General features: G+C 60.8%; 190 protein-coding genes, 2 tRNA genes, 4 pseudogenes and 1 riboswitch (1 of these 197 cut by a window edge). Of the genes and pseudogenes, 111 read left to right on the forward strand and 85 right to left on the reverse strand.

Annotation, left to right across the window (positions count from 1 at the left end; translation table 11 throughout):
* Positions 1-303: 303 nt before the first annotated feature.
* The 11 genes and pseudogenes from KGB20_RS29320 to ubiE all read right to left on the reverse strand — a co-directional run bounded on the left by KGB20_RS29320 (position 304) and on the right by ubiE (position 8,492).
* Positions 304-1,176 carry a methyl-accepting chemotaxis protein gene (locus tag KGB20_RS29320; RefSeq protein ID WP_371918066.1) on the reverse strand — a complete coding sequence of 291 codons (873 nt, stop codon included), beginning with the start codon at positions 1,174-1,176 and terminating at the stop codon, positions 304-306.
* A pseudogene (locus KGB20_RS29325) lies at positions 1,159-2,220 on the reverse strand (methyl-accepting chemotaxis protein); the annotation flags it as partial. The gene KGB20_RS29320 and the pseudogene KGB20_RS29325, both read right to left, overlap by 18 nt.
* 222 nt (positions 2,221-2,442) lie before the next feature.
* Positions 2,443-3,150 (reverse strand): 16S rRNA (uracil(1498)-N(3))-methyltransferase, encoded by a 708-nt coding sequence (locus KGB20_RS17195; protein ID WP_102672209.1) that lies wholly within the window; start codon positions 3,148-3,150, stop codon positions 2,443-2,445.
* A complete protein-coding gene (tatC, locus tag KGB20_RS17200) occupies positions 3,147-3,941 on the reverse strand; it encodes a twin-arginine translocase subunit TatC (RefSeq protein WP_057712372.1) in 795 nt (264 codons plus the stop codon). The genes KGB20_RS17195 and tatC overlap by 4 nt, the downstream gene beginning before the upstream one ends.
* On the reverse strand, positions 3,938-4,381 hold the full coding sequence (gene tatB, locus KGB20_RS17205; RefSeq protein ID WP_150811974.1) for a Sec-independent protein translocase protein TatB: 444 nt from the start codon (positions 4,379-4,381) through the stop codon (positions 3,938-3,940). The genes tatC and tatB overlap by 4 nt, the downstream gene beginning before the upstream one ends.
* 10 nt (positions 4,382-4,391) lie before the next feature.
* A complete protein-coding gene (locus KGB20_RS17210) occupies positions 4,392-4,664 on the reverse strand; it encodes a twin-arginine translocase TatA/TatE family subunit (RefSeq protein WP_057712370.1) in 273 nt (90 codons plus the stop codon).
* A 25-nt stretch (positions 4,665-4,689) separates the two neighbouring features.
* Positions 4,690-5,022 (reverse strand): phosphoribosyl-ATP diphosphatase, encoded by a 333-nt coding sequence (locus KGB20_RS17215; RefSeq protein WP_007975564.1) that lies wholly within the window; start codon positions 5,020-5,022, stop codon positions 4,690-4,692.
* Positions 5,015-5,416 carry a phosphoribosyl-AMP cyclohydrolase gene (hisI, locus tag KGB20_RS17220; RefSeq protein WP_007989281.1) on the reverse strand — a complete coding sequence of 134 codons (402 nt, stop codon included), beginning with the start codon at positions 5,414-5,416 and terminating at the stop codon, positions 5,015-5,017. The genes KGB20_RS17215 and hisI overlap by 8 nt, the downstream gene beginning before the upstream one ends.
* Positions 5,417-5,497: 81 nt before the next feature.
* Positions 5,498-7,102 (reverse strand): ubiquinone biosynthesis regulatory protein kinase UbiB, encoded by a 1,605-nt coding sequence (gene ubiB, locus KGB20_RS17225; RefSeq protein ID WP_154910313.1) that lies wholly within the window; start codon positions 7,100-7,102, stop codon positions 5,498-5,500.
* Positions 7,099-7,722, reverse strand: coding sequence for an SCP2 domain-containing protein (locus KGB20_RS17230; RefSeq protein ID WP_057712368.1), 624 nt, complete (start codon positions 7,720-7,722; stop codon positions 7,099-7,101). Before KGB20_RS17230 ends, ubiB begins: the two co-directional genes overlap by 4 nt.
* The gene (gene ubiE, locus KGB20_RS17235) at positions 7,722-8,492 is read right to left on the reverse strand and encodes a bifunctional demethylmenaquinone methyltransferase/2-methoxy-6-polyprenyl-1,4-benzoquinol methylase UbiE (RefSeq protein WP_007975568.1); all 771 of its coding nucleotides are present in this window, start codon (positions 8,490-8,492) and stop codon (positions 7,722-7,724) included. Before ubiE ends, KGB20_RS17230 begins: the two co-directional genes overlap by 1 nt.
* 155 nt (positions 8,493-8,647) lie before the next feature.
* Between ubiE and KGB20_RS17240 the strand changes: the two genes are divergently transcribed.
* The 3 genes from KGB20_RS17240 to KGB20_RS17250 all read left to right on the forward strand — a co-directional run bounded on the left by KGB20_RS17240 (position 8,648) and on the right by KGB20_RS17250 (position 10,436).
* Entirely contained in the window at positions 8,648-8,923 is a 276-nt protein-coding gene (locus KGB20_RS17240; protein ID WP_150811973.1) for a polyhydroxyalkanoic acid system family protein, read from the forward strand.
* Positions 8,924-9,166: 243 nt separating this feature from the next.
* Positions 9,167-9,589 carry a phasin family protein gene (locus KGB20_RS17245; RefSeq protein ID WP_057712367.1) on the forward strand — a complete coding sequence of 141 codons (423 nt, stop codon included), beginning with the start codon at positions 9,167-9,169 and terminating at the stop codon, positions 9,587-9,589.
* A gap of 10 nt (positions 9,590-9,599) precedes the next feature.
* Positions 9,600-10,436 (forward strand): phasin family protein, encoded by an 837-nt coding sequence (locus KGB20_RS17250; RefSeq protein WP_154861190.1) that lies wholly within the window; start codon positions 9,600-9,602, stop codon positions 10,434-10,436.
* 192 nt (positions 10,437-10,628) lie between these two features.
* On the opposite strand, the gene KGB20_RS17255 is transcribed toward KGB20_RS17250, so the two are convergent.
* The 10 genes from KGB20_RS17255 to KGB20_RS17300 form a co-directional block, all read right to left on the reverse strand.
* Complete coding sequence (locus KGB20_RS17255) at positions 10,629-11,249, reverse strand: TetR/AcrR family transcriptional regulator (RefSeq protein ID WP_057712365.1); 621 nt, start codon at positions 11,247-11,249, stop codon at positions 10,629-10,631.
* 59 nt (positions 11,250-11,308) lie between these two features.
* Positions 11,309-12,991: a class II poly(R)-hydroxyalkanoic acid synthase gene (gene phaC / locus KGB20_RS17260; protein ID WP_154910315.1), complete on the reverse strand. Its 1,683-nt coding sequence runs from the start codon at positions 12,989-12,991 to the stop codon at positions 11,309-11,311.
* Between the two features lie 115 nt (positions 12,992-13,106).
* On the reverse strand, positions 13,107-13,961 hold the full coding sequence (gene phaZ / locus KGB20_RS17265) for a poly(3-hydroxyalkanoate) depolymerase (RefSeq protein ID WP_057712363.1): 855 nt from the start codon (positions 13,959-13,961) through the stop codon (positions 13,107-13,109).
* A 156-nt stretch (positions 13,962-14,117) separates the two neighbouring features.
* Positions 14,118-15,797 carry a class II poly(R)-hydroxyalkanoic acid synthase gene (gene phaC, locus KGB20_RS17270; RefSeq protein WP_150811970.1) on the reverse strand — a complete coding sequence of 560 codons (1,680 nt, stop codon included), beginning with the start codon at positions 15,795-15,797 and terminating at the stop codon, positions 14,118-14,120.
* Positions 15,798-16,056: 259 nt separating this feature from the next.
* Positions 16,057-16,428 carry a gamma-butyrobetaine hydroxylase-like domain-containing protein gene (locus tag KGB20_RS17275; RefSeq protein ID WP_057712361.1) on the reverse strand — a complete coding sequence of 124 codons (372 nt, stop codon included), beginning with the start codon at positions 16,426-16,428 and terminating at the stop codon, positions 16,057-16,059.
* A 213-nt stretch (positions 16,429-16,641) separates the two neighbouring features.
* Positions 16,642-17,979 carry an HslU--HslV peptidase ATPase subunit gene (gene hslU, locus KGB20_RS17280; protein WP_150811968.1) on the reverse strand — a complete coding sequence of 446 codons (1,338 nt, stop codon included), beginning with the start codon at positions 17,977-17,979 and terminating at the stop codon, positions 16,642-16,644.
* 54 nt (positions 17,980-18,033) lie between these two features.
* Positions 18,034-18,564, reverse strand: coding sequence for an ATP-dependent protease subunit HslV (hslV, locus tag KGB20_RS17285; protein WP_007975582.1), 531 nt, complete (start codon positions 18,562-18,564; stop codon positions 18,034-18,036).
* A 233-nt stretch (positions 18,565-18,797) separates the two neighbouring features.
* Positions 18,798-19,511 carry an SPOR domain-containing protein gene (locus KGB20_RS17290; protein ID WP_057712359.1) on the reverse strand — a complete coding sequence of 238 codons (714 nt, stop codon included), beginning with the start codon at positions 19,509-19,511 and terminating at the stop codon, positions 18,798-18,800.
* A 1-nt stretch (position 19,512) separates the two neighbouring features.
* Positions 19,513-21,249: an arginine--tRNA ligase gene (gene argS / locus KGB20_RS17295; protein ID WP_102672218.1), complete on the reverse strand. Its 1,737-nt coding sequence runs from the start codon at positions 21,247-21,249 to the stop codon at positions 19,513-19,515.
* Between the two features lie 251 nt (positions 21,250-21,500).
* Positions 21,501-23,720 carry a primosomal protein N' gene (locus KGB20_RS17300; protein ID WP_090452665.1) on the reverse strand — a complete coding sequence of 740 codons (2,220 nt, stop codon included), beginning with the start codon at positions 23,718-23,720 and terminating at the stop codon, positions 21,501-21,503.
* A 294-nt stretch (positions 23,721-24,014) separates the two neighbouring features.
* Here KGB20_RS17300 and rpmE point away from each other — a divergent pair, with 294 nt between their 5' ends.
* The 3 genes from rpmE to KGB20_RS17315 all read left to right on the forward strand — a co-directional run bounded on the left by rpmE (position 24,015) and on the right by KGB20_RS17315 (position 26,509).
* Positions 24,015-24,233 carry a 50S ribosomal protein L31 gene (rpmE, locus tag KGB20_RS17305; RefSeq protein ID WP_008047849.1) on the forward strand — a complete coding sequence of 73 codons (219 nt, stop codon included), beginning with the start codon at positions 24,015-24,017 and terminating at the stop codon, positions 24,231-24,233.
* A 35-nt stretch (positions 24,234-24,268) separates the two neighbouring features.
* Positions 24,269-25,057 (forward strand): thermonuclease family protein, encoded by a 789-nt coding sequence (locus tag KGB20_RS17310; protein WP_154861186.1) that lies wholly within the window; start codon positions 24,269-24,271, stop codon positions 25,055-25,057.
* Positions 25,058-25,240: 183 nt separating this feature from the next.
* Positions 25,241-26,509 (forward strand): malic enzyme-like NAD(P)-binding protein, encoded by a 1,269-nt coding sequence (locus KGB20_RS17315; protein ID WP_008047852.1) that lies wholly within the window; start codon positions 25,241-25,243, stop codon positions 26,507-26,509.
* A gap of 265 nt (positions 26,510-26,774) precedes the next feature.
* On the opposite strand, the gene KGB20_RS17320 is transcribed toward KGB20_RS17315, so the two are convergent.
* On the reverse strand, positions 26,775-29,213 hold the full coding sequence (locus tag KGB20_RS17320; protein WP_411566949.1) for a penicillin-binding protein 1A: 2,439 nt from the start codon (positions 29,211-29,213) through the stop codon (positions 26,775-26,777).
* 217 nt (positions 29,214-29,430) lie between these two features.
* Between KGB20_RS17320 and KGB20_RS17325 the strand changes: the two genes are divergently transcribed.
* The 24 genes and pseudogenes from KGB20_RS17325 to gspM all read left to right on the forward strand — a co-directional run bounded on the left by KGB20_RS17325 (position 29,431) and on the right by gspM (position 57,006).
* Positions 29,431-30,495: a pilus assembly protein PilM gene (locus tag KGB20_RS17325; protein ID WP_057712355.1), complete on the forward strand. Its 1,065-nt coding sequence runs from the start codon at positions 29,431-29,433 to the stop codon at positions 30,493-30,495.
* The gene (locus KGB20_RS17330; RefSeq protein WP_150811963.1) at positions 30,495-31,061 is read left to right on the forward strand and encodes a PilN domain-containing protein; all 567 of its coding nucleotides are present in this window, start codon (positions 30,495-30,497) and stop codon (positions 31,059-31,061) included. The genes KGB20_RS17325 and KGB20_RS17330 overlap by 1 nt, the downstream gene beginning before the upstream one ends.
* A complete protein-coding gene (gene pilO / locus KGB20_RS17335; RefSeq protein ID WP_154910316.1) occupies positions 31,058-31,681 on the forward strand; it encodes a type 4a pilus biogenesis protein PilO in 624 nt (207 codons plus the stop codon). The genes KGB20_RS17330 and pilO overlap by 4 nt, the downstream gene beginning before the upstream one ends.
* Positions 31,678-32,205 carry a pilus assembly protein PilP gene (locus KGB20_RS17340; RefSeq protein ID WP_150811961.1) on the forward strand — a complete coding sequence of 176 codons (528 nt, stop codon included), beginning with the start codon at positions 31,678-31,680 and terminating at the stop codon, positions 32,203-32,205. The genes pilO and KGB20_RS17340 overlap by 4 nt, the downstream gene beginning before the upstream one ends.
* 13 nt (positions 32,206-32,218) lie before the next feature.
* Entirely contained in the window at positions 32,219-34,288 is a 2,070-nt protein-coding gene (gene pilQ / locus KGB20_RS17345) for a type IV pilus secretin PilQ (protein ID WP_154861180.1), read from the forward strand.
* Between the two features lie 4 nt (positions 34,289-34,292).
* On the forward strand, positions 34,293-34,811 hold the full coding sequence (aroK, locus tag KGB20_RS17350) for a shikimate kinase AroK (protein WP_057712350.1): 519 nt from the start codon (positions 34,293-34,295) through the stop codon (positions 34,809-34,811).
* Positions 34,812-34,962: 151 nt separating this feature from the next.
* Entirely contained in the window at positions 34,963-36,063 is a 1,101-nt protein-coding gene (aroB, locus tag KGB20_RS17355) for a 3-dehydroquinate synthase (RefSeq protein ID WP_057712349.1), read from the forward strand.
* Positions 36,064-36,073: 10 nt separating this feature from the next.
* Positions 36,074-37,675, forward strand: coding sequence for an AAA family ATPase (locus KGB20_RS17360; protein WP_090452681.1), 1,602 nt, complete (start codon positions 36,074-36,076; stop codon positions 37,673-37,675).
* Positions 37,676-38,024: 349 nt separating this feature from the next.
* Positions 38,025-42,470 (forward strand): glutamate synthase large subunit, encoded by a 4,446-nt coding sequence (gltB, locus tag KGB20_RS17365; protein ID WP_090452683.1) that lies wholly within the window; start codon positions 38,025-38,027, stop codon positions 42,468-42,470.
* Between the two features lie 32 nt (positions 42,471-42,502).
* The gene (locus tag KGB20_RS17370) at positions 42,503-43,921 is read left to right on the forward strand and encodes an FAD-dependent oxidoreductase (protein WP_007997363.1); all 1,419 of its coding nucleotides are present in this window, start codon (positions 42,503-42,505) and stop codon (positions 43,919-43,921) included.
* Between the two features lie 253 nt (positions 43,922-44,174).
* Entirely contained in the window at positions 44,175-45,242 is a 1,068-nt protein-coding gene (gene hemE, locus KGB20_RS17375; protein ID WP_057712346.1) for a uroporphyrinogen decarboxylase, read from the forward strand.
* A 290-nt stretch (positions 45,243-45,532) separates the two neighbouring features.
* On the forward strand, positions 45,533-46,999 hold the full coding sequence (gbpA, locus tag KGB20_RS17380; protein ID WP_154910318.1) for an N-acetylglucosamine-binding protein GbpA: 1,467 nt from the start codon (positions 45,533-45,535) through the stop codon (positions 46,997-46,999).
* Between the two features lie 77 nt (positions 47,000-47,076).
* Positions 47,077-47,625 carry a cytochrome b gene (locus KGB20_RS17385; protein WP_154910319.1) on the forward strand — a complete coding sequence of 183 codons (549 nt, stop codon included), beginning with the start codon at positions 47,077-47,079 and terminating at the stop codon, positions 47,623-47,625.
* 4 nt (positions 47,626-47,629) lie between these two features.
* Entirely contained in the window at positions 47,630-48,172 is a 543-nt protein-coding gene (locus KGB20_RS17390) for a hypothetical protein (RefSeq protein WP_154910320.1), read from the forward strand.
* A gap of 8 nt (positions 48,173-48,180) precedes the next feature.
* Positions 48,181-50,100, forward strand: coding sequence for a type II secretion system secretin GspD (gene gspD, locus KGB20_RS17395; protein ID WP_154910321.1), 1,920 nt, complete (start codon positions 48,181-48,183; stop codon positions 50,098-50,100).
* Between the two features lie 4 nt (positions 50,101-50,104).
* Positions 50,105-51,577 (forward strand): annotated as a pseudogene (gene gspE, locus KGB20_RS17400) (type II secretion system ATPase GspE).
* A 3-nt stretch (positions 51,578-51,580) separates the two neighbouring features.
* Entirely contained in the window at positions 51,581-52,786 is a 1,206-nt protein-coding gene (gene gspF / locus KGB20_RS17405) for a type II secretion system inner membrane protein GspF (RefSeq protein WP_150811953.1), read from the forward strand.
* 3 nt (positions 52,787-52,789) lie between these two features.
* Positions 52,790-53,245: a type II secretion system major pseudopilin GspG gene (gene gspG / locus KGB20_RS17410; protein WP_057712339.1), complete on the forward strand. Its 456-nt coding sequence runs from the start codon at positions 52,790-52,792 to the stop codon at positions 53,243-53,245.
* A gap of 3 nt (positions 53,246-53,248) precedes the next feature.
* On the forward strand, positions 53,249-53,716 hold the full coding sequence (gene gspH, locus KGB20_RS17415) for a type II secretion system minor pseudopilin GspH (RefSeq protein WP_154910322.1): 468 nt from the start codon (positions 53,249-53,251) through the stop codon (positions 53,714-53,716).
* Complete coding sequence (gene gspI / locus KGB20_RS17420; RefSeq protein ID WP_057712337.1) at positions 53,709-54,092, forward strand: type II secretion system minor pseudopilin GspI; 384 nt, start codon at positions 53,709-53,711, stop codon at positions 54,090-54,092. The genes gspH and gspI overlap by 8 nt, the downstream gene beginning before the upstream one ends.
* Entirely contained in the window at positions 54,085-54,627 is a 543-nt protein-coding gene (locus tag KGB20_RS17425) for a type II secretion system protein GspJ (RefSeq protein WP_154910323.1), read from the forward strand. The genes gspI and KGB20_RS17425 overlap by 8 nt, the downstream gene beginning before the upstream one ends.
* On the forward strand, positions 54,624-55,475 hold the full coding sequence (locus tag KGB20_RS17430) for a type II secretion system protein GspK (protein ID WP_150811949.1): 852 nt from the start codon (positions 54,624-54,626) through the stop codon (positions 55,473-55,475). The genes KGB20_RS17425 and KGB20_RS17430 overlap by 4 nt, the downstream gene beginning before the upstream one ends.
* Positions 55,472-56,578, forward strand: coding sequence for a type II secretion system protein GspL (gene gspL, locus KGB20_RS17435; RefSeq protein ID WP_154910324.1), 1,107 nt, complete (start codon positions 55,472-55,474; stop codon positions 56,576-56,578). Before KGB20_RS17430 ends, gspL begins: the two co-directional genes overlap by 4 nt.
* Positions 56,575-57,006 (forward strand): type II secretion system protein GspM, encoded by a 432-nt coding sequence (gene gspM, locus KGB20_RS17440; RefSeq protein ID WP_154861175.1) that lies wholly within the window; start codon positions 56,575-56,577, stop codon positions 57,004-57,006. The genes gspL and gspM overlap by 4 nt, the downstream gene beginning before the upstream one ends.
* On the opposite strand, the gene KGB20_RS17445 is transcribed toward gspM, so the two are convergent.
* Positions 56,999-58,279 (reverse strand): MFS transporter, encoded by a 1,281-nt coding sequence (locus tag KGB20_RS17445; protein WP_154910325.1) that lies wholly within the window; start codon positions 58,277-58,279, stop codon positions 56,999-57,001. The genes gspM and KGB20_RS17445 overlap by 8 nt on opposite strands.
* Positions 58,280-58,397: 118 nt before the next feature.
* On the opposite strand from KGB20_RS17445, the gene KGB20_RS17450 reads away from it, so the two are divergent.
* On the forward strand, positions 58,398-59,297 hold the full coding sequence (locus KGB20_RS17450) for a LysR family transcriptional regulator (protein ID WP_154910326.1): 900 nt from the start codon (positions 58,398-58,400) through the stop codon (positions 59,295-59,297).
* Between the two features lie 1,188 nt (positions 59,298-60,485).
* Positions 60,486-60,749, forward strand: a complete 264-nt coding sequence (locus tag KGB20_RS17455) for a DUF6124 family protein (RefSeq protein WP_154910327.1) — start codon at positions 60,486-60,488, stop codon at positions 60,747-60,749.
* A 139-nt stretch (positions 60,750-60,888) separates the two neighbouring features.
* On the opposite strand, the gene KGB20_RS17460 is transcribed toward KGB20_RS17455, so the two are convergent.
* From KGB20_RS17460 to KGB20_RS17555, 20 genes are all read right to left on the reverse strand, one after another.
* Positions 60,889-62,115 (reverse strand): beta-ketoacyl-ACP synthase, encoded by a 1,227-nt coding sequence (locus KGB20_RS17460; RefSeq protein ID WP_154910328.1) that lies wholly within the window; start codon positions 62,113-62,115, stop codon positions 60,889-60,891.
* Positions 62,115-62,843, reverse strand: coding sequence for a 3-oxoacyl-ACP reductase FabG (fabG, locus tag KGB20_RS17465; protein WP_102671137.1), 729 nt, complete (start codon positions 62,841-62,843; stop codon positions 62,115-62,117). The genes KGB20_RS17460 and fabG overlap by 1 nt, the downstream gene beginning before the upstream one ends.
* A complete protein-coding gene (locus KGB20_RS17470; RefSeq protein ID WP_057712326.1) occupies positions 62,843-63,301 on the reverse strand; it encodes a hotdog family protein in 459 nt (152 codons plus the stop codon). Before KGB20_RS17470 ends, fabG begins: the two co-directional genes overlap by 1 nt.
* Positions 63,298-64,494 (reverse strand): beta-ketoacyl-[acyl-carrier-protein] synthase family protein, encoded by a 1,197-nt coding sequence (locus KGB20_RS17475; RefSeq protein WP_154910329.1) that lies wholly within the window; start codon positions 64,492-64,494, stop codon positions 63,298-63,300. Before KGB20_RS17475 ends, KGB20_RS17470 begins: the two co-directional genes overlap by 4 nt.
* A complete protein-coding gene (locus KGB20_RS17480) occupies positions 64,491-65,114 on the reverse strand; it encodes a DUF3261 domain-containing protein (RefSeq protein WP_150811941.1) in 624 nt (207 codons plus the stop codon). Before KGB20_RS17480 ends, KGB20_RS17475 begins: the two co-directional genes overlap by 4 nt.
* On the reverse strand, positions 65,114-65,839 hold the full coding sequence (locus KGB20_RS17485; RefSeq protein WP_090452726.1) for a class I SAM-dependent methyltransferase: 726 nt from the start codon (positions 65,837-65,839) through the stop codon (positions 65,114-65,116). The genes KGB20_RS17480 and KGB20_RS17485 overlap by 1 nt, the downstream gene beginning before the upstream one ends.
* Positions 65,836-67,083, reverse strand: coding sequence for an NAD(P)/FAD-dependent oxidoreductase (locus KGB20_RS17490; RefSeq protein WP_154910330.1), 1,248 nt, complete (start codon positions 67,081-67,083; stop codon positions 65,836-65,838). Before KGB20_RS17490 ends, KGB20_RS17485 begins: the two co-directional genes overlap by 4 nt.
* On the reverse strand, positions 67,070-68,230 hold the full coding sequence (locus tag KGB20_RS17495; protein WP_154910331.1) for a sodium:proton antiporter: 1,161 nt from the start codon (positions 68,228-68,230) through the stop codon (positions 67,070-67,072). Before KGB20_RS17495 ends, KGB20_RS17490 begins: the two co-directional genes overlap by 14 nt.
* The gene (locus KGB20_RS17500) at positions 68,227-70,566 is read right to left on the reverse strand and encodes an MMPL family transporter (protein ID WP_154910332.1); all 2,340 of its coding nucleotides are present in this window, start codon (positions 70,564-70,566) and stop codon (positions 68,227-68,229) included. Before KGB20_RS17500 ends, KGB20_RS17495 begins: the two co-directional genes overlap by 4 nt.
* Complete coding sequence (locus tag KGB20_RS17505) at positions 70,550-71,254, reverse strand: outer membrane lipoprotein carrier protein LolA (RefSeq protein WP_154910333.1); 705 nt, start codon at positions 71,252-71,254, stop codon at positions 70,550-70,552. The genes KGB20_RS17500 and KGB20_RS17505 overlap by 17 nt, the downstream gene beginning before the upstream one ends.
* Positions 71,251-71,676, reverse strand: coding sequence for an acyl-CoA thioesterase (locus KGB20_RS17510; protein ID WP_150811935.1), 426 nt, complete (start codon positions 71,674-71,676; stop codon positions 71,251-71,253). The genes KGB20_RS17505 and KGB20_RS17510 overlap by 4 nt, the downstream gene beginning before the upstream one ends.
* Complete coding sequence (gene hutH, locus KGB20_RS17515; protein WP_150811934.1) at positions 71,669-73,213, reverse strand: histidine ammonia-lyase; 1,545 nt, start codon at positions 73,211-73,213, stop codon at positions 71,669-71,671. The genes KGB20_RS17510 and hutH overlap by 8 nt, the downstream gene beginning before the upstream one ends.
* Positions 73,194-74,135: a glycosyl transferase gene (locus KGB20_RS17520; protein ID WP_150811933.1), complete on the reverse strand. Its 942-nt coding sequence runs from the start codon at positions 74,133-74,135 to the stop codon at positions 73,194-73,196. Before KGB20_RS17520 ends, hutH begins: the two co-directional genes overlap by 20 nt.
* Complete coding sequence (locus KGB20_RS17525) at positions 74,132-74,866, reverse strand: glycosyltransferase family 2 protein (RefSeq protein WP_154861162.1); 735 nt, start codon at positions 74,864-74,866, stop codon at positions 74,132-74,134. Before KGB20_RS17525 ends, KGB20_RS17520 begins: the two co-directional genes overlap by 4 nt.
* A 146-nt stretch (positions 74,867-75,012) precedes the next feature.
* Complete coding sequence (locus KGB20_RS17530; RefSeq protein WP_154910334.1) at positions 75,013-76,692, reverse strand: acyl-CoA synthetase family protein; 1,680 nt, start codon at positions 76,690-76,692, stop codon at positions 75,013-75,015.
* A complete protein-coding gene (locus tag KGB20_RS17535) occupies positions 76,689-77,234 on the reverse strand; it encodes a hypothetical protein (RefSeq protein WP_090452738.1) in 546 nt (181 codons plus the stop codon). Before KGB20_RS17535 ends, KGB20_RS17530 begins: the two co-directional genes overlap by 4 nt.
* Positions 77,231-77,485: an acyl carrier protein gene (locus KGB20_RS17540; protein ID WP_007992314.1), complete on the reverse strand. Its 255-nt coding sequence runs from the start codon at positions 77,483-77,485 to the stop codon at positions 77,231-77,233. Before KGB20_RS17540 ends, KGB20_RS17535 begins: the two co-directional genes overlap by 4 nt.
* Positions 77,486-77,494: 9 nt before the next feature.
* Positions 77,495-77,770 carry a phosphopantetheine-binding protein gene (locus KGB20_RS17545; RefSeq protein WP_090452740.1) on the reverse strand — a complete coding sequence of 92 codons (276 nt, stop codon included), beginning with the start codon at positions 77,768-77,770 and terminating at the stop codon, positions 77,495-77,497.
* The gene (locus KGB20_RS17550; RefSeq protein ID WP_154861160.1) at positions 77,748-78,560 is read right to left on the reverse strand and encodes a lysophospholipid acyltransferase family protein; all 813 of its coding nucleotides are present in this window, start codon (positions 78,558-78,560) and stop codon (positions 77,748-77,750) included. The genes KGB20_RS17545 and KGB20_RS17550 overlap by 23 nt, the downstream gene beginning before the upstream one ends.
* The gene (locus KGB20_RS17555) at positions 78,536-79,261 is read right to left on the reverse strand and encodes a beta-ketoacyl synthase chain length factor (RefSeq protein WP_090452742.1); all 726 of its coding nucleotides are present in this window, start codon (positions 79,259-79,261) and stop codon (positions 78,536-78,538) included. The genes KGB20_RS17550 and KGB20_RS17555 overlap by 25 nt, the downstream gene beginning before the upstream one ends.
* A gap of 355 nt (positions 79,262-79,616) precedes the next feature.
* Between KGB20_RS17555 and KGB20_RS17560 the strand changes: the two genes are divergently transcribed.
* Positions 79,617-80,387: a ParA family protein gene (locus KGB20_RS17560; protein ID WP_015093167.1), complete on the forward strand. Its 771-nt coding sequence runs from the start codon at positions 79,617-79,619 to the stop codon at positions 80,385-80,387.
* A gap of 129 nt (positions 80,388-80,516) precedes the next feature.
* Here KGB20_RS17560 and trxC read toward each other — a convergent pair whose 3' ends face one another.
* From trxC to KGB20_RS29335, 6 genes and pseudogenes are all read right to left on the reverse strand, one after another.
* Entirely contained in the window at positions 80,517-80,951 is a 435-nt protein-coding gene (trxC, locus tag KGB20_RS17565) for a thioredoxin TrxC (RefSeq protein ID WP_154910335.1), read from the reverse strand.
* A gap of 73 nt (positions 80,952-81,024) precedes the next feature.
* Entirely contained in the window at positions 81,025-82,488 is a 1,464-nt protein-coding gene (gene selO, locus KGB20_RS17570; RefSeq protein WP_154861158.1) for a protein adenylyltransferase SelO, read from the reverse strand.
* Positions 82,489-82,536: 48 nt separating this feature from the next.
* On the reverse strand, positions 82,537-85,905 hold the full coding sequence (mscK, locus tag KGB20_RS17575; protein WP_154910336.1) for a mechanosensitive channel MscK: 3,369 nt from the start codon (positions 85,903-85,905) through the stop codon (positions 82,537-82,539).
* Positions 85,906-85,939: 34 nt separating this feature from the next.
* Positions 85,940-87,682, reverse strand: coding sequence for a potassium/proton antiporter (locus tag KGB20_RS17580; RefSeq protein ID WP_057712307.1), 1,743 nt, complete (start codon positions 87,680-87,682; stop codon positions 85,940-85,942).
* 282 nt (positions 87,683-87,964) lie between these two features.
* Positions 87,965-88,837, reverse strand: coding sequence for a methyl-accepting chemotaxis protein (locus KGB20_RS29330; RefSeq protein ID WP_371319461.1), 873 nt, complete (start codon positions 88,835-88,837; stop codon positions 87,965-87,967).
* Between the two features lie 30 nt (positions 88,838-88,867).
* Positions 88,868-89,740, reverse strand: a pseudogene (locus KGB20_RS29335) (MCP four helix bundle domain-containing protein); the annotation flags it as partial.
* A 220-nt stretch (positions 89,741-89,960) separates the two neighbouring features.
* On the opposite strand from KGB20_RS29335, the gene KGB20_RS17590 reads away from it, so the two are divergent.
* The 4 genes and pseudogenes from KGB20_RS17590 to KGB20_RS29345 all read left to right on the forward strand — a co-directional run bounded on the left by KGB20_RS17590 (position 89,961) and on the right by KGB20_RS29345 (position 92,528).
* Complete coding sequence (locus tag KGB20_RS17590) at positions 89,961-90,191, forward strand: hypothetical protein (RefSeq protein ID WP_090452750.1); 231 nt, start codon at positions 89,961-89,963, stop codon at positions 90,189-90,191.
* Complete coding sequence (locus KGB20_RS17595) at positions 90,188-90,490, forward strand: cell division protein ZapA (protein ID WP_057712304.1); 303 nt, start codon at positions 90,188-90,190, stop codon at positions 90,488-90,490. The genes KGB20_RS17590 and KGB20_RS17595 overlap by 4 nt, the downstream gene beginning before the upstream one ends.
* A 145-nt stretch (positions 90,491-90,635) precedes the next feature.
* Positions 90,636-91,664: pseudogene (locus tag KGB20_RS29340) on the forward strand (cache domain-containing protein); the annotation flags it as partial.
* Positions 91,665-91,796: 132 nt separating this feature from the next.
* The gene (locus KGB20_RS29345; RefSeq protein WP_371319462.1) at positions 91,797-92,528 is read left to right on the forward strand and encodes a methyl-accepting chemotaxis protein; all 732 of its coding nucleotides are present in this window, start codon (positions 91,797-91,799) and stop codon (positions 92,526-92,528) included.
* Positions 92,529-92,668: 140 nt separating this feature from the next.
* On the opposite strand, the gene KGB20_RS17605 is transcribed toward KGB20_RS29345, so the two are convergent.
* Positions 92,669-94,471: an acyl-CoA dehydrogenase gene (locus KGB20_RS17605; protein ID WP_154910337.1), complete on the reverse strand. Its 1,803-nt coding sequence runs from the start codon at positions 94,469-94,471 to the stop codon at positions 92,669-92,671.
* Between the two features lie 256 nt (positions 94,472-94,727).
* A complete protein-coding gene (gene putA, locus KGB20_RS17610; protein WP_154910338.1) occupies positions 94,728-98,678 on the reverse strand; it encodes a trifunctional transcriptional regulator/proline dehydrogenase/L-glutamate gamma-semialdehyde dehydrogenase in 3,951 nt (1,316 codons plus the stop codon).
* 461 nt (positions 98,679-99,139) lie between these two features.
* On the opposite strand from putA, the gene putP reads away from it, so the two are divergent.
* The 5 genes from putP to KGB20_RS17635 all read left to right on the forward strand — a co-directional run bounded on the left by putP (position 99,140) and on the right by KGB20_RS17635 (position 104,651).
* Positions 99,140-100,624: a sodium/proline symporter PutP gene (gene putP / locus KGB20_RS17615; protein WP_154910339.1), complete on the forward strand. Its 1,485-nt coding sequence runs from the start codon at positions 99,140-99,142 to the stop codon at positions 100,622-100,624.
* Between the two features lie 282 nt (positions 100,625-100,906).
* Positions 100,907-102,322 (forward strand): PAAR domain-containing protein, encoded by a 1,416-nt coding sequence (locus KGB20_RS17620; RefSeq protein ID WP_154910340.1) that lies wholly within the window; start codon positions 100,907-100,909, stop codon positions 102,320-102,322.
* Positions 102,322-102,705, forward strand: a complete 384-nt coding sequence (locus KGB20_RS17625) for a hypothetical protein (RefSeq protein WP_102671111.1) — start codon at positions 102,322-102,324, stop codon at positions 102,703-102,705. The genes KGB20_RS17620 and KGB20_RS17625 overlap by 1 nt, the downstream gene beginning before the upstream one ends.
* Positions 102,706-103,245: 540 nt before the next feature.
* Positions 103,246-103,569 carry a hypothetical protein gene (locus KGB20_RS17630; RefSeq protein WP_154910341.1) on the forward strand — a complete coding sequence of 108 codons (324 nt, stop codon included), beginning with the start codon at positions 103,246-103,248 and terminating at the stop codon, positions 103,567-103,569.
* Between the two features lie 242 nt (positions 103,570-103,811).
* The gene (locus tag KGB20_RS17635; protein WP_057712298.1) at positions 103,812-104,651 is read left to right on the forward strand and encodes a 23S rRNA (adenine(2030)-N(6))-methyltransferase RlmJ; all 840 of its coding nucleotides are present in this window, start codon (positions 103,812-103,814) and stop codon (positions 104,649-104,651) included.
* Positions 104,652-104,761: 110 nt separating this feature from the next.
* On the opposite strand, the gene msrA is transcribed toward KGB20_RS17635, so the two are convergent.
* The 5 genes from msrA to aceE form a co-directional block, all read right to left on the reverse strand.
* The gene (msrA, locus tag KGB20_RS17640) at positions 104,762-105,412 is read right to left on the reverse strand and encodes a peptide-methionine (S)-S-oxide reductase MsrA (RefSeq protein WP_090452759.1); all 651 of its coding nucleotides are present in this window, start codon (positions 105,410-105,412) and stop codon (positions 104,762-104,764) included.
* A gap of 219 nt (positions 105,413-105,631) precedes the next feature.
* Positions 105,632-108,325 (reverse strand): putative bifunctional diguanylate cyclase/phosphodiesterase, encoded by a 2,694-nt coding sequence (locus tag KGB20_RS17645; RefSeq protein ID WP_150811923.1) that lies wholly within the window; start codon positions 108,323-108,325, stop codon positions 105,632-105,634.
* Between the two features lie 234 nt (positions 108,326-108,559).
* The gene (locus KGB20_RS17650) at positions 108,560-109,954 is read right to left on the reverse strand and encodes an alkaline phosphatase D family protein (RefSeq protein WP_154910342.1); all 1,395 of its coding nucleotides are present in this window, start codon (positions 109,952-109,954) and stop codon (positions 108,560-108,562) included.
* A 275-nt stretch (positions 109,955-110,229) separates the two neighbouring features.
* Entirely contained in the window at positions 110,230-112,197 is a 1,968-nt protein-coding gene (gene aceF, locus KGB20_RS17655; protein ID WP_154910343.1) for a dihydrolipoyllysine-residue acetyltransferase, read from the reverse strand.
* An 11-nt stretch (positions 112,198-112,208) separates the two neighbouring features.
* Positions 112,209-114,854, reverse strand: coding sequence for a pyruvate dehydrogenase (acetyl-transferring), homodimeric type (gene aceE / locus KGB20_RS17660; RefSeq protein WP_057712293.1), 2,646 nt, complete (start codon positions 114,852-114,854; stop codon positions 112,209-112,211).
* A 383-nt stretch (positions 114,855-115,237) separates the two neighbouring features.
* On the opposite strand from aceE, the gene glnE reads away from it, so the two are divergent.
* From glnE to KGB20_RS17735, 15 genes are all read left to right on the forward strand, one after another.
* Positions 115,238-118,177 (forward strand): bifunctional [glutamate--ammonia ligase]-adenylyl-L-tyrosine phosphorylase/[glutamate--ammonia-ligase] adenylyltransferase, encoded by a 2,940-nt coding sequence (gene glnE, locus KGB20_RS17665; RefSeq protein ID WP_154910344.1) that lies wholly within the window; start codon positions 115,238-115,240, stop codon positions 118,175-118,177.
* 216 nt (positions 118,178-118,393) lie between these two features.
* The gene (gene waaF / locus KGB20_RS17670) at positions 118,394-119,428 is read left to right on the forward strand and encodes a lipopolysaccharide heptosyltransferase II (protein WP_150811919.1); all 1,035 of its coding nucleotides are present in this window, start codon (positions 118,394-118,396) and stop codon (positions 119,426-119,428) included.
* A 1-nt stretch (position 119,429) separates the two neighbouring features.
* Complete coding sequence (waaC, locus tag KGB20_RS17675; protein WP_057712290.1) at positions 119,430-120,491, forward strand: lipopolysaccharide heptosyltransferase I; 1,062 nt, start codon at positions 119,430-119,432, stop codon at positions 120,489-120,491.
* Positions 120,491-121,612 (forward strand): glycosyltransferase family 4 protein, encoded by a 1,122-nt coding sequence (locus tag KGB20_RS17680; RefSeq protein WP_046039743.1) that lies wholly within the window; start codon positions 120,491-120,493, stop codon positions 121,610-121,612. The genes waaC and KGB20_RS17680 overlap by 1 nt, the downstream gene beginning before the upstream one ends.
* Complete coding sequence (gene rfaP / locus KGB20_RS17685) at positions 121,613-122,419, forward strand: lipopolysaccharide core heptose(I) kinase RfaP (protein ID WP_057712288.1); 807 nt, start codon at positions 121,613-121,615, stop codon at positions 122,417-122,419. It begins immediately after the preceding gene.
* Positions 122,419-123,153 (forward strand): lipopolysaccharide kinase InaA family protein, encoded by a 735-nt coding sequence (locus KGB20_RS17690; protein ID WP_154861146.1) that lies wholly within the window; start codon positions 122,419-122,421, stop codon positions 123,151-123,153. Before rfaP ends, KGB20_RS17690 begins: the two co-directional genes overlap by 1 nt.
* Positions 123,150-123,902 (forward strand): lipopolysaccharide kinase InaA family protein, encoded by a 753-nt coding sequence (locus KGB20_RS17695; protein WP_057712286.1) that lies wholly within the window; start codon positions 123,150-123,152, stop codon positions 123,900-123,902. Before KGB20_RS17690 ends, KGB20_RS17695 begins: the two co-directional genes overlap by 4 nt.
* On the forward strand, positions 123,902-125,353 hold the full coding sequence (locus KGB20_RS17700; RefSeq protein ID WP_223532828.1) for a lipopolysaccharide kinase InaA family protein: 1,452 nt from the start codon (positions 123,902-123,904) through the stop codon (positions 125,351-125,353). The genes KGB20_RS17695 and KGB20_RS17700 overlap by 1 nt, the downstream gene beginning before the upstream one ends.
* Before the next feature lie 239 nt (positions 125,354-125,592).
* Positions 125,593-125,928 (forward strand): YceK/YidQ family lipoprotein, encoded by a 336-nt coding sequence (locus KGB20_RS17705; RefSeq protein WP_154861144.1) that lies wholly within the window; start codon positions 125,593-125,595, stop codon positions 125,926-125,928.
* 166 nt (positions 125,929-126,094) lie between these two features.
* A complete protein-coding gene (locus KGB20_RS17710; RefSeq protein ID WP_150811915.1) occupies positions 126,095-127,852 on the forward strand; it encodes a carbamoyltransferase in 1,758 nt (585 codons plus the stop codon).
* On the forward strand, positions 127,836-128,966 hold the full coding sequence (locus tag KGB20_RS17715) for a glycosyltransferase (RefSeq protein ID WP_057712282.1): 1,131 nt from the start codon (positions 127,836-127,838) through the stop codon (positions 128,964-128,966). The genes KGB20_RS17710 and KGB20_RS17715 overlap by 17 nt, the downstream gene beginning before the upstream one ends.
* Positions 128,966-129,862, forward strand: a complete 897-nt coding sequence (locus KGB20_RS17720) for an antimicrobial resistance protein Mig-14 (RefSeq protein WP_154910345.1) — start codon at positions 128,966-128,968, stop codon at positions 129,860-129,862. Before KGB20_RS17715 ends, KGB20_RS17720 begins: the two co-directional genes overlap by 1 nt.
* 8 nt (positions 129,863-129,870) lie before the next feature.
* The gene (locus KGB20_RS17725) at positions 129,871-131,313 is read left to right on the forward strand and encodes a PIG-L deacetylase family protein (RefSeq protein ID WP_154910346.1); all 1,443 of its coding nucleotides are present in this window, start codon (positions 129,871-129,873) and stop codon (positions 131,311-131,313) included.
* Entirely contained in the window at positions 131,310-132,464 is a 1,155-nt protein-coding gene (locus KGB20_RS17730; RefSeq protein WP_057712280.1) for a glycosyltransferase family 4 protein, read from the forward strand. The genes KGB20_RS17725 and KGB20_RS17730 overlap by 4 nt, the downstream gene beginning before the upstream one ends.
* The gene (locus KGB20_RS17735; RefSeq protein ID WP_102669306.1) at positions 132,461-133,345 is read left to right on the forward strand and encodes a glycosyltransferase; all 885 of its coding nucleotides are present in this window, start codon (positions 132,461-132,463) and stop codon (positions 133,343-133,345) included. Before KGB20_RS17730 ends, KGB20_RS17735 begins: the two co-directional genes overlap by 4 nt.
* Before the next feature lie 66 nt (positions 133,346-133,411).
* Here KGB20_RS17735 and KGB20_RS17740 read toward each other — a convergent pair whose 3' ends face one another.
* Positions 133,412-134,635 carry an acyltransferase family protein gene (locus tag KGB20_RS17740; RefSeq protein ID WP_150811911.1) on the reverse strand — a complete coding sequence of 408 codons (1,224 nt, stop codon included), beginning with the start codon at positions 134,633-134,635 and terminating at the stop codon, positions 133,412-133,414.
* Positions 134,635-136,497: an O-antigen ligase family protein gene (locus tag KGB20_RS17745; RefSeq protein WP_154910347.1), complete on the reverse strand. Its 1,863-nt coding sequence runs from the start codon at positions 136,495-136,497 to the stop codon at positions 134,635-134,637. Before KGB20_RS17745 ends, KGB20_RS17740 begins: the two co-directional genes overlap by 1 nt.
* Before the next feature lie 154 nt (positions 136,498-136,651).
* On the opposite strand from KGB20_RS17745, the gene msbA reads away from it, so the two are divergent.
* Both msbA and hldE read left to right on the forward strand, forming a co-directional pair.
* Positions 136,652-138,454: a lipid A export permease/ATP-binding protein MsbA gene (gene msbA / locus KGB20_RS17750; RefSeq protein WP_057712276.1), complete on the forward strand. Its 1,803-nt coding sequence runs from the start codon at positions 136,652-136,654 to the stop codon at positions 138,452-138,454.
* Between the two features lie 210 nt (positions 138,455-138,664).
* Positions 138,665-140,089, forward strand: a complete 1,425-nt coding sequence (gene hldE / locus KGB20_RS17755) for a bifunctional D-glycero-beta-D-manno-heptose-7-phosphate kinase/D-glycero-beta-D-manno-heptose 1-phosphate adenylyltransferase HldE (RefSeq protein ID WP_090452776.1) — start codon at positions 138,665-138,667, stop codon at positions 140,087-140,089.
* Positions 140,090-140,270: 181 nt separating this feature from the next.
* Here the strand turns inward: hldE and KGB20_RS17760 are convergent, their stop codons facing one another.
* The 4 genes from KGB20_RS17760 to KGB20_RS17775 all read right to left on the reverse strand — a co-directional run bounded on the left by KGB20_RS17760 (position 140,271) and on the right by KGB20_RS17775 (position 143,836).
* A complete protein-coding gene (locus KGB20_RS17760; RefSeq protein ID WP_057712274.1) occupies positions 140,271-141,236 on the reverse strand; it encodes a hypothetical protein in 966 nt (321 codons plus the stop codon).
* A gap of 32 nt (positions 141,237-141,268) precedes the next feature.
* Positions 141,269-142,081, reverse strand: coding sequence for an aldo/keto reductase (locus KGB20_RS17765; protein WP_057712273.1), 813 nt, complete (start codon positions 142,079-142,081; stop codon positions 141,269-141,271).
* Positions 142,078-143,253 (reverse strand): NAD(P)/FAD-dependent oxidoreductase, encoded by a 1,176-nt coding sequence (locus tag KGB20_RS17770; protein ID WP_154910348.1) that lies wholly within the window; start codon positions 143,251-143,253, stop codon positions 142,078-142,080. Before KGB20_RS17770 ends, KGB20_RS17765 begins: the two co-directional genes overlap by 4 nt.
* 250 nt (positions 143,254-143,503) lie before the next feature.
* Positions 143,504-143,836, reverse strand: a complete 333-nt coding sequence (locus tag KGB20_RS17775) for a DMT family transporter (protein WP_150811907.1) — start codon at positions 143,834-143,836, stop codon at positions 143,504-143,506.
* A 103-nt stretch (positions 143,837-143,939) separates the two neighbouring features.
* Between KGB20_RS17775 and KGB20_RS17780 the strand changes: the two genes are divergently transcribed.
* The gene (locus tag KGB20_RS17780; protein ID WP_173677909.1) at positions 143,940-144,842 is read left to right on the forward strand and encodes a LysR family transcriptional regulator; all 903 of its coding nucleotides are present in this window, start codon (positions 143,940-143,942) and stop codon (positions 144,840-144,842) included.
* An 11-nt stretch (positions 144,843-144,853) separates the two neighbouring features.
* Positions 144,854-146,131 carry a lipid IV(A) 3-deoxy-D-manno-octulosonic acid transferase gene (gene waaA, locus KGB20_RS17785; protein ID WP_154910349.1) on the forward strand — a complete coding sequence of 426 codons (1,278 nt, stop codon included), beginning with the start codon at positions 144,854-144,856 and terminating at the stop codon, positions 146,129-146,131.
* A gap of 118 nt (positions 146,132-146,249) precedes the next feature.
* On the opposite strand, the gene KGB20_RS17790 is transcribed toward waaA, so the two are convergent.
* Positions 146,250-147,689 (reverse strand): TolC family outer membrane protein, encoded by a 1,440-nt coding sequence (locus tag KGB20_RS17790; protein ID WP_154861138.1) that lies wholly within the window; start codon positions 147,687-147,689, stop codon positions 146,250-146,252.
* Positions 147,690-147,894: 205 nt separating this feature from the next.
* A riboswitch (TPP riboswitch) is annotated at positions 147,895-148,000 on the forward strand.
* A 165-nt stretch (positions 148,001-148,165) separates the two neighbouring features.
* Between KGB20_RS17790 and thiC the strand changes: the two genes are divergently transcribed.
* Together thiC and cytX are read left to right on the forward strand one after the other, a co-directional pair.
* Complete coding sequence (gene thiC / locus KGB20_RS17795) at positions 148,166-150,055, forward strand: phosphomethylpyrimidine synthase ThiC (RefSeq protein WP_008063536.1); 1,890 nt, start codon at positions 148,166-148,168, stop codon at positions 150,053-150,055.
* Between the two features lie 167 nt (positions 150,056-150,222).
* Positions 150,223-151,515, forward strand: coding sequence for a putative hydroxymethylpyrimidine transporter CytX (cytX, locus tag KGB20_RS17800; RefSeq protein ID WP_154861136.1), 1,293 nt, complete (start codon positions 150,223-150,225; stop codon positions 151,513-151,515).
* Here the strand turns inward: cytX and KGB20_RS17805 are convergent.
* Positions 151,484-152,230, reverse strand: coding sequence for an RsiV family protein (locus KGB20_RS17805; RefSeq protein WP_154861135.1), 747 nt, complete (start codon positions 152,228-152,230; stop codon positions 151,484-151,486). The two genes, cytX and KGB20_RS17805, sit on opposite strands and share 32 nt — an antisense overlap.
* A gap of 224 nt (positions 152,231-152,454) precedes the next feature.
* On the opposite strand from KGB20_RS17805, the gene KGB20_RS17810 reads away from it, so the two are divergent.
* The 9 genes from KGB20_RS17810 (at position 152,455) to KGB20_RS17850 (ending at position 161,887) form a co-directional block, all read left to right on the forward strand.
* Positions 152,455-153,072: an NUDIX domain-containing protein gene (locus tag KGB20_RS17810; RefSeq protein ID WP_150811903.1), complete on the forward strand. Its 618-nt coding sequence runs from the start codon at positions 152,455-152,457 to the stop codon at positions 153,070-153,072.
* Positions 153,063-153,515, forward strand: coding sequence for a DUF1249 domain-containing protein (locus tag KGB20_RS17815; protein WP_007977461.1), 453 nt, complete (start codon positions 153,063-153,065; stop codon positions 153,513-153,515). The genes KGB20_RS17810 and KGB20_RS17815 overlap by 10 nt, the downstream gene beginning before the upstream one ends.
* 112 nt (positions 153,516-153,627) lie before the next feature.
* A complete protein-coding gene (gene cpdA / locus KGB20_RS17820) occupies positions 153,628-154,443 on the forward strand; it encodes a 3',5'-cyclic-AMP phosphodiesterase (protein ID WP_057712263.1) in 816 nt (271 codons plus the stop codon).
* A 206-nt stretch (positions 154,444-154,649) separates the two neighbouring features.
* Positions 154,650-155,258, forward strand: a complete 609-nt coding sequence (locus KGB20_RS17825) for a YqiA/YcfP family alpha/beta fold hydrolase (RefSeq protein ID WP_154910350.1) — start codon at positions 154,650-154,652, stop codon at positions 155,256-155,258.
* A 50-nt stretch (positions 155,259-155,308) separates the two neighbouring features.
* Positions 155,309-157,213, forward strand: coding sequence for a DNA topoisomerase IV subunit B (gene parE / locus KGB20_RS17830; protein ID WP_090452794.1), 1,905 nt, complete (start codon positions 155,309-155,311; stop codon positions 157,211-157,213).
* On the forward strand, positions 157,213-158,202 hold the full coding sequence (locus KGB20_RS17835) for an esterase-like activity of phytase family protein (protein WP_154910351.1): 990 nt from the start codon (positions 157,213-157,215) through the stop codon (positions 158,200-158,202). Before parE ends, KGB20_RS17835 begins: the two co-directional genes overlap by 1 nt.
* Positions 158,199-158,723: a TIGR02281 family clan AA aspartic protease gene (locus KGB20_RS17840; RefSeq protein WP_057712259.1), complete on the forward strand. Its 525-nt coding sequence runs from the start codon at positions 158,199-158,201 to the stop codon at positions 158,721-158,723. The genes KGB20_RS17835 and KGB20_RS17840 overlap by 4 nt, the downstream gene beginning before the upstream one ends.
* Before the next feature lie 7 nt (positions 158,724-158,730).
* Positions 158,731-160,998 carry a DNA topoisomerase IV subunit A gene (parC, locus tag KGB20_RS17845; protein WP_057396215.1) on the forward strand — a complete coding sequence of 756 codons (2,268 nt, stop codon included), beginning with the start codon at positions 158,731-158,733 and terminating at the stop codon, positions 160,996-160,998.
* Positions 160,999-161,173: 175 nt separating this feature from the next.
* Positions 161,174-161,887: a membrane integrity-associated transporter subunit PqiC gene (locus KGB20_RS17850; RefSeq protein WP_057712257.1), complete on the forward strand. Its 714-nt coding sequence runs from the start codon at positions 161,174-161,176 to the stop codon at positions 161,885-161,887.
* A gap of 252 nt (positions 161,888-162,139) precedes the next feature.
* Here the strand turns inward: KGB20_RS17850 and KGB20_RS17855 are convergent, their stop codons facing one another.
* The gene (locus KGB20_RS17855; RefSeq protein ID WP_154910352.1) at positions 162,140-163,657 is read right to left on the reverse strand and encodes an AhpA/YtjB family protein; all 1,518 of its coding nucleotides are present in this window, start codon (positions 163,655-163,657) and stop codon (positions 162,140-162,142) included.
* A 135-nt stretch (positions 163,658-163,792) separates the two neighbouring features.
* Between KGB20_RS17855 and serB the strand changes: the two genes are divergently transcribed.
* A complete protein-coding gene (serB, locus tag KGB20_RS17860) occupies positions 163,793-165,007 on the forward strand; it encodes a phosphoserine phosphatase SerB (protein ID WP_057395688.1) in 1,215 nt (404 codons plus the stop codon).
* 121 nt (positions 165,008-165,128) lie between these two features.
* Here the strand turns inward: serB and asd are convergent, their stop codons facing one another.
* Genes asd through KGB20_RS17875 form a run of 3 tightly spaced genes read right to left on the reverse strand, consistent with a single transcriptional unit; the run spans position 165,129 to position 168,403 of the window.
* On the reverse strand, positions 165,129-165,989 hold the full coding sequence (gene asd / locus KGB20_RS17865) for an archaetidylserine decarboxylase (protein ID WP_008048034.1): 861 nt from the start codon (positions 165,987-165,989) through the stop codon (positions 165,129-165,131).
* Between the two features lie 18 nt (positions 165,990-166,007).
* Positions 166,008-166,823 (reverse strand): rhodanese-like domain-containing protein, encoded by an 816-nt coding sequence (locus KGB20_RS17870; RefSeq protein WP_150811899.1) that lies wholly within the window; start codon positions 166,821-166,823, stop codon positions 166,008-166,010.
* A gap of 41 nt (positions 166,824-166,864) precedes the next feature.
* On the reverse strand, positions 166,865-168,403 hold the full coding sequence (locus tag KGB20_RS17875) for an HDOD domain-containing protein (RefSeq protein ID WP_154861131.1): 1,539 nt from the start codon (positions 168,401-168,403) through the stop codon (positions 166,865-166,867).
* Between the two features lie 167 nt (positions 168,404-168,570).
* On the opposite strand from KGB20_RS17875, the gene motA reads away from it, so the two are divergent.
* Together motA and motB are read left to right on the forward strand one after the other, a co-directional pair.
* Positions 168,571-169,422, forward strand: a complete 852-nt coding sequence (motA, locus tag KGB20_RS17880; RefSeq protein WP_008048039.1) for a flagellar motor stator protein MotA — start codon at positions 168,571-168,573, stop codon at positions 169,420-169,422.
* 3 nt (positions 169,423-169,425) lie between these two features.
* The gene (gene motB / locus KGB20_RS17885) at positions 169,426-170,466 is read left to right on the forward strand and encodes a flagellar motor protein MotB (RefSeq protein WP_154861130.1); all 1,041 of its coding nucleotides are present in this window, start codon (positions 169,426-169,428) and stop codon (positions 170,464-170,466) included.
* Positions 170,467-170,575: 109 nt separating this feature from the next.
* Here motB and KGB20_RS17890 read toward each other — a convergent pair whose 3' ends face one another.
* From KGB20_RS17890 to rsgA, 5 genes are all read right to left on the reverse strand, one after another.
* Positions 170,576-171,010: a hypothetical protein gene (locus KGB20_RS17890; RefSeq protein ID WP_154861129.1), complete on the reverse strand. Its 435-nt coding sequence runs from the start codon at positions 171,008-171,010 to the stop codon at positions 170,576-170,578.
* A 374-nt stretch (positions 171,011-171,384) separates the two neighbouring features.
* A complete protein-coding gene (locus tag KGB20_RS17895) occupies positions 171,385-171,876 on the reverse strand; it encodes a toll/interleukin-1 receptor domain-containing protein (RefSeq protein ID WP_154910353.1) in 492 nt (163 codons plus the stop codon).
* A complete protein-coding gene (locus KGB20_RS17900; RefSeq protein WP_154910354.1) occupies positions 171,876-172,835 on the reverse strand; it encodes a caspase domain-containing protein in 960 nt (319 codons plus the stop codon). The genes KGB20_RS17895 and KGB20_RS17900 overlap by 1 nt, the downstream gene beginning before the upstream one ends.
* Positions 172,836-172,837: 2 nt before the next feature.
* Positions 172,838-173,245 (reverse strand): TIR domain-containing protein, encoded by a 408-nt coding sequence (locus KGB20_RS17905; protein WP_154910355.1) that lies wholly within the window; start codon positions 173,243-173,245, stop codon positions 172,838-172,840.
* Between the two features lie 199 nt (positions 173,246-173,444).
* The gene (rsgA, locus tag KGB20_RS17910; protein WP_007978809.1) at positions 173,445-174,476 is read right to left on the reverse strand and encodes a small ribosomal subunit biogenesis GTPase RsgA; all 1,032 of its coding nucleotides are present in this window, start codon (positions 174,474-174,476) and stop codon (positions 173,445-173,447) included.
* 107 nt (positions 174,477-174,583) lie between these two features.
* Here rsgA and orn point away from each other — a divergent pair, with 107 nt between their 5' ends.
* Together orn and KGB20_RS17920 are read left to right on the forward strand one after the other, a co-directional pair.
* A complete protein-coding gene (gene orn / locus KGB20_RS17915) occupies positions 174,584-175,126 on the forward strand; it encodes an oligoribonuclease (RefSeq protein ID WP_154910356.1) in 543 nt (180 codons plus the stop codon).
* A 194-nt stretch (positions 175,127-175,320) separates the two neighbouring features.
* Entirely contained in the window at positions 175,321-175,932 is a 612-nt protein-coding gene (locus KGB20_RS17920) for a trimeric intracellular cation channel family protein (protein WP_057712247.1), read from the forward strand.
* Here KGB20_RS17920 and queG read toward each other — a convergent pair.
* Positions 175,914-176,993, reverse strand: coding sequence for a tRNA epoxyqueuosine(34) reductase QueG (gene queG / locus KGB20_RS17925; RefSeq protein ID WP_057712246.1), 1,080 nt, complete (start codon positions 176,991-176,993; stop codon positions 175,914-175,916). The genes KGB20_RS17920 and queG overlap by 19 nt on opposite strands.
* 63 nt (positions 176,994-177,056) lie before the next feature.
* Here queG and KGB20_RS17930 point away from each other — a divergent pair, with 63 nt between their 5' ends.
* From KGB20_RS17930 to KGB20_RS17985, 12 genes are all read left to right on the forward strand, one after another.
* The gene (locus KGB20_RS17930; protein WP_154910357.1) at positions 177,057-178,556 is read left to right on the forward strand and encodes an NAD(P)H-hydrate dehydratase; all 1,500 of its coding nucleotides are present in this window, start codon (positions 177,057-177,059) and stop codon (positions 178,554-178,556) included.
* Positions 178,544-179,014 carry a tRNA (adenosine(37)-N6)-threonylcarbamoyltransferase complex ATPase subunit type 1 TsaE gene (gene tsaE, locus KGB20_RS17935; RefSeq protein ID WP_007973252.1) on the forward strand — a complete coding sequence of 157 codons (471 nt, stop codon included), beginning with the start codon at positions 178,544-178,546 and terminating at the stop codon, positions 179,012-179,014. Before KGB20_RS17930 ends, tsaE begins: the two co-directional genes overlap by 13 nt.
* Entirely contained in the window at positions 179,015-180,445 is a 1,431-nt protein-coding gene (locus tag KGB20_RS17940) for an N-acetylmuramoyl-L-alanine amidase (RefSeq protein WP_150811893.1), read from the forward strand.
* Positions 180,442-182,352 (forward strand): DNA mismatch repair endonuclease MutL, encoded by a 1,911-nt coding sequence (mutL, locus tag KGB20_RS17945; protein WP_150811892.1) that lies wholly within the window; start codon positions 180,442-180,444, stop codon positions 182,350-182,352. The genes KGB20_RS17940 and mutL overlap by 4 nt, the downstream gene beginning before the upstream one ends.
* The gene (miaA, locus tag KGB20_RS17950; protein ID WP_150812098.1) at positions 182,352-183,323 is read left to right on the forward strand and encodes a tRNA (adenosine(37)-N6)-dimethylallyltransferase MiaA; all 972 of its coding nucleotides are present in this window, start codon (positions 182,352-182,354) and stop codon (positions 183,321-183,323) included. The genes mutL and miaA overlap by 1 nt, the downstream gene beginning before the upstream one ends.
* A gap of 93 nt (positions 183,324-183,416) precedes the next feature.
* A complete protein-coding gene (gene hfq / locus KGB20_RS17955) occupies positions 183,417-183,677 on the forward strand; it encodes an RNA chaperone Hfq (protein ID WP_003221112.1) in 261 nt (86 codons plus the stop codon).
* A gap of 12 nt (positions 183,678-183,689) precedes the next feature.
* Positions 183,690-184,991 carry a ribosome rescue GTPase HflX gene (gene hflX / locus KGB20_RS17960; RefSeq protein ID WP_057712241.1) on the forward strand — a complete coding sequence of 434 codons (1,302 nt, stop codon included), beginning with the start codon at positions 183,690-183,692 and terminating at the stop codon, positions 184,989-184,991.
* A 96-nt stretch (positions 184,992-185,087) separates the two neighbouring features.
* The gene (hflK, locus tag KGB20_RS17965) at positions 185,088-186,263 is read left to right on the forward strand and encodes an FtsH protease activity modulator HflK (protein WP_057712240.1); all 1,176 of its coding nucleotides are present in this window, start codon (positions 185,088-185,090) and stop codon (positions 186,261-186,263) included.
* Positions 186,263-187,132 carry a protease modulator HflC gene (hflC, locus tag KGB20_RS17970; protein WP_007973264.1) on the forward strand — a complete coding sequence of 290 codons (870 nt, stop codon included), beginning with the start codon at positions 186,263-186,265 and terminating at the stop codon, positions 187,130-187,132. Before hflK ends, hflC begins: the two co-directional genes overlap by 1 nt.
* A gap of 312 nt (positions 187,133-187,444) precedes the next feature.
* Complete coding sequence (locus KGB20_RS17975) at positions 187,445-188,632, forward strand: ATP phosphoribosyltransferase regulatory subunit (protein WP_007973265.1); 1,188 nt, start codon at positions 187,445-187,447, stop codon at positions 188,630-188,632.
* Positions 188,633-188,686: 54 nt separating this feature from the next.
* Positions 188,687-189,976 (forward strand): adenylosuccinate synthase, encoded by a 1,290-nt coding sequence (locus KGB20_RS17980; protein ID WP_057712238.1) that lies wholly within the window; start codon positions 188,687-188,689, stop codon positions 189,974-189,976.
* Between the two features lie 150 nt (positions 189,977-190,126).
* Positions 190,127-192,061: a methyl-accepting chemotaxis protein gene (locus KGB20_RS17985; protein WP_150811890.1), complete on the forward strand. Its 1,935-nt coding sequence runs from the start codon at positions 190,127-190,129 to the stop codon at positions 192,059-192,061.
* Positions 192,062-192,181: 120 nt separating this feature from the next.
* Here the strand turns inward: KGB20_RS17985 and KGB20_RS17990 are convergent, their stop codons facing one another.
* From KGB20_RS17990 to KGB20_RS18005, 4 genes are all read right to left on the reverse strand, one after another.
* Positions 192,182-193,747, reverse strand: coding sequence for an ABC transporter permease (locus KGB20_RS17990; RefSeq protein ID WP_154910358.1), 1,566 nt, complete (start codon positions 193,745-193,747; stop codon positions 192,182-192,184).
* The gene (locus KGB20_RS17995) at positions 193,747-194,757 is read right to left on the reverse strand and encodes an extracellular solute-binding protein (protein ID WP_154910359.1); all 1,011 of its coding nucleotides are present in this window, start codon (positions 194,755-194,757) and stop codon (positions 193,747-193,749) included. Before KGB20_RS17995 ends, KGB20_RS17990 begins: the two co-directional genes overlap by 1 nt.
* A gap of 272 nt (positions 194,758-195,029) precedes the next feature.
* A tRNA-Leu gene (locus KGB20_RS18000) sits at positions 195,030-195,116 on the reverse strand.
* Between the two features lie 167 nt (positions 195,117-195,283).
* A tRNA-Leu gene (locus KGB20_RS18005) sits at positions 195,284-195,370 on the reverse strand.
* Between the two features lie 225 nt (positions 195,371-195,595).
* On the opposite strand from KGB20_RS18005, the gene rnr reads away from it, so the two are divergent.
* The 11 genes from rnr (at position 195,596) to KGB20_RS18060 (ending at position 212,528) form a co-directional block, all read left to right on the forward strand.
* Positions 195,596-198,223, forward strand: coding sequence for a ribonuclease R (gene rnr, locus KGB20_RS18010; protein WP_056725446.1), 2,628 nt, complete (start codon positions 195,596-195,598; stop codon positions 198,221-198,223).
* Positions 198,220-198,987 (forward strand): 23S rRNA (guanosine(2251)-2'-O)-methyltransferase RlmB, encoded by a 768-nt coding sequence (rlmB, locus tag KGB20_RS18015; protein ID WP_007973273.1) that lies wholly within the window; start codon positions 198,220-198,222, stop codon positions 198,985-198,987. The genes rnr and rlmB overlap by 4 nt, the downstream gene beginning before the upstream one ends.
* Before the next feature lie 318 nt (positions 198,988-199,305).
* Positions 199,306-199,728: a 30S ribosomal protein S6 gene (gene rpsF, locus KGB20_RS18020; RefSeq protein WP_008048087.1), complete on the forward strand. Its 423-nt coding sequence runs from the start codon at positions 199,306-199,308 to the stop codon at positions 199,726-199,728.
* A 28-nt stretch (positions 199,729-199,756) separates the two neighbouring features.
* Positions 199,757-199,987 (forward strand): 30S ribosomal protein S18, encoded by a 231-nt coding sequence (gene rpsR / locus KGB20_RS18025; protein ID WP_002551829.1) that lies wholly within the window; start codon positions 199,757-199,759, stop codon positions 199,985-199,987.
* Positions 199,988-200,023: 36 nt separating this feature from the next.
* Positions 200,024-200,917: a hypothetical protein gene (locus KGB20_RS18030; RefSeq protein WP_056725445.1), complete on the forward strand. Its 894-nt coding sequence runs from the start codon at positions 200,024-200,026 to the stop codon at positions 200,915-200,917.
* 19 nt (positions 200,918-200,936) lie between these two features.
* Positions 200,937-201,383: a 50S ribosomal protein L9 gene (gene rplI, locus KGB20_RS18035; protein ID WP_007973276.1), complete on the forward strand. Its 447-nt coding sequence runs from the start codon at positions 200,937-200,939 to the stop codon at positions 201,381-201,383.
* Positions 201,384-201,506: 123 nt separating this feature from the next.
* Entirely contained in the window at positions 201,507-202,904 is a 1,398-nt protein-coding gene (dnaB, locus tag KGB20_RS18040) for a replicative DNA helicase (protein WP_007915846.1), read from the forward strand.
* Between the two features lie 194 nt (positions 202,905-203,098).
* On the forward strand, positions 203,099-205,402 hold the full coding sequence (locus KGB20_RS18045; protein WP_007994999.1) for a YgiQ family radical SAM protein: 2,304 nt from the start codon (positions 203,099-203,101) through the stop codon (positions 205,400-205,402).
* Between the two features lie 385 nt (positions 205,403-205,787).
* Positions 205,788-209,063: a DUF2126 domain-containing protein gene (locus KGB20_RS18050; RefSeq protein WP_154910361.1), complete on the forward strand. Its 3,276-nt coding sequence runs from the start codon at positions 205,788-205,790 to the stop codon at positions 209,061-209,063.
* Positions 209,064-209,151: 88 nt separating this feature from the next.
* Complete coding sequence (locus KGB20_RS18055; protein ID WP_154861118.1) at positions 209,152-211,638, forward strand: circularly permuted type 2 ATP-grasp protein; 2,487 nt, start codon at positions 209,152-209,154, stop codon at positions 211,636-211,638.
* Complete coding sequence (locus tag KGB20_RS18060) at positions 211,638-212,528, forward strand: transglutaminase N-terminal domain-containing protein (RefSeq protein WP_150813607.1); 891 nt, start codon at positions 211,638-211,640, stop codon at positions 212,526-212,528. The genes KGB20_RS18055 and KGB20_RS18060 overlap by 1 nt, the downstream gene beginning before the upstream one ends.
* A gap of 224 nt (positions 212,529-212,752) precedes the next feature.
* Here the strand turns inward: KGB20_RS18060 and KGB20_RS18065 are convergent, their stop codons facing one another.
* Positions 212,753-212,932 carry a hypothetical protein gene (locus KGB20_RS18065; RefSeq protein ID WP_057712230.1) on the reverse strand — a complete coding sequence of 60 codons (180 nt, stop codon included), beginning with the start codon at positions 212,930-212,932 and terminating at the stop codon, positions 212,753-212,755.
* A 68-nt stretch (positions 212,933-213,000) separates the two neighbouring features.
* Positions 213,001-213,588 (reverse strand): TIGR00730 family Rossman fold protein, encoded by a 588-nt coding sequence (locus KGB20_RS18070; RefSeq protein ID WP_057712229.1) that lies wholly within the window; start codon positions 213,586-213,588, stop codon positions 213,001-213,003.
* Between the two features lie 344 nt (positions 213,589-213,932).
* Here KGB20_RS18070 and azu point away from each other — a divergent pair, with 344 nt between their 5' ends.
* Complete coding sequence (gene azu / locus KGB20_RS18075; RefSeq protein ID WP_057712228.1) at positions 213,933-214,379, forward strand: azurin; 447 nt, start codon at positions 213,933-213,935, stop codon at positions 214,377-214,379.
* 174 nt (positions 214,380-214,553) lie between these two features.
* Here the strand turns inward: azu and nadE are convergent, their stop codons facing one another.
* The 3 genes from nadE to KGB20_RS18090 all read right to left on the reverse strand — a co-directional run bounded on the left by nadE (position 214,554) and on the right by KGB20_RS18090 (position 217,729).
* Positions 214,554-215,381: an ammonia-dependent NAD(+) synthetase gene (nadE, locus tag KGB20_RS18080; protein ID WP_057712227.1), complete on the reverse strand. Its 828-nt coding sequence runs from the start codon at positions 215,379-215,381 to the stop codon at positions 214,554-214,556.
* Between the two features lie 4 nt (positions 215,382-215,385).
* Positions 215,386-216,612 (reverse strand): nicotinate phosphoribosyltransferase, encoded by a 1,227-nt coding sequence (gene pncB / locus KGB20_RS18085; protein WP_090452834.1) that lies wholly within the window; start codon positions 216,610-216,612, stop codon positions 215,386-215,388.
* Between the two features lie 205 nt (positions 216,613-216,817).
* Positions 216,818-217,729 carry a LysR family transcriptional regulator gene (locus tag KGB20_RS18090; protein WP_150813606.1) on the reverse strand — a complete coding sequence of 304 codons (912 nt, stop codon included), beginning with the start codon at positions 217,727-217,729 and terminating at the stop codon, positions 216,818-216,820.
* A 174-nt stretch (positions 217,730-217,903) separates the two neighbouring features.
* On the opposite strand from KGB20_RS18090, the gene KGB20_RS18095 reads away from it, so the two are divergent.
* The 10 genes from KGB20_RS18095 to KGB20_RS18140 all read left to right on the forward strand — a co-directional run bounded on the left by KGB20_RS18095 (position 217,904) and on the right by KGB20_RS18140 (position 229,046).
* On the forward strand, positions 217,904-219,394 hold the full coding sequence (locus tag KGB20_RS18095; protein ID WP_102669255.1) for an aldehyde dehydrogenase family protein: 1,491 nt from the start codon (positions 217,904-217,906) through the stop codon (positions 219,392-219,394).
* 157 nt (positions 219,395-219,551) lie between these two features.
* Positions 219,552-220,835, forward strand: coding sequence for an NAD(P)/FAD-dependent oxidoreductase (locus KGB20_RS18100; RefSeq protein WP_057712223.1), 1,284 nt, complete (start codon positions 219,552-219,554; stop codon positions 220,833-220,835).
* A gap of 362 nt (positions 220,836-221,197) precedes the next feature.
* Positions 221,198-222,331 (forward strand): ABC transporter substrate-binding protein, encoded by a 1,134-nt coding sequence (locus KGB20_RS18105; protein WP_008048115.1) that lies wholly within the window; start codon positions 221,198-221,200, stop codon positions 222,329-222,331.
* 240 nt (positions 222,332-222,571) lie between these two features.
* Positions 222,572-223,486 (forward strand): ABC transporter permease subunit, encoded by a 915-nt coding sequence (locus KGB20_RS18110; protein ID WP_007979705.1) that lies wholly within the window; start codon positions 222,572-222,574, stop codon positions 223,484-223,486.
* Positions 223,487-223,489: 3 nt separating this feature from the next.
* Positions 223,490-224,773, forward strand: a complete 1,284-nt coding sequence (gene livM, locus KGB20_RS18115) for a high-affinity branched-chain amino acid ABC transporter permease LivM (RefSeq protein WP_090452840.1) — start codon at positions 223,490-223,492, stop codon at positions 224,771-224,773.
* Entirely contained in the window at positions 224,770-225,642 is an 873-nt protein-coding gene (locus tag KGB20_RS18120) for an ABC transporter ATP-binding protein (protein ID WP_150813605.1), read from the forward strand. Before livM ends, KGB20_RS18120 begins: the two co-directional genes overlap by 4 nt.
* Positions 225,639-226,355 (forward strand): ABC transporter ATP-binding protein, encoded by a 717-nt coding sequence (locus tag KGB20_RS18125; RefSeq protein WP_057712220.1) that lies wholly within the window; start codon positions 225,639-225,641, stop codon positions 226,353-226,355. The genes KGB20_RS18120 and KGB20_RS18125 overlap by 4 nt, the downstream gene beginning before the upstream one ends.
* 296 nt (positions 226,356-226,651) lie before the next feature.
* Positions 226,652-226,900 carry a hypothetical protein gene (locus tag KGB20_RS18130; RefSeq protein ID WP_150813603.1) on the forward strand — a complete coding sequence of 83 codons (249 nt, stop codon included), beginning with the start codon at positions 226,652-226,654 and terminating at the stop codon, positions 226,898-226,900.
* A 297-nt stretch (positions 226,901-227,197) separates the two neighbouring features.
* Entirely contained in the window at positions 227,198-227,968 is a 771-nt protein-coding gene (locus KGB20_RS18135; RefSeq protein ID WP_150813602.1) for an SDR family oxidoreductase, read from the forward strand.
* A gap of 172 nt (positions 227,969-228,140) precedes the next feature.
* Positions 228,141-229,046 (forward strand): cation diffusion facilitator family transporter, encoded by a 906-nt coding sequence (locus KGB20_RS18140; protein ID WP_154910362.1) that lies wholly within the window; start codon positions 228,141-228,143, stop codon positions 229,044-229,046.
* A 99-nt stretch (positions 229,047-229,145) separates the two neighbouring features.
* Here the strand turns inward: KGB20_RS18140 and KGB20_RS18145 are convergent, their stop codons facing one another.
* Positions 229,146-230,279 carry an AGE family epimerase/isomerase gene (locus KGB20_RS18145; protein WP_223532830.1) on the reverse strand — a complete coding sequence of 378 codons (1,134 nt, stop codon included), beginning with the start codon at positions 230,277-230,279 and terminating at the stop codon, positions 229,146-229,148.
* A 187-nt stretch (positions 230,280-230,466) separates the two neighbouring features.
* Positions 230,467-230,686 carry the final stretch of a HupE/UreJ family protein gene (locus tag KGB20_RS18150; RefSeq protein ID WP_150813599.1) on the reverse strand. It continues 353 nt past the right edge of the window, so only the last 220 of its 573 coding nucleotides appear in the window; the start codon falls outside the window, past its right edge; it ends in the stop codon at positions 230,467-230,469.

Genomic DNA, 230,686 nt, shown 5'->3' on the forward strand with positions numbered 1-230,686 from the left:
GCGGCTACTCATCGAGGGCCGAGCGTTGTTAGCGCAACGCTCACTACGAGCCCGGATACATTAGCGCAAGCCAGCTTTACCGAAAACAGCCCATGGGGTTGCAGGAGATGGGCTGACCATACATTTTTATGGCTTGAAGTTTGTTCTTGAGCTTGCACCCGATTCTGTAACTGCAGCGTCTGGTCGATCGCTTTCACTTTGACGTTCATGCGATTAACGCAACACTGTCGAGCCCCTGTGGGAGCGGGCTTGCCCGCGAAGGCATCACCTCGGTCTTTAGTAGGCCGAGGCATACGGATCACCTCAAACCCTGAACTTGCCCACCAGCATCTGCAAATGCGTCCCCAACCGCGCCAGCTCAACGCTGGACGCCGCGGTCTCTTCACTGGCTGCCGAGGTCTGATCCGACACGTCACGCACATTCAGCACACTGCGGTTGATCTCCTCCGCCACGGCGCTTTGCTGTTCGGCAGCCGCGGCGATCTGCTGGTTCATCGCCTGGATCGCCGACACCGTGCGGGTGATGCTTTCCAGTGAGCCACCGGCGCGGCGGGTCAGTTCGACGCTGCTGTCGGTCAGGGTGCGGCTGTTGTCCATGATGGTCGCCACTTGCTGGGTGCCGTTTTGCAGGCCTACGATCAGTTCCTCGATCTCTTCGGTGGACTTCTGTGTGCGCTGGGCCAGGCTGCGGACTTCGTCGGCGACCACGGCAAAACCGCGCCCGGCCTCACCGGCACGGGCGGCTTCAATCGCGGCGTTGAGAGCCAGCAGGTTGGTTTGCTGGGCCACGGACTTGATCACGTCGAGCACGCTGCCGATCTTGTCGCTTTCGCGCTTGAGTTCGCCCATGGCCTCGGTGGAGTGACCGACTTCCGCGGCCAGGCGTTCGATCTGGGCGATGGCTTCGCCGACGACTTTGTCGCCCTCCCGGGCCTGCTGATCGGCGGCGACGGCGGCTTCGGAGGCTTCTTCGGCGTTGCGCGCAACTTCCTGCACGGTGGCGGCCATTTCGTTCATGGCGGTTGCGACCTGATCGGTTTCGACCTTCTGACTGTTGACCCCGGCGCTGGTCTGCTCGGTGACGGCAGACAGCTCTTCAGCGGCGCTGGCGATCTGCGTGACGCCATCGCTGATGCCGCCGATCAGTTCGCGCAGACCTTGGGTCATGCTTTGCATGGCCCGCTGCAACTGGCCGAGTTCGTCGCGGCGCTGCGATGTCAGGTTGTGCGTCAGGTCGCCACTGGCGACGCGCTGGGCCACGATCAGGGTCTGGTTCAATGGAATGATGATCTGTCGGGTGATCGCCCAGGCGGCCAGCAGGCCGAAGGCGATGGCCAGCACGGTGGCGAGGGTCAGCATGTTCTTGGCATGGGCGGCGTCGGTGTCACGCACGACGGTTTGCGAGACGGTGAGTTTCTGGCTCATGTCCAACAGGATGTCGCCTTGGGTGGACATGCGTGCCAGGGCCTTGGCGCTGGCCACCTGGGAGTCGCGGAACTGGCTGACGGCGGCGCGATAGGCCTTCAGCGAGTCAGTTGCCTGTTGCAGGTTGGCGATGTGTTCTTCGGGCAGTTTGGTCGGCAAACTCTCGAGGTTCTTCAGGGCGTTGTCGATCGCGTCGAGGGCTGGCTGTTCGGCTTCGCTCTTACCGCTGTAGGTGTAGCCGCGAACCTGGAAGCGCGCTTGCTGGATCAGTTTGCTCAGGTCGATCACGCTGTTGAACGCCGCTACGCTGTCACCTTGCAGCATGGATTTTTCCACTTCGGCGACGCGGGCCACGGCATTGTCGGCAGTGGCGCCGAGTTTGCTGCGGGCGTCTTCACGCTGGGCGCCGGCCTGGGTCATGTCGTTGAAGGCGCGGCGGTATTCGGCGACAGCGGCCAGTTGTTGATCGACCATGGCCGTATCGGCCGGTTGCTCGATCAGGCCTCGGGCGGTCTGCAGGCCGCTTTCGAGTTTGCCCAACAGATCGTTGACGGCGCCGGGACCTTGTTCGCCGCGACGCATTTCGTAATCCTGGCGTGCAATGCGCAGGTCCTTGGTCAGGTCGTTGAGGCTGGCGATGAACCCCAGCTTATCGCCGCGGCTGGTCACGCCGCTCAGGCCGCTCCAGCCGGTGAAGGTGATCAGCAGGGTCAGCAGCAGCACCAGACCGAAGCCGATCCCCAGCTTGCGTTTGACGCTGACGTTTCCCAGATTCTCGGCTAGCCATTGGTACATGCTGAAACTCCCCGGACCACAATTTGGTTTTATGGGGGGTGTATCGGCAGGAGGGCTGGATTCTGTAGGTGACTCCCGATGTACGGGCAAGTGATCATCTGTGGCAAATGTTGACCTGTGGGAGCGAGCTTGCTCGCGATGGCGTTGTGTCAGGCAACATGGATGTCGACTGTTAATCCGCTATCGCGAGCAAGCTCGCTCCCACAGGGACAGTGTCTGGATTTAAAAGAGGCGTGCCAGCAGCGCGGTCACGGCGGTTTCGACGCGAAGGATGCGCTCGCCCAGTTGCACCGGTTGCAGACCGGATTTGCCCAGCAGGTCGATCTCGTAGGGAATCCAGCCACCCTCTGGGCCGATGGCCAGGGTCACCGGTTCGCTGAGTGCGCGAGGGCAGGGCGGGTAATTGCCCGGATGCCCCACCAGGCCGAGGGTGCCTTCGGTCATCGCGGGCAGACGGTCTTCGACGAAGGGCTTGAAGCGCTTCTCGATCACGACTTCCGGCAACACGCTGTCCCGCGCCTGTTCCAGGCCGAGGATTAACTGCTCGCGAATCGCCTCTGGCTCCAGGAACGGGGTCTGCCAGAAGCTCTTCTCGACGCGATAGCTGTTGACCAGCACGACCCGTGGCACACCCATGGCCGCCACGGTCTGGAACACCCTGCGCAGCATCTTGGGCCTTGGCAGGGCCAATACCAGGGTCAATGGCAGCTTGGCCGGTGGTGGCTGGTCGAGGGTGACGCGCAATTCCGCTTCGTCGGCGTCCAGGCGCAGTACTTCGGCCGAACCCATCAAGCCGCCGATTCGCCCGACGCGCATGCTGTCACCGACTTCGCAGCGGTGGACTTCCTGCATGTGGGTCAACCGGCGATCACGCAGGATCGCGCGGTCGGCCGCAATGAAATCGGCCTCTTCGAGGAGCAGCAGGTTCACGCTTGGGTCGCTGGCGGCTGGTCGTTGTGATCGTCAGCCGGTTGGTCTTCCGGGTGGTCGCCGCGCTTGCTGATCAGGCTGCCGAACAGGATGCCGATCTCGAACAACAGCCACATCGGAACGGCCAGCAGGGTCTGCGAGAAGATGTCCGGCGGCGTCAGGATCATGCCGACCACGAAGCAGCCGATGATCACGTACGGACGGATTTTCTTCAGGTATTTGACATCGACCACGCCGATCCACACCAGCAGCACCACGGCCACCGGAATCTCGAACGCTACGCCAAAGGCGAAGAACAACGTCATGACGAAATCGAGGTAACTGGTGATGTCGGTCATCATTTCCACGCCGGCCGGGGTGGCGGCAGCGAAGAACTTGAAGATCAGCGGGAACACCAGGAAATAGGCGAAGGCCATGCCGGCGTAGAACAGAAAGATGCTGGAGACCAGCAAGGGCACGGCGATGCGCTTTTCATGCTTGTACAGGCCGGGGGCGATGAAACCCCAGATCTGGTGCAGGATCACCGGAATGGCCAGGAACAGCGAGACCATCATCGTCAGCTTCAGTGGCGTCAGGAACGGCGACGACACGTCAGTGGCAATCATCGTCGCGCCAGCGGGCAGGTATGCGCGCAACGGCGTGGAGACGAAGGTGTAGATCTGCTGGGTGAAGGCGAACAGCCCGGCAAAGATGATGAAGATCGCCGCTACGCAGCGCAGCAGACGGGTACGCAACTCGGTGAGGTGCGAAACCAGCGGCATGTGCTGGTCGTTTTCAGGGAGATCGCTCATGGGGCTCGCGGCGGCAAAGTGGTGTCATTGGGCGCTGGCGTTGTCGGCGCGGCGGCTGGAGCAACGGGTTCAACCGGCATCGCTGCCACAACAGGCGCAGGTTCCGCCGTCGGAGCAGGTGTCGGGTCGACAGCCGCGGCAGGCGCAAGAATCGTCTGCGTACCCACATGTTCCACCGGCGTCGGCTCCTGCTGGGTCGGCGTGAAGATTTTCCGCGCCTCCTGCTCAAGCGACAGGATGTGCTCGTTGTGCAGTTGCCGACGAATCTCGTCGGCACCGATTTCACGTTCAACTTCCTGTTTGATTGCGTTGAAGCTGCGCTTCAGGCGCCCGACCCACAGGCCGGCGGTGCGCGCAGCGCCCGGCAAGCGCTCGGGACCCAGCACCAGCAGGGCGACGAGGCCGACGAGCAGCAGTTCAGAGAAGCTGATACCAAACATTAGTCAGTGCTCACACGTCTTTGCGGATCGGCTCTTCGACTTTCTGTGCCTGCACGTCGATGGTGTGCGGCTGGTTCACGGATGCCTGTGGCTGAACCGGAGGAACCGGTTGGGCCGGGGTCGCGTTCGGGTCGGCCGGTTTTTCATCGTCGTTCATGGCTTTGCGGAAGCCCTTGATCGACTCGCCGACGTCAGTGCCGAGGTTTTTCAGTTTCTTGGTGCCGAACACCAGTACCACGACAACCAGGATGACGACCCAGTGTTTCCAGTCAAAAATGCCCATGCTGCTGCTCCTCTCTAATAGTTATTCAGGCGGACGGGCGCGAGGCTTTCTCGGCGTGTCCGGAGAGACCGAAACGACGGTCCAGTTCATCGAGTACAGCCTGTGGATGCTGCCCCAATTGGGCGAGCATGACCATGCTGTGGAACCACAGGTCGGCGGTTTCGTAGATCACATCGCTGCAGTCGCCGCTGACGGCGGCGTCCTTGGCGGCGATGATGGTTTCGACCGACTCTTCGCCGACTTTTTCCAGAATCTTGTTCAAGCCCTTGTGGTACAGGCTGGCGACATACGAGCTGTCGGCGGCGGCGCCTTTGCGCTCCTCCAGTACCTCGGCGAGGCGGGTGAGAGTGTCACTCATGTTTGTGCCCTGCGGAATAGATGGCGTGCGGATCTTTCAGGACCGGGTCGACGGTTGTCCAGTCGCCGTTCTCATAGACGCGGTAGAAGCAGCTCTGGCGGCCGGTATGACAGGCGATGTCACCGATCTGTTCGACCATCAGGATGATGACGTCGGCGTCGCAGTCCAGGCGCATCTCGTGCAGGGTTTGCACGTGGCCGGACTCTTCGCCCTTGCGCCACAGCTTGCCACGGGAACGTGACCAGTAAATGGCACGGTTCTCGGCAGCGGTCAGTTCCAGTGCTTCGCGGTTCATCCAGGCCATCATCAGGACGCGCCCGGTCTTGTGATCCTGGGCAATGGCCGGCACCAGGCCGTCAGCGTCCCACTTGATCTCGTCCAGCCAGTTTTTCATCTTCGACTCCGACAGCGGGCTCGACACTTCAATAGCCGAGCTCAGGCGTTCAAACAGTGTGCCAGTCGTTCACACAACTGGCTATCGGCGCACGACCAGATACAAACCGACCGCCATCATGATTCCCGCCGGCCAATAGGCCAACTGGTTCAGCGGTCCGCCAGCGGCAAGGACGGCGCCACCGGCCAGATGGGCCGTACCGAGCAGGCGCAGGAACCAGTCGTCACGGCGTCGATGCCACGGTGGCGGCGGGTCGTAGGCGTGGGGTTGGGACATGCGTTCGAGCAGGTCGCGGGCCATGTTGGCCAGGTGCGGGATCTGTTCGAACTGGCTGTGCACGTTGCCGAGCAGGGCTTTGGGGCTGACCCGCTCGCGCATCCAGCGTTCGAGGAATGGCTGAGCGGTGTTCCACAGATCGAGGTCCGGGTACAGCTGACGGCCCAGGCCTTCGATGTTCAACAGGGTTTTTTGCAGCAGGACCAGCTGTGGCTGCACTTCCATGTTGAAGCGGCGCGCAGTCTGGAACAGGCGCATCAGCACCTGACCGAAGGAAATATCTTTTAACGGTTTTTCGAAGATCGGCTCGCACACGGTACGGATCGCCGCTTCGAATTCGTTGAGCTTGGTTTCCGCCGGCACCCAGCCCGAATCGATGTGCAACTGCGCCACGCGACGGTAATCGCGCTTGAAGAAGGCGAACAGGTTGCGCGCCAGGTAATCCTGGTCTTCCGGGGTCAGGCTGCCGACGATGCCGCAGTCGATCGCAATGTACTGCGGGCTCCACGGATTCACGGTGCTGACGAAAATGTTGCCGGGGTGCATGTCGGCGTGGAAGAAACTGTCGCGGAACACCTGGGTGAAGAAAATCTCCACGCCACGCTCGGCGAGCATTTTCATGTCCGTGCGCTGGTCGGCCAGAGTCGCCAGATCGGTAACCTGAATACCGTAGATGCGTTCCATCACCAGCACTTTCGGCCGGCACCAGTCCCAATAGACTTGCGGGACGTACAGCAGCGGCGAGCCGTCGAAGTTGCGCTTCAACTGGCTGGCGTTGGCCGCCTCGCGCAGCAGGTCGAGTTCGTCGTAGATGGTTTTTTCATAATCGCTGACCACGTCCACCGGGTGCAGCAGGCGCGCATCGGCCGAGAGTTTTTCGGCGGCGCGGGCGAGGATGAACAGCCACGCCAGGTCCTGGGCAATCACCGGTTTGAGGCCCGGGCGGATCACCTTGACCACCACTTCTTCACCGGTTTTCAGTTGCGCGGCGTGCACCTGCGCCACCGAGGCCGAGGCCAGCGGTTCGACGTCGAAACGGCTGAAGACTTCGCTGATTTTCTTGCCCAGCTGTTCTTCGATCAGCTTGACCGACACTTGCGAGTCGAATGGCGGTACGCGGTCCTGCAGCTTCATCAGTTCGTCGGCGATGTCCTCGGGCAACAGGTCGCGGCGAGTGGACAGGATCTGCCCGAACTTGATGAAGATCGGCCCCAGGTCCTGCAACGCCAGGCGCAAACGCGCGCCACGGCTCAGGTCCAGGGTCTTGCGCGGAAACCAGCGCCACGGCAAGGCGTAACGCAGCGCCCGTAAGAACCAGGGCAGCGGCAGGGCGAACAGCAGGTCATCGAGGCGGTAGCGGATCACGACGCGCTGGATGCGCAACAGACGGCGGACGGCAAGCAGCTTCATGCGTTATCGCTTGGGTCGAGGGATCGGGAAAGGCGCTCGAAACGCGCCTCGAGACGTTCAAGATCAAGCTTGATCTGGTCCAGTTCACTGAATCGCGCTTCGGCTTCGCGCTGACCGACGAGGGTGCGCGATTCTTCGGCCAGGTATTCGCCCAGGTTCTGGTTGAGGCTGGCGAACCCTTGCTGATACCAGCGGGCGCGGCTGCGCAGGTGACCGCCGACCAGTTGCGTGGCCACAGGTCCCAGCCAGCGCGAGAGTTCGTACTCCCAATCCAGCTCCAGGTCCTGGAGGATCGCCGCCAGTTCCAGCAGCACGCCGCTGTCGCCGTCGAGTTCGACTTCAGGGGCGTGCAGGACCGAGGTCTTGTCCTTGCTCATCGCCAGTTTCAACAGGCTCGAGGCCGGTGCACGCAAGGTGCAGTCGGCGCCGGTTTCCCACTGGGAGGCGAGCATCAGGCCTTCGTCGCTGGGCAGGATGAACAGTTGCAGCACCGGGCTGCGGCAATCGACGGCAATCACTTTGCCGGTCAAATGCGCCAGCCGCGGCAGCGCCGTGCTGTCGAGACGCAGCACCCGGTTCAGGCCGAGTTCAACGCTGGCGAGCAGGCCGGCGAGCAGCATCAGGGCTTGATGCCGCGGTGCAGGGCAACGATGCCTGCGGTCATGTTGTGATAGGTCACGCGGTCGAAACCGGCCTCGACCATCATCGACTTCAGGGTTTCCTGGTTCGGGTGCATGCGGATCGATTCGGCCAGGTAGCGATAGCTTTCCGAGTCGTTGGTGATCAGCTTGCCCATCAGCGGCATGAAGGCGAACGAGTAAGCATCGTAGGCCTTGGACATCAGTGCGTTGGTCGGCTTGGAGAACTCCAGTACCAACAAGCGGCCGCCCGGCTTGAGCACGCGCAGCATCGAGCGCAGGGCATCTTCCTTGTGGGTCACGTTGCGCAGGCCGAAGGCGATGGTCACGCAGTCGAAATGGTTGTCCGGGAACGGCAGTTTTTCCGCGTCGGCCTGGACGAATTCGACGTTGCCGGCCACACCGAGGTCCAGGAGGCGGTCACGACCGACCTTGAGCATGGATTCGTTGATGTCGGCCAACACGACCTGGCCGGTAGGGCCTACCAGGTGCGAGAATTTTCTGGTCAGGTCGCCAGTGCCGCCGGCGATGTCGAGCACGCGGTTACCGGCACGAACGCCCGACAGTTCGATCGCGAAACGCTTCCACAGACGGTGCATGCCGCCCGACAGAAGGTCGTTCATCAGGTCGTACTTGGCGGCTACCGAGTGGAAAACCTCAGCGACTTTTTCCGCTTTCTGGCTTTCCGGAACGTTTTTGAAGCCGAAGTGAGTGGTGGGTTCGGCATCGCTGCCTTTGCGCTGATCAGTCATATCGCTGTCACCAAAAGAGAATGCGCGACATTCTAATCCCCAAGGCATGCTTTGTCTTGGCAAGGCTGAAGGTAAGATGGGCAACCATCGGGACGTTTTGACGCAGCAGAGGTCAAGATGCCTCGGGAAAGCATCCATAAAGCAGGAGTCATTTGATGGCCCGTATTAGTGTTGAACGTGCCCATGGCCTGGGTAAGGAAGCAGCTCGCGAGAAGGCCGACAAGCTGGCGCAGAAACTTTCCGATCAGTATGGCCTGGAGCCGCAGTGGTCCGGCGACACCCTCAACCTCAAGCGCTCGGGTGTGAAGGGTGCGGTGCATGTCAGTGAAGATTCGATCAAGGTCGACGTGGAACTGGGCCTGATGATGTCGGCCATGAGCGGCATGATCAAAGCGGAAATCGAAAAGGCACTCGACAAGGCCCTGGCCTGATTTCCGAATGAAATCACATCTCCTGTGGGAGCGGGCTTGCTCGCGAAAGCGGTATGTCATTGAGCATTTATGTCGACTGACACACTGCCTTCGCGAGCAAGCCCGCTCCCACATTTGTTTTGTGGTGCCTCTGCTGTTTATGTCAGTTGTTAGGGTGCCGTTTCTAATTTTTCTCCCTACTTTGTGCCAGAGCCCGACACTTTCCCGGGCAGTTCCTCAAACCTTCTGCGCGTGAGGTGCACCATGGCCAAAGTTATTTTGAAGAAAAAAATCGACCCGTCGACCGGCACGCTGGGCGACGTCAAATCCTATGCCCGCAAGATCTGGCTGGCAGGCCTGGGTGCCTACGCCAAGGTCGGCCAAGAGGGCAGCGAGTACTTTCAGGAGCTGATCAAGGCTGGTCAGGTTGTTGAAAAGAAAGGCAAAAAGGTAGTCGCTGAGAAGCTTGAAGCGGCCAATGCCGAGATCGATGAAGCCAAGAGTGAAGTCAGCACTTTCAAAGGCAAGGTCGAGGTTCAACTCGACAAGGTCGAGAAGGCGTTCGACACGCGTGTCGCAAGTACCTTGAATCGTATCGGTATTCCGTCTAAACATGACGTTGAGACACTCTCTGCTAAGCTCGATGAGCTGACGGCATTGCTCGAACGTGTCGCGCGTAAATCTTAAGGAGAACGGGATGGCTGTTAAAAAGAAAACCGAAAAAGAAGGCAGCTCGTGGATCGGGAAGGTTGAAGATTACTCCCGAAAAATCTGGCTGGCTGGTTTAGGCGTGTACTCGAAGATCGACACTGACGGCAGCAAACTCTTCGATGCATTGGTTAAGGACGGCGAGAAAGCCGAGAAGCTCACCAAGAGCGCTGTTGGCAAGACTGTCGACGCCGCCAAGGACTCCGCTTCTTCGGCCAAGTCGCGCATCAGCGGCGTGAAAGATCGCGCACTGGGCAAGTGGGATGAGCTGGAAGGTGCTTTCGACAAGCGTCTGAACAGCGCCATTTCGCGTCTGGGCGTACCGAGCCGCAACGAGGTCAAGGCACTGCACAGCAAGGTCGAAACCCTGACCAAGCAAATCGAAAAACTGACCGGTGCCAAGGTTGCGCCTGTTGCGGCGAAAACCGCGGCAGCCAAACCTGCTGCCAAAACCGCAGCCAAGCCACTGGCAAAAGCAGCGGCTAAACCTGCTGCCAAGCCTGCGGCTAAAACTGCAGCCGCCAAACCGGCCGCAGCCAAACCTGCAGCCAAGCCGGTGGCTGCAAAAGCCGCCGCCAAACCAGCGGCTAAACCGGCCGCCAAGCCAGCTGCGAAAACTGCAGCGGCCAAACCCGCTGCGGCGAAAAAACCAGCGGTGAAAAAGCCGGCAGCTCCAAAGGCCGCCGCGCCAAAACCAGCAGTGGCAGCTGCCAAACCGGCAACGCCGGCAGCTCCGGTCAGCGCTTCGAACTCCGCTACCGCACCGACCCCTGCGGTCACCCCGACTGTCGCGCCAGCTCCATCGACGCCAACCAGTCAGTCCTGATTTTCAGGGCTCAAGAAAACGCCCGGCCTGTGAAGGTCGGGCGTTTTTGTTTGTGTGCGAATCTCTGACCGACACAAGCCCAATGTGGGAGCGAGCTTGCTCGCGATGAGGCCATCACATTCAACATTGATGTTGGCTGATTCGCCGCCATCGCGAGCAAGCTCGCTCCCACAGGGTTGGTGGGTGTCAGGGTTATTCGTGGTCTTCCAGGTACTCCATCGCCATCTGTTCGGTCGCAGCCTTCATCGATGGCAGCAGGTGCGGCGCCACCAGCATCATGATCTGGTAAACCACCAATCGCACCTCGCCCTGACGATCAAGAATCCGCTGATAGTCCAGTGAGAAAAGCAACGTCATGGTGATCTGCTCCACCAGTTGCCCCAGTGCCTGGGTATCGCTGACCAGCAGCCCTTGCGCCTTCAATCGTGCCAGCAGCGACGCCAGTGTGCGCTTGAGTGCATTGAGCAGATTGCGAATGCCCTTGGCCAGTTTCGGCAGGCGCCCGGCGAGGTTCGACAGATCCTGGAACAGGAACCGGTAGTGGGACAGGCGTTCGACGATCAGGTGCAGGAACAGCCAGTATTCTTCGGGTGCCAGTTCGGCATCGGCCGGTGGATCGAGCAAGGGAGCCAGTTCGCCCTGGAAACGCTCGAACAGCCCGAGAATCAGAGGCTCCTTGCCGTGGAAGTGGTAGTAGAGGTTGCCCGGGCTGATGCCCATCTCATTGGCAACTTCCATGGTGGAGACATTCGGTTCGCCCTTCTGATTGAACAACTGCAGGGCACATTCGAGGATCCGGTCGCGGGTTTTCATCCAGTCTTCTTAATGATCGGGTCTTGCCACGGCCGACAGTGGCCGTGGCTCGTTGAACGTCAGCGCACGCGCACGTAAGTACCGGGTGCTGCCTCCATCGGTGGATAGTTCTGGTTGCCGAGCGCCATGTGGGTTTCCTTCTGCGCACCGGAGCGTTCCTGAATCCAGCCAAGCCATTGGGTCCACCAACTGCCATCGACACGCTTGGCGTCGTAGTACCAGGCCCGTGGGTCGCTGCTGAATTTGTCGTTCTCGACGTAGTTGGCTTTCGGGTTGCTCGGCGGGTTGAGGATGCTCTGCACATGGCCGCTGTTGGACAGCACGAAGCGCCGCTCGCCACCGAGCAACAGCGTCGAGCGATACACCGCGTCCCACGGCGTGATGTGATCGTTGATGCCGGCGACGCTGAAGCTGTCGACGGTGACCTTCTGCAAGTCGATCGGCGTGCCACACACTTCCAGGCCGCCCGGGTGAGTCAGCGGGTTGTGCTTGAAGAAGTCCAGCAGGTCACCATGCAGGGCGGCCGGCAGGCGCGTGTTGTCGTTGTTCCAGTAGAGAATGTCGAACGCCGGTGGCTCCTTGCCCAACAGGTAGTTGTTGACGAAGTAGCTCCAGATCAAATCGTTGGGGCGCATCCAGGCGAAGACCTTGGCCATGTCGCGGCCGTCCAGTACACCTTTCTGATAGGAGCGGCGTTTGGCGGCTTCCAGAGTCTGTTCGTCGGCGAACAGCGTTGCGGGGCTGTCCATCTGGCTGTCGAGCAGGCTCACCAGGTAAGTTGCGCTGGACACCCTGCGCAGCTGCCGTTTGGCCTGCAGGTGTCCTTGCAGCGCGGCGATGGTCAGACCGCCGGCGCAAGCGCCCATCAGGTTGACCTCCCGTGCGCCGGTGATCGCCCGGCAGACATTCATGGCCTCTTCTACGGCTTCTACGTAGGTCGAGAGCCCCCATTCGCGGTGACGCACATCCGGGTTGCGCCAGCTGATCATGAAGGTTTGAAGGCCGTTTTTCAGCGCGTACTGGACGAAGCTGTTGTGGGGGCTCAGGTCGAAAATGTAGTACTTGTTGATTTGTGGCGGCACCACCAGCAGGGGCTTGGAATACTGCTTTTCGCTCATCGGTTTGTACTGGATCAACTCCAGCAGTTCGTTGCGAAACACCACGGCTCCGATGGAGGTGGCGACCGTCTTGCCAACCTCGAATGCTTGCTTGGTGACTTGCCGGGGCAGGCCGTCGTTGTGCAGCAGATCGTCCACCAAATGGCTGATGCCACGTACCAGGCTGTTACCGCCGGAATTGAAGAGCTCCTTGACCGCCAGTGGATTGAGCAGGGTGTTGGAGGGTGATACGGCGTCGTTGAGCAAGGTGAACGCAAAGTGGGCACGGGCGCGGTCGTCCGGGCTCATGTCGCTCTCGTCGATCCAGCTCTTGACCTGTTTCTGCCAGCTAAGATAAGCCTGCAGGCTGCGCCGATAAAACGGGTTGAGGCTCCATGCCGGATCGGTGAAGCGAGCGTCCTGCGGGTTGGTCGGGTGCAGGGTTTCGCCCAGCAGCACACGACCAAGTTGGCCGCCGAGTTTGAGGGCATGTCGGGCACTGTGCACCGGATTGCGCAAGCCATGGGCGGCCACACTACGCAGGGTCGATAACAGATCCCGACCGCGCAGGCCGGTAATCGCACTCTGTGCATTGATGAACGCGGCGGGAGTCGGTAAGGAATCCCTCGCTGGTTTCTCGCGCATGAGTCAACACTCCTTCGTCTTCAGGCTAAAAACAAACACACCGAACCAGAACACCATAGACGCTGTAACGGGTTGTTGCGCGGCGTGGCGTCCTGCCGGCCGCTGACGCAGCGGTTTAGCTGCCCAATGGCGCCGGACGCGGATGCATCACCGCGCGCTGGCGCTCCTCCTCCAGGAATTTCATGATGATCGGGGCCACCGCTTCGGCCCGGGTAATCAGGAACAAATGCCCGTCATCGATGATGTGCAACTGGGCGTTGGGGATCCGCCAGGCCAGCAAGCGCATGTTGACCAACGGGATCAGCGGGTCATCGTCGCCGGCCAGTACCAGGGTCGGCTGGCGGATCTTGTGCAACCAGTGGATGCTGGTCCAGCCGAGGCCGGCGAACAGCTGCCAGTAGTATCCGAGCTTGCCCGCTGAACGCACCTTGGCCGCATGGCTCGCGGCCAGCGTCGGGTCGCGACGGAAAGCGCCGCCGTAGATCATCGGCGCAATGCGGATCACGTGGGACGGTTGGATGTAGCGTCGCGGGCTGGCCATCATCCACAGCACTTTCGGCTTGCCCGGTACCATCACCGCACCCGCCGCCGTTGCCGCCAGCACGAGTTTCTTGCAGCGCTCCGGATAGTCGTAGGCGAACTGTTGAGCCAGGGCGCCCCCCCAGGACACGCCGATGACGTTGACCTGTCCGTAGTCGAGATAGTCGAGCATCCGCGCTGTGAGCTTCGCAAGGCTCGGAAAACGATACGGCCGGTTTGGTGTCGACGAACCGCCGACGCCGGGTACGTCGAAGGCGATGACTTCCAGGTCCGGGTCCAGTGCCGCGATGAACGGGAACACCAGCTCCAGGTTGGCGCCGATGCCGTTGAAAATCAGCAGGGGCGTCAAGTGAGGCTTGCCGGGGCGTACCGCCGTGCGGAGCGTCTGGCCATCCAGATCGACGGTACGGAAAATGAAGGGTTGCGGCATGCTTCTGGCCCTGTGGGTCGCTTTCTCAAATTCTTCCTCGATCCCCTTGTGGGAGCGGGCTTGCTCGCGAATGCGTCAGGTCAATCGACATCAATGTTGAATGATCTATCGCTTTCGCGAGCAAGCCCGCTCCCACAGTAGGGCGAGGTGTGTCAGTTACCGCTCATGCACGTAAGTGCCCGGTGCGGCTTCCCCTTCCGGGTAGGCCTTGTTGCCCAGTTTTGCCGGTGCTTTTTTCAGGTTGCCCGAACGCTGTGCCTGCCACGCCTGCCAATGCAGCCACCAGGAGTCGGCGTGCTTGGTCGACTCTTCCTGCCAGTCATCGGCATTGACGGGCATTTCAGTGCTGGTCATGTAGCGCGATTTCGGATTGCCCGGCGGGTTCAGAATGCTCTGGATGTGTCCGCTGCTGGACAGCACGAATTCAACGTTGCCCCCGAACAGTTGCGCCGACTTGTAGCAGGAGCGCCACGGGGTAATGTGGTCGCTGGTGCCGGCCAGCGAGAAGATGTCGGCGGTGACCTTCTTCAGATCGATCGGCGTACCGCACACTTCCAGTGCATCGGCACGGGTCAACGGGTTACTTTTGAACATCTCGATCAGGTCGCCATGGAACGCGGCGGGCAACCGGGTGGTGTCGTTGTTCCAGAACAGAATGTCGAATACCGGCGGCTCGTTGCCCAACAGGTAGTTGTTGACCCAGTAGTTCCAGATCAGGTCGTTGGGGCGCATCCAGGCGAAGACTTTCGCCATGTCGCGACCTTCGAGTACACCGGCCTGGTACGACTGGCGCTTGGCGGCTTCCAGGGTTTGCTCGTCGACGAACAGGGCTACGTCGCTGTCCAGGGTGGTGTCGAGCACGCTGACCAGCAGGGTCAGGGCGTTGACCTTGTTCTCGCCGATTGCCGCGTAGTGGCCCAGCAGCGCGGTGCAGGTGATGCCGCCGGAGCAGGCACCGAGCATGTTCACGTCTTTGCTGCCGGTGATGGCGGTGACCACATCAACCGCTTCCTTGAGCGCTTCGATGTAGGTCGACAGGCCCCACTCGCGCTGCTCCTTGGTCGGGTTGCGCCAGCTGACGATGAAGGTCTGCATGTTGTTGCGCAGGCAGAACCGCGCCAGGCTCTTTTCCGGGCTCAGGTCGAAAACGTAGAACTTGTTGATCTGCGGCGGTACCACCAGCAGTGGGCGTTCATGCACCTGCTCGGTGATCGGCTTGTACTGGATCAGCTCCAGCACGTCGTTGCGAAAGACCACCGCGCCCTCGGTCACACCAAGGGTCTTGCCGACCTCGAATGCACCCATGTTGACCTGGCTCGGCATGCCGCCGTTATGCACCAGGTCCTTGGCCAGGTGCGAGAGACCGTCGAGCAGGCTCTTGCCACCGGTTTCGAAGAAGCGCTTGACCGCCGCCGGGTTGGCCGCCGTGTTGGTCGGCGCGAAGGCCTCGGTCATGAGGTTGATCACGAAGTGCCCGCGGCTGACGTCCTTGGCCGGCAGGTTGCTGTCGTCGATCCAGTCGTGGAGTTCCTTGCGCCACGCCAGGTAGGTTTGCAGATAACGTTTGTAGAGCGGGTTCTGGCTCCAGGCCGGATCCGCGAAACGACGGTCATCGCTGGTCGGTAGCAGCTCGGATTTGCCGAGCAGCACGTTCTTGAGTTCCAGTCCGAAATGAGCGACATGCCTGGCGCTGTGAATCGGTTGCTTGATGGCCTGCCTGAGCACCATTCGAGCAGAAGCCAGTAGATCCTTTCCACGCAGTCCAACGACAGGATTCAGCCCCAAGGTGTTTTCCGAGGCTTGACTCTTCAAGTCATCGTTATTCTTGTTACTCATCTACGACGCTCCATTGTCCTGAGACGAGTACCGGGTCCTGCTGTGTAGTCACACAGCCAATGCCAGGTACTACTGCTCGGGGTGACCGTTAATACTGCATCGCTGCTTTTTTAATGCAGAGAGCACTGCAGGGAACTTGCCAGTTCCATTGGTTACCCGAGTTTAATTTTTTTCGCAAGCAGGCCAATCGGCGGCCCTGGAGCGGAGCATTCAAACAGATGAAATTAGAAAATGCCCTCTAAAGAGCAAGAGGCTCGGATTAGAGCATCAGTCTGACGACGGATTCGTTCGGGTCGCGGGTTTTTCCGGCGGCTTTTAGCTCGGCCAGATAATCTTCCCAGAGTGCGTCATAACGTCGCCCCAGCTCGTACAGATATTCCCAGGTGAACAAGCCGCTGTCGTGGCCGTCGTCGAAGGTCAATTTCAGTGCGTACTGACCGGCGGGTTCTACCTTGGTCAGTCCTACGTTGATCTTGCCAAATTGCAGGATGGGTTTGCCGTGGCCCTGGACCTCGGCGGAAGGAGAGTGCACGCGCAAGAACTCGGCGGGCAGGGTGTACTCCTCGCCGGACGCGTATTTGAGCGTCAGGGTTTTCGAGGCTTTGTGCAGCTTGATGTCGGTGGGGATCATGGCCAGATGTCCGTCTTGTGCAGAACCTTGTGGGAGCGAGCCTGTGGCGAGGGGGCTTGCCCCCGTTCGACTGCGAAGCAGTCGTAAAACCGATCACCGCATTCTGATTCAGGATCGCGGTGGCTGGTTTTAGGTGCGCTTCGCGCCCCAACGGGGGCAAGCCCCCTCGCCACAGGCTCGCTCCCACAGGATCTCTATCGCTGTAAGTATGGCTTACAGGATATAACGGGACAGGTCTTCGTTCTGCGCCAATTCGCCCAGGTGGCTGTTGACGTAGTCGGCGTCGATCTGGATCACCTTGTCGTCATGGGCGCTGGCCAGGTCGCCGGCGCTGAACGACACCTCTTCGAGCAGGCGCTCGAGCAGGGTGTGCAGGCGACGGGCACCGATGTTTTCGGTTTTCTCGTTGACCTGCCAGGCGATCTCCGCGATGCGCTTGATGCCGCTCGGCTGGAACTCGATGCCCAGGCCTTCGGTTTTCAGCAGAGCGCAGTATTGCTCGGTGAGCGAGGCGTGAGGCTCGCTGAGGATGCGTTCGAAATCCTCAGGGGTCAGGGCCTTGAGTTCGACACGGATCGGCAGACGGCCTTGCAGCTCGGGCACCAGGTCGCTCGGCTTGCTCAGGTGGAACGCACCCGAAGCAATGAACAGGATGTGGTCGGTCTTGACCATGCCCAGCTTGGTGTTGACGGTGCAGCCTTCGATCAGCGGCAGCAGGTCGCGCTGCACGCCTTCGCGGGACACATCGACGCCACCGGAATTGCCACGCTTGGCGACCTTGTCGATTTCGTCGATGAACACGATGCCGTGCTGCTCGACCGCTTCCAGGGCCTTGGCCTTCAACTCTTCATCGTTGACCAGGCGACCGGCTTCTTCGTCGCGCACCAGCTTGAGCGCTTCCTTGACCTTGAGCTTGCGGGCTTTCTTCTTGCCCTTGCCCATGTTGGCAAACAGGCTTTGCAACTGGTTGGTCATTTCTTCCATGCCCGGTGGCGCGGAGATATCGACGCCGGTCATTTCGGCGACCTCGATTTCGATCTCCTTGTCATCCAGCTGACCTTCGCGCAGGCGCTTGCGGAACAGCTGGCGGGTGTTGGAGTCGGCAGTCGGGGCGTCGTCGCTGCTGAAGCCCATGCGTGCCGGTGGCAGCAGGGCGTCGAGGATGCGCTCTTCGGCGGCGTCTTCGGCGCGGTGGCGAACCTTGACGATTTCCTGCTCGCGCAGCAGCTTGATCGCAGCATCGGCCAGGTCACGAATGATCGATTCGACGTCGCGGCCGACATAGCCGACTTCGGTGAACTTGGTCGCTTCGACCTTGATGAACGGTGCATTGGCCAGTTTGGCCAGGCGACGGGCGATCTCGGTTTTACCGACGCCGGTCGGGCCGATCATCAGGATGTTCTTCGGCGTTACTTCAACGCGCAGCTCTTCAGGCAGCTGCATGCGGCGCCAGCGGTTGCGCAGGGCAATGGCGACGGCGCGCTTGGCATCGTCCTGGCCGATGATGTGGCGGTTGAGTTCGTGGACGATTTCACGGGGAGTCATGGACATAATATTCAGTGGACCTCAAGCAAGAATGAGCCGTGGTGCGATGGCTGCACGGGCTTACTCGGCGCAGTCCTGCTCCTCAATGGTCTGGGTGTGGTTGGTGAATACACAGATGTCGCCGGCGATACCGAGGGCGGTTTCGACGATTTCCCGGGCTGACAGGTCGGTTTTTTTCAGCAGCGCGCTGGCCGCGGCCTGGGCGTAGGCGCCACCGGAACCCATGGCGATCAGGCCGTCTTCGGGCTCAACCACATCGCCGTTGCCGGTGATGATCAGGGAGGCGTCCTTGTTGGCGACCGCGAGCATGGCTTCAAGGCGGCTCAGGGAGCGGTCGGTGCGCCATTCTTTGGCGAGCTCGACGGCGGCGCGCACCAGGTGACCCTGGTGTTTTTCAAGCTGGCCTTCGAAACGTTCGAAGAGGGTAAAGGCGTCGGCGGTGGCACCGGCAAAACCGGCGATGACCTGACCGTGGTACAGGCGGCGAACTTTTTTCGCGTTGCCTTTCATCACGGTATTACCAAGGGAAACCTGGCCGTCGCCGCCCATGACGACTTTGCCGTGGCGGCGAACTGAAACGATGGTGGTCAAGGGAAGAGTCTCCACGCAGCGGGGCGAAAATGCCTTATGCCCATTCATATGGGGGTGCTGGAGTGGATTTCAACTGTAGGACGCGGCGGGGGACGAGCGGTGTGAGTCAGATGGAGTCTGTGGTGTTTACCAGGGCGCCTTCGCGAGCAAGCCCGCTCCCACATTGGAATGCGGTCGAATGTGGGAGCGGGCTTGCTCGCGAAGAACGATGACGCGGTGTCTGGGGCAATCGATCAGCGGCTCTGGCGTTGTTGTAACAACAAATTGCTGAAGCCTGCGCCCGCCAATTGTTTCTGCGCGGTGGTCAGTTGCTCGCGGTTGCTGAACGGACCGACCAGAACCCGATACCAGGTTTCGTCTTTCACCGTGCCGGACTCAACCGCCACGGCCTGGCCCAGCAGGATGATCTGCGCCCGCACCTTGTCCGCATCAGTCTCTTTGCGGAACGAGCCAGCCTGCAGGAAAAACTTCGTCACAGGCGCAGCCTTGACCGGTGGTGCAGGAGGCGGAGTAATCCCGGCCAAGGCAGCCTGGGCCCGTGCGGTGTCGATCTTCGCCGCTTCGGCCGGGGTGACCGGCGTGGTCGGGATGGCAGGCACTTGCGGCGTCGGCAGGGTTTTTTCCGGCACGGCATCCGGCGGCACGATGACTTCCGATTCCGGCAGCAAGGTGTAGAAGTCGTACTTCGGCTTCACCGGTTGCGTCGGGCTCGGCGGGGTCTTGTTGGCCTCGGCGATCTTGCTGGCTTTCTGCTGTTGCTGTTGCTCGACCTTTTCACGCTTGACCGTGTCGCTGCCCTTGCCCGGCTCCAGTTTCATCAAGAACACAAGGAACGCACCGACCGTGAGGCCGATGACCATCCACAACCAACCCGGAATCGGTTGCTTTGCAGGAGCTTGGTAACGGCTGGCGCCACGCTTGGGTGCAGGTTTTTTCTTGGCAGCCAACTTACATACGCTCCAGAGTTTCCAGGCCCAAGAGTTCCAGGCCTTGCTTGAGGGTGCGTCCGGTCAGCGCGGCGAGGCGCAGGCGGCTCTGCATTTGTGCCGGGGTATCGGCGGCGAGGATCGGGCAGTTCTCGTAGAAGCTGGAGAACAGGCCGGCGACGTCGTACAGGTAAGTGCAAAGGATGTGCGGGGTGCCTTTTTCGGACACGTTGTTCAGGATTTCACCGAACTGCGCAAGCTTCGCCGCCAGTTCATGTTCGTGCGCCGCTTCGAGGACGATCTGGCCTTCGACTTCGCTGAAGTCCTTGCCGAGCTTGCGGAACACGCCGGCCACGCGGGTGTAGGCGTACAGCAGGTACGGCGCGGTGTTGCCTTCGAAGTTGAGCATCAGGTCGAAGTTGAAGCTGTAGTCGCTGGTGCGGTGCTTGGACAGGTCGGCGTACTTCACTGCGCCGATGCCCACCACCTTGGCGATGTTGCGCAACTCGGCTTCGGCAAGTTCCGGGTTCTTGTCCTTGACCAGGGTGTAGGCGCGCTCCTGGGCTTCGGTCAGCAGGTCGATCAGCTTCACGGTGCCGCCATCACGGGTTTTGAACGGACGACCGTCCGCGCCGTTCATGGTGCCGAAGCCCATGTGTTCCATTTCCATCGGATGGGTCACGAAACCGGCCTTGCGCGCCACGGCGAACACTTGCTGGAAGTGCAGGGCCTGACGCTGGTCGACGAAGTACAGCGCACGATCGGCCTTGAGCTTGCCGCTGCGGTAGCGCACGGCCGCCAGGTCGGTGGTGGCGTAGAGGTAGCCGCCGTCAGCCTTGACGATGATCACCGGCAGCGGGTCGCCGTCGGCGTTCTTGAACTCGTCGAGGAACACGCACTGGGCGCCGTTGCTCTCGACCAGCATGCCTGCGGCCTTCAAGTCGTTGACCACGTTGATCAGGTCGTCGTTGTAGGCGCTTTCGCCCATCACGTCGGCCATGGTCAGTTTAACGTTGAGCAGTTCGTAGATCTTCTGGCAGTGGGACAGCGAGATGTCCTTGAACTTGGTCCACAGGGCCAGGCAATCGGCGTCGCCGGCCTGCAACTTGACCACCAGGCCACGGGCACGGTCGGCGAACTCTTCGGATTCGTCGAAGCGTTGCTTGGCGGCACGGTAGAAGTTCTCCAGGTCCGACAGCTCGTCGCTGGTGATCGGGTTTTCCTGCAGGTAAGCCATCAGCATGCCGAACTGGGTGCCCCAGTCGCCGACGTGGTTCTGACGGATCACGGTGTCGCCGAGGAACTCCAGCACGCGGGCCACGCCGTCGCCGATGATGGTCGAGCGCAGGTGACCGACGTGCATCTCCTTGGCCAGGTTCGGCGCCGACAGGTCGACCACGGTGCGCTGCACCGGGCCGGCCTTGCGCACGCCGATGTGGGTGTCGGCCAGGGCCGCGTCCAGGCGTGCGGCCAGGGCGTCGGTGTTCTGGAAGAAGTTCAGGAAGCCCGGGCCGGCGATTTCGGTCTTGGCGACATTTTCGTCAGCCGGCAGGGCGGCGATGATTTTTTCCGCCAGGTCGCGGGGCTTCATGCCGGCGGGCTTGGCCAGCATCATGGCGATGTTGCTGGCGAAATCGCCGTTCTTCTTGTCGCGGGAGTTTTCCACCTGGATCGCCGGCGACAGGCCTTCAGGCAACACACCTTCGTTGACGAGTTGGGTGATGGCTTGTTGGATCAGCTGGCGAATGGTGTCTTTCATGGTCTTCTCTTTCGACCGCAGGTGCGGCGGCGCATCATGCGCTGGTGGAAAAACTGGGCATTATCCGTTGCGAAGACGGGCTTGCCAACCTTAGCAGGCAGGATGTGGATGTGTGGTGACAATTAGGGCCTCTTCGCGAGCAAGTCGAATCGTCGCACCGCCGCTCCCACAGGTTTTGAGGTGGATACAAAATTTAGTTCCACCCGAGAACCATTGTGGGAGCGGGCTTGCTCGCGAAAGCGATCTCAAAATCAATATAGATCTACGGGGTCGACATCCAAGGACCAACGCACCGCCCGCCCGCTCGGCATCTGCTCCAGCACCAGCAACCAACTGGCCAGCAATCGATGCAAGGGTGCTCGCGCCGTGGCCTGTACCAACAGCTGTGCACGATAACGCCCGGCCCGGCGCTCCATCGGTGCCGGGACCGGTCCCAATAACTCGATCCCGGTCAGATTCTGCTCGGCCAGCAAACGCTCCGCCTCGCTGCAAGCCTCATCCAGGAAGCCTTCGGCCTGACCCGGTTTATGCGCCTCGGCCCGCAGCAGCGCCAGGTGCGCAAACGGCGGCAGACCGGCCGCGCGGCGTTCGCTCAAGGCCTGTTCGGCAAAGGCGAAATAGCCTTGCTCGGTCAATTGCACCAGCAGTGGATGGTCGGCCAGGTGCGTCTGGATAATCACCTTGCCCGGCTCCTCGGCGCGACCAGCGCGGCCGGCGACCTGCACGATCAATTGAGCCATGCGCTCGCTGGCGCGGAAGTCACCGGAGAACAGGCCGCCGTCGGCGTCGAGGATCGACACCAGCGTCACCCGTGGAAAGTGGTGACCTTTGGCAAGCATCTGCGTGCCGATCAGGATGCACGGCTGGCCTTTTTGAATGGTCGCGAACAACTGGTTCATCGCATCCTTGCGCGATGTGCTGTCGCGGTCGACCCGCAGCACCGGATAGTCCGGGAACAGAATCGCCAGGCGCTCCTCGGCCCGTTCGGTGCCGGCGCCAACGGGGCGCAGATCGACCTTGTTGCACTTCGGGCACTGGCGCGGCACGCGTTCGACGTAGCCGCAATGGTGGCAGCGCAACTCGCCGTAACGCTGGTGCACGGTCATTCGCGCATCACAGCGCTGGCACTCGGACATCCAGCCACAGTCATGGCACAGCAGGGTCGGGGCGAAGCCGCGGCGGTTGAGGAACACCAGGACTTGCTGTCCGGCGGCCAGAGTCTGGCCGATGGCTTGTTGCATCGGCCCGGAAATGCCGCTGTCCAGCGGGCGGCTTTTCACGTCCAGACGCAGAAAGCGCGGCTGTTTGGCGCCGCCGGCTCGCTCGTTCAAGCGCAGCAGCCCGTAGCGGCCGGTGTAGGCGTTGTGCAGGCTTTCCAGCGAAGGGGTGGCGGAGCCGAGGACAATCGGAATGTTTTCCTGTCGCGCCCGCACCAATGCCAGATCGCGGGCGTGGTAGCGCAAACCTTCCTGCTGTTTATAGGAGCCGTCGTGCTCTTCGTCGATGATGATCAGACCGGGGTTCTTCATCGGAGTGAACAGGGCCGAGCGGGTGCCGATAATGATGTCGGCCTCACCGTCCCGCGCGGCCAGCCAGGCCTCGAGGCGTTCGCGGTCATTGACCGCCGAATGGATCAGCGCGATACGGGCATTGAAACGCTGTTCGAAGCGCGCCAGGGTCTGCGGGCCGAGGTTGATTTCCGGGATCAGCACCAGCGCCTGCTTGCCGGCCTCGAGGGTTTCGCGGATCAACTGCAGATAGACTTCGGTCTTGCCGCTGCCGGTGACGCCGGCCAGCAGGAACGCGTGATAACTGTCGAAGCCGGCGCGAATCGCCTCATAGGCGGCGCGTTGCTCCGGGTTTAGGGGGAGTTCCGGTTGCGCCAGCCAGTGTTCGTGGCGTGCGCCAGGGGCGTGCCGGCGGATCTCGACCTGCACCAGGTCCTTGGCCAGCAGCAAATCCAGGCTGTCCTTGCTCAGCATCAGTTTGCTCAGCAATTGATGGGCGACGCCATGGGGATGTTGGGCCAGCGTGGCCAGGGCTTCACGCTGGCGCGGGGCGCGGGCGATGCGCGGATCGTCGAGGCTGGCCCCCGGCGCGGCGGACCAGAAGCGCTCCTGGCGTGCTTCGGCTAATTCACCCTGGCGCAGCAAAACCGGCAGCGCCCAGCTCAAAGTGTCGCCGAGGCTGTGCTGGTAATACTGGGACGTCCACAGGCACAGCTTGAACAGCGCGGGCGGCAGCGGTGGCGTAGCGTCGAGCAGGGCCAGGGCCGGCTTGAGTTTCTCGACCGGCACTTCGCTGGTGTCGGTGACTTCCACCAGAATACCGATCATCTCCCGTCGGCCGAACGGTACCCGCAGGCGCATGCCGGGGTGCAACTGGGCGCGCAGGACGCCGGCCGGAGCGCGGTAGTCGAACAGGCGGCGCAGCGGCGAAGGCAGGGCGAGGCGCAAAATGGCGTCGGGCACGCGGGGGGATCTCGATTAGCAGGCAACAAAAGAAGGAGTGGACGCAGATCAATTGTGGGAGCGGGCTTGCTCGCGAAGAAGGAGTGTCAGTCAACGCATTTATCGCCTGACACACCGCTTTCGCGAGCAAGCCCGCTCCCACATGGGAATGCGCTTGAGGCCGGGAGCCTAGCAGACGGTCGGTCTCAGGGACAGCTTGCGTGATTGGCATTGTCTGGTAGAATCCGCGGCCTAATTACGTGCGGTATTCAACAATAGTGTTGGGTGGCGGCACGCTAGCCTGAGGAAGACACCATGAAAGCTGATATCCATCCAGAATACCCAGCAGTTGCTGTTACCTGCAGCTGCGGCAACAAGTTCGAAACCCGTTCGACCTTCGGCAAAGCCCTGGCGATCGACGTTTGCAACGAATGCCACCCGTTCTACACCGGTAAGCAGAAGACTCTGGACACTGGCGGCCGCGTACAGCGCTTCGCCGACCGTTTCGGTGCTTTCGGCGCGAAAAAGGCCTAAGGCCAATCAACTTGGGAAGCCGTTGCGGTTTTTCCATGCTGATGAAGAAGGCGTCCCTCGCGGGCGCCTTTTTTATGTCCGCGATTTGGCTATCCGGCGCCCAGGCATTTTGCCCGACACCCAGCGGCCTGGCGCCTGTCGCGGTGCAGCGGGTGGTGGACGGCGACACCCTGCGCCTGAGCGATGGCCGCAGTGTGCGCATGATCGGCTTGAATACGCCGGAACTGGGCAAGAATGGCCGTTCCGACGAACCGTTCGCTGTGGTCGCGCGCAAGCGACTCGAAGCCTTGGTAGCGGCTAGCGACGGTCAGGTTGGTTTGCTGCCTGGCAAAGAAGGCAAGGACCATTACGGCCGCACCCTGGCTCATGTCTACGGTGCCGATGGCGCCAACCTCGAAGCGCAAATGCTCGCCGAAGGCCTGGGTTTTCAGGTGGCCGTGGCGCCGAATGTCGATCTGGTCACCTGTCAGCAAGCTGCAGAAACCAGCGCTCGACAGGCCGGGCTCGGTGTATGGCGCCAGTCGCCTGTACTGAAGGCGGAGCAGATCAGCACTTCCGGGTTCGCCGTGCTCAGCGGTCGTGTGAGCAAGGTTCAACGCAATCGCGGCGGGGTTTGGATCGAGTTACAGGATTCGGTTGTATTGCGCGTTGCACCCAATCTGCTGGGGCGGTTTGATGCGGGCTTGCTGGAAAGGCTCGAAGGCAAGCAGATCGAGGCGCGCGGGTGGGTACTGGATCGTTCGCGACGTGGCGGACTGAAAGAAGGTCAGGCGCGCTGGATGTTGCCCTTGACCGACCCGGCGATGTTTCAAGTCGTGCAGTGATAAAAAATTGTAGACATTTTTTGCGCTGATTGTGAACAGTCTAACCCTTGTATGCCGTGGCTCTTGGCCCAAAGTCGTAGGGCCGGGCGCTTGACAGGGGTGACCAGTCAGTCTTGTGGGGACTTTGCGAGGCGCGTATCCTCGCTGACCAGTCTGTCCAACAGTAAAAAGCGGAATGCCAAAATGTCTGATCTGAAAACTGCCGCTCTCGAATATCACGCCAATCCTCGTCCAGGGAAGCTGAGTGTCGAGCTCACCAAGGCCACTGCTACCGCTCGCGACCTGTCGCTGGCCTACAGCCCGGGCGTAGCCGAACCAGTACGCGAGATCGCCCGCGATCCTGAACTGGCCTACAAGTACACCGGCAAAGGCAACCTGGTTGCAGTCATTTCCGATGGCACCGCGATTCTCGGTCTGGGTAACCTCGGCCCATTGGCTTCCAAGCCAGTGATGGAAGGCAAAGGCGTACTGTTCAAGCGCTTCGCCGGCATCGACGTTTTCGACATCGAAGTCGACTCCGAAAGCCCGCAAGCCTTCATCGACACCGTCAAGCGCATCTCCATCACCTTCGGTGGCATCAACCTGGAAGACATCAAGGCACCAGAGTGCTTTGAAATCGAGCGCGCTCTGATCGAGCAGTGCGATATTCCGGTATTCCACGATGACCAGCACGGCACCGCTATCGTGACCGCCGCCGGCATGATCAACGCCCTGGAAATCGCTGGCAAAACCCTGCCGGAAGCCAAGATCGTCTGCCTGGGTGCCGGCGCTGCCGCCATCTCCTGCATGAAGTTGCTGGTGAGCATGGGCGCCAACATCGAAAACATCTACATGGTCGACCGCACCGGCGTGATCCACTCCGGCCGTGACGACCTGAACCAGTACAAGGCTGTGTTCGCTCACGCGACCGACAAGCGCACCCTGGCTGACGCCCTGCAAGGCGCTGACGTGTTCGTAGGCCTGTCCGGCCCGAACCTGCTGAGCGCTGAAGGCCTGCTGTCGATGGCGCCTAACCCGATCGTGTTCGCCTGCTCGAACCCTGATCCGGAAATCTCCCCGGAGCTGGCGCACGCTACCCGTAGCGACGTGATCATGGCCACCGGTCGTTCCGACTACCCGAACCAGGTCAACAACGTACTGGGCTTCCCGTTCATCTTCCGCGGTGCCCTGGACGTTCGCGCCAAGCGCATCAACGAAGAAATGAAAGTGGCTGCGGCCAACGCCCTGCGTGAACTGGCCAAGCTGCCGGTGCCTCAGGAAGTGTGCGACGCCTACGGCGGCATCAAGCTGGAATTCGGTCGTGAGTACATCATTCCGAAGCCAATGGATGCCCGTCTGATCACCCTGATCTCCGATGCTGTGGCCAAAGCTGCCATCGAGACCGGCGTGGCGACCCTGCCGTATCCGAAGAACTACCCGCTCAAAAGCGTGGATGACGTGTTCAACGGCTAAGCCGTTGTAGCGCTTCAACGAAAAGCCCCGGCTTGTGAGAGTCGGGGCTTTTTTGTGCCTGAAGGTTTTGTGGGGTTTTTGATGGCCTCTTCGCGAGCAAGCCCGCTCCCACATTGGACGAGGGTGAGTACAGGTTTGTGTTCGCCTCCAATCCTGTGGGAGCGGGCTTGCTCGCGAAGAGGCCGGGTCGGCCAACATCAAAACCGGCAGGCAATAAAAAGCCCCGCTCTTCTCTCGAAGGCAGGGCGTTTTAATATTGCCGTGATCAGAACAAATCGATCGGCGCCGCTTCATCCGCCGGCAGTGGGCTGCCAGGTGCCAGACCGTTACCCAGCTCGTTCCCGGACGGTGGCGTATCTTCGACCTTGAACAGTTCAAAGTAGGCCCCCGGGGTGCCCGGGCTGGCTGCGCGACCGCTGATCGGATCGACTCGCAGGCTGAGGATGCCTTCGGGCTCCGATTGAGTATGCGGTGGTTTGCCTTTGAGCGCGGCGCCCATGTAGTTCATCCAGATCGGCAGCGCGACGGTGCCGCCGAATTCCTTGCGACCCAGGCTTTCCGGTTGATCGAAGCCGGTCCACACGGTCGTCACGTAATCGGCGTTGTAGCCGGAGAACCAGGCGTCCTTGGATTCGTTGGTCGTACCGGTCTTGCCGGCAATGTCAGGGCGGCCCAGGGCGAGCGCGCGGCGACCGGTGCCGAGCTTGATCACATCCTCAAGCATGCTGTTGAGGATGTACGTGGTGCGCCCATCAACGATGCGTTCGGCCACGGCGGGTGCTTGTGGTGTCGGCGTAGTGCCCGGTGCCTCGCCCGGCGTTGCGTTGACCGTGAAGGCTTGGGCGGTTGGCACGGCAATGCCATCGCTGGCAGCGCCGCCCTGAGGCACGCTCGGCGGGTTGGCGACGAACAGCGTGTCGCCGTTGCGGCTTTCGATCTTGTCGATGATGTACGGGGTGATCTTGTAGCCGCCGTTGGCGAAGGCGCTCCAGCCGGTGGCGATTTCCATGGGCGTCAGGGTCGCGGTGCCCAGCGCCAGGGACAGGTTGGGTGGCAAGTCCTGTTTGTTGAAACCGAAGCGCGTGATGTAGTCGATGGTCTTGCCGACGCCCATCGCTTGCAGCAAGCGGATCGACACCAAGTTGCGCGACTTGTACAGCGCTTCACGCAGGCGAATCGGGCCGAGGAAGGTGTTGGTGTCGTTCTTCGGGCGCCAGACCTTGTCCAGGTACTCGTCGACGAACACGATCGGTGCGTCGTTCACCAGGCTGGAGGCGGTGTAGCCGCTATCCAGTGCGGCGGCGTAGACGAACGGTTTGAAGCTCGAGCCCGGCTGGCGCTTGGCCTGCAATGCGCGGTTGTAGTTGCTCTGTTCGAAGGCGAAGCCGCCCACCAGCGAACGAATGGCGCCGTTCTGTGGGTCCAGGGACACCAGAGCGCCCTGGGCCTGCGGGATCTGGCTGAACTTCAGCGAATTGTCCGGCTGACGCTGCACGCGAATCAGATCGCCGACCTGGGCCACGTCCGAGGGTTGTTTCGGGTTGGCGCCCATGCTGTTGGTGTTCAGGAACGGCCGGGCCCACTTCATGGTGTCCCAGTTCACGTGTTCCTGACCGGTGCGGGTCAGTACCTGCAGGCCGGTCTTGTCGATCTGGGTCACGATGGCCGGTTCCAGGCCGCTGATGATGCGTTGTTTGGTCAGCTCGGTTGCCCAGGCCTCGCGGGTCTTGCCCGGCAGCCGCGACTCTGGCCCGCGATAGCCGTGACGCTGGTCGTAGGTCATCAGGCCTTCGTGGACCGCGGTGTTGGCCAGCTCCTGGAGGTCGCTCGGTACCGTGGTCGTGACGCGGAAGCCTTCGGTATACGCATCGCTACCGTAACGCCCGACCATTTCGGCACGGGCCATTTCGGCGATGTACGGGGCGTTCACTTCCGGGGTCGGCACGTGATAGCTGGCGTTCAGTGGCTCGTTGACTGCAGCGGTGTAGTCGGCCTCGCTGATTTTTCCGAGCTTGTACATGCGCCCCAGGATCCAGTCGCGACGCTCCTTGCTGCGCGCCGGGTTGGCCAGCGGGTTGAAGCGCGACGGCGCCTTGGGCAGGCCAGCGATCATCGCCATCTGCGCCAGGCTGACATCGCGGATCGATTTGCCGTAATAGACCTGCGCCGCCGCCTCGATGCCGTAGGCGCGGTTACCCAGATAGATCTTGTTGACGTACAGCTCGAGGATCTCGTCCTTGGTCAGCTGCTGTTCGATCTGCAGGGCCAGCAGGATCTCGGTGGTCTTGCGTGAAAAGCTGCGTTCGCTGGTCAGGAAGAAGTTCTTCGCCACCTGCATGGTGATCGTGCTGCCGCCGGACTGGATGTGTCCGCTTTTGACCAGTTGGGTCGCGGCACGCATCAGGCTGCTCGGATCGACGCCGTAGTGGTTGGCGAAATTGTCGTCTTCAGCACTTAGTAACGCATTGATGAAATTGGGGGGAATGTCGGCGAAACGGATCGGTGTACGGCGCATTTCGCCAAATTCTGCGATCAACTTGTTATCGCTGCTGTAGACCCGCAAAGGGATCTGCAACTGGATGCTTCTCAGCGCCTCCACGGACGGTAGTCCGGGACTAAGGTAAAGGTACGCCCCGCTCAGACCCAGAAGGAGTCCGCAGAAAACCGCGACGATGGACCAACCGAAAAACTTCAGCAGACGAATCAAGGCTTTTGGATATCCAGGGTAAAAAATGAATTGGGCAACAGGGTTCAGGCTAATCGAGAACGACCCGCGCTTGAGCAAAAGCGGAAAAAAACGCTGGGCATTATAAGCATTTTTCTGATCGGGAGCGTGGCTGGCGCTGCTGTCAAGACGGGTGGATTGAACGCAATGGACATTGCAGAGTCCGTAACTCACGGAAAGTCATAGGGAATTGGTAGTGCCAGGACTCTTCAAGAAAAAATCCAATACGCTGCTGGGAATCGACATCAGTTCCACCTCGGTGAAACTTCTTGAGTTGAGCCGTCAGGGTGAGCGCTACCGGGTCGAGGCCTATGCGGTCGAGCCATTGCCGGTCGGCGCGGTGATCGAAAAGAATATCGCCGAGCTCGAAGGTGTGGGGCTGGCCCTCACTCGCGCGCTGGCCAAGGCCAGAACCGCCCTCAAGAACGTGGCCGTGGCCGTGGCGGGCTCAGCGGTGATCACCAAGACCATCGAGATGGATGCCGGTCTTTGCGAAGACGAAATGGAAAGCCAGCTGAAAATCGAAGCTGACCAGTACATTCCTTATCCCCTGGACGAAGTCGCGATCGACTTTGAAGTCCAGGGCACCTCCGGGCGTAATCCCGAGCGCGTCAACGTGCTGCTCGCCGCTTGTCGCAAGGAAAACGTCGAAGTCCGCGAGGCCGCCCTGGCCCTGGCGGGGCTGACCGCCCGCGTGGTCGATGTCGAGGCCTACGCGCTGGAGCGTTCATTCGAACTTCTGGCCAGTCGACTCGCGGTTTCCGAGAAACCTTTGACGGTCGCAGTGGTGGACATCGGCGCCACCATGACCACCCTGAGCGTGCTGCACAACGGGCGGATTATCTACACCCGCGAACAACTGTTCGGCGGTCGGCAACTGACCGAGGAAATCCAGCGTCGCTACGGCCTGACGCTGGAGCAGGCGGGGCTGGCGCAAAAGAAGGGCGGGTTGCCGGATGACTATGCCGCTGAGGTCTTGCAGCCATTTCGAGAGGCGCTGGTGCAGCAGGTGTCGCGCTCGTTGCACTTCTTCCTTGCTTCCGGCCAGTACAGCGCCGTCGACCATGTCCTGCTGGCCGGCGGTACGGCGTCGATCCCGGGGCTGGACCGTTTGATCGAGCAGCAATTGGGCACGCCGACCCAGGTCGCGAACCCGTTTTGCGAAATGACTCTGGGCAGCAAGGTCAATGGCGCTGCCCTGGCGAGTGATGCCCCGGCGTTGATGATCGCCTGCGGTCTGGCCCTCAGGAGCTTCGACTAATGGCACGGATCAACCTTTTACCCTGGCGCGAGGAGCGACGTGAAGTCCGCCGCAAGCGCTTCCTGCTGGTCCTGGTGGCGGCAATGGTGGGCGCGATGGGGGCGGTGCTGGTTGCGAACCAGGTCATTAGCGGTGCCATCGACCAGCAAGTCGCCCGTAATGATTACATCGGCAAACAAGTCGCCGTGGTCGATGAGCGAATCAGCCAGATCAATGATCTCAAGGCGCGCCGTCAGCAATTGGTCGAGCGCATGGGTGTCATCCAGGGCCTGCAAGGCAATCGCCAAATCAGCGGGCGAATATTTGACCAGTTGGCGCGAGCCCTGCCCGATGGCGTGTATTTCACCGAAGTGAAAATGACCGCAAAGACCTTGTCCATCACCGGTGCCGCACAATCCAACAACCGCGTTTCAGAATTGATGCGCAACCTCGAGGCATCAGACTGGTTCGATGCGCCGAGCCTGACCGAAGTCAAGGCCACGGCTGCCGGCCAGTTGGAACAGGCAAACGTCTTCCAGTTGACCGTCCGCCAGACTCAACCCGCAACACCGGAGGGGGGCAAATGAGTCTGTCCGAATGGTTCGAAGGGCTGCGCAAGATCGACATCAATGATCTGGATACCAGCAACATGGGTTCCTGGCCGCCGGCGATCAAGTGTCTGGTGGCCGCCTTGCTCGTGTTTTTGGTGCTGGCCTTTGGCTATAACTTTTCCACCCGCGACCTTGTGAGCCAGCTCGATCTCAAGCGCGAGGAAGAGTCGACACTCAAGGAGCAGTTCGCCAGCAAGGCCCGCATGGCGGCGAACCTGGATCTCTATACCCGGCAGTTGAAAGAGATGGAGAACACCTTCGTCGTGCTGTTGCGGCAATTGCCCAGCGATACCGAAGTGCCCGGCCTGCTCGAAGACATCACACGTACGGGCCTCGACAGTGGCCTGGAGTTCGAAGAGATCAAGTTGCTGCCGGAGGTGGCCCAGCCGTTCTACATCGAACTGCCGATCCAGATCACGGTCACCGGGGAATACCACGACCTGGCCACCTTCGTCAGTGGTGTGGCCGGGTTGCCACGAATCGTTACCTTGCACGATTTCGATCTGGCTCCTGTCAGCCCTGAGGGTGGTCCGAAACTGCGCTTGACCATCCTCGCCAAGACCTACCGCTACAACGACAAGGGACAGCATCAATGAGCCCGGCACGTAGTTTTTCGGTGGTGGTATTGCTGTCTGCCCTGTCCGGTTGTGGCGGGGGGGATGACTACACCGATCTGGACGCGTACATGAACGAAATGCGCCTGCACGGGCCGGGGAAGATTGAACCAACGCCAGTATTCCAGTCTTACCCTGCATTCACTTACAACGCGGCGAATCTGCGCAGCCCGTTTTCGCCGCAGATCAGCACCGATCTGGCGGCCCGGCGGCGGGGTTCGGGTAACGTCAAGCCCGACCCGGGTCGGGTCAAGCAATACCTCGAAGGCTTCAACATCGAGCAGTTTGAAATGGTCGGCACCCTTTCCAATGCAACGGGCTCCTATGCCCTGCTGCGCGGGGCGGGTGGGGTGCACCGGCTGAAAGTCGGCGATTACCTGGGGCGTAACCACGGACGGATCGTTGCGATCAGTGGCTCTCAAGTCGATATGGTTGAAATTGTCCCCGATGGTCAGGGTGCGTGGCTGGAGCGTCCCCGGACCATCCCTTTGAAAGAGCACTCATAGTGGAACTCCAATAATGAACAGGATTCTTTCCACCGTCGGCCTTTCGCTATGGATAGCGTTGTTGTCGCCGATGGTACAAGCGGCCAATCTCAAGGCGCTGGATGTCGCAGCGCTGCCGGGTGACCGTGTCGAGTTGAAGTTGTCGTTCGATGCGCCGCCCCCGGTGCCCCACGGCTACACGACGGATTCGCCAGCCCGGATTGCCCTGGATTTGCCGGGTGTCGCCAGTCAGCTGGCGAGCAAGACTCACGATCTGGGCAGTGGAAATGCCCGAAGTGCGACGGTGGTGGAAGCCCGGGACCGTACGCGATTGATCATCAACCTGACCCAGCCGGCCCCGTACGACTCGCGAATAGAAGGTAACAATCTGCTGGTTGTTGTCGGGCAGGGAGTCAAACCGTCGATATCCAGGCCGGCGGCGGTAGCAACGCCGGTTCCGGCACGAGCCGTTGCGACGGCGGGCAAGGCCATTCGGGGTGTGGATTTCCAGCGGGGGACCCAGGGCGAAGGCAACGTGGTGATCGACTTGTCGGATCCATCGATTGCGCCCGACATACAAGAGCGCGAAGGCAGGATCATCGTCGGATTTGCCAAGACCTTATTGCCCGAGCGATTGCGCGTGCGCCTGGACGTGAAGGATTTCGCCACGCCCGTGCAGTTCGTCAATGCCAGCGCGAGCGGCGATCGAGCCACCATCAGCATTGAGCCCGGCGGCACGTTCGATTACTCGACCTATCAGACTGACAATAAGCTCACGGTCAGCGTTCGCCCGGCGACGGTCGACGAACTGCAAAAACGCAATGCCGGGCAACAGGCCTACAGTGGCGAGAAGCTATCGCTGAACTTCCAGGACATCGATGTGCGCTCGGTGCTGCAACTGATCGCCGATTTCACCAACCTCAATCTGGTGGCCAGCGACACGGTCCAGGGGGGAATTACCCTGCGCTTGCAGAACGTGCCGTGGGATCAGGCGCTGGATCTGGTGCTGAAAACCAAGGGGCTGGACAAGCGCAAGGTCGGCAATGTCCTGCTGGTTGCGCCGGCCGATGAAATTGCTGCCCGTGAGCGTCAGGAGCTCGAATCGCAGAAGCAGATTGCCGATCTGGCGCCGTTGCGTCGGGAGCTGTTGCAGGTCAATTACGCCAAGGCGGCGGATATCGCCAAGCTCTTCCAGTCGGTGACCAGTGCCGAAGCGAAACCCGACGAACGGGGATCAATCACCGTCGATGAACGCACCAACAACATCATTGCCTACCAGACCCAGGACCGGCTGGATGAGCTGCGCAGGATCGTCACGCAGCTGGATATCCCTGTGCGTCAGGTGATGATCGAGGCGCGCATTGTCGAAGCCAACGTCGACTATGACAAAAGCCTCGGGGTGCGCTGGGGTGGTTCGATACAGAACAAGGGCAACTGGAACACCTCCGGCGTCAGTAATGGACTCAATGGGTCATCGACCATTGGCACGCCCGGCAGTACCAGCACCAACTCACCGTTCGTCGACATGGGCGTAGCCAACAACACCTCGGGAATCGGCATCGCCTTCATCACCGATAACGTCTTGCTGGACCTGGAGCTGACGGCCATGGAGAAAACCGGCAACGGGGAAATCGTCTCGCAGCCCAAGGTGGTCACGTCCGACAAGGAAACCGCCAAAATCCTCAAGGGCACGGAAATTCCCTATCAGGAAGCCAGTTCCAGCGGCGCGACTTCGGTGTCGTTCAAGGAGGCGTCGCTGTCGCTGGAGGTGACGCCGCAGATCACGCCCGACAACCGGATCATCATGGAAGTCAAGGTGACCAAGGACGAACCGGACTACCTGAACAAGGTTCAGGATGTACCCCCCATCAAGAAAAACGAAGTCAACGCCAAGGTCCTGGTCAACGATGGCGAGACCATCGTCATTGGTGGTGTTTTCTCAAATACTCAGAGCAAGGTTGTAGATAAGGTGCCATTTCTTGGCGATGTGCCGTATCTTGGCCGCCTTTTCCGGCGTGATGTGGTTTCGGAGAAAAAATCCGAGCTGTTGGTATTCCTCACTCCGCGTATCATGAATAATCGGGCGATTGCTGTGAGTCATTGATTCTGTGCGAAATTTGATTCTTGTTGGACCGATGGGGGCTGGAAAAAGCACCATCGGCCGGTTGCTGGCCAAAGAGCTGCGCCTGCCATTCAAAGATTCCGATAAGGAAATTGAATTGCGCACGGGCGCCAATATCCCTTGGATCTTCGATAAGGAAGGCGAACCGGGTTTTCGTGATCGCGAGCAGGCAATGATTGCCGAGCTGTGCGATTGCGACGGTGTGGTGCTGGCGACAGGCGGGGGCGCGGTTATGCGCGAAGCCAATCGTCGGGCACTGCATGCCGGTGGGCGGGTGGTTTATCTGCATGCGTCAGTCGAGCAGCAGGTCGGCCGCACGTCCCGCGACCGCAATCGGCCATTGCTGCGCACCGCCGATCCGGCCAAGACCCTGCGGGATCTGCTGGCGATCCGCGATCCGCTTTATCGGGAAATTGCCGACCTGGTGGTCGAAACCGATGAGCGGCCGCCACGAATGGTCGTACTCGACATTCTAGAGCGTCTGCAGCAGTTGCCACCCCGTTAAAGCGCCGCGCGAAATGCGCTATCCTCGGCGTCCCGCCATGACCGTTCGAGGTTGTGGCGGATGGCTACCGAACGGCGTCACACCAGCAGAGGCCGTGGATATTCGTTAACTCAAGGCAGTACGCCTGATTCCATCTTCACTGTGGGGACACATGCAGACACTCAAGGTCGATCTAGGCGAGCGCAGCTACCCGATTCATATTGGCGAAGGTTTGTTGGATCAGCCCGAGCTGCTGGCCCCGCACATTCGCGGACGGCAAGTAGCGATCATCTCCAACGAGACTGTTGCGCCGCTCTATCTCGAGCGTCTGACCCGCAGCCTGGCGCAGTTCTCGGTGATTTCCGTGGTACTGCCCGACGGCGAAGCCTTCAAGACCTGGGAAACCCTGCAACTGATTTTCGACGGTCTGCTGACCGCCCGGCATGACCGCCGCACCACGGTGATCGCCCTTGGCGGCGGTGTGATCGGTGATATGGCCGGCTTTGCCGCCGCCTGCTACCAGCGCGGCGTCGATTTCATCCAGGTTCCGACCACGCTGCTGTCGCAGGTCGACTCCTCGGTGGGCGGCAAGACCGGGATCAACCATCCGCTGGGCAAGAACATGGTCGGCGCCTTCTATCAGCCGAACGTGGTGCTGATCGATACCGCCAGCCTCAATACCCTGCCGGCGCGCGAGCTGTCCGCCGGGCTGGCCGAAGTCATCAAGTACGGGCTGATCTGTGATGAGCCGTTCCTGACCTGGCTCGAAGACAATGTCGATCGCCTGCGCAATCTGGACCAGCAAGCCCTGACCTATGCCATCGAGCGTTCCTGTGCGGCCAAGGCGGCAGTGGTCGGTGCCGATGAGAAAGAGACAGGCGTTCGTGCCACCCTGAACCTAGGCCACACTTTTGGCCACGCCATTGAAACCCACATGGGCTATGGTGTGTGGCTTCATGGTGAGGCAGTGGCTGCTGGCACCGTAATGGCGCTGGAAATGTCCGCGCGCCTCGGCTGGATCAGCGAGCAGGAACGCGATCGCGGCATTCGTCTGTTCCAGCGTGCGGGGCTGCCGGTCGTTCCGCCAGAAGAAATGACAGAAGCCGATTTCCTCGAACATATGTCCATTGACAAAAAAGTGATCGACGGTCGTTTACGCCTGGTGCTGCTGCGCCACATGGGTGAAGCGGTGGTGACCGACGATTATCCGAAAGAGGTTCTACAGGCCACGCTGGGGGCAGACTACCGCGCCCTGGCTCAGCTTAAAGGTTAATAAGAACACAATGACTAGTTTGCATGCCGACGAGGCCTTCCTCGGCCATTACCAGTTGAGTCATGACCCTTTTGCTCCACGGGTGCCTGGCTTCAAATTTTTCCCGGCCCAGCGCAAACCCGTGCTGGGACAACTGCATCACCTGGCCCGTTACAGTCAGTTGCTGCTGGTGGTCACTGGCCCAGAAGGCAGTGGCAAGACCCTGTTGCGTCAGGCTCTGGTCGCCAGCACCAACAAGCAATCGGTACAAAGCGTGGTGGTTTCTGCCCGCGGTGCCGGCGATGCGGCCGGGGTATTGCGTCAGGTGGCCCAGGCGTTGAACGTCGGCCAGGCTGATGCCGACGCTATTCTGGCCCAGGTGGTGCAGCTTGCACTGACCGGGCAGGAAGTCTATCTGCTGGTCGATGACGCCGAACAACTCGACGAGTCCGCCCTTGAGGCTCTGATGGTCCTGGCTGCCGGTGCGCCGGAAGGCCGCCCGCATGTGTTCCTGTTCGGTGAGACCTCGCTGATTGCTCAGCTTGAGGCTTTGCATCTCGAGGAAGAGCGTTTCCACGTCATCGAGTTACAGCCCTACACCGAAGAGGAAACCCGCGAATATCTGGAGCAGCGGCTCGAAGGCGCTGGTCGCGGTATCGAACTTTTCACCGCGGATCAGATCTCTGATATTCACGAAAGCTCCGAAGGTTGGCCTGGCAGCATCAATCAGGTCGCCCGCGATGCAATGATCGAAGCCATGATCGCCAGCCGCTCAGCGGTCAAGCGTCCAAAAATGGGGTTCAATATGCCGAAGAAACACGTGTTGGCGATTTCCGCCGTGGTCGTGGTCGCGGTAGCTGCCGCCTGGTTGATTCCAGGTCGCAACAAGGCACCGACCACCGGTGCGCCGGCCAATGAACAGGCGCAACTGCCGCTTGGCCAGGGTCAGCCAACAGCGAATGGCGGCGCTCCGGCCGTAGAATTCGCTGGCAACACGCAGCCGATGCCATTGCCGTTGGTCGGTAACTCGCAACCGGTGATGCGCGGTCCGCTGGCTGAAGCGGCAGGTGGCATTACCGAAGGTGACGACGGGGTGCCGGTTGAAGGCTCCAGCGCCACTCCGCCGACCGTGACCACCACTGCGCCGCCTGTGGGCGTTCCTGCCGGCCCTGCGCCGACACCAGCGGCCAAGCCGACGCCTGCGCCGACTCAGGTCGCCACCGCCAAGCCAGCGCCTGTACCAGCGCCTGCTCCAGTGGCCAAGCCTGCACCAGCGCCAGCCAAGCCAGCCGTTGCTGCGGCGGCCAAGCCTGCCGAGAAACCGGCTCCGGCGGCCAAGGCCGCTGGCGGCACCTGGTACGCCGGACAGGCACCGGGTAACTATGTAGTGCAAATCCTCGGCACCAGCTCCGAAACCGCCGCACAAAGCTTCGTCAAGGAGCAGGGCGGCGAGTACCGTTATTTCAAGAAAGTCCTCAATGGCAAGCCGCTCTACGTGATCACCTACGGCAACTTCGCCAATCGTGATGCAGCCGTTTCCGCCATCAAGGCCTTGCCAGCGAAGGTTCAGGCTGGTAAACCTTGGCCTCGCACTGTCGCCAGCGTCCAACAGGAACTGGCAACAACTCGCTGAAGATTCGGCGGCCTTACCCAGGCCGCCTCTCCAAGCACCTCAAAATTTCTACAAGTGCGCGCAACCTTCCGGGCTGCGTGCCTTGTGGTGTCTGCGTCACAGTAGTCTTTGAGTCGTTGCGGTCAGAATTAAAAAAAGTTTTGACTAGCACAGCAGATCGCTTTAAACCTTTCACAAATGCGACATAGATTTGCGACATTTCGTCGTCAAATTTGTGAGCCTCTGTGTCGGTGTGTACAATGACCTCCCTTTTGCCCCCGCAAAGCCGGCGTACGTTCGGCGCGGTTGGTAAGTGGTTGAATTGAAAAGAAATTTGCTTCGCGAGAAGCAGCCTGGTGAGAAAGTGTCTATGAAAGCAGGTCTGTACCAACCAGATGAATTCAAGGATAACTGCGGTTTCGGCCTGATTGCCCATATGCAGGGCGAGCCCAGTCATACCCTTTTGCAAACGGCCATCGAGGCCCTGACCTGCATGACCCACCGCGGTGGGATTAATGCCGACGGCAAGACCGGTGACGGTTGCGGTCTGCTGATTCAAAAGCCGGACGTGTTCCTGCGAGCCATCGCCCAGGAAACCTTCGGCGTCGAAATGCCCAAGCAATACGCTGTGGGCATGGTTTTCTTCAACCAGGACCCAGTCAAGGCCGAAGCCGCTCGCGAGAACATGAACCGCGAGATCCTGGCCGCCGGTCTGCAACTGGTCGGCTGGCGCAAAGTGCCGATCGACACCAGCGTCCTCGGTCGCCTCGCCCTTGAGCGCCTGCCGCAGATCGAGCAAGTGTTCATCGGTGGTGAAGGCCTGAGCGATCAGGACATGGCCGTCAAGCTGTTCACCTCCCGTCGTCGCTCGTCCGTGGCCAATGCCGCCGACACCGACCACTACGTCTGCAGCTTTTCCCACAAGACCATCATTTACAAAGGCCTGATGATGCCGGCGGACTTGACCGCCTTCTATCCGGACCTGAGCGATGAGCGCCTGCAAACCTCGATTTGCGTGTTCCACCAGCGCTTCTCCACCAACACCTTGCCGAAATGGCCACTGGCTCAACCGTTCCGCTTCCTGGCGCACAACGGCGAGATCAATACCATCACCGGCAACCGCAACTGGGCCGTGGCTCGTCGCACCAAGTTCACCAACGACTTGATGGACCTGGAAGAACTCGGCCCGCTGGTCAACCGCGTCGGTTCCGACTCCTCGAGCATGGACAACATGCTGGAGCTGATGGTCACCGGTGGCATCGACCTGTTCCGTGGCGTGCGGATGATCATTCCGCCTGCGTGGCAGAACGTCGAGACCATGGACCCGGATCTGCGTGCGTTCTACGAATACAACTCGATGCACATGGAACCGTGGGACGGCCCGGCCGGCGTGGTAATGACCGACGGTCGCTACGCGGTGTGCCTGCTCGACCGTAACGGTCTGCGTCCGGCGCGTTGGGTCACCACCAAGAACGGTTTCATCACCCTGGCTTCGGAAATCGGCGTCTGGAACTACCAGCCTGAAGACGTGATCGCCAAGGGCCGCGTTGGCCCGGGCCAGATCTTTGCCGTGGACACCGAAACCGGTCAGATCCTCGACACCGATGCGATCGACAACCGTCTGAAGTCCCGTCACCCGTACAAGCAATGGCTGCGCAAGAATGCCCTGCGCATCCAGGCGACCATGGAAGACAACGACCACGGTTCGGCGTTCTACGACGTCGATCAGCTCAAGCAATACATGAAGATGTACCAGGTCACGTTCGAAGAGCGCGATCAGGTGCTGCGTCCGCTCGGCGAGCAAGGCTACGAAGCCGTAGGCTCGATGGGCGACGACACGCCGATGGCCGTGCTGTCCCAGCGCGTGCGCACGCCGTACGACTATTTCCGCCAGCAGTTCGCGCAGGTGACCAACCCGCCGATCGACCCGCTGCGTGAAGCCATCGTCATGTCGCTGGAAATCTGCCTCGGTGCCGAGCGCAACATCTTCCAGGAGTCGCCGGAACACGCCTCGCGCGTGATCCTCAGCTCGCCGGTCATTTCTCCGGCCAAGTGGCGCTCGCTGATGAACCTCGATCGCCCAGGCTTCGAGCGCGCGATCATCGACCTCAACTACGACGAAAGCGTCGGCCTCGAAGCGGCAATCCGCAACGTGGCCGATCAGGCTGAAGAAGCCGTGCGCGCCGGTCGCACCCAGGTTGTGCTGAGTGACCGTCACATTGCTCCGGGCAAGCTGCCAATCCACGCTTCCCTGGCTACCGGCGCCGTGCACCATCGCCTGACCGAGAAAGGCCTGCGTTGCGACTCCAACATCCTGGTGGAAACCGCGACCGCTCGCGATCCGCACCACTTCGCCGTGTTGATCGGTTTCGGCGCCTCTGCCGTTTATCCGTTCCTGGCCTACGAAGTGCTGGGCGACCTGATCCGTACCGGTGAAGTGCTGGGCGACCTCTACGAGGTGTTCAAGAACTACCGTAAAGGCATCACCAAGGGCCTGCTCAAGATCCTGTCGAAGATGGGCATCTCGACCATCACCTCCTATCGCGGAGCACAACTGTTCGAAGCGATCGGCCTGTCCGAGGAAGTCTGCAACCTGAGCTTCAAGGGCGTGCCGAGCCGCATCAAGGGTGCGCGTTTCGTCGACATCGAAGCCGAGCAGAAAGCGCTGGCCACCGAAGCCTGGAGCCCGCGCAAGCCGATCCAGCAGGGTGGTTTGCTGAAGTTCGTCCACGGTGGCGAGTACCACGCCTACAACCCGGACGTGGTCAACACCCTGCAAGCCGCTGTGCAGCAGGGCGACTACAGCAAGTTCAAGGAATACACGTCGCTGGTGGACAACCGTCCGGTGTCGATGATCCGCGACCTGCTGAAAGTCAAAACCCTCGACACTCCATTGGATATGAGCGAGATCGAACCGCTGGAATCGGTGCTCAAGCGCTTCGACTCCGCCGGTATCTCCCTGGGCGCCCTGTCGCCGGAAGCTCACGAAGCCCTGGCCGAAGCCATGAACCGCCTCGGTGCGCGTTCCAACTCCGGCGAAGGCGGCGAAGACCCGGCGCGTTACGGCACCATCAAGAGCTCGAAAATCAAGCAGGTGGCGACCGGTCGTTTCGGTGTAACCCCGGAATACCTGGTCAACGCTGAAGTACTGCAGATCAAGGTTGCCCAAGGCGCCAAGCCAGGCGAGGGCGGTCAACTGCCAGGCGGCAAGGTCAACGGCCTGATCGCCAAGCTGCGTTATGCAGTGCCGGGCGTGACCCTGATTTCGCCGCCGCCGCACCACGACATCTACTCGATCGAAGACTTGTCGCAGCTGATTTTCGACCTGAAACAAGTCAACCCGCAGGCGCTGGTCTCGGTGAAGCTGGTAGCGGAAGCGGGCGTCGGCACCATCGCCGCCGGCGTGGCCAAGGCCTACGCGGACTTGATCACCATCTCCGGTTACGATGGCGGTACCGGTGCATCGCCGCTGACCTCGATCAAATACGCGGGCGCTCCGTGGGAACTCGGCCTGGCCGAAACCCACCAGACCCTGCGTGGCAACGACCTGCGCGGCAAAGTCCGGGTACAAACCGACGGCGGCCTGAAAACCGGCCTCGACGTGATCAAGGCGGCAATCCTCGGCGCTGAAAGCTTCGGCTTCGGCACTGCGCCAATGATCGCCCTGGGCTGCAAATACCTGCGCATCTGCCACCTGAACAACTGCGCCACCGGCGTCGCGACCCAGAACGAGAAGCTGCGCAAGGATCACTACATCGGTACCGTCGACATGGTGGTGAATTTCTTCACCTACGTCGCCGAAGAAACCCGTGAGTGGCTGGCCAAGCTGGGCGTGCGTTCCCTCGAAGAACTGATCGGCCGTACCGATCTGCTGGAAGTCCTCGAAGGCCAGACCGCCAAGCAGCATCACCTGGACCTGACTCCATTGCTGGGCAGCGACCACGTGCCGGCGGACAAGCCGCAGTTCTGTGGCGTTGAACGCAACCCGCCGTTCGACAAGGGCCTGCTGGCCGAGAAAATGGTCGACATGGCCACTTCGGCGATCAACGACCTGAGCGGCGCCGAATTCGACCTGGATATCTGCAACTGCGACCGTTCCATCGGCGCGCGGATCTCCGGCGAAATCGCGCGCAAGCACGGTAACCAGGGCATGGCCAACGCGCCGGTCACGTTCCGCTTCAAAGGCACGGCCGGGCAGAGCTTCGGCGTGTGGAACGCCGGCGGCCTGCACATGTACCTCGAAGGCGATGCCAACGACTACGTCGGCAAGGGCATGACCGGCGGCAAGCTGGTGATCGTTCCGCCGAAGGGCAGTGTCTACCGCACTCAGGACAGTGCCATCATTGGCAACACCTGCCTGTACGGCGCCACTGGCGGCAAGCTGTTTGCCGCCGGCACCGCGGGCGAGCGTTTCGCCGTGCGTAACTCCGGTGCCCACACCGTCGTGGAAGGCACTGGCGATCACTGCTGCGAGTACATGACCGGTGGTTTCGTCTGCGTACTGGGCAAGACCGGTTACAACTTCGGCTCTGGCATGACCGGCGGTTTCGCCTACGTGCTCGACCAGGACAACACCTTCGTTGACCGGGTCAACCACGAACTGGTGGAAATCCAGCGGATCAGCGGCGAGGCGATGGAAGCCTACCGTAGCCACCTGCAACGCGTGCTGAACGAGTACGTCGAGGAAACCGACAGCGAGTGGGGTCGTGAACTCGCCGAGAACCTCGATGATTACCTGCGCCGTTTCTGGTTGGTCAAGCCGAAGGCTGCCAGCTTGAAAACGTTGCTTTCCAGCACCCGTGCCAACCCGCAGTGATATGCGCCTGAAGAGTTTGATGAGGTTTTAAAATGGCTGAACGTCTGAATAATGACTTCCAGTTCATCGAGGTCGGGCGCAAGGATCCGAAGAAGAAACTGTTGCGTCAACGCAAGAAAGAGTTCGTGGAAATCTACGAACCCTTCAAACCCCAGCAGTCGGCCGACCAGGCCCACCGCTGCCTGGGTTGCGGTAACCCGTATTGCGAATGGAAGTGCCCGGTGCACAACTTCATTCCCAACTGGCTGAAACTGGTGGCCGAGGGCAACATCCTCCAGGCCGCCGAGCTGTCGCACCAGACCAACACCCTGCCGGAAGTCTGCGGCCGGGTGTGCCCGCAGGACCGTCTGTGCGAGGGTGCCTGCACCCTCAACGACGGCTTCGGCGCGGTGACCATCGGTTCGGTGGAGAAGTACATCACCGACACCGCGTTCGCCATGGGCTGGCGCCCGGACATGTCCAAGGTCAAGCCGACCGGCAAGCGTGTCGCGATCATCGGTGCGGGCCCGGCGGGCCTGGGTTGTGCCGACGTGCTGGTGCGCGGTGGCGTGACCCCGGTGGTGTTCGACAAGAACCCGGAAATCGGCGGTCTGCTGACCTTCGGTATCCCCGAGTTCAAGCTGGAAAAGACCGTGCTGAGCAATCGTCGCGAAGTTTTCAGCGGCATGGGCATCGAGTTCCGCCTCAACACCGAGGTGGGCAAGGACGTGACCATGGAGCAACTGCTCGAAGAATACGATGCCGTATTCATGGGCATGGGCACCTACACCTACATGAAGGGCGGTTTTGCCGGTGAAGACCTGCCGGGCGTGTACGACGCCCTGGACTTCCTGATCGCCAACGTCAACCGCAACCTTGGCTTTGAAAAGTCGCCGGAAGATTTCGTCGACATGAAAGGCAAGAAGGTTGTGGTACTCGGCGGCGGCGACACGGCGATGGACTGCAACCGTACGTCGATCCGCCAGGGCGCCAAGTCGGTGACCTGCGCCTATCGTCGTGACGAAGCGAACATGCCGGGCTCGCGCAAAGAGGTGAAGAACGCCAAGGAAGAAGGCGTGAAGTTCCTCTACAACCGCCAGCCGATCGCCATTGTCGGTGAAGACAAGGTCGAAGGCGTGAAGGTGGTCGAGACCCGTCTCGGCGAGCCGGATGCCCGTGGCCGTCGCAGCCCCGAGCCGATCCCGGGCTCCGAAGAGATCATCCCGGCCGACGCCGTGGTTATCGCCTTCGGTTTCCGTCCGAGCCCGGCACCGTGGTTCGAACAGTTCGAAATCCAGACCGACAGCCAGGGCCGCGTGGTGGCGCCTGAGCAAGGTCAGTACAAGCACCAGACCAGCAATCCGAAGATCTTTGCCGGTGGCGATATGGTTCGCGGTTCTGACCTGGTGGTGACGGCGATCTTCGAAGGCCGCAATGCGGCTGAAGGGATCCTGGATTATCTGGGCGTGTAACCACTTTCCAGAAATGGAATGCAGTCCAAATGTGGGAGCGGGCTTGCTCGCGAAGAGGGAGTGTCAGTCGACAGTTTTGTTGCCTGACACACCGCATTCGCGAGCAAGCCCGCTCCCACAGTTGTTTCGTGGTATTGCGAAAACCGCGTTTACATTGCGACAAATTGACCTGATAGACAAAAGGCTGACCTGCATCCGTGCCTTTTGCGTCGCGCTCTGAGAAAATGCCCTCACTTTTTTTCCGGATGCCGACATGACTGCCCTGAAGAACGACCGTTTCCTGCGCGCCCTGCTCAAGCAACCCGTAGACGTCACCCCCGTGTGGATGATGCGTCAGGCCGGTCGCTACCTGCCTGAATACCGCGCCAGCCGTGCCAAGGCCGGTGATTTCATGAGCCTGTGCATGAACCCGGCGTTCGCTTGCGAAGTCACGATGCAGCCGCTCGACCGCTATCCACAACTGGACGCGGCGATTCTCTTCTCCGACATCCTGACCATCCCCGATGCCATGGGCCAAGGCCTGTACTTCGAAACCGGTGAAGGTCCGCGCTTCAAGAAAGTCGTCAGCACCCTGGCCGACATCGAGGCCCTGCCGATTCCTGATCCGCACAAAGACCTGGGCTATGTGATGGACGCGGTCAGCACCATCCGCCGCGAACTGAACGGCCGTGTGCCGCTGATCGGCTTCTCCGGCAGCCCATGGACACTGGCCACCTACATGGTCGAAGGCGGTTCGTCGAAAGACTACCGCAAGACTAAAACCATGCTCTACGACAATCCGCAAGCCCTGCACCTGCTGCTGGACAAGCTCGCGCAGACGGTCACCAGCTACCTCAACGGCCAGATCATGGCCGGTGCGCAAGCGGTGCAGATCTTCGACAGCTGGGGCGGCGCCCTCTCGGCGGCGGCGTACCAGGAGTTCTCCCTGGCCTACATGAAGAAAATCGTCAGCGGCCTGATCCGCGAGCACGAAGGCCGCAAGGTGCCGGTGATCCTGTTCACCAAGAGCGGCGGTCTGTGGCTGGAAAGCATCGCCGACGCTGGTGCTGATGCACTGGGCCTGGACTGGACCTGCGACATCGGCAGCGCCCGCGCCCGTGTCGGCGACAAGGTCGCACTGCAAGGCAACATGGACCCGACCGTGCTCTACGCCAAGCCGGAAGCCATCCGCGCGGAAGTCGGGCGTATTCTGGCCAGCTACGGCAAGGGCAGCGGCCATGTGTTCAACCTCGGCCATGGCATCACGCCGGAAGTCGATCCGGAACACGCTGGCGCCTTCCTGCGCGCGGTGCATGAGTTGTCGGCGCAGTATCACGAATAGCGATTGCCCGTTTCGACAAAGCCTGTCCCGCCTCGTGCCGGACAGGTTTTTTTGTGCCGTTCAAAAGCTCAATCGATAAAGCATCACTTGTTGTAAGAATGTTTTCTTTCTTTGTCGGATCGAGGAATGGAGAGACTGTTCCTGCCTCGTTCGGCGATTACTCCTACATAGAATTTTCTTCCACCCCCGTAAGGTTCCAGGCCCTTGTCCGGCGTATCGCCGAACAATCACGAAGTGAACAGGGGCGCCCACAAGGCGCCCTGTTTTCGATAAGCAGTCTGGAATACATCATGAAAATCAAGTTTGAAAAGAGAAGTGCATTAACCGCCTGCACTTCATCGATGATCCTGTTATCGGCAATGCTGGCCTCTCAAACCGTTTCCGCCCATGGCTATCTGGAAGTGCCGCCTTCGCGCGCGCTGGCTTGCCAGAAAGGCTTGAACACCAACTGCGGTGGCGCCCAGTACGAGCCGCAGAGTGTTGGTGAAACCTTCAAAGGCTTTCCGGCCGGCGTCGGCGGTGCTCCCTTGCAGGGACCGGTCGATGGCAAGATCGCCAGCGGTGGTCACTCGCTGTTCTCTGCCATGGATGCGCAGTCCGCCACCCGTTGGCACCTGACGGAAATCAAGGACCGCAACATCGATTTCCAATGGCGTTACACCGCGGTTCACCCAGCCACCAAGCACGAGTATTTCATTACCCGCAACGGCTGGAACCCGAATGAGTCGCTCAAGCGCGCCACCTTTGAAAGCACGCCGTTCTGCACCGTCGACGGCGGCAATCAGCGTCCCGAGTCCAGTGACAAGCACAACTGCACCCTACCGGCAGACAAGTCCGGCCATCACGTCGTCCTGGCCATCTGGACTGTCGGTGACACCGATGCAGCGTTTTACAACGCGGCAGACGTGAACATCCTGGCCGAACCGGATCTGCCGGGTGGCTGGTCCTCAGTGGGCAGCATTGCACCATCAGCCGCGTTGCTGGTGGGCGACAAGGTCAAGGCCCGCGCGTTCTCCGCCAATGGCGAGAGCCCGGACTATAGCGTCGAAATCAGCATCGACAACGCTGAAGAAGGGTCGCCGCAAAACTGGTCGTTCAAGCTGGCAGAAAAAATCAACCAGACCCACACCCTCGTTCGCGCCGGTATCCGTGACGAGAGCGGTAATGTCGAGCCGGTCAAAGGCGCCAACAGCCTTTACGCACAAAAAGAAAGCGGGGTAGTCCGCTACGAAGTGCAGCTGGACATGAAGGACGACGCCGCTGCGCGCATGTCGGTGGCCTCGCAGCAAGCCGAATACGTTCTGGATAAAGGCCGGGCCAAGGTCGAGTTCAGCATGACCTCGAACCGTCCGATGAACGTCGAAGCGACCTTGCTCGACCAGAACAACAAGCCGGTAGGCACCACGTCGGCACAAGTGGCCAGCGGCTCCACCTGGCTGTCCATGGATGTACGCAGCAACCCGGGTGCGCACACCCTGACCCTGGTCGGCACCACCCTGGATGGCCGCACCACCCGTCAGGACACCCAGACCACCCAACTGACTGGCGAAGGTGCCGGCGTCGAATACGATTTCGTGTTCCCTGAAGGCCTCGGCGACTACACCGCCGGTACCAAGGTTCTGCAACCGAAGACCAACGAAGTCTTTGAGTGCAAGCCATTCCCCGAGTCGGGTTACTGCAAGCAGTACAGCCCCACAGCCAACGGTTTTGAACCAGGTGTCGGTGCTCACTGGCACATGGCGTGGAACAAGTTGTAAGTCCCCCTTGTAGCACTTCAGGCGATCGGTAGCCGATCGCCTGAAGCTTTATTCTTCTGACGTTGATCGAGTTGAAAATGACTGTTTCGGGTTATTCCAGACAGCGCGTGCTGCTGCATTGGTTGTCTGCCGCGGTGATCCTGTGGACCTTGCTGTCTGGTTTTCTTGTGGCCGGTTTCGAGGTGTCAGCGCACATCAAGGAGTCGGTTGCGTTCTTCAATGTTTCGCTGACGACAGTGTTCATACCGTTTTACCTGTGGCGCCTGTTTCTGTTTTTCACTCATACCCGTTTTTCGGGCATGAAGTCGTTGTCGCTTGTCGAAGTGCTCGCATTGTTTGCCCACGCATTGATTTACCTCTTCGTCGGTGCCGTTCTGGTGACCGGCGTGTTGATGATGGATCGCCCGATCGATGTATTCGGGGTGATCGAGATCGATCAGCCGTTAAGCGATCCACAACTGATCGCTCTGTTCGTCACGGTTCACACGTGGGTATGTGTGGTGCTGTCGCTGCTGCTGGTCGCGCACATCGGCGCCGTCATCGTGCATGAGGCCTGCAACCACCGGGTGCTGCGACGGATGTCTTTGCGCCTGTGTGGCAAGCCTGGGTCCGGGCGACTTGAGTGAGGCCATGGTGATGTTTTCGCGCGAACGCTTGACCGGACTTGCCTTGCTTTTGAGCAAGGCGAGCCTGCTGGTTGTGCCGCTGGCCTATGGGGCGTTCCTGGGCTGGCAGGAGTGGCGCTATCGCGAACAGTTGGTGCTGCCAGCACCGGTCGAAACCTCGCGAACCGCTCCCGTACCCCGTCAAGCGCTCGACGCAACGGCGGTTGCAACGGTGCTCGGTCTGACGACGGGTGCCGAATTGCTGCCGAGCGCGGAACCGCTGACCTTGAAGGCAAGCTTCGTCGTCACTCACGGCTTGTCCCGGGTGTTGCTGGCAGACTCGCAAGGCGCGCGCATCTACCAGGTCGGCGAGCGCTTGCCCGGTGGCAGCATCTTGCGTCGCGTTGAGCCCGATCACGCGGTGTTGTGGAGCAAGGGCCGAGAGGCATTGTTGACGCTCCAGCCTCCCGTCACGGGTTTCCTGCAACGGCTCGCCCCCCACGGCAAGCCGCAAGTGCCGAACGTTTCTCCGCGTTTTTTTAGCCCGCTTGCCGGGCCGACAGAGTGATCAACTTCATGAATAGCTTTCTCGGTGCACAAGCACTGCGACCGGTGCTTTTTTTCGTCGCCATGGCGCTAACGCTTTCCCACGGCACACTTCAGGCCGAGGAAGAAAAATGGCAACTGGCGATGAACAACGCAGAGCTGCGCGACATCGTCGAAGAGATCTCCAACATTCTGGGGACCACCGTGGTACTGGACCCCAAAGTCTCCGGTCGAATCACCGTCATGTCCCGGCAGGCCCTCGATCGTGAAGGGGTGCGCCGGTTGTTCTATTCGGTGCTCGATGCCCATAACTTCACAGTGATCGATGAGGGCGACCGGATTCTCATCACCCCGGTTGCCGAGGCCAGGACACGGGCCGGCCAGGGCACGGTAAAAACCACCACGGCGTCGCAGTTCGTAACCGAAGTCATCGGCTTGAACACCGGTAGCGCCACCGATATTGCCGGGTTGGTGCGGCCATTGGTCTCTGCCAATGGTTATGTTGGCCCCTCGGTGTCGGCCAACGCGTTGGTACTGACCGATACGGCTGCCAATGTTAAGCGCATCGCCCGGGTGATCCGTGAGCTGGATTCCGGTCAGAACAACCTGCATGCGGTGGTTCAGCTCAAGCATGCCCAGGCGGGCGATGTCGCGCCGGTAATCGAGGCCACCATGGGCAAGCGCAATGCCGAGTCAGCCATACAGGTGCTGGCCGACACCAGGACCAATCGCCTGATTTTCATCGGTCCGCCGGTCGTCCGCCAGCGCTTGATCGAGCTGGCCCGAGGTCTCGATACGCCGGCCACCACGACCCTCGACAATGCCCGGGTGATTCGCCTGCGTCACAGCGATGCCAAGCAGTTGGCCGAGATTCTGGAGTCGATGGGGCAGGGCAGAAAGCAGACTTCCGTCGTCGGCAGCGCCAAGGACACGTCTGGCGGTGCAAGCTTCATGATCAAGGCCGACGAAAGCCAGAACGCGCTGGTGCTGATCGCCGAACCCGCGCAGGTGCGGACCATCGAAAACATCGTGCGTCAGCTGGACCAGCCACGGGCCCAGGTGTTGATCCATGCCGCCATCGTCGAAATCTCCGGCGACATCGCCGAGGCCGTCGGCGTGCAGTGGAACCTCAACACGGGTGACGCCAAGGGCTTCATCAACTTTCCCGGCACCGACATTCCGATCATCGGCGGGCTGAAGTTCGACGAGAAAAGATCGGCGCCGGAAGGGGCGATCCTGCAACTGGGCGGCGACCGCTTCGGTGCGCTGGTTTCGGCCCTGGCCAGCAACACCCACAGCAACCTGCTGTCCACGCCAAGCCTGTTGACCCTGGACAATCAGGAAGCCGAAATCATCGTCGGCCAAAACGTGCCGTTCAAGACCGGCTCCTATGCCACCAACAGCAACGGCGCGGAGAATCCGTTCACCACCGTCGAGCGCAAGGACGTCGGCATCAGCCTGAAGATCAAGCCTTACATCAACGAAGGCTCGACGTTACGCCTGGAGGTCGAGCAGGAGGTGTCGGACATCGCGCCTTCGGTGTCGGGCATTGATTCCTCGGACCTGATCACCAACAAGCGAGCGCTCAAGAGCACCATCCTCGCCGACGATGGCGAAATCATCGTGATCGGCGGCCTGATCAGGGACAGCGTGCGTACCCAGAAAAGCGGCGTGCCGCTGTTGCGGGACATTCCCTACCTCGGCGCGATCTTCCGCTGGAGCCGCGACACCCAGACCAAAAGCAACCTGATGGTGTTCTTGCGCCCGACCATCGTGCGCAGCAAGGAAGACCTGTCCCAGGTCAGCCAGCAGCGTTACAACGCGCTGCGTGACTTGAGCAAATCAGGGGCAGGGGAAAACAACTCGTTGTTGCTGCCATCCGAGGCGCGCGGGTTGTTCGAACCGGCCACCGACGCGCCAATATTCGATTTGCGCGGCAAGGCGCAGTGAATCCATGAGCGAACTCTGCGAGCAATTGCCCTTCGGCTTCGCCCGGCGTTTTGGCGTGTTGCTGGAGCATGACGGCGACGCCCTGCGCCTTGCCCTGCGTAGTGATGCGCCGCTCACCGCATTGGCGGAAGCGCGCCGGGTGTGCGGACGGGCGTTGCCATTTCAAATCGTCGGGGCCGATGAGTACGCCTCGCGCCTGGCGGCGGCCTATCGCGAGGGGCGCAGTGCGGTGGAGCAAGTTGCCCAAGGGCTGGACGAAGAACTGGACTTGCTCAGCCTGGTCGATCAGGTTCCGCAAACCGCCGACCTGCTGGAGCAACAGGGCGACGCGCCGATCATTCGCCTGATCAACGCGCTGCTCGGTGAAGCGGTGCGTGAGCATGCCTCGGATGTGCACCTGGAAACCTTCGAACAGTACCTGTCGGTGCGTATGCGGGTGGATGGCCAACTGCGTGAAATGCTCAGGCCCAAGCGCGAACTGGCGACACTGCTGGTGTCGCGGATCAAGGTCATGGCGCGCCTGGACATCGCGGAAAAACGCGTACCCCAGGATGGGCGAATGGCCTTGCGCCTGGCCGGGCATGAAGTCGATGTGCGGGTCTCGACGCTGCCTTCGGCCCACGGCGAACGGGTGGTACTGCGTTTGCTCGACAAGCAGGCCGGGCGCCTGGATCTGCACCGGCTGGGCATGCCGGACGATATCCTCGCGGCCCTGCGCCATCTGTTGGGCAAGCCCCACGGTATTGTGCTGGTGACCGGGCCGACCGGTTCCGGCAAGACCACCAGCCTGTACGCCGCCCTGAGCAGCCTGAACGACCAGACCCGCAACATCCTGACGGTCGAAGACCCGATCGAATACCACCTGCCGGGTGTCGGCCAGATGCCGGTCAATCCGAAGGTCGACATGACCTTCGCCCGGGGCCTGCGGGCGATCTTGCGCCAGGACCCGGACGTGGTGATGGTTGGCGAAATCCGTGACCGCGAAACAGCCGAAATCGCTGTCCAGGCGTCCTTGACCGGGCATCTGGTGCTCTCGACCTTGCACACCAACAGCGCGGCCGGCGCGGTCACGCGGCTGGTAGACATGGGCGTCGATGCCTATCTGCTGGCGTCCTCGCTGGTGGGCGTTCTGGCCCAGCGTCTGTTGCGCACCTTGTGCCCCCATTGCAAGGTTTCGTACCTCGCCGATGCGGCGGCCTGCCAGCGTCTTGGGCTCGACACGAGCACGCCGCACACCCTGTTCAAGGCCTCGGGCTGTGAACAGTGCCAGCACGGTTAACGCGGACGCATCGGGATTTATGAACTGATCAGCGTCACACCCGCCGTCTCGGCGTTGATCCATCAGGGCGCCAGCGAGCAAATCCTCGTCGACGAAACGCGCAAGGTCTCGCGCAGCCTGTTCCAGGACGGGCGCCAGCGGGTGCTGGAAGGATTGACCAGTCTCGATGAGTTGCTGCGTGTGACCCAGGAGAACTGACCGGTGCCGACCTTCGACTACCGCGCCCGCGATGCCCAGGGACGATCCTGCAAGGGACGGCTGGAGGCCGATGGGCCCCGCCATGGGCGACAGTTGTTGCGTGAACGTGGTTTGTGGCCGCGTGTCTTGACCGAGGTCAGGGGCGGCGGTGCGGGTCAGCAGTCGCGAGGTGGACGCCTGAGTGCTGCTGATCTGGCGTTGTTGACGTTGCAACTGTCAACGCTGGTTCAGGCCGGACTGCCCCTGGAGGAAGCGCTCGATGCGGTGGCGAAGCAGAGCTCGAAGCGCAAGGTTGCGAGCTTGCTCTGGGCGGTCAGGAGCCGGGTGATGGAAGGCCACGCACTGGCCTCGGCATTGGGGCAGTTTCCCAGGGCCTTCCCCGAGTTGTTTCGCGCCACCGTGGCCGCCGGGGAACGCTCGGGGCATCTGGGCCATGTGCTGGAGCAACTGGCGGCCTACACCCAGGCCCGCCAGGCCTCGCGGCAAAAGATCCAGATGGCCCTGGTGTACCCGTTGATCCTGATGTTGGCCAGCCTGGCAATCGTCGGTTTTCTGCTTGGTTATGTGGTACCGGATGTGGTGAAGATCTTCGTCGACAGCGGACAGCCGTTGCCCTGGCTGACCCGGGCGCTGATTGGCGTGAGCAACGGCCTGCGCAACCATTTCCTGTTGTTGATGAGCGTGCTGGCGACGCTGTTCGGCCTGTGGCGCTGGAGCTGGCAGCAGCCGCAGTGGCGTCTGCGCTGGCATCGTTGGGTGCTGAATGCGCCAGTCCTCGGTGAAGTGCTGCGTGCCATGGAAGCCGCACGGTTTGCCAGCACCCTGGCAATCCTCGGCAAAAGTGCCGTGCCGTTGGTGGACGCCCTGGAAATTGCTGCCGCGGTCATCGGCAACCTGACCATCCGCGCGCGGATGGTCGATGTCGCCCGCTCGGTCCGCGAAGGCGCAACGCTCACCCGTGGCCTGGAGCTGAGCGGTGACATCCCGCCGATGATGCTGCACATGATCGCCAGCGGCGAACGTGCCGGCGAACTCGACCGCATGCTGGCCCGGGCCGCCGAACAACAGGAAAACAGCCTCGCCGCGCGCATTGCGCTGGTGGTGGGCCTCTTCGAGCCGGCCATGCTGGTGTTGATGGGCGGCGTCGTGCTGCTGATCGTCATGGCCATCCTGCTCCCGATTCTCAGCCTCAACCAATTGGTGAATTGATCCATGCAACCTGTCCGCAAAAACCTTTCCCGCGCGCAACGCGGTTTTACCCTGATCGAAATCATGGTGGTGGTAGTCATCATCGGCGTGCTGGGGGCTATCGTGGTGCCACAGTTCATGAGTCGCCCCGATCAAGCCAAGGTCACTGCCGCCAGAATCGATATTCAGGCCATCGCCACAGCCCTGGAAATGTATCGCCTCGACAACGCCCATTACCCATCGACCCAGCAAGGCCTGGAAGCGCTGGTCAAGCGCCCCTCCGGACTGCCCGTGGCGCGTGGCTGGAACCCTCAGGGCTACCTCAAGAGCATGCCGGTCGACCCGTGGAACACGCCTTATCAGTACCTCAACCCGGGTGTACGGTCGGTAGACGGCACTTACGACCTGTATTCCCTGGGCGCCGATGGCGTAGCGGGCGGCGAAGGGTTTGCCGCCGAAATCGGCAATTGGGGCCATTGATCCGTGGGTTACCGCTGTCGGGGGTTTACGTTATTGGAACTGATGATCGTGATTGTCGTGGTTGGCGTCTTGCTGGGCATGGTGAGCTTTGTCGGTGGGGGCAGTCCCGCGCGCGAGGTCAGGCAGGAAGCCGAAGCGATGGTTCAGGTGATTCATCAGTTGCGTGAGCGTGCGGTGTTCGAGGGCCAGGAGTATGGCTTGCGGCTGAGTGCCCGTGGCTACCGGCTGATGCATCTGGGAGTTCGTGGGTGGGAGCCGGTGAAGGAACTGACTGACTGGCCCCTGAGCGTGCGAGTACGTTTGCAGCAGGACGGCTATGCGGTAGGGCTGGACGCCGAAGAAGGACCGCCGCAGTTGCTGTTGCTCAGCAACGATGAAACCAGTGCCTTCACGCTGACATTCGAGTCCGGCAACAGGACCTGGTTGAGCCTGTCCGGCGATGGCATCGGCGAGGTGGCGATCGATGGCTAGCCGGTCATCCTTGTCGTCCATGGGAGGCTTCACGCTGCTGGAAATCATGGTGGCCCTGGCGGTCTTCGCGACACTGGCGGCAGCCGTGCTGTCGGCCAGTCAATATGCGGTGAAACAGCGCAACGCCGTCGAGACACGGCTGTTCGCGGCGTGGCTGGCGGATAACCGGTTGAACGAGCTACGCCTGCAATCCGGCCTGACGGCCGGCCAGCAACAACAGGTCGTGTCCATGGATCAGCGCGACTGGGTGCTGCAACAGCACATCAGCGTCACCCGCGATCTGCGTTTACTCCAGGTCGACATTCAGGTCAGCCCGGCGAACAGTGCGCACGCGTTGTATCGTGCCAGTGGCTGGATACCCGCGAGCCATGAGTAGGCAGTGTGGGTTCACCTTGCTGGAGCTGGTCATCGCCATGGCCATCTTCGCCGTGCTGGGGCTGGCCAGTTGGGGCTTGTTCGATAGCGTGCTGCGAGTGCAACAGGGCACGGCGGCCCACGAGCGAGAGCTGAGGAACCTGCAACGAGCGATGGCGGTGATCGAGCGGGATCTGCTGCACGTCGCTGCGCAGCCGATGGTGCTCGCACCGCCGCTTTTTCAGTTCCAGCGCAGTCACTGGCGCAATCCTCTGGACCAACCGCGCAGTGAGCGCCAGATACTGACCTATCGACTCGAAGGCAGCGTGCTGTGGCGCGAAAGCCAGGGCGAAGGTACGGAGTTCGTGCAACGGCAAAGACTGCTCGAAGGCGTTCGTGAGTTGCGCTGGCGTTTGTTCGACAGCCAGTCCGGCTGGGTCGCTCATTGGTCGGCCGGGCAGGATACGAAGGCGCTCATGGCGCTGGAGGTGCAAATCTCGGCCGGGCGCTTCAAATCGATTCGTCGGGTGTTGCCAATGCCGGGTGCATTGCCATGAACGGGCGCCAACGCGGCATTGCGTTGATCAGTGTATTGCTGGTCATGAGCCTGGCGCTGCTGATCACCGGCGGCTTGTTGCGCAGCCATCACCTTTCGCTGCAAAGCAGTGGGCAACAGTTGCTGCAGATGCAGCTGCGGCAGCTCGCATCGGACGGGGAAACCTGGGCGTTGTTGCTGTTGCGCGACGCGTTACAGGACGCGGAAAAACCCGTCGAGCGGTTTCAAGGCTGGACGGCCATGGCGCCAGGTTTCGACGTTGAAGATGCGCAGATCCGAATCGATATCGATGATCTCGCCGGGCGCTTCAATCTCAATGCGTTGTTACGCCAGGGGCAGGTGGATCAGGTCACCCTCAACCGTTGGGCGCGTCTGCTCGAACTGCTCGAACTGCCTCCTCTGCAACTGAGCCAGGTGGGACCGCTGGAGGAACTGAGCCAGCTGCGCTTGCTGCCTGGCATTGACGCTCGCCTGCTGCAGCGGCTGGAGCCCTGGGTGGCACTGCTGCCCACCGAAACCGCCTTGAACATCAACACTGCGCCGGCGCTGCTGTTGAGAACACTCGGCGAGGTGGACGCCGCGACCGCCGATGCGCTGGCGCATCAGGCGGCAACCACGCCCTGGGCGAGCGTCCAGGCGTTTACCCAGGACCCGCTGCTCTCCGGGCAGGGCCTGAGCAATCACGGACTTGGTACCCAAAGCCGCTGGTATCGGATAAGGGTGCAGGTGACCCGGGACGGGCGCGAACTGCGCCTGGCCACGGATGTCGGGCACGACCCCAAGGCTCGACAGCTGACGGTGCTGCAACGACGTTTTCTTCCCATGAGTAGCCACGAGAGACCGCGATGAACACTTGGCTTTACCTGACCGCCGAGGGGCAGGACGCGCCATCCGGCCTCTGGCCCTGCGTCCTGTGGTCGCCAACCTGTCAACGTCAGCCGATGCCACTGAATCAGGCGGCCTCGGCATTGCAGGGGCAGGCGGTCGATGTGCTGCTGCCCATGGAACTGTGCAGTTGGGTTCGCAGCGAGCCATGGCCTTCGCGACGCAGGCCCGAAGCCCAGGCCATGGCTTACGCCGTGGAAGATCAACTGAGTGAAGCGCTGGAAGTTGTGCATCTGAGCGTTGGCGCTCGTGATAGTGACGGCTGCTACCCGGTCATGGTCATTGGTCGCGAACGGTTGGCCACCGTGCTCGACTTGCTGCGCGAGGCGGGTATTGAGGTGCGCGGGGTGTTCGTCGATGCCGATCTGTTGTCCGGCGATCAGCCGTGCGGCGCCTGGTGGTTCGGGCGCTGGTTGTTGGGTGCAGGCCTGTCGGCGCGCCTGGCGATGTCGCAAGACGACCTGACGCTGCTCACTCCGTCATTGCCCAACGACATGCAATGGCTGGATGAGCGTGAGTCCCCCGCCGTCATCGACCAATGCCTGACTCAGCGCCCGACCCGGGCCATCAACCTGCTGCAAGGCGCATTCGCCCCACAGGGCAAGCGTCTGCCCTGGCGTGCCGGCGGGTGGGCGTTGTTGATGCTGGCGCTGTTGACCTGGGGTGCCAGCGAAACGCGGATCCGCTTACTTGACAGCGAAGCCAGCCGCCTCGCAATCCAGAATGAACTGCGATTCAAGGCGCTCTACCCTGAACAGAGCCGCATCGTCGACATGGCCGCGCAACTCAAGGCCCTGCAAAGCCAGCCTGTCGAATCGCAAAACACCCGCATTGCCGGGCTGGTCCGGTTGATTGAGCAGGTGATTGGCGCTAGCCCGGTCGAGGTCCAGCGCATCGAGTTTCGAGCAGGCGAAGGCTGGAAAATCCAGCTGACCTCCAGCGGCTTTACCGAGCTGGAGCAGTTGCGGGAACGCGGGCGACAACAAGGCACGCCCGTCCGGCTCGACAGCGCGAACAAAGCCGCTGACCGGGTGCACGCCACCCTCACCGTGGAGGACGAGGCATGAAGCAGGCATGGCGGCGCATTTCCGTGCGCGAACAGCGGCTGCTGCAGGTATCGGGGGCTTTTTTGTTGGCGGTTGTGGCTTTCAGCCTGATCTGGCAACCGACCCGGCAGCGGCTGGAAACAGTCGAGCGACAGTATCAACAGCAGGCAGGGCTGGCCGCGCAACTGCAGCGGGCGTTACCGCGCAGCCATGTCCCCGTCGACAGCGAAAAACCGCTATCGCTGCGCATCAGCGAAAGCGCTACGGCGGCGGGGTTGGAAATCCGTCAGATGGAGAGTGAAATCGATCTGCTTCGCGTGACCCTCAATGGCAACGCGCAACCCTTGATGCAGTGGCTCGATGGGATCGAGCGCGATGGCGTCGCGCTACAAACCCTGACGCTGGAGAAGCGTGACGATGCCCTGGAGGCGCGGGTGGTGCTCAAGTAGCCGAGGTGTTCTGCGGCAACAACGGTAACTTCGCCAGCTTCAACGCGATCAGCAGCGCAATCACCAGCAGCGTGCCGATGAACAACCCGATCCCGTTCCAGCCGCCCAGGTGCCAGAACACGCCACCCACCGTACCGGCGATGCTTCCCCCGGCGTAGTAGCTGAACAGGTACAAGGACGATGCTTGCCCCTTGGCCCTGGTGGCGCGGCGACCGATCCAGCTGCTGGCCACCGAGTGGGCGCCGAAGAAGCCGAAGGTAAAGATCAGCATGCCGATGATCACCAGCGGCAATGGCGTAAACATCGTCAGGGCGAGACCACCGATCATCAGCGCGATGGTGCTCCAGAGCACTTTGCGGCGGCCGAGTCTGTCGGCCAGCGAGCCGATTTTCGCCGAGCTGTAGATGCCCGACAGGTACACCACCGACAGCAACCCGACGAAGGCCTGTTCCATGTTGTACGGCGCGGCCAGCAGGCGGTAGCCGATGTAGTTGAACAGCGTGACGAACGCGCCCATCAGCACAAAGGCTTCTAGAAACAGTAGCGGCAGACCGGCGTCGCGAAAGTGCATGGTGAAACCGTCGAGCAGGCTGCGCGGATGCAGCGAGCGGGCGCGGAAGTTGCGCGATTCGGGGAGGATTTTCCAGAACACCGCCGCGGCAATCAGCGCCAGGCCACCGATCACCAGCATCGCCGTGTGCCAGCTGACGAAGTCGATCAATACCCCGGTGATCAAGCGTCCGCTCATCCCGCCAATCGCGTTGCCACCGATGTACAAACCCATGGCAAGGCCGATGTGCTGTGGGTGGATCTCTTCGCTCAGGTAGGTCATGGCGACAGCCGCCAGACCGCTCAACGACAATCCGATCAGCGCACGCATCAGCAGCACACCGTGCCAGCTCGGCATCATCGCACTGGCCATGGTGCACAGCGCAGCGGCGAACAGAGCTGCCACCATCACCGGTTTACGTCCGATACGGTCGGAAATCGGGCCAGTGATCAGCAGGCCGATGGCAAGCATGCCGGTGGCGATAGACAGGATCAGGCTGCTTTGCGCCGCGTTGATGGAATACTCGTCGGACAGCAGCGGCATCATCGGCTGCACGCAGTAGAGCAGGGCGAAAGTCGCAAAACCGCCGCAGAACAACGCCAGCACCGTGCGCATGAAGGCCGGGGTGCCTTTTTCGATGTAGATCTCCGCCAGCTCAGCGGCGATAGCGTCCGGCACTGAAGGTGAAACTTCATGGGCGAGTGGGGCGACAGCAGTTTTCACGTTGGACCTCGGAGGGCGCAGCCGGTCAGGCAGTGAAAAAAGCATATAGCTGGCTAATGATTCAATCCAATATATTGTTCGACCTGTTTGATAGCTTTTACGACCTAATTGGGTTTCCATGGAATTGCGTCATCTGCGCTACTTCATCGCCGTCGCCGAAGAACTGCATTTCGGCCGCGCCGCACAAGTGCTGGGTATCTCCCAGCCACCGCTGAGCCAGCAAATTCAGGCGCTGGAACAGGAAGTCGGCGCCCGGTTGTTCGAACGTACCAATCGTCGGGTCGAGCTGAGCGAGGCCGGTCGGCTGTTTCTGGAAGAGGCGCGGCTGGTGCTGGCGCAGGTCGACAAAGCGGCAGATGTCGCGCGACGGGCGCAACTGGGCGAGTTGGGTGAGCTGAAAATCGGCTTCACCTCGTCGGCACCCTTCAACTCGACCATTCCCCAGGCGATTTTCTCTTTCCGCCAGCGCTTCCCCGCAGTGCACCTGAACCTGCGGGAAATGAGCAGCACCCAGGTGGCCGATGCGCTGGTGGACGAGTCGATTGAAGTCGGGATCATGCGCCCGCTCGGGCTGCCGGATTGCCTCAACGTGGTCGAACTGATGCGCGAGCCACTGGTCGCGGTGCTCAGTTCCAAGCACCCCTTGGTAGAGGGCAGTGAGGAGGGCTTGTTCCTGTCAGCCCTGGCGCTTGAGCCCTTTGTGTTTTTTCCGCGCAGCTACGGCAGTGGCCTGTATGCGCAGCTGCTCAGCCTGGCCCGGGACTCCGGCTTCAGCCCGCACTTCGCCCAGGAGGCCGGCGAGGCGATGACCATCATTGGTCTGGTGGCGGCGGGGCTCGGTGTGTCGGTGTTGCCGGCGTCTTATCAGCGGATGCGCATTGATGGCGTGGTCTATCGGCCCTTGCTCGATCCGGCGGCGGTGTCGGCGGTGTGGCTGGTGCAGCGCAAGGATCAGAAGTCGCCGATGGCGCGGGCGTTTGTCGAGTTGCTGACGCGTAAGGTTGAGCCCCTGGCGTAAAAACGCTGATGAATGCTCTATCAACCGGATTAGCCTCTTTGGGAGCCTTGCTTTATCGGCGAGACGAGCCTTTTGTACAATTTGAATTGATGGAATAGATAGGTCGAGAGCGTGATGAAGTACAGCGTGGATAGGGTGAAGTGATTTGGACTGAACCAGTAATTTGTGCTTTCGATAAGCAGCAAGGATGAAATTGTCGTTGAAAAGAGTGCGAATGAAGTTGCAATCAAGCTTGGTGGTTTTCCGGATTTCAGCTGCCTGTACAGGGGGTATTGGCTTAGGGATAACAGTAAAAGCATCGCCAGTAACCCGGTAGTAGCAACAAATGGAATCGCTATCGAGTCCTGGTTGGTCGGGTAGATACCATCGGTGTAATTTGAAAATACTATGTAATAGCTCGTCACACTGGAGAGTACCAATGTCGTGATGTACAACGCCGGATTGCTTGTATTGATCGTTACCATTGTGGTGGGTGTTCCGAGATATCGCAGAAGGTCATGACTCTAACGCGAAACTAAAATTCTGATTGTGGGGCGTTTCCGAAATGACGTGCTCCGGTTTCCGAATGTGTCATTTCTTTGCGGGGCATTGTTTGTGGCGATTTATTGCTCGTAGATATTTCTTTTAATTGCCTTGTTACGGCCAGCGCCGAAACTCTCCGCACAGGTAGCCGAGTTTGCCGCAATGCGGGTTTGAAGGTTAACGGTTGCGCTGTCATTCGCAATGTAGGAGCGAGCCTGCTCGCGATGGACTAAAGAGCGCCGCGTGCATCCAGGAAACACGCGTCATCGTTAACGACCATCGCGAGCGAGCTCGCTCCTACAGAGGATCAGAAGCTTTACCACTGTTTGTGGGACATTTCTGAACAGTCCCGGAGAGGCTACAGCGCCTTGCGGCGCTGCCTACAACTACTCCAGAATCCGCCGGCTTGTGCGCTTTGAGGGCTATCGCTAACTTGATTCGCGTCACTGATGGTCAGTGATCGGGTTTAGCAGCCCGTATCGAAGTAAAGCGCATTTGCGCTCCTGATAGGCAGGTATGTCCATACCTGCCCTTGACGGTAGCTGTGCGCAGGGCGCCTTCGGGCGCGCCGGTTTGCGCTTCGTCCGGTCTGCTAACCTGCGTACAGCTGCCACCCTTTTGATCCGTCGTGATTCGGTGTGGCCGCCACTTTCAGGACGCTGAATCATGACCAATACGCCAAAGTCACCGGACACCGATCCGGACGCGCCACGCCAACCGAGTACCCTCTTCCTCATCGCCCCCGATATCGACAACCACACCCTGCTGGAATACGCCTGCGTGTCGCTGGCATCAGCCAATGTCATGGCGAGTGATTTTGCGAGGAGTCTGAACGGAGCGCAGAGCAATACAATGTTGGGGATTCAGCAGTCGATCATGTTGGGGGAGCTGGCGGTGAATCGGGTGTTGGATAACCTTGATCCACCGTGATCGTCCGGGGAGGCGAGAATCCTTGTAGGAGCGAGCCTGCTCGCGATGGACGTCAACGATAACGCGGGCAGCCTGAATGAACGCGGTGCCCGGACGTTTTTCGCGAGCAGGCTCGCTCCTACAGGGGAAATATTTTAGGTTACAGCCAGCGCTTGAAAATCAGCGACGTATTCACTCCGCCAAACGCAAAGTTGTTGTTCATCACGTACTGGTTGCTCATCTGCCGAAACTCGCCGCGCAGGTAATCGAGCTTGCCGCAGTGCGGGTCGACTTCGTCGAGGTTGAAGGTGTGGGCGTACAGGTCGCGGTTCATCATTTCAATGCTGAACCAGGACTCCAGCGCACCGCAGGCGCCGAGGGTGTGGCCGAGGAAGCTTTTCTGCGAGCTGATCGGCATGTGCTCGCCGAACAGGCTGCTGGTGGCCAGGGTTTCGGCGATGTCGCCCTGTTCGGTCGCGGTGCCGTGGCCGTTGACGTAGCCGATGTCCGAAGGTTTCAGCCCGGCGTCTTCCAGGGCCAGTTCCATGGCGCGGCGCATGGTGATTTGTTCCGGACGGGTGGTGTGCTGGCCGTCGGCGTTGCTGCCGAAACCGACGATCTCGGCATGGATGTGTGCGCCACGGGCCAGGGCGTGTTCCAGTTCCTCGAGCACCAGCATGCCGCCGCCTTCGCCGATCACCAGGCCGTCGCGTGCGGTGTCGTAGGGGCGCGGGCTGCGTTGTGGGGTGTCGTTCTTCAGGCTGGTGGCGTAGAGCGCGTCGAAGACCATGGCTTCGGTCGGGCACAGTTCCTCGGCACCGCCAGCGAGCATCAGCGGCAGGCGCCCGAACTTGATCGCCTCGTAGGCATAGCCGATGCCCTGGCTGCCGCTGGTGCAGGCGCTGGAGGTGGGAATCAGGCGACCGGTGAGGCCGAAGAAGATGCTGATATTGGCCGCGGTGGTGTGCGGCATCATCCGCACGTAGGAGTTGGCGTTCAGGCCTTCGGCCACTGAGTTGAGCAGCATGTTGCCGAACGCCTTGATCTCGTCGGTGCTGCCGGTGGAGGAGCCGCAGGCGACGCCCATGCGCCCGTCCTTGATCGATTCGTCGCCCAGCAGGCCGGCGTCGGCCAGCGCCATCTCCGCCGCACCCACGGCAAGCCGCGAGACCCGGCCCATGCTGCGCAGTTGCTTGCGGGTCCAGTGGCTTGGCACCTTGAAGTCATCGATGGGGCCAGCCAAGCGTGTGTTGAGCTCGGTAAAACGATCCCACTCGTCCATCCGGCGGATGCCGCTGCGGTTGGCCGCGAAGTTGCCGGCGATGGTGTCCCAGTCGCTGCCCAGTGAGGTGATACCGGCCATGCCGGTGACGACGACGCGCTTCATCAGCACAGGCCTCCGTTGACGGCCAGAACCTGCCGGGTGATGTACGAGGCTTCCGCCGACATCAGGAAATTCACCGCGCCGGCCACCTCTTCAGGGGTGCCCATGCGTTGTGCGGGGATCATTTTCATCAGTTCTTCCACCGGCACATTCTCGTCGAGCATGGCTGTGTCGATCAGGCCGGGTGCGACACAGTTAACGGTGATTTTGCGCTTGCCCAGCTCGATCGCCAATGCCTTGGCCGCGCCGATCAACCCGGCCTTGGAGGCACTGTAGTTGACCTGGCCACGGTTGCCGATCAAACCCGACACCGAGGTGATGCAGACAATCCGCCCGGCGGCGCGACGACGGATCATCGGCATCATCACCGGGTGCAGCACGTTGTAGAAACCGTCGAGATTGGTGCGCATCACCACATCCCAATCCTCCTCGCTAAGGGCGGGAAAGGCACCGTCGCGGGTCAGGCCGGCATTGAGCACCACGCCGTAATAGGCGCCGTGGGTTTCCACGTCGGCTTCGAGAATTTCCTTGCAGCGGGCGCGGTCGGCCACGTCGAACTGCAGGATGCGCGCACGACGGCCCAAGGCCTCGACTTCGGCCTTGACGGCTTCGGCGTCCGCCAGGCCGCTGCGGCAATGCAACACGATGTCGTGCCCGGCCTGGGCCAGGCGCAAGGCGATGGCGCGGCCGATGCCACGGCTGGAACCGGTGACCAGTACGGATTCAGTCATCACTGGACTCCTTCGGGTTCATGGAGATATTGAGCGGCCTGGGGTGGGCGGAACACATTCAGACGGGCGGTAACGTGAATGCCGGGGGCGTTGATGTGGCATTCGAACACGCCCATGCCGTTATCGTCTTCCAGGGAGCGAATACCGTGGATGGTCAACTCGGTGCCGGCCGGAAAACTTTCGACGTTGCATTCGAATTTTCGGCTGCCGAGCAGGAAGCCCAATTCCACCTCATCCCCGCGCTGGCGCGCATGGCAACCGGCGAAGGCGGCCACGCTCTGGGCCATCAGTTCGATGCCGACCCAGGCCGGCAGGCTGCCGTCGGGGAGATTGAACAGGCCATCGGGCTTGACGGTCAGGCGCGTGTGAATCTGCTCTTCATCGAACGCCAGGATCTGATCGATAAGAATCATGTCACCCGCGTGGGGCAGCAGTTCGGCGATCGGCCAGTCAATCATGGGGCGTCTCCGATAATCAGGCTGACGTTGTTGCCACCGAAGGCAAAGGAATTGCTCATCAGATAGCGGGGTGCAATGGACGTCAGGCGAGTGGCCGGGGTCACCCATTGCAGCGGCGGCAATTCGGGATCGGGCTGTCCGTCCCAGACGTGAGGCGGCAGGGCATGCTCGCGATTGTCCGGGCTCAGGCTCAACCAGCAGAACGCCGCTTCCAGCGCCCCGGCGGCACCGAGGGTGTGACCGGTCATGGGTTTGCTCGATGAACAGGGTACGCCAGCCGGGAACAGGGTCGCCACGGCCTGGCTTTCCATGGCGTCGTTGTGCTGGGTGGCGGTGCCGTGAAGGTTCAGATAAGCGATCTGCTCCGGTTGCAGGTTGGCGCGGCCCAGGGCTTTGCGCATCGCTTGCAGGGCGCCACGACCAGTCGGTTCCGGGGCGGAGATGTGATGCGCATCGGAACTGGCGCCGCTGCCGAGCAAGGCAATCGCCTGGCTGTCGGCTGTACGTCTGGTCATCAGGAACAGCACCGCGGCTTCGCCAATGTTGATGCCATTGCGGTTCACCGAAAACGGATTGCAGCGTTGTTCCGAGACCGCTTCGAGCGCCGAGAAACCGTTGAGTGTCAGCTTGCACAAGGTGTCGACACCGCCACACAGCACCGCGTCGCACATGCCAAGGTCCAACAGGCGCTGGGCGCTCATCAAGGCCCGGGCGCTGGAGGTGCAGGCCGTGGAAATGACATAGGTCGGCCCGCTCAATTGCAGCCACTCGGCGAGGAAGTTCGCCGGCGCCCCGAGTTCCTGTTGCTGATAGTCGTACTCGGCAGGGAACTGCTTTTCACGCAGGTAATGCGCCATTCCCTGGCTGGCCTCGTCGATACCCGAGGTGCTGGTGCCCAGCACGACACCGATGCGGTCGCGGCCGTAGGTCTGGATCGCGCTGTCGATGTCCGCGCGGATTTGCAACGTGGCCTCCAGCAACAACTGATTGTTGCGACTGTGATGGCGCGACATGTCGGCCGGAATGCTTGCCAGTTTGCCCAGGACCGCACCGACCGGCAGCGTGCGTTGCGGCACCCACCCGGTTTGTTCGCGCATGCCGCCGCAGTCGCCGGCAAACAGGTTGCGGGCGACTTCCTGCCTGTCACGGCCCAGCGCGCAGACCAATCCTAGGGCATTGAGGTAAGCCGTCATGGCGTTTCACCGCTCAGGGGCGTGACTTGATAGCTCGGACCATGCGGTAGCTTCAATTCAAAATTCTGCGGTTGTGCGTAGCGAATGTCCCAGCGCTCGGGCAGGGACCGTTGTCTGCCGTACTGCCAGGCACCGGGATAGTTGGCCGCCAGTTCTTCTTGCGGCGTCAGCGCAAACAGCAGCGCCGCGAACAGTTCCCGGGCTTGCGGATTGGGCGGCAGGAAACCATCGGACTCCCAGGTTTTATCGATCAATTTCTGGCGGGCCTGGGGAATGCCCAACAGGTCCATCATCGACCAGCGAATACCCGTCTCTTCACGCTGGATCACCAGCACCCAGTCCTGGCGGTCGTCGGGCTGCAAGAGCTGGATGTGCAGTTGCAGCGGCAACGGCAGATCCGGATTGTGCTCGGGCAGTGGCGCCCGGCCGGCGCAGGCGCTCAACAGCAGGGCTGCAGTGAGCAGTAAGATGCCTGCGATCCATGTGGGAGCGGCGGTGCGACGATTCGACTTGCTCGCGAAGACGGCAGTACTTTCAACACTGATGTCGGCTGACCCACCGCTTTCGCGAGCAAGCCCGCTCCCACAGGTTTTGTGCTTCGAGCGGTTGGCAATGAACATCACACAGTTCCTTCAAAAGGTTTGCGCGCCACCACATTGACCAGGGTTTCTTCCCGTTGGCCAAAGGGTTTTGGCTTGCACACACCCAAGTATTCGAGCAGGCCGAAATCCTTGGCGCGACTCCACCACAGGTACGGATAAGACACGTTTTGCGCGGTAAATTCGAAACCTTGCCGGCGAATCATTTGCAGGTACTGCGCAGCGCTTTTCTGCACGTGCATGGGGTGGCGAAACAACCAGCGGATCACCCAGGTATCAATGTAAGCCTCGGTGGATTCGGCGAACAGCAGATAACCGCCGGGTTTGAGTACGCGGTAGAACTCGGCCAGTGCCTGTTCCTGCTCCACCAGGTGATGGAAGGTCTGGTGACAGAACAGCAGGTCGATACTGGCGTCCGGCAGGTTCAGGCTGGCGCAGTCGCCGCCGATCAACTCCACTTCCATGCCCTGGCGGGCCGCTTCTTCGCGGCTCTGGATCAGGCTTTGTGGATCAGCATCGACGCCAATCAGACGACCGGGCGCAAAGGCCTGGCGCAGCAGCGGGAATGACTTGCCCTGGCCGCAACCGGCATCCAGCAGCACAGGGCTGACAGGCAGCGCTTCGCTGAACAGGTTGTGCAAGTCGTTGATCGCCAACCGCAGCACATAGTGTTGCCAGATCTGGCTGCGCAGGAACCACAAACCGAAACGGGTTTCTTCGACGTAGTTGTCGCTCAAGTAGTTCATGACGCATCCCTTGCACAGAACTCCGAAATCGCCTTCAACCGGCGCCTGGCTTCGCTGACGAACGGATTGCGTCGGTCCCAGGCATAACCGGCAAGAATGGAACTGATCATCCCGCGGATTTCCGGTGAACTGCTCTCATGGAAAATCACGTCCTGGAATGTCCCCGCGTACCAGCCTTCGACATAGCAGCGGAACGTGTCGACGCCGCGCTTGAGCGGTTCGGCGAACTCGGTTTGCCAGTCGACGGCCTCGCCTTGCAGCTGACGGTGCAATACCCCAGCGGCCATGCTCGCCGAACGCATGGCGATGGTCACGCCGGAGGAAAACACCGGGTCGAGGAATTCCGCGGCATTGCCCAGCAGCGCGAAGCCCGGGCCGTGCAGGGTTTTGACGTTGGCCGAGTAACCGCCGATGGTTCGGGCCTCGGTGTCCCACTGCGCATTTTGCAACACGCGGGCCAGGCTTGGCGTCTCGGCGATAAAGCCGCGCAGGCACTCGTCCAGATTGTCGCTGCGGCCTGCGAAACGCTCCTCTGCGGCGACCACGCCGACCGAGCAGCGCCCGTTGCTGAACGGGATGGTCCAGAACCACACGTCGCGCTGGGTCGGATGAGTGGTCACCAGGATCTTGCTGCGGTCGAAGGCCGGGAGGTCGATACGGTCTTCGACGTGAGTGAACACGGCCTGGCGCACCGGGAAGTTCGACGGCGCCTCGAGGTCGAGCAAGCGCGGCAGCACGCGGCCGTATCCACTGGCATCGAGCAGGAAATCTGCCTCCACGCGGTACTCGCTACCGTCTTCGCGGCGTATGCCGAGCTGCGGTTTTCCCGGGGCAATGTCGACACTGACGATGGTTTCGCCATAGCGGATCTCCACGCCTTGCAGCGCGGCCTGATCGGCCAGCAGCTTATCGAAATCGGCGCGCTGGACCTGAAACGTCGTCGATTTGCCGTGGCTGAACGTCTCGCCGAAATCGAAGGCGCTGTAGCGCTCGCCCCAGGCAAACGCGGCACCGGTTTTCAGCTGGAAGCCGGCGGCGTTGACGGCGTCGAGCATGCCCGCTTCTTCGACGAAATCCAGGCAATGGGCCAACAGGCTTTCACCGATGGAAAACCGTGGAAAATGCTGCCGCTCGATCACCAGCACATCGTGTCCCTTGCGCTTGAGCAATGCCGCGGCGATGGCGCCGGAAGGACCGGCGCCGATGATCACGACCTGGCGGCATTCCATCTCAATGGTTGGCATGGGGGCTCCTTGCGGGGACAGCGGCTTTCAGGGGGATTCGGTGCATGCCGGTCAGGGCTGGCAGCAGTGTAGCGATCAGGCCCATCAGCATCAGGGCAAAGTACAGCGGCGGGCTTATGAGTTGCTGTTGCAGCAGCAGGTTGAGAAAAACGATCTCGCTCAAGCCACGGATGTTCAGCAGCACACTTTCCCGCCAGCGGCTGGCACCCTGGAACGAGGCCCCGGCCCAGCCGAGGCCGAGCCAGTTGCCCAGCAGTTTGCTCAGCATCGGCAACAGCAGCAGGGCGACCAGTTGCATCCAGCCGAGGCTGTCCATCGCGCTGTGCACGTTGATCTGCACGATGCCGAACGTGAGGATCAGCGGGATGGCGATGTACGTCTGCAAGCGGCTCATCCAGATGGCCGGCAACGGCAGGACCAGTGGGGCTTTCAGCGCGGCCATGATCAACACATAGCCGATGCCGAAAATCAGCGCATTGAGCTTGAAGTGTTCGGCGACGACCAGCAGGGCGAAAAAGCTCAGGCTGTAAAGCCACGTCTGGCGCAGGCCCAGCAGCCGCAGCAGCACCGGGAGGCACGCGCCGGCCAGGGGCAGCAACAGGCTGCTCAGGTGCAGGCTGCCCTGGGCGATACCGAACAGGGTCCAGCAGGCGAGGTCGATGAGGATCGCGGTTTGCACCAGTCGCCGGGTGGCGGCGGGCGGGTAATCGATGTGCCGCAGGTACAGGTACAACACCGGAATCGCGGTGATGGCGAACAACAGGCCGACGGCCAGCGAGCTGATCCACGGTTGCGGCGGCAATAGCCAGATGGCCGTGGCCAGACCGCAGGCAAACGGAATGCAAAAGCTGGGCAGGGCGATTTTCAGGCTTTGGCGATCCAGTTGCAGGTCGATCACATCGCTGAGGATGTAGCCCAGCAACAGGGCAAAGCTCAGGCTGTAGAGGTTCTTCAGCCAGCCCGGCGACACCAGCTGCGCACCGCTCAATTGCCATTGGGGCTCGATCCAGAAATACATCAACAGCGGCAAGCCGAGGGTCGCCAGCAACAACTGGCTGACGATGGGAATCAGGCCGAAATGCCGGCCGACACGGGTCGCCAAGGCGAACAACACCAGTGCCATCGCCCAGAACAGAACGACCATCATGTTGCCCGCTCCACGGCCGTAGGCTCATGCACCTGGCGACCGGCCCACGGTGCGAGCAGGAAGCTGAAGATCAGGCCCAGGCTCACCGACAGTCCGAAGTTGCTCACCGCCGGGGTGCTCGATACCGCCAGCAGGCCGAACGACAGCCAGGTGGTCAACGCCGCCAGCAGGGTGCCCAGCAGGCTCACGGCTGCGCCGCCGACCTGTTCGCGCATGAGGATCGCGTAATCGACGCTGATCGCCGTCACCAGCAGCAGGCCGAACAGGCTGAACAGGGTCAACGGCTGCCCCAGCCAGCCGAGGCTGGCCAGGCTGCACAACGCCGCGAGCAGGGGCAGGGACACGATGCGCAACGCACCGCCGAGGCCGAATGGCAGGATCAGCACCAGCACGATCAACACGCAGGAGGCGAGTTTCAGTTCCGCGGCACTGATTTGGGTGGCCGCGAAGACGTTGTTCAACTCACCCAGTCGATCCACCAGTGTCACGCCGGGCAGATCCTCGCCCTGGAGCCGCAGCAGGGCCGTGTTGTTGATGCCTTGCAGGCTGACCATTGCCGCCACGCCGTCTTCGGTCGGCCCCAGCCACAGGGCCCGGTAGGGTTCTGCCAACGGGCCGCTGAGCGCTGCTTCGATGTCCACGGTCGGCAATGCCTGAAGCTTCGTCAGCTCGGCTTGCAGCGCCTCGACCGGTACGCCGATTTCGAGCAAGGGTTGCCAGAACGAAGACAGTTTGCTCAACGCTGCGCGCACCTGTTGCTGTTCGTTCGGCGGGCTGACCAGTTGATTGAGCGACAGATAACCCTGGAGCTTTTCCAGGCCTGTCAATTGATCCAGTCGTTCTCTCAGAGCGGTCTGGCGTTCGAGCAGTTGCTGCTGATTGGCGGCGCGTATCAGGAAGAACTGGCTGGTGGGTTGATAGCCGGTGATTCGGGCAATGGCCTGGGCTTCGTCGGTCAATTGTTGCGGTGCGCTGATCCACTGGCGGATGTCGTTTTTGCTGCTCAGCTGCAACAGGCCGCCCACGCAAAAGGCGACCAGCAGCGCCAGCAAGACTGGCGTTTTCAGCTGTTTGAGCAGCGCTTCACGGCAACCCAGCAAAAACTCGCAAACGCGCAATGGCCAGTGCGCCGGGCGCAGGTCTACGCCCTTGAGCAATGCGGGCAGCAGGCACACGGCGGACAAATAGGCGCCGAGCAACCCTGCGGCAGAGAACGCGGCAATCTGGGTCAGCGCCGGGAAGGGTGTCCAGGCCAGGGCCAGGTAACCGATGCCGCTGGTGATCAGGCTCAGGGTCAAGCCCGGCAGGGTCAGGCGCAGGGCTGGCCAGCTGCGCCAGGGTTTGAGGTTCCAGCTCTTGGACAGGTAATGCAGGGGGTAGTCGACCGCGACACCAATCAGGCTCGAACCCAGTACCAGGGTCATCACGTGCATATGGCCGAACAACGCCACGCAGGCCACCGCACCGAAGAGCATGCCCACCAGCACCGGCACGAAGGCCAGCAAAACGCGCCAGCGCCGGAAGGCCAACAGCAGCAGCAACAAAATCCCCACGGTGGCACCGCCGCCGACCCAGGTCATCTCCCGGGCGGCCTGCTGCTGCCCGCTGGCTGCGTACAACAGGCCGCTGGCGGCGAGCAGTTGCACGTCGTGCCGGGCGGCTTCTTCGCGGCTGTGTTTGAGCAGGTCGGCCACTTGCAGCGGCAGGTTCATGTCGAAGGCGTTGCCGGTGGTGCGCGCGCGCAGCAGCACCCAGCTCTTGCCATCGGCATCGGCGACCAGGGCGCCGCTGCCGATGTCCAGCTGCACCGAACCACGTTGCGGCTGGCTGTTCTGGATGCGTCCGGTCAGGCCCAGCCAGTCGTCCTGGCTCGGCACCAGGCTGTAACCGTTGAACGGGTCGAACAACGCCTGCACCCGCTGCTGGATAAAAGTGTCGGGGTGCTCGATCAGAAGTTGTCGGTCCGCCGCCTGGAGCATCGCCAGGCGACCTTGCAGCAACTGCGTGCGCAGCGCCGGCAAGTCGGCTTGCAGGGTCCACTGGACCTTTTCGAACAAGCCGCTGGCCTGCCATTGCTCGCCGAGTGTCTGCGCCATGGCGACGGCCTGCTGGCGATCGCTGTGGCCGACCAGCACCAGCATTTCGCGGTTCAGCGGTTCTTGCATGCGTTGTTCGGCGCGCAGTTCCAGAGCATCGGGCGCTGTGCCGGGCACCAGATCCATCAGGTTGGCCGACAGCGGCGCGCCGTCACGCCATTGCCAACCAGCGAGCGCCAGTACTGCCAGCAGCAGGATCAGAAACAGCCGTGGCAACCACCGTTCACTCGGCAAAGTCATGCTGCTCCGCGTCGCTTAACGGTTGGGTACTGGTGCTGTCCTGCATGCGCAACAACGTGCTGTCGCCCTGGGTCTCGAGCAGTTCGATGCTGTGTACCAGTTCTGCGCCGGTAATGTTGATCTGGTTGAACACCTGCTTGAGCAGCATCGAGCGTGGCAGCAGCGTGAGCTTCCAGTTCTGCGCATCGCCGCTCAGGGACAGCTCGAAATCCCGTTGCAGGCCACTGCTATCGCCTTGCAGCACGGCGAGGAACAAACGGTTCTGCTCGGCACCGGCGCTTTTGCCCGGCAGCATTTGCCAAACACTGCCGTCACGTCGGGCAATGCCTTTGGTGGTGATGCGATAGTCCTGTTGCAAGGGCGTTTTCAACAGCCATAACAGGCCGTGGTTTTTTGCCAGCACGAACGTGCCCTTGCTGGTCAGCGGCTGGGGCAGGGCGCGCAGGTGTTTTTCCTGGATGAAATTGCCGTGGATCACCTCGGGTCTGGCCAGTTGATCGCTGAGCTGTTGCAGATCGAAGGCGCTGGCCAGCCCAGGAATACCCAGTAACACGCAGAACACTGTAGGAGCGAGCTTGCTCGCGAAAAACCTGAGGGCGCCACGGGGTGTCAGATACCCGGCGTTATCGTTAACGACCATCGCGAGCAGGCTCGCTCCTACAGGGGAACGGGGATGGCAGAACATCATGGCAGGGCCTTCTCGACAGCGTCGGTGAAGACCTTCGGCGAGGCCAATTGCATCTCGCGGCTGGCAATGTCGACGGCGACCTGTACCGACATGGCCCGGGTCAGGCGCTCACCGGTTTGCAGGTCGCTGATCAGGTAGTTGATCTTCAAGCGGTTCTCCCACTCCACCAGGTTGGCGCGCACGTTGAGTTTCTGGCCGAACACCGCCCCGCGCACGTAGCGCAGTTGCAGGTCGATCACCGGCCACGCATAGCCGGATTCGTTCATCGCCGTGTAGTTGTGGCCGATCTTGTCCAGCAGCGCACAGCGGGCGACTTCCAGGTATTTGACGTAATGGCCGTGCCAGACAACGTGCATGCTGTCGACGTCAAAGAACGGTACGGCGATTTCCGTGTCGGTGTAGAGAAATCCCTTGCTACGCATGCAGCCTCCAGTGTTGTTCGGCGATGCGTTGCAGGCACAGGCGCAATTCGCCTTCCAGTGCGCGGTCTTCGATGACCGGTGGGAAGTCCTTGGCCAAGGCTTCATGCATGGTGGCCAACGCGGGTGGCAGGGGGCGTGCATCTTCGGCCTGGCCGCGCAGCCAGACGCCCTGATTGGCCGCCAGCAGTGTAGCGGCCGCCACCTGTTCGGTGAGTTCCAGCACGCGGATCGCATCCCGGGCGGCGATGGTGCCCATGCTCACTTTGTCCTGGTTGTGGCATTCGGTGGAGCGCGAGAAGACGCTGGCCGGCATGGTGTTCTTCAGCGCTTCGGCGGTCCAGGCGCTGGTGCCGATCTGCACAGCCTTGAAGCCGTGGTTGAGCATGGCGCGGTCGGCTGTGGCGCCGGACAGGTTGCTCGGCAAGCCATGGTTGTAGCGCTCGTCAACCAATAGCGCGAGTTGCCGATCCAGCAGGTCGGCGACGTTGGCCACGAGGTTTTTCAGGCTGTCCATGGCGAACGCGATGTGCCCGCCGTAGAAGTGCCCACCGTGCAGCACGCGCTCGGCCTCGGCGTCGATGATCGGGTTGTCGTTGGCGCTGTTGAGCTCGATCTCGATGAACGAGCGCAGCCAGTTCAGGCTGTCGGCCAGTACGCCCAGCACATGGGGTGCGCAGCGCAGGGAATAACGGTCTTGCAGGCGATGCAGTGGTGCGGTCGGCGCGTCGATGGCCAGGTCTTTGCGCAACCACGCGGCGACCTGCATCTGCCCCGGGTGTGGCTTGGTCGCGAACAGGCGCTCGTCGAAGTGCTCCGGGTTGCCTTGCAGGGCGACCACGTTCAGCGCGGTGATGCGCGTGGCCAGATGCAGCAGGTAATCGGCGCGGGCGTACGCCAGGCAGGCCAGACCGGTCATCACCGCGGTGCCGTTCATCAGCGCCAAGGCTTCTTTTGGACGCAACACCAGTGGCTGCCAGCCGAGTTCGCGGTGCACATCGGCAGCCTGCCGGCGCTCGCCGCGGAACATCACTTCGCGTTCGCCGGACAGCGTGGCGGCAACGTACGAAAGTGGCGTCAGGTCACCACTGGCGCCCACTGAACCTTCCTCCGGAATCAGCGGCAGGATGTCGTGTTCAAGGAACGCCTGCAGGCGCTCCAGCAGCTCCACGCGCACCCCGGAAACACCGTGGCACAACGACTGCAAACGCGCCGCCAGTACTGCGCGGGTGGCCTGGGCGTCGAGCAGTTTGCCCAGGCCGCAGCCGTGGAAGGTGTACAGGTGACGGGGCAGCGCCTCGACGTGATGCAGCGGCACCGCGACCACGCAGGAATCGCCATAGCCGGTGGTTACGCCGTAGATCACGCCTTCCTTGTCCAGCAGAGAGTCCAGAAAACGCGCGCCCTTGGCGATGCGCTCGCGGTAGGCAGGGTCGCTTTGCAATTGCGTCGGCACCTTGCGGTTGGCCAGTGCCAGCACATCTTCAATGCGCAAAGGGCGTTCGCCGAAGGTTACCGGCTCAAGCGTTGGCGTCGTCATCGGTCTTCCAGAAAGGGTAAAAGTTGAACCATTGTTGGGGCGCTTCGAGGCAATAGTGACCCAAGCGTTCGGCGTAGCGGGAGGCCCACTGATGAATGACCTGTTCACGGTCGCCGCGCTTCCAGGTGATTGCGTCAGCGAAGGGTTCAATGGTCAGTCGATAGTCGCCGTCGGGCTTTTTCAGGCACAGCAGCAGGTTGACCGGGCATTTCAGCAGGCCGGCCAGCAGCCACGGGCCCTGGGGGAACCTGGCCGGATGACCGAGAAAGTCCACTGTCACGCAGCGCCCGCCATGCAGCGGCACTCGGTCGCCGGCAATCGCCAGCCACTCGCCGCGTTCCAGGCGCTCGCTCAGTTGCAGCATGATCCCGGGGTCCAGTTCGCTGACCTGGATCAGGCGCAAATTGGTCGCCCCGGCTTCGCCCAGCAAACGGTTGAACTGTTCGGCGTGCTTGGTGTGCACCAGCACGTTCATCGTGACTTTCTCGCCGAGCTCCGCCAGTGCGCGGCAGACTTCCAGATTACCCAGGTGCGCGCCCACCAGCATCTGCCCGCGGGCGCCGCGCAACTGGTCGCGTAGCAGCGCCGGGTCGATGATTTCGATCTGTTCGATGCTCAGCTTGCCGTTCCATACGTCGAGTTTGTCGAGCATCGAATCGGCGAAAGCCATGAACTGGCCGAACACTCGCCAGTGGCTCGGGCGCAATTCGCTGCGACCGCTCCAGTCGGCCAGGCGTTGCTGGTATTGCCAGGCGCTGTGTCGGGCGCTGCGGCCGAACAGGAAAAAGTACAACACGATGCCGTACAACACTGGGCTCAGTACTCGACGGCCCAGCACTTTGGCACCGAACGCGGTGAGCTTCATCAGCCAGAAACTGCCCCGTTCTTCGCGGTCGGCCCAATGCTGCTTGTCTGAACTCATGCCCGCCACCGTCGCCAGAGGATCACTGGCGCGCGCAGCAACATGCCGAAGAACAGCCGCGTGTGCATGCTGGAAATCAGGACGTTGTCGTGGAACATCCGAAAATGCGAAACGCCGTCCAGCGGGTAATGGACTTTGGTTTGCAGCCATTGCATCGGCTGATTGCGCCAGGCCAGGCGCACCAGAATGTCCGAGTCGAAGTCCATGCGCTTGCCGATTTTCGCTGACTCGATCAGCGCCAGGACCGGCGGCAATGGGTAAACCCGGAAACCGCACATGGAGTCGCGAATCTGCAATGACAGGGTGTTGATCCAGACCATGACGTGAGTCAGGTAACGCGCATACAAACGGCCTTTCGGCACGCTGGCGTCATATTGCGGATAACCGCAAATCACCGCCTGTGGGTGGCGGCGTGATTGTTCGATGAAGCGTCTGACGTCCTGCAAATCGTGCTGGCCATCGGCATCCACCTGCAAGGCATGGCTGAAACCCAGGCGCGAAGCTTCGCGCAAACCGGTCATGACCGCGCCACCCTTGCCCTGGTTTTCGGCCAGGCGGATCAGATAAACCATTTCACGCTGGGCCAGGCGATCCAGCACCCGGGCGCAGCTCGGGCTGCTGGCATCGTCCACCAGAATGCACGGCAGGTTGCTGGCGATCAGGGCATCGACCACCGTGGTGATGGCGCTTTCGTGGTTGTACACGGGGACGACGGCGCAGGGGCTATGCATGTTGGTGTGCACCTGAAAGACCGAGGCGTCTGCTTCGCGAGCAAGCCCGCTCCCACATGGGGTTCGCGGCGTTCACAAATCCAGTGTGGGAGCGGCGGTGCGACGATTCGACTTGCTCGCGAAGGAGTGCGCAGCACTCTCCAAACTTATGCATGCGCTGCCTCCAGCAAGATCCGTCCACTGGAACACGTGGCGGTTTCGTTGCGATAGGCGAAATACAATTTGCCGCGCGCCGGGTCGTAGCGCAGGTGCAGCTGGATTTCGTCGCCCGGGCGCACCAGTTGCTGGAACTTCAAGACTTCCATGCCGGCGAATTTTTTCGGCAGGTTCATCAGTTGCTGGCCCAGGCTCAGCGCCCAGTCCACCTGCACCACGCCAGGCAACACCGGCGCCTTGGGGAAATGACCGCTGAAATAGGCCAGGTCCGGTGGCACGGCCAGTTGCAGGCTCCACTCGCCATTGCTTTCGACTTGCTCCAGCACCTCGGGCGCTTTGGGGCGCGGCGCCAACAGCAGGGCGTCGACGTCGGCCTGGGGCAGTTTGCCCTGAGCGTTCAGTGGCAGTTGTCGTAGCAGGCGCCAGCGTCTTGGCAGGGCCAGGGCTTCGCAGTGTTGGCTCAGGTGCTGGCGCAATTGCTCGGTGAGGCTGCGTCGACCGTCATTGCGCAGCACATGCAAACCGGCCTCGCTCAGCACCAGCAACGCCCCCAGGGAGGCGCGGTTTTCCTGAACGACGCCGAGCCGAGCTTCGATGACCCATTCATGGGCCGTCAGCGCTTGTTCCAGCATCGGCAGCGAGATGCGTTTTTCTTCCAGTTTGACGATCCGGTCCAGTCGCCCAAGCAACTCGAAGCGACCATCGATGGCGATGCGCGCTGAATCGGCCGTGTGTTCGATTTGACCGACGGGTAAGTAGGGCGAAGCGATCAGCAGCGCCCCATCACTGTCTTGTGTCAGCGTGACATCGGCAAAGGGTCGCCACAGTTCCGCGCCCTGACGCCAGGCGATGCCGCCGGTTTCCGAGCTGCCGAAGATTTCCGTTGGCCATTGCCCCAGACGCTCATGCAGGCTCTGTGCGGCCTCGACCGGCAATGCGCCGCCGGAGGAAAACACCCGGCGTACGGCGCTCAAGGCCGGCCAGTCGAGGTTGTCGCCCATGCGCTTGAGCAGCGCCGGGCTGGCCACCCAGGTGAAGGCCGGGTATTCGCGGCTGGCGCGTTGCAGGTCTTCCGGAAAGGCCAACTGCCGACGCAGGAACGGGCGCCCGGCGCACAGTGGCCAAAGCACCCGAAACAGCAGGCCGTAGATGTGCTGGGTGGCGACGCTGCCAATGATGCACGCCGGGCCCAGGTCAGCGCCCCACAGCTGTTCCAGGGCTTCGACTTCATTGGCCAGTTGGCGCAGGTTTTTTTCGATGCGCTTGGGTTCGCCGCTGGAGCCGGATGTGCACAGGCTGAGTCGGCAGTTATCCAGGTCCAGCGCGGCGGCACTAAGCGGCGACTGTTGGAGGTCGCCAAGGTGCGCATCGTCGGGCTGATCGCTCAGCCACAGCTCAACATCACCTGACCAGCGTTGGCGGGTCTGCGGTTGCAGGTCGGACGGCAGCAGCACACTGACCCCGGCACGCCAGGCGCCGAACAGGGCAATCGCCAGGTCGGCGGCATCCTCAAGGTGCACGGCCATCTGCCGGACACCCCGGGCTTGCAGGCCGGCGGCCAGGCGCAGCGCCTGTTCGCACAGTCGGGCGTGATCCAGTGCCGGAGCAGTGGTTACGGTGCGCTCCGGCTGAGCCTTGAGCAGCAGGTGCTCAAGTTTTATCCAATTCATGGGTGGCCTCGTACCCTTATTCGTATGAGCCATTCAATGGCAAACATCAGGCCTATCAATCCGTAGGAAATCAGGCCGGTGTACAACGTCCACCAGCTCAGCGGCGCCCAGAGGGTCAGGGCGGCGGCACACAAACCGTTGCAAAGAAAAAAAACGCTCCAGGCGATGGTCACCTGACGGGTATAGCGAATGCCCTCGGCGGGCAATTGCGGCTCGCGTACCCGGGCCAGGCGTTCAACGATCGGTGGGCCGAATGTCAGGCTCGATCCGAACAGCACCAACATGAAGCTGCTGATCAACACCGGATACCAACGCAATAGCGCCGGGCTGTCGAACAGTGCCAGCAACAGGCAGAACACAATGGCCACCGTTGCCATCCACAGGCTGCCGGGCCGTCGTTTGCCGGTCAGCGCCCGGGCCAGCCACAGCCCGCCCAGCAGCAGCCCGAACTGCCACGGGGCGAAATGCTCCATGCCGAAATACACCGCAAAGGGATACAAAAGGCCTGCCAGCAGCAGGCCGAGGCCAATCAGTCGATTCATGCGGCGGGTTGAACCAGACGGTAGACCGCCTCGACCACGTCACTGACGGTACGCACCGATTTGAATTCTTCGGCGGCGATTTTCTTGCCGGTCTGACGTTTGATGTGATCGATCAGGTCGACCGCGTCGATGCTGTCGATTTCCAGGTCCTGATACAGGTTGGATTCCAGGCTCACACGCTCAGGGTCCAGTTCGAAAAGCTCGACCAAGGCATCGCGCAGGGTGTTGAAAATGTCGTCACGAGTTTGCATGGTCCGGTCTCAAGCTGCCTGTTTTGCGGTGACGAACGCCGCAAGGCTCGCCACGTTACTGAAGTGGTTGCGTGTGTCCTTGGCATCGGCGTCGATTTTGATGCCGTACTTTTTCTGGATGGCCAGGCCCAGTTCCAGGGCGTCCACCGAGTCCAGGCCCAGGCCTTCGCCGAACAGCGTCTGCTCGTTGCCGATGTCTTGGGCGCTGATGTCTTCGAGGCCCAGGGCGTCGATGATCAGTTCTTTGATTTCCAGCACCAGGCTAGGGGTGTTCAGATCGCTCATCTTCGGCGAGCTCCTTGATGAAGTAAGAATGCAAATAATCGTTGAGCTTGCGCGAGGCCTGCGGAGCCGGCCCCTGCGTGGCGAAGGTCTTTGGGTCTATATCGGCCCCGACCCGGAAACTGAAGTGCACGCGCCGCTTGGGGATGCGATACCAGGGTTCGGCTTTGGTCAATGTGGTCGGGCTGACCTTGATAATGACCGGGGTGAGGATTTTCGCACCACGCAGGGCGATTGCCGCGCCGCCCCGATGAAAGGCCGGCGGCTGGCCGGGCTGAGTGCGCGTACCTTCCGGGAAAATGATCAGGGTCTGACCGTCTTTCAGCGCGTCGGCAGCCGCGTCGAGCATGTCCATGCTGCCGTCGTTGCTGATGTATTCGGTGCAGCGCAGCGGCCCGCGGGTGAAAGGGTTTTCCCAGAGGCTTTGCTTGACCACGCAGTTGGCGTGACGCACCAGGCCGATCAGAAACACCACGTCGATCAGCGATGGGTGATTGGCAATGATCATTTGCCCGGGGCGACCGAGTTTCTCCGCACCCTCGATGTTATAGGTCAGTACCCCGGTACGGGCCATGAAACGCACAAAAATCCAGAAACAGCGGCTGACCGTTTGCCGGGCCCGCAGCCGATGGGTCCGGGCGTCGCCCGGCAGGCAGTTCAGCACAGGGAAAATCACCAGGCGCAGGCACAGCCCGCCCAGCCCGAACAGGGCGAAGCTCGCGGCGGTGGCCAGCAAACGCCAGTAATAGGCGTCGCGGTTTTTCTCGGTCATGGGTTGCGTTGCCAGGTCCATACACGATTTTTCCAGGCATGTTGGCAGGTGGTTTGCTGACCGAGCAGCGCACACAGCAGATTCAGCGCGTGAGGCCAGCGGGGTTTGGACAACGCATCCGAGGGGCTGTTCAGGGACAACTGCCAGTCGGTACCGGGTGTGATCAGCAAGCCGACGGCATAAGGGAACGGCACGTCGTCGATCCAGGTCGAGTAAGCCTCGGGTGGCTTCTCTTCGGTGACCACCAGCAGTACCGCGCGAGCGCCTTCAGCCAGCAGCGCGGCAGCTTCAAGCATGCCGTGTTCCAGGCCATCGCCTGCGGCGGCCAGGGCGGTCATTTCGCTGGTTTCACCCCGCATGATCGACCACAAGCCAATGATCGCGTTATGCACCGACAAGCTGAAGCGGGTCGGCGACAGCGGCTGGTCGGCGGCCAGATCACTGAGAATATCGACGGTGCGGGGCGTTTCGCCGTGACGGGAAACAAAGACCAATGGCAGATCCTGCCGACCTTCGGCCAAAGGCCAGCCGACACTGAATGCCATGCGCGCCAGACGGCTGAGCCGTCGACGCTGCATGGCCGGCAGAAAGGAAACGTCGGGAGCGGCATCGCTGTCCGGCAGCACGACCGGTTGTCGGCACCAGGCCTGCCAATCGGACACGCTATCAAGCCCCGGGGCCCAGGCGCGCCATTGGGCGATGTTGAAGTTGATCACAGACATTCATCCCACCCTCACGGGCTTACTTGACGCGGGGGAGTGGCCGAGGGCCGAGACTTACCCTGCGTGGCGTTTGGCGCCGAGTGGCGCGCATTATCCCGGTGCCGGGAACGTGTAGCAAATGCTGGTTACATTTTGCTCAGAAGATGAAGCGGCAGGTTCGCAAAAATTGAATGATTGGCAACTATTCACAGAATTATTACCCCGTCTGTCGGTTCTGGCGTCGAACCGCCGGGGCGCTCAGGGCTTTTCATGCAAGAGAAGGCAACTGACTGTGTAGTCCTTGCACTGGTGAGGTAGCGTAGCCATACCGTGGACCACTACACTCGGTCATTCTTTGATACACGGAGGTTTTGACATGCGGCGCGTGGTGTTCAATCAGAAAGGTGGCGTTGGCAAATCCAGCATTGCCTGCAATCTGGCGGCAGTCAGTGCCAGCGAGGGTTTTCGCACCCTGTTGGTGGACCTCGATGCCCAGGCCAACTCCACTCAGTACCTGACGGGGCTCACCGGTAGCGATATTCCGATGGGCATCGCCGATTTCTTCAAGCAGACGCTGTCTTCCGGGCCGTTCTCCAAAAAGAATCAGGTCGACATCTACGAAACCCCGTTCGATAACCTCCATGTCATTACCGCCACCGCCGAGCTGGCGGACTTGCAGCCAAAGCTTGAAGCCAAGCACAAGATCAACAAGCTGCGTAAGTTGCTTGAAGAACTGAGCGAAGACTACGACCGGATTTACCTCGATACCCCGCCAGCGCTGAATTTCTATGCGGTTTCAGCGTTGATTGCCGCCGATCGTGTGCTGATTCCCTTCGATTGCGACAGTTTTTCACGCCAGGCACTGTACGGCCTGATGGCGGAAATCGAAGAGTTGAAGGACGACCATAACGAAGGCCTGGAAGTCGAAGGCATCGTCGTCAACCAGTTCCAGGCCCGCGCCAGCCTGCCCCAGCAAATTCTCGATGAGCTGATCGCCGAAGGCCTGCCGGTGCTGCCGGTGTACCTGGCCAGCTCGGTACGCATGCGTGAATCCCACCAGGCCAATACGCCGCTGATCCATCTCGACCCGCGGCACAAGCTGACCCAGCAGTTTGTCGAGCTGCACAACCTGCTGGAAAACGCCTGATTCTGGCTGCTAACACAGAACCCCTGTGGGAGCGGGCTTGCTCGCGAAAGCGGTGTATCAGGCGACACCTCTTTTGAATGTCAGCCCGCCTTCGCGAGCAAGCTCGCTCCCACAGGGTTCCGTGTTGTTTCAGATGCCTTGACTACGCAACCAGCTCATCAGTTGCTGTAACGGGAACGCCCCGCTCTGCCGGGCGACTTCCCGGCCGTTCTTGAACAGGATCAGGCTCGGAATCGAGCGAATCCCCAACTGCGCCGACAACTGCTGGTTCGCCTCGCTGTCCAGCTTGGCCAGGCGACACTTGCTCGCCAGTTGCCCGGCTGCCTGCTCGAACACCGGTGCGAACGACTTGCACGGCCCGCACCAGTCCGCCCACACATCCACCAGCAGCGGCAGATCGCCCTTGATCTGGCTGGCGTAGTCGCCTTGCTTCAATTCAAACGGTTTGCTCAACAGGACTTCGGCCTTGCAGCGCCCGCATTTCGGATGGTCGTTGAGGCGCTCGGCCGGGATGCGGTTGAGGCCGTTGCAATGAGGGCAGGGGATGAGGAGTGGGTCGGTCATGACAAATCGTCCAATCGAAAGCGAATGATCCATATCTGGAGACATGACTCCAGATTTTCAATCGTGCAGTGCCTCACGACGAACAACTGATCTCCAGATGCTTGCCCCATTCCGGCGGCCGCTCGGCGTAGCTTTCCATCCCCGGTTGTTCCTCGAACGGATTGCTCAGCACCGCGTGCAGTCGACGGACTTCCGAGTAGTCGCCGTTCTGCGCTGCCTCGATGGCCTTTTGCGCCAGGTAGTTGCGCAGGATGTACAGCGGGTTGACCGCGTGCATCCGCTGGCGGCGCTGCTCTTGATCAAGCGTGCCTTCACGGGAAACCCTGGCGACGTAGAGCTCGCCCCAGGCGTCAAAGCCCTTGAGGTCGACGAAGTCATCACGCAAGCGGGTGATGGCCTGTTCCGGCGTTTGATCACCCAAACGGCGGAAAAACAGGCTGTAGTCGACGCCGCTGTTTTGCATCAGTTGTAGCAGGTTCTCCAGCAGTTTCTGGTCGTCATCCTCGGCGGTGGTCAGGCCGAGGCGGCGGCGCATCAGGTCCAGGTAATGGGCCTGGAACAGTGGCAGATACAGCCCGAGGGTTTCGCGCAGGGCTTCCACGCTGATGAACGGCGTCAGGGCCTGGGCCAGGGCGCTGAGGTTCCACTGGCCAATCGGCACCTGGTTGCTGAAGGAGTAACGACCTTGGTCGTCTGAGTGATTGCAGATGAAGTTGGCGTCGAAGTCATCGAGGAACGCGAATGGGCCGAAATCGAAGGTGATGCCCAGGATCGACATGTTGTCGGTGTTCATCACCCCGTGGCAGAAACCATAGGCCTGCCATTTGGCGATCAGTTCGGCGTTGCGCTCCACCACTTCGCGGAACATCGCCATGTACGGCTCCGGTTGTTCCAGGCACTGCGGGAAGTGCATGGCCAGCACGTGATCACCCAGCTCTTTCTGTTGCTCGGGGCGCTTGGTGTAGTAGAAATATTCGAAGTGGCCGAAGCGCACATGGCTCGGCGCCAGGCGCAGGACCATGGCTGCGCGTTCCTGCTTTTCGCGCCACACCGGGGTGTCGGAGCCGATTACGCACAAGGCGCGGGTGGTCGGGATATTCAGTGCGTTCAGGGCTTCGGAGGCGAGGAATTCGCGGATCGACGAGCGCAGTACCGCCCGGCCATCACCCATGCGTGAAAATGGCGTCTGGCCGGCGCCCTTGAGGTGCAGGTCCCAGTGTTCGCCGGCCTCGTTGTACACCTCGCCGAGCAACAGGCCGCGACCGTCGCCCAATTGCGGGTTGTAGGAACCGAACTGATGTCCGGAATAGACCATCGCCCTTGGAATTGCGTCGGCCCAGAGCTTGTGGCCGCTGAACAGTTCGGCGAACTCCGGGGTTTCGGCCACGGCCGGGTCGAGGTCCAGCAGCGCCATGGCGGCGGGGCTGGCCACGACCAGGCGTGGATTATCGATGGGCTCGGGCAGCACATGGGCGGAAAACGCATCGCCCAGGCGGTCGAAGCGGTTATCGAAGGTGAGTTCGTCGAGGGCTTTCAAGGGCCGGCTCCAGCAGAATGTCCGAGCATTCTGCTGGGGAAAGGCCGGTTAGTCGAGTTTGGCGGCCGGCGGTTGTTGCGACGACTTACCGTCGACGATCGGCACGATGGTTTTCGCTTCCGGCTCGATCGGCACCATCTTGTATTCCTGGCCGTGCAGGTTCTTGAGGTAGACCTCCATCTGCCGGAACGAGATGTTGATGTGCTGCTTCTTGAACTCGCGGTTGATGAAGCGGTTGACCTCGTCGAGCACCGGGTTGCGGTCGCCGAGGTCGCGCACGTGCATGCGCAACTCGTGGTCGAGGGTGCTTTCGCCGAAATTCAGGAAGTACACGTGGGGCTCCGGGTCTTTCAGCACGCGCGGGTTTTCGCGTGCGGCCTTGAGCAACAGCTCTTTCACCAGGTCCAGGTCCGAGCCGTAGTCGACGCCGAGCTTGAGGGTCACCCGGGTGATGGTGTCGGTCAGCGACCAGTTGATCAGTTGCCCGGTAATGAACGTCTTGTTCGGGACGATGATGTCCTTGCGATCGAAGTCGGTGATGGTCGTGGCGCGGATGCGGATCTTGCTCACGGTGCCCGACAGGTTGCCGATGGTGATGGTGTCACCGATCCGCACCGGACGTTCGAACAGGATCATGATGCCGGAAATGAAGTTGGCGAAGATCTCCTGCATGCCGAAACCGAGGCCGACCGACAACGCTGCCACCAGCCATTGCAACTTGTCCCAGCTTACGCCGAGGGTCGATAGCGTCGAGACAAAACCGACGCCGGCGATCACGTAGGACAGCAACGTGGTGGTCGCGTAGGCGCTGCCCTGGGCAAGGTTGAGCTTCGACAGCACGAACACTTCGAGCAAACCCGGCAGGTTGCGCGCCAGGGCGAAGGTGATGCCGATGATGATCAGTGCGCCGAGCATGTCGCCGATGCTGATCGGCACCATGCTCATGTTGGCGCCGGTACCGCTGGTGTATTCGTAGAGGGTGACGTTGTCCAGATACGAGAACACCGTGATCAGGTCGGCCCAGACCCAATACAGTGCCGCCATGAAGCCGCCGAGAAGCGCCAGGCGGATCAGGCGCAGGGACTGTTCGTTGACCTTCTCGATGTCCATCGTCGGTTCTTCGATCACGGCTTCACCATCGCCGGCCTCTTTGGCGGCCAGCCGCTTGGCCAAGGCGCGCTGGTAGGCCAGGCGCCGGGCCGCCACACTGAGGCCGCGCACGAAGGTGGCTTCGATCACCAGCCAGAACATCAGCAGGTACAGGGTGTTGATCAAGCGGTCGCTGAGCTTCAGCGCGGTGTAGTAGTAGCCGAAGCACACCGCCACGAACAACGCGACGGGCAGTGCGGTGAACAGGATCCCCACCAGTTTGCGGAACAGCGAAGCGTTTTCGTGGGTCGGGCTGCTGATGAGCAGGCGGCTGAGCAGCAAGGTCATCAAGGCGTAGCAGATCAGCACCACCGGCATGCCGAGCACGTCATCGGCCAGTGCCGCCGGTTGCAGTTCGGCAACGGCGACTACGGTCACCAGTGCCATGACCACGATGCCGAGGCGGCGGATCCATCTGCGCAGGAATTCCACCTGGGGCTTTTCCCAGCGGAAATGCAGTTCTGCCACGCCACCCGGCGCGAGGATCCGGTACGCGGTGTAGAACACCAGCCAGGCCCCGGCCATTTGCAGCAGCGCCGCGCCCATATTGGCGTTCTGCCCACGGGCGTCGATTTGCAGGGCCAGCCCGCACAATGCGAGGCCCAGTGAAACCGGCATCGCCAGGAGAATGTTGATCAGAATTGCCTGCGGCGTATGCCACTGGCTGTCGCGTTTGAAGTGACCGATGTCCTGGTGAACCTTGTTCAGTCGCGCGTATAGACTCTTGCGCCGCCACAGCAGTGCGCCGATCAGCAAGGCCAGTGGCAGGAACAGCAGCGGGCGCTGGGTCAGGCCGTCGGTCAGTTCGCTCAGGCTTGAAAGTACCGGCAGCGTATCGACTTGCCGCTGGAGGCGATCCGGCACACTGTGAATCCACTCCAGGTCCAGCGGCTTGTTGCTGGGAATCCAGAACATCTGTTCATCGAGGGTCGCCCGCAGGCTTTGCGCGGTGCTGAGCAATTGCTTCTGGTTCAGTTGCAGGGTGATGGATTCATTGAGCACCGCGCTCAGTTCGCGGTTGAGTCGCTCCAGCAGGTCGGCGCGGGTGGTGGCCAGTTCCATCAGGCTTTTGCGCAGCTGCGCCGTGACTTGCTCGGGGGGTTGGGTCGACAGCAGGTTTTCGACGTAGGTGGTCGGATTGCTCAGCAATTCCCGTTGCTGGCTGACTTCGAACTGATACAGGCGAATGTCGGCGATCTGATCGGCCAGGTTGCGGTCGAGCCGCAGGCGCGGCAGCGCCTGTTTCTGTTTGTAGAGAATCTTCGAGAGCAGCAGGCTGCCTTTGAGCACGTTGATTTGCTCGTCCAGGGCCGCATCGCTCTGGGTCAGGCTGTCCAGCTGCTGCTTGGTCTGCAGGTTCTGCTGGGTGACTTCGTTGAGGCGGTCGGTGCTCTTGAGCAGGTAGTCCGAGAGCTTCAGGTTGGCCGCGCTTTCGGTGGCCAAAAGGCTGCTGCCGCCGGCCTTCTGCGCTTCGATGGATTGCTGGGTGACCGTTTCCTGGGACAGCGCCAGACGCTTCTGGTTGATCAGGGTTTGCAGTTCCTGGATTTCCTTATCCAGGCGGTCGGATCGCTCCGACAACAGGTCATGCTGGCTGTTGCCGAGGTCTTGCAATTGGGTATTGCCGGCCAGTTCCTGGCGCCGCAGCGGGATCAGGGCGTTCAGCGCCGCCAACTCGGCATTGAGCTGGTCGCGCTGCTCGGCGCTCAGGGTCTTGCCGGCGTCCTTGCCGTTCTTGAGGGTGGTGTTTATCTGCTGAATGCGCGTCTGGCTGCTGGATATCTCCGCCTGGGCGCGCTCGGGGCGGGTCTGGGCGGTGATGATCAGGCTGTTGGCATCGGCCAGGGCCTTTTGCAGGTCGCTTTGCTGGGTGGAGCGCTCGGTGAGCAATTGTTCAAGCTGCTGGATCGGTTCCTTGGCGAAACGCTGCGCCACCGGCACCACGGCACTGGCCTTGAGGCGGGTCAGTTCACGCTGGTTCTCGATGGTCTGTTTGGGCGCATTGCTCAATTGCTGCTTGAGCGCGACCAGCTTCTGCTCGTAGTCACGCTTGTTGTTGAGCTGGCTCAGCGTGCCTTGCAGGACCGATTGCAGGGCCTTCAGATCGGCTTCCGGCAGTTTGCGGTCGGCGATCTTGTCCAGGCTCGCTTGCACGGCTTCGCTGGAAGGCGGTTCGGCCGCTTGCGCCGCTTGCGATAAACCAAGGGTGCTGACAGAGAGACTCAAGCCCAGCAGGGCGACGGCGAAAATGGAGCGCAGATTAGGCATAAAGACCGGTCAAGCAAGTGATAGTGGAAGCAGTTTAGAGGAAGAGTCCGGGACCCGGGCGACTTCCTTCGGGGAATCTGACGCCCACTTTACCGATCTTGTTCCCGTCCATGACGGCCACGGTCCAGATGGTGTTGTTCCATTCCACCTGGTCACCCACCACCGGCGCACCGCCAACCTTCTGGGCAATGAAGTGACCCAGGGACATGTCCGGATCGATGCCTTCGACCTTCAGGCCATAAAGGGCCGCAACCGCGGCCAGCTGGGCGTCTCCTTCGAGTACGAAGTCGCCGAAGAAGCGCAGATCGAGGCCCCGTTGTGGCGCCTGGCTGAAGAGTTTTCCGAGGGCCGGCAGGTTGTGTTCATGGCCGATAACACACAACAAATCATCGACTTCCAGCACTGTACTACCCGACGGATGGAGCAATTGCTGGCCACGAAACAGGGCGGCGATACGGGTGCCTTCGGGCATATTCAGCTCGCGAAGGGGCGAACCGATGCACCATTTTTCCGCGCCCAGGCGATAGACGAACAGTTCCCACTCGCTGGTGACGTGCACTTCCAGGGCCGAGCGGGAGATGGGTGCAGGCTCCGGGGGCACCGTCACCTTCAGCAGCTTGGCGACCCACGGCAGGCTCGTGCCCTGAACCAGCAGCGACACCAGCACGATAAAGAACGCGAGGTTGAAGTAGAGCTGAGCGTTGGGCAGGCCGGCCATCAGCGGGAACACCGCAAGAATGATCGGGACCGCGCCGCGCAAGCCGACCCAGGAAATGAATGCCTTCTCGCGACCATGGAATGCCTTGAACGGCAACAGGCCAACTATCACCGACAGTGGCCGGGCAAACAGAATCATCCACAGCGCCAGTGCCAGTGCCGGCAAGGCGATAGGCAGCAGGTCGTGGGGCGTCACCAGCAGCCCCAGCACCAGGAACATGCCGATCTGCGCCAGCCAGGCCATGCCGTCGAGCATGTGCAGGATGCCGTGGCGGCTGCGCACCGGACGGTTGCCGATCACCAGGCCGCAGATGTATACCGCCAGGAAGCCACTGCCGTGCAGGGCGTTGGTCAGCGCAAACACCACCAGGCCGCCGGCAATCACCAGGATCGGATACAGGCCGGTGGCCAGGTTGATGCGATTGACCAGTTGCAGCATGAGCCAGCCACCGCCCAGGCCGATGACTCCGCCGATGCCGAACTCGCGCAGCAAGTGGGTCAGCAGGCTCCAGTGCAGGCCGGTCTGGCCGCTGGCGAGCATGTCGATCAGGGTGACGGTGAGAAACACTGCCATCGGGTCGTTGCTGCCGGATTCGATCTCGAGGCTGGCGGTTACCCGTTCGTTCAGACCCTTGCCGCCCAGCAGCGAGAACACCGCGGCGGCGTCGGTAGAACCGACGATGGCGCCGATCAGCAGGCCTTGAATCAGGTTCAAGTCGAACAGCCACGCGGCCGCCATGCCGGTCAGCCCGGTGGTAATCAACACCCCGACCGTCGCCAGCGACAGCGCCGGCCATAACGCCACGCGGAAACTCGACACCCGGGTGCGCAGGCCGCCGTCCAGCAGGATCACCGCCAGCGCGAGGTTGCCCACCAGATAAGCCGTGGGGTAGTTATCAAAAAGAATGCCGGCGCCATCGACACCGGCCGCCATGCCGACGGCCAGGATGATCACCAGAATCGGGATGCCGAGACGGGACGAAAGTGAGCTCACCAGAATGCTCGCACCTACCAGCAACGCGCCGATCAAGAACAGGCTGTTGATGGTCGTCGCATTCAAAGGCAGTACTCCAGAAAGCTGAAAGGCGGGCGCAAACTGACCATGCAGTCTGCGTGCCAGCGATTCTAACCTGTTGAAATGTGATGCTGTCAAAAAGCTTTTTGCAGGCGATTCTTCACGCCGGGTGAAATCATTGTGGCGAGGGGGCTTGCCCCCGTTCGGCTGCGAAGCAGTCGTAAATCCGGTAGATGCGATTTAATGGATGTACGCGGTTAACAGGGAAGGGGCCGCTGCGCAGCCCAACGGGGGCAAGCCCCCTCGCCACAGAGTCAGCGGTGCTCGTTAAAGGCTAAACCGCCCAACCAGAGTGTTCAGGTCTACCGCCAGGCGCGACAGTTCATTGCTCGCCGCACTCGTCTGATTCGCCCCGGTGGCCGACTGCACCGACAGGTCACGGATGTTAACCAGGTTGCGATCCACTTCACGGGCCACCTGTGCCTGTTCTTCAGCGGCGCTGGCGATCACCAGGTTGCGCTCGTTGATTTCGACGATGGCGCTGTTGATGGTGTCCAGCGACATCCCGGCGCCGCGGGCGATGTTCAGGGTCGATTCGGCGCGTTCGGTGCTGTTGCGCATCGAATCCACCGCGTGCTCGGTGCCGCTCTGGATGCTGCCGATCATGCGTTCGATCTCGCTGGTCGACTGCTGGGTGCGGTGAGCCAGGGCACGTACCTCGTCGGCCACCACCGCAAAACCACGACCGGCCTCACCGGCGCGCGCGGCCTCGATGGCGGCGTTCAAGGCCAGCAGGTTGGTCTGGTCGGCCAGGCCACGGATCACATCCAGTACCTTGCCGATGTCACGGGACTCGTTGGCCAGGTCGCCGATCAGGGTCGCGGTGCTCTGCACGTCGGCGCTCATGCGTTCGATGGCGCTGACGGTTTCCTGCACCAGGTCACGGCCGTCACCGGCAGATGTGGTGGCGTTCTTCGAGGCCTCGGACGTGCTGACCGCGTTACGCGCGACTTCTTCCACGGCGCTGGTCATTTCGTTGACTGCGGTGGCAGCCTGTTCGATTTCGTTGTTCTGCCGGGTCAGGCCACGGGCGCTTTCGTCGGTGACGCTGTTGAGTTCTTCTGCGGCAGACGCAAGTTGCGTGGCCGAGCCGGAAATGCGCTGCAGTGTGTCGCGCAGTTTTTCCTGCATCTTCGACATGGCCAGCAGTAAACGGCCGGCTTCATCCTGGCCGTCAACGGTGATCGGGCGCGTCAGGTTGCCTTCGGCAATCTGTTCGGCGGCGCCCAGGGCATTGGCGATCGGTTGGGTGATGCTGTTGGTCAGCAACCAGGCGAGCAGCAGCGTCAAGGCGGTGGCGATCACCAACAGGGTGATTACCAGGTTGAACGCCGAATCGTATTGATCCGCCGACTGTTGGTTGGTGTCGTGGCTCTGCTGGGTATTGATCTCCAGCAGGCGGTTCAGCACGGTGTTGACCGCTTCGGAGTTGTTGAGCAAATCGGTGTTGAGCAGGCTGCGCAATTCATCGATCTGATTATTGCGCGACAGGGTCTTCATCCTGTCTTCGATCTGGCGGTATTGGCCCAGCAGCTGTACGTATTGATCGTAGGTTGCGCGTTCCTGCGGGCTGGCAATCAGCTTTTCGTAGGTTGCCTGAGCGGTGCGAATCTGCTGGTTGCGCGTCTCCAGCAGTTCCATGGTTTTCTGCTGCACATCAGGCTCGCGGTTCACCAGCAAGCGATAGGACAGCACGCGCAGGCGCAAGGTGAGCTGGGTGAAGTCGTCCAGGCTCTTGATGCTCGGCACACTGTTGTTGGTGATGTTCTCGGCCGCGCCGCGGATCTTGCTCATCTGATTCAAGGCAAACACCCCCAGAACCATCATCAAGCCGCCAATCAGGGCAAAGCTGAGGAACGCCCGAGGGGCGATATTCATATTACGAAGGGACATGGCGTTCACCGGGAAAGAGCGCATCCGCGCGGGGCTGAGGCTGCTGTATGGATGGCTTATCGGTCGCCGGACTGAAGTCTTGAGTCCTTGCGCGTTTTTACTGCGACCGGGCGAGCCCGCTCGCGAAAAACGCATGGACAACGCAATCATTCAGACAGGGCGCGATATCGTTCACGTCCATCGCGAGCAAGCTCGCTCCTACATAGGCGGGCGACGAAGTGCAGGAACCAGATCGGGGTATCACAGTCTCTACAGTTCGCGAGAAAGGTCACTCGTCAGCAAAATCAAGGCTTTGCGCCTGTATAACCCTGGCATCCAGGGTGACTTTTCTTTATCGTACGCGCCCTTTGAAAAAGCCCGGAAAATCAAAATGTTGGAAGCATCCCTAAGCCAATTGGAACAACTGGTCAGTGACCTGGTGCAACAGAACCAGACGTTGCTCGGCACCAACCAGACCCTGACCGCAGAACTGGCCCAGGCCAAGGATGAAAACGAAAGCCTGCAACTGAACCTGATGGAGCAGGAAGAGAAGCAAGGCGCCACGGCGGCTCGCATCCAGGCCCTGGTTGAGCGCGTCAGCGCAGGCCCTGTCAGCGCATGAGTTACAACGCCGCAGGGGTAAAAGTCGTCTCGATCCTGGGGGAGGACTATTCGATCAAGGCACCGGCCGGGGAAGAACAGACCCTGCTGGACGCCGCGATGATGTTGAAGGCAGCCCTGGCCGAAACCAAGAGGAAGTACCCGACGCTGATCGGTGACCGATTGCTGGTGCTGGCGGCGATGAATCTGTGTTCCCAGCAGATCGAAATGCAGAAACAGCACAAGCTCGACCTCGACCGTTACCAAGAGCAAGTCAGCGCCACGGTTGAAGTGATTTCCAAGACGATCAATCAGGCCTGATCGGCTTTGCGCACAACCAAAGAATAGATTGTCGGTTGGCTTGTATACAATCGGCACGGCTGTTGCAGTGTTTCAGCCTCTTATTCTTTGGGGGTGCTCCATGCAGTTCTGGCGACGCAGTATTCAATGGCAGTTGATCCTGAGCATGGGCACCGCCCTACTGGTCAGTATCCTGATTGTGGTTGGCATTTATACCCTGGTGGTCAACCGCCTCGCCCAGAGCTATCTGGTCGAACAAGCGTTGCCGTCGAGCATCGAAGCGATGCGCAACGACATCGAGCGGATCCTCGTTCAACCCCTTACCGCCGCCAAGGACATCGCCAGCAACAGCATGGTGCGCGACTGGCTGGCCGGGGGTGAGGACAGCGCCAGGACCGCCAGCTTCGCGCAGTATCTGGAAGGCATTCGCGCCGAGCACAAAGCCTTTACCGCGCTGATCATCGGCACCGCGTCCAGCCATTACATTACCGAAAAAGGCCTGGACCGCACCCTCAGTCGTTCCAATCCCAAGGACGCCTGGTTCTACTCGTTCCTCGACAGCAACCAGCCGCGCACCCTCAATATCGACAACGACACGGCCACCGGAGAATTGGCGCTGTTCATCGACCTCAAAGTCGAGCAGGCCGGTAAAGTCGTGGGCGTTGCCGGGCTTGGCCTGAGCATGAAAGAGCTGTCGGAGCTGATCCACAACTTCAGCTTCGGAGAGCGCGGCAAGGTCTATCTCGTGCGTTCCGACGGTTTGATCCAGGTTCATCCCGAGGCGCAATTCAGCGGTAAGCGTACCTTGGTCGAGCAGATTGGCGAGTCAGCTGCGCAAGCGGTCATGGGTCAAAAAACTGCCACCAACAGCAGCTTCCAGCGTGATGGCGAAGACTTTCTCGCGTTGAGTCTGCCTTTGCGCGATCTCGGCTGGACGCTGGTGGCCGAAGTGCCGCAATCGCAGATCTACGCCGAAGCCCGGCGCGCCATGTGGATGAGCAGCGGTATCGGCCTGGCGGTGGCGATTGTGTGTCTGTTGCTGGTGGTGCTGCTGGCCCGTGGGTTGGTGCGGCCGATTCGTCAGGTAACAGCGGCACTGGTTGCCATCGGTAGCGGTGGTGGAGATTTGACCCACCGGTTAGATTCCAGTCGCGCCGATGAGCTGGGCGATCTGGCGCGCGGCTTCAATCGCTTTCTCGACAGCCAGCGCGACATGATTGGTGAAGTGTTGACCACCAGTGAGCGACTGCGCACCGCTGTCGGCCAGGTTGCACGGGTGGTGGATAACACCGCTGAGCGCTCCGGGCGCCAACAGGAAATGACCGACATGGTGGCAACCGCTGTCCATGAAATGGGCCTGACCGTTCAGGAAATCGCCCATAACGCCGGCAATGCGGCGCTCGCATCACAAACGGCTCGGGATGAGGCAATGCAGGCACGGGAAGTGGTGGGTGGCTCGATCCGCCATATCGAAAGCATGTCTGACGAAATCGGCGTTGCGGCCACAGCGGTGGGTGAACTGGCCCATCAAGTGGCGTCGATCGACCAGGTGCTGGCGGTGATTCGGGGGATTTCCGAGCAGACCAACCTGCTGGCGCTCAACGCCGCTATCGAAGCGGCGCGAGCCGGGGACATGGGGCGCGGGTTTGCCGTGGTGGCCGATGAAGTGCGGACTTTGGCGCGGCGTACGCAGGCGTCTACCGATGAAATCCAGCAGATGATCGGCAGTCTCAAACAGGGGGCGGAGAATGCGGTTTCGTCGATGCATTCCGGGCAAGCCGCGACCGGCACGGGTGTCGAGTCCAGCCAGCGTACCGGGGCTTCGTTGACCGCGATTACCGGGCAAGTGGAGCGCATCAGCGACATGAACCATCAGGTGGCGACGGCGACGGAAGAGCAATCGGCGGTGACCGAGGAGATCAACCGGAACGTACAGGGGATTTCCGACCTGGCGCGGGCGACGGCGGGGGAGGTCAGGGCCTGTCGGGATGATTGTCAGACGTTGCAGCGGTTGGCGGATGATTTGGCGCGGCAGATGGGTGGGTTCAAGCTGAGCTGATGTTTCGCCTGTGCGGGCCTCTTCGCGAGCAAGCCCGCTCCCACAGGTTTTCTGGTGTACACAAAATTGATGTTTCACACCGGCAACTGTGGGAGCGGGCTTGCTCGCGAATGGATTTCAGCAGCACCACAAAACTTTGATCAGAACCACTCATCCTGCATCCCCAGGCACACATCATCCCGAGCCTCAAGAATTGCCAGCTCATGATGGCAACCCGGCACTTCCCACGTAAGGAAGTAGCGCGCCGCCTGCAGCTTGCCTTTATAGAAGGCCACATCCGCCGCATTACCCTTGGCCAAACCTTCCTCGGCACGAATCGCCTGTTCCAGCCAGCGCCAGCCGATCACCGTGTGACCAAACACTTTCAGGTACAGCGCCGAGTTCGCCAGGCTGCTGTTGACCTTGCCTTGGGCCAGATCAGTCAGCAGGCCGATGGTCACGGCTTGCAGGCGTGCCACCAGTTTCTCCAGCGGCTCGCGCAGCGGCGTCAATGAATCAAACGCCTGTGCTCGTTCGCCAGTGTCGGCGATCAGGCGGATCAGTTGCTTGAGCCCCGCGCCACCGTTCTGCGCCAGTTTGCGGCCCAAAAGGTCCAGCGACTGAATACCGTGGGTGCCTTCGTGGATCGGGTTCAGGCGGTTGTCGCGGTAGTACTGCTCCACCGGGTATTCGCGGGTGTAGCCGTGGCCGCCGAGGATCTGGATCGCCAGTTCATTGGCTTTCAGGCAGAACTCCGACGGCCAGGATTTGACGATCGGTGTCAGTAAATCCAGCAGTTCATGGGCTTGTTTGCGTTCGGCTTCGGTCGCAAGCGTGGTGGTGTCATCGAACAGTCGCGCCGCATAAAGACCCAAGTCAAACGAACCTTCGACGTAAGCCTTTTGCGTCAACAGCATGCGTTTCACGTCGGCATGCTGAATGATCGCCACCGGTGCAGTGTTCGGGTCCTTGCTGTCTGGCACGCGGCCCTGCGGACGCTCGCGGGCGTATTCCAGCGAGTACAGATAGCCGGCGTAACCAAGCATTACCGCGCCCATGCCGACGCCGATCCGCGCCTCGTTCATCATCTGGAACATATAACTCAAACCATGGTGCGGCTTGCCCACCAGATAGCCGACGCACTCGCCGTTATCGCCGAAATTCAGTGCGGTGGAGGTGGTGCCGCGCCAGCCCATCTTGTGGAACAGCCCGGCCAGCAACACGTCGTTGCGTTGGCCGAGGCTGCCATCGTCGTTGACCAGGAACTTGGGCACGATGAACAGCGAAATGCCCTTCACCCCGGCCGGTGCGTCCGGCAGCTTGGCCAGCACCATGTGCACGATGTTTTCCGACAGCGGATGATCGCCACCAGAGATGAAAATCTTGTTGCCCTTGAGGCGATAGGTGCCGTCAGACGCAGGTTCTGCGCGGGTACGAATATCCGACAGCGACGAGCCTGCGTGGGGTTCGGTCAGGGCCATGGTGCCGAAGAAGCGGCCATCGATCATCGGTTGCAGGAAGCGGCGCTTCTGCTCTTCAGTGCCGAAGCTCTCGATCAGGTTCGCCGCGCCCATGGTCAGGAACGGATACGACGTCGAAGCCGCGTTGGCCGATTGAAAGTGCGCGAAGCAGGCCTGGGACAGCAGCGTAGGAAGCTGCATGCCGCCAGCGTCGAAACTGCGCGCGGCGTTGAGGAAGCCGGCTTCGAGGAAGGCATCTACCGCCGGTTTCACTTCCGGAATCAGAATCGCCTGACCGTTCTCGTAGCGTGGCTCGTTCTCGTCGCCCTTGCGGTTGTGCGGGGCGAAGAACTTCTCGGCGATGTTGCGGGCGGTGCCAATGGCGGCATCGAAGGTTTCGCGGTTGTGCTCGGCGAAACGCTCACGCTGGGTCAGGCCCTCGGCATCAAGGACTTCATACAGCTCGAAAGCCAGATTACGGGAACTGAGCAACGTCTCGGACATGGCGGCCTACCTTTTATTGGAGTGGACCGAGTCTAGGCTTGTGAATTTATGCTGAATAGCATGATTGATGAGCGTGATAATTGGGCAGAGCAGAGGCTTTGCAGGCGCCACAAAGCCAATGTGGGAGCGGGCTTGCTCGCGAAGAGGTCGCCACATTCAACATTTAAGTTGACTGACAGTCCGCTTTCGCGAGCAAGCCCGCTCCCACAGGGATTTGATTGCCAGGCAGCCATTGCGGCTGCCTGGCGTATCGGTGTTAACCGATGGTCATCAGGCTGGCATTACCACCCGCCGCAGCGGTGTTGACGCTCAACGCACGCTCGATCACCAGACGCTCCAGCGCAATGTTGGTTTCGCCCTGCGACAGGCCCTGAACCCCAACGATGGCGCCGGCACGCTTGGCAACCTGCTGGCACACTGCACGCAACTGGTCGGAATGGCCGTGATGCAGAACCGCATCAAACACCACTTCGTCCTTGTTCCAGTCGGAAACCAGCTTGATGCGCGCCTGAATGTCCTTCGGCAGGCGTGCGAACAATGCCTTGGTCATGTCAGCTTCCGGCCATACCGCCGAACCGCCGACAGCCAATACCGCCGCCAGTTGCGTCAGCAGATCACCTTCGACTTCCGCCAGGCACAGCACGTGTTCCCGTGGCAGGATCGCATAGCTGTTGCGTTCGCCGGTCGGGCCGGCCAGGAGGCGGGTGATACCGCTTTGCGATTGCGCGGCGAACTGTACGCACAGGGTGCTCAAGTCGGCAAACTTGTTGCTGTCGGCCCAGGCTTTCAAGGCGGTCAGCGGCTTGCTCATGGCATCGCGCAGACGAACGTCCGGTGCCGCGGCAGCATCGCCACGAGCGAAGGATTGTTCGATCGCATCCGCAGGGCGGGTCGACAGCAGGCGGTACAGGTACAGCGGGCCGCCGGCTTTCGGGCCGGTACCCGACAGGCCTTCGCCGCCGAATGGCTGCACGCCTACTACTGCGCCAACAATGTTGCGGTTGACGTAGACGTTACCGGCGTTGACGTTGTCGATCACCTTGGCAATGGTCTCGTCGATGCGGGTGTGCACGCCCAGGGTCAGGCCGTAGCCGGAAGCGTTGATCTGACCGATCAGTTGATCGATGTCCTTGCGCTTGTAGCGAACCACGTGCAGCACCGGGCCGAAGATCTCCCGTTGCAGTTCATCGAAGCTTTCCAGTTCGATCAGTGTCGGCATCACGAAGGTGCCGCGTTTGACTTCTTCGGCATCGGCGATGGCCACCTGGTACACGCTGCGACCTTTGTCGCGCATGGCCTGGATGTGCTTCTCGATGCCAGCCTTGGCTTCAGCGTCGATCACCGGGCCGATGTCCACGGACAGACGCTCAGGGTTGCCGAGACGGCTTTCAGCCATCGCGCCCTTGAGCATTTCGATGACGCGGTCGGCGGAATCTTCCTGCAAGCACAGTACACGCAGAGCCGAGCAACGCTGACCGGCGCTGTCGAAGGCCGAGGACACCACGTCGATCACAACCTGTTCGGTCAGTGCCGAGGAGTCGACGATCATCGCGTTCTGGCCACCGGTTTCGGCGATCAGCGGAATCGGACGACCCTGGCTGTCCAGGCGGCCGGCGATGTTGCGTTGCAGCAAGCGCGCGACTTCGGTGGAGCCGGTGAACATCACGCCTTTGACGCGATCGTCGCCGACCAGGCCGGCACCGACGGTTTCGCCACGGCCCGGCAGCAGTTGCAACACGCCTTCCGGGATGCCGGCTTCGAGCATCAGGCGCACGGCCTGAGCGGCGACCAGCGGCGTTTGTTCCGCAGGCTTGGCCAATACCGGGTTACCAGCGGCCAATGCAGCAGCCACCTGGCCACTGAAGATCGCCAGCGGGAAGTTCCACGGGCTGATGCATACGACTGGGCCCAACGGACGGTGAGCGTCATTGGTGAAATCGTTGCGTGCCTGCACCGCGTAATAACGCAGGAAATCCACGGCTTCACGCACTTCGGCGATGGCGTTGGCGAAAGTCTTGCCGGCTTCGCGGGCCAGCAGGCCCATCAGCGGCTGGATCTCGGCTTCCATCAGATCGGCGGCACGTTCCAGGATCGCGGCGCGCTCGGCGGGCGGCGTGGCCTGCCAGATCGGTGCAGCGTTGAGGGCGCACTGGATCGCGTTGTCGACGTCTTCGACGGTCGCTTCCTGCACATGGCCGACCACGTCACGCAGATCGGACGGGTTCAAGACCGGTGCCGGGGCTTCGCTGCTGGAAGCGCAACCGAGCATCGGCGCCGCTTTCCAGTGGTTGTGTGCGGTAGCGAGAAGCGCGCAGGACAGGGATGCCAAACGATGTTCGTTGGCCATGTCGATGCCGCTGGAGTTGGCGCGCTCGGAGCCATACAGGTCACGCGGCAGCGGAATGCGCGGGTGCGGCAGGCCGAAACCACCTTCCACGGTCGCCATTTGCTCGATACTGGCTACCGGATCGGCCACCAGTTCCTGGATCGAAATCGACTGGTCGGCAATACGGTTGACGAACGAAGTGTTCGCGCCGTTTTCCAGCAGGCGACGCACCAGGTAGGCCAGCAGGGTTTCGTGGGTGCCGACTGGAGCGTACACGCGGCACGGACGGTTCAGCTTGCCTTCGGAAACTTTGCCTACAACCTGTTCGTACAGCGGTTCACCCATGCCGTGCAGGCACTGGAACTCGTACTGGCCCGGGTAATAGTTCTGACCGGCGATGTGATAAATGGCCGACAGGGTGTGGGCGTTGTGCGTGGCGAACTGCGGGTAGATGACTTCCGGTACCGACAGCAGCTTGCGGGCGCAAGCGATGTAGGACACGTCGGTGTACACCTTGCGGGTGTAGACCGGGTAGCCTTCCAGGCCTTCGACCTGGGCGCGCTTGATTTCGCTGTCCCAGTACGCGCCTTTTACCAGGCGGATCATCAGGCGATGACGGCTGCGGCGAGCGAGGTCGATCACGTAGTCGATCACGTACGGGCAACGCTTCTGGTAAGCCTGGATCACGAAACCAATGCCGTTCCAGCCAGTCAGTTGCGGCTCGAAGCACAGGCGCTCGAGCAGATCCAGTGACAGCTCCAGGCGATCGGCCTCTTCGGCGTCGATGTTCAGGCCGATGTCATATTGCTTGGCCAGCAGGGTCAGCGACAGCAGGCGCGGGTACAGCTCGTCCATCACGCGCTCGTACTGGGCGCGGCTGTAACGCGGGTGCAGGGCGGACAGCTTGATCGAGATGCCCGGGCCTTCATAAATCCCGCGACCGTGGGAGGCTTTGCCGATCGAGTGGATGGCTTGTTCGTACGAGGCCAGGTACTTCTGTGCGTCGTGCTCGGTGAGTGCGGCTTCACCCAGCATGTCGTAGGAATAGCGGAAACCTTTGGTTTCGAACTTGCTGGCGTTGGCCAGGGCTTCGGCGATGGTTTCGCCGGTCACGAACTGCTCGCCCATCAGGCGCATGGCCATGTCGACGCCTTTGCGGATCATCGGCTCGCCGCTCTTGCCGATAATGCGGCTCAGGGACGACGTCAAACCAGCCTCGTTGTGGGTCGACACCAGTTTGCCGGTCAGCAGCAGGCCCCAGGTGGCGGCGTTGACGAACAGCGACGGGCTGTTGCCCAGGTGCGGCTGCCAGTTGCCGGTGCTGATCTTGTCGCGGATCAGGGCGTCGCGGGTGCCTTTGTCCGGGATGCGCAGCAGCGCTTCGGCCAGGCACATCAGCGCCACACCTTCCTGGGACGACAGGGAGAACTCCTGCAACAGGCCCTGGACGATGCCGGCACGGCCGCCAGCGCTCTTCTGGTTGCGCAGTTTTTCAGCAATCGAGGCGGCGAGTTTGTTGGTGGCTTCGGCCATCGGTGCCGGCAGGCGAGCCTGCTCGATCAGCATCGGCACGACTTCCGGCTCAGGGCGACGGTAGGCGGCGGTGATCGACGCGCGCAGTACCGATTGCGGCAGGATGCTTTCGGCGAATTCAAGGAAGCACTGGTGGGCGTGATCCAGAGGCGCGTCGACGGAGTCGTCGAAATCCTTGGTCGAACCGTTCAGCTCGGACAGGGTTGCACCACCCTCGAGTTTTTCCAGGTAATTGAAGATTGCCTGCTTGATCAGCCAGTGCGGCGTGCGATCAATCGAGGTCGCGGCGGCCTTGAGGCGTTCGCGGGTCGGGTCGTCAAGTTTGACCCCAAGGGTGGTGGTAGCCATGTTTTTATCCTCATGTTTGCCACGACTGCGTGGCATCAGCTGGCGGCAAGATTAGCCGTGCGACTGTTGAGGTGCAACCGGGTGCAACCCTTTTTTTGTCGGAATATTACGCAGCTCGTCAGGAAATAAATTCTGGTACGGCGGTGCTGCCTTTGCTTGGTGCTTTTTAGGGTGGTTGGCCCTCGTTCTTGCTCCGAAAAGGAGCAAAAAACCGGGTTTGAAATTTATTTCCGACTGGGTGCAACTTATTCTCAAGAAACTGGTTGCACCTTATTTGCTTTGTTGAATAGCATTCGCGCCCAAGGTGCAACCCGGTCGAAACCCGGGTGCTCCGGCTGATGGCTTTCCTGGGGAAACATCAGTCATAAATGCGCGGGAATCCGGATCGTCTGTCAAACGTATGCGTTTGCGAGCGGTTCACCAGCCGCAGCTACATAAAAACAAAGCCAGGGCGTAACTTAATGAGCGTAAGCAATCCAACCCTGATCACGTTCGTGATCTACATCGCAGCAATGGTGCTGATCGGCTTGATGGCCTATCGCTCCACCAACAACCTTTCCGACTACATTCTGGGCGGTCGTAGCCTGGGCAGCGTCGTGACCGCACTGTCCGCCGGTGCCTCCGACATGAGCGGCTGGTTGTTGATGGGCTTGCCCGGCGCAATCTACATGTCCGGCCTTTCCGAAAGCTGGATCGCCATCGGCCTGATCGTCGGCGCCTACCTGAACTGGCTGTTCGTCGCCGGCCGTCTGCGTGTGCAGACCGAGCACAACGGTGATGCACTGACCCTGCCGGACTACTTCGCCAGCCGTTTCGAAGACAAAAGCGGCCTGCTGCGGATCATCTCCGCGGTCGTGATCCTGGTGTTCTTCACCATCTACTGCGCTTCCGGCATCGTGGCCGGTGCCCGTCTGTTCGAAAGCACCTTCGGCATGTCCTACGAGACTGCGCTGTGGGCCGGTGCTGCGGCGACGATTGCCTACACCTTTATCGGTGGTTTCCTGGCCGTGAGCTGGACCGATACCGTACAAGCCACCCTGATGATCTTCGCGTTGATTCTGACGCCGGTTATCGTGTTGCTGGCCACCGGCGGCGTCGACACCACTTTCCTGGCCATCGAAGCGCAAGATCCAAGCAACTTCGACATGCTCAAGGGCACCACTTTCATCGGCATCATCTCGCTGATGGGCTGGGGTCTGGGCTACTTCGGCCAGCCGCATATCCTGGCGCGTTTCATGGCTGCCGATTCGGTTAAATCGATCGCCAACGCCCGTCGCATTTCCATGACCTGGATGATCCTGTGCCTGGGCGGCACCGTGGCAGTCGGCTTCTTCGGTATCGCCTACTTCTCGGCGCACCCGGACGTGGCTGGCGCAGTCACCGAGAACCACGAGCGTGTGTTCATCGAACTGGCCAAGATCCTGTTCAACCCATGGATCGCGGGTATCCTGCTGTCGGCCATTCTGGCTGCCGTCATGAGCACCCTGAGCTGCCAGTTGCTGGTGTGCTCGAGCGCCCTGACCGAAGACTTCTACAAGACCTTCCTGCGTAAGTCCGCTTCGCAGCTGGAACTGGTGTGGGTCGGCCGTGCCATGGTGTTGTTGGTTGCCCTGGTGGCGATCGCCCTGGCGTCCAACCCGGAAAACCGTGTACTGGGTCTGGTGAGCTACGCCTGGGCCGGTTTCGGTGCCGCATTCGGTCCGGTCGTGCTGATCTCCGTGATCTGGAAAGACATGACCCGCAACGGCGCACTGGCCGGTATCCTGGTCGGCGCGATCACCGTGATCGTCTGGAAACACTTCGAACTGCTGGGCCTGTACGAAATCATCCCTGGTTTCATCTTCGCCAGCCTGGCGATCTACTTCGTCAGCAAGATGGGCACGCCGACTGCCGGCATGTTCCAGCGTTTTGCTGCTGCAGAGAATGATTACCGCCTGAACAAGTGATGAGTGATGGGTTGAACTCTACCCATCGCTGATAAAAGAACGGCTCGCAGCCTCAGGTTGCGGGCCGTTTTTTTTGCGTTCACTTTGGCTCCTATTTCCGCTTCGTAACCCTTTTCTGCAGGACTTGTAGGAGGTTTCCTGATTTGCCCAGATGCCTTGAATTACCTCTCTGCTCACGTACTTTGCGCTAGCCCGACTCATTTCCGAACCGGGATAACTCATCGTTAACAACGGTGCATTTCCCCAAGGGGTGGGGGCGCCAGTTGAAAGGGATATCAAGACATGGCTATCGGGCATTACATTGGGCTAGGTGACAAAACTGACTGCGGCGGCACCGTTCTGGAGGGGGACCACACCTTCAATTTCGGTCTCATCCATGCGCGTGAGGGTGATCTGGTCAGTTGCGGAAAAGATAAGCAGAGCTACCGGATCATCGGCGGCGTCTCTCACGTCCTGAGCGAGGGGCGACGAGTGGCCGGCACGCTGGATAGTTTCAGTGGTTGCCCTTGTCGAGCCAAACTACTCCCTTCGAATTTCGAGGGGAGTTATGTCAATGAACCCCCTGCACCGAAAGCAGCCAGGGCAACCGCACAATCGGCCGCGACTACGCCTTCGATGACAGCCACCAGCAATTCGACCGCGCAGCGTCCATCCAGCTTTACGTCAGTGCCAAGTGCGTCGTCTCGATCACAGCCCACTGGTCTCGACGTTCCGGAACCCGGCTTTTATATCGTGCCCAAAAGCACAACCCGCGAACAACTTGAAGCCTCGCTATTCACCCTGCGCGACCCGGCGGTGATGGGCAAATTCAAACTGCTCAATCCCAACCTGCGCGACGTCAAAGCCGGCTCGATGATCGTGCTGAGCGACCCGAACAACTACCAGTGCACCCGTGAAGAAGCCCTGCTCATGGACGTGGCGGCCAAGACCAACCAGGTGCTTGAAACGCTCAGCCCGGAGGAGGCGGATTTCATGGTGCAGCACCGTGATGCCATCCAGACCTTCCTGGGCCATGGCTCGACCGCAATCGGCGTGGGCGCGAGTATTCTCAAAAACAATCTGGATAACGTAAGCGACACCCTGAAAAAAATCGAAGCGTTGCATCAGAATTCATTTCTGCGCGATGGCCACCTGAGCTCACCGACGTTTCTGGCAGAGCGTCAAAAACTGCTCGCTCAACTCGATATCCACCTGACAAGCCTGACGCGCAAGGGTATCGGTTTCCCCGACCACTCCAATTTGAATCGTGCAATGTTCCTCTCGCCTCCCAGCCTGGTTCATCGCTGGACGGATGCTGGCGGCGTAGGGCAGATGCCAGGTTACGCGACTCATCTTGATGGGGTGGCCAAGGCTTCCAAATACCTCAAGTACGGTAGCTGGGTCGGCTCGGCTATTGGTGGCGGGGCGTCGGCCATGAAGGTGCAGGATGTGTGCACGGCGGGAAATCCCGAGGCCTGCAGGCGAGTTAAATTTACTGAGGCGGGGAGTTTCGCCGGTGGCATCGCAGGAGGCGCAATAATAGGTACAGCCTTAACCGCTAATACAGTTGGTGGGATTTGCCTCGCGGTCGGCGCGACCACGGCAGGAGTCGGAACCTTAGTATGTGGCGTGGTGGTCACAGCGGGATCGTTAGTAGGCGGCGCAGTGGGTAGCGGGCTTGGTGAGTTATTTGGCGACATCGTTTACGAGATGAATTAATGACACCTGCAAAATTGATTTTCGGCATTTTCGGTGGCGTGGTTCTGCTGATGATATTCATTTGGATGGGGTTAGCACTTTACTTGTCCTACACCAAGATAGACGTGATGCTAAAACATCTGAAAAACAGTACTGCAGTCATGGCTTTATCTCGCTATCGACATCTCGGTGCATGGGGCCACTTACATTTGATTGCGGGAATCGCAGCACTTGTCGCGTTCCCTGATCGCCATATTAGAAATGGCACTCTAAGTGCTAGCGACCTAAACAGTCTTCCTGGTTCACTTAAGCGCCAGCTTGTCATTTGGCGCTGGGGAGTACTGATTCTGTGTGGATTGCTTTTGTTATTAGGTGGCGTTGGTACAGCGACTGACTGGATATAATTAAAGTTCACTTGAAGATCAGATCGACTTAAAAATCTTCCCCCCCAACAAAAAATGGGCACCCAACCAGGTTGGCGTGCCCATTCTTTATGCCACTTTCTCGTCAGGCGGGTTAGGAGGATGCGTTACGGAATAACACTATCCTCCAACGACTTACCCAGTTTGAGCGCAACAGTCTCAAATCTCTTTGGTGGATTGGGGTTGCTGCGAATTTTTCCGGGCAAGGTCCTAGGACGTTTCCTTCAAAACCTAGCGGTTTTCATGAAGTGGTGCGATGCGATTTCCGTCGATAATCTTTGGCGGTCACTGACAATTCAGTGGTGGGGTGTAGGAACCCGTTAAGACCAGAAACGCTTTGACGTCGACACCTGATTTGCGGCCACTAACGTGCGCCCGTAAGATCTGTTGCGGCGGCTGTGCGCGGGCACGCTTCGGCGTGGTCGAGTTCTCTGGTCTCGATATTCCTACCCCGCGTATGGCTGCCACCCAAGCCTGTAGGAAGGCCGATGGTAGCCCTCACTTCTACCAGAGGTTTAAAAAATGAAAACAATTCACCCCGATCCGCCCTACGAAAAGCCGATCCCCCATCCCGACAACCGCTTCATGGCATTGACCAGCAACTGCACCGATATGCCCACCCTGTTCGTCGACACCCACGCACCACTCGACATCCTCACCGACGCCGCCAACTACAGAATCCGCGCAGTAACCCAAGTGCTTGAGAACCTGTCCATGCGCGGCTCAATCGAGTGCGAGTCGTTCATCCTCAGCGATTTCGCCTTGCTCTGCGCAATTACGTTGCGCGATGGCTGTGATGTGCTGGATGTGGTTGGGCGGCGGTTGCGGGCACGGCCTTCTGCGTAGCGCCAGGCGGCTTTTGTGGCGAGGGGGCTTGCCCCCGTTGGGTTGCGCAGCAACCCTGAGTTCAGCGACCCGGTGTTATCAGGCACACCGCAGTACTTGGGGTTGGCGACTGCTTCGCAGTCGAACGGGGGCAAGCCCCCTCGCCACAAGGGTGTGCAGTGCCTCAACTGACCCGCTCAGCCGCCAACCCCTGACTTGCCGGCCGGTAAAAGGTAAACTTCCCGGCCTTCGCAGGAGCAGCCATGAATTATCGCCACGCCTTCCATGCCGGCAATCACGCCGATGTGTTCAAACACCTGACCTTGACCCGCCTCATCGCCCTGATGTCGCGCAAGGAGCAGCCGTTTGCCTATCTCGATACCCACGCCGGCATCGGTCTGTATGACCTTCAGGGTGATCAGGCCAATCGTACCGGTGAGTACCTGGAAGGCATTGCGCGTTTGTGGGATCAGCCGGATCTGCCGATCCTGACCGCTGATTACATGCAGGTGCTGCACGAGATGAACCCGGATGGCCAGTTGCGCTATTACCCGGGGTCGCCGGAGTTGGCGCGGCGCCTGACCCGTCCGCAGGATCGTGTGTTGCTCAACGAGAAGCACCCGGAAGATGGCGTGCTGCTCAAGGACAACATGGCCGGTGATCGCCGGGTCAAGGTTCACCTGGGTGAAGGCTGGCACGTGTCCCGGGCCTTGCTGCCCGTGCCGGAGAAACGTGCGGTGATGTTGATCGATCCGCCGTTCGAGAAGCTCGATGAGATGCAGCGCTGTGCCGCGTCATTGAAGGAAGCGATTGGCCGGATGCGTCAGACCGTGGCGGCAATCTGGTACCCGGTGAAGGATCAGCGCGCGCTGCGCCGCTTCTATCAGGACCTGGCCGGTACCGGTGCGCCGAAGTTGTTGCGGGTGGAGTTGCTGGTGCATCCATTGGATACGCCCAACAGCCTGAACGGTTCCGGGTTGGCGATTGCCAATCCGCCGTGGGGGCTGGAGGAAGAATTGCGTGAGCTGCTGCCGTGGTTGTCCGAGAAGCTTGGGCAGACCCAGGGTGGGTGGCGGATGGACTGGTTGATTGCCGAGAGTTGATCTGTAGGAGCGAGCTTGCTCGCGAAGGTCGTGAACGTTAACGCGTAAAACCGGATGCCCAGCGGCGTCCTTTGGTTTTTCGCGAGCGGGCTCGCTCATACAGTCAGTTGTCAGATCGGGCAGGTCACGCCGGTACCGCCGATGCCGCAGTAGCCTTCCGGATTTTTCGCCAGGTACTGCTGGTGATACGTCTCGGCAAAGTAGACGGTCGGGGCCTGGTCGATTTCGGTGCTGATTTCACCGAGACCGGCCTTGGACAGCTCGGCCTGGTAGGTTTCCTTGCTCTTGAGCGCCGCGTCCAGTTGTTCCGGGCTAGTGGCGTAGATCACCGAACGGTACTGGGTGCCGATGTCATTGCCCTGGCGCATGCCTTGCGTCGGGTTGTGCAGTTCCCAGAACATCGCCAGCAGTCCTTCGTAGCTGACCTTGGCCTTGTCGTACACCACCAACACCACTTCGGCGTGACCGGTCAGGCCCGAGCAGACTTCTTCGTAGGTCGGGTTCGGTGTGAAACCGCCGGCGTAGCCGACCACGGTGCTGACCACGCCTTCACGCTGCCAGAAGCGGCGTTCCGCGCCCCAAAAGCAGCCGAGGCCGAAGATCGCGAAGTCGACATCTTCGAAGAACGGGCCGAGCAAGGGGGTGTCTTTAAACACAAAGTGCTTTTCAGGCAGGGTCATCGCGGTTTCGCGGCCAGGCAGAGCTTGTTCTTTAGTAGGGAGCACGTTTTTGTTCACCAGAATTTCCGAGCGCAGAACCATGATCAGTCCTCTCAGTCAGGTTGGGTTGTAAATAAACAGACCGTCAGTGTGCCCAATACCTGCCCGATACGCACTACCCCTGTAGGGGTGAGTCTGCTCGCGATAGCGGTGTGTCGGTGTCATGGGGGCTGACTGGTCCACCGCTATCGCGAGCAAGCTCGCTCCCACAGGTTTTTTTGCCTGCCTCAGAGTTTATGTCTGCCACAGGTTCTGTGTCTGTCAGGCGATTGGGCCACGCGGGTAGCGTTTGAGCTTGTCGATCAGCTCGTTGCCCGGGATCGGGCGGTCGAACAGGTAGCCCTGGCCGACGTCGCAGCGGTGGCGGCGCAGAAACGACAACTGCTCGGCGGTTTCGATGCCTTCAGCCACGACCTTGAGTTTCAGGTTGTGGGCCATGGCGATCACCGCGGAGGTGATTTCCATGTCGTCCTGGTTGTCCGGGATTTCGTGGATAAAGCTTCGATCGATCTTGATGATGTCGATGGGGAATTTTTTCAAGTAACTGAGCGACGAGTAACCGGTGCCGAAGTCGTCCATGGCCAGAGTCAGGCCCAGGCGCTTGAGCTGGTCGAGCTGCAAGTGGGTGTCTTCGGTAGCCTCCAGCAGCAGGCCTTCGGTCAGCTCCAGCTCCAGCAAATGCGCCGGCAGGGCTTCTTCCTTGAGGATGTTGGCAATGGAGGCCACCAGGTCCGGGTCGGAAAACTGCTTGGGCGACAGGTTGATCGCCACTTGCAGGTTGCCCAGGCCGGCGGCGGTCAGCGCTTTGCTCATGCGGCAGGCCTGGCGGGCGATCCACTTGCCGATCGGAATGATCAGCCCGGTTTCCTCGGCGACGCTGATGAACTGATCCGGGCGGATCATGCCCTTTTCCGGATGGTCCCAGCGCAGCAGGGCTTCCATCCCCAGCAGGCGACCGCTGCGCAGGCACAGCTTGGGCTGGTAGAACACGTCGAGTTCGTTCTGGGTCAGGGCGCGGCGCAGGTTGTTTTCGACGAACAGCTTGTAGCTGGCCTCGGCGTTCAGCGCTTCGGTGAACACCTGCACCTGATGTTTGCCGTTGGCCTTGGCCTTGTGCAGCGCCAGCCCGGCATTGCGCATCAGGGTTTGCGGGTCACGCCCGTGCAGTGGCGCGCAGGCCAGGCCCACGGAGCCGGTGACACTGATCAACTGGTTGTCGACGAACATCGGTTTGTCGAGGGTCGCCAGCAACTGGTTGGCCACTTGCTGGCCCGTCGTGAGGTCGCTGTTGTCCAGCAACACGGCGAATTCGTTACTGGCGAAGCGTGCCAGGCTGCCGCTCGGGATCAGGCTGTTGCGCAGGCGCCGGGCCAGGCTGATCAGCAGTTTGTCGCCGGTCTGGTGGCCGAGGCTGTCGTTGATCCGCTTGAAGTTGTCGATGTCCACCAGCAACAGGCTGATCGGCGCGTCGCTGTCCCGGGCGAAGCGTTCATCGAGGTTGCGGATGAACGCCGGGCGGTTGCCGAGGTTGGTCAGGTTGTCGGTGTAGGCCAGGCGCTCGATGCGTTGTTGGGCGAGCTTGGTCTGGGTGATGTCTTCGTAGATGCCGATGTAGTGGGTCAGCTCGCGGTTGTCGCCGTAAACCTTGGAGATCGACAATTGGCCCCAGTAGGGTTCGAGGTTTTTCCGGCGGCTCTTGAATTCACCTTGCCAACTGTTGCTCTTGGCCAGCGCCGAAGGTGCATCGAACAGCAGTTCGCTGAGGTTCTCCAGGGCCGGTAGTTCTGACAGGCGCTGACCGTGCACTTCTTCGGTGGAATATTGGGTGATCGCGGTGAAGCTCGGGTTGACGTATTCCACCACGCCATCGCAGTTGACCAGCAAAAAGGCGTTGGCACTTTGTTCGACCGCGCGCTGGAACAGGTGCAGGGCGCTGGTGGCGGTTCGCCGGTTGTGGTTGCTGATGACCTGGGCAAACTGGTCCGCCAGTTCTCCGGCGAACGCGATTTCATCCGACTGCCAGGCGCGGGTTGCCCCGGTTTGCTCCAGGCACAAAACGCCGACCACCTGGCCATCGACGCGGATACTGGCGTCGAGCATTGCGTTGACGTCCCGCGGGCGCAGGCTTTCGGCCATCTCCCGGGTGCGTGGGTCGCGCATGGCGTTATGGGCGTCGATGGCGCGGCCGGTGTGCAGGGCGTCGAGATAATCGGGGAAAAGACTGACGTCGATCGGTTGCGGCAGCAGGTATTCCTGATTCGTGCGGTGATAGGCCGAGATCGGCACCAGCATCGAGCCTTCAAGGTGCCACAGGCTGGCACTGTCGATTTCGTAGATGTCGCAGGCGCTGCGGGTGATCAGCTCGGCGGCTTCGCGCAAGGAGTTGTTGCTGCTGTAGCGTTGACGGGTGAGCAGCAGGATCAGATCCTGCTGGGCTCGCACCCGCTCCAGATGCAGCAGTTGCTCCTGCTGGGTGCGCTGATTGAGTTCCAGGGCGATTTGCAGGCGCGAGTTCTGGGTTTCAAGGTCCATGGCCGGTTGCAGCGGGTCATCCTCGAACAGGCCGTCGATGACCAGCAGGTAGCCGCGCAACAGGTGTCGATTGTGTTGTTTGTAGGCTTCGCCCAGCTCCAGCAGAGTCAGGGAGCCAGCGGCGGTGTGCAGGGTATAGCGGATCAGGTAGTGCGGGCTTTCAGTCAGCTGTTGCTGGACTGCGTCGTGCAGTTGATAGCGCGCTAGCGGCTCCATCAGGCTGGCGTAGGGCGAGCCCACCAGCGCACACAGTTCCACGGCTGGCAGGCCGAACTGGCGTTCGCAATTGGGATCGAGAAACAGCAGCGCCCAGCTGGGTTCATTAAGCCGTTCGAAACGCAGCATGCCGAGCCGCGAGGGCACAGGCAACTGCGTCACTACCTCGGCCACCATACGGCTGGCGGCATCGGGCTGGCTTTTCATGGAGGGAAACTCGCTTCGAATATGCTGAACGCGCTGGGCTCTCGCCCTCTTTACTGTTGCCTGCGGCAAGGTTGCATCATTGCGACACCGACTGACAAGAGAGATGAAGGTCAAGTGCTATAAGAATATGTCGGCAGACGACAAGTTTTCTTCAGTCGGTGGCAAAAAGTATTGCCAGTCGCTGAAAAATCGCAGTTTTGCAAGTATTGCCAGTGACTGCGATCTGTTTCCGGGTCAGCGAATCGGGATGCCAATGGACTGCAAATGCTTGCCCTCCCGGTCGTGGAAATTCACCTGAAGCTGCCCGGCATCGACGACCAGGTGTGCAAAATTATCCTGGCTGATCACCTTGCTGGTCAGTTCATGTCGATAGTCGCCTGCGGCGGTGCGGGCCAGGGGGTGATCGAGGACGAATGTGGCGGTCGTGGCATAGGGCAGCATTTTGCTGTTGCACAGCGGTGACGAGACGATGGTGTGGACCTCGAAGTCCGCATCCTCGCTGTGGCTCAGCCGACTGGTCAGCGAGCCGTGGACATCGCCGGAAATGAAGAAGACATTCTTGATGCGGTGTGTGCGAATGGTCTCCAGCAACCGTAGCCGTTGTTCTGGAAAGGCCTGCCAGGCGTCATCATCCGTGCGTTTGCGATCAGGGTAGAACATGACACTGGTGACCACGAATTTGACCCGCGCCGGGCTGTGGATCAGCCAGTCGCACAAGGCTTGTTCCTGGGCTGCGTCGAGAATGCGTCGGTCAGTGGCCGACAGGTTGCGTCGGGTTCGACTGTCGGTAACAAACCATTCGATATCACCTTCAGTAAATTGATACCAGTATTTGTCCAATCGTTTATTGATAAGTCCATCATCGGTTAGTGCATGGGCTGGACTATGGCTGGCCTGATATAACTCATAGGCTCTGATTGCGTTTGCATATAAGTAGTCATCGGACTTGCTCTTGTTGGCGGGCCAGTTGTCCTCTATTTCATGGTCGTCAAGGATCATGTAAGTGGGCAGGCTGGACATTAGGCTGGCGATATTTATCTGCGAAAACGCCACGCGATATTTTTGCAGGATTTCCTTGAGTTCCCGATCAGGAGCAATGATGTTCAAGTCATCGACATAGATTTGGTCACCCGTCATCACCAGCGCACTGACGGGAGGACTGGCTTGCTCCACCAAGCGTGAAATTGAAGCGAAGATTCTGTCGCCCAAGTGAGGGGCGAATGCGATGCCTGCGGTCATGCGCAGGTATCGGCAGGAGCCGACAATGTAGGCTCTTGGCAGGCCGGCCTGGCTGGAGCGGGTACGCAAATGATAAACCTGCCGTGGCCATTGCAGCGGGAGTTCCTTCACCGTGTCGACGGTGTGCGCCGGCCCCGTCGGGCTGAACCACCCGGCCTGATATTCATAGTCGGAGTCGGCGAGCAGGTTGTTTAGTGCAAAGACTTCGCACATGTCATGCTCGGGTTCGAGTTTCGCAAAGTTACCTTTTGACCAGTGATCTTCGCCTTGTCGTCTATAACGAATGCCAGCAAATACCAAAGTGTTTTTGTTGTGTTCACCGCGCAAAAAAATACGCGCGTGATTAGTTGTGGTGTGGCCAATAATCGGGCCGACAGTTGGATTGAACATGATTGAGTCCATTCGGCTGCTAATGAATTAGTCAGATGGTTGTTTCGGATGTAATAAGTAGTCTTCCAGCCAAGACTAGTTATTTGGCCCGAAAAAATATCTGGCAGAAATGGACTCGAGTTGTGGGCGGTATCAGCCACAAATGTAGGAAGACGTTTTAAGTAATAACTTCAGGCAAAAAAAAGCCCCGCCAAATTGGCGGGGTTGAGGTACGAGCGTGGCGCTCGGAAACGTGGAACGCAACAGGCCCTCCGGAGAAGGAGGGCCGGTCGGTGTTACAGGAGCATGGTGCGGATGTCGCCCAGCAGATCGCTCAGACGCTTGGTGAAGCGTGCAGCAGCGGCGCCGTTGATCACACGGTGATCGTAGGACAGCGACAGCGGCAGCATCAGTTTCGGCTGGAAGGCTTTGCCGTCCCAGACTGGCTGGATGGTTGCCTTGGAAACACCGAGGATCGCCACTTCCGGCGCGTTGACGATCGGCGTGAAGCCGGTGCCGCCAATGTGGCCGAGGCTGGAAATGGTGAAGCAGGCGCCTTGCATCTCGTCCGACGAGAGTTTCTTGGTCCGGGCTTTTTCAGCCAGGGAAGCAGCCTCGGCGGCCAATTGCAGCAGGCTCTTCTGGTCGACGTTCTTGATGACCGGTACCAGCAGGCCATCCGGGGTGTCGACGGCGAAGCCGATGTTCACGTATTTCTTGCGGATGATCGCTTTGCCGCTTGGCGCCAGCGAGCTGTTGAAGTCCGGCAGTTCCTTGAGCAGGTGCGCGCAGGTCTTGAGCAGCAACGGCAGGATGGTCAGCTTGACGCCGGCCTTTTCTGCAACGGCTTTCTGGGCAACACGGAACGCTTCGAGCTCGGTGATATCCGCCGAGTCGAATTGCGTCACGTGCGGTACGTTCAGCCAGCTGCGATGCAGGTTGGCGGCGCCGACCTGCATCAGGCGGGTCATCGGCACTTCTTCGATTTCACCGAAGCGGCTGAAGTCCACGACCGGAATCGGCGGGATGCCCGCGCCACCGGTTGCGCCAGCAGCAGCGGCCGGTGCTTCCTTGGCCTTCTGCATCATGGCTTTGACGTAAACCTGCACGTCTTCCTTCAGGATGCGACCGTGCGGGCCGCTGGCGCCAACGGCGCTCAGCTCGACGCCGAATTCGCGGGCCAGTTGACGCACGGCAGGGCCGGCGTGAACTTTGGCGCCTGGCTTGGCTGGAGCGGCAACCGGGGCAGCAGCAGGAGCAGCGGCAGCCGGAGCAGCAGCGGCTGGAGCCGGAGCGCTCGGAGCAGCAGCGGCAGGTGCAGTCGCAGCAACAGGTGCAGCAGGAGCGGCGCCTTTGACTTTCAGCTTGAGGATCAGGTCACCGGTACCGACTTCGTCATCGAGCTTGATGGAAACGCTTTCCACCACGCCAGTGGCTGGCGACGGGATTTCCATGCTCGCCTTGTCGGATTCCAGGGTGATCAGCGACTGGTCGGCCACAACGGTGTCGCCGGCCTTGACCAGGACTTCGATGATCTTGGCCTTGCCCGCCGAACCGATGTCCGGAACATGGATGTCCTGAACGCTGTCGGCCACTGGAGCGGCCGGGGCTGCGGCAGCAGCAGGTGCAGCGGCGGGTGCCGGAGCGGCAGCCTGGGCCGGAGCAGCAGCCGGTGCAGCAGCACCCGCCACTTCCAGGTCCAGGATCAGGTCGCCGGTGCCGACTTCGTCGTTGAGCTTGACGCTGATGGCCTTGACCACGCCAGCGGCAGGCGACGGGATTTCCATGCTCGCCTTGTCGGACTCCAGGGTGATCAGCGACTGATCAGCCGCGACGGTGTCGCCGACCTTGACCTGGATCTCGATGATCTGGGCCTTGCCCGACGAACCGATGTCCGGCACGTGCACTTGCTGAACGCTGGCAGCAGCCGGCGCAGCAGGAGCAGGAGCAGGAGCGGCGGCAGGTGCAGCAGCCGGTTTGGCTTCAGCCTTGGCCGCCGGTGCGGCAGCCGCAGGAGCCGCAGCAGCGGCACCTTCGACTTCCAGCTCCAGCAGTTCGTCGCCTTCTTTCAGGCGATCGCCCAGCTTCACTTTCAGGCTCTTGATGATACCGGCCTTCGGCGCAGGCACTTCCATGCTCGCCTTGTCCGACTCAAGTGTCAGGATGCTCTGGTCGGCTTCGATACGGTCGCCGACCTTCACAAACAGTTCAATTACTTCACCTTCACCGCTGCCGATGTCAGGTACGCGAATGAGTTCGCTCACAGAATCTCTCCTCAGCAGTCCAGTGGGTTGCGTTTTTCCGGGTCGATCCCGAACTTGGCGATGGCTTCAGCCACCACTTTAGGTTCGATATCGCCACGGTCAGCCAGTGCTTCCAGGGCTGCCAACACCACGAAATGACGGTCGACTTCGAAGAAATGACGCAGTTTCTTGCGGCTGTCGCTGCGGCCGAAACCGTCGGTGCCCAGGACTTTGAATTCCTTGGACGGTACCCACTGACGGATCTGCTCGGCGAACAGTTTCATGTAGTCGGTAGAGGCAATGACCGGACCTTGACGGCCGTTCAGGCACTCTTCCACATAGCTCAGCTTAGGCTTCTGGCCAGGGTGCAGACGGTTGGTGCGCTCAACGGCCAGGCCGTCGCGACGCAGTTCGTTGAAGCTGGTAACGCTCCACACGTCGGCGCCGACGTTGAACTGTTCACGCAGGATCTTCGCTGCTTCACGGACTTCACGCAGGATGGTGCCGGAGCCCATCAGCTGAACGTGGTGCGCCGCTTCGCGGTTGTCTTCTTCGAGCAGGTACATGCCTTTCTTGATGCCTTCTTCGGCACCGGCCGGCATGGCTGGCTGCTGGTACGACTCGTTCATCACGGTGATGTAGTAGAAGACGTCCTGTTGCTCTTCGGTCATCTTCTTCATGCCGTCCTGAATGATCACCGCCAGCTCGTAGCCGTAGGTTGGATCGTAGGTGCGGCAGTTCGGGATGGTCGCGGCCAGCAGGTGGCTGTGACCGTCTTCGTGTTGCAGGCCTTCACCGTTCAGGGTGGTACGGCCGGCGGTGCCGCCAATCAGGAAGCCACGGGTGCGGCTGTCGCCAGCGGCCCAGGCCAGGTCGCCGATACGCTGGAAGCCGAACATCGAGTAGAAGATGTAGAACGGCAGCATCGGCTGGTTGTGGCTGGAGTACGAAGTACCGGCAGCGATGAAGGAGCTCATGGCGCCCGCTTCGTTGATGCCTTCTTCGAGGATCTGGCCCTTCTGGTCTTCCTTGTAGAACATCACCTGGTCTTTATCGACTGGCTCGTAGAGCTGGCCGACGGAGGAGTAGATGCCCAGCTGACGGAACATGCCTTCCATACCGAAGGTACGGGCTTCGTCCGGGATGATCGGTACGATGCGTGGACCGATTTCCTTGTCCTTGACCAGTTGCGCGAGGATCCGCACGAAGGCCATGGTGGTGGAGATTTCGCGGTCGCCCGAGCCGTCCAGGATCGCCTTGAGGGTTTCCAGTGGCGGGGTCGGGATGTTGAAGCTCTTGGCACGACGCTGAGGTACGAAGCCGCCCAGTGCGGTACGGCGCTCGCTCAGGTAACGGGCTTCGGCGCTGCCTTCTTCCGGTTTGAAGAATGGCAGGTTTTCCAGTTCATCGTCCTTGACCGGGATGTCGAAGCGGTCGCGGAACAACTTCAGGCTGTCGACGTCGACTTTCTTGGTGTTGTGCGCAGTGTTCTTCGCTTCGCCGGCACCGGTGCCATAACCCTTGATGGTCTTGGCCAGGATGACGGTCGGTTGTTCTTTGTGGTTGACCGCTTCGTGGTACGCCGCGTAGACCTTGTACGGGTCGTGGCCGCCACGGTTGAGTTTCCAGATCTCGTCGTCGGACAGATCTTCGACCATCGCCTTGAGTTCTGGCGTGTTGAAGAAGTGTTCACGTACGAACGCGCCGTCTTTGGCTTTGTAGTTCTGGTACTCGCCGTCGATGACTTCGTCCATGCGGCGTTGCAGGATGCCGTCGACGTCCTTGGCCAGCAGTGGGTCCCAGAAACGGCCCCAGATGACTTTGGTCACGTTCCACTGAGCACCGCGGAACACGCCTTCGAGTTCCTGGATGATCTTGCCGTTGCCGCGAACCGGGCCGTCGAGGCGCTGCAGGTTGCAGTTGATGACGAAGATCAGGTTGTCCAGCTTCTCGCGGCCGGCCAGGGAGATAGCGCCCAGGGATTCCGGCTCGTCGCACTCGCCGTCACCCAGGAAGCACCAGACTTTCTGTTTGCCTGGCTGGATGAAACCACGGTGTTCCAGGTACTTCATGAAGCGTGCCTGGTAGATCGCCTGGATCGGGCCCAGACCCATGGATACGGTCGGGAACTGCCAGAAGTCAGGCATCAGCCAAGGGTGCGGGTAGGACGACAGGCCCTGACCGTCGACTTCCTGGCGGAAGTTGTTCATCTGGTCTTCGGTGATGCGGCCTTCCATGAATGCGCGGGCGTAAACGCCTGGCGAGGTGTGGCCCTGGAAGTAGATCAGGTCGCCGCCGTGTTCTTCGGTCGGGGCCTGGAAGAAGTAGTTGAAGCCGATGTCATACAGGGTCGCACTGGAGGCGAAGCTGGAGATGTGACCGCCGAGGTCAGAATCCTTCAGGTTCGTACGCATTACCATGGCCATCGCGTTCCAGCGTACCAGCGAGCGAATGCGGCGTTCCATGAACAGGTCGCCAGGCATGCGTGCTTCGTGGGTTACCGGGATGGTGTTGCGGTAAGGCGTGGTGATGGCGTAAGGCAACTGCGAACCGCTGCGGGTCGCCAGTTCACCCATACGGGTCATCAAATAGTGAGCACGGTCTTCGCCTTCTTTGTCGAGAACCGATTCCAGGGCGTCCAGCCATTCCTGGGTTTCGACGGGATCGAGGTCTTGCATGGCTTGCTCCAGGGCGGAAAGGCTACCAGAATCGGTTGCCTGAGTTAGCGACTGGCCTTGTGGGCAGACGTTATGAATTCTTGGATTGCCGACAGGTTGTTCCGGCGGCGTGTAGTTTTACTACAAATCATCCGGCATTTCAGCCCGTCTAATGTATATACGAGTAGTAAAACTACAGAAGAGCGGCTTGTGGCCCCCGGCTGCGTTGTGAGAATAATCGTTAAGGTTGGTCTTTTTCCAACTACAAAAGGTAAAAGCTTGATGCTGGCTGCCAAAATAAAAGAAATTTCAGCTATTTCTAACTTTTGTTCGACACTCCCTCAGGTAGTGGGTTTTCGAAAACCACTACATGCAGCCCGTTGCACGCCGATCAAGGATAGACCATGAGCCTCCCCTCGCTTGCCGAACTGCCCGCCATTCTCCTGCCGTTTGTCACCCGTGCCGAGCAGTCGTTCCGGGCTGCCGTCGCCGCTCTGGACGATGACCACGGGTTGTCTGCCTGGACGCCGGAACGTTGGGCGCAATTTGCCCGCGTCACCGCCGCCAGCGATTTCGTGATTGAACAGTGTGTTCGTGACCCTTTGATGTTGCTGGGGCTGGTGCAGTCCGGCGAACTGGACCGCGGCTTCGCTCCCGGTGAGTTGTGCGGGCAGATCGCGGCCGCCGCGAACGTGGCCGAGACCGATGATCAGCTTGGCCGCGCCTTGCGCCGCCAGCGTGCACGCCATCAGGTGCGGATCATCTGGCGCGACCTGACCCGCCAGGCCGATTTGATCCAGACCTGCCGCGACCTTTCGGACATGGCCGATGCCAGCATCGATCAGGCCTATCAATGGTTGTACGTGCGGCATTGCCAGCAGTTCGGCGTGCCGACCGGGCGGCGCAGCGGCGAGCCGCAGCAGATGGTCATTCTCGGCATGGGCAAGCTCGGTGCCGTGGAGCTGAACCTGTCATCGGACATCGACCTGATTTTTGCCTATCCCGAGGGTGGCGAAACAGTTGGCGTCAAACGCCCGCTGGATAACCAGGAGTTCTTCATCCGTCTGGGCCAGCGGCTGATCAAGGCCCTGGACCCGATGACCGTCGACGGCTTTGTATTTCGCGTCGACATGCGTTTGCGTCCCTACGGTTCGGCGGGCGCGCTGGTGCTGAGCTTCAACGCGCTGGAGCAGTATTACCAGGACCAGGGGCGCGACTGGGAACGCTACGCGATGATCAAGTCGCGGGTGGTGGCCGGGGATCAAGTAGCCGGCGCGCAACTGCAAGAGATGCTGCGGCCATTCGTTTACCGGCGTTACCTCGACTTTTCCGCCATCGAAGCGCTGCGCACCATGAAGCAGCTGATCCAGCAGGAAGTGCGGCGCAAGGGCATGGCCGACAACATCAAGCTCGGTTCCGGCGGTATTCGCGAAGTCGAGTTTATTGCCCAGGCGTTCCAGTTGATCCACGGCGGCCGCGATCTGAGCTTGCAGCAGCGCCCACTATTAAAGGTGCTGAGCACGCTGGAAGGTCAGGGGTACCTGCCGCCGAACGTGATCAGCGAGCTGCGTGAAGGTTACGAATTCCTGCGTTACACCGAACACGCGATTCAGGCGATTGCCGATCGCCAGACGCAAATGTTGCCCGATGGCGAGCAGGATCAGGCGCGCATTGCCTTTATGCTGGGCTTCGCGAACTGGACGGCGTTCCACGAACAACTGATGTATTGGCGCGGCCGAGTGGCCTGGCACTTCGGGCAGGTGATCGCCGATCCCGATGAAGAACAGGGCGCCGAAAGCGAAGTGGTGGTCGGCGGTGAGTGGTTGCCGCTGTGGGAAGAGGCCCAGGACGATGAGGCCGCCTGCCGTCAACTGGAAGAGGGTGGTTTCAAGGATGCCCCAAAAGCCTTGAAAGCCCTGGCTGGCTTGCGCGGCAGCCCGCAATTGAGGGCGATGCAGCGTCTGGGTCGCGAACGTCTCGATGCTTTTATTCCGCGTTTGCTGGCACAGGCCGTGGAACATGACAATCCGGATCTGGTACTGGAACGGGTGTTGCCGCTGGTCGAAGCCGTGGCCCGTCGTTCCGCGTACCTGGTGCTGTTGACCGAGAACCCCAGTGCGTTGCGGCGTTTGCTGACGCTGTGCGCGGCGAGCCCGTGGATCGCCGAGCAAATCACCCGCTTCCCGCTGCTGCTCGACGAATTGCTCAACGAAGGCCGGCTGTTCAAACCGCCATTGGCGCCAGAGCTGGCGGCAGAGTTGCGCGAGCGCCTGACACGGATTCCCGAGGACGACCTCGAACAGCAAATGGAAGCTCTGCGCCATTTCAAGCTGGCGCACCGCTTGCGAGTGGCCGCCTCGGAAATCGCCGGCAGCCTGCCGCTGATGAAAGTCAGCGATTACCTGACCTGGCTCGCCGAGGCGATCCTGGAGCAAGTGCTGGCACTGGCCTGGCGGCAAACCGTGGCCAAGTACGGCACGCCGCTGCGCACCGATGGCACCTTGTGCGATCCCGGCTTCATCATTGTCGGTTATGGGAAAGTCGGCGGCCTGGAACTCGGGCATGGTTCGGACCTGGACCTGGTGTTCATCCACGATGGCGATCCACAGGCTGAAACCGATGGAGCCAAATCCATCGATGGCGCGCAATTTTTCACCCGATTGGGGCAGCGGATCATTCACTTGCTGACGGCACAGACCAACTCCGGACAGTTGTATGAAGTGGACATGCGTCTGCGACCATCCGGGGCGTCGGGCTTGCTGGTGAGTTCCCTGGGCGCGTTTGCCCGCTATCAGGAAAACGAGGCCTGGACCTGGGAGCATCAGGCATTGGTGCGCGCGCGGGTGTTGGTGGGCAGTCAGGATGTCGGCCAGGCCTTCGAGAAAGTCCGTGCCGCGATATTGGGCAAAACACGTGATCTGCCGACCCTGCGCCAGGAAGTCAGCGAGATGCGCGCCAAGATGCGCGATAACCTCGGCAGCAAGAGCACCGCGGCCGGCACCGGGGCAAATGCCTTCGAAGCCACGGCGCCGTTCGATATCAAGCAGGACGCCGGAGGTATCGTCGATATTGAATTTATGGTGCAATACGCGGCCCTGGCGTGGTCCGAAACACACCCGCCATTGCTACGCTGGACGGACAACATCCGCATTCTGGAAGAGCTGGAACATGAAGGGTTGATGCCCGTCGAAGATGCCAGCCTGTTGCGTGAAGCGTATAAAGCGTACCGTTCCGCCGCCCACCGGCAGGCCTTGCAGAAGGACCCCGGGGTGATTCCGGGCGATCAGTTCGCGGACGAACGGCGGCAGGTCATGCGGATCTGGCGTGAGCTGGGGCTAAGCTGAAACGGGATATTTGATACGCCAATATTCCCTGTAGGAGCGAGCTTGCTCGCGATGGTCGTTAACGATAACGCGGCGAGCCTGACACCCTGAGGGGTTTCAGGTTCATCGTCGGATCGCCGCCCGGAGCAAGCTCGCTCCTACAGTAGATTTGCGTTGTTCTGTAGAATTTTCGAGGCGGGGAGGCGTAGGCCTCCCCGGTTCGTTTATGGAAACCACATGAAAATTCTGATCGTTGGGCCCAGTTGGGTCGGTGACATGGTGATGGCGCAGACACTTTTCCAGTGTCTGAAACAACGCCACCCGCAATGCGAAATCGACGTGCTGGCCCCCGAGTGGAGCCGGCCGATTCTTGAGCGCATGCCCGAAGTTCGCCAGGCCTTGAGCTTTCCGCTCGGTCACGGTGTCCTGGAACTGGCAACGCGTCGGCGCATCGGCAAATCCCTGGCAGGCCAGTACGACCAGGCGATCCTGTTACCCAATTCCCTGAAGTCGGCGCTGGTGCCGTTCTTTGCCGGCATCCCGAAGCGCACCGGCTGGCGTGGCGAGTTTCGCTATGGCCTGCTCAATGACGTACGCACGCTGGACAAGGATCGTTATCCGCTGATGATCGAGCGCTTCATGGCCCTGGCTTACGAGCCGGGCTTTGAGTTGCCAAAGCCGTATCCACGTCCGAGCCTGCAGATCGACCCGGTTACCCGCGAAGCGGCGCTTGCCAAGTTCGGCCTGACCCTCGACCGCCCGGTGTTGGCCCTGTGCCCCGGCGCCGAGTTTGGTGAGTCCAAGCGTTGGCCGTCCGAGCATTACGCCAAGGTTGCCGAAACGAAGATCCGCGAAGGCTGGCAAGTCTGGCTGTTCGGTTCGAAAAACGACCACGCCGTGGGCGAAGACATCCGCGCGCGGCTGATTCCCGGCCTGCGTGAAGAATCGGTCAACCTCAGCGGCGGCACCTCGCTGGCCGAAGCCATCGACCTGATGTCCTGCGCCGATGCGGTGGTGTCCAACGACTCCGGCCTGATGCACGTTGCCGCCGCGCTGAATCGCCCATTGGTGGCGGTCTACGGCTCGACGTCGCCAGGTTTCACGCCACCGTTGGCCGAGCACGTCGAAGTCGTTCGCCTGGGCATCGAATGCAGCCCATGCTTCGACCGCACCTGCCGTTTCGGCCATTACAACTGCTTGCGCCAACTCATGCCGCAAGCGGTGAACGAAGCCCTGCAGCGGTTGCAAGGCACTCCGGTCGAGGTCAAATAGCTTGCGGGTTCTGTTGATCAAGACTTCTTCGCTGGGCGACGTCATTCATGCGTTGCCGGCGTTGACCGACGCGGCGCGGGCGATCCCCGGCATCAAATTCGACTGGGTGGTGGAAGAAGGCTTTGCCGAGATCCCGACCTGGCATCCAGCGGTGGGCAAGGTGATTCCGGTGGCGATACGTCGCTGGCGCAAAAACATCTGGCAGACCATCAAGAGCGGTGAGTGGAAGCGCTTCAAGCAAAGCGTTCGCGCCACGAAATATGACTTGGTGATCGACGCCCAGGGCCTGCTGAAAAGCGCCTGGCTGACCCGTTACGTAAAGGCGCCGGTGGCCGGTCTCGATAAAAGCTCTGCACGCGAGCCCATCGCTGCGCGCTTTTACGATCGACGCCTGGCCGTTGCCCGCGGGCAGCACGCGGTGGAGCGAGTGCGTCAGTTGTTCGCCATCGCGTTGGGCTATGACTTGCCCAAAGGCCTGGGCGACTACGGACTGAATATCGAGCGCCTGGTGGAATTGCCGCGCAAGAATCCGTACGTGGTGTTTCTGCACGGCACCACCTGGGACACCAAGCACTGGCCCGAAGCCTATTGGCGTGAGCTGACCGAGCGGGTCGGCTACCTGGGCGTAGGGGTGAAACTGCCGTGGGGCAATGCGCTGGAGAAAGCCCGGGCCGAGCGCATCGCAGCCGGTTTCAAACACGCCGAGGTGTTGCCCAAACTGAACCTGGCCGGTGTCGGCAAGGTACTGGCGGGCGCGCAAGCCTGCGTGGCGGTGGACACCGGCCTGGGCCATCTGGCCGCCGCGCTGGATGTGCCGACGCTGTCGCTGTTCGGCCCGACCAACCCGGGCCTGACCGGCGCCTATGGCAAGGTGCAGATTCACCTGGCCAGCGACTTCCCTTGTGCGCCGTGCCTGCAAAAGAAATGCACTTATCAACCGACGGCTGAAGATGCCCGTCAGTTTGACCTGAAACGCGAGTGGCCGTTGTGCTTCACGCGTCTGAATCCCGAGCGTGTCGCGAGCCGACTGAGCACGTTGTTAATGGCTGAGGAGCTGCGCTGATGCAATTGGCATTTGTCTTGTACAAGTATTTTCCATTTGGCGGCTTGCAGCGCGATTTCATGCGAATCGCCCTGGAGTGCCAAAAGCGCGGCCATCAGATTCGCGTCTACACGCTGATTTGGGAAGGCGACGTACCGCCGGGTTTCGAAGTGCTGGTGGCGCCGGTCAAGGCGTTCTTCAACCATCGGCGCAACGAAAAGCTCAGCGAATGGATGGAGGCGGACCTGGCCAAGCGCCCGGTCGACCGCCTGATCGGCTTCAACAAGATGCCGGGCCTGGACGTCTACTACGCCGCCGACGGCTGTTTCGAAGACAAGGCGCAGAACCTGCGTAACTCGCTGTATCGCCGTTGGGGCCGCTATCGCCACTTCGCCGAATACGAGCGGGCGGTGTTTGCCAAAGAGGCGAAGACCGAAGTGCTGATGATTTCCGAGGTCCAGCAACCGCTGTTCATCAAGCATTACGACACGCCGCTGGAGCGCTTTCACCTGCTGCCACCGGGTATCGCCCAGGATCGTCGTCGGCCGGCCGATGCCGATGAAATTCGTGCCGGGTTCCGCGCTGAATTCAATCTCAAGGACGATGAACTGCTGCTGGTGCAGATCGGCTCCGGGTTCAAGACCAAGGGCGTCGATCGCAGCCTCAAGGCGCTGGCGGCATTGCCCGCTGATCTTAAGAAGCGCACCCGGCTGTTTGTAATTGGCCAGGATGACCCCAAGTTATTCCAGATGCAGAGCGCGACCTTGGGGCTGGGCGACAACGTCACGTTCCTCAAAGGGCGCAGTGACATTCCGCGTTTCCTGTTGGGTGCCGATCTGTTGATCCACCCGGCGTACAACGAGAATACCGGCACCGTGCTGCTCGAAGCCCTGGTGGCCGGCTTGCCGGTGCTGGTGAGCGCGGTGTGCGGTTACGCCCATTACATCGCCGAGGCCGATGCTGGCCTGGTGCTGGACGAACCGTTCGATCAGGCACAGCTGACGCAGTACCTGACCGGCATGTTGAACGACGCTCAAGCAAGGGCGGCCTGGAGCCGCAATGGTCTGGCCTTCGCCGAAACGGCCGACCTCTACAGCATGCCGCAGCACGCGGCGGATGTGATTCTGGCGGAGCACGCTTAAATGAAGTTGATGCTGGCTGAACCGTTCAAGAGCCTCTGGGCCGGACGCGACCCGTTCGCCGAAGTCGAGGGGCTCAAGGGCGAGGTGTACCGCGAGCTGGAAGCACGCCGGACATTACGCACGGAAGTCGACGGCAACGGGTTTTTCGTGAAAATCCACCGTGGCATCGGCTGGGGCGAAATATTCAAGAACCTGCTGACGGCCAAGCTTCCTGTACTGGGTGCCGGTCAGGAGTGGAAGGCGATTCAGCGACTGCAGGAAGTCGGCGTGCCGACCATGACCGCCGTCGCGTATGGCGAGAAGGGCCGTAACCCGGCCGATCAACATTCGTTCATCGTCACCGAAGAGCTGGCGCCGACGGTCAGCCTGGAAGATTTCAGCATCAACTGGACCCGACAGCCACCGGAGCCAAAACTCAAGCGCGCACTGATCGCCGAAGTCGCGCGCATGACCGGCATGATGCACCGCGCCGGGGTCAACCACCGCGACTGCTACATCTGCCATTTCCTGCTGCACACCGACAAACCGGTGACCGCCGACGACTTCAAGCTTTCGGTGATCGACCTGCACCGTGCCCAGACCCGTCCGGCGATCACCTTACGCTGGCGCAACAAGGACCTGGCTGCCCTGTACTTTTCCGCGCTGGACATCGGCCTGACCCGCCGCGACAAGCTGCGTTTCCTCAAAGGCTATTTCCAGCAACCGATACGACAGATCCTGTGTGAAGAGGCAGCTTTGCTGGCATGGCTCGACGGCAAGGCCAACAAGCTCTACGAGCGTAAACAGCGATACGGGGATGCGCTCTGATGTCGGGTTGGAAGCTGGAACCGGCCTACAGCGAGCTGGCCGATGACTTCGGCAGCCTCGAGGCTGTGTTTGCGCTGCAAGGCGAGCGTTTGACCCGTGACGCGCTCTCGGAGGTCATCCGTGTCGAGCGCAATGGCGTCAACTATTACGTCAAACGGTATGTGGGCGCCGGCAAAGGCTTGCGGCGTTACCTGGGCAAGCCTCGGGTGAAGATGGAATGGCAGAACCTCAAGCGCTTTGCCAAGTGGGGTATCCCCACTGCCGAAGTGGTGGCCTGGGGGCTGGAGCGGCGCGGTGCGGCCTACGCTCGCGGCGCGATGATTACCCGGGAGCTGCCGGGTACCGAGGACTTGTCGGCACTGGCCGAGCGCCACGACCCGAAGCTGGCGGACCGCGCCTGGGTCAATACCGTCAGTCGTCAGCTGGCCCAATACACCCGGACCATGCACGACCACCGCTTCACCCATAATGATTTGAAGTGGCGCAACCTGCTGATCGACGATCAGGCTCGAGTGTTTTTGATCGATTGCCCCAACGGCGATTTCTGGCGCGGTTTCTGGCTCAAGTACCGTATTACCAAGGATCTGGCGTGCCTGGACAAGGTCGCCAAATATCAATTGTCGGCTACACAGCGCCTGCGCTTTTACCTGCAATACCGCAACCGGACCCGGCTCAACGCTGCGGACAAAAAACGCATCCGGCACGTGGTGAGATTTTTCGAGGGACGCGAATGACTGACTTTCTGGCCGCTGAAGACCGTGCGCTGCTTGAGCGCCATGGCCTCGGCACGTTCGAGGCACTTTGGACCAAACAGCTCGATGCGGTGGACGAACCCAACACCGTTGGCGGCGGCTGGAGCAGCGTGTTTCGGCTGGATCTGGAAGGTCATGGTTTCTACCTCAAGCGTCAAAGCAACTACCTGACCCGCACCTTGCGCGCACCGTTCGGCGAGCCGAGTTTCGCTCGCGAGTTTCGCAACATCTCCCGTTACCGGAAGATGGGCATTCCGGCGCTCGAAGCGGTGTTCTACGGGGAGCGCAAGGTCAATGGCGAGGTCCGCGCGATCCTGCTGACCCGTGCCCTGGACGGTTGGGACGACCTCGACTCGCTGTTGCAGCGCTGGACTCAATTGAGCCCTGAGCAGCACTCGGAAATCCTCAAGGCCAGTGGCGAACTGGCCCGGCAGCTGCACGCCGCACGCCAGGTGCATGGGTGTTTCTATCCCAAGCACATTTTCATGCGCGCCACCGGCAACGGCTATCAGGCTCAATTGATCGACCTGGAAAAGACCCGGCCGCTGCTGTACGGGCAGCGTGACCGAATCAAGGACCTGGAGCCGCTGACGCGCCGTGCGCCCGAGTGGGGCGAGTCGCAACTGCGGCAATTGCTGGCCGCCTATCTGGATCAGCCGCAGGACAGCTCGCTGATCGATAGCTGGCTGCAGCGATTGACTGCGCGGCGTAGCCAAAAGAGGCCGCGCTGATGCGTTTATCCGAACTGAAGACCGCAGGCCGCACTCCCGTTTTGCCGCTGAGCGTTTCGTTGGCCGACGCCGCCGGCCCCGCCGAGCTGCAACTGCTGAGCCTGTTGCGGGTGTTGCCGGGGCAGCGTTATGTCGGTGCTGGCGTCTGGCGTGGCCGGCCGGTGTTGGCCAAATTGCTGGTCGGCAACAAGGCTGCACGGCATTTTCAGCGTGAACTGGATGGCGTGCGCCTGCTCTCTGCCCAGGGGCTGACCACGCCGCAGCTGTTGGCCGATGGCCTGAAGGACGGCGAGGGTGGCTGGCTGCTGTTTGATTTCCTTGAGCATGCCGAAAGCCTGGGCGACACCTGGAAACAGGTGGAGCAGCAGCCCGTACTGTCCGATGGGCAAGGGGCGGTGTTGGCCGAGGCGTTGGGCGCGATCGGACAGATGCATCGCAAGGGCCTGTGGCAGGAAGACCTGCACCTGGACAATTTGCTGCGTCAGGGTGGTCGCCTGTACCTGATCGATGGCGCAGGTATCTGCTGCGAGACAGCTGGTCAGCCGCTGTCCCGGCAGAAGGTCCTGGAAAACCTCGGGGTGTTCTTCGCCCAGTTGCCGAAGTCGATTGAACCCTTCATTGAAGAGTTGCTGGTGTATTACCTGCTTAGCAACGGCGAACACGCCTTGCCCATGGAGGCGTTGCAGAAGCAGATTGACAAGGTCCGCAGTTGGCGCCTCAAGGACTTCCTGATCAAGGTCGGCCGCGAGTGCACGCTGTTCAGCGTCCAGCGCGGAGCCTTCGGGTTACGGGCGATTCGCCGCGAGGAAGTGCCGTCGATGGTGCCTGTGCTGGAGCAGGCCGATGCCTTGCTCGATCAAGGGCACCTGTACAAGACCGGCGGTGCGGCGAGCGTCGGCAAGGTCGAGGTGGATGGCCGCACGCTGGTGATCAAGCGCTACAACATCAAGGGTTTTGCCCACTGGCTCAAGCGCTTCTGGCGCCCGAGCCGGGCCTGGCATTCATGGCACGAAGGTAACCGCCTGGCGTTCCTCGGGATTGCCACGCCCAAGCCGCTGGCGTTGCTGGAAAAGCGTTTCCTGTGGCTGCGTAGCCGGGCTTACCTGATCACCGAGTACCTGCCGGGGCCGGACATCATCGAGCGTTTTGCGCCGTATGTGGAGCGTGGTGATGCACCGGAAGCCGAGCTGGCGGCACTGGATCATCTGTTCGCCGAGTTGATTCGTCTACGCATCAGCCATGGCGACTTCAAGGGGCATAACCTGTTCTGGCAGCAGGATCGCTGGGCGTTGATCGACCTCGATTCGATGTGCCAGCACGGCTCCCTCGGTAGTTTCTCCCCAGCGTATGCAAGGGATCGCGCGCGGTTCATGCGCAATTGGCCTGAGGGCAGTGCCCTTTATCAGGTCATCGATCAGCGTCTTCCCAAAGACATCTCCAGCGCGGGCTGAATCGGACCTTCGGTCCTTTCGCGAGCAAGCCCGCTCCCACAGTTGATCTATGTCGCCCACAAATATTGTGTTCGCTGGAGAGCTAATGTGGGAGCGGGCTTGCTCGCGAAGGGGCCGGAACTGCCAGCCGAGAAGGGCGACAAGTTCTTGTGAACCGTCCTACGCGATCTTGGGAAGTCATGAACTGTGGCCCAAATCGCCCGGATGCTAGTTTGCCTGACGTTCTCGGAGGGTAGGCTGTGACGATCAAAATGGCAGTTTCAGCGGGTGTTTTATCAGTGTCGCTAACGGGGTGCGGGACCGCCGCCACCGTCCTGCAGGATGAAGCCCAAGCCGCGCAGGGGCTGCGTCGGCAAAAGACCTATTGCCAATCCATTCCACGGGTCTACAGCGGCCTCGCCTACGACTTCTGTGTCTTGAATGCACCGCCAGACCCTACGGGTGTCCTTGTGCCGCTCGTATTGGTGGACCTGGCCGTGTCTGGCGCGCTGGATACCGTTGTCTTGCCGTACACGATTTACCGGCAAAGCGTGGACGGCAGTATCGCCATCTATTGGCGGCCTGCGCGCGGATAAAAAATGCCGTGAGGTCCCGGCCGTGGTTGCGTGCCGCTTGCGGCTAGAGGTTTGCCGCCGCTTTTACGCTATAATCCCGCCCTTTAGCTGTCTCTCGCTCATTGCGAGGGCACATTAATTTTTGAGGCGCTTGCGCCTGCATGCAGACTAAAGAGGCTAGACCCCTGTGGCATTGACGATTCTTGGCCTGTCCGGCGCCCTTAGCCATGATCCTTCCGCAGCCCTGTATATCGACGGCAAGCTGGTCGCGGCGGCTGAAGAGGAACGCTTCGTACGCGATAAACATGCAAAGAACCGCATGCCCTACGAATCGGCGAAATTCTGCCTGGAACAGGCCGGTATCAAGCCGTCCGACGTTGACGTGGTCGCGATTCCATTCGCACCGATCAGTCTGTTCGGCAAGGCCCGCTGGCAGTACGCCAAGCGTTACTGGTACGCCCCGGACCGTGCACTCGACGCGATCCTGATGGGCAATCGTCGCTACAAGCGCTATCGCAACAAGATCGTCTGGTGCCTGGAGCAGCTGGGTTTTGATCCGAAGAAGATCAAGATCGAGCCGGTCGAGCACCACCTTGCCCACGCCTCCAGCGCTTATCACTGTTCCGGTTTCAAAGAGAAAACCGCGATCCTGGGCATCGACGGCAAGGGCGAGTACGCCACGACCTTCTTCGGTTATGGCGAAAACGGCAAGATCCACAAGATCAAGGAATTCTTCGATCCGGACTCCCTCGGCGGCCTGTATGGCGCGATCACCGAGTTCCTCGGTTTCGATATGCTCGACGGTGAGTTCAAGGTCATGGGCATGGCGCCGTACGGCGACGCCAGCAAATATGATTTCTCGCGCTTGGCTTCGTTCGAAAACGGCGAACTGGTGATCAACACCGACTACGCCAACGTCATCGGCCTGCGTCGCTACAAAGAAAAGGGCAAGGGTTACTACTTCTCGCCGAAACTGATCGAGTGGCTGGGTCCAAAGCGCGAAGGCGACATCGCCGACGAGCCTTACATCCACTACGCCGCCAGCATTCAAGCGCTGTTCGAAAAGATTGCGCTGCAGATGATCGACCACTACCTGGGCGACGTGCTCAAGGAAACCGGCAAACTGGCCTATGCCGGTGGCTGTGCGTTGAACGTCAAGCTGAACCAGAAAATCATCGCCCGCGACGACGTCAAAGAGCTGTTCGTACAGCCGGCGTCCGGTGATGCCGGTACCGCAGTCGGCGCGGCTGCCTATGTGTCCCACGCCCGCGGCGTGCCGGTCGAGAAGATGGAACACGTCTACCTCGGCCCGTCGTACAGCAACGAAGACGTGATTGCCGCATGCGCCCGTCACGAGAACAAGCCGACCTGGCGCAAGCTCGACAACATGCCGGAGCAGATCGCCAAAATCATGGTCGATGGCAACCCGGTGGCCTGGTTCCAGGGCCGCATGGAGTTCGGTCCGCGTGCACTGGGCGGGCGTTCGATCATCGGTTGCCCAAGCGTGCCGGGCGTGGCCGACCGCATCAACCACCAGATCAAGTTCCGCGAGCGCTGGAGGCCTTTCTGCCCGTCGATGCTCGACACCGTGGCGCCGCAGATGATCAAGATCGATCACCCGGCTCCGTTCATGACCTTCACCTTCGAAGTGGCTGAAGAGTGGAAAACCCGCGTGCCGGAAGTCGTCCACGAAGACGGCACCTCCCGGGCCCAGGTGCTCAAGCGCGAATATAACCCGCGCTACTACGACATGATGAAAGCGCTGGAAGTGCTCACCGGCAACGGCGTGTCGCTCAACACCTCGCTCAACCGTCGTGGCGAGCCGATGATCTGCTCGCCGACCGATGCATTGAATATGTTCTTCGGCTCCGATCTGCAGTACCTGATCATGGAAGACATCCTGGTGGTCAAAGAGGGCGCAAACGCTTATGACTCGCTCGGCTGAACGCCATGTGCTGCAGTTCTGCCACGGCTATGACGGGCCGTTCCTGGACTGCGCACGGCAGTACGCCAGTCTGTTCGCGGGCACCGGTTATCGGGTGACCACGGTCTTTCTGACCGGGGCTGCCGATAGCGAGGTGGCCGCAGCGTGTGCTTCCGATGAAGTGTTGTTCATGGAATACAGCTCCAAGGCCATTCGCGGCCTGAAGCTGGGTGCCATCGGCGATCTGCGCAAGATCGCCGCGTCGCGCAACTTCAGTTTCTGCATCGCCCATCGCTTCAAGCCGATCTACATCGCCTTGCTCGGCACTTCGTTGCCGGTGATTGGCGTGCACCACGCGTTTGACGATTACAAGCGCGGCACGCGCAAACTGTTCGCGCATATTTTCCGCAAGCGTCTGAGCCTGCTCGGTGTGTCCGATGCGGTGCGCGACGACATGCGCCAATGCCTGCCGAAATGGCCGGCGACGCGTATTCAAACCCTTTACAACCGCATTGACGTGCCTGCGCTGCAAGCCAGTCAGGTTTCCGCTCGCGAAGCTCGGGAAACCCTCGGTCTCTCGGCTGATGCGTGGATTGTCGGCAACGTTGGCCGACTGCACCCGGACAAGGATCAGGCTACTCTGCTGCACGGTTTTGCTGCGGCGTTGCCGGGGCTTCCGGGCAACAGCCAACTGGTGATTCTCGGCAAGGGGCGTCTGGAGCAGGATCTCAAGGAGCTGGCTCGGGAGCTGGGTATCGGTGATCGGGTGCTGTTCCTCGGTCAGGTGCCGGACGCGCGCAATTATTTCCGCGCCTTTGATGTATTTGCCCTGAGTTCCGATCACGAACCGTTCGGCATGGTGCTGCTGGAGGCAATGGCCGCTGGCGTACCCTTGCTCGCCACAGCGTGTGGCGGGGCGAAGGAAGTGGTCGAAGGCGTGGGCATTCTGTTCCCGCTCGGCGATGCTGAACACCTTGCACAAGGCCTGCAACATTTGGCGGGTATGGATGATCAACAGCGCCGTCAATGCGCCGAGATGATGCTCGATCGCTTGCGTGAGCGTTTCTCCGACCGTGCGGTGCGCGACACCTTCTGGCGTCTGCCGCAAGTTACCGATCTGGCACCGAGGGGCTGATGCTCAACCGATTCCAAGGCTGGCGCGAACGTGGCTGGTCGCCCGTTGACGCCTCTACCTACGCAAAAGCCTGGCAGCAATTTGGCGGAAGCGTCGCGACTCACCCTCTGGTGGTCGAACGTCTGGCGGATCTTGCCGGCATTCCGGTGCGATACCTGGCCTGGGAGCAACAGGGCGAAGTCAAGGCCGCGATCCCGACTTGGGGCCGCGATGTGGCGCTGTCCAAGGATGTGCTCAAGCGCAACGGCAAAAAAGGCCTGTTCGATCTCGGCAATGCCGAGCTGATTTTGCCGGCCGCCGCTGATGTTCAGGCTCCTCTGCGCCATCGTGCACGCTACTTGTCGGCACTCAACGAAACCCGCTTCAGCGGCATGAAGTTGCAGACAGAACAACTGGCCATGGCCCGTACCCCGGAAGAGCTGTCGAAGAAGTTTCGCTACAACCAGCGCCGTGAATTGCGTCTGCTGGAAGAGGCGGGCGGTGTGGTGCGTCCGGTCGGCGAATTTTCCAGCGCTGAATTGGCGGCGATCTACTGTGATCTGTTCCAGCGTCGTTGGGGGTTTCCGGCCACCGGCGCTGCGCGCATGGCCGAAGTCCTCGAGCTGCTGCGCGAGTTGCTGATCGGTTCGGTGATCTTCCTCAACGATGCGCCGATTGCGATTCAACTGGTGTACCGCGTCGAAGCGCCGGAATGGATCAGCGTCGAGTACATCAACGGCGGCGTTGACCCCGAAACCCGCGAATTCAGCCCCGGTAGCGTATTGAGCTTCATCAATACGCAAAGCGCCTGGGAGCATGCCCGGGCGCAGGACAAACCGTTGCGCTTTTCCTTCGGTCGCGCCGACCGTGAATACAAGGATCGCTGGTGCAACCCCGTGCCGGTCTTCACCGTATGAGCCAAACCATGAGCCGCAAACAGCAACTGCTCAAGCGCCATCGGCGCAACAAACGTATCGGCCTGCTGATTGCGCTGGTGCTGTTGATCGTCATGGGTGTACTGGTGGCCTGGTGGTTGCCGCTGGTGCTGGCGGTTCTGGGTTGGGTTGCCCACGAAGCCTGGTTTGCCGACCACCTGTTCTACTCACCGAAAGACGATTACCAATACAGCTTTCCGCCCTACACGCCCCAGCCCAAGGTGCACCTGAACGGTGAACATTTGCGGCTGGACGAGGGCGTGATGCTGGTCGACGATGCGACGCTGGTGCTGGCCCTGCGGGTGAAAAGCACCTGGCTGGGACGTTTTATCGATCCAGTGGTCGAGTTGGCGGGGGGCGAAAACCCTGATCGACAAACCTTCGAACGAGGCGTAAACGGCCTGCGTTACCTCAATCTCAGTGGTCAGGCTCAGGCGCTGTCGCGTGGTGAGCTGCGCTTGCGCGGGCGTTTCTGTCGTGTGTTCGGTGAGCCTGTGCTGTGGGCACTGGAACATCCGGATTATCGGCGTCAAAGGGTGATGGTCATCGCGCCCCACGCCGATGATGCCGAGCTGGCAGCCTACGGTTTGTACAGCCAAGCCGACGAAACCTGGATCGTCACGCTGACAGCGGGCGAAATCGAAGCCGAACACTACCGGCAGATGGGACTGAACAAGGTCGATGCGGCCCGCTTGAAAGGCCGCCTGCGCACCTGGGACAGCATCACCGTGCCACGTTGGGCCGGTGTACCCGAGGCCCACTGCGTACAACTGGGTTATTTCTGCCTGCAACTGGCGAGCATGCAGGCCGCGCCTGCGGTGACCGCGGGATCGCGGGAAGCGGACCTGGACGATACCCGGCTGTTCCGTCAGTTGAATCCTTTCACGCTACCGGGCGATGCCGATGGCGCGCCGACCTGGAACAATCTGCTGGCGGATCTTCGTGAGTTGCTGCTGCGGGCCCGCCCCGAGGTCATCGTCCTGCCGCATCCGACCCTCGATCCGCATCCCGATCATATCTGCGCCCAGGCGGCAGTTCTCGAAGCCTTGCAAGGCCTGGACTGGCAGCCGACCACGCTATTGGGCTATGCCAACCACCTGCACGACAACGACCGCTGGCCGATGGGCGATACCGGTGATGGCATCGCCCTGCCGCCGGCCTTCGATCCGGCCCAGCCGATGCAGCCTTATTGCCTGCCCTTGCCGCTGGAGCAGCAGCGAGACAAGGCCATGGCGTTGGGCATGATGCACGACCTGCAATCGGCGATGCCGTTCAAGCGTCGCTTGCGTCGGTTGATACAACGTTTGTTGGCCGGCCGGTTGCCGTCCAGCTATGGCCAGAACGAATTCTTTCGCAAGGCCGTCCGGCGCCACGAGCTTTTGTGGTCCATCAAGCACACACCAGGCAATGTTTCTCAGCGGGGAGAGTTATGAGTCAGCGGTCGAAGGTCCTGCAGCTGCAGCCTGACTACAACGTCAAAGCCCATGATTTCGCCGACCTCGCGGAGCAAATCGTCAAGGCCCTGCCCGGTGATCGCTATGAAGTGACCGCCGCGTTTCTGCGCGGCAAACCCGGGCCGGGCGAAGCAGTGAGCCGAGCCGACCGTTCGGTGTACTTCGAATTTTCCGACAAGTCCCTCAAGGGCATGCGCCTGCGGGCCATGTGGCAGCTGTACAAGTTCTGCCGTCGGGAAAAATTCGATGTAGTGATCTGCAACCGCTTCAAGCCGGTGAACATGATGCTGGCGCTCAACCGCTGGTTGAAAGTGCCGTTGTGCATCGGCATTTCCCACGGCTTTGGCGAGTACGACCGTTTTTACCGGCGCCGCCAGACCCAGCGCCTGATCGATCGTCACTGGCGCTTCGTCGGCGTGTCGCCAGCGGTGAAACAGTATCTGCTGGACTGTGACTGCGGCTTCACCGATCAGAATACCTATGCCATCACCAATGCCATCGACATCGAGCAGGCCGAAGGTCTACAACACAGTCGTGAAAAGGCCCGTGAAATGCTGGGCATCGATCCGTCGGTGCGGCTGATCGGTGCGTTGGGGCGACTGGTGCCGGTCAAGGGCCATATCTATTTGCTGCAGGCCTTCGCGGCACTCAAGGACAAGTACCCCAATACCCAACTGGCGATCATTGGTGCCGGCCGCGAAGAGTCGCGCCTGGCCGCGGAAATCGACCGCCTCGGCCTCAGCGGTCGCGCCCATTTGCTGGGGTTCAAGGAAATTGCCCTGCAGTACATTCGAGCTTTCGACATCTGGACCATGCCTTCTTTGGCCGAAGGCCTCGGGCTGGCGCTGCTCGAAGGCATGAGCGGGCATTTGCCGGTGATCGCCTCGAACGTGCCGGCCATGTTGCCGCTCATCGAGGGGGCCGGTGGCCTGGCGATTACGCCGAAGGATGTGCCGACGCTGCAGGCGGCGCTGGACACTTACCTTGGCCTTTCGGATGACGAGCTCAAGGCCAAGGGCGAGCAGTCCTTCCGTTATCTGCAGCAACACCATGACATTGAGGAGTTCCGTCGCGAATACCTCAATCTGATCGATTCCGGCCTGGAACAGGCCCGCAAGGAGCAGCCATGAACGACGCGCAACCCATCGTCACGGTCATCATCGCGTCGTACAACCATGCCCCTTACATCGAGGAAAGCATTCTCAGCGTCCTCAACCAGACCTATCGGAACATCGAGTTGCTGGTGGTCGACGACGGCTCGAAGGATGACAGCGTCGAGCGGATCAAGGCATTGCAGGCCATCCATGGCTTCGACTTCCGGGTTCAGGAAAACCAGGGGCTGACCAACACCCTCAACGGTGCAATTGCCCGGGCCAAGGGCAGCCTGATCGTGCCGTTCGGTTCGGATGACATCATGCTGCCGGAGCGAATCGCCACTCAGGTCGCGCATATGGAGGGCAAGCCCGAGGTCGGCATTTGCGCCGGTAACATCGAACTGATCGATGCCGACGGCAATCTCTACCCCGAGAAGCGCCAGCGTCGGGATGTGCCGTTCCGTCGTCTGGATTTCGACGACATGTTCCTCGAGCGCAAGCCCTATCCTCCGGCGCCTACCCTGATGATCCGCCGCGAAGCGCTGGACAAGGTGGGCGGTTTCGACCCGACCATTCGCCTGGAAGACTTGCTGATCGAGCTGAAGGTGACCCATGCCGGTTACTTCATCGATGGTCTGAATGTGTTGATGGCGCGCTATCGCAAGCACGCCACCAACTCCTACAAGAATCACCGCTTCATGATCGATAGCATCCTGCGCACCTACGCGCTCTTCAGCGATCACCCGCTGTATGACGAGGTGCGCTACAAGTTCCTCAATTCCATGTTCCTCAAGACCGCCAACCGTGATCGCAAGCTGGCGCGGGAGTTGCTGGCGCAGATTCCGTTCAAGGCCTGGAACAAGAAAACCTGGCGTGGACTGGGCCGGATGTATTTCTCACGGCTGGAGAAAGACTGAGCCGGAGGCTGGATTCAAGGGGGGGAAGGCGGGGCATTGTCCTCGCAGGCATGCCCCGGAAACGGCTCAACGTTGTTGAGCTGTTTCCTCCGGAAGTTCTTTCCTCGGCTTCCTGTTCTGGCGCAACCAGTGCAGGGTTTTCTTGCCGGCATTGATACCGGGCTTTTCGATGTACAGGTAAGTCAGGCTGCTGATGATGATCAGCAGGCAACTGCACACGGCCAGCAACGGCAGGAAGACCCAGGCTTGCCGGACGTCAAGGTGCAATATCGGCGGCAGTCGCTGCACCAGTACCCATAGCACGAAACCGTGCAGCAGATACGTGCTGTAGCTGATTTCCCCCAGCCAGCGGATGCTGCGTGGTCTCAGGGCGCCGAACAAGGTATTGCCGGACGCCACGATCACAAAGAACAGTGAAAGCAGCAGCAGCGCCCCCAGGTTGAATGCCCGGTTGAACGCCGTAAAGGCGATCGCCAGCGCGAGCAGGGCGACGATGCCCGCCAGTGGAGACAGGCTCCAGGCGACCCATTGTGGACGGCGAATCCAGTACGCCGCAGCGATGCCGCCGAGGAAGCTGGCCAGGAAGTGCTTCTTCAGCGAGTGTTCCCAGCCGACCACCTGGTACAGGGTATAGATGCCGATCAGGCACAGCACCGTCTGCATCCAGCCGCCGCGATAAATGAACACCATGGCGGCCAGTGGCAGGGCCAGGTAGAAAAACAACTCGTACCCCAGCGTCCAGGTGACGTTGGAGATCAGCATGCCGGTCTGGTGGTACTGGTTGACGTCTGGCCGGTCGAAGATCAGCCAGGCCAGGGTCTGGCCAATGAGTTGGGTGCCGGAGTCCTTGAGTTCCCAGTCCTGCAAATAGAACACACAGACAAACACGGTCAACATCAGCGGCAGGTATAGCGGGTAGAGGCGAAACAGCCTGGATACCGCAAATGCCAGCCAGTCGTGCTGCCGTCCGTGGGTGAGCAAGCGGTTCCAGAACAGAAAGCCGGTGATCATGAAAAAGAGGGCGACGCTACCCTGGCCGAGCTGCGAGTAGAAGTTGCTCGGTGGAAAGTCGATCACGCCGGTTTTCAGAAAGATCCAGGTAATGATCGAGTGGTGCACGAACACGCCGAAGGCCAGATACCCGCGTAAGCCGTCGATGCCGGCAAAGCGGCTTTCGCCCCAATGCTCCAGCTCTCGGGGGATTTTCGGCACGCTGCGCAACAGTAGCGCAGCGGTCGCGATGGCGAGCAGGTAGGCCGCCATCGCGATAAGCGGGTTGGTTTCTGTCATCAGTGAGCCTGGGCCGGAGGACTACCGGCCAGCACGTGCCTGTGCAAATTATCCACGTCGGCTTTCGAGGCCGTTGCGGCGTATCCCAGCAGCAGTGCTTCGAAGTGATCCTCGAACAACCAATGCCGATCCGATGCATAGCGCTGCATGTGGCGCAGATTACGCCGACGCAGGGAAGGGCTCAATGCCGAGGGGTAAATTCGCAGGTCGGCCAGGTCGATCAGGCCGAACTCGCCGTCCTCCAGCACCAGCACATTGCCCAGGTGCAGGGAGCGGAAGTAGACCCCTTGCTGGTGCAGTTGAGCCATGAATTTACCGAAGCGCTCCACCAGTGCCTGGCGCACCGCCGGGGCGGTGATGCCTTGCAGGATCTGGCGCAGCGTGTTGCCTGGCAACGGGGAGTAATGCACGGCGGTGCTGCCGTCTTCGAACCGGTAAAGGTCGAGGATGTGCGGTGTCGGGATGCCCATGCCGCGCAGTTGCACGCTATTGACGGCAAACCGATCGGAGTAGGGCGTGAAACTGCCCGAGGTATACCAGCGACGGCGACGGAACAGCTTGAGAAAACTGCCATCGGTCAGGCGCAGGACCTTGGGGCCCAGACCATCCTCTTCGATGACCCTGGCATCGGCAGTCAGCTGTTGCAGGGCGCTTGGTGTCGCCGTCTTGATCGGCGTGTCCAGCAGGCGCCGGGCACGTTGATTGATGCTCAATGCGGCAATCAGCGCCAAGGGGATCCATAGCAGGAACCAGTGCTCCTTGGGGCGAGAGATGATCCCGCCACCTTCAGTCAGGCCTGCACCGATACCGAAGGCCAGCCAGGCTGAGGCGATGATAAACAGCGGTTGCACACGATGGCGCCGGCTGCTGATGAAGCTCCATACAACAAAGAACAGCCATGGCAGCAGGCCGATAATGCCGACGTAGTAGAGCACGCCAAGGGCAAAGCTATGGGGCTCCTGAAGGTTGTAGCCTACGCCGGGATCCAGTCTCAGTGCGGCGTTGTAACCGTGCCCGATCCATGGGTGTTCAGCGATCCGGCTCAGGGTCAATTGCCAGAGCTCGATGCGGAAGGAACTGCCTCTTTCGAAGATTTTGTCCGCAAACAACGCGAAAGTCGCCGTACCGGCGAAGAACATGGTGCCAAGCATGAAGACCGAGCGTTGATTCCAGCAGATGAAACACAGCCATAGCGCCGCCAGCGTCAGTGCAACCAGTGGGGTCCTGGAGCCGGTGGCCAGCACTGCGGCAAACATGATCGCCATCGCCGGTACGCTCAGCCAAAGTACCTGGCGTCGCTTGCAGGTCATGCTCAGGCTCAGCCAATAGGTACAAAAAAAGCCGAAAACGTGGGAGCTGAGCAGTGGATTGTCGAATGCGCCTACACCGATCAAGCGCATTTCCGGTTGGTAGATCTGGTCGAACCTGTACAGGTTGTAGGCAGAGATGACCAGTGCCACCGTTGCGGCGCAGAACAGCAGGGGCTGGATGATTTCGCTGCGAAAGCGCACCAGCAGGTAGCAGCCTACGAACAGCAACAAGGTGTGCAATGGCGGTTTGAACTGGCCAAAGTCGATGTCGTCGTCTGGCCTCCAGCACAGGCTGAGCAGTGCCCACGCCATAAATAGCAGGGCTGCAATGACAATCGGCTCGCGCAGCAACTCTTTGCCGAGCCGCGGCCGCAGGCACAGTGCAAAGAGTGCCGGAATGCTGAACAGGCCATAATAAAGCTTGTGATGCACACTGCGCCCCGGCAGGAAAAACAGCGCACAAAGCAGCAACAGATAACCGAGCGGAAGGATCCACAAACAAATGAAATCGAAGATTCTGTTGGACGTGCTGTTCAAAACGTTTAATTGCATGCTGGGTAACTTATTCCTGAATTGAGCGACCATACCAAGGCAGGGACATCGGGTGGCTATTTGACGCGCCACAATACACAGACTGTATGCGATTGCCAGAACCCTGGGGAAGCTGTGGTAAAGTCAGCGTCCTTTTCATCGACATTCGCGTGATATGACCGACTCCAGTCTCTGCGCAAGCCCATCGAGCTTGAAAATCTACTTCCGCCTGCTCGGCTATGTCCGGCCGTATATCAGCCTGTTTCTGATCAGCATCGTCGGTTTTCTGATTTTCGCTTCGACACAGCCAATGCTGGGCTACATCCTCAAGTACTTTGTCGACGGTCTATCCAATCCTGAAGCGGTGCTGTTTCCAACAGTGCCCTACCTGCGGGATCTGCAACTGCTGCAGGCGGTGCCATTGTTGATCATCCTGATCGCCGCGTGGCAGGGGTTGGGGTCGTATCTGGGCAACTACTTCCTGGCCAAGGTTTCCCTGGGCCTGGTCCATGACTTGCGGGTCCAGTTGTTCAACAACCTGCTGGTGTTGCCAAACCGGTATTTCGACAAGCATAACTCGGGGCACCTGATTTCACGTATTACCTTCAACGTGACCATGGTCACGGGGGCGGCAACAGATGCGATCAAGGTCGTAATCCGTGAAGGCATGACGGTGATCTTCCTGTTTGCCTCGCTGTTGTACATGAACTGGCGCCTGACGCTGGTCATGGTCGCTATCCTGCCGCTGATCGCCCTCATGGTGCGCACGGCCAGCAAGAAATTCCGCAAGCAGAGCAAGAAAATCCAGCTGGCCATGGGGGACGTGACGCATGTGGCGTCCGAAACGATCCAGGGCTATCGCGTGGTGCGCAGCTTCGGCGGTGAAAAGTACGAAGAGAAACGTTTCTTCGATGCCAGCCAGGGCAACACCGACAAGCAATTGCGCATGACCCGCACCGGCGCCATCTACACGCCGTTGCTGCAACTGGTGATCTACACCGCCATGGCCGTGCTGATGTTCCTGGTGCTGTTCCTGCGGGGCGATGCGTCGGCCGGCGACATGGTGGCCTACATCACTCTGGCTGGCCTGCTGCCCAAGCCGATTCGCCAGCTGTCCGAAGTCAGCTCGACCATCCAGAAGGGCGTGGCCGGCGCTGAAAGTATCTTCGAGCAACTGGATGTCCAGCCTGAAGTCGATACCGGCACCGTCGAGCGTGATGTGGTCAGCGGTCGCCTGGATGTGCGCAACCTCAGTTTTACCTATCCTGACACCGAGCGTCAGGTGCTCAATGACATCAGTTTCTCGGTCGAGCCCGGGCAAATGGTGGCCTTGGTGGGACGTTCGGGCAGCGGCAAGTCGACCCTGGCCAACCTGATTCCGCGTTTCTATCACCACGACAAGGGCGAAATCCTGATCGATGGCGTCGAAGTGGAACAGTACAAGCTGTTGAACCTGCGTCGGCATATCGCCCAGGTGACTCAGCACGTGACCCTGTTCAGCGATACCGTGGCCAACAATATCGCCTATGGCGACCTGGCTGGCGCACCCCGTGAAGACATTGAAAAGGCGGCCAAGGATGCCTACGCGATGGACTTCATCGCTCAATTGCCTGAAGGCCTGGACACCCAGGTCGGGGAAAACGGCGTGCTGCTGTCCGGTGGCCAACGCCAGCGCCTGGCGATTGCCCGGGCACTGTTGAAGAATGCTCCGCTGCTGATCCTCGATGAGGCGACTTCGGCGCTCGATACCGAGTCCGAGCGGCATATTCAGGCAGCCCTGGACCAGGTCATGAAAGGTCGCACCACGCTGGTGATCGCTCACCGCCTGTCGACCATCGAGAAGGCCGACCTGATCCTGGTCATGGATCAGGGGAAAATCGTCGAGCGCGGCACCCATGAACAACTGCTGGCGCAAAACGGCTACTACTCGCGCCTCAACGCGATGGGCCTCGACGCCCCGGCCGAAGACATCGCCTGACCCCGAAAGGGCGAGCCTGGCTCGCCCTTTCGCACTCCCGTCGAAACCGGTCAGCCACTACCGTGACTTTGTTGATTTCGCCTAGCGGGTTTATTGCTCAAAAAATGAGCAAAAAATGTTGGCGAATCATCCGGTTGCAGCCACCGCACTAGCCGACACCAACCCTGTGTTAATATCGCGCCCCTGTTCATTCTGTATGTGGGTTGCACCATGAAGTTGTCCATGCCGCGATTCGATCAAGCCCCTGTCTTGGTGGTCGGCGATGTCATGCTCGACCGTTACTGGCATGGTGGTACCTCACGGATTTCTCCTGAGGCACCGGTGCCGGTGGTCAAGGTCGATCACATCGAAGACCGCCCGGGCGGTGCTGCCAACGTTGCCTTGAACATTGCCGCCTTGGGGGCTCCGGCTTCGCTGGTCGGTGTCACCGGCGACGATGAAGCCGCCAACAGTCTGGTCAACAGCCTCAAGGGCGCCGGCGTGCGGGCCATCTTCCAGCGCATTGCGCACCAGCCGACCATCGTCAAGCTGCGGGTCATGAGCCGTCACCAGCAATTGCTGCGTATCGACTTCGAAGAACCCTTCGCCACCGACGCGCTGGCGCTGGCCGCGCAGGTCGATGAGTTGCTCGAAGGCATCAAGGTGCTGGTGCTGTCCGACTACGGCAAAGGCGCGCTGAAAAACCATCAGGCGCTGATCCAGGCTGCCCGCGCCCGCGGCATTCCGGTGCTGGCCGATCCCAAGGGCAAGGATTTCTCGATCTACCGTGGTGCGAGCCTGATCACGCCAAACCTCAACGAGTTCGAAACCATCGTCGGTGGTTGCGCCGATGAGCACGAATTGGTGAGCAAGGGCGCGCAACTGATGCACGACCTGGACCTCGGTGCCTTGCTGGTGACCCGTGGCGAGCACGGCATGACCTTGCTGCGCCCGGATCATCCAGCGCTGCACTTGCCGGCCCGGGCCCGTGAAGTGTTTGACGTGACCGGTGCCGGCGACACAGTAATTTCCACCCTGGCGGCCGCGATTGCTGCGGGTGAGGAGTTGCCCCACGCGGTGGCCCTGGCCAACCTGGCGGCCGGTATTGTGGTCGGCAAGCTAGGTACGGCGGCCATCAGTGCGCCTGAACTGCGTCGTGCGATTCAGCGCGAGGAAGGTTCCGAGCGTGGAGTGCTGGGCCTTGAGCAGCTGTTGCTGGCGGTCGATGATGCCCGCGCGCACAACGAGCGGATCGTGTTCACCAACGGTTGCTTCGACATCCTGCACGCCGGTCATGTGACCTATCTGGAGCAGGCGCGGGCTCAGGGTGATCGCCTGATCGTGGCGATCAACGACGATGCATCGGTCAGCCGCCTGAAAGGGCCTGGCCGTCCGATCAACAGTGTCGACCGGCGCATGGCCGTACTGGCCGGCCTGGGTGCGGTGGACTGGGTGATCAGCTTCTCGGAAGGCACCCCGGAAAACCTGCTGAGCGCGGTCAAGCCGGACGTGCTGGTCAAGGGCGGCGACTACGGCATCGACCAGGTGGTCGGCGCGGACATCGTGACGGCCTATGGCGGTACCGTGAAAGTGCTGGGGCTGGTGGAAAACAGCTCGACCACCGCGATTGTCGAGAAGATCCGCAAGTCTGAATAATCTGCGGCCACCTGTGGCGAGGGGGCTTGCTGTGGCGAGGGGGCTTGCCCCCGTTGGGTTGCGAAGCGACCCTAAAACCTGCAACTGCGGGGTATCAGGTACACCGCATGCACGGGTTCTCCGACTGCTTCGCAGCCGAACGGGGGCAAGTCCCCTCGCCACAAGAATCCACGTGATCTTCCTATCGTGCCGCTTTACGCGGCACTATTTTCTTCAGCAAGAGCTTGGCCTTCCCGCGTAACCGCGCCAGGCCCGAATCCTTCCCCGGCGGGGTCAGGCCCTGCTGCCTCACCCAGTCCTTCCAGCGAATTCGCTCGTCGCGAACCAGCCAGCCTTCCTGTCGGGCAAAACTCTCGGCCAGGTACAGTCCGCGCGTGCTGGCGGGACACAGCTGATCCTTTTTCAAGGTGTAGAGCTCAGCCATCGGGTGGCCGTCCTGCAAGGGCATCAAGTACAGATCGGGGCGCTTGCGGTCGAGGCGGGCGACGAGTTGATCGCCTTCCAGTCGTTCATCGACATGGAACAGGCTCAGGGATTTGGCTTCCTTGGGAACGTCCAGGCGCAAGTCGTAGATCAGTTGCAGTGACGCCGTTGGCAAATGCACGTAAGCCCGCGGACGCTCCATCAGCATCAGGTTGGCGCAACGTACCGGTCGCGCCGAGCCAGACAGTGGCGACAAGCGAAACGGCAGGGCTTCACGGTAATGCAGGGCGGCCGAGTAGGGCGCTGGCAGCCAGGTGTCGTTGAACCGCCCACCGAGCCAGCCTTCCGGGGTTTCCAGCAGGCATTCTTCGGCTATTTCCTGGATCGCCGTGTGCAAGGGCAGATTCAGTTCATGGGCGGGCACATAACCGGAGATCAGCTTGAGCACCACATCGCCACGGTCCTGCCGGCGTTGGCGCACCAGCACCCAATAGTCGCGATTCTGCCAATGCAGGGTCAGGCGCACCGAAACCCCGAGGTTGGCCAGCTCCAGGGCAAACCGTTCGCTGTCGCCGACCGTCACCGGTCGACGACGTTGCAGAGTCTGGGAAAAATTCAGCGGCCTGCCGACGCTCTGATAAGCCAGGCCTTCGGGGGTCGCTTCGACGAATAACGGCAGGGTCTTGAAGTTGCTCGGGTTCTTTCTGATGAGCGTACGCGACATGTCGGCTCCTGCTTAAGGCCGCGTGAGCGGCGTCAGTGGCTACGTAGGACCTGGGCAACGGTCGCGACATTGTGGGCGAGGTGCAGCGGATTGATGGTCCCGACAATAGCACTGGCAACACCCGGATGTTCAAACAACAACTCGAAACTGGCGCGCACCGGATCCACGCCCGGACTCAGGCAGACATGACCACTGGCGAGGGCTTTCTTGACCAGAATGGCTTTGCCGTGTGCAGCAGCATAGTCAATGACGGCCTTCTCGTTTTGTTCGTTCAGATTGTAGGTGACCATCGCGCAATCGCCTTGCTCCAGTGCCTTGAGGCCACCGTCGACGGTTTTGCCGGAAAAGCCGAAGCCGCGAATCTTGCCTTCGGCCTTGAGCGCGGCGAGGGTGTCGTAGACTTCGCAGTCATTGAGGATCGCCAGGTCGTTACCATCGGAGTGCACCAGCACCAGGTCGATGAAGTCCGTTTCCAGGCGGTGCAGGCTGCGTTCCACCGACATTCGAGTGTGTGCGGCGCTGAAATCGTGACGGGACTGGCCGTCGGCAAACTCCTCGCCGACCTTGCTGACAATCACCCAATCCTGACGCTGACCGCGCAGCAACGGGCCGAGGCGTTCTTCGCTGCGACCATAGGCCGGGGCGGTGTCGATCAGGTTGATGCCCAGGTCGCGGGCGAGTTTGAGCAGCCTGCGTGCTTCATCGTCATCGGGAATCTGAAAGCCGTTGGGGTACTTCACCCCTTGGTCGCGGCCCAGTTTCACGGTGCCCAGGCCCAGGGGTGAAACCAGCAGGCCGGTGCTGCCCAACGGGCGATGCAGGTCGTGCAGGGTCGGTTGGCTCATGGCAGCAGTTGCTCCCAGGCCGGTACGCCCATCGGCGGCTTCGGCAGTTCAGGCAGTGCTGCCGGGTGGCTTGGCTGGATACCGTCGCGGGTCAGGCTGGCGATCACCCGGTCGGCGAAGTCCGGTGCCAGGGCGAGTTTTGTCGGCCAACCCACCAGCAGTCGGCCTTCCTCGGCCACAAAGGCGTTGTCGGGACGGGTCAGGCCTGATTGCAGCGGTTCGGCGCGATCCACGCGCAAGGTGGCCCATTGCACTGTGCTCAGGTCGATCCATGGCAGCAATTGACCTAGTTCTTTCTGTGCGGTGGCGATCTGCTCGGCGGGCTCACGGGTCACGCCTTCGGATTCCGCGATATCGCCGCCCAGGTACCAGACCCATTGGCCATCTGCCGCCGGGTGCGTGGTCACGGTGATGCGCGGTTTGGTGCCACCACCCAGGCAGTGGGCGTACAGCGGTTTGAGGCTTGGCCCCTTGGCGATGATCATGTGCAACGGGCGGCGCTGCATGGCGGGCTGGCTCAGGCCCAGCGTTTCAAGCAATGCCGCGGTTCCGGCGCCGGCACTCAGGACGATGCGTTGGGCACGGATCTCGCGCTCGTCCACCTTCAGGCCGACCAGCACGCCGCCTTCGAGCAGCGGCTCGATCTTCTGCCCGGCGAGCAAGCCATCTCCGGCCAGATCGGCCAGGCGCTGGATCAGGCTTGGCACGTCGATCACCAGTTCCGCCAGGCGATAGACTTTGCCCTTGAAACGTTTGTCTTGCAGGGCTGGCGGCAATTGCTCGCCCTTGACCTGATCGACACGCCCGCGCACGGCTTTGCTGGCAAAGAAACTGGTGAGGTTGCCGGCGAGGGTGCCAGGGGACCAGAGGTAATGGGCTTCGGACAACAGGCGCACCCCGGACAGGTCCAGTTCGCCGTCGCCAGCCAAGGCTTCACGCCAGCGGCGCGGCATGTCGGCGATGGCTTCCGAGGCACCGGTCAGGGCGCCATGCAGCGCGTATTTGGCGCCCCCGTGGATGATGCCCTGGGACTTGACACTCTGCCCGCCGCCGAGGCTGGCGCTTTCCACCAGCACGGTCGAAAAACCCTGGCGACGCAGGCGCGCATTCAGCCAGAGGCCGGCGACACCAGCGCCGACAATCAGCACGTCGGTGGAAATAACGGATGGCATTCGGCGACCTCTGTGTTCAAGACGAGGGCGCAGTATACAGACTCGAAGTGGAGGGGATTTACTGGATCAAGAGGTGAGCACAAAACCTGTGGCGAGGGGGCTTGCCCCCGTTCGACTGCGTAGCAGTCGTAATACCCGACTGCACAGTGCATCTGTTAACTCCGTGCTTGCGTGTTTTAGGGCCGCTTCGCGACCCAGCGGGGGCAAGCCCCCTCGCCACAATTGATCGGATTGCCAAAGGGAGTAGTCGTTAATGCCCCGCAGTCTTGGAGAAGAGCTGGATGACCACGACACCCAGCACAATCAGCGCCATCCCCATCATCGCCGGCACGTCCAGCTTCTGCCCATAGATAAACAGGGCCGCGACGCTGACCATCACGATTCCCATGCCGGCCCACACGGCGTACGCCACGCCCACCGGAACGCTGCGCACCACCAGGGTCAGCATCCAGAAGGCGATCCCGTACCCGACGATGACCAGCACCAGTGGCAGCGGGGTGCTGAAGCCTTTGACCGCTTTCATCGAAACAGTGGCAATCACTTCGGCGCAGATGGCAATGGCCAGGTAGTAGTAAGCGGTCATGGGTCAATCCTCGTGTGAAGTGTTGCTCTCTGAGGTCGGCATTCTAGAGATTCGCCAGATGCGGTAAAGTCATTACCTATCTGTTTGAGAGATGGGTTGAGCCATGAGCATGCAATGGAATCTGGAGCAGCTGCGGTTGTTTGTGAGCGTAGCGGAGCAGCGTTCGTTTTCTGCTGTGGCGCGCGATCAGCGCAAGGCGCAGTCGGCAGTCAGCAGTTCGATAGCGTTGCTGGAAGAAGACCTGGGCGTCAGCCTGTTCGACCGCAGCAGCGGCCGTCAGCCGAAACTCACTGAAGCCGGCACGGCTTTGCTGGACGAAGCGCGGGAAGTGTTGCGCCAGTGCGAACGGCTCAATGGCCGGGCGCTGGCGATGATGCGCGGGCAGGAAGCTCGACTGCGTGTGGCGCAGGATGAGGCGATGCCTTATCAGCCGATCATCGAAAGCTTCGAAGCCCTGGCGGAAAAATTCCCCAGCCTTGAAGTGCAACTGACCAGCGCCGCCCAAGGCGATGTCGCGCGCAAGCTGGTGGAGCGGCGCGCCGATCTGGGGCTGCTGTTCTTTCACGATCAGATTCCCGAGGCTCTTGAGCGGCGGGTGCTGGGCAGCGTGGAAATGGTCACGGTGTGCGGCAAGGATCATCCGTTGGCGCGCAAGGGCACAGTGGACGGCCAGCAACTGGCGCAACATCGGCAGTTGCTGATGTCCACAGAGTCGAGCATTTATCCCGGCAGTGATCCGGCCAGCCCGCAGGTCTGGCGCGCCGACAGCTTTTATGTGATGGCCGAATGGCTGGTGCGCGGCCTCGGCTGGGCCTGGTTGCCACGCCACGTGGTGCAGTACCCGACCTATCAGAACCAGATGGTCGAATTGGTCAGCGAATGGACCCCGCCGGCCTTGGTGGTGGAACTGGTATGGCGCCGGGATGAACCGCTCGGTCCGGCCGCGCGCTGGCTCGCCGAACGTTTTGCCGTGCACTTGCAGACGATAGGCGAAAAAAGCCGATAAACTCCGCCGCCATGAATAGAACTCTCTACACCGCGCTGTTTTATCTGGGGCTGCCTTTGGTAGCGATTCGGCTTTGGCTGCGCGCGCGCAAGGCGCCGGCGTATGCCAGGCGCATCGGCGAGCGCTTTTCCTACGGGATGCCGACGATGAAACCGGGCGGCATCTGGGTGCACGCCGTGTCGGTGGGCGAAAGCATTGCGGCCGCACCGATGATTCGCGCCTTGCTGGCGCGTTATCCGAATCTGCCGATCACCGTGACCTGCATGACCCCGACCGGTTCGGAACGCATCCATGCACTGTTCGCCAATGAGCCGCGCATCCAGCACTGCTATCTGCCCTATGACCTGCCTTGCGCTGCCCGGCGCTTCCTTGATCGGGTCCAGCCGAAACTGGCGGTGATCATGGAAACCGAGCTGTGGCCCAACCACATCCATCAATGTGCCAAACGCGGGATCCCCGTGGCGTTGGCCAATGCGCGGCTGTCCGAGCGTTCGGCCAGAGGTTACGGCCGGTTCCCCAGGCTGACCCAGCCGATGCTGGCCGAGATGAGTCTGTTCGCGGTGCAGACCGAAGCCGAGGCCCAGCGCTTGCGCGACCTGGGCGCGCGGACGGAAACCGTCGAAGTGACCGGTTCGATCAAGTTCGACCTGACCATCGACCCGCAACTGCTGGAGCGCGCCGTTGAGCTGCGCGGGCAATGGCAGGCGCTGGAACGACCGGTGTGGATCGCGGCCAGTACCCATGACGGCGAAGACGAGGTGGTGCTGGCGGCCCACCGTCAGTTGTTGGCCAGTCACCCCGATGCCCTGCTGATTTTGGTGCCGCGTCATCCTGAGCGCTTCAATTCGGTGTTCGGGTTGTGCCAGCAACAAGGGTTTGCCACGGTCCGGCGCTCCAGCGGCGAAGCGGTCAGTGCGAATACTTCAGTGCTGCTGGGCGACACCATGGGCGAGTTGCTGTTTCTCTACGCCCTGGCGGACAGCGCATTTGTCGGTGGCAGCCTGGTGCCGAATGGCGGGCATAACCTGCTGGAGCCGGCGGCCCTGGCTAAACCGGTGTTGAGCGGTCCGCATCTTTTCAACTTCCTCGAAATCGCCGCGCAGTTGCGCAGTGCCGGGGCGTTGCAGGAAGTGGAAGATGCCGAAGGGCTGGCGGTGGCGGTGCAGCGACTGTTCGAACTGCCGCGAGATGCGCAGCGCATGGCTGAGGCCGGGTTGACGGTGATGCGCACCAATCAGGGGGCGTTGCAGCGGTTGCTGGATGGGTTGGGGCGGTTGATCGAGCGTTAGACCGAGTTGTATTCATTCGCGAGCAAGCCCGCTCCCACATTGGATCTTCTGTGAACACAGGTTTTGTGTACGACAGCAGCTCAATGTGGGAGCGGGCTTGCTCGCGAAGCTTTTGCTTTTACTGATCAGGCCGCGCTTTCAACTGCTCCTCTGCCGCCTTGGCCAGATCCGGCGGCAGGAAGTCCTTGTCCGGGTTGTAGTTCGGGTTGAGCCAGCGTGCCAGGACTTGCAGGTCCCCCGGATTCAACGTGCCGGCCTGTTGCTTCAAGCGCAGGTTGTCGAGGATGTAGTCGTAGCGGGTGTTGTTGTAGTCGCGAACCGAGGTGTAGAGCGAGCGCTGCGCATCCAGCACGTCGACGATGTTTCGCGTACCCACCTGATAGCCGATTTCAGTCGCTTCCACCGCGCTCTGGTTGGAGATGATCGATTGCTTGCGCGCCTGTACCTGCTCGACATCGGTGTTCACCGCGCGGTGCAGGTCGCGGGTGTTTTCCACGATGCTGCGGCGCAGGGATTCGCGTTGCTGTTCGGTCTGGTCCAGTTGTGCATAGGACTGACGCACCTGGGAGTTGATCAGGCCACCGCTGTAGATCGGGATGTTCAGTTGCAGGCCCACGGTCGTTTGCTCGACGTTGCCGCCGTAGGGTTGGCCCAAGGGAACCGGATTGCTGAAGCCCAGCGCATCGTTGTCGCCTTTCTCGTACTTGGCGACCGCGTCAAGCGTTGGCAAGTGCCCGGACCTGCGCTGCTTGACGGTTTGCTCGGCGGCGCTGACGGCATAGTTGCTGGCCAACAGATTGAGGTTCTGCCTGCCCGCGGTTTCGACCCAGGCCTTGGCGTCGTTCGGTACTGGCGGCAGGATCGGCAAGTCATGCCTGATGCCCCAGATCGAGTTGTACTGACGGTTGGTCAGGGTAATCAATGCTTCAAAGGCGTCGTCCACCTGGCGCTGCGCAACGATGCGGTTGGCGCGAGCGGTGTCGTAGCTGGCCTGTGAGTTCAATACGTCGGTCTTGTCCGAGAGGCCGACATCGAAACGCTCATTGGATTGATCGAGCTGGCGTTTGAACGCCGCTTCTTCGGCCTTGGTCGAAGCCAGGTTGTCCTGGCTGCGCAGCACGTTGAAATAGCTGTCAGCGGTTTGCAGGATCAGGTTTTGCTCGGTCGCCGAGAGTTGCAGGGCGGCCTGTTCGTTGACTTCCTTGGCGGCCTGGAACTGGAACCAGCGATCGGCGCGGAACAGCGGCTGCGCCAGGGTGGCCTGGTAGGAATGAGCATCGCGGTTGGTCGTGCCCGAAGGTTGATCGAGCGACGTACGCACCTCGGAAACATTGGCGCCGCCCGAGAGGTTCGGCAGCAGCCCGGCGCGGGCCTGGGGCACGACTTCTTTCTGCGCGCCATATTGGGCGATGGCAGCCGCCAGGTCGGCGTTGTTGTTGACGGCTTCTTGATACACGCTGACCAGGTCCGTCTTGGCCGATAAGGGCACATCTGCTGCCCAGGCCATTCCGTTGGACGCACAAGACACGGCGAGGGCCAGTGAGAGTTTGCGCAGCATAGACGATCCCTAGAATTGATATTACAGAGGTAATTTGAGCGCCAAGGCTAAGGCCCTGCTTTGACAGCGTCAATGCGCGGCTCAGCGTAGCGAGTGTAGTTGTGCATTCGGACGGCAACAATCCTGATACTGCGTGTAATTACGCCATTCATCATGGTGTTTGCCGTGGGGTTGGCGTTCTTTGCCAGTTGTGTCTAGACTGGCCGGGTTCTTGTCGGGGTGCCTTGCTTTGAGGCTGAGATCGAATAATTTCGGATCCCGTTGAACCTGATCAGGTTAGCGCCTGCGTAGGGAACAAGATTTCTCGTCACCCGGCGAGTCCTCTTGTGCTTCGTCCGGGATGTTGTTCGACAATCGAACACCCCTCGAGCACTGAGCACAGCACAGCTGGTTTTCCCAGCGCCCGTGCGTCCATTCGTTTACAGGTTCGCTCCGACAAAAATCCACTGCCTGGATGTGTGTCTGGAGAGCCCGTGATGACTACAAAAGCAAAAATCGCCACCAACCTGAGTGATTCGGCCAAGGTCGATCAGCAATCGGTTCAGCCGTTTACCCGCTCGCAAAAAATCTATGTTCAGGGCACTCGCCCGGACATCCTCGTGCCGATGCGCGAAATCAGCCTGGACGTGACGCCGACCGACTTCGGTGGCGAGGTCAACGCACCGGTGGTGGTGTATGACACCTCGGGCCCGTACACCGACCCCAATGTGATCATCGATGTGCGCAAAGGCCTGGCCGATGTGCGTTCGCCGTGGATCGAATCCCGTGGCGACACCGAGCGCCTGAGCGGCCTGAGTTCGAATTTTGGCCAGGAGCGACTTGCCGATCCGGAGCTGACCAAGCTGCGCTTCGCCCACGTCAACAACCCGCGCCGCGCCAAGCCTGGCGCCAACGTCAGCCAGATGCACTACGCGCGCAAAGGCATCATCACCGCCGAGATGGAATACGTCGCCATCCGCGAAAACATGAAGCTGGAAGTGGCCCGCGCCGCCGGCCTGCTGGACCAGCAACACGCCGGCCACAGCTTCGGCGCCAGTGTGCCGAAAATCATCACCCCGGAATTCGTCCGTGACGAAATCGCCCGTGGCCGCGCGATCATTCCGGCCAACATCAACCACACCGAACTGGAACCGATGATCATCGGCCGTAACTTCCTGGTGAAGATCAACGGCAACATCGGCAACAGTGCACTGGGTTCGTCCATCGAAGAAGAAGTGGCGAAACTGACCTGGGGCATTCGCTGGGGTTCGGACACGGTCATGGACCTGTCCACGGGCAAGCACATCCACGAAACCCGCGAGTGGATCATCCGTAACTCGCCGGTGCCGATCGGTACGGTGCCGATCTACCAGGCCCTGGAAAAAGTCGGCGGTGTGGCCGAAGACCTGACCTGGGAGCTGTTCCGCGACACGCTGATCGAGCAGGCCGAGCAGGGCGTCGACTACTTCACCATCCACGCCGGCGTGCTATTGCGCTACGTGCCGATGACCGCCAAGCGCGTGACCGGCATCGTCTCCCGTGGCGGTTCGATCATGGCCAAGTGGTGCCTGGCGCACCACAAAGAGAACTTCCTCTACACCCATTTCGAAGACATCTGCGAAATCATGAAGGCCTACGACGTCAGCTTCTCGCTGGGCGATGGCCTGCGTCCGGGCTCGATTGCCGACGCTAACGACGAAGCGCAGTTCGGCGAACTGGAGACCCTCGGCGAGCTGACCAAGATTGCCTGGAAACACGACGTGCAGTGCATGATCGAAGGCCCGGGCCACGTGCCGATGCAGTTGATCAAAGAGAACATGGACAAGCAGCTCGAATGCTGCGACGAGGCGCCGTTCTACACCCTTGGCCCGCTGACTACCGACATCGCGCCAGGCTACGACCACATCACCTCCGGTATCGGTGCGGCGATGATCGGCTGGTTTGGTTGCGCGATGCTCTGCTACGTGACGCCGAAGGAGCACCTGGGCCTGCCGAACAAGGATGACGTGAAGACCGGGATCATCACCTACAAGATCGCCGCGCATGCCGCCGATCTGGCGAAGGGGCATCCGGGCGCACAGATCCGCGACAATGCCTTGAGCAAGGCGCGTTTTGAATTCCGTTGGGAAGACCAGTTCAACCTGGGGCTCGATCCGGACACCGCGCGTTCGTATCACGATGAAACCCTGCCGAAGGATTCGGCCAAGGTGGCGCACTTCTGCTCCATGTGCGGGCCAAAATTCTGCTCGATGAAGATCACCCAGGAAGTCCGCGAGTATGCGGCCAACCAGCGGATCGAAGCGGTCGACGTGGACGTCGCCCAAGGCATGGCCGAACAGGCCGAGCGCTTCAAGCAGGAAGGCAGTCAGCTGTATCAGAAAGTTTGATCTGGTCCTGGATTGGCGGTGCCTGTGGCGCCGCCTTCGCGAGCAAGCCCGCTCCCACATTCGACCTGTGTACGCAGGACCAATGTGGGAGCGGGCTTGCTCGCGAAAGCGCCAGATCAGACAGCGAAACTCTCAATGACAAAACATATTCCTCTGAGATAACACCCTTGAGCATTCAACCCAGCACTTACTCCCCCGATATCGCGGTGCCGACCGACAAGCGTGTATTCGGCGGCCGCGATCTGTTTTCCCTGTGGTTCTCCCTCGGTATCGGCCTGATGGTCCTGCAGACTGGTGCATTGCTCGCGCCGGGCCTTGGCCTGTCCGGTTCGTTGCTGGCAATTTTTCTTGGCACCCTGGTCGGCGTTCTGCTGCTGGCGGCGGTCGGCGTGATCGGTAGCGACACCGGCCTGTCGTCGATGGCCGCACTCAAACTCAGCCTCGGCGCCAAAGGCGCAAGCCTGCCGGCGGTACTGAACCTGCTGCAATTGATCGGCTGGGGTTCGTTCGAAATCATCGTCATGCGCGATGCTGCCAGCCTGCTGGGCGCGAAGGCCTTCAACGAAGGTAGCCTGCTGTCCAATCCCGTGCTGTGGACGCTGTTCTTCGGCGCACTGGCGACCTTGCTCGCGGTCAGCGGTCCGCTGACTTTCGTGCGCCAGATCCTGCGCAAATGGGGCATCTGGCTGCTGCTGGCCGCGTGTGTCTGGCTGACCTGGAACCTGTTCGCCAAGGCTGACCTGGCCGCATTGTGGGCCCAGGCCGGTGACGGTTCGATGCCGTTCGCCGTGGGTTTCGACATCGCCATTGCCATGCCGCTCTCGTGGTTGCCGCTGATCGCCGACTACTCGCGCTTCGGCAAACGGGCGAAAAACGTCTTCGGCGGCACCGCCATCGGTTTCTTCATCGGCAATTTTTGGCTGATGAGCCTGGGCGTGGCCTACACCCTGGCGTTCGCGCCGAGCGGTGAAGTCAATGCCTTGCTGCTGGCGCTGGCCGGCGCCGGCCTGGGGATTCCGCTGTTGTTGATTCTGCTGGATGAATCGGAAAACGCCTTTGCCGATATTCACTCGGCGGCGGTGTCCAGCGGGATTCTGTTGCGCGCCAAAGTCGAGCACCTGGCGTTGGCCATCGGCGTTATCTGCACGCTGATTGCCCTGCTGGCGCCGTTGGCCCAGTACCAGAACTTCCTGCTGCTGATCGGTTCGGTGTTTGCGCCGTTGTTCGGCGTAGTGCTGGTGGATCACTTCATCCTGCGCAAACGCAGTGGCCAGGTGGCGTCAGCCGCGTTGCGCTGGCCGGCGCTGCTCGCCTGGCTGGGCGGGGTCAGCACCTATCACTTGCTGGCCAACCTGTATCCGGATGTCGGCGCAACCCTGCCGGCACTGGTAGTGGCAGGGTTGCTCCAGCTAGTGCTGGGTCGGGCCTTCAGTTACGGCCGGGAAACAGCTCGGGCTTGATGATGCCGTTCAGGCGAGGGTAGGGGATCTTCAGTTCGACATGGCCCAGCGCGTAAGGCGCGATGGTGCTGGTTTCGTATTTGAGGATTACCCCGCCGTAGGTCAGCGCCACGTTCCGGGTTTTCTGGAACGGCCAGCTCTTCACGAACTCCGGTTCCTGATCGAGCTTGGTGCTGATCAACCAGCTGTTGTGTGCCACTTGCGCGGCTTTCCAGAACGCGTCTTCCTGCCCAGGCACCAGCATGTCCGACAGCGTCAGCACTTTATGCTGTTGGCGTGAATAGTTGATGAACCCTCGACCTGGGGTGCCATGGGCACCGCCGGTGTCCAGGTAGCTGGACAATTCGACGATCACCAAGCCGTCATGCTGCTCACGTACCTTTGCCTGCAGATAGCTGCTGAAGCGCGGTCCGGCGGTGCGCAAAAACTCTTCGCGATAGGCCGCCAGGGTCGGGGCGATCGGCGCGTCGGGCGAGGTGCGGGTCATTTGCAGCAGGCGCTTTTCGATGATGCCGTCCAGTGCAGGCTCGTCCGGGAAGTGCAGGGTGTCGATGTTGACCAGCGGGCAATCCGGGTTGCTGCAACCGGGCTTGAGTTGCTCGGAGGCGTCGCGGGTGGTTTCCAGCGGCGTCCGGTAGTTGGGCTGGAACAGGCTCGCGCAAGCGCCCAGGGTCAGGGCGATAGCGGCCACGGAGGCGATTTTGAAAAGCGACATGAGCGTCCTTTCTGAAACAGGGAAGGCAAAAAGTTACCGGCTTCGACTCTCAACAAAGCAGTCAGTTCGCCACTAAGCTAATTAGAGTGGGTTTCGCCCTCACCGTCCATCCCGCTGACGGGAAAGGGGCTGCATCAAACGTCACGGGCGCGTTAGGATGGCGCGAAGTCGAGGCCCAGGAAAAAAGCAGCCTCGAACAGGATTTGCAGTAAAAGAGGATAGTCATGACGGATTTTGCCAACGCCATTCCGACCGCCGTTGATATCGTGCGGCGCGAAAAGTGCTACGAGGGCTTCTACAAACTCGAACGCGTGCACTTGCGCCACGAATTGTTCGCCGGGGGCATGAGTCGCGAGATCAATCGTGAAGTGTTCGTTCGCCATGACGCGGTATGCATGCTGCCTTACGATCCACAACGCGATGAAGTGGTGCTGATCGAGCAGTTTCGCGTCGGCGCCATGGGCAAGACCGACAACCCGTGGCTGATCGAACTGGTCGCTGGTCTGATCGACAAGGATGAAGTGCCGGAAGCAGTTGCTCACCGCGAAGCGCAGGAGGAAGCTGGGCTTGAAATCGGGGCGCTCTGGCCGATGACCAAATACTTTCCATCGCCGGGCGGCAGCAACGAATTCGTGCATCTGTACCTGGGGCGTTGCGACACTACCGGGGTTGGCGGCCTGCATGGGCTGGAGGAAGAGGCAGAAGACATCCGCGTCACGGTCTGGGCTTTCGACGATGCCCTGCAAGCCGTGCGCGACGGGCGTATTGCCAACGCGGCGAGCATCATTGCCTTGCAATGGCTGGCTTTGAACCGCGTTGAAGTGAGGGGGTTATGGTCGTAAACAAGCTGCGCGATCGCTATCGGGTGGACCTGGTGGGGCTGCAAGCGTCCTGCGAGGCGAACTACGCGCGCTTGATGCGACTGCTGCCGGACATGCGCAGCGAGCCCGCCGCGCGGCGCATCGCCGTGACCCATGGCGACCAGATGCTCGGTGTGCTGGCCCTGGAAGTCCTGCTGACCTGCCCCTACACCACGACCCTGCAAGTGCGTCAGGAACACAGCCTGCCCTGGCTGCCGGTGCCGCAACTGGAAGTGCAGGTCTATCACGACGCGCGCATGGCCGAAGTGGTCAGCGCCGAACATGCACGACGCTTTCGCGGCATCTATCCTTACCCGAACGCCTCGATGCACCAGCCGGACGAAAAGGCCCAGCTGAACATGTTTCTGGGCGAGTGGCTGAGCCATTGCCTGGCGCTGGGGCATGAGTACGAAGTTGTCCGTTAAACGAGCAACGCAGTTGTGAACTGTGTCAGGTTCAACAGTTTCCCCTTTCGGTCATCCCCCAGCATAATTGCGGCACTTACCCATCCCCGTGATCACGCCCTGGGAGAACGCCTTGCCGAGCGTATCCACATTGACCACCGCCGATCCGGCGTTGCTGGTGCAACTCTCCGACAGTCACCTGTTTGCCGAAGCGGACCGCGCGTTGCTGGGCATGAACACCCGCGACAGCCTGCAAAAGGTCATCGAACTGGTGCGCGCGCAACAGCCGCGGATTGACTTGATCCTGGCCACGGGTGATCTGTCCCAGGACGGGACGCTGGAGTCCTACCAACAGTTTCGCGACATGACGCGTCAGCTCGATGCGCCGGCGCGCTGGATTCCCGGCAATCACGATGAGCCGCAGATCATGGCCGAGGCGGCGGTGCAGAGCGCTTTGCTCGAACCGGTGGTGGATATCGGCAACTGGCGGGTCACGTTGCTCGATTCGGCGGTGCCAGGCTCGGTGCCGGGTTATTTGCAGGATGAACAGCTGCAGTTGCTCGCCCGCTCGTTGAGCGAAGCGCCGGAGCGCCATCATCTGGTGTGCTTCCACCATCACCCGGTGTCCATCGGTTGTGCATGGATGGAACCGATCGGCTTGCGCAATCCCGAGGCGCTGTTCGCCGTGCTGGATCGCTTCGAGCAGGTACGTGCGGTGTTGTGGGGGCATGTGCACCAGGAAATCGACCGGATGCGCAACGGCGTACGTTTGATCGCCTCGCCCTCTACCTGCATCCAGTTCGAGCCGGGCAGCGAAGATTTCAAGGTCGGGGAACAGGCGCCGGGCTATCGCTGGTTGCGACTGCTGCCCGACGGGCGGCTGGAAACCGGGGTGGAGCGGGTTACCGGGTTTGATTTCACTGTGGATTACGGTTCCAACGGCTACTGATTTTTTCATTTTTTCTGGAAAACCTAGTCGCGCCCTTCGCGAGCAAGCCCGCTCCCACAGGGGGAGCTTGTGACCGACGCAGGTCCAGTGTGGGAGCGGGCTTGCTCGCGAAGGCGTCTACACAGACACCGTGGATTCTGTGGATATCCCCGATTCCCCGAGTCCCTGTAAACTCCGCCTCTTTAGCCGACGCACAGGGAGCTCAAATGTCCGGTTCGATCCTTTATATCCACGGCTTCAACAGCTCGCCGTTGTCGAAGAAGGCCTGTCAGTTGGTCGAGGTGATGGAGCGTCTGGGCCTGAGCGAACACCTGCGCGTTCCGGCATTGCACCATCACCCGCGCCAGGCTATCGAGCAGCTGGAGCAGGCGATTGCCGAGCTGGGGCGGCCACTGCTGGTCGGCAGCTCTCTCGGCGGCTACTATGCCACTCACTTGGCCGAGCGCCATGGCTTGAAAGCCCTGTTGATCAACCCTGCCGTCAGCCCGCACCGGATGTTCGACGGCTATCTGGGGACGCAGAAAAACCTGTATACCGAAGAGACCTGGGAAATGACCCACGACCACGTGGTGGCCCTGGCCGAACTGGAAGTGCCGGCGCCCCAGGATCCACAGCGTTATCAGGTATGGTTGCAGACGGCTGACGAAACGCTGGACTATCGCCTCGCCCAGCAGTATTACCGGGCATGCGCCTTGCGTATCCAGGCCGGCGGCGACCACAGTTTCCAGGGTTTTGCCGGGCAATTGCCGGCCATGTTGAGTTTTGCCGGCATTGGCGCCGATTTGTATCAGGCAATCGATTTCACTGCACTGTGAGCGATAGCCCCATGAATTCTTTTTTCACCGAACACTGACGACGAGACCCCATGGCCACTCCCAGCGCTAGCTCTTATAACGCAGACGCCATCGAAGTCCTCTCGGGCCTCGACCCGGTGCGCAAACGCCCCGGCATGTACACCGACACCAGTCGGCCGAACCACCTTGCCCAGGAAGTCATCGACAACAGTGTCGACGAAGCCTTGGCCGGGCATGCCACATCGGTGCAGGTGATCCTGCATGCCGACCATTCCCTGGAGGTCAGCGATGACGGCCGAGGCATGCCGGTGGACATTCACCCCGAGGAAGGTGTTTCGGGCGTCGAGTTGATCCTCACCAAGCTGCATGCCGGTGGCAAGTTTTCCAACAAGAACTACCAGTTCTCCGGCGGCTTGCACGGGGTGGGTATTTCCGTGGTCAACGCCTTGTCCACCGAAGTGCGGGTGCGTGTAAAACGTGACGGCAACGAATACCAGATGACCTTCAAGGATGGCTACAAGGCCACCGAGCTTGAAGTCGTCGGTACTGTCGGCAAGCGCAATACCGGGACCAGCGTGTTCTTTGCGCCGGACCCGAAATACTTCGACTCACCAAAATTCTCCATCAGCCGCCTCAAGCACGTGCTCAAGGCCAAGGCCGTTCTGTGCCCGGGCTTGCTGGTCAGTTTTGAAGACAAGGCCACCGGCGAGAAAGTCGAATGGCATTACGAAGACGGCCTGCGTTCCTATCTGGTGGATGCGGTCAGCGAATTCGAGCGCCTGCCGAACGAACCGTTCTGCGGCGCTTTTGCCGGTAACAAGGAAGCCGTGGATTGGGCGCTGCTGTGGCTGCCGGAAGGCGGCGATGCGGTGCAGGAAAGCTACGTCAACCTGATCCCGACGGCCCAGGGCGGTACCCATGTCAACGGTCTGCGTCAGGGCCTGCTCGACGCCATGCGCGAGTTCTGCGAATTCCGCAGCCTGCTGCCGCGTGGTGTGAAGCTGGCACCGGAAGACGTCTGGGAACGCATCGCCTTTGTTCTGTCGATGAAGATGCAGGAACCGCAATTCTCCGGGCAGACCAAGGAGCGCCTGTCGTCCCGTGAAGCGGCGGCGTTCGTCTCCGGTGTGGTCAAGGATGCGTTCAGCCTGTGGCTCAATGCCAACCCGGAAACCGGCATGTTGCTGGCGGAACTGGCGATCAACAACGCCGGCCGTCGCCTCAAGGCCAGCAAGAAGGTCGAGCGCAAACGCGTTACCCAAGGCCCGGCGCTGCCGGGCAAACTGGCCGACTGTGCCGGACAGGACCCGATGCGTTCCGAGCTGTTCCTGGTCGAAGGTGATTCCGCCGGCGGTTCGGCCAAGCAGGCGCGGGACAAGGAGTTCCAGGCGATCCTGCCGTTGCGCGGCAAGATCCTCAATACCTGGGAAGTCGACGGCAGCGAAGTGCTGGCCAGCCAGGAAGTGCACAACATCGCCGTGGCCATCGGTGTCGATCCGGGCGCGGCGGACATGAGCCAGCTGCGCTACGGCAAGATTTGCATCCTCGCCGACGCCGACTCCGACGGTCTGCACATCGCGACCTTGCTGTGCGCCTTGTTCGTCCAGCATTTCCGCCCGTTGGTCGATGCCGGTCACGTTTACGTCGCGATGCCGCCGTTGTACCGCATCGACCTGGGCAAAGAGATCTACTACGCCCTCGATGAAGCCGAGCGCGACGGGATTCTCGATCGCCTGGTGGCCGAGAAGAAGCGCGGCAAGCCGCAGGTCACCCGATTCAAGGGTCTGGGCGAAATGAACCCGCCGCAGTTGCGCGAGACCACCATGGACCCGAACACCCGGCGTCTGGTGCAGTTGACCCTGGAAGATTTCGAGGCTACCTCGGAGATGATGGACATGCTGCTGGCGAAGAAGCGTGCCGGTGACCGCAAGACCTGGCTGGAGTCCAAGGGCAACCTGGCCGAGGTGCTGGGCTGATGCGCTTGGGCTTTGCCCTGGCGTGTGCGTTGCTGCTGACCTCAATGACGGTGTCTGGCGAACCGACACCGCAACTGCGTCTGTTGTCCGAGCATGCCGTCGATGGCATGCGCGGCGGCAACCTGTCCGGGTTGGCCCAGTGCGGCAAGGAGCTGTGGACGGTCTCCGACCGTGACGATGATCAGATCTATCGTCTCGATACCCGGGCCAACGTCTGGCGCGCACAGGCCGTGGGCATCGGCGTACCTGAAGTACCTGACAGCGGGTTGCCCTGGGGATTGCGTTCGCGGACCTGGGCCGCTTCGTTCGTGCGTGGCGGCAATCTGGATTTCGAAGGCATCACCTGTGACCGCGCCGGCAATCGTTACGTGGTCAGCGAATCCCATGCAGCGGTGTTGCAAATACCGCCAACCGGGCCGACTTCCTGGCTGAAGATTTCGCCGCTCATGGCGCGCGAAGCCCGGGCCAGAGGCATGTTGTTGCGCTTCAATGCACTGTTCGAAGGCTTGGCAATCAATCCTGAAGGTGACCAGTTGTGGTTGGCTGCCGAGCGCGAGAACCGCGGGTTGCTGCTGATCAAGCGCAAGCAATCGGTGTGGGACTGCGATGGTGGATGCGTGCTGCTGAGTGAAGCCGGGAATGAAATGCAACCCGCACAGTTTCCCCACGCCAGAGCGATGCCTCGGGATTTTGCCGATCTGTCATTGTTCAACGGCAAGCTGTTTACCCTGGAGCGCAATGCGTTCGAGGTCTGCCGCCGAGATGCGCTGACCGCCAAGGTCGAGCGTTGCTGGTCGTTTGCCGAAGAGGCATTGCAGGAAAATCGGCGTTATCCACAGGATTATGGCCTCGCGGAAGCGCTGGTAGTGGACGCTGACGGTGCCTGGATCGGTATCGACAACAACAACGGTGCTCGCGCCGATGGCGAAGTCCGTCCGGTAGTCTGGCGTTTTGCTGCACCGGAAGGTGGCTGGAGTGCCAAGTCATGAGACAACGAAGCCCGGGGCAGCGCATCGGCCGGGTGTTTATGGTACTGGCCTGGTGTGCCGCGTTGTTTCTGGCCACGCGTTTTTTCGGCCAGTGGGAAGCGCGTCAGCAAAATCCGAACGTGGTGGTCAGCTCGGAGCAGGGCGAGGGTTTCATTGAGGTGAAACTGGTGAGCAATGCGCAGGGGCATTTTGTCGCCAGCGGTCAGATCAACGGCCATCCGGTGGACTTCATGCTCGATACCGGGGCGACAGATGTGTCGATTCCGGCGGACCTGGCCAAGCGTTTGAAGCTGGAAGAAGGATTCGGCGTGACCCTGAGCACGGCCAATGGCCTGAGCCAGGGCTATCGCACCCGTATCGAGCGGCTGCAGCTGGGCGACATCGTGCTGCGGGATGTACGCGCACTGGTGGCCCCGGGGCTGCATGGCGATCAAGTGTTGCTCGGCATGAGCGCACTGAACAAACTTGAATTTACCCAGCGCGGTGGCACCATGCTGCTGCGCCAGACAACGAACCGATGAGGCCCGCATGAGCGACTCCCTTGATCTCAGCCTGGACGGTGTAGAACGCCGGTCACTGGCTGACTTCACCGAAAATGCCTACCTCAACTACTCCATGTACGTGATCATGGACCGTGCCCTGCCGCATATCGGCGACGGCCTGAAACCGGTACAGCGGCGTATCGTCTACGCCATGAGCGAGCTGGGGCTGGACGCTGATTCCAAGCACAAGAAGTCGGCACGTACTGTCGGTGACGTGCTCGGTAAATTCCACCCCCACGGCGACTCGGCCTGCTACGAAGCCATGGTGCTGATGGCCCAGCCGTTCAGCTATCGCTATACGCTGGTCGACGGCCAGGGCAACTGGGGTGCGCCGGATGATCCCAAGTCCTTCGCCGCCATGCGCTACACCGAAGCGCGGCTGTCGCGTTATTCCGAAGTGCTGCTCAGCGAACTGGGCCAGGGCACGGCGGATTGGGGCCCGAACTTCGACGGTACGCTGGACGAGCCGCTGGTGTTGCCGGCCCGCCTGCCGAACATCCTGCTCAACGGCACCACCGGTATCGCCGTGGGCATGGCCACCGACGTGCCGCCGCACAACCTGCGGGAAGTCGCCACGGCGTGCGTGCGTTTGCTCGATGAGCCCAAGGCCACGGTCGAACAGCTCTGTGAACACATCCAGGGCCCGGACTACCCGACCGAAGCGGAAATCATCACCCCGCGCGCCGACCTGCTGAAAATCTACGAAACCGGTCGCGGTTCTGTGCGCATGCGCGCCGTGTATCACATCGAAGACGGCGACATCATCGTCACCGCGCTGCCGCATCAGGTCTCGGGCGCCAAGGTGCTGGAGCAGATCGCCGCGATGATGCAGGCCAAGCCGTCCAAGGCGCCGCAAATTGCCGACCTGCGTGACGAATCCGACCACGAAAACCCGTGCCGGATCGTGATCATTCCGGGCGCACGGAAAAACTTCGACCACGATGCGCTGATGCAGCACCTGTTCGCCAGCACCGAGCTGGAGTCGAGCTACCGGGTCAACATCAACATCATCGGCCTGGACGGCAAGCCGCAGCTGAAAAACCTGCGGGCGCTGCTGGTCGAGTGGCTGGAGTTCCGGGTGCAGACCGTGCGTCGTCGCCTGCAATTCCGCCTCGACAAGGTCGAGCGTCGCCTGCATCTGTTGGACGGTTTGCTGATTGCCTACCTCAACCTGGATGAAGTGATCCACATCATCCGCACCGAGGAGCAGCCACGGGCCAGGCTGATCGAACGCTTCGCCCTGAGCGAAATCCAGGCCGACTACATCCTCGACACCCGTCTGCGTCAGTTGGCGCGGCTGGAAGAGATGAAGCTGCGTGCCGAGCAGGATGAACTGCTCAAGGAACAAGCCAAGCTGCAAGCCCTGCTCAGCAGCGAAGCCAAGTTGAAAAAACTGGTGCGCAGCGAACTGATCAAGGACGCTGAAACCTACGGTGATGACCGCCGGTCGCCTATTGTCGAGCGCGCCGAAGCCAAGGCCCTGACCGAGCACGACCTGCTGCCGAACGAGAAAGTGACGGTCGTGTTGTCGGAAAAAGGCTGGATTCGCTCCGCCAAAGGCCACGAAATCGACGCCACCGGGCTTTCCTACAAGGCCGGGGACGGCTTCAAGGCACTGGCAGCCGGGCGCTCCAACCAGTTTGCCGTGTTTATCGACTCCACGGGCCGCAGTTATTCGGTGGCCGCCCACACCTTGCCGTCGGCCCGTGGCCAGGGCGAGCCGCTGACCGGTCGCCTGACGCCGCCGCCAGGGGCGAGTTTCGAGTGCGTGCTGATGCCGGAAGACGATGCGCTGTACGTGATCGCCTCCGACGCCGGCTACGGCTTCGTGGTCAAGGGTGAAGACCTGCAGGCCAAGAACAAGGCGGGCAAGGCCCTGTTGAGCCTGCCGAACAACGCCAAGGTCATGCTGCCGCGTCCTGTGGCCGATCGTGAGCAGAACTGGCTGGCATCGGTGACGACCGAAGGTCGCCTGCTGATCTTCAAAATCAGCGACCTGCCACAATTAGGTAAAGGCAAAGGCAACAAGATCATCGGGATTCCCGGTGAGCGAGTGGCCAGTCGTGAAGAGTATGTGACGGACATCGCGGTATTGCCGGACGGTGCAACACTGGTGTTGCAGGCCGGGAAACGTACCTTGTCACTGAAAGCGGACGATCTCGAACACTACAAGGGTGAACGTGGTCGTCGTGGCAACAAGTTGCCGCGTGGCTTCCAGAGGGTAGACGCGCTGCTCGTCGAAAACCTCAATTAGGCGACTTAGAAGCGCCGAACTACGAATTAACCCGTAGTTCGGCGCTTTACGCTGGAGTCGGAACGCATATTCACGGATGATATGGCCTTTCAAGCGCCGGCGTTGCCGCGCGTTCTTCATATTTATTGAGTATTTTCACTGTGGTCAGCCTTTTAGCGACCACCTGGATGGGACGATGACTGCTCTGCGCCTTCCTTTTATTCTTTTGCTCGCCGGCGTTCTTGGCCTGGCGGGTTGCAGCGTTCACCAGCCGGTGTCGTTGTATCAACTGGACGCTGGTAGTCCGGTTCAGCCCGCACAGAACGCGGGCATGGCGGTATTGTTGGGGCCGGTCACCGTGGCCGACTACCTGCAACGCGAAACCCTGTTGCAGCGTCAGCCCGATGGCAGCCTGCAAGCCTCGACCGACGGTCGTTGGGCTGGCAGCCTTTCGTCGGATATCGATCAGCTGCTGCTGCGCCAGGTCGCGGGTCGCCTGGACAGTCAGCGCGTAGTGCTGGCCCCGGCGACAGTGGGCTTCACCCCGGACGTTCAGGTGCTGCTGACCATCACGCGCCTGGATTCGGGTGAAAAACAACCGGCGATCCTTGACGCGCAATGGCGCCTGATCGACCGTCGCGGGCAGGTCCGCGACAACCGCATCATCCATTTGCAGGAACAGCATGCCGGTACCACGGCGGCTCAGGTCCAGGCACAGGGTGTGTTGTTGCAACGCCTGGCCGAACAACTGTCGGTGGCGCTCAAGCCCCTGGCCAATCAGCCGCCGATCGCCGAAGCCCCACGCAAGCCGGCAGCCAAGGCGGCAGCACCTGCGGTAGAACAGGAAAAGCAGCCGAAGATCCCGATGGCCGCGCCTATTCGTACGGATATGGAAGTGTTCCGCTTCTAAGTGTGGACTGAATCCATACAAAGCCCGCATTGATGCGGGCTTTGTTGTTTTTACAGGTTGGAGATATCTAGCGCCTGTTCTGGCCTCTTCGCGAGCAAGCCCGCTCCCACAGGGGATCTTCAGTGAGCACACCCTTGGGCTAACCCGGATCAAGTGTGGGAGCGAGCTTGCTCGCAAAGAGGCCAGAACAGGCGACAAAAAAGCCCGCAGACGATCACTCATCTGCGGGCTTCTTCATATCGAGGTTAAGGCTTAAGCGCGACGCTCATGCATCCGCGCCAATTGCCGCTCAAGCATCGACGGATACGGCTCCATCAACCGTTCCACGCAGCACGCACCTTCAGGGCTGGCGATCGGGCGGATCCGCGCGCGCTGGCGAATCAACACGTCGTCACTGATCTTGCGCTCCACCAGCAGCAGGTTGCGGCTGTGTTGCGACAGGGCCAGGGCGTCCTGGGCAGGGTCGGTCAGCAGCAAGTCGATCTGGCTCAGGCCGAACAGTTCGTCGCCCAGGGTCAGCCCCAGCTGCAATTGCAGGGTGATGCCACTGTCCGCGACTTCGATCTGCAACTGGTGGCCCAAGGCCCGCAGCAGTTCGCCACAGCAAATGGCGTTGGTCAGGTAATCGTCGCCGCTGTCTTCGGTGTGGAACAGCATCAGCGTGCTGCCATCGTTCAAGGTCTCTACTTCGCCCTGATACAGGGAAGCTGCCTGGTCGAGGCAATCGCGATAGCGCTCGAGCAGTTCTTCAAGACGCGCCCGCGGCAGGCGTCGCAGTTGCTCCTGGGAGCCCAGTTGCACCGCCAGCACCGCGCTGTGTTGCGGTACGCTCGGCGTGGCTTTGCGAATCACCGGTTGTGGGGTGCTGTCCAGCGACTCGTCGCGCAGATCGGCGAACGGGTCTTCGTCATCGTCGTCTTCAACGGTGCTGACGATCTGTCGTGGCGCTGGTTTGAGCGCCGCTACCGGGCGGCTCTCGTCGAAACTCGGATCGCGCAGGTTACGGACTTCGAAGGCCGGGTCGGCCTCGTCATCCATGTCGTCGAACTCCGGTTCCGGTTCTGGCACAGGGGCCGGTTCCGGGGCGAAGTTGGCGTGCAGCTGGCGCGCCAGGTCGCCGATTTCGTCCTGGCGGTCGGTGGCCGGGGTGAATTCATCGATATTGCGCAGCCACACCCGCAATTGCAGCAGCGGCGTGGAGAGATAACGCCCCATGCGCAGGCTCAGGGCCAGGGACAGGGCCAGCAGGATTGCACTCAGAATGCCCATGCTTTGCAGGCTGATGGTCATCGGCTGCTGGAACTGGTCCATGTCCAGGCTGATGCGCAATTGCCCGGCAGTCACGTCCTGGAAGGTGATCTTGCTTTGGTACATGCCCTCGGCTTCGCCCAGCAGGCCATGCTTGGGACGCTGGCCGGATTCGGCAAGGATGCGGTTGTCCGGGCTGTAGATGGCGGCGTGGGCCACCAGCTTGTTCTTGGTCAGGTTGTTGAGCAGCACGTTGAGGCTGAGGATGTCGTTGGACACCAGCAGCTCGGTGGCCGAGGTGGCCGTCTGCGTGGTCAGGCTTTCGCCCAGCGCATCCGCCTGCTCGTGCATGGCCTGCTTGAACTGCAGGCCCATCACACCGGCATAGATGACCAGAGCCAGGGCGACCAGGATCACGTTATGGCTGGCGATGCGCAATGCAATCGGTACACGGCGGTGGCGCAGTGCCCGGAAGATCAGCAGGAAGAAGTTGTCGGTTTTTACTGGCGTGGGCCGGTTCACTTGAGCTCGGCTCTTTTGTCCGTGAAGTTGACGCGCAGTATAGCGACAGGCCCTAGACCGTCAAAGCGCTCACGGTGCCCGATGGTCACTGAAAGTGGGTAGAATGCGGTTTTTTTCCACTTGCGGGGGTGCGCCTTGCGCGAAATCGTCCTGATAAACATCACGGGAGTCGACCGTCCGGGTCTGACTGCGGCCATTACCGGCGTTCTGGCCCAGGGTGGTGTGAACATTCTCGACATCGGTCAGGCGGTGATCCACGACACCTTGTCGTTCGGCATCCTGGTTGAAATTCCCGACACCGAGCAAGGCAAGTCCGTGCTCAAGGACATCTTGTTCAAGGGCTATGAACTCGATCAACAGGTGCGTTTCACGCCGGTGTCCGAACAGGATTACCAGCAGTGGGTCGGCAATCAGGGCAAAAAGCGCCACATTGTGACCCTGTTGACCCGCAAGGTGACAGCCGGGCAGTTGCAGGCCGTGAGCTCGATTACCGCCAAATATGGCCTGAACATCGACCACATCGATCGCCTGTCCGGGCGCATGCCGCTGGACACCCCGGCCGACAAGGGCAAGGGCTGCATCGAGTTTTCCGTGCGTGGCGAGGCGGCTGATCCGCAGGCGCTGCGTGCCGAATTCCTCAGCGTCGCCCAGGAACTGAACGTCGACATCGCCTTCCAGGAAGATTCGCTGTTCCGTCGCAACCGTCGCCTGGCGGTGTTCGACATGGATTCAACGCTGATCGAAGCCGAAGTGATCGATGAGCTGGCCAAGGCGGCCGGCGTCGGCGACAAAGTGTCGGAAATCACCGAGCGGGCAATGGCCGGTGAGCTGGATTTTCGCGCCAGCTTCAAGGAGCGCCTGGCCTTGCTCAAAGGTCTGGACGTCAATGTGCTGGACTCCATCGGTGCCTCGCTGCGCCTGACCGAAGGCGCAGAAACCCTGTTCGCCGAGCTCAAGCGCCTGGGCTACAAGACCGCGATCCTGTCGGGCGGCTTCACCTACTTCGCCAAGCAATTGCAGGCCAAGCTGGGTATCGACTACGTGTTCGCCAACGAACTTGAAGTGGTCGACGGCAAAGTCACCGGCGTGGCGGTCGAGCCGATTGTCGATGCACAGCGCAAGGCGGATTTGCTGAAGGAACTGGCACACAAGGAAGGCTTGCGCCTGGAGCAGACCATTGCGGTCGGCGATGGTGCGAATGACTTGCCGATGCTGGCAATTGCCGGGTTGGGCGTGGCGTTCCGGGCCAAGCCGCTGGTCAAGCAGTCGGCCAAGCAGGCGATTTCCACCTTGGGGCTGGATGGTGTGCTCTACCTGCTGGGTTTCCGCGATCGCGACGGGCAGCTCTAAGCGCCGCAAATCAATGTGGGAGCGGGCTTGCTCGCGAAGGCGTCATCACATTCAACATCTATGTTGACTGTAAGTCCGCTTTCGCGAGCAAGCCCGCTCCCACAGGTATGCAGCTCGGTCTTTAGGCTTTTGGTGAGCCCATGCCCTGACCCATCTGCACGGCTGTACCGGCGGTCATTTCTTCAGCCCACTTCACCTGATCCGGCCCGAACAGCACGACGGCGGTCGAACCCAGTTTGAAGCGACCCAGTTCCGCACCTTTTTCCAGGTGGATCGGCGCGCGTGCGGCTTCGTCGTAACGGAAGGTTTTCAGCTCGCGCTTCGGCGGTGTCACCAGACCGGCCCACACGGTTTCAATCGACGCCACGATCATCGCACCCACCAGCACCACGGCCATCGGCCCGCGTTCGGTGTCGAAAATGCACGCCACGCGCTCGTTGCGGGCAAACAATTCCGGAACGTTTTCAGCAGTGGTCTGGTTGACCGAGAACAGGCGACCCGGGATGTAGACCATCTCGCGCAGGGTGCCGGCCAGGGGCATGTGCACGCGGTGGTAGTCCTTCGGCGACAGGTAGATGGTCGCGAAGTCGCCACCCATGAACGGCGCAGCGTTTGCCGCATCGCCACCCAACAGTTCCAGCACGCTGAAGCTGTGGCCCTTGGCCTGGAACACGCGGCCGTGCTCGATCGGGCCGAGCTGGCTGATCGCGCCGTCGGCGGGGCTGAGGATCGCGCCCGGGGTTTCGTCCAGCGGACGGGCGCCGTCTTTCAGTGCGCGGGTGAAGAACGCGTTGAAGTGCTCGTAGGCGGTCAGGTCTTCGACCAGCGCCTGGGACATGTCCACCTGATAACGCTTGGCGAACCAGGCGGTGAAGGCATTCTTGAACCAGCGCACGCGGCATTCGGCGATGCAGCCGGCCAGACGGGAGAGCAAGTTGTGGGGCAGCAGGTACTGGCCGAGGAGAAACAGACGCTTGTTCATTAACGGTCCTTAAAAATCTTAAATTTCTACCGGGGTATCGGGATGATTGCCCCATTCGCCCCAGGAGCCGGCGTAGCCTTTGACCCGCGGATAACCGAGAGCCTTGGCCACCAGATAGGTGAAACCAGAACGATGATGTGTCTGGCAGTGGGTAATCACTTCTTTGTCTTTGCTGATCCCGAGTTGTTCGAGGATCTGCGGCATGTCGGTGCGGATGCGCAGCTGGCGTGCCCGATCCATGCCAGCGGTCCATTCGAAATTGATCGCGCCGGGAATGTGTCCGCCCTTGGCTGCCAGGACTTTCTCGCCGGAGTACTCCAGCGGCCCGCGCGCATCCCAGATTGCCAGGTCGGCGGCGCCGAGACGGCTTTGCAGGTACTCGCGGGTGGCGGTGGGTTCATCGTGCAGGGTCAATGCAACCGGACCGCCCACGTGCGGCGGGATCTGGATCGACATGGGCAAGCCTGCTGCCAGCCAGGCTGTCAGGCCACCGTCAATATAGTGGTACTTGCTGTGGCCGATGACATCCAGCAGCCAGATGAAGCGTCCGGCCCAACCGCCGCCTTCGTCGTCATACACCACATAGACCGCATCGGGGTTGTGCCCCAGCTCACCAAACAGCGTTTCGAGTGCTGCCTGCGGGGGCATCAGCCCCGGGGCGGGGGCCTGGCCGAGCTGCGTACGCTTTGGATCGACAAAGCGCGCGCCGGGAATGTGCCCTTCGGTGTAGCGGGCGGCACTGGTCAAGTCCACCAGAATCAGTTCGCGGGCGTCGAGGCGAGGGAGCAAGTCGCTCGGCTCGATCACCAGCGGCAAGCCAGAGAAGTCAGACATGTGAGGTCTCCAGAGCACAAAAGGGAGGATTGTAACGCAGCTTATTGGCCACGGTGGCTAAAGCTGTGCAGGGCTTTCTCGATGCACTGTGCGGTTTTGCCGAAGGCCTGTACGGAAATTTCCGAAAACGGCCCGCCGCCTTGATCCGCCACGACGATCATGATCACCCGGCCATTGTTGATCAGCGAACGCAGCAGCAAGTGTTCACCGCTGAACTGCGAGCGCAGGCTATTGGGCAACAGGGCCGAGAATTGCGCGTTGTTGGCAGGCGTCAGGCGCACCTGGGCCTGCTGCGCGAGCAGGCGTTGCAACACGTTGCTCTGGCTGACCACGAAATTCAACCCGGCCGCTTCCTTCGACAGGCCGGCTGTCTGGTGCACGCGCAGGTTGGTGTGGGTGCGATCGGCCATCAGGATCATCACCCGGCGCATGCCGCAGGCCACGAGGGCGTCACGGGCGGCGATGGTCAGGTGCATGGCGTTGGTGAAACGGCTCGGCTCGACCAGCAACTCGGCGCATTGCTTGCGCCACTTCGCCAGGTCTTCGGCGGTAGGTGCCGCTGCCGGCAGCAAGCCTGCATGGACACGGTTCATGCCCCACGGCCAGATCAGCGACTCGGCGGGGTGCCAGAGGTCGGGCATGGCGTGTTGGCGTGCGCTGTTGGCGGCTTGCTGGTGCAATTGCTGCTGCAGTTCGTCCATCGGCATTTGCAGGTAAAGGCTGGTCAGGTACTGCCAGCGCTCGCTGTGGGGGCTGTCCCAGGCGTGTTGCGCCGACAGCGCCAGTCCATTGGCCAGCAGCACCGTATTGGCCGGTTGATTGAGCCAGCGGCGCAGGGTCGGATCGTCATCGAGGCGATTCTGCTGGCGCAGTGGATGGTCGCTGTCACGGGCGATGCGCAGGACTTTCACCAGTTCCCGCTGCTCGGTGAGCAGCAATCGATAGCCTTGCTGCACCCAGATCGGCAAGCGCCAGACCTCCACCAGCGCCTGGCCGATATCCAGCAGGCGTACGCCAAACAGTTGCTGCTCGACTTTGCGTGCCGACTCGCCTTTATGGATGACCCGCAGCTCCCAGTCTTCGAGCAGTTTCGGATGGGTCAGTGCCAGCGGCCACAGGGGCGAAAGAAACAGCAGGCTGCCCCAGTGGATGTCCTGCCACAGGCGCGCCAGGCGGCTGGCAAAAAAACCGTTGGCCTGTTGCGTGGCGTGCTGGCTGATCATCTGCAACTGACGCAGGGCTTTGGGAATCTCGAGCTCGGGTTCGGCGGGTAGCCGCGCGAGCAGCTCTTCGGTGCGCTTCAAACCGAGGCGGTTGATTGCAATTTCAAGGTTTTCCGCAGGCTCGGTCATGCTGCCATGGTTATGCCGGTTGGCTTCGCGAATCACGCTCAAGGCCAGGGCCGGGCTGCCTTGCATGAGGTCGGCGATGTCGCGCAGCGAGCTGCGATTATCGCGGATGGCCTTGCAGACACGGTCATGGCTGGCTTGCGGGACGGGAAGACGTACGCCATCGAGCAGCTTGACCCAGCCTTCGAGGGTCGTTGGTTTTGGCGTTGGAACGTTCGTTTCGTTAACCATGGTGGGAGGCGATCATCGTCAACATTACCTGTGCCCGGATGGGGTCAAATTAGCTTTTCGCCTGAACGGGCTATAGTCTGGCGCAGTTTTGCCGATAAGTAGAAGAAGAGATTTTTTAACTTCCGAATATGACCTTGAACCCGACTCAGTAAGTGCTCTCCTAACCTATGGCTAAAATTATCGGCATCATCGTCGTATTCGCGAGCGTGCTCGGCGGATACGTGCTTTCCCACGGCAAGATTGCCGCCCTGATACAACCTTTCGAGGTCATGATCATTGGCGGTGCTGCCCTCGGCGCCTTCTTGCAGGCCAACCCCGGCTACATGACGATGCACGTGCTCAAGAAGTCCCTGAGCATGTTCAGTTCGCGCTTCAACCACGGCTTCTATCTTGAAGTACTGGGCCTGATCTACGAGATCCTCAACAAGAGCCGCCGCGAAGGCATGATGGCCATCGAAGGCGACATCGAAGATGCCGCTGCGAGTCCGATCTTCGCGAAGTACCCGACGGTACTCAAGGACGAGCGCATGACCGCGTTCATCTGCGATTACCTGCGCATCATGTCTTCCGGCAACATGGCTCCCCACGAGCTGGAAGGCCTGTTCGACATGGAGCTGTTCAGCCTCAAGGAAGACCTCGAACACCCATCCCACGCGGTCAACGGCATCGCCGACGCCATGCCCGGTTTCGGTATCGTCGCGGCGGTACTGGGTATCGTGGTGACCATGGCTTCGCTGGGTGAAGGCGACCAGAAGTCCATCGGCCTGCACGTAGGTGCGGCACTGGTGGGTACCTTCTTCGGTATTCTCGCCGCCTACGGCTTCTTCGGCCCGCTGGCCCATTCCCTGGCCCATGATGCCAAGGAAGAGCTGAACGTCTACGAAGCCATCAAGGCCTCACTGGTGGCTTCGGCTTCCGGCATGCCGCCATCGCTGGCCGTGGAGTTCGGGCGCAAGGTCCTGTACCCGGCGCACCGTCCAAGCTTCGCCGAGCTGGAACAAGCGGTTCGCGGTCGTTAAGCCATGGAAAATAACCAGCCGATAATCATCAAGCGCGTCAAGCGCATCGCCGGCGGGCATCACGGGGGCGCGTGGAAAATCGCCTTCGCCGACTTCGCCACGGCGATGATGGCGTTCTTCCTGGTGTTGTGGCTGCTGTCCACCGCCACGCCGGAACAGAAAATTGCCATCGCCGGTTACTTCAAGGATCCGATCGGCTTTTCCGAAAGTGGCACGCCCTACATCATCGATCTGGGCGGCACGCCGACCCTGGCACCGGAAAACACTCTCAACCCCGAGGTGAAGTCCCAGCCGCAGCCGGACAAGGTCACCATCGATACCGATCAGGTCGAAGGCATGGCCGAGCAGGTCGAAAAAGAGCGCCTCGAGCTGTTGCTGCAAGAACTGCAGAACAAGGTCGAAGAAAACCCGCAGATGCAGAAGTTCAAGGATCAGATCCTGTTCGAAATCACGCCGGACGGCCTGCGAATCCAGATCATGGACGCGGAAAACCGCCCGATGTTCGATTCAGGTTCTGCTCGCTTGAAGCCGTATTTCGAAGACATCCTGCTGGCCATGGCCGACACCATCAAGGCGGTGCCGAACAAGATCAGTATCAGCGGCCACACCGATGCCAAGCCATACACCGGCACCGGTGATTTCGGTAACTGGGAATTGTCTGCCAACCGTGCCAACGCCGCACGACGTGCGCTGGTGGCGGGCAGCTATCCGGATGCGCAGGTGGCGCGCGTGGTCGGTTATGCCTCGTCGGCCCTGTTCGATCGCGAGCATCCGTTCAACCCGGTGAACCGCCGTATCGACATCGTGGTGCTGACCAAGAAAGCCCAGCGTGCCATCGAAGGTTCGCAAGGTGCTGAACCTGCTCCTGATGCACCGCAAGGTTCGGCTGCGCCGGGAGCCGCACCGGCTGCACCGGTCGACCCGAACGCGTTGCCGGCGGACAAGGAACCGCTGCCGGCGCACGAGCTTCGTGAACGGTTGAACCTGTTCGATGATCCAGCGCCGAAAACGGGTGGCCCCGGTGCTCCGGCCGTGAAGCAGTGATTTCCCTGCCATAGATCTCGCGCGGAAGACAAATGCCCGCATCTAGCGATACGGGCATTTTTTCAGCAGGGTGCACTGTGTGTGAATGCGGACTCTATAAAAATATAAGTTATTTATTGGCTGAAGTGAAATCTATCTTAAAGTTTCCACCTATTAATCCAGGTTTGTCCTCACTATCGTCAGCGCTTTCATAACAAACAAACCGGCCTTCAAAGTTTTTATCGCTAATGTCAGTAATAAATATTTCCCCTCGTTGTGCACTCCACGGCCAATCGTTCGGAAACCCCGCAGAGGGCTCAAATATAATAACCCCAGGGTGCGATTTTAAATCATGAGGGCCCAGTCCCCAGCTTGCCGGGATTTTGAACAAAATGTAGTCGCTATTTTGGGATGACGCGTTAATGTAACGATGCTCCGAGTTGCTATCGCCATACAAAATAAATGAGTCGAATGTGCGTTCTGCGTTTACCAGGCGCATCACTGCAGCTACCTTCCCGTTCATTGGTTGTTTATCGTGCTTCTGAGCTGGTTTTTTAATATTCATATATAGGTTCTCGGTGTTGAAGGTGTCAGCCAGGCTGGCTGTGATCAGTCAACCTCTGCTCGTAAAACCTCAGAGAAGAAAGCGCGGTGAATTGTCGGGGTTATCGCTCCATCCGAACTTTTCAAGTGCTCAGCCTCAGGCAATATGGTCAGTGTTTTTTTTGCTTTGATCTACTGTCATATCTGACAGGTTTTTAGAGCTAAGGATAATAAGCAATAGCTTTAGTTTGCTCATTGGCTCTAAGTGATTTTCTTTTATTGAATAAAAGGCTTCGATTTTGCGGCAGTTTCATGACTCAAGTAACTAAAAGGTGAAGGCTCGTTTTTCAGTGCCAAAAAACCATATCTGGCGATATGGTTTTTTAGGTGGGCAACTCAGAAGCCACGAATAATCCTGGACTTGAGATCCGTGTGGAATCGATCAGCGTTAGTCCTGTTAACGCTACGCACCGACTCGCTACCGGTCACAGAATCCAGTGACATCGAGCGCTTGAGCATCGACTCGTTGCGATAGGCATCGATGAAGAACTCGATGTCCCGGTCGCTGGTCAGCTTCGGCCATTTTTCGAGGTACAGCGGCAGCTCTGTCGGGCCGGTCTTGAACGAGCAGATGCGCCGGTTGGTGATGGTCGCTTCGCCGATTTCGAACGGCACCCACCAGGACAGTGCGGTTTTCTCCGACACCACCGCCAGCAGGTGTGTGCATTCGCTGATGTTGCGGGTGATCACCCCGGTGATGTCGTCGGTGGTCTGGGATTCGGCATCCAGTACGTCGAGGTAGGTCTTGATGTTGGCCTGCATCAGGCGCGTGTTGATGTTGATCGCGTGGGCGCGGTCCATGTGGCGGTAGCTGATAAACACTGGCATCAGAAATGTCCCTTGATCGCGAGTTCGCGGTAATAGGCGCCGAGGGCGGTGAGGCGGCAGCCGGTGGAGTGGATGGCGGCGTAATACATGTGTTCGGCGTCCACCGGTTCGACCAGGCTGTGGCGGTTGCACTTTTGCAACTGGGCGAAGACCTCGCCCTGTTCCGGGTTGAACTCGGGCTCGGTGGGCTCAAAGCTGGGGGCGAGGGGGTACACCGACTCTGCTTCGGCAAACCATTCGGGGAGTTTGCGCAGGATTTCCTTGGGGATCAGCGGTGACACTTCGCGCAGGGAAATGAACTGCGAGACATTGGTCTTGAACACCGGACGCTGTTCCCAGGCATCAAGGGTATTGTCGACAAACGAATAGAGGCTGCCGGGGGTGATCTTGCCCAGGATGTTCGCGGCTCCGCCGTGCAGGGCCTGGAGCAGCAATCCGGTGAACACGCCGTGCTGCATGCCCTCCATCGCCGGCTCTTCCTTTTTACAGGCGGTCAGAATGGTCATGCCTTCGCCGACCACACTGCCTTCGCTGCGCAAGGCGCGCAGTTCGCCGGCCGAGCCGCTCTGGCAACAATCGAGAATGATCACTTTGTTTTTGATCTTGGTGGCCTTGCTCGCCCAGTTGAGGATGTCGCTGAGGCGAATCCCGTCCTTGGCGCTCTTGTAATCCTGCGGGATCAACATGCCTTCGTCGGTGTCGGTGTCGAAGCTGCCGTGACCGGCGAAGTACAGTAGCGCGACGTTGCAGTCACCGGAAAACAGCTCGCGAATCTGGTCTTCGAGTTTTTCCCTGCTCAGGAAGTCCTCGGCGGAAGTCAGCACGATGTTCTTGAAGTTAGGATCGCCATTGGCGTCGGTTTTCAGCACGGAGGCCATGGCCATGGCGTCATTGCTGCAACCGCTCAGGCGCGACACATGGGTGTAGTCGTTGATGCCGATAAACAGTCCCTTGCGCATGGTTACACCGCCGTATGCTCGCGAATCGCGCTGATGATGCTGTTGGTGTTCCACGCACATTCGGCATGTGCCGCGTCACGTACCACCGTGGAAATGCGCTCGGCACCGAACGGCTTGATCGCAATGATCACCTTGCCCATGCGCTTGGCGATTTCGATTTCCTTGTTGATCCACTTGCTGTAGGTGGAGTACATCCCGGCCATGATCAACACCGCCGAACACGGGCGAATCTTGTTTTCGATGGCCTCCTCAAGTTGTTTGTCGGTTTTCGCGCCGACAATCGGGTTGTCCGGTGGAACCGAAAAATTCTTGTACGTGAAACCAGGCTTGGCGTTGAGCAGGCGCACGAGATTGTCGTGGGCGTCGGGGTAGTTCCACGAGTGGCTGATGAACAGGTGGTAGGTTTGCATAGGTGTCCCTCGGAGTCGCTGGAGTGCGAAGAGGGCTAGAACTTAGGCGAATACAGGGCGGCTACAAGGGGGCGGCGCGGAAAGAGAAATGCCCTACAAGCGAGCGTGCACAGGTCTTACAGAAAGGTCTGATGTTTAAGCGGGGGGAAGATCCAGCCGCCGGCCACCCCGCTGAAGGCAGGGTGGTCGACACGTCTGTTTAGTAGCCGTTTTCCGGCAGACTGGCGATGATCGAGCGGTAGCTGTTCATCCGCTGTTGCTGCACGCGGCCGTCTTCAAGGGCCTTGAGCAGGGCGCAACCGGGTTCGCGGTCATGCTTGCAATCACGGAAACGGCAGGTGCCAAGCAGGTCGTTGAACTCGATGAAGCCGGCTTCGACGTCGGCACGGCTGACGTGGCCCAGGCCGAATTCGCGGATACCCGGGGAGTCGATCAACTCACCGCCACCGGGGAAGTGGAACAACCGCGCGGTAGTGGTGGTGTGGGTGCCCTGGCCGGACAGTTCGGACAACGGGCCGACGCGGGTTTCGACATCCGGCAGCAGGCTGTTGACCAGCGACGACTTGCCGACGCCGGACTGGCCGACGAATACGCTGATGCGTCCGTCCAGCTGTGTCTGCAATTGCTCCATGCCGTTGCCGTGGTGCGCCGACACTTCCAGCACCGGATAGCCCAGGGTGCGGTATACGGCGAGCAAGGCATTCAGTGCAGGAGCGTTGTTTTCGTCGATCAGGTCGAATTTGTTCAGCAGCAACAGTGGCTTGATGCCTGCATGCTCGGCCGCCACCAGGTAGCGGTCGATCAGGTTGGCATGGGGCTCGGGCAGCGGTGCAAACACGATGACGATCATGTCGACGTTGGCCGCAACCGGCTTGAGCTGACCACGGCTGTCCGGGCGACACAGCTCGGTGTTGCGCGGCAGTTGCGCCACGATCACGCCGATACCCTGGTTGCCGGCACGCCAGACCACCTGATCGCCGGTCACCAGCGCCGGCAGGTTGGCGCGCAGGTGGCAACGGAATACCTGGCCGGCCAGTTCGCCGTCGCGGGCCTCGACCTCGACCTGTACACCGAAGTGCGCGATCACCAGGCCGTGCTGTTCCGGGCCCAGATCGCCGCCCTCAAGTGCCTCGACGGCCGAGGACTCGCGTTTGGCGGCGCGGGCAGCGCGTTCGCCCTGAATCTTTTCGATGCGCCAGTTTTGACGACGATTGAGTTGGCGTTTGGCCATGGGTGTTCCGTATCAAGAATGCAGCGATTAGGTAAAACGGCCGCGAGTTTAGCACGCCCGGCCACCGGCCTAGGCTAAACTGCGCAGCATTGCCTAGGAGCCGACACATGCAAAACCCACAGAACCTGATCTGGATCGACCTGGAAATGACCGGTCTGAACCCGGACACCGACGTCATCATCGAAATGGCCACCATCGTCACCGACAGTGACCTGAACACCCTGGCCGAAGGCCCGGTGATCGCCATTCACCACAGCGACGAAATCCTTGCCGGCATGGACGAGTGGAATACCCGTCAGCATGGCGGTTCCGGGCTGACCCAGCGGGTTCGCGACAGCTGCATCAGCATGGCCGAAGCCGAAGCCGAAACCATCGCCTTCCTGGAGAAGTGGGTGCCGAAGGGCAAGTCGCCGATCTGCGGCAACAGCATCTGCCAGGACCGTCGCTTCCTTTATACCCACATGAAATCCCTGGAAAGCTTCTTCCACTACCGCAACCTCGACGTGTCGACCCTCAAAGAGCTGGCTGCGCGCTGGGCACCGGATGTGCGTGACAGCTTCAAGAAGGGCAGCACGCACCTGGCTCTGGACGACATCCGCGAATCGATCGCTGAGCTGCAGCACTACCGCAAGCATTTCATCAAATTCTGATTCACGGTCGTCCGTTCCGGCCCCATCGCGAGCAAGCTCGCTCCCACAGGTGCAACGTTGCACCTGTGGGAGCGAGCTTGCTCGCGATGGCGTCAGTTCAGTCACCTTGGATGGTTGGAGCGAATCTCAGGCGCCCTCTTTTGGTGCCAGGGTGAACTGAGTAGACTGCGCGCCTTTCTGCAAGGACCGCCACTATGCTGCTGATGCTCTACCTGATCGCCATCACCACCGAAGCCATGACTGGCGCCCTCTCTGCCGGCCGGCGGGGTATGGACTGGTTTGGTGTGGTGCTGATCGCTTGCGTCACGGCGCTGGGTGGCGGGTCGGTGCGCGATGTGCTGCTCGGGCACTACCCGTTGACCTGGGTCAAACACCCGGAATATCTGGTGCTGACCACGGCAGCCGCGATGATCACAGTGTTCACGGCTCGCTGGATGCGGCATTTGCGCTCACTGTTCCTGGTGCTCGACGCCATGGGCCTGGTGGCGTTCACCCTGATCGGCTGCATTACCGCCCTGGAAATGGGCCATGGCATGTTGGTCGCCTCCGTTAGCGGCGTGATCACCGGCGTCTTCGGCGGCATCCTGCGGGACATTTTCTGCAACGATATTCCGCTGATCTTCCGGCGTGAGCTTTATGCCAGCGTTTCGTTCGCCGCGGCGTGGTGCTACATGCTCTGCATCTATCTGCAATTACCCGATGAACAATCGATTCTGATCACCTTGTTCGGCGGTTTTCTGCTGCGCTTGCTGGCGATCCGTTTTCATTGGGAAATGCCCAAGTTCGTCTATAACGACGAAGCCTGACGTTCGGCGTGTTGCCGCAACGCCCACGCGACATGTTCACGTACCAGTTCCGAAGGATGTTCCCGTCGCGCCTTCAGCGCTTCCAGCACCGGAATCGTTGAAGGCGCATTGCCCAGGCCTACCGCCAGGTTGCGCAACCAGTTTTCATAGCCCGTCCGGCGCAGCGGCGAGCCTTCGGTGCTGCTCAGGAATTTCTCTTCATCCCACATGAACAGTTCCGCCAGCCCGGCGTTGTCCAGATTGTGCCGCGGCTTGAAGTCGCTTTCACCGGAAGGGCGGGCGAAGCGGTTCCATGGGCAGACAATCTGGCAGTCATCGCAACCGAACACCCGGTTGCCAATCAGTGGCCGCAGGTCTTCAGGGATCGCGCCTTTGAGTTCGATGGTCAGGTAGGAAATGCAGCGTCGGGCATCCAGCACATAGGGGCCGACGAAGGCGTTGGTCGGGCAGATGTCGAGGCAGGCACTGCACCGCCCGCAGTGTTCGGTGGCATGGGGCGGGTCGACCGGCAGCGGCAGGTCGACGAACAGTTCGGCGAGAAAAAAGTAACTGCCGGCCTTGCGGTTCAAGACCAGGGTATTTTTGCCGATCCATCCAAGCCCCGCCTGTTCGGCGATGGCTTTTTCCAGCACCGGGGCACTGTCGACGAAGGCGCGGTAGCCAAACGGGCCGATCTGCGCCTGAATTTTTTCCGCCAGTTGTTGCACGCGTTTGCGGATCAGCTTGTGGTAATCGCGACCCAGGGCATAACGCGAGACGTAGGCTTTTTCCGGTTGGGCGAGCATTTTTGCCATCTGCGTGTCGCCGGACAAGTAATCCATGCGCAGGGACACCACGCGCAAAGTGCCCGGCACTAGCTCTTCGGGGTGCGAGCGTTTGCTGCCGTGGGCGCCCATGTAATCCATTTCGCCGTGGTAGCCGGCTTCGAGCCAGCGCTCCAAGTGCTGCTCATGCTCGGCCAGGTCGAGACCGCTGATGCCGACTTGCTGAAAGCCCAGCTCGCGGCCCCAGTCCTTGATGGATTGGGCGAGGGCGGGCAGATCTGTGGTAATAGCGGGCATGAGACGAGAGAAACCGGGGCTGAGATGCGTATAATTCTGCCAGACATCGGAGCCCGAAGACGCATGCCGCACACTAAAGATGAATTACCCGACGTGCTGTATAGCGCCGCCCAGGTGCGAGCACTCGACGCGAGCCTGATCGCCGCCGGCACGGCGGGCTTCGAATTGATGCAGCGCGCGGCGCGGGCGACGTGGCGGGCGCTGGTGCGGCAGTGGCCGACAGCAAACGAGCTGAGCGTGCTGGCCGGACATGGCAACAACGCAGGCGACGGGTACCTGGTGGCCGTACTGGCCCAGCGTGCCGGTTGGTCGGTGCGGGTGCTGGCGGTGGGCGATCCGCAGCGCTTGCAGGGTGATGCGGCGTCGGCCCATGCCGAGGCGGTGTCTGAACATGTGCTCATCGAGCCCTGGACGGCACAATCCGGATTGCGCGGCATTGTGCTGGATGCTTTGCTTGGCACCGGTCTGAGCGGTGACGTGCGTAATCCCTATGTCAGCGCCATCGCCGCGATCAATGCCAGCGGACTGCCGGTAGCGGCGGTGGATATTCCGTCAGGGTTGTGCGCGGATACGGGCCGTATCCTTGGTCATGCAGTGCATGCCGACCTGACGGTCACGTTCATTGGCTTGAAGGTGGGGTTGTTCACCGGTGATGCCGCGGATGTGACGGGTGAGTTGGTGTTCAACGATCTGCAGGCAGATCCGCAGTTGCTGGACGGTACTGCGTTCACGGCTCGGCGTTTGTGTATCGCTAACCTGCCGCGTCTGGTGTCCCGGGCACCGGCATCCCACAAAGGCAAGTTCGGCCATGTGCTGCTCATTGGCGGTGATCGCGGTTACGGTGGGGCAATTTTGCTGAGTGCACAAAGTGCTCTGCGCAGCGGTGCGGGCATGGTTTCGCTGTCCACCCGTCCGGAACACGTTTCGCCAGCGCTTTCTCGAATTCCGGAAGCCATGGTGCTGGGCACGTCGTCGGCCAATCAACTGATGGGGTTGCTTGAGAAGGTATCGGTGCTGGTGGTCGGGCCGGGCCTGGGTCAGGCAGGGTGGGGGCGCAGCCTGCTGTCGGCTGCGGCCAATGCGCCTTTGCCGCAAGTCTGGGATGCCGATGCCTTGAATCTGTTGGCGGGTGGACAGGTCGATCTGCCCAGGGGTTGTGTGATTACCCCGCATCCGGGGGAGGCGGCACGTTTGCTTGGGGTGAGCACTGCCGACGTTCAGTCTGACCGTCCCGCCGCAGCCCATGCATTGAGTAAAAAATATACAGCTGTCGTCGTCCTGAAAGGTGCCAGCAGCCTGATCGCCCATCCCGATGGACGTCTGGCGCTGTGTCATCAGGGGCACCCGGCCATGGCCACCGCCGGTTTGGGCGACGTGCTGGCCGGTTTGCTCGGCGCATTGCTGGCCCAGGGCATGGAGCCGTTCGACGCGGCCTGCCTGGCGGTCTGGCTGCACGCCAATGCCGGCGAGCAACAAGGAAAATTGGGCCGTGGGCTGGCGGCCAGTGATCTGATCCCAGCCATTCGTCAGTTGTTGGAGGAGCAAGCACCGTGTCTGAAGTAACCCTGTACCTGGCCGATGAACAGGCCATGAGCGACTTTGGCGCACGCATTGCCCGAATCACCCAAGGCCATGGCCTGATCTTCCTTGAGGGCAACCTGGGGATGGGCAAAACCACGTTGTCCCGAGGCATTATTCGCGGTCTGGGACATGTCGGGGCAGTCAAAAGCCCGACCTTCACCCTGGTCGAACCCTACGAGATCGGCGACATTCGCGCCTTCCATTTTGATTTGTACCGTCTGGTCGATCCGGAAGAGCTAGAGTTCCTCGGTATCCGCGACTACTTCGAAGACGATGCCCTGTGTCTGATCGAATGGCCCGATAAAGGTGCAGGCTTTTTGCCAAAGCCTGACCTGACCATTACCATTAGCCCGCAAGACAGCGGGCGTTCGCTGAAAATTTTATCCCAGGGCTCGCGTGGCGAGGCCTGGTGTGCCGCTTTGGCATTGGAATCCAAATAGATGATGGGGTTAGGTATGCGCTTTCGCGCGTTGGTGGCTGCCGTAGGGGTGTTGTTCTTGGCGGTGACCGTCGACGCTGTGGCCGATTCGAAGGTCAACAGTGTTCGTCTGTGGCGGGCACCGGACAACACGCGACTGGTGTTTGACCTGACCGGCCCGGTGCAACACAGCGTCTTTACCCTGACGGCTCCGGACCGCCTGGTCATCGACATCAATGGCGCTACCCTCGGTGCGCCGCTCAACGTCAACACCTCGAACACCCCGATTACCGCCATGCGCTCGGCCCAGCGCACGCCGACGGACCTGCGGGTGGTCATCGACCTGAAAAAGGCCGTGACGCCGAAAAGCTTCTCCCTGGCGCCGAACGCTCAGTACGGTAACCGATTGGTGGTCGACCTGTTCGATAACGCCGCCGACGCCGCGCCACCGCCTGCGCCGACACCGTCGGTCGCCACGGTGCCTGCCGTGCCGGTCACGCCTGCGGAGCCTGCAATCAAATTGCCGCCAGCCCCGGCCGGCAAACGCGACATCATTGTGGTGATCGACGCCGGTCACGGTGGCGAAGATCCGGGGGCTTCCGGCTCCCGAGGCCAGCGCGAGAAAGACGTGGTGCTGCAGATTGCCCGCGAAACCCAACGCCAGGTCAACGGCATGAAAGGTTTCCGTGCCGAACTGACCCGTACCGGCGACTACTTCATTCCGTTGCGCGGCCGTACCGAAATCGCCCGCAAGAAAGGCGCCGACCTGTTCGTCTCGATCCACGCCGACGCCGCGCCTTCTGCCGCCGCTTTCGGTGCCTCGGTATTTGCCCTGTCCGATCGCGGCGCGACCTCCGAGACCGCCCGTTGGCTGGCCGACAGCGAAAACCGCTCCGACCTGATCGGTGGTGCCGGCAACGTCAGCCTCGATGACAAAGACCGCATGCTCGCCGGCGTGCTGCTCGACTTGTCGATGACGGCATCCCTGACCTCCAGCCTGAACGTTGGCCAGAAAGTCTTGAGCAACATCGGTCGGGTCACGCCACTGCACAAGCAGCGGGTTGAACAGGCCGGGTTCATGGTACTGAAGTCGCCGGATATTCCGTCGATCCTGGTGGAAACCGGGTTCATCTCCAACGCCAACGAAGCCTCGAAGCTTGCTGCGTCAAGCCATCAACAGGCGCTGGCGCGTTCGATCAGCAGCGGCGTGCGCCAGTTCTTCCAGCAGAACCCGCCGCCAGGCACTTACATTGCCTGGCTGCGTGATTCCGGAAAAATCGCCCAAGGTCCACGTGACCATCGGGTAAACCCTGGCGAGACGCTGGCGATGATCGCCGTTCGTTATCAGGTTGCGCCGGCCACCCTGCGCAGCGCCAACAACCTGTCGAGCGATGAACTCAAGGTTGGTCAACACTTGACCATTCCGGGCACTGAACTGGCGGCCAAAGAATGAATCAGGTCGTGAACAACAGCGCTCGCATCGAGCTGCTCAGCCCGCGGCTGGCGAACCAGATTGCGGCGGGTGAGGTGGTCGAGCGCCCGGCTTCGGTGATCAAGGAACTGCTGGAAAACAGCCTCGACTCCGGCGCCAAACGCATCGACGTCGATGTGGAGCAGGGCGGCGTCAAGCTGCTGCGGGTGCGCGACGATGGCAGTGGCATTTCCGCCGATGACCTGCCGTTGGCCCTGGCCCGTCACGCCACCAGCAAGATCCGCAACCTGGAAGACCTCGAGCAGGTCATGAGCCTGGGGTTTCGCGGCGAGGCCCTGGCATCGATCAGCTCCGTCGCGCGCCTGACCTTGACCTCCCGCACCCGCGACGCCGATCAGGCGTGGCAGGTAGAGACCGAGGGCCGTGACATGGCGCCCCGTGTGCAACCTGCGGCCCACCCGGTGGGCACTTCGGTTGAAGTGCGCGACCTGTTCTTCAACACGCCGGCGCGGCGCAAGTTTCTCAAGACCGAAAAAACCGAATTCGATCACCTGCAAGAAGTGATCAGGCGCTTGGCCCTGGCGCGCTTCGATGTGGCGTTCCATCTGCGCCATAACGGCAAGACCATCCTCAGCCTGCACGAGGCCCATGATGATGCGGCCCGTGCCCGGCGCGTGGCGGCGATCTGCGGGCCGGGTTTCCTGGAGCAGGCACTGCCGATCGAAATCGAGCGCAACGGCCTGCATCTTTGGGGCTGGGTCGGCCTGCCGACCTTCAACCGCAGCCAGGCCGATTTGCAGTATTTCTTCGTCAATGGCCGTGCCGTGCGGGACAAACTGGTGGCCCACGCGGTACGCCAGGCCTATCGCGACGTGCTGTTCAATGGTCGGCACCCGACCTTCGTGCTGTTTTTCGAAGTCGATCCGACCGGCGTCGATGTCAACGTGCACCCGACCAAGCACGAAGTGCGCTTCCGTGAAGGGCGCATGGTTCACGACTTCCTCTACGGCACCTTGCATCGCGCCTTGGGCGATGTGCGCCCCGACGATCAACTGGCGGCGCCGGTTGCCACGGCCATCGTCCGGCCTACCGGCCTCGAAGCTGGTGAATTCGGACCCCAGGGCGAAATGCGCCTGGCCGCCAATGCGCTGCTGGAACAGCCTCAGGCTCAGCCGTCGTTCAATACGCCGGCGGGTTCGGGGGCTGGCGCGGGTTATCAATATCAATACACGCCGCGACCGCAGTCCGGTGCACCTGTCGCCGAAGCGCAGGCCGCCTATCGCGAGTTTTTTGCACCGCTGCCCGAGGCCAATGCCGTCGCGCTGCCGGCCGGGCAGGACGACATCCCGCCGCTCGGTTATGCGCTGGCACAACTCAAGGGCATCTACATTCTTTCGGAAAACGCTCAGGGCCTGGTGCTGGTGGACATGCACGCCGCCCACGAGCGGATCATGTATGAGCGTCTGAAGGTGGCGATGGCCAGTGAAGGCCTGAGCGGCCAGCCGTTGCTGGTGCCGGAGTCCCTGGCCGTCAGTCAGCGTGAAGCCGATTGCGCCGAGGAGCATGTCGCCTGGTTCCAGCGCCTGGGCTTTGAATTGCAGCGTCTGGGCCCGGAAACCCTGGCGATACGGCAGATTCCGGCACTGCTCAAGCAGGCCGAAGCCAACCGGCTGGTCGCTGACGTCCTGGCTGACCTGATGGAGTTCGGCACCAGCGACCGCATTCAGGCGCACCTGAACGAATTGCTCGGGACCATGGCCTGCCACGGCGCGGTTCGTGCGAATCGGCGGTTGGCCCTGCCGGAAATGAACGGTCTGCTGCGTGACATGGAAAACACCGAACGCAGTGGTCAATGCAACCATGGCCGACCGACCTGGACCCAACTGGGCCTGGACGATCTGGACAAACTGTTCTTGCGCGGTCGTTGATGAGCCAGTTCCCACCTGCGATTTTCCTGATGGGCCCGACCGCCGCCGGCAAGACCGACCTGGCCATCGAGCTCACCAAGGTCCTGCCTTGCGAGTTGATCAGTGTCGATTCGGCGCTGGTCTACCGTGGCATGGACATTGGCACCGCCAAGCCTTCCAAAGAGCTGCTGGCGCAATATCCGCATCGTCTGATCGATATTCTCGACCCGGCCGAGAGCTATTCGGCTGCGGATTTCCGCCGTGACGCCCTGGAAGCCATGGCCGATATCACCGCACGGGGAAAAATTCCGCTGCTGGTGGGCGGCACCATGCTCTATTACAAGGCTTTGGTTGAAGGTCTGGCAGATATGCCGGCCGCCGATCCCGAGGTCCGTGCGCAAATCGAAGAAGAGGCTGCGCGCCTTGGCTGGCAAGCCTTGCACGAACAATTGGCGGTGATCGATCCGGAGTCCGCGGCTCGAATACATCCGAACGATCCCCAGCGATTGAGTCGAGCACTGGAAGTTTATCGTGTCAGCGGTCAAAGCATGACCGCCCTGCGTTTGCAACAATCTGCGCAAAGTACTGAAGCAGCCGCTTCGGGACTGCAACAATTGCCCTATACTGTCGCGAACTTGGCCATTGCTCCGGCAAATCGCCAGGTACTGCACGAGCGAATTAAACAAAGATTCACTTTAATGTTGGAACAGGGATTCATTGACGAGGTCGTAGCCCTGCGTAATAGAGGAGACCTGCATACCGGGTTGCCGTCTATACGTGCAGTAGGCTATCGCCAAGTCTGGGACTACCTGGATGGCAAGCTGACGTCAGCCGAGATGCAGGAGCGTGGGATCATTGCCACGCGCCAATTGGCGAAACGCCAGTTCACCTGGCTGCGCAGTTGGACTGATCTGCATTGGCTGGACAGTCTGGATTGCGACAATCTGCCGCGCGCCTTGAAATACCTTGGGACCATCTCCATATTGAGCTGAGTCCTTGCAATTGCCGTCTATCCTTGGGGGTGTGACGGCCAAAGCCATCTGATTACCTATTTTTTATATTGAATCCTTAAAGGAGTGCGGCACATGTCAAAAGGGCATTCGCTACAAGACCCTTACTTGAATACTTTACGTAAAGAGAAAGTTGGGGTGTCCATCTACCTGGTCAACGGTATCAAGCTGCAAGGCACGATCGAGTCTTTCGACCAGTTCGTTATCCTGCTGAAAAACACCGTCAGCCAGATGGTCTACAAACACGCCATCTCTACAGTGGTGCCGGTTCGTCCAATTCGTCTGCCTAGCGCAACCGAATCCGATGCAGGTGATGCTGAGCCAGGTAACGCCTGATAGGAGTCTCCTTTGTTCTTTGAGCGCCACGGTGGTGGTGAACGAGCCATTCTCGTTCACTTGGATGGTCAGGACCCTGAGGCGCGCGAAGATCCGCAGGAGTTTCAGGAGTTGGCAATTTCGGCTGGCGCCGAGACCGTCGCGTTTTTCAACGTGCCGCGTCATCGGCCAACCGCCAAAACCCTGATCAGCAGCGGCAAGGTCGAAGAGTTGCGCGACCTGGTCCAGGCCGAACAGGTCGATCTGGTGATTTTCAATCACATCCTCACGCCCAGTCAGGAACGTAACCTCGAACGTATTTTCGAGTGTCGTGTGATCGACCGCACGGGTTTGATTCTCGATATTTTCGCCCAGCGCGCCCGCACCCATGAAGGCAAGCTCCAGGTCGAACTGGCCCAGCTTGAGCACATGAGTACGCGGCTGGTTCGCGGCTGGACTCACCTTGAACGGCAGAAAGGCGGTATCGGCCTGCGCGGTCCGGGTGAAACCCAACTGGAAACCGACCGGCGCCTGTTGCGGGTTCGCCTGCGGCAGATCAAGGGGCGCCTGGAAAAGGTCCGCAGCCAGCGTGAACAATCGCGCCGTGGCCGCAAACGGGCTGACATTCCGACGGTTTCGCTGGTGGGTTATACCAACGCCGGCAAATCGACGCTGTTCAACTCGGTGACCGACTCCGACGTCTTTGCGGCTGACCAGTTGTTCGCCACCCTCGACCCGACCTTGCGCCGGCTCGAGCTCGATGACCTCGGCCCGATCGTGCTGGCTGACACCGTGGGCTTCATTCGTCACTTGCCACACAAGCTGGTCGAGGCATTTCGGGCTACGCTCGAAGAGTCGAGCAACTCCGACCTGTTGCTGCACGTGATCGACTCCCATGAGCCTGAGCGCATGGCCCAGATTGAACAGGTCATGGTGGTTCTTGGAGAGATCGGGGCTCAAGACTTGCCGATCCTGGAGGTCTATAACAAACTCGATTTGCTCGAGGGCGTGGAGCCGCAGATCCAGCGCGATGCCGATGGCAAACCGCAGCGGGTCTGGCTTTCGGCGAAAGATGGCACAGGTCTTGATCTGCTCAAGCAGGCCGTGGCCGAGTTGCTTGGCGATGAGTTGTTTGTTGGTACCTTGCGCTTGCCGAACCGATTTGCTCGACTGCGTGCGCAGTTTTTCGAACTCGGTGCGGTACAAAAGGAAGAACACGATGACGAAGGCATCAGCTTGCTGGCCGTTCGTTTGCCACGGGCCGAATTGAATCGGCTGGTGAGTCGCGAAGGTTTGCAACCGATGGAGTTCATCGAGCAACACACTTTGCAATAAAAGCCTGAGAAAGCGGTTGTGCCGTGGTGACAGGCATTCTGTAGCATTGGTCGGCGCGCCGTGGGTGCGTCTTTGCTTTATCAGATGGAGAGCGCTATGGCTTGGAATGAGCCGGGTGGCAACTCGAATAATCAGGATCCTTGGGGTGGCAAGCGTCGTAACAACGGCGACCGCAAGGGGCCACCGGATCTCGACGAGGCCTTCCGAAAGCTGCAGGAAAGCCTGAACGGTTTGTTCGGTGGTGGTAAGAAACGTGGTGGCGACGACGGCGGTGGTCCGGGCAAGAGTGGCGGCTTTGGCGGCCTGCTCGGCATCGGTCTGGTCGTGTTGGCGGCCGTTTGGCTGTACAGCGCGGTCTATGTCGTCGACGAGCAGGAGCAAGCTGTGGTGCTGCGCTTCGGCAAGTACTACGAGACCGTGGGTCCGGGCCTGAACATCTACTTCCCGCCGATCGACAAGAAGTACATGGAGAACGTCACGCGTGAGCGTGCCTACACCAAGCAGGGCCAGATGCTGACCGAAGACGAGAACATCGTCGAAGTGCCGCTGACCGTGCAGTACAAGATCAGCAACCTGCAGGATTTCGTGCTGAGCGTCGATCAGCCGGAAATCAGCCTGCAGCACGCGACCGACAGCGCCTTGCGCCATGTGGTGGGTTCCACCGCGATGGACCAGGTACTGACCGAAGGTCGTGAGTTGATGGCCAGCGAGATCAAGGAGCGTCTGCAACGCTTCATGGACACCTATCGCACCGGTATCACCGTCACCCAGGTCAACGTACAGAGCGCAGCGGCACCGCGCGAAGTCCAGGAAGCCTTCGATGACGTGATCCGTGCCCGGGAAGACGAACAGCGTTCGCGCAACCAGGCCGAAACCTATGCCAACGGCGTCGTGCCGGAAGCTCGTGGTCAGGCCCAGCGCATCCTTGAGGATGCCAATGGTTACCGTGACGAGACCGTCTCGCGCGCCAAGGGTGAGGCCGATCGCTTCACCAAGCTGGTCGCCGAGTACCGCAAGGCCCCTGAAGTCACCCGCCAGCGTCTATATCTGGACACCATGCAGGAAGTCTTCACCAACACCAGCAAGGTTCTCGTGACCGGCAACAAGAACGGCCAGAACAACCTGTTGTACCTGCCTCTGGACAAGATGGTCGAAAGTGGTCGCAGCACCAGCACCCAGGTGAGCAGTGCGGCAGCCACCAGCAATGAAGCGAATGCGCGTGCGGCAGCTGATCTGCAGCAACAGCCAGCACGTACCAGGGAGAGTCGCTGATGAGCAATAAATCGCTGATCGCCCTTATTGTCGGCGTCGTCGTGGCGATCGCTGCCTGGAACTGCTTCTACATCGTGGCTCAGACCGAGCGTGCGGTGTTGCTGCAGTTCGGTCGCGTGGTCCAGACCGATGTTCAGCCAGGCCTGCATGTGAAAGTGCCCTACGTTAACCAGGTGCGTAAATTCGACGCACGCCTGATGACGCTGGATGCACCGACGCAACGCTTCCTGACGCTGGAAAAGAAAGCCGTGATGGTCGATGCCTACGCCAAGTGGCGCGTGAAGGACGCAGAGCGTTACTACACCGCGACTTCCGGCCTCAAGCAGATCGCCGACGAGCGTCTTTCCCGTCGTCTGGAATCGGGCCTGCGTGACCAGTTCGGTAAGCGCACCCTGCACGAAGTGGTGTCGGGTGAGCGTGATGCGCTGATGGCTGATATCACGGCATCGCTGAACAAGATGGCCGAGAAAGAGCTGGGCATCGAAGTGGTCGATGTTCGGGTCAAGACCATCGACCTGCCGAAAGAAGTGAACCGCAGTGTGTTCGAGCGTATGAGCACCGAGCGTGAGCGTGAAGCTCGCGAGCACCGCGCCAAGGGTAACGAACTGGCCGAAGGCATCCGTGCCGACGCCGATCGTCAACGCCGCGTGCTGCTGGCTGAAGCCTATCGTGAATCCGAAGAGGTTCGCGGTGACGGCGATGCCCAGGCTGCTGCGATCTACTCCAAGGCCTACGGTCAGGATCAGGAGTTCTACGCGTTCTACCGTAGCCTGCGCGCCTACCGTGAAAGCTTCGCGAACAAATCCGACGTCATGGTCCTCGACCCAAGCAGCGACTTCTTCCATTACCTGGAAAAAGCCAAGCCTTGATACGGCGTTGACCTGAATTATCCCCCGCCGGGCGGCTAAAACCTCTGGCGGGGTGATCCTTTGGGAAAACGTGTGTATGATGCGGCAGCCGGGAAATTCCCGGCTTTTTTGCGTCTGCATGTTTGATTGCTGTGTTCAAGCAGATGCCGGGCCGATTGGCTCGACAGTTTTTCGAGGAAAGTGGTTGGCGAAGCCGGTAGAAGGGCTTTTCGCTCCGTCGCTCATGCGCGTGGTTTGTGCGCAAGCCGACCATTTTCTGCTTCACTCAAGGCTCGCCGACAGGCTGGTCGCCCGGAGATAGGGGAAGGCGTAATGGCAACGGTAGACCGCTGGCTTCTGCCAGATGGCATCGAAGAAGTACTGCCACCGGAAGCTGCGCGTATTGAAGTCGCGCGTCGTCAGGTGTTGGATCTGTTCCAGAGCTGGGGTTACGAGTTTGTCGTGACTCCCCATATCGAGTACCTGGAATCCCTGCTGACCGGCGCGGGCCAGGACCTGGATCTGCGCACCTTCAAGGTCATCGACCCGCAATCGGGCCGTCAGATGGGTTTCCGCGCCGACATCACGCCGCAAGTGGCGCGCATCGATGCGCATACCCTGCGTCGTGAAGGCCCAAGCCGCCTGTGCTATGCCGGTAGTGTCCTGCACGCTCAGCCTCGCGCCCTGTCGTCCTCGCGCAGCCCGATTCAACTGGGTGCCGAGTTGTACGGCGACGGCAGTCCGAGCAGCGACGTCGAAGTCATCAGCCTGATGCTGGCCATGCTGCAACTGGCCGATGTGCCGGATGTGCACATGGACCTCGGTCATGTTGGCATCTATCGCGGCCTGGCCCGTGCGGCCGGTTTGTCCGGTGAAGTCGAGCAGCAGTTGTTCGATGCCTTGCAACGTAAGGCCATCGACGAGGTCATTACCTTGACCGAAGGCTTGCCTGCCGATCTATCGGGCATGCTGCGGGCGTTGGTCGACCTGTGTGGCGGTCGTGAAGTGCTGGCTGCGGCCCGCGAGCGTCTGGCCAAGGCGCCGGCCCCTGTTCTGGCAGCGCTGGACGACTTGCTGGCGATTGCCGAGCGGCTGTCCGTGCGTTTCCCTGAGCTGCCGCTGTATTTCGACCTGGGCGAGCTGCGTGGCTACCACTACCACACCGGTGTGGTGTTCGCTGTGTTCGTACCGGGTGTTGGCCAGTCCATTGCCCAGGGCGGTCGTTACGACGACATCGGCGCCGACTTCGGTCGCGCCCGTCCGGCGACCGGCTTCTCCACCGATTTGAAAACCCTGGTGACCCTGGGGCGTGCTGAGATCGAGCTACCGTCTGGCGGTATCTGGATGCCTGACAGTACGGATGCGGCACTCTGGCAGCAGGTTTGCCAGTTGCGCAGTGAGGGTCAGCGTGTCGTTCAGGCATTGCCTGGACAACCTTTGGCCGCCGCCCGTGAAGCGGACTGCGACCGGCAATTGATTCAGCAGAACGGGCTTTGGCAAGTATCGCCACTGGCTTCTTGAGTTTTCCTGCCGGCTGCCGCCGGCACCAAGTTTGCGCGAATGAGGACAAGTGTTATGGGTAAGAATGTCGTAGTCCTGGGCACCCAATGGGGTGATGAGGGCAAAGGCAAGATCGTTGATCTGCTGACCGAACATGCTGCCGCCGTAGTGCGCTACCAGGGTGGCCACAACGCTGGCCACACCCTGGTGATCGACGGTGAGAAGACCGTCTTGCACCTGATTCCGTCGGGCGTGCTGCGCGAAGGCGTGCAGTGCCTGATCGGCAACGGCGTGGTGGTTGCACCCGACGCTCTGCTGCGGGAAATCACCAAGCTGGAAGAGAAGGGCGTACCGGTGCGCGAGCGCCTGCGTATCAGCCCGTCCTGCCCGCTGATCCTGTCCTTCCACGTTGCGCTGGACCAGGCCCGTGAAAAGGCCCGTGGCGAGCTGAAGATCGGTACTACCGGTCGTGGCATCGGCCCGGCATACGAAGACAAGGTTGCACGTCGTGGCCTGCGTGTTGGCGACCTGCTCAACATGCCGCGCTTTGAAGACAAGTTGCGTGAACTGGTGGATTACCACAACTTCATGCTGGTTGGTTACTACAAAGAACCAGCCATCGACTTCGACAAGACCCTGGCCGAGTGCAAAGACTACGCTGAGCTGCTCAAGCCGCTGATGCTGGACGTGACTGCCGAGCTGCACGACCTGCGTCGTGCTGGCAAAGACATCATGTTTGAAGGCGCACAAGGTTCGTTGCTGGACATCGACCACGGTACCTACCCGTACGTGACCAGTTCCAACACCACCGCTGGCGGCGTTGCTACCGGTTCGGGTGTCGGCCCTATGTTCCTGGACTACATCCTGGGCATCACCAAGGCTTACACCACCCGTGTAGGTTCGGGTCCATTCCCGACGGAACTGTTCGACGAAGTCGGCGCGCACCTGGCTAAACAAGGTCACGAGTTCGGCGCGACTACCGGCCGTGCCCGTCGTTGTGGCTGGTTCGACGCCGTTATCCTGCGTCGCGCTATCGATGTGAACAGCATCTCGGGCATCTGCCTGACCAAGCTGGACGTACTCGACGGTCTGGAAACCATCAACATCTGCGTCGGCTACAAAGATGCAGAAGGCAAGGCCGTTGCCCCGACTGATGCTGACAGCTACGTGGGCCTGCAGCCTGTGTACGAAGAAGTGCCGGGCTGGACCGAATCGACCGTGGGTGCCAAAACCCTGGAAGAGCTGCCAGCTAACGCCCGTGCTTACATCAAGCGCGTCGAAGAGCTGATCGGCGCGCCGATCGACATTATTTCGACGGGCCCGGATCGCAACGAAACCATCGTCCTGCGCCATCCGTTTGCTTGATAAGTCGTTGATGTAAAACACAAAGGCCCCTTAATTGGGGCCTTTGTCGTTTATGCCTGCTGGACGGCATGACCTTTGCTATTAGCTTTGCCTAAAACGTCACTTTTGGCGTGCCATCAATTTAATGGCGCTTTTGCAGAGGGATATCAAGTGTCGGCCGTTCTCTCATTGTTACAGAGCCGTTTGTTGCGGCCCGTGTTCGTTACCCTTGGTATCGCCCTTTTGGTGCAGGTGCTGGTAGCTGTCGCTCTGACCCGGAGCACGGTGACCGCGCTGGAAGCCGATCTGGGCCTGCGCCTGGGCGCGGACAGTCAAAAGCTTTCCGCTGAGCTTGAGCAGGCGGGACGCGAAGTCACATCGAGCCTCGACAGTCTCTCTACCAGTACGCGTCAGCGCCTGACCGCCGGTTTGTCCTCGCGTCTTGAGCAGGAGCAGGCGCAATTGCGTTCGGCCCTGGAAAAGGACCTGAAGGACTCCGCCAGCGACATGGCACAGCTTCTGGCTTCCGTCGCGCCTCGCGCCATGTGGGACAACGACATTCCGACACTTTCCGAGTTCGCCCGCCGGGCCCAGCGCAATCCCAATGTGCTGTTCGTGGTGTATGACGACGCCACCGGCCAGCACCTGACGCGCTACCTCAATCGGGAAAACCCGATCAACAAGGCGCTGCTGGAAAAAGGCCAGGGCGAGCGTGCGCTGGACAAGGTGCTGGATGCGGCGAAGAACGATCCTTCGGTGTTCTACATCGAGGCCCCGATCAATCCTAACGGCGTAGAAATCGGCAAGGTCCTGATGGGGGTCTCGACGGCTTCCGTGGAGACTGATCTGGCGGCCCTCGACAAGCGCTTCTCGGCGTTGATCGCCAGCAGCGATCAACTGGTGGGCGACAGCCTCAAGGGTGCGGCTGCTGACAGCGCAACGGCCATGCGCTCGCGTCTGCAGTCGGCGCAGTCCACGGCGGCGGAAATGAAGGCCAATACCACCAGCACCGTGCAGGAAGCTGCTACGACATTGCGCTGGCGCATCGGCGTGTGTCTGGCGGTGGTGGGCTTCGGTGTCCTGCTGTTGTTGGCGGTGGTGCTCGGTCGCCGAGTGGTCAATCGCCTGAAAATGCTGATCGTTGCCATGGATGACCTGGCGGCGGGCGAGGGTGATCTGACCAAGCGTGTGCAGATCAACAGCAAGGATGAAATCGGCGACATGGCCTCGGCGGTCAATCGCTTTGTGGATAAGTTGCAGCCGATCGTGCGTGAGGCGGGGGATGTCGCCCAGCGTACCGGCGTGGAGATCGGCGCCATGACCTTGCGCAACGCCGGTGCGGACGCGGCGGCTGGCATGCAGCGCGACGAGGTGGCGGAGAGTTTGCGCGCCTTGTCGCAAATGGCTGATGAGGCGCAGTCGGAAAGCCATGCCATGCAGGCGGCGCTGAAGCAGGTGGTGGACATTCGTCAGGCCACCGATGAAAACACCCGGACCTCGGCGAAAGTCGGCAGCCTGATCGAGGAGTTGGCGGGTCAGGTCAACACTGGCGCGCAAGTGATCGAGCGCCTGGCGCAGCAAAGTGAGCAGATTGAGGTGGTGCTGACGGTGATTCACGGCATCGCCGAACAGACCAACCTGCTGGCGCTGAACGCAGCGATTGAGGCGGCGCGTGCCGGCGAGACCGGGCGCGGGTTTGCCGTGGTGGCCGATGAGGTGCGGGCGCTGGCGAGCAAGACGCAAAGCTCCACCGGCGATATTCAGGCGCACATCGTGGCCTTGCAGCAAGGTGCGCGTGAGGCGGTGGCGGCGATCGGTCAGGCCGGGCGCCAGGCCAGTGAGGGTTTACTGGTGCTGCGTGACAGTGCGCGGTTGCAGCAGTCGGTGCAGGCATCCGTCGAGCAGGTCCATGCGGCGATCGGTTTGGCTACCCAGGCTGCAGCGCATCAGGCGCAGGGCGCGCAGGCAGTTCGGGGGCGGGTGCAGACCATTCATGCCCAGGCCGAGAAAGCGGCGCAAGCTGTCGTGGAGACTACGGCGAGCGGCAAGGTGCTCGATGGTCTGGCGGCGCAGTTGAAGGCGAGCCTGGGGCAGTTCAGGGCTTGATCGGTTGTTGGTGCCGGCCCCTTCGCGAGCAAGCCCGCTTCCACATTGGCTCTTTGTGAACATCATATTTGTGTTCGACAGAGGACCACTGTGGGAGCGGGCTTGCTCGCGAAAGCGGTTTCAGCGACTCAGATACATCCGGGTCGTCAGCAAATAGACCGGCAACCCTGACACCAATATCAACAACGCCGCATAAGGCGCCGCCGCCGCAAACTCCACATTCGCGGTATGCGCCCAGACTTCCGTCGCCAGTGTATTGAGTCCGGTGGGGCTCAGCAGCAAGGTCGCCGTCAGCTCCTTCATCGCATCCAGGAACACCAGGGCAAAAGCCGCCCCCAGCGCCGGGAAAATAATCGGCAGTGTCACTCGGCAGAAGGCACTGAATGACGAGGCTCCCAGTGTGCGCGCCGCCTCCTCAAGCTGCGGTGCCGCCTTGTTCAGGGCGGTGCGGATCGGCGCCTGGGCCAGCGGCAGAAACAGCAGGGCATAGGCGATCAGCAGCAATGCCGAAGTCTGGTAAAGCATCGGCACGTAGTGCAGGGCGAAATACACCAGGGTCAGGGCAATAACCAGCCCCGGCAGCGCGTGCAGCAGATAGGGCAGGCGCTCGGCCCAGATCGCCAGTTGGCCTTTGTAGCGCACGACCAGCAGGCCGACCGGCACCGCCAGCACCAGGCACAGAGCAGCGCCACCCAGCGACAGAGCGAGGGACGACAGCAATGCTTCGCCGATTGCCGCTACGGGAAAGGCTGCCGATGTTCCTACCGCCAACCAGTAGACCAGCATCCCCAGCGGAATCCCGCTGCCAATGATTGCCAGCAACAGGCAATAAAGCTGTCCCGCCACAGCCCAGGGTCCCAGTTGAACCTGTTCCGCGCGTCGCGCCGCACCCTGTCCGGTGCGCACGTGTCGACCCTTGCCGCGCACGCGCAGCTCCAGCCACAGCAGCGCCAGGCACAACATCAGCAGTACGGCGGAGAGCATCGCCGCGTTGGCATTGCTGAACTCCAACTCGAACTGCTGATAGATCGCCGTGGTGAAGGTTTGCAGGCCGATGATCGACAAGGCGCCGAACTCCACCAGCATGTGCAGGGCAATCAGCAACGAACCCGCCAGCAGCGAAGGCCAGAGCAGGGGCAGGGTGACGCGAAAGAACACGCCCCAGCGATTTTGCCCCAGCGTGCGAGCCGACTCTTCCAGGGACGGATCGAGATTGCGCAAGGTTGCCGCCACGGGCAGAAAGATCAACGGATACTTGGACAGGCTCATCACCAGGATCGCACCGCCGAGCCCTTCGAAATGAGCGCTGAGGGAAACCCATGTGAAGCTGCTGACAAAGGCCGGTACGGCAAACGGCAGGCAGAGAATCACGCCCCACAGTCGTCGGCCCGGCAGATTGCTGCGCTCGAGCAACCAGGCCAGCGACAAGCCGATCACCCCGCAAACAATGGTGACGCCAATCATCAATGCGAGTGTGTTGCGCAGCAAGCCGAACACATAAGGTCGCCATAGCAAATGCAGTGCTTCTGCCCAACCTGCTTGCCAGGCTTTGAGTCCGACATAGGCCAGCGGCAGGAAGCTGAGGACGACCAGCAGCAAGACCGGCAACATCAACCCTATCGGTGGACGCTTGCGGCGGGGTGCGTTGTTGCTGCGCAGGCTGGTGGCAGATAGCGATGCGCTCATCAGTTCAAGCCAACGTCACGTTCCAGGTCCAGGGCTTCTTCGGCATTGCCGAGGTCGGCTGGCGTGACTTTCGGCGCTTGCAACTCGCTGAATGGCTTGAGTCCGCGATCAGACTCCATGCCTTTGTGCAGCGGGTATTCGGCGGTGGTCTGGGTGATCACGCGCTGGCCTTCCTCGCTGGCCATGTAGGCGAGCAACTGCTGTGCTTCCTTGGGGTGTTTGCTGGAATTGAGCACCGCAGCACTGGAAACCGTGATCAGTCCGCCGACATCGCCACCGCTGAAGTAATGCAGTTTCGAGTCGAGCTGGCCTTTTTCACGCTGCAGGGCGAACCAGTAGTAATTGTTGACGAGTACGGTGGCGACTTCGCCATTTTCCACCGCTTTCAGCGCAACCATGTTGTTGCTGTAGGTCTTGCCGAATGCTCGCAGACCGGTCAGCCACTCTTCGGCTGCGTCCATGCCGTGCACCTTGATGATCGCGACCGCTTGCTCCTGGAAGGCGCCGCTGGTGGGTACGAAGCCGACCTTGCCTTGCCATTTCGGATCGGAGAATTCCATCACCGAGGTCGGCAGGTCTTTTTCATCGATCAGCTTGGGGTTGAACGCAACGACGCGCACCCGGGCGGTCACGCCAATCCAGGTGCCGTTACCGGCGACGTATTCCTTGGGCAGAACGGCCAGTGTGGCGTCATCGGTCTTGGCCAGCAGGCCTTGTTCGCCGAGTTTGTTCAGGGGTGGCGATTCTTCGGTGTAGATCACGTCGGCGGGGGAGCGATCGCCTTCTTCGACGATCTGGCTGGCGAGCTGGTTGCTGCTGCCTTTGCGCACATTGACGTGGATCCCGGTCTTGGCTTCGAAGGCCTTGGCGACCGCGTCGCCGACTTCTTTGTGCTGGCCGTTGTAGAGGGTCAGGGCAACCGGATCGGCGGCTTGGGTGAGGGGAGTGGCGAGTGCCAGGCCGAGGAGGGTGGTGATCAGGCCGCGGCGCAGGGTATTTCGAAACATCATTCGCAGGGTTCCTCACTGTCACATTGCAAAAACTTGTAACAATGATAAACGATATTGTTTCTCAAATGCGCCGATAAATCCTGTAGGAGCGAGCTTGCTCGCGATGGGCGTGAACGAAAACGAGGGGTGTCTGGAGAAATGCGTTGCCTGCGCAACCATCGCGAGCAAGCTCGCTCCTACAAGGGAGAGGGGATGTTTTCAAATGCCAGAAACGCAAAAACCCGCTTTCGCGGGTTTTTGTGAAATCCAAGGTCGTAACCTTGAATTTGAATTGGTGCCCAGAAGAAGACTCGAACTTCCACGACCGTAAGGTCACCAGCACCTGAAGCTGGCGTGTCTACCAATTTCACCATCTGGGCATTCATCTTCAGCGTTGCCGCTGTTGATGTGGCGCACTATACGGAGAGCGTTTTGATCTGTAAACCCCTGATTTTAAAATTAATAAACCAGTGGTCAAAAATGCAAAAACCCGCTTTCGCGGGTTTTTGTGTGAGCCTTGAAATTGAACTAATCTCAAGCTCGAAATTGGTGCCCAGAAGAAGACTCGAACTTCCACGACCTTGCGGTCACCAGCACCTGAAGCTGGCGTGTCTACCAATTTCACCATCTGGGCAGTATCGGCAACGTTGTCCGTCGTCGATGGCGCGCACTATACGGAGCGTCTTTTTAACTGTAAACCCCCGGCCTCAAAAAAACCTGAAAAAATTCACCAACGGTCTGCAATTCAGCTTTGAGGTGTCGATACAGGGCTTTAGATGGGTCGTCTTAGCTTGAAATTTCCCGTTTCATTACGCCTATGCCAAACTAACCCGCATATAGACAAGGTGAAAACTCTCTAATGGCCGATTGGCAGTCCCTCGATCCCGAGGCCGCTCGTGAAGCGGAAAAATATGAAAACCCTATTCCTAGCCGCGAACTGATCCTTCAGCACCTTGCTGATCGAGGTTCGCCTGCTAACCGCGAGCAACTGGTCGAAGAGTTTGGTCTGACCACAGAAGACCAGATCGAAGCCCTGCGCCGCCGTCTGCGCGCCATGGAGCGCGATGCTCAACTCATCTATACCCGTCGCGGCACTTATGCACCGGTGGACAAGCTTGACCTGATCCTGGGTCGCATCAGCGGTCACCGCGACGGCTTCGGCTTCCTGGTGCCGGACGACGGCAGTGACGACCTGTTCATGAGCCCGGCGCAGATGCGTCTGGTGTTCGATGGTGACCGTGCCCTGGCCCGGGTATCCGGCCTGGACCGTCGCGGTCGCCGCGAAGGCATGATCGTCGAAGTGGTGTCCCGCGCTCACGAAACCATCGTCGGCCGCTACTTCGAAGAGGGCGGCATCGGTTTCGTGGTTGCGGACAATCCGAAGATCCAGCAGGAAGTGCTGGTGACGCCGGGTCGTAACGCCAACGCGCAGATCGGTCAGTTCGTCGAAGTGAAGATCACTCACTGGCCGACGCCACGCTTCCAGCCGCAAGGCGACGTGGTTGAAGTCGTGGGCAACTACATGGCGCCGGGCATGGAAATCGATGTTGCCCTGCGTACCTACGACATTCCTCACGTCTGGCCTGACGCCGTGCTCAAGGAAGCCGGCAAGCTCAAGCCGGAAGTCGAAGAGAAAGACAAAGAGAAACGCATCGACCTGCGTCATCTGCCGTTCGTCACCATCGACGGCGAAGATGCCCGCGACTTCGACGATGCGGTCTATTGCGAAGCCCGTCCGGGCAAGCTGCGCCTGTTCTCGGGCGGCTGGAAGCTGTACGTGGCGATTGCCGACGTATCCAGCTACGTGAAACTCGGTTCGGCGCTGGATGCCGAAGCGCAGGTTCGCGGCAACTCGGTGTACTTCCCCGAGCGCGTGATTCCGATGCTGCCTGAGCAGCTGTCCAACGGTTTGTGCTCGCTGAACCCGCAAGTCGATCGCCTGGCCATGGTTTGCGAGATGACCATCTCCAAGTCCGGTGAAATGACCGACTACTGCTTCTACGAAGCGGTGATTCACTCCCATGCGCGCCTGACCTACAACAAGGTCAGCGCGATGCTGGAAACGCCGAAAGCCACCGAAGGGCGCAAGCTGCGCGGTGAATACACCGACGTGGTGCCGCACCTCAAGCAGCTGTACTCGCTGTACAAGGTGTTGCTGGCGGCCCGTCACGTACGTGGCGCGATCGATTTCGAAACCCAGGAAACCCGGATCATCTTCGGTTCCGAGCGCAAGATCGCCGAAATTCGTCCGACCGTGCGCAACGATGCGCACAAACTGATCGAGGAGTGCATGCTGGCGGCCAACGTGGCCACCGCCGAATTCCTGAAGAAACACGAAATTCCGGCGTTGTATCGCGTTCACGATGGCCCGCCACCGGAGCGCCTGGAAAAGCTGCGCGCGTTCCTCGGCGAGCTCGGCCTGTCCCTGCACAAAGGCAAGGATGGTCCGTCGCCGAAGGATTACCAGGCACTGCTGGCCGGCATCAAGGATCGTCCGGATTTCCACCTGATCCAGACTGTCATGCTGCGTTCGTTGAGCCAGGCGGTGTACAGCGCCGACAACCAGGGCCACTTCGGCCTGAATTACGAGGCGTACACCCACTTCACTTCGCCGATTCGCCGCTACCCGGACTTGCTCACGCACCGGGCGATTCGCAGCGTGATCCATTCGAAGCAGAACACCCCGCACGTTCGCCGTGCCGGTGCGATGACCATTCCGAAAGCGCGCATCTATCCGTACGACGAAGCGGCCCTGGAGCAACTCGGCGAGCAGTGCTCGATGAGCGAGCGTCGTGCCGACGAAGCGACCCGCGACGTAGTGAACTGGCTCAAGTGCGAGTTCATGAAAGATCGCGTTGGCGAGTCGTTCCCGGGTGTGATCACCGCCGTGACCGGTTTTGGTCTGTTCGTCGAACTGACCGATATCTACGTCGAAGGCCTGGTGCACGTCACCGCGCTGCCGGGCGATTACTACCACTTCGATCCTGTGCACCACCGCCTGGCCGGTGAGCGTACCGGTCGCAGCTTCCGCTTGGGCGATACCGTGGAAGTGCGTGTCATGCGCGTCGACCTCGACGAACGCAAGATCGACTTCGAGATGGCCGAGAAAACCATCAGCGCGCCGATCGGCCGCAAGAAGCGTGGTACCGAAAGCACGGCACCCGCTGCGAAAGTCGAAGCAGAACCGGCCCCGGCGAAAACCGGTCGTCGTCCTGCCAAGGAAAAGGCTGTAGAGGCCTATCGCCCGAGCGATGCAGCGGCGAAAAACGCCGAAGTGCGCAAAAGTCGTGAAATGAAGCAGGCGTTGCTCGCCGGTGCGAAAAGCGGCGGTAAAGCGGCGTCTGGGGGAAAGACCAGTCGGTCGACGCCTGACAAGGCTGTCGGCGGCAAGCCAGCCAAACCGAGCAAACATCGTAAAGGCCCGCCAAAAGCGGGCTCGGCTCCAGCCAAGAGTGGCGGGGCGCGTAAACCTAAGGCCAAGCCATGAGTCAGTTGGAAAAGATCTACGGCGTACATGCTGTAGAAGCGTTGTTGCGTCACCACCCGAAACGCGTGAAGCAGATCTGGTTGGCCGAAGGTCGCAATGACCCTCGGGTCCAGACACTGATCGAACTGGCCAACGAAAACCGGGTCCAGGTCGGCCAGGCCGAGCGCCGTGAAATGGACGCCTGGGTTGAAGGCGTGCACCAGGGTGTGGTCGCGGACGTGAGTCCGAGCCAGGTCTGGGGCGAGGCGATGCTCGACGAGCTGCTCGATCGCACCGACGGCGCACCGTTGTTGCTGGTGCTCGATGGCGTGACCGATCCGCACAACCTCGGCGCCTGCCTGCGCTCCGCCGATGCGGCGGGCGCGCTGGCCGTGATCGTGCCGAAGGACAAGTCGGCGACTCTGACTCCGGTTGTACGAAAAATCGCCTGCGGTGCGGCGGAAGTGATTCCGCTGGTTGCCGTGACCAACCTGGCGCGCACCCTGGAAAAGCTCCAGCAGCGCGGCTTGTGGGTTGTCGGTACGGCCGGTGAAGCTGAGGTCAGCCTGTATGACCAGGATCTGACCGGCCCGACCATCCTGATCATGGGTGCCGAAGGCAAGGGCATGCGTCGCCTGACCCGCGAGCATTGCGACTACCTGGTCAACCTGCCGATGGCCGGTAGCGTCAGCAGTCTCAACGTTTCCGTGGCGACGGGTGTCTGCCTGTTCGAAGCGCAGCGTCAGCGCAGTGTCAAAGCCAAGGCTGCTGCCAAGAAGTCCTAAGCTCGACGCAATCAAAATGTGGGAGCGGGCTTGTTCGCGAAAGCGGAGTAACATTCAGCAAAGATGTTGGATGTAGTACCGCATTCGCGAGCAAGCCCGCTCCCACATTGGTTATGCGTTATGTTGAAGATTGGTGGTTCGAACGGACTGTTCAAATAATCGCCAATTACCTTGCGCCTCCCTCGCCCCTTCTCTACAATTGCGCCCCTTGCTGTGATGGCAGGCACCAACGTGTCTAGCGTCCGCAAGTCCATAAGTGTCATTCACTCCTTGTCTGACCGCTTTTGAGCGGCAGGCTACAACCCGTAAGGAGCATTCATGCGTCATTACGAAATCATCTTTTTGGTCCACCCGGATCAAAGCGAGCAAGTCGGCGGCATGGTTGAGCGTTACACCAAGCTGATCGAAGAAGACGGCGGCAAAATCCACCGTCTGGAAGATTGGGGCCGTCGTCAACTGGCCTACGCAATCAACAATGTTCACAAGGCTCACTACGTGATGCTGAACGTTGAGTGCACCGGCAAGGCCCTGGCCGAGCTGGAAGACAACTTCCGCTACAACGATGCAGTGATCCGTAACCTGGTCATCCGTCGCGACGAAGCCGTTACCGGCCAGTCCGAGATGCTCAAGGCTGAAGAAAACCGCAGTGAGCGCCGTGAGCGTCGCGACCGTCCTGAGCACGAAGGCGCTGAAAGCGCTGATAGTGATGACAGCGACAACAGCGATAACGCTGACGAGTAATCCACGGACCTTTTAAGGAGCCAATTACATGGCACGTTTCTTCCGTCGTCGTAAATTCTGCCGCTTCACCGCTGAAGACGTGAAAGAGATCGATTACAAAGATCTCAACACTCTGAAAGCCTACGTATCCGAGACCGGCAAAATCGTTCCAAGCCGCATCACCGGTACCAAAGCTCGTTATCAGCGTCAGCTGGCCACCGCTATCAAGCGCGCCCGCTTCCTGGCCCTGCTGGCCTACACCGACAGCCACGGCCGCTGAGACCGGGCAGTCGACACGTAGCAAAGGATTGAATGCATGCGGGCCATAGCTGAGTTCATCATGCGCGGCCGTATGCAGGCCACTCTGGTAGTGGCTGGATGCGCGGCATTGCCGTTGTTGTATTGGTTGGGTGCTGCCGCCGGATGCCTTGTGCTCCTGCGGCGCGGATTGCGGGACGCCCTGGGCGTTCTTGCTCTGGGACTGCTGCCGGCATTGGCCTGGTGGCTTTACTCCGACGACCCACGGGCACTTCTGGTGCTGCTGGGGTCTGCGAGCCTTGCGTTGGTTTTGCGCGCAAGCGAGTCCTGGAACCGCGTGCTGCTGGTCAGCATAGCGATGGGGGTGGTGTTTTCAGTGGTGTTGGGGACAGCTTTTGCTCCCCAGATCGAGATGCTGGCGCAGGCTTTGATCAAAGTCATGCCGTCGCTACTCGGTGATGTCTACCAGAAGTTGTCGGTAGACGAACAAGCGCGTTTCGCGTCCCTGATTGCACCGGTCCTGACCGGCCTGATTGCGGCGTTGTTGCAAATCGTCAGCTTGCTGAGCCTGCTTGTCGGGCGTTACTGGCAGGCGTTGTTGTACAACCCGGGCGGTTTTGGTCGCGAGTTTCGCGCCATCCGCATCCCGCTGTTGCCGGCGATGTTGCTGCTGGCGTGCATGCTTCTGGGGCCGAATCTCGGTTCACAGATGGCCATGTTGACGCCGTTGTGCAGCGTACCGCTGGTGTTCGCCGGGCTGGCCCTGATTCACGGGTTGGTGGCGCAGAAGCGACTGGCCAGGTTCTGGCTGGTGGGGTTGTACGTGACGCTGTTGCTGTTCATGCAACTGATCTATCCGTTGCTGGTGGTCCTGGCCATCGTCGACAGCCTGATTGATTTTCGCGGTCGTTCGGCACCGAAAGATGCCGATAACGCGAACGGTGAAGGTTAAAAGTTAAGAGGATTTTCACATGCAACTGATCCTTCTGGAAAAAGTCACCAACCTGGGCAACCTGGGTGACAAAGTGAACGTTAAGGCTGGTTACGGTCGTAACTACCTGCTGCCTTACGGCAAAGCTACCGCTGCGACCCCAGCCAACCTGGCTGCGTTCGAAGAGCGTCGCGCTGAGCTGGAAAAAGCTGCAGCAGATCGCAAAGCATCGGCTGAAAGCCGCGCTGCCCAACTGGCCGAGCTGGAAGTGACCATCACTGCCACCGCTGGCGACGAAGGCAAGCTGTTCGGTTCGATCGGTACTCACGACATCGCTGACGCACTGACCGCCTCCGGCGTTGAAGTGCAGAAGAGCGAAGTTCGTCTGCCGAACGGCACCATCCGCAACGTAGGCGAATTCGACGTAGCCGTGCACCTGCACGCCGAAGTTGAAGCCACCGTACGCGTTGTCGTGGTAGCAGCTTAAGCAGCACTTGTCGGCTGGCACCCTCGGGTGCTTGCCGGTAACATCGGGCACGATCCTGTTTACAGGTCGTGCCCTTTGTCTTTCTGAACCCCCTGCTTTTCATCACCCAAAACACAAGTGGCCATGAACGATATCTCCGCTCCCGAGCAATACGATCTGCAAACCGCCGCCCTGAAGGTGCCGCCGCACTCCATCGAGGCCGAACAGGCCGTGCTCGGTGGTCTGATGCTGGACAACAACGCCTGGGAACGCGTGCTCGATCAAGTCTCCGACGGCGATTTCTATCGACATGACCACCGCCTGATTTTCCGTGCGATCGCCAAGCTGGCCGATCAGAACATGCCGATCGATGTCGTGACCCTGTCCGAGCAACTGGACAAGGAAGGTCAGACTTCGCAAGTCGGTGGCCTCGGTTACCTCGGTGAACTGGCGAAAAACACCCCGTCCGTCGCCAACATCAAGGCCTATGCGCAGATCGTTCGCGAACGGGCGACGTTGCGCCAGCTGATCGGTATCAGTACCGAAATCGCCGACAGCGCGTTCAACCCTGAAGGCCGCACTGCCGCCGAGATTCTCGACGAGGCTGAACGGCAGATCTTCCAGATCGCCGAGGCCCGACCGAAAACCGGTGGCCCGGTGGGCGTCAATGACCTGCTGACCAAAGCCATCGACCGCATCGACACCCTGTTCAACACCGACAACGCCATCACCGGCCTGTCCACCGGCTACACCGACCTCGACGAGAAAACCAGCGGCCTGCAACCGTCCGACCTGATCATCGTCGCTGGCCGTCCATCCATGGGTAAAACCACCTTTGCGATGAACCTGGTGGAAAACGCCGTGTTGCGCAGCGAGAAGGCCGTCCTGGTTTACTCCCTCGAGATGCCAGGTGAATCGCTGATCATGCGTATGTTGTCTTCCCTGGGGCGTATCGACCAGACCAAGGTCCGTTCCGGCCAGCTGGAAGATGACGACTGGCCGCGCCTGACCTCGGCGGTCAACCTGCTCAACGACCGCAAGCTGTTCATCGACGATACCGCCGGCATCAGCCCGTCGGAAATGCGCGCCCGGACCCGCCGTCTGGTGCGTGAACACGGCGATGTCGGCCTGATCATGATCGACTACCTGCAACTGATGCAGATCCCGGGCTCCAGTGGTGACAACCGGACCAACGAGATTTCCGAGATCTCCCGATCCCTGAAAGCCCTGGCCAAGGAATTCAACTGTCCGGTGGTGGCGCTCTCGCAGCTCAACCGTTCCCTGGAGCAACGGCCAAACAAACGCCCGGTGAACTCCGACTTGCGGGAATCCGGAGCGATCGAGCAGGACGCCGACGTGATCATGTTCGTTTACCGCGACGAGGTGTATCACCCGGAGACCGAGCACAAGGGCATCGCCGAAATCATCATCGGCAAGCAGCGTAACGGGCCGATCGGCTTTATCCGCCTGGCGTTCATCGGCAAGTACACCCGCTTCGAGAACCTGGCGCCGGGTAGCTATAACTTCGACGACGACGAATAACCTGTGGGAGCGGGCTTGCTCGCGAAGGCAGTGTGTCAGGCAACATCTATGTCGACTGACACACTGCCTTCGCGAGCAAGCCCGCTCCCACATGGGTTGTGCGCAATTTCCGACCATGGCCGTCGGAATTGGTCAAAATTTGTGCTATATTCCGCGCCCGCGAAATTCAATGAAAGCCAACACCGGTTATCGACATGCAAGCAGCCAAGCCGTTATTTGACTATCCCAAGTACTGGGCCGAATGTTTCGGGCCAGCGCCGTTCCTGCCCATGAGCAGGGAGGAGATGGATCAGCTCGGCTGGGATTCCTGCGACATCATCATCGTCACCGGTGATGCCTACGTCGACCACCCGTCGTTCGGCATGGCGATCATCGGCCGGCTGCTGGAGTCCCAGGGCTTCCGCGTCGGGATCATTGCCCAGCCGAACTGGCAGTCCAAAGACGATTTCATGAAGCTCGGCGAGCCGAACCTGTTCTTCGGTGTCGCGGCCGGCAACATGGACTCCATGATCAACCGCTACACAGCGGACAAGAAAATCCGTTCCGACGACGCGTACACGCCGGGTGGCCTGGCCGGCAAGCGTCCGGACCGCGCCAGCCTGGTCTACAGCCAGCGCTGCAAGGAAGCCTACAAGCACGTGCCGATCGTGCTCGGCGGCATCGAAGCGTCCCTGCGCCGCATCGCCCACTACGACTACTGGCAGGACCGTGTGCGCAACTCGATCCTGATCGACGCCAGCGCCGACATCCTGCTGTACGGTAACGCCGAGCGTGCGATTGTCGAAGTCGCCCAGCGCCTGTCCTACGGTCACAAGATCGAAGACATCACCGACGTGCGCGGCACCGCGTTCATCCGTCGTGACACGCCGCAAGGCTGGTACGAAGTCGACTCCACGCGTATCGACCGTCCGGGCAAGATCGACAAGATCATCAACCCGTACGTCAACACCCAGGACACCCAGGCCTGCGCCATCGAGCAGGAAAAAGGTCCGGTTGAAGATCCGCAGGAAGCCAAGGTCGTGCAGATCCTGGCCAGCCCGCGCATGACCCGCGACAAGACCGTGATTCGTCTGCCGTCGGTGGAAAAGGTCCGTAATGACGCAGTGCTCTACGCTCACGCCAACCGCGTGTTGCACCTGGAAACCAACCCGGGCAACGCCCGTGCGCTGGTGCAGAAGCACGGCGAAGTCGACGTCTGGTTCAACCCGCCGCCGATTCCGATGACCACCGAAGAAATGGACTACGTGTTCGGCATGCCTTACGCGCGCATTCCGCACCCGGCGTATGGCAAGGAAAAAATCCCGGCCTACGACATGATCCGTTTCTCGGTGAACATCATGCGTGGCTGCTTCGGCGGCTGCACCTTCTGCTCGATCACCGAGCACGAAGGCCGGATCATCCAGAACCGTTCCCACGAGTCGATCATTCGCGAAATCGAAGAAATTCGTGACAAGGTTCCGGGCTTTACCGGCGTGATCTCCGACCTCGGCGGCCCGACCGCGAACATGTACCGCATTGCCTGCAAGAGCCCGGAAATCGAATCCGCGTGCCGCAAGCCATCGTGCGTGTTCCCTGGCATCTGCCCGAACCTGAACACCGACCACTCGGCGCTGATCCAGTTGTACCGCAGTGCCCGTGAATTGCCGGGTGTGAAGAAGATCCTGATCGCTTCCGGCCTGCGCTATGACCTCGCGGTCGAATCGCCGGAGTACGTCAAGGAACTGGTGACCCACCACGTCGGCGGCTACCTGAAGATCGCCCCGGAACACACCGAGGAAGGTCCGCTCAACCAGATGATGAAACCGGGCATCGGCAGCTATGACAAGTTCAAGCGCATGTTCGAGAAGTACTCCAAGGAAGCGGGCAAGGAGCAGTACCTGATTCCGTACTTCATCGCCGCCCACCCGGGCACCACCGATGAAGACATGATGAACCTGGCCCTTTGGCTCAAGGGCAACGGCTTCCGTGCCGACCAAGTGCAGGCGTTCTACCCGTCGCCGATGGCCACCGCCACCGCGATGTACCACTCGGGCAAGAACCCGCTGCGCAAGGTCACCTACAAGAGTGACGCGGTGACCATCGTCAAGAGCGAGGAGCAGCGTCGTCTGCACAAGGCGTTCTTGCGTTATCACGACCCGAAAGGCTGGCCGATGCTGCGTGAGGCACTGACCCGCATGGGCCGCGCCGACCTGATCGGGCCGGGCAAGAACCAGTTGATTCCTTTGCATCAGCCGTCGACTGACAGCTACCAGAGCGCCCGTCGCAAGAACTCGACGCCGGCGGGCAGCCATAAGGTTGCAGGGGAAAAGACCACCAAGATCCTGACCCAGCACACCGGCCTGCCACCGCGTGCCAGCGATGGCGGCAACCCGTGGGACAAGCGCGAACAGGCCAAGGCTGCGGCGTTCGCCCGCAACCAGCAGGCGGCCAAGGAACGCAAGGATGCGGCCAAAGGCAAAGGGCCAAAGCCGACCCGCAAGCCGGTCGTGCCGCGCTAAGCCTCGCTTGAACTGAACAGAACGCCAACCTTCGGGTTGGCGTTTTGCGTTTCTGGAGGAGTAAAGGCTGTATCACAGCCTGAAAGTGGGGTGTGGCAACTGGCCTCTTCGCGAGCAAGCCCGCTCCCACAGTGTTCGAGGTTGCCCGCGATTGTGTGTTCGCAGCAGATCCCTGTGGGAGCGGGCTTGCTCGCGAAGAGGCCGGGTTTGGCAGCGACTATGCAGCTGAACGCCACAAATACGTGCAACTCTTGCAAGCCAATTCTGCGCATCGCCCGATATTGGTGCTGTACTGCCTCAGGCAACCGAGGAAAGCGCCAGCATTGCTGGATGGCATAAGTCTTGCGCGCTTTCCAATACGCTCAAGGCTCGCAGGAGGCACGCCGTGTCGATTCATGTCGCATTGCACCACGTCACGCATTACCGCTATGACCGCGCTGTCGAACTCGGCCCGCAGATCGTTCGCCTGCGTCCCGCCGCCCACAGCCGCACGCGGATTCTGTCCTATGCGTTGAAAGTCTCCCCCGAACAGCACTTCATCAACTGGCAGCAGGACCCTCAGGGCAATTACCTGGCGCGGCTGGTGTTCCCGGAAAAAACCGAAGAGTTGCGAATCGAAGTCGATCTGCTGGCCGAAATGGCGATCTTCAATCCGTTCGACTTCTTCCTCGAACCCTACGCGGAAAAAATCCCCTTCAGCTATGCCGCGGATGAGCGCAAGGAGCTGGCGCCGTACCTGGAAACCCTGCCCCTGACGCCGAAGTTCAAGGCCTACCTGGACGGCATCGACCGCACACCGTTACCCGCCGTGGACTTTCTCGTCGCGCTCAACCAGCGTTTGAGCGAAGACATCGACTACCTGATCCGCATGGAGCCCGGCGTACAAACACCTGAGCACACCCTCGACCAGGCCTCCGGTTCGTGTCGCGATTCCGCCTGGTTGCTGGTGCAACTGCTGCGCAACCTCGGACTGGCGGCGCGTTTCGTGTCGGGCTACCTGATCCAGTTGACCGCCGACGTCAAAAGTCTCGACGGCCCGTCCGGCACCGAAGTGGATTTCACCGACCTGCACGCCTGGTGCGAGGTGTACCTGCCCGGTGCCGGCTGGATCGGCCTGGATGCGACCTCCGGGCTGTTTGCTGGTGAAGGACATATTCCGTTGGCCTGTAGTCCCGATCCGTCCTCTGCGGCGCCGATCAGTGGCCTGGTGGAACCGTGCGAGTGCGAATTCAGCCACGAAATGTCCGTGGAGCGGATTTGGGAAGCACCACGGGTCACCAAGCCCTACACCGACGACCAGTGGCAGGCGATTCAAACCCTGGGCCGGCAGATCGATGCCGATCTGCTGGAAGGCGATGTACGCCTGACCATGGGCGGCGAGCCGACCTTTGTGTCCATTGATGACCCGGACGGCGCCGAGTGGAATACCGCGGCACTGGGGCCGGATAAACGACGGTTGTCCGCCGAACTGTTCCAGCGCATGCGCAAGCACTACGCGCCCCAGGGGCTGGTACATTTCGGGCAGGGCAAGTGGTATCCCGGCGAGCAACTGCCGCGCTGGTCGCTCAATTGCTACTGGCGCCGTGACGGCGTGCCGATCTGGCACAACAGCGCGCTGATCGCCGACGAGCAGGAGGATTATGGCGCCGACGGTGCGCTGGCCGGGCGTTTTCTGGCGAGTGTCGCCGAACGCTTGAAGATTCCGACACGCTTTGTGTTCCCGGCCTACGAAGACAATTTCTATTACCTCTGGCGCGAAGGAATGTTGCCGCAAAACGTCAGCGCCGAAGACTCACGCCTGGAAGAGCCTTTGGAGCGTAAGCGCCTGCGCAAGGTCTTCAGTCAAGGCCTGGACAAGGTCATCGGCCAGGTCCTTCCGCTGGCGCGCACCGCCAAGGGCGATCAGTGGCAGAGTGGCCGCTGGTATCTGCGCGACGAGCACTGCCGACTGGTCCCGGGGGACTCGCCGCTGGGTTATCGCTTGCCGCTGGGTTCGCAGCCGTGGGTGAAAGCGGCTGAATATCCGTTTATTCATCCACGGGACCCGAATCAAGACTTCCCGCCGCTGCCCGATACCGCGCAACTGCAAAGCCAGGGCGAGACTGCCAAGGTGCAGGAGCGCACACCGAAGTTCGACGAATCCGCCGACTGGCTGACCCGCACGGCGCTCTGTGCCGAGGCGCGGGAAGGCCGTTTGTACCTGTTCATGCCGCCGCTGGAACGGGTCGAGGAATACCTCGAGCTGGTCGCCGCCATCGAAGCCACCGCGCAAGAGCTGATGTGCCCGGTGTTGCTGGAGGGCTATGAACCGCCGAGCGATCCACGCCTGAGCAACTTGCGCATCACCCCGGATCCGGGGGTGATCGAGGTCAACGTGCAGCCGTCCGCGACCTGGGATGAGCTGGTCGAACGCACCGAATTCCTCTACGAACAAGCGCGCCAGACTCGGCTGACCACTGAAAAATTCATGATCGATGGCCGCCATACCGGCACGGGCGGTGGTAACCATTTCGTGCTGGGTGGCGCGACACCGGGGGACTCGCCGTTTCTGCGTCGCCCGGATCTGCTGCGCAGCCTGATCAGCTACTGGCATAACCATCCGTCGCTGTCCTACCTGTTTTCCGGATTGTTCATCGGCCCGACGTCCCAGGCGCCGCGGGTCGATGAGGCGCGCAACGATGCCTTGTACGAGCTGGAAATCGCCTTCGCGCAGATGCCTGAAGCGGGTGAGGAGTGTCCGCCATGGCTGGTGGATCGACTGCTGCGCAACCTGCTGATCGATGTAACCGGCAACACCCACCGCGCCGAGTTCTGCATCGACAAACTCTATTCGCCGGACGGTGCCACCGGGCGCCTCGGATTGCTGGAGCTACGTGCGTTCGAGATGCCGCCCCATGCGCGCATGAGCCTGGCGCAACAATTGTTGCTGCGGGCGCTGGTTGCGCGGTTCTGGCGCGAGCCCTATGCGCCGCCGAAACTGGCGCGCTGGGGCACGGAGCTGCACGATCGCTTCCTGTTGCCGCACTTTATCGAGCAAGACTTCGCCGATGTCATCGTCGACCTCAACGCCGCCGGTTATCCGGTGCGGGCCGAATGGTTCGCCGCGCATCTGGAATTCCGCTTCCCCAAGGTTGGCGACTACGCCGTCAGCGGCATTGCGCTGGAACTGCGCCAGGCGCTCGAGCCCTGGCACGTGCTGGGCGAAGAGGGCGCCATGGGCGGTACGGTGCGCTACGTGGATTCTTCGCTGGAGCGTTTGCAGGTCAAACTCAGCGGCTTGCCGCCCCAGCGATATCTGCTGACCTGCAACGGCATTCCGGTGCCATTGCAGCCCACCGGGCGTGTAGGCGAATTCGTCGCGGGCGTGAGATTCCGTGCCTGGCAACCGGCTAACTGCCTGCAACCGACCATTGCGGTCCACGCGCCCCTGGTGTTCGACCTGCTCGACACCTGGATGCAGCGCTCGCTGGGCGGTTGCCAGTACCACGTCGCCCATCCGGGCGGGCGCAACTACGACAGTTTGCCGGTGAATGCCAACGAAGCGGAGAGCCGGCGAATGGCGCGCTTTTTCCGCATCGGACACACGCCGGGAAAGTTTCCTGTACCCAATCTGGAAATCAGCGACGAGTTGCCGATGACACTCGATTTGCGACGTTTCTAAACCGTACGCGACGCTCGGATTTTTCGTATATCCGGGCGTCACGAGCCTGCGTTAGTCTGACCGTTCATTGCTGTCTGCCGAGCTTTCCATGCCTGACCTGCTAGACCGCTACCCGCTGACGGCGGGCACCTATCACGAACTGCTCGACGACAGTGGCGCCGTGCGCCCGCACTGGCGCCGGCTGTTCGAACAGTTGCAACGCAGCACGCCGGCACAACTGGTGCAGCGTCAGGCCCTGCTGACCCGGCAGATTCAGGAAAACGGCGTTACCTATAACGTCTATGCAGACCCCAAGGGCGCGGACCGGCCGTGGGAGCTGGACCTGCTGCCCCATGTCATCGCGGCTGAGGAGTGGCAACAGTTGTCGGCCGGCATCGCTCAGCGGGCGCGGTTGCTCAATGCCGTGCTGGCTGACCTTTACGGTCCGCAACGGCTGATCGCCGAAGGTCTGCTGCCCGCCGAGCTGGTGTTCGGTCACAACAACTTCCTTTGGCCCTGTCAGGGCATCAGTCCGCCTGACGGAGCCTTTCTGCATCTGTATGCCGTGGATCTGGCGCGCACACCCGATGGCCGTTGGTGGGTGACGGCGGATCGTACCCAGGCGCCTTCAGGAGCCGGGTATGCGCTGGAAAACCGCACGATTGTGTCCCGGGCCTTTCCCGAGCTGTACCGTGATCTGAAAGTGCAGCACCTGGCCGGGTTCTTCCGCACCTTGCAGGAAACCCTGGTCCGTCAGGCCCCGAGTGACGGAGACGCACCGTTGGTGGTGCTGCTGACACCGGGGCGTTTCAACGAAAGCTATTTTGAACATCTGTATCTGGCTCGTCAGCTCGGTTATCCGCTGGTGGAGGGCGGCGACCTGACGGTGCGCGATGCCACGGTCTACCTGAAGACCCTGAGTGGCCTGCGTCGGGTCCACGCGATCATGCGCCGGCTCGACGATGATTTCTGCGACCCGCTGGAGCTGCGTACCGACTCGGCCCTTGGTGTGCCGGGGCTGCTTGAGGCTGTGCGGCAGGGGCGGGTGCTGGTGGCCAACGCCCTCGGCAGCGGTGTGCTGGAGTCGCCTGGTCTGTTGGGTTTCCTGCCGAAGATCAATCAATTCCTGTTCGGCGAAGAACTGATCCTGCCGTCCATCGCCACCTGGTGGTGCGGCGAAGCGCCGGTATTGGCCCAGGCCCTGGAGAAACTTCCAGAGCTGCTGATCAAACCGGCGTTTCCGTCCCAGAGCTTTGCACCGGTATTTGGCCGTGATTTGAGTGATAAGCAGCGCAACGAGCTCGCAGAGCGCATGCAGGCGCGTCCTTATGCCTATGTGGCGCAAGAACTTGCGCAATTGTCCCAGGCGCCGATCTGGCAAGCCGAAGACGGTCAACTGCAACCCCGTGCCATCGGCATGCGCGTGTATGCAGTGGCCAGCCGCGAGGGATATCGGGTACTGCCCGGTGGCTTGACCCGGGTCGCCGCCCAAGCCGATGCCGAAGTGGTGTCGATGCAGCGCGGCGGCGCCAGTAAAGACACCTGGGTGCTGGGCGATCGTGCGCCGAGCGGCGAACAATGGAAGGCCCAACGCAACATCGGTGTGCATGACCTGGTGCGGCGCGATCCGTACTTGCCGTCGCGGGTGGTGGAAAACCTGTTCTGGTTTGGTCGTTATTGCGAGCGTTGCGACGACAGCGCCCGTTTACTGCGCATCATGCTGGCGCGCTATGTCGACGGCGACGACCCGCAAGCCCTGCAGGCAGCGGTGGACCTCGGCGAACGGCTGATGTTGCTGCCCGAGGAGGGCGAGTTGCCGGAACGCCTGTTGGCGGCGCTGCTCGGCGATGACTGGCCGTTCAGTCTGCGTTCCAACCTGCAACGCTTGCAGTGGGCTGCTTCGCAGGTGCGCGGCAAGCTCTCGCGGGAAAACTGGCAGGCGCTGGTGGAGTTGCAGCGCGAAGCCATGGAGCTGGAAACCGAAGAGCCGGATTTCGGTGAGTTGCTGGATTTTCTCAATCGTCTGGTGATGTCCCTGGCGGCGCTGTCCGGCTTTGCCCTGGACGACATGACCCGGGATGAAGGCTGGCGTTTCCTGATGATTGGTCGGCGAATCGAACGCCTGCAATTTCTCAGCGGCAGCCTGGCGGCGTTCCTGCGGGGCGCCGGGGTTTTCGATCAGGCCGGGCTGGAGTGGTTGCTGGAGCTGGGCAACAGCAGCATCACTTACCGTTCTCGATACCTGGCGGTGGCGCAGCTGATCCCGGTGCTCGACCTGCTATTGCTCGACGAGCAGAACCCTCACGCCGTGTTGTTCCAATTGAAACTGGTGACCCGCACACTCAAACGCCTCAACGATGACTTTGGCGTGCCGCGTGAAGCAGCGCTGCCGCAATTGGTCGAGCGTCTGGCGCGATTCGATCTGGGCTGCCTGGAAAACCCGCTGTTCGGCGACGCGAGTGTTCGCGCTGCCATCGAGGGGCTGGCCGCGCTGCTGCAAGAGATCGCCGACGCCAGCGGGCAGGTTTCCGATCGCCTGGCGCTGCGGCATTTCGCCCATGTCGATGATGTCAGCCAGCGCACGGTGTCCGTCTGATGAGCGCTCACTACCAGATTTTCCACGACACCCATTATCACTACGACAGCCCGGTGTCCCTGGCCCAGCAACTGGCGCATTTGTGGCCGCGGCCTTGTGCCTGGCAGCGCTGCACCGACCGGCAATTGCAGATCAGTCCGCAGCCGACCTCGCGCCGCGATGAACTGGATGTATTCGGCAATCCGCTGACCCGGCTGGCGTTTGAACGTCCTCATGATGAGCTGCTGGTCAATGCCAGCCTCACGATCGAGGTACTTCCCCGGCCCGTGCTGGACTTCAATCTTTCACCCCCATGGGAAGACACCCGTAGCGCGCTGACTTACAGCAGTCAGCCGCTGTCGCCCGAATTGCTTGAAGCCTGCCGTTACCGCTTCGAATCACCTTACGTGCATCTAAAGCGCAACTTCGTCGAATTTTCCGAGAGCTGCTTCCCGACGGGGCGGCCGCTGTTGCTCGGCGTTCAGGCTTTGATGGAGAAAATCTTCAGAGAGTTCACCTTCGATGCCGAAGCGACTCAGGTGGCGACGCCGCTGGTAGAAGTGTTGGAGCGTCGGCGCGGGGTCTGCCAGGATTTTGCCCACCTGATGCTCGCCTGCGTACGCTCCCGGGGCTTGGCCGCGCGCTACATCAGCGGCTACCTGCTGACCCAGCCACCGCCGGGCCAGCCACGACTGATCGGCGCCGACGCCTCCCATGCCTGGGTGTCAGTGTTTTGCCCGGTGCTGGGGTGGGTGGATTTCGATCCGACCAACAATGTGCAGCCGGCACTGGAGCACATCACCCTGGCCTGGGGCCGGGATTTTTCCGATGTGTCGCCGTTGCGGGGGGTGATTCTTGGGGGAGGGAACCACGACCCGGAAGTTCGGGTGACGGTGATGCCACTGGAGTAACAGGGATCAAAATGTGGGAGCGGGCTTGCTCGCGAAAGCAATTTCATATTCAACAAGGATGTTGCCTGACACTGCGCTTTCGCGAGCAAGCCCGCTCCCACAGGGGATGTGCAGTGGTTTCTGGATAGGGGTGTTTCAGACTGGCCTGTGAGGGTCGGCAGCAAAGCTGCCAACCCTGGACACAGATCCGGTGGGCCTGATCAGATCAACCGGCCCGGAGGTTCTCAGGCGTCGGGCGCCGAGTCTTTCGGTGCATCAACATCGTCTTCTGCCGCCACTTCACCCTCAGGGTTCAGTGTCGCTTCTTCAGCTGTAGCTTTCTTGCGCTGAAGCTTTTCCTCTTTCTTCTGCTCCTTGGCCAAGTCTCTCTGACGTTTGGCGAAGGAATAATTAGGTTTGGCCATGGGCGATCCTCTGGGGTCGAAGGTGAGGTTGAGCGGCGCATATTCTGCCCTGTATCGGTGCCGAGCCGTTAGCTGGGTTTTTGCTCGGCCCATTTTGGCGCTATGGACGGTTGCCAGGCATCCAGAGCATCGAGCAGGGTTTGCGGCGATTCGCTCACTTGCAGCATGTCACGGTGCTGCTCGCGAACGAAGCCTTCGCCGACGATGTGATCAAGAAAAGACGTCAATTTGCTGTAGAAACCATTCACTTCCAGCAAACCCAGCGGTTTGCCGTGGTAGCCGAGTTGGCCCCAGGTCCAGACTTCGAACAGCTCTTCGAGGGTGCCAAGGCCGCCGGGTAGTGCGATAAAGGCATCGCTGAGCTCGGCCATCCGCGCCTTGCGCGCGTGCATGCCATCGACGACTTCCAGGCGAGTCAGGCCGCTGTGGCCGATTTCCTTGTCCTTGAGGCTTTGCGGGATGATGCCGATCACTTCACCGCCGGCCGCCAGGGCCGCATCGGCGACGATGCCCATCAAGCCCACGGCGCCACCACCATACACCAGGGTCAGCTTGCGCTCGGCCAACGCCCGGCCAAGGGCCACGGCTGCTTCGCGGTAAGCCGGGTTGGTGCCGGTGCTGGCACCACAAAATACACAAACGGATGTTAAAGACATGCCTTGCTCCTTGGTCGATCAGGGCCACAGAGTAAAGGCAGGCGCGCGGCACTCCAAGGGCTAGACTTGGTGTTCCGGGGTTTCGTACGTGCCGCTGGCGCCGCAGGCGTAGGCGGCCAGCAAACTGCACAACAAGCTGTTGATCGACATGACAGACATTCCATTTGAAGGGGGACGGCCTGATGATAGGCCCGGGCCAGACACTTGGCCGGTAGATATTTCGCATCGGTGCCATAGCGCGAAAGTTGTATACAATTTTTGATTCAAGTCATATGAACTTGCGAAGTTTTCAGGCAGTCTTCTGTTTATTCGCGATTTCCTTAACCCTGCCTTGGAGATTCACCATGTTTGCCAAACTTGTTGCGGTATCCCTGTTGACACTGGCCAGCAGCCAATTGATGGCTGCAGAGTGCAAAGTCACCGTCGACTCCACCGACCAGATGTCTTTCGACACGAAGGCTATTGAAATCGACAAGAGCTGCAAGACGTTTACCGTGGAACTCAAGCATTCCGGCAGCTTGCCGAAGAACGTCATGGGCCATAACTGGGTGCTGAGTAAAGAAGCCGACATGCAGCCGATCGCCACCGACGGCCTGAGCGCCGGCATCGACAAGAACTACCTGAAGGAAGGCGACGCCCGCGTGATCGCCCACACCAAGATCATCGGCGCCAAGGAAACCGACTCGGTGACCTTTGACGTGTCGAAGCTCGACGCCAATGAAAAATACGGTTTCTTCTGCTCGTTCCCGGGCCACATCTCGATGATGAAAGGCACCGTGACCCTGAAGTAAGACTGACCACCGCGTTATCGTTCATCGCGGGCAAGCCACGCTCCCACAGGGCCACCACCGTACCTGTGGGAGCGGGCTTGCTCGCGAAGGGGCCAGAAGCATCAACGCATGTTTTGGCCAAAGAAAAGCCCGCTGGGGATCACTCCTCAGCGGGCTTTTTCATTCACTCACGCCTCAAGGCGCAAACGGCATCACCCGCTTGTGATGGGTCTTGTTGTAGGTGTCGCAAATGATCCTGAACGCTTCCTCGCGCACCGGGTTGCCGTGCAGGAACGCATCGATCTCGGCATAGGTCACGCCGTGGGACGCTTCGTCCGGTTTGCCGGGCGACAGGTCCTCCAGATCGGCGGTCGGGACTTTCTCCACCAGCGACTCCGGCGCGCCGAAGCTGCGGGCGATGGCGCGGACCTGATTTTTCACCAGGCCACTCAGTGGCGCCAGGTCGCAGGCGCCGTCACCGAACTTGGTGAAGAAACCCATCACCGCTTCCGCCGCGTGATCGGTGCCGATCACCAGGCCATGGGCCGCACCGGCGATGGTGTACTGGGCGACCATACGCATGCGCGCCTTGGTGTTGCCGAGCACGAAGTCCACCGACACCGCATGTTTGCCTTCGAAGGCCGCCACTTCATTGGCCAGTGATTTGACCGCCGGACCGATGTTCACGGTGTGGCGCTCGTCCGGCTTGATGAAATCCACTGAAGCCTGGGCGTCGTGTTCATCGAACTGGGTTTCGTAGGGCAGGCGCACGGCGATGAATTTGTAGGCGGCATCACCGCTGCGCTGGCGCAGTTCACGGACGGCCCGTTGGGCCAGCAGGCCGGCGGTGAGGGAGTCGACACCACCACTGATGCCCAGTACCAGGGTCTTGAGCCCGGAATTGACCAGGCAGTCCTGAATGAAGGTCACCCGCCGGGCGACTTCGGCCTCAAGGGCGGCTTCGTCGGCGAATGGCGGCTGGACCTTGAGCTGTTCAGCAATCTCACGCTGTACGGCTTGCATGAATTCACTCCTTGCTTGATGTACTTGAAAGGGCGGCAGGAACCTGGAAAACGTGTCGCAAGTAAGCGACGAAATTCGGGTCTTTGCAGTGCGTCTTGCCTGGCTCGTCGGAGATCTTCGCCACCGGCTGGCCGTTGCAGGCGGTCATTTTAAGCACGATGCTCATCGGTTCGACACCCGGAATATCACACGTCAGGTTGGTGCCGATGCCGAAGCTGACATTGATCCGACCGCGCAGCGCCCGGAATATCTCCAGAGCCTTGGGCAGGGTCAGGCTGTCGGAGAAAGTCAGCGTCTTGCTCATCGGGTCGATGCCGAGCCTGTGATAGTGGGCGATGGCTTTTTCCGCCCAAACCACCGGATCGCCTGAGTCGTGGCGCAAACCGTCGAAAAGCTTGGCGAAAAACAGATCGAAATCGCCGAGGAAGGCATCAATGGTGATGCAGTCGGTCAGGGCAATCCCCAGCAGGCCACGGTATTCACGGACCCAGCAATCGAGTGCGGCGATCTGGCTGTCGATCAGCCGCGGGCCAAGTTGCTGGTGCGCCATGATCCATTCGTGGGCCATGGTGCCCAGGGGTTTCATGTCCAGCTCCCGGGACAGGTGAACGTTGCTGGTGCCGACGAAGCGTCCGGGGAAATCGTGCTTGAGCACATTCACCACTTCTTCCTGCACGCGGTAGGAAAAGCGACGACGGGTGCCGAAATCGGCCACCTGCAATTCTGACAATTCGTCGCTGCTGGCGTTGGCGCTCAGCCAGTCGAACTTGCGGTAGAGCTGCTCGCGGGCCTGTTCCAACACGACTTCGCGGTAGCGATAGCGGTTGCGCACCTCGCTGACCAGCGCAAGCAGCGGCACTTCGAACAGGATCACATGCAGCCAGGGGCCCCGCAGGCGGATAAACAGTTCACCGTTTTCGAGGCCGGTGTGGATGTAACGCAGGTTGAAGCGAAACAACCCGAGAAAGCGCAGGAAGTCCGGCTTCAGGAAGCTGATGCGTTCCAGAAAGCTCAACTGGTCGGCGCTCAGGCTCAGTTCGGCCAGGCGCTCGATCTGGAAGCGGATTTCCGCCAGGTACGGGCGCAGGTCCTCGCCGTTACGGCAACGAAACTCCCATTCGACTTCGACGTTCGGGTAGTTATGCAGCACCGCCTGCATCATCGTCAGTTTGTAGAAGTCGGTGTCGAGCAGGTTCTGCACGATGCGATCGGCAAACACACTCTCGCTCATAACGGGATCTCCGGCGTTGCAGCGGTATTGATCAGTGGCGCTAGTGGCGCATATCAGAGGGCAGAATTGCCAGCAATTTCTTGGATCACAACAGATCCCTGTGGGAGCGGGCTTGCTCGCGAAAGCGGTTTCACATCCAGCAGTGATGCTGCCTGATACTCAGTCTTCGCGAGCAAGCCCGCTCCCACAGGTACTGCGTGCAACCCTAAATTTGCGACATCTCCGGACTATCGATCTGCTCCAGCATCCACTTCACAAAGTCCCGCACCTTGGGCACTTCTGCCGAGTGTTCCGGGTACGCAAGGTAATAGGCGTCGGTGCTGGGCATTGCATGCTGCCAGGGAATGACCAGCTTGCCGTCGGCCAGTTCCTCTTCCACCAGAAAACGGGGTAACAGCGCCACGCCGCAGCCGACCTGGGCGGCGCGGATGCACATGTAAAAGGTTTCGAAGCGCGGGCCGTGGTAGCTGTGCTCGGTGTGGTAGCCCTGATGGTCGAACCAGTCATGCCAGGCCTGGGGGCGGGAAGCGTTTTGCAGCAGGACCAGGTCAGTCAGTTGCGTCGGATCGGTAAACGGTGTGTCCGGCAGGCTGCCCGGGGCGCACACCGGCACCAGCTCTTCGCCGAACAGCTTCAGGCATTCGGTGCCGGGCCGTGAGCCCTGGCCGAAGTAGAACGCCAGGTCGCTGCGGCCTTGCAGCAGGTCGTCGGCTTCCTGCTCGCTGCACAGGTCCAGGTGGATCGACGGATGCCGCAGGCGCCAGCCTTTCAGGCGCGGCACCAGCCAGCGTGCACCGAAAGTGGGGGGCGTCGAAACCCGCAGGACTTCCGTTTCGCCACCGTAGGAACGCAGGTAATGGGTCGACATCTCGACCTGCGTGAGGATTTTTCTCACCTCAACCAGGTACAGATCGCCAGCCGGCGTCATCTGCAGGCGGCGGCGCACCCGGCGAAACAGCAGGTGCTGCAACAGCTCTTCGAGTTGCGCGACCTGTTTGCTCACGGCGCTTTGGGTCAGGTTCAACTCTTCGGCGGCCCGGGTGAAGCTCAAATGCCGGGTGACGGCCTCGAAGCACTGCAATGCAGCGATCGATGGCAAGTAGCGTTTATTCAGCATGGGCGGTCCTTGGTTCTTATTTCTTATTGCCAGCAATGCACAGCATGAATAAACGGAATGATATCTCTCTTAAAGGTCGTTTGTTGAGTAACCTCCGGGCAGCTAAAACTACAGGTCTGATCAGCCGTGATTTTCCGGCTGCACGTGTTCTGTCTTTTGCTTGAGGAGTGACCCATGGTTGCCGCATTGCTTGATCGTCTAGGTGTGAATCCGGCCCTGTACCAGAACGGCAAAGTGCCGGTGCATTCGCCGATCGATGGCAGCAGGATCGCCGCCGTTAACTGGGAAGGCGCTGCTGAAGTCGAGCAACACATCAGTCGCGCAGATCATGCGTTCGAACTGTGGCGCAAGGTTCCGGCACCGCGCCGTGGCGAGCTGGTGCGGCAACTGGGTGACATCCTGCGTGAATACAAGGCCGACCTCGGCGAGCTGGTGTCCTGGGAGGCCGGCAAGATCACCCAGGAAGGTCTGGGTGAAGTTCAGGAAATGATCGACATCTGCGACTTCGCCGTCGGCCTGTCCCGTCAGTTGTACGGCCTGACCATCGCCTCCGAGCGTCCTGGCCACCACATGCGCGAAACCTGGCATCCGCTGGGCGTTGTCGGGGTGATCAGTGCGTTCAACTTCCCGGTGGCGGTCTGGGCCTGGAACGCCACGCTGGCGCTGGTCTGTGGCAACCCGGTGATCTGGAAACCGTCGGAAAAGACGCCACTGACCGCACTGGCTTGCCAGGCGCTGTTCGATCGCGTGCTGAAGAACTTCAGCGATGCACCACCGCACCTGAGCCAGGTGATTATTGGCGGTCGCGATGCCGGCGAAGCCCTGGTCGATGATCCGCGTGTCGCACTGGTCAGCGCTACCGGCAGCACCCGCATGGGCCGTGAAGTGGCGCCGAAAATCGCCGCGCGTTTTGCCCGCAGCATCCTCGAACTGGGCGGCAACAACGCGATGATCCTCGGCCCGAGCGCCGATCTGGACATGGCCGTTCGCGCGATTCTGTTCAGCGCCGTCGGCACCGCCGGTCAGCGCTGCACCACCCTGCGTCGCCTGATCGCCCATGAGTCGGTGAAAGAAGAAATCGTCACCCGCCTGAAAGCCGCGTACTCGAAAGTGCGTATCGGCCATCCGCTGGAAGGCAACCTGATCGGCCCGCTGATCGACAAGCAAAGTTTCGACAACATGCAGGATGCGCTGGAGCAGGCCTTGAGTGAGGGCGGCCGGGTGTTTGGCGGTGAGCGTCAGCTGCAAGACAAGTTCCCTAATGCCTATTACGTGTCGCCGGCTATCGTCGAAATGCCGGAGCAAAGCGATGTGGTCTGCCACGAAACCTTCGCTCCAATCCTGTACGTGGTTGGCTACAGCGATTTCCAGGAAGCCCTGCGCCTGAACAACGCCGTGCCACAAGGCCTGTCCTCGTGCATCTTCACCACCGACGTGCGTGAAGCCGAGCAGTTCATGTCGGCGGTGGGCAGCGACTGCGGCATTGCCAACGTCAACATCGGCCCGAGCGGCGCGGAAATCGGCGGCGCGTTTGGTGGCGAGAAAGAAACCGGCGGCGGTCGTGAGTCCGGCTCCGATGCATGGCGCGGCTACATGCGCCGCCAGACCAACACCGTGAACTATTCGCTGGAGTTGCCGTTGGCGCAGGGTATTACGTTCGACTAAGTCTCGTGTCGAACAGTGATCCCCTGTGGGAGCGGGCTTGCTCGCGAATGCAATCTGTCAGCCGATATTAATGGTGACTGACATACCGCTTTCGCGAGCAAGCCCGCTCCCACACTGATTTGTGTGGGTGGTTAGGTTTCATTTTCGGAGTCTGGCAATGCCGTTACGCGAAGAGTGTCTGTGGGAAAAACTGACGCCGCAAAGGCCGGACAATTCGGCCCTCAAGGGTGAGGTCACGGTGGATGTCTGCGTCATCGGCGCCGGGTTTACCGGTTTGTCGGCGGCGGTGCATCTGCTGGAGCAAGGCAAGACTGTTTGCGTGCTGGAGGCCCATCGCGCCGGCCATGGTGGTTCCGGGCGCAACGTCGGGCTGGTCAATGCCGGGATGTGGATTCCCCCGGACGAGATCGAAGCCGGGTTTGGCGAGGCGGTTGGCAGCCAGCTCAACCGCATGCTGGGCGCCGCACCATCCCTGGTGTTCAGCCTTGTGGACAAGTACAACATCGATTGCCAGTTGCGCCGGGAAGGCACGCTGCACATGGCGCATAACGCCCGTGGCGAGGCCGACTTGCGCAGTCGTGAAGAACAATGGAAACGTCGCGGTGCGCCGGTGGAATTGCTCACCGGTCAGGCCTGCGAGCAAGCCACCGGCACGAAAAAGATCGCCGCCGCGCTGCTCGATCGCCGTGCGGGCACGCTCAACCCGATGGCCTACACCACGGGGCTGGCCAAAGCGGCCATCGGCCTGGGCGGTCAATTATTCGATCATTCTCCGGTCACCCGACTTGAACGTCAGGGCCAGCGCTGGTCAGTGCAAACCGCCCAGGGTTCGGTCATGGCCGAGAAAGTGGTGATTGCCTCCAATGCCTACACCGAAGGCGACTGGACGGAATTGCGGCGCAATTTCTTCCCTGGTTATTACTATCAGGTGGCCTCGGTGCCGCTGACCGAAGAAGCCGCCCGGCAAATTCTGCCCGGTGGCCAAGGTTCCTGGGACACCCGCCAAGTACTCAGCAGTATCCGTCGAGACAAAGACGGTCGCCTGCTGCTTGGCAGTCTCGGTAATGGCAATCAGAAACCGGCCTGGTTCCTCAAGGCCTGGGCCGACCGCGTGCAGCAACACTATTTCCCGTACCTCAAGCCGGTGGAATGGGAGTGCACCTGGACCGGTTGCATCGCCTTCACCCCCGATCATTTGATGCGCCTGTTCGAACCAGCGCCCGGTTTGGTGGCAGTCACCGGTTACAACGGCCGGGGCGTGACCACGGGCACGGTGGTCGGCAAGGCCTTTGCCGATTACCTGTGTAACGGAAATCCTCAAGCGCTACCGATTCCCTTTGCACCCATGCAGCCATTGGCCGGGGTGGGGTTGCGCAGCTGTCTGTATGAGGCGGGATTCTCGCTGTATCACGCAGGCCAGTGCCTGCGGATCGTGATCTGAATGTTGATTTTTGCAGTGGGAGGCGGCGCTTTTTCGATCTGCGGCTAGCCTGTAGTGGTGCGGGTTGTAGCAGTTCCGCACCAGCAGTGTGCACTTCGGTGACGCACGTTGTTACAGGCTGGTTGCACGTTGTTTAAAGCCGCGGTTGCAATGATGGCGCAGTCGGGTTGCGCCTCAAATAAAAAATGGTTTTACCTTCCGCGGTTTAGACGGTTGCACGCCCAATGAAAATGGGACCGAAACAGTCGAAATAACAAGAAAGCAGCGACTTTTTTCAGAATAAAAAACCGATGGCACGGCCCTTGCTCTGAGCATTCAGTGAAGTCGCAGTGCCAATTAAAAAAACCATGGAGCACCACCTCATGTCCCAGACGTTTTACAAGAAAGGCTTTCTGGCCCTCGCAGTGGCAACTGCGCTGGGTGTTTCTGCGTTTGCTCAGGCTGACATCAAGATCGGCGTAGCGGGACCAATGACGGGCGCCAACGCGGCATTTGGCGAACAGTACATGAAGGGTGCACAGGCCGCGGCCGATGCGGTCAACGCGGCTGGCGGGGTTAACGGGGAAAAAATCGTACTGGTCAAGGGCGATGACGCCTGCGAACCGAAACAAGCTGTGACGGTCGCCAAGGATCTAACCAACCAGAAAGTCGCCGGCGTAGTCGGTCACTTCTGCTCCTCCTCGACCATTCCGGCCTCCGAGATCTACGACGAAGCGGGCATCATCGCGATCACCCCGGGTTCCACCAACCCGGCCGTTACCGAGCGCGGCCTGAGCGCCATGTTCCGTATGTGCGGGCGTGACGACCAGCAAGGCATCGTGGCCGGCGACTACATCGTCGACGTGCTCAAGGGCAAGAAAGTTGTCGTGCTGCACGACAAGGACACCTACGGCCAGGGCCTGGCGGATGCTACCAAGGCTCAACTGGTCAAGCGCGGCGTAACGCCTGTGCTGTATGAAGGCCTGACCCGTGGCGAGAAAGACTTCAGCACCATCGTGACCAAGATCCGCGGCGCCGGCGCTGACGTCGTCTACTTTGGTGGTCTGCACCCGGAAGCCGGTCCTCTGGTGCGTCAACTGCGTGAACAAGGCCTCAAAGATGTCAAGTTCATGTCCGACGACGGCATCGTGACCGACGAGCTGGTGACCACCGCTGGTGGCCCGCAATTCGTTGACGGCGTGCTGATGACCTTCGGCGCCGACCCACGTCTGCTGCCAGACAGCAAGACCGTGGTAGACGCCTTCCGCAAGGCCGGTACCGAGCCTGAAGGCTACACCCTGTACGCCTACGCTTCGGTCCAGACCCTGGCAGCAGCCTTCAACGGCGCCAAGTCCAACAAGGGCGAAGAAGCGGCTGCATGGCTGAAGAAGAACCCGGTCAAGACCGTCATGGGCGAGAAGACCTGGGACAGCAAGGGCGACCTGAAAATCTCCGACTACGTGGTTTACCAGTGGGACAAGGATGGCAAATACCACCAGCTGGAAAAACAGAAGTAAGGGCTGACTCAATCGGGTGAACCCCACGGTTCCCCTGTGGGAGCGAGCTTGCTCGCGATGACGGACTGGCAGGCAACTCATTCGTTGAATGTTAAACCGCAATCGCGAGCAAGCTCGCTCCTACAGGGGGCCGTGGTGGCCTGCCTGATCGTGGCTGACATTGCTCCGACGTATATCTGTATTTTCCTTAGAGGAACCGCACAGCCACATGTGCAGGTTCTCATTGCGTGAGATTGCGTTATGGATGGTATTTTCCTGCAGCAACTGGTCAACGGCCTGACCCTCGGGTCGGTCTATGGCCTGATCGCCATCGGCTACACAATGGTCTATGGCATCATCGGCATGATCAACTTCGCCCACGGCGAGGTTTACATGATTTCCGCTTACCTCGCGGCAATCAGTCTGGCTCTGCTGGCTTACTTCGGTATCGAATCTTTCCCGCTGCTGATGCTTGGCACACTGATCTTCACCATCGTCGTCACGGCGGTGTATGGCTGGGTCATCGAGCGTGTCGCCTACAAACCCCTGCGTAACTCCACTCGACTCGCACCGCTGATCAGTGCGATCGGTATCTCTCTGATCCTGCAAAACTACGCACAGATCTCCCAGGGCGCGAAGCAACAAGGCGTTCCGACTTTGCTCTCGGGTGCCTGGCGCGTTGATATCGGTACCGGTTTCGTTCAGTTGACCTACACCAAGGTCTTCATTCTGGTTGCAGCGTTCGTCGGGATGGGCCTGCTGACCTACGTCATCAAGTACACCAAGCTCGGCCGCATGTGCCGTGCAACCCAGCAAGACCGCAAGATGGCTTCGATCCTGGGGATCAACACCGATCGGGTGATTTCCTACGTGTTCATCATCGGTGCAGCGATGGCGGCCCTGGCCGGCGTGCTGATCACCATGAACTACGGCACATTCGACTTCTATGCCGGCTTCATCATCGGGATCAAGGCGTTCACTGCCGCGGTGCTCGGCGGGATTGGCTCACTGCCCGGCGCGATGCTCGGCGGGATCATTCTCGGGATTTCCGAGTCGCTGTTTTCCGGTCTGGTGAACTCGGACTACAAAGACGTTTTCAGCTTCTCGCTGCTCGTTCTCGTTCTGGTCTTTCGGCCCCAAGGCCTGCTCGGCCGTCCTCTTGTGTCGAAGGTGTAAGCGATGTCTTCAACCACTAAAAAAACCATTGATCTCAAAAGAAGCCTGGTTGACGCGATTCTTGCCGGCCTGGTGGCCCTGATTGTGTTCGGCCCGATTGTCGGCGTAGTCCTCGACGGCTACGGCTTCAACCTGGAAGCGACCCGGGTGGCCTGGATTGTCGCCATCGTCATGGCCGGCCGTTTTGCCCTTAGCCTGTTCCTGCAAACCCCCAAGGGCCTGAGAATCCTCGAGGGTTTTGAAACCACCGGGTCCGGGGTCCATGTACTGCCGCCTGATTACAAATCCCGGCTGCGCTGGATCATCCCGTTGATGATTGTTATCGCGGTGGTATTCCCGTTTTTCTCCAACTCGTACCTGTTGGGCGTGGTCATCCTCGGGCTGATCTACGTGCTGCTGGGGCTGGGGCTGAACATCGTGGTCGGCCTGGCCGGTCTGCTCGACCTTGGTTACGTGGCGTTCTACGCCATCGGTGCCTACGGCCTGGCGCTCGGTTATCAATATCTTGGGCTGGGCTTCTGGACGGTGTTGCCGCTGGCGGCGATTACCGCCGGACTGGCCGGTTGCATCCTCGGTTTCCCGGTGCTGCGCCTGCACGGTGATTACCTGGCGATCGTGACCCTGGGCTTCGGTGAAATCATTCGGTTGATCCTCAATAACTGGCTGACCCTGACCGGCGGCCCGAATGGCATGGCAGCGCCGTTGCCCACTTTCTTCGGCATCGAGTTCGGAAAAAGGGCGAAAGAGGGCGGGGTGCCGTTCCATGAGTTCTTCGGCATCGCCTACAACCCCGACGTGAAGTACTACTTCATCTACGCCGTGTTGTTCCTGGTGGTCCTGGCCGTGCTGCACATCAAGCATCGCCTGACCCGCATGCCGGTCGGCCGCGCCTGGGAAGCCCTGCGCGAAGACGAAATCGCCTGCCGCTCCATGGGTCTGAACCACGTGCTGGTCAAGCTCTCGGCGTTCACCATCGGCGCCTCGACGGCCGGTCTGGCCGGGGTCTTCTTCGCCACCTACCAGGGCTTCGTCAACCCGACCTCGTTCACCTTCTTCGAATCGGCGCTGATCCTCGCCATCGTGGTACTGGGTGGTATGGGTTCGACCATAGGCGTCGTAATTGCAGCCTTCGTGCTGACCGTCGCCCCGGAGCTGCTGCGTGGCTTTGCCGAGTACCGCGTGCTGCTGTTCGGCATCCTGATGGTGTTGATGATGATCTGGCGACCGCGCGGCCTGATTCGGATCAGCCGTACCGGTGTGACCCCGCGTAAAGGAGTAGCGCCATGAGCGAAGTCGTACTCAGTGTAGAAAAACTGATGATGCACTTCGGCGGCATCAAGGCGTTGAGCGATGTCAGTCTGAAAGTGCACCGCAACTCGATCTTCGCCCTGATCGGTCCTAACGGCGCCGGCAAAACCACGGTGTTCAACTGCCTGACCGGCTTCTACAAAGCCTCTGGCGGCAGGATCGAACTCAACATTCGTGGGCAACAGACCAATGTCATCAAGTTGCTGGGGGAGTCGTTCAAGCCAACCGATTTCGTTTCGCCGAAATCCTTCGCCAGTCGGCTGTTCTACAAGGCGTTCGGCGGCACTCACCTGGTGAACCGCGCCGGCCTGGCGCGGACCTTCCAGAACATTCGCCTGTTCAAGGAAATGTCGGTGCTGGAAAACCTGCTGGTGGCCCAGCACATGTGGGTCAATCGCAGCATGCTCGCCGGCATCCTCAACACCAAGGGCTATCGCAAGGCCGAAAGCGATGCGCTGGACCACGCGTTCTACTGGCTGGAAGTGGTGGATCTGGTGGACTGCGCCAACCGCCTGGCCGGTGAGCTGTCCTACGGTCAGCAACGCCGCCTGGAAATCGCCCGGGCCATGTGCACCCGTCCGCAGATCATCTGCCTCGACGAACCGGCCGCCGGCCTCAACCCTCAGGAAACCGAAGCGCTGAGCGCGATGATCCGGCTGCTGCGCGACGAGCACGATCTGACCGTGGTGCTGATCGAACACGACATGGGCATGGTTATGAGTATCTCCGACCACATTGTGGTGCTGGACCACGGCATCGTCATCGCCGAGGGTGGCCCCGACGACATCCGCAACGATCCGAAAGTGATTGCCGCTTATCTGGGCGCGGAAGAAGAGGAGGTGGTATGAGTAAACCCATCCTCGAGCTCAAGGAACTGGACGTGTTTTACGGGCCGATCCAGGCCCTTAAAGGTGTCTCGCTGCACATCAACGAAGGGGAAACCGTCAGCCTGATCGGCTCCAACGGTGCCGGCAAGTCGACCCTGCTGATGTCGATCTTCGGCCAGCCAAGGGCGGCGGACGGGCAGATCCTCTATCAGGGCGTGGACATTACCCACAAGTCGTCCCACTACATCGCCTCCAACGGCATTGCGCAATCGCCGGAAGGGCGGCGGGTGTTCCCCGACATGACAGTCGAAGAAAACCTGTTGATGGGCACTATCCCCATTGGCGACAAGTACGCCAAGGAGGACATGCAGCGCATGTTCGAGCTGTTCCCCAGGCTCGAAGAGCGGCGTACCCAGCGGGCGATGACCATGTCCGGCGGCGAGCAGCAGATGCTCGCCATCGCCCGGGCCCTGATGAGCCGGCCCAAGTTGTTGCTGCTCGATGAGCCAAGCCTGGGCCTGGCGCCGATCGTGGTGAAGCAGATCTTCGCCACCCTGCGGGAACTGGCCAAGACCGGCATGACCATCTTCCTGGTGGAGCAAAACGCCAACCACGCCCTGCGGTTGTCTGACCGGGCTTACGTGATGGTCAACGGCGAAATCCGCATGACCGGCACTGGCAAAGAGTTGTTGGTCAACGAGGATGTGCGTAGCGCCTATCTCGGCGGGCACTGAGTTTCAGTGGTTGTACACAAGCCCCGGCGCGCAATCGCCGGGGCTTTTTTACATCTTCAAAACACCACTGAACCCTGTGGGAGCGAGCTTGCTCGCGATAGCGGTGTGTCAGTCTCCACGATGCAAGCTGTGACGCCGTCTTCGCGAGCAAGCCCGCTCCCACAGGGGGGCTGCGGCGTGCATTCAGGAAATTGTGGAAAACAATATTCCCAAGCTCGTAAAGCGCGACATAAAGCCGCTGCAAATAGTTGTTTTGCCACGGTTTTGACTTGTCCCCGTTTGCTGTGGAACCGGCTGTGAATAACGTGGGAGTAGCTGGCTACAGGCCTTTTAAACCGTGGCTTGCAGAGGTGTGGTTGTTTTTTGATCAAGTGTTTTTGCGCAGCTTTCAGGCTGCTTTGTCAACCTTTTTGTTCGGGATGAAAATGCATGGAATCGGCGTGGACAAGCCTGTGGATAAGTCTGTGACTAAACTCTGGAAAGACTCGGCTGAAGGCCGTGGTTACTGGCTTGGCGCCATCGCCGGTTTGACCCGTCAGTCATGAAAATGGCCAAGGGCTACACAGCAGGCGGTTGAGGGTCAAGCAAAAAAGTTTCAAAACCCCGCGCAAAGCCTTGTGGATAGCGGCTTGCAGCTTTTCCACTTGCCCCCAAAGACTGTGGACCGGGCTGTGGATAACGTGCGCGCACATGGCTGTAGGCCACGCTGGTCAAGGGGTTGCCGGGATTGAGTGTTTTTTGAACAGATTGAACGGTGGTTGCCGCTGTGGACAAGGCCGGGCATGCTGCCTGCTGATTTTCTATTCCAATGGCTGGCGATCAGCCGAAGCAAGGAGAACACGATGTCCAACACCCTGTTTATTACCGGCGCGACCTCCGGTTTTGGTGAAGCCTGTGCCCGTCGTTTTGCCGAGGCCGGCTGGAAACTGGTGCTGACTGGCCGTCGTGAAGAGCGCCTCAATGCGTTGTGCGCCGAGCTGTCGAAGCAGACCGAAGTCCATGGCCTGGTGCTCGATGTGCGTGATCGCAAGGCCATGGAGGAGGCGATTGCCAATCTGCCGCCATCTTTTGCAAAACTGCGCGGGTTGATCAACAACGCCGGGCTGGCCCTGGGGGTTGATCCGGCGCCCAAGTGCGACCTGGACGACTGGGACACCATGGTCGATACCAACGTCAAAGGCCTGATGTACAGCACCCGTCTGCTGTTGCCGCGCCTGATCGCCCACGGTCGTGGTGCCGGTATCGTCAACCTGGGGTCCATCGCCGGCAACTACCCGTACCCGGGCAGCCACGTGTATGGCGCGACCAAGGCGTTCGTCAAACAGTTCTCCGTGAACCTGCGCTGCGACCTGCAAGGCACGGGCGTACGGGTCAGCAACATCGAGCCGGGCCTGTGCGAGAGCGAGTTCTCGCTGGTGCGTTTTGCCGGTGACCAGGAGCGCTACAACGCCACTTACGCTGGCGCCGAGCCGATTCAGCCACAGGACATCGCCGAGACAATCTTCTGGGTGCTCAATGCCCCGGCGCACATCAACATCAACAGCCTGGAGCTGATGCCGGTGAGCCAGACCTGGGCCGGGTTTGCTATTGATCGCAGTGGTGGCAAGGCTTAATACCGAGTCACCGTTCTTCGCGAGCAAGCCCGCTCCCACATTAGACCGCGATCCAATGTGGGAGCGGGCTTGCTCGCGAAGGGGCCGGAGCGGATAAATCCGGACATCAGCTAGACTCCTCCCTCAAGCAATCCGCCGCACCCGGCGGTCTAGAGGTATCCGAGGAGATCAAGTGAGTAATCGTGGCGAGCAGGCGCTGCTCAAACAATCGACCTTCCTGATGCTCGCCGTGACATTCGCCGGGATCATCACCGGTTTTGTTTCGGGCGCCCAATCCATTCTGTTCGATGGCTTCTTTTCGTTGATCGCGGCCTTCATCAAGGTCCTGATGCTGATCACCGCCCGGCTGATCGCCAAGGAAAGCAACCAGCGCTTTCAGTTCGGTTCCTGGCACCTGGAGCCCATGGTGCTGGTGATCGAAGGCAGTTTCATATTCCTGGTGGCCATTTATGCCTTTCTCAACGGTGTGTTCGGCATCATCAGTGGTGGTCGCGAAGTCGAACTCGGTCTGGTGATTTTCTACGCGGCCTTCTTCACTGTCGTTGAGCTCATATATTTCTTCTACGTCCGCCAACGCAATCGCACGCTCAACTCATCGCTGATCCAGTTCGACAACATCAGTTGGCTGGTGGACGCGATGCTGTCGGCGGGACTGCTGGTGAGTTTCCTGATCGCACTGCTGCTCAAGACTCAGGGTTACGACAAGTGGGCGGTGTATGTCGACCCGATGATCCTGATTTTGCTGGCTTTGGGCATGCTCCCCCCGGCGTTCAAAATCCTCGGGCCGGCCTTGCGCGATGTGCTGGGGATCGTCCCGGATCAACTGGACGACAAGGTGCGTCAGGTGATGGAAGTGGCGAAGGCCGAGCATGGTTTCGACGATTACATTTCCTACGTGCAGAAACACGGCAGAGCCTGTTTTATCGAGATTCACATCGTATTGCCGAAGGATTACTGGCTGGACGGTGTGGGGCAACTGGACAGTTTGCGTGAAGAAATTTCCACAAAACTTGGCGAGCCGGATGCTGCGCGATGGCTGACCATCAGCTTTACCGGGGACCGCAAGTGGATTGAGTGACAAGGCGACCTCTTCGAGGTCATTCGCGAGCAAGCCCGCTCCCACAGGGATTGTATGCAACCTGTGGGAGCGGGCTTGCTCGCGAAAGCGGCCGAACAGTCAGCCGAGATATTCCGCCAACCCGCGATAACAGGTCGCCAGGTGATAGGGCGTGGTCGATGGCATGTCGCGGCGGCTGACTTCTCCGTGCTCGTCACGGCATTCGTACCAGCCGTCGGCATGCAGCGAGCGCTGCTGCAATGCCTGCAATTGACGCAGCACAGCCGCTTCGCTGTCCGGGCGCAGCGTTAATGCGCGTAGGTACTCGGCCTGGGCCCAGATGCGTTGCGTGGCGTCCCGGGTGCCGCCATCGGGCGCGAAATCGAGCATCGCCCGCACGGCGCCAGTCCGCTGATCAACGCCCGCTTGCTCGGTAAAGGCGAAGGCCCGCTCCAGATCGGCATGCAGCGTCGAATTGCGCAACAGCGCCGAGGATTCCAACAGGAAATACCACTCGAACTGATGCCCCGGTTCAAACCAGTTATCCACAGATCCCAGCGGTTTTTCCATCAACACGCCGTGCTGCGGATCGATAAAGCGCGCGTGCATGGCTGTGCATAACCCGACGAGCGCCTGTTGCACGTCGAGGTCGTCACGCACCGACAGGGTGGCGAGGAAAGCTTCGGCCAGGTGCATCAGCGGATTTTGCAAAGGGCCGCTGCCCAGCGATGCCCAGTCGCGGTCGAGCGTGGCTTCGTACAGACCGTCGTCCGTGGCGAAACGCTGCGCGACCACTTCCAGCGAGGCATTGAGCACCGACTCCACCAGCGGCTCGCGGACCTTGTCCCAGTAATGGGCGCAGGCGAACAGGATGAAGGCGTGGGTGTAGAGATCCTTGCGCTGATCCAGCGGCGCACCTTGTGCATCGACACTGTAGAACCAGCCGCCGTGCTCGGCATCGTGAAAGTGCCGCTGCAAGGAGCGGAACAACGCGGCGGCACGCTCTTCGGCGCCCGGCACCTGACCGATCACGCTGGCAAACAGATACAACTGCCGCGCACAGGCCATGGCCCGGTAGCGTTGCGGTGGCAGCGGTTGGTGTTTGGCATCCAGCGCCTCATAAGGCAACGCCATATCGGCGTTCCAGCCCGGACCTTGCCAGAGCGGCACGATGACGTTCAGGAAATGCTGTTGCACCGAGGCGAACAGGGCGGTCAGTTCAGGCTGAGAGGCAGAGCGGGAAACAGGCGGCATTGGCTGGCGTCGTCACGGCAGGGGCGATTGCGCGACATGTTAGCAGAGAGGCTGGCCTGAGAGAGGCTGTGTCTGTCAGGCCGCCTTCGTCGGAACGCCGCCCGGGGCAAGCCCGCTCCCACAGGTGTACGCATTCCAATGTGGGAGCGGGCTTGCCCGCGAAGAGGCCGGGTCAGACACTAGAGAGTCAACCTGCCAGCAACCACACGCCAGTCGCCGCCGAAGCCGCGCCCGCCAGTCGCACCAGGGGCGCTGCGGCCTGCGGCAGCACCCGCACCAGCGCATAACCCGCCGCGTGCAACACCGCCGTCGCCGCAACAAAGCCTGCGGCGTAGGTCCAGGGGCTCGACATTTCCGGCAGTTCCAGCCCGTGCGCGACACCATGAAACAGCGCAAACAACGCCGTC

It is taken from the genome of Pseudomonas sp. BF-R-30 (assembly GCF_019956175.1).
Taxonomy (GTDB): domain Bacteria; phylum Pseudomonadota; class Gammaproteobacteria; order Pseudomonadales; family Pseudomonadaceae; genus Aquipseudomonas; species Aquipseudomonas jessenii.

Bases quoted from the DNA above. Each gene is read 5' to 3' on its own strand.
- putA (WP_154910338.1), bottom strand. From the start codon at position 98,678: ATGGCTACCACCACCCTTGGGGTCAAACTTGACGACCCGACCCGCGAA.
- KGB20_RS17815 (WP_007977461.1), top strand. From the start codon at position 153,063: ATGGTCGTAAACAAGCTGCGCGATCGCTATCGGGTGGACCTGGTGGGG.
- miaA (WP_150812098.1), top strand. From the start codon at position 182,352: ATGAGCCAGTTCCCACCTGCGATTTTCCTGATGGGCCCGACCGCCGCC.
- dnaB (WP_007915846.1), top strand. From the start codon at position 201,507: ATGAACGATATCTCCGCTCCCGAGCAATACGATCTGCAAACCGCCGCC.
- KGB20_RS17490 (WP_154910330.1), bottom strand. From the start codon at position 67,083: ATGCCAACCATTGAGATGGAATGCCGCCAGGTCGTGATCATCGGCGCC.
- KGB20_RS17275 (WP_057712361.1), bottom strand. From the start codon at position 16,428: ATGATCCCCACCGACATCAAGCTGCACAAAGCCTCGAAAACCCTGACG.
- livM (WP_090452840.1), top strand. From the start codon at position 223,490: ATGTCTTCAACCACTAAAAAAACCATTGATCTCAAAAGAAGCCTGGTT.
- KGB20_RS17905 (WP_154910355.1), bottom strand. From the start codon at position 173,245: ATGCAAACCTACCACCTGTTCATCAGCCACTCGTGGAACTACCCCGAC.
- ubiB (WP_154910313.1), bottom strand. From the start codon at position 7,102: ATGAAGCTGCTTGCCGTCCGCCGTCTGTTGCGCATCCAGCGCGTCGTG.
- glnE (WP_154910344.1), top strand. From the start codon at position 115,238: ATGAGCCTCCCCTCGCTTGCCGAACTGCCCGCCATTCTCCTGCCGTTT.
- hflK (WP_057712240.1), top strand. From the start codon at position 185,088: ATGGCTTGGAATGAGCCGGGTGGCAACTCGAATAATCAGGATCCTTGG.
- KGB20_RS17425 (WP_154910323.1), top strand. From the start codon at position 54,085: ATGAGTAGGCAGTGTGGGTTCACCTTGCTGGAGCTGGTCATCGCCATG.
- hisI (WP_007989281.1), bottom strand. From the start codon at position 5,416: ATGAAAAACTGGCTGGACGAGATCAAGTGGGACGCTGACGGCCTGGTG.
- KGB20_RS18090 (WP_150813606.1), bottom strand. From the start codon at position 217,729: ATGCTGAATAAACGCTACTTGCCATCGATCGCTGCATTGCAGTGCTTC.
- KGB20_RS17875 (WP_154861131.1), bottom strand. From the start codon at position 168,403: ATGGTTAACGAAACGAACGTTCCAACGCCAAAACCAACGACCCTCGAA.
- KGB20_RS17620 (WP_154910340.1), top strand. From the start codon at position 100,907: ATGGCTATCGGGCATTACATTGGGCTAGGTGACAAAACTGACTGCGGC.
- KGB20_RS17720 (WP_154910345.1), top strand. From the start codon at position 128,966: ATGCTCAACCGATTCCAAGGCTGGCGCGAACGTGGCTGGTCGCCCGTT.
- putP (WP_154910339.1), top strand. From the start codon at position 99,140: ATGAGCGTAAGCAATCCAACCCTGATCACGTTCGTGATCTACATCGCA.
- KGB20_RS18145 (WP_223532830.1), bottom strand. From the start codon at position 230,279: ATGCCGCCTGTTTCCCGCTCTGCCTCTCAGCCTGAACTGACCGCCCTG.
- waaF (WP_150811919.1), top strand. From the start codon at position 118,394: ATGAAAATTCTGATCGTTGGGCCCAGTTGGGTCGGTGACATGGTGATG.
- KGB20_RS17790 (WP_154861138.1), bottom strand. From the start codon at position 147,689: ATGCTGCGCAAACTCTCACTGGCCCTCGCCGTGTCTTGTGCGTCCAAC.
- KGB20_RS17645 (WP_150811923.1), bottom strand. From the start codon at position 108,325: ATGAAAAGCCAGCCCGATGCCGCCAGCCGTATGGTGGCCGAGGTAGTG.
- waaA (WP_154910349.1), top strand. From the start codon at position 144,854: ATGAATAGAACTCTCTACACCGCGCTGTTTTATCTGGGGCTGCCTTTG.
- KGB20_RS17330 (WP_150811963.1), top strand. From the start codon at position 30,495: ATGGCACGGATCAACCTTTTACCCTGGCGCGAGGAGCGACGTGAAGTC.
- KGB20_RS17455 (WP_154910327.1), top strand. From the start codon at position 60,486: ATGACCAATACGCCAAAGTCACCGGACACCGATCCGGACGCGCCACGC.
- KGB20_RS17810 (WP_150811903.1), top strand. From the start codon at position 152,455: ATGACGGATTTTGCCAACGCCATTCCGACCGCCGTTGATATCGTGCGG.
- KGB20_RS17680 (WP_046039743.1), top strand. From the start codon at position 120,491: ATGCAATTGGCATTTGTCTTGTACAAGTATTTTCCATTTGGCGGCTTG.
- rlmB (WP_007973273.1), top strand. From the start codon at position 198,220: ATGAGTCAGTTGGAAAAGATCTACGGCGTACATGCTGTAGAAGCGTTG.
- KGB20_RS17535 (WP_090452738.1), bottom strand. From the start codon at position 77,234: ATGAATCGACTGATTGGCCTCGGCCTGCTGCTGGCAGGCCTTTTGTAT.
- KGB20_RS29330 (WP_371319461.1), bottom strand. From the start codon at position 88,837: ATGTCGAAGATGCAGGAAAAACTGCGCGACACACTGCAGCGCATTTCC.
- gltB (WP_090452683.1), top strand. From the start codon at position 38,025: ATGAAAGCAGGTCTGTACCAACCAGATGAATTCAAGGATAACTGCGGT.
- KGB20_RS17310 (WP_154861186.1), top strand. From the start codon at position 24,269: ATGCTGATGAAGAAGGCGTCCCTCGCGGGCGCCTTTTTTATGTCCGCG.
- KGB20_RS17385 (WP_154910319.1), top strand. From the start codon at position 47,077: ATGACTGTTTCGGGTTATTCCAGACAGCGCGTGCTGCTGCATTGGTTG.
- KGB20_RS18100 (WP_057712223.1), top strand. From the start codon at position 219,552: ATGCCGTTACGCGAAGAGTGTCTGTGGGAAAAACTGACGCCGCAAAGG.
- KGB20_RS17835 (WP_154910351.1), top strand. From the start codon at position 157,213: ATGCGCTTGGGCTTTGCCCTGGCGTGTGCGTTGCTGCTGACCTCAATG.
- KGB20_RS17245 (WP_057712367.1), top strand. From the start codon at position 9,167: ATGGCCAAAGTTATTTTGAAGAAAAAAATCGACCCGTCGACCGGCACG.
- tatC (WP_057712372.1), bottom strand. From the start codon at position 3,941: ATGAGCGATCTCCCTGAAAACGACCAGCACATGCCGCTGGTTTCGCAC.
- KGB20_RS18045 (WP_007994999.1), top strand. From the start codon at position 203,099: ATGCAAGCAGCCAAGCCGTTATTTGACTATCCCAAGTACTGGGCCGAA.
- KGB20_RS17550 (WP_154861160.1), bottom strand. From the start codon at position 78,560: ATGGACCTGGCAACGCAACCCATGACCGAGAAAAACCGCGACGCCTAT.
- thiC (WP_008063536.1), top strand. From the start codon at position 148,166: ATGACTACAAAAGCAAAAATCGCCACCAACCTGAGTGATTCGGCCAAG.
- KGB20_RS17850 (WP_057712257.1), top strand. From the start codon at position 161,174: ATGACTGCTCTGCGCCTTCCTTTTATTCTTTTGCTCGCCGGCGTTCTT.
- hflC (WP_007973264.1), top strand. From the start codon at position 186,263: ATGAGCAATAAATCGCTGATCGCCCTTATTGTCGGCGTCGTCGTGGCG.
- KGB20_RS17560 (WP_015093167.1), top strand. From the start codon at position 79,617: ATGCGGCGCGTGGTGTTCAATCAGAAAGGTGGCGTTGGCAAATCCAGC.
- queG (WP_057712246.1), bottom strand. From the start codon at position 176,993: ATGCCCGCTATTACCACAGATCTGCCCGCCCTCGCCCAATCCATCAAG.
- KGB20_RS17605 (WP_154910337.1), bottom strand. From the start codon at position 94,471: ATGTCCGAGACGTTGCTCAGTTCCCGTAATCTGGCTTTCGAGCTGTAT.
- KGB20_RS17715 (WP_057712282.1), top strand. From the start codon at position 127,836: ATGACTCGCTCGGCTGAACGCCATGTGCTGCAGTTCTGCCACGGCTAT.
- KGB20_RS17975 (WP_007973265.1), top strand. From the start codon at position 187,445: ATGGCAACGGTAGACCGCTGGCTTCTGCCAGATGGCATCGAAGAAGTA.
- ubiE (WP_007975568.1), bottom strand. From the start codon at position 8,492: ATGACTGATCAGCGCAAAGGCAGCGATGCCGAACCCACCACTCACTTC.
- hutH (WP_150811934.1), bottom strand. From the start codon at position 73,213: ATGACGACGCCAACGCTTGAGCCGGTAACCTTCGGCGAACGCCCTTTG.
- KGB20_RS17690 (WP_154861146.1), top strand. From the start codon at position 122,419: ATGTCGGGTTGGAAGCTGGAACCGGCCTACAGCGAGCTGGCCGATGAC.
- KGB20_RS17500 (WP_154910332.1), bottom strand. From the start codon at position 70,566: ATGACTTTGCCGAGTGAACGGTGGTTGCCACGGCTGTTTCTGATCCTG.
- KGB20_RS17920 (WP_057712247.1), top strand. From the start codon at position 175,321: ATGCTGCTGATGCTCTACCTGATCGCCATCACCACCGAAGCCATGACT.
- motB (WP_154861130.1), top strand. From the start codon at position 169,426: ATGGAAAATAACCAGCCGATAATCATCAAGCGCGTCAAGCGCATCGCC.
- KGB20_RS17505 (WP_154910333.1), bottom strand. From the start codon at position 71,254: ATGATGTTCTGCCATCCCCGTTCCCCTGTAGGAGCGAGCCTGCTCGCG.
- KGB20_RS18030 (WP_056725445.1), top strand. From the start codon at position 200,024: ATGCGGGCCATAGCTGAGTTCATCATGCGCGGCCGTATGCAGGCCACT.
- orn (WP_154910356.1), top strand. From the start codon at position 174,584: ATGCAAAACCCACAGAACCTGATCTGGATCGACCTGGAAATGACCGGT.
- KGB20_RS17250 (WP_154861190.1), top strand. From the start codon at position 9,600: ATGGCTGTTAAAAAGAAAACCGAAAAAGAAGGCAGCTCGTGGATCGGG.
- KGB20_RS17805 (WP_154861135.1), bottom strand. From the start codon at position 152,230: ATGTCGCTTTTCAAAATCGCCTCCGTGGCCGCTATCGCCCTGACCCTG.
- KGB20_RS17780 (WP_173677909.1), top strand. From the start codon at position 143,940: ATGAGCATGCAATGGAATCTGGAGCAGCTGCGGTTGTTTGTGAGCGTA.
- parC (WP_057396215.1), top strand. From the start codon at position 158,731: ATGAGCGACTCCCTTGATCTCAGCCTGGACGGTGTAGAACGCCGGTCA.
- aceE (WP_057712293.1), bottom strand. From the start codon at position 114,854: ATGCAAGACCTCGATCCCGTCGAAACCCAGGAATGGCTGGACGCCCTG.
- pilQ (WP_154861180.1), top strand. From the start codon at position 32,219: ATGAACAGGATTCTTTCCACCGTCGGCCTTTCGCTATGGATAGCGTTG.
- KGB20_RS17980 (WP_057712238.1), top strand. From the start codon at position 188,687: ATGGGTAAGAATGTCGTAGTCCTGGGCACCCAATGGGGTGATGAGGGC.
- KGB20_RS17650 (WP_154910342.1), bottom strand. From the start codon at position 109,954: ATGTTCAATCCAACTGTCGGCCCGATTATTGGCCACACCACAACTAAT.
- KGB20_RS17635 (WP_057712298.1), top strand. From the start codon at position 103,812: ATGAATTATCGCCACGCCTTCCATGCCGGCAATCACGCCGATGTGTTC.
- phaC (WP_150811970.1), bottom strand. From the start codon at position 15,797: ATGAGTAACAAGAATAACGATGACTTGAAGAGTCAAGCCTCGGAAAAC.
- pilO (WP_154910316.1), top strand. From the start codon at position 31,058: ATGAGTCTGTCCGAATGGTTCGAAGGGCTGCGCAAGATCGACATCAAT.
- phaZ (WP_057712363.1), bottom strand. From the start codon at position 13,961: ATGCCGCAACCCTTCATTTTCCGTACCGTCGATCTGGATGGCCAGACG.
- KGB20_RS18120 (WP_150813605.1), top strand. From the start codon at position 224,770: ATGAGCGAAGTCGTACTCAGTGTAGAAAAACTGATGATGCACTTCGGC.
- KGB20_RS17895 (WP_154910353.1), bottom strand. From the start codon at position 171,876: ATGCCAGTGTTTATCAGCTACCGCCACATGGACCGCGCCCACGCGATC.
- KGB20_RS17890 (WP_154861129.1), bottom strand. From the start codon at position 171,010: ATGAATATTAAAAAACCAGCTCAGAAGCACGATAAACAACCAATGAAC.
- nadE (WP_057712227.1), bottom strand. From the start codon at position 215,381: ATGCAAGCCGTACAGCGTGAGATTGCTGAACAGCTCAAGGTCCAGCCG.
- aroB (WP_057712349.1), top strand. From the start codon at position 34,963: ATGCAGACACTCAAGGTCGATCTAGGCGAGCGCAGCTACCCGATTCAT.
- gspM (WP_154861175.1), top strand. From the start codon at position 56,575: ATGAAGCAGGCATGGCGGCGCATTTCCGTGCGCGAACAGCGGCTGCTG.
- KGB20_RS18095 (WP_102669255.1), top strand. From the start codon at position 217,904: ATGGTTGCCGCATTGCTTGATCGTCTAGGTGTGAATCCGGCCCTGTAC.
- hemE (WP_057712346.1), top strand. From the start codon at position 44,175: ATGACTGCCCTGAAGAACGACCGTTTCCTGCGCGCCCTGCTCAAGCAA.
- KGB20_RS17430 (WP_150811949.1), top strand. From the start codon at position 54,624: ATGAACGGGCGCCAACGCGGCATTGCGTTGATCAGTGTATTGCTGGTC.
- KGB20_RS18065 (WP_057712230.1), bottom strand. From the start codon at position 212,932: ATGGCCAAACCTAATTATTCCTTCGCCAAACGTCAGAGAGACTTGGCC.
- KGB20_RS17530 (WP_154910334.1), bottom strand. From the start codon at position 76,692: ATGAATTGGATAAAACTTGAGCACCTGCTGCTCAAGGCTCAGCCGGAG.
- KGB20_RS18110 (WP_007979705.1), top strand. From the start codon at position 222,572: ATGGATGGTATTTTCCTGCAGCAACTGGTCAACGGCCTGACCCTCGGG.
- KGB20_RS17460 (WP_154910328.1), bottom strand. From the start codon at position 62,115: ATGAAGCGCGTCGTCGTCACCGGCATGGCCGGTATCACCTCACTGGGC.
- gspD (WP_154910321.1), top strand. From the start codon at position 48,181: ATGAATAGCTTTCTCGGTGCACAAGCACTGCGACCGGTGCTTTTTTTC.
- KGB20_RS17940 (WP_150811893.1), top strand. From the start codon at position 179,015: ATGATGGGGTTAGGTATGCGCTTTCGCGCGTTGGTGGCTGCCGTAGGG.
- mscK (WP_154910336.1), bottom strand. From the start codon at position 85,905: ATGCCTAATCTGCGCTCCATTTTCGCCGTCGCCCTGCTGGGCTTGAGT.
- rfaP (WP_057712288.1), top strand. From the start codon at position 121,613: ATGAAGTTGATGCTGGCTGAACCGTTCAAGAGCCTCTGGGCCGGACGC.
- tatB (WP_150811974.1), bottom strand. From the start codon at position 4,381: ATGTTTGGTATCAGCTTCTCTGAACTGCTGCTCGTCGGCCTCGTCGCC.
- KGB20_RS17360 (WP_090452681.1), top strand. From the start codon at position 36,074: ATGACTAGTTTGCATGCCGACGAGGCCTTCCTCGGCCATTACCAGTTG.
- rpmE (WP_008047849.1), top strand. From the start codon at position 24,015: ATGAAAGCTGATATCCATCCAGAATACCCAGCAGTTGCTGTTACCTGC.
- KGB20_RS17370 (WP_007997363.1), top strand. From the start codon at position 42,503: ATGGCTGAACGTCTGAATAATGACTTCCAGTTCATCGAGGTCGGGCGC.
- KGB20_RS17740 (WP_150811911.1), bottom strand. From the start codon at position 134,635: ATGACAGAAACCAACCCGCTTATCGCGATGGCGGCCTACCTGCTCGCC.
- KGB20_RS17340 (WP_150811961.1), top strand. From the start codon at position 31,678: ATGAGCCCGGCACGTAGTTTTTCGGTGGTGGTATTGCTGTCTGCCCTG.
- mutL (WP_150811892.1), top strand. From the start codon at position 180,442: ATGAATCAGGTCGTGAACAACAGCGCTCGCATCGAGCTGCTCAGCCCG.
- KGB20_RS17900 (WP_154910354.1), bottom strand. From the start codon at position 172,835: ATGCGCAAGGGACTGTTTATCGGCATCAACGACTACACCCATGTGTCG.
- KGB20_RS17230 (WP_057712368.1), bottom strand. From the start codon at position 7,722: ATGCTGCTCGCCGGCCTGCTCGCCAGCGTTGAACTCGGCCTGAACCGG.
- KGB20_RS17840 (WP_057712259.1), top strand. From the start codon at position 158,199: ATGAGACAACGAAGCCCGGGGCAGCGCATCGGCCGGGTGTTTATGGTA.
- KGB20_RS18060 (WP_150813607.1), top strand. From the start codon at position 211,638: ATGAGCGCTCACTACCAGATTTTCCACGACACCCATTATCACTACGAC.
- KGB20_RS17695 (WP_057712286.1), top strand. From the start codon at position 123,150: ATGACTGACTTTCTGGCCGCTGAAGACCGTGCGCTGCTTGAGCGCCAT.
- KGB20_RS17995 (WP_154910359.1), bottom strand. From the start codon at position 194,757: ATGATGTTTCGAAATACCCTGCGCCGCGGCCTGATCACCACCCTCCTC.
- KGB20_RS18055 (WP_154861118.1), top strand. From the start codon at position 209,152: ATGCCTGACCTGCTAGACCGCTACCCGCTGACGGCGGGCACCTATCAC.
- KGB20_RS17545 (WP_090452740.1), bottom strand. From the start codon at position 77,770: ATGAGCGATCTGAACACCCCTAGCCTGGTGCTGGAAATCAAAGAACTG.
- KGB20_RS17775 (WP_150811907.1), bottom strand. From the start codon at position 143,836: ATGACCGCTTACTACTACCTGGCCATTGCCATCTGCGCCGAAGTGATT.
- KGB20_RS17630 (WP_154910341.1), top strand. From the start codon at position 103,246: ATGAAAACAATTCACCCCGATCCGCCCTACGAAAAGCCGATCCCCCAT.
- KGB20_RS17745 (WP_154910347.1), bottom strand. From the start codon at position 136,497: ATGCAATTAAACGTTTTGAACAGCACGTCCAACAGAATCTTCGATTTC.
- msbA (WP_057712276.1), top strand. From the start codon at position 136,652: ATGACCGACTCCAGTCTCTGCGCAAGCCCATCGAGCTTGAAAATCTAC.
- azu (WP_057712228.1), top strand. From the start codon at position 213,933: ATGTTTGCCAAACTTGTTGCGGTATCCCTGTTGACACTGGCCAGCAGC.
- rpsF (WP_008048087.1), top strand. From the start codon at position 199,306: ATGCGTCATTACGAAATCATCTTTTTGGTCCACCCGGATCAAAGCGAG.
- KGB20_RS17255 (WP_057712365.1), bottom strand. From the start codon at position 11,249: ATGAAAACCCGCGACCGGATCCTCGAATGTGCCCTGCAGTTGTTCAAT.
- KGB20_RS17725 (WP_154910346.1), top strand. From the start codon at position 129,871: ATGAGCCGCAAACAGCAACTGCTCAAGCGCCATCGGCGCAACAAACGT.
- KGB20_RS17730 (WP_057712280.1), top strand. From the start codon at position 131,310: ATGAGTCAGCGGTCGAAGGTCCTGCAGCTGCAGCCTGACTACAACGTC.
- KGB20_RS17930 (WP_154910357.1), top strand. From the start codon at position 177,057: ATGCCGCACACTAAAGATGAATTACCCGACGTGCTGTATAGCGCCGCC.
- KGB20_RS17870 (WP_150811899.1), bottom strand. From the start codon at position 166,823: ATGTCTGACTTCTCTGGCTTGCCGCTGGTGATCGAGCCGAGCGACTTG.
- fabG (WP_102671137.1), bottom strand. From the start codon at position 62,843: ATGACTGAATCCGTACTGGTCACCGGTTCCAGCCGTGGCATCGGCCGC.
- KGB20_RS17770 (WP_154910348.1), bottom strand. From the start codon at position 143,253: ATGCCATCCGTTATTTCCACCGACGTGCTGATTGTCGGCGCTGGTGTC.
- KGB20_RS17510 (WP_150811935.1), bottom strand. From the start codon at position 71,676: ATGCGTAGCAAGGGATTTCTCTACACCGACACGGAAATCGCCGTACCG.
- KGB20_RS18125 (WP_057712220.1), top strand. From the start codon at position 225,639: ATGAGTAAACCCATCCTCGAGCTCAAGGAACTGGACGTGTTTTACGGG.
- trxC (WP_154910335.1), bottom strand. From the start codon at position 80,951: ATGACCGACCCACTCCTCATCCCCTGCCCTCATTGCAACGGCCTCAAC.
- pncB (WP_090452834.1), bottom strand. From the start codon at position 216,612: ATGAGCGAGAGTGTGTTTGCCGATCGCATCGTGCAGAACCTGCTCGAC.
- KGB20_RS17735 (WP_102669306.1), top strand. From the start codon at position 132,461: ATGAACGACGCGCAACCCATCGTCACGGTCATCATCGCGTCGTACAAC.
- rplI (WP_007973276.1), top strand. From the start codon at position 200,937: ATGCAACTGATCCTTCTGGAAAAAGTCACCAACCTGGGCAACCTGGGT.
- gspI (WP_057712337.1), top strand. From the start codon at position 53,709: ATGGCTAGCCGGTCATCCTTGTCGTCCATGGGAGGCTTCACGCTGCTG.
- hldE (WP_090452776.1), top strand. From the start codon at position 138,665: ATGAAGTTGTCCATGCCGCGATTCGATCAAGCCCCTGTCTTGGTGGTC.
- KGB20_RS17990 (WP_154910358.1), bottom strand. From the start codon at position 193,747: ATGAGCGCATCGCTATCTGCCACCAGCCTGCGCAGCAACAACGCACCC.
- rnr (WP_056725446.1), top strand. From the start codon at position 195,596: ATGGCCGATTGGCAGTCCCTCGATCCCGAGGCCGCTCGTGAAGCGGAA.
- KGB20_RS17485 (WP_090452726.1), bottom strand. From the start codon at position 65,839: ATGAACTACTTGAGCGACAACTACGTCGAAGAAACCCGTTTCGGTTTG.
- rpsR (WP_002551829.1), top strand. From the start codon at position 199,757: ATGGCACGTTTCTTCCGTCGTCGTAAATTCTGCCGCTTCACCGCTGAA.
- KGB20_RS29320 (WP_371918066.1), bottom strand. From the start codon at position 1,176: ATGCAAAGCATGACCCAAGGTCTGCGCGAACTGATCGGCGGCATCAGC.
- KGB20_RS17315 (WP_008047852.1), top strand. From the start codon at position 25,241: ATGTCTGATCTGAAAACTGCCGCTCTCGAATATCACGCCAATCCTCGT.
- KGB20_RS17525 (WP_154861162.1), bottom strand. From the start codon at position 74,866: ATGCATAGCCCCTGCGCCGTCGTCCCCGTGTACAACCACGAAAGCGCC.
- KGB20_RS17540 (WP_007992314.1), bottom strand. From the start codon at position 77,485: ATGCAAACTCGTGACGACATTTTCAACACCCTGCGCGATGCCTTGGTC.
- KGB20_RS17760 (WP_057712274.1), bottom strand. From the start codon at position 141,236: ATGTCGCGTACGCTCATCAGAAAGAACCCGAGCAACTTCAAGACCCTG.
- hslU (WP_150811968.1), bottom strand. From the start codon at position 17,979: ATGTCCATGACTCCCCGTGAAATCGTCCACGAACTCAACCGCCACATC.
- KGB20_RS17215 (WP_007975564.1), bottom strand. From the start codon at position 5,022: ATGAGTGACACTCTCACCCGCCTCGCCGAGGTACTGGAGGAGCGCAAA.
- phaC (WP_154910315.1), bottom strand. From the start codon at position 12,991: ATGCGCGAGAAACCAGCGAGGGATTCCTTACCGACTCCCGCCGCGTTC.
- KGB20_RS17765 (WP_057712273.1), bottom strand. From the start codon at position 142,081: ATGAGCCAACCGACCCTGCACGACCTGCATCGCCCGTTGGGCAGCACC.
- KGB20_RS17450 (WP_154910326.1), top strand. From the start codon at position 58,398: ATGGAATTGCGTCATCTGCGCTACTTCATCGCCGTCGCCGAAGAACTG.
- KGB20_RS17240 (WP_150811973.1), top strand. From the start codon at position 8,648: ATGGCCCGTATTAGTGTTGAACGTGCCCATGGCCTGGGTAAGGAAGCA.
- KGB20_RS17470 (WP_057712326.1), bottom strand. From the start codon at position 63,301: ATGATTGACTGGCCGATCGCCGAACTGCTGCCCCACGCGGGTGACATG.
- KGB20_RS17700 (WP_223532828.1), top strand. From the start codon at position 123,902: ATGCGTTTATCCGAACTGAAGACCGCAGGCCGCACTCCCGTTTTGCCG.
- KGB20_RS17590 (WP_090452750.1), top strand. From the start codon at position 89,961: ATGTTGGAAGCATCCCTAAGCCAATTGGAACAACTGGTCAGTGACCTG.
- KGB20_RS18105 (WP_008048115.1), top strand. From the start codon at position 221,198: ATGTCCCAGACGTTTTACAAGAAAGGCTTTCTGGCCCTCGCAGTGGCA.
- motA (WP_008048039.1), top strand. From the start codon at position 168,571: ATGGCTAAAATTATCGGCATCATCGTCGTATTCGCGAGCGTGCTCGGC.
- KGB20_RS17475 (WP_154910329.1), bottom strand. From the start codon at position 64,494: ATGACGGCTTACCTCAATGCCCTAGGATTGGTCTGCGCGCTGGGCCGT.
- KGB20_RS17555 (WP_090452742.1), bottom strand. From the start codon at position 79,261: ATGTCTGTGATCAACTTCAACATCGCCCAATGGCGCGCCTGGGCCCCG.
- KGB20_RS17825 (WP_154910350.1), top strand. From the start codon at position 154,650: ATGTCCGGTTCGATCCTTTATATCCACGGCTTCAACAGCTCGCCGTTG.
- KGB20_RS17625 (WP_102671111.1), top strand. From the start codon at position 102,322: ATGACACCTGCAAAATTGATTTTCGGCATTTTCGGTGGCGTGGTTCTG.
- KGB20_RS17480 (WP_150811941.1), bottom strand. From the start codon at position 65,114: ATGTTCATTGCCAACCGCTCGAAGCACAAAACCTGTGGGAGCGGGCTT.
- KGB20_RS17595 (WP_057712304.1), top strand. From the start codon at position 90,188: ATGAGTTACAACGCCGCAGGGGTAAAAGTCGTCTCGATCCTGGGGGAG.
- gspG (WP_057712339.1), top strand. From the start codon at position 52,790: ATGCAACCTGTCCGCAAAAACCTTTCCCGCGCGCAACGCGGTTTTACC.
- hfq (WP_003221112.1), top strand. From the start codon at position 183,417: ATGTCAAAAGGGCATTCGCTACAAGACCCTTACTTGAATACTTTACGT.
- KGB20_RS17210 (WP_057712370.1), bottom strand. From the start codon at position 4,664: ATGGGCATTTTTGACTGGAAACACTGGGTCGTCATCCTGGTTGTCGTG.
- KGB20_RS17495 (WP_154910331.1), bottom strand. From the start codon at position 68,230: ATGATGGTCGTTCTGTTCTGGGCGATGGCACTGGTGTTGTTCGCCTTG.
- KGB20_RS18135 (WP_150813602.1), top strand. From the start codon at position 227,198: ATGTCCAACACCCTGTTTATTACCGGCGCGACCTCCGGTTTTGGTGAA.
- KGB20_RS18070 (WP_057712229.1), bottom strand. From the start codon at position 213,588: ATGTCTTTAACATCCGTTTGTGTATTTTGTGGTGCCAGCACCGGCACC.
- gspL (WP_154910324.1), top strand. From the start codon at position 55,472: ATGAACACTTGGCTTTACCTGACCGCCGAGGGGCAGGACGCGCCATCC.
- rsgA (WP_007978809.1), bottom strand. From the start codon at position 174,476: ATGGCCAAACGCCAACTCAATCGTCGTCAAAACTGGCGCATCGAAAAG.
- KGB20_RS29345 (WP_371319462.1), top strand. From the start codon at position 91,797: ATGGTGGCAACCGCTGTCCATGAAATGGGCCTGACCGTTCAGGAAATC.
- parE (WP_090452794.1), top strand. From the start codon at position 155,309: ATGGCCACTCCCAGCGCTAGCTCTTATAACGCAGACGCCATCGAAGTC.
- KGB20_RS17520 (WP_150811933.1), bottom strand. From the start codon at position 74,135: ATGAGTTCAGACAAGCAGCATTGGGCCGACCGCGAAGAACGGGGCAGT.
- KGB20_RS17390 (WP_154910320.1), top strand. From the start codon at position 47,630: ATGGTGATGTTTTCGCGCGAACGCTTGACCGGACTTGCCTTGCTTTTG.
- gbpA (WP_154910318.1), top strand. From the start codon at position 45,533: ATGAAAATCAAGTTTGAAAAGAGAAGTGCATTAACCGCCTGCACTTCA.
- argS (WP_102672218.1), bottom strand. From the start codon at position 21,249: ATGAAAGACACCATTCGCCAGCTGATCCAACAAGCCATCACCCAACTC.
- msrA (WP_090452759.1), bottom strand. From the start codon at position 105,412: ATGGTTCTGCGCTCGGAAATTCTGGTGAACAAAAACGTGCTCCCTACT.
- asd (WP_008048034.1), bottom strand. From the start codon at position 165,989: ATGAACAAGCGTCTGTTTCTCCTCGGCCAGTACCTGCTGCCCCACAAC.